Genomic DNA, 184,506 nt, shown 5'->3' on the forward strand with positions numbered 1-184,506 from the left:
TCGAGCGGGCGATGATAGGCGTCGGTCCCTATGCGGAGCAGCATAAAGAGGCCTTGCGTCGCTTTCCCGACCGCTTCTTTGCCTGTTACGAAGCGAACCCCAATAACGGTATGGATGAAGTGCGTACCATTGTCGCATTGAAGGAAGAGTTTGATATCAAGGCGGTGACCGCATCGCCGGCGATGATCTGCCCGCCCGTGCCGGTGAATGACAAAAAGTGGTACCCCATTTATGCCAAGCTTGTGGAACTGGATATCCCGTTCTGTCCCTGCATGGGTATTCCCGGGCCGCGGTTACCCTTCGGGCCGCAGAAAGTCGAGTTGCTGGATGAAGTGCTGTGGTTCTTCCCCGAATTGAATGTGGTAACCCGGCACGGCTGTGAGCCCTGGACCGATGTAGCCTGGAAGATGATGCTCAAGTATCCGAACCTGCACTATATGACCAGCGCCTTCGCGCCCAAGCACTACCCGAAGGATATCGTGCATTTTGCCAACACCCGCGGTGCGGATCAGGTCATGTATGCTGGCTACTTCCCCATGGGGTTGTCGCTGGACCGGATCTTCCGGGAGATGCCGGACGTACCGTTCCGGGATGAGGTGTGGCCCAAGTTTTTGCGCGAGAATGCGCTGCGTGTTTTCAAACTCGATCAATAGCAGGAGTCGTCTATGGACTACGCAGATATCGAACAGGCGGTTCAGGCACCGGGCCTGCGCCTGGTGCTTACCGCCGGTGTGCCGGGCCCGTGGGGTGAGGCTGCGAAATCGCTGTTTGACTACAAGGGGCTGAAATACCTGCCTGTGCGTCAGGAGGCTGGAGGTGAAAACGCTGCCCTGGTGGCCTGGACCGGACAGAGTTCAGCGCCGGTTGCGGTGTATGACGATCTGCCGCCGGTCTGTCACTGGCTGGACCTCTTGCACCTGGCGGAGCGCCTCGCGCCGGCGCCGGCACTGCTCCCTGATGACCCGGCGCAGCGCGCTGAGGTACTCGGACTGTCCGCCCTGATCGCGGGTGTGGACGGCTTTGGCTGGCAGCGCCGCTTGCAGCTGTTTGTGCCCGGTATGTCCATGGACGAGCCACCCGAGCCGATCCAGCGTATGGCGTCCAAGTATGGCTGGAGTCAGGAGGCCGCCGCGCAGGCCGGTCAGCGCATGGCGGGTATTGCCGGCCTGCTGGACCAGCGTCTGGCGGCACAGGAAGCCGCGGGCAAGAACTGGCTGGTTGGCGACGCGGTGACAGCGGCAGATTTTTACTGGGCCAATTTTCTCGGCATGGTGCATCCGCTGCCGGCGGAGGTGAATCCGATGCCGGATTATCTGCGCGACATGTACGCATCGGGTGCGGAAGACACTGCGCGCTGGCTGACCCCACGCCTGCTGGCGCATCGCGAGCGCATGTACCAGGAATATATACGTCTGCCGCTGGACTTCTAGTCAGCAGCGGCAGGGCGGCGCTCCGTGGCGCATCAAAAACCGATAATAAACAAGGAGAAATGCCATGCTTTCACAACAGGAACTGTCAGACCGACTGGAACTGCAGGATCTTGTCTTCCATTATTCGCACCTGATCGACAGCAAGGCGTTTGATGAGTTGCGCAATGTGTTCACCGAGGACGCACACGTGGATTACTCCGCCTTCGGCGGGTCCGTCGGCAACCTGGAGGAGACCATCGCCTACCTGAAGGAAGCCGTTTCCGATGGTGTATTCCCCAACAGCCAGCACCTGAATGCCAACCTGCAGTTTGTCGTCGATGGTGACACGGCGACAGGGCGTGTGATGTGCTTCAACCCGATGGAAATGGCGCTGCCGGAGGGTGGTCGTCACGTGTTCCTCCTGGGTCTCTGGTACGTCGACGAATATGTGCGCACCGCACAGGGCTGGCGTATTCGTCGACGCGCCGAGGAAAAGAGCTGGGTGTTCAACGCACCTGACTTCATGCAGCTGTAAGGCGGCACACATGATTGATCTGTACACCGCGCCGACACCGAATGGCTACAAGGTGTCGATTGCGCTGGAAGAGATGCAGTTGCCGTACACTGTGCACACGGTCGACCTGCGCGCGGGCGAGCAAAAAAAACCTGCGTTTCTGCGCATCAGCCCCAACGGCCGTATTCCGGCGATTGTGGATCGTGATGAAGGCGATTTCGCTGTGTTCGAGTCCGGCGCGATTCTGCTCTACCTGGCAGAGAAGTGCGGCAGGTTTCTGCCCGCAGACCGCAGGGGTCGTTCGCTGGTCATTCAGTGGCTGATGTTCCAGATGGGGGGTGTTGGGCCCATGATGGGCCAGGCCAATGTGTTCTACCGCTATTTCCCGGAGAAGATACAGCCCGCCATCGATCGCTACCAGGCTGAGGGTCGGCGTCTGTTCGAAGTCATGGATGCGCGCCTGTCAGACCATGAGTTTCTCGCCGGTGACTACAGTATTGCCGACATGGCCAACTGGGCCTGGGTGCGTACCCATCGCTGGTCGGGCATCTCCATTGAAGGGCTGGACAACCTGTCACGGTGGTTGGGAGTGATTGGCGAGCGCCCCCTGGCGCGAGCCGGCACCAAGGTGCCGATTGATATCGCGGAACTCATGGACGCGAAAAAAACCGAGGAAGCCGAAGCGTTTTCACGCAATGCACGCGCCATGGTTACCGGGGCGGGCGACGCAAACACCTGACGTGCCTGCGCCGCTGCCGCCGCGCGTGGCAGGTGCACGCGGGCGGGTGCGGGTTGCGGCGGCGCTAGCGGTGCGGCCACTGCGCCAGATGTGCGGCACGGATATCGGGCTTCAACAGTTTCCCTGTGGCATTGCGCACCAGCGGTTGCCGGGTCAGTTGCCACTGAGTGGGTATCTTGTAGCCCGCCATGTGCTCTCGCAGGTAGCTCACCAGGTCCTCGATCTGCAGGTCGGGTGCGCCGCTCACCGTGGCGGCGAGTTCCTCACCGAGGTCGGGGTGAGGTAGCCCGTAAACAGAGGCTTCAATGACCTGGGGGTGGGCCGTCAGTACGCCCTCAACCTCAACCGGGTAGATGTTCTCGCCGTTGCGGATCACCATATCCTTGATTCTGTCGACTACGTGCACGAAGCCATATTCATCCACATAACCGATGTCGCCAGTACGCACCCAGCCATCGACAAACGTGTCCGCGGTCGCTTGCGGAAGATTCCAGTATTCCCGCGCATTGGTGGGGCTGCGCACCATCAGCTCGCCGCGCTCGCCCGCCGGAAGCACCTTGCCCTGCGCATCCACGCTCTGGATGTCCACGATAGGTGAGATGGTGCCCGCCGCTGTGGGTTGCAGGCGGTAGGCCTCGCCGGTACAGCTGCTGCCGGTGGCATTGGTTTCCGTCATGCCGTAACCGGTGCCCGGATAGGCATCGGGTACTTTCCGGTAGATCAGGTCTTTCAGGTGCGGCGGGCAAGCGGCTCCACCCGCGCCCAGGGAGAACAGGCTGCGCGTGTCTGTACGCTCGAAAGCGGGTGATTCGAGCATCGCAATGGTCATCGCGGGTACGCCGGTAAATACGGTGATGCGCTCGCGTTCGATGACCTTCAGGGCCTCTTCCGGGTCCCATTTGTAGAGGATGCTGGTCTTGCGCCCACCGCGCAGGTTGAGCAGGAAGATCGCATAGCAGCCGGACACGTGGAACAGTGGCACCGCCAGCAGCGTGCAGGGCTCGAAGCCCGAGTTCATCATCTTGCCGATAACCTCGGGGTTGGTCATGGCAGATACGTAGGACATCAATTCGAAATTCATCAGTGCCTGACAGATAGCGGCGTGGGTCGAGGCCGCACCTTTCGGTTTACCGGTCGTACCTGAGGTATACATGATCATCGCCAGGTCCTCGCCGTCCAGTGCGACGTCTGGCCGTTGGGCGCTCCCGGATTGTGTGGCCTCCCAGGGCGTTGCCGGCGCGATGTCGGCACCGCTGCTGCGCACGACGACCGCTCGACAATCCAGGGCCTGGAGCTGGTCTTGCACCAGCGCATAGCGCTCCATGTCACACACCACGAGACACGCCCCGGCATCCTTCAGCGCGTAGCCCAGCTCTTCTGCGCGCCCCCAGCTGTTCAGGGGGACCACGATGGCTCCCGTGGCGAGGATGCCGACGAACGCGAACATCCACTCCGGGTAGTTGCGCATCGCAATGGCGACCCGGTCACCCTTGCGAATGCCCGCCTCGTGCACGAGGTAGTGGGAAAAGCGATCCGCAGCCGAGAAGAAATCCGAGAACGTGTAGCGCTCGTCTTCGTAGGTAACCGCAGTTTTTTCGCCATGTGCGCGGCCGGCGTCCAGCGCGTCGCGCAGATTGGCCGGCGCATTCATGTAGCAGCGCAGCATGACGCCATTCACGTCCCTTTCGGACATTTCGAACGGCGCTCCAGGGGCGGTGAGTTGCTCGGTGGCGGCACGCAGATTGGCGCTCAGGGCGGCGACTTCATTCATGGCGGTCGATATTCTCCGGTCGTCGTCTGTTCGGAATCAGGGTTGGACGCCTCGCATCATACACAAGGGTCGTGTGCAGGGGCAGTCTCGGTGCTAACCCCGTCGCGAATTGAACGGCGACAGTCCATTCCGTTACACTGGCGCGCTTTGCCCCGGGGCGAGCGGCGTTGATCATCGCTGGCGGGGCTTATCAGGGGGCGGGCAGTGGCGACGATTATCACCTGCAACACCAACGGCATTCGCGCGGCCGCGCGCAAGGGTTTTTTTGACTGGCTGGCGCAGCAGGACGCGGACGTGGTGTGTATTCAGGAAACCAAGGCCCAGGAAGAACAGTTGCAGGACCCGGTGTTCAGCCCGCCCGGCTATCACTGTTTTTACAACGACGCGCAGCGCAAGGGCTACAGCGGCACGGCGCTGTATACGCGGGTCAAGCCCCGCGCCGTGGTGACGCAACTCGGCTGGTCCTCTGCAGATACGGAGGGCCGTTACCTGCAGGCAGACTTCGACGCTGTGAGTGTGATTTCGCTGTACATGCCCTCAGGATCCAGCAGCGAGGCGGCTCTGGCGAAAAAACTGGATTTCATGGAGCGGTTCTATGAACACCTGCGCGCACTGCGGCGCATGCGCCGTGAGTTTATTATCTGTGCCGACTGGAATATCTGTCATCAACCCATCGACCTGAAGAACTGGAAGGCGAACCAGAAAAACTCGGGCTTTCTGCCCGAGGAGCGAGCCTGGCTGGACCGCGTGTATAACGAGCTGGGGTATTGTGATGCCTTCCGTCTGGTAAATCAGGAGCCTGAACAATACACCTGGTGGTCCAACCGTGGGCAGGCCTGGGCGAACAACGTAGGGTGGCGACTGGATTACCATGTCATCACGCCGGGTTTACAGCCGCAGGTGCGCGCAGCAGAAATTTATACGGCCCAGCGATTCTCTGACCATGCGCCGCAGACGATGGTCTACGATCTCGAGTTGCACACCTGAGGAGCATCCTGCTCCCCAGTGGGTGTGGCCCGATCTGCGCGGCGCGACCTACGCGCCCCGTCCAGATTGCAGGGCCGGTGCTTTCGCTGTACATTTGCGCCTGTTCTTTCCCACCTGTTATCGCTCGCGCCGGCTGGCGCAGGCTGCAAGGAGTTGTCATGAGTTTGTTCATTGCCAGTGCTCACGCCCAGGCCCAGGGTGGCGCCCAGGGTGGCGGCGAGATTTTCCAGATCGTGTTTCTGGTGGGTCTTTTCGCACTGTTCTATTTCATCGCCATCCGCCCGCAGCGCAAGCGCCAGAAAGAGCATGCGCAGATGGTGGCGGCGCTGGGCAAGGGCGACGAAGTGGTTACCAGTTCCGGCATCCTCGGCCGGATAACCGGCCTGGACGATAACTACGTGGTGCTGAACGTGGCCAACAATGTGGACATGAAGTTTCAGCGCATACACGTCCACGCGGTGTTGCCCAAGGGAACACTCAAGTCCATCGGCTGATGAGCCGGCTGGCGCTGCCACAGCGGGTCGCGCTGGCCCAGCGCCCCACGCCCCTGCAGTATCTGCCCCGTGCCAGTGAGCGCTGGGGTTGCGGGCACAGGCTGTGGGTGAAACGCGACGACCTGACGGGTTGCCTGCTCAGCGGCAACAAGGTCCGCAAACTGGAATTCATTGTCGCCCATGCGCTCGCGGAGGGCTACGATACGCTTATCACCTGCGGCGGCCTGCAGAGCAATCACTGCCGGGCAACCGCATTCGCCGCAGCACAGGCCGGTCTGGGTGCACACCTGGTATTGCGTGGCGACACCCCCACGGCACCCCAGGGGAATTATCTGCTGGGTCAGCTGGCCGGTGCGGCCATCAGCTGCTATCCCAAGAGCCGCTACGTGGCCGAGTTGCCAGGCCTGCTGGATGGCTGGCGCGCGCACTATGCGCAGCAAGGCAGGAAGGCGCTGGTGATTCCCACCGGGGGCAGCGACGGGCTCGGTATCTGGGGCTACGTCGCGGCCTGCGAAGAACTGCACGATGACCTGCGCAGCGCCGGCATTGAGGCGGCACATCTGCTTACGGCAACCGGATCCGGGGGTACCCAGGCGGGTCTCACACTGGGAGCCGCGTTGTACGGTGTGCCCCTCACAGTATGGGGCGTCAATGTCTGCGATGATGAGGCCTACTTTCTCGACAAGGTTGCCGCGGATGTGGCGGACTGGCGCAGCCGCTTCCCCGGGCAGCCCGAGGTCGCCGTGACGGCGCGCGTGATCGATGGCTATGTCGGCGACGGTTACGGCGTGGCGAGCAGCGCCGTGTTGCAGCTCATCGCCGAGCTGGCCGCACTGGAGGGCCTGCTGCTGGACCCGGTATATACCGGCAAGGCCTTTCACGGCCTGGTGCAGGAGTTGCAGGCGGGGCGTTTTGAGGGTACGCGCGACGTGGTGTTCCTGCACACCGGGGGCGTGTTCGGCGTGTTCCCGCAGGCGGATCAATTCAGATTTTTACACGCCGCGCCCGGCGGTTGACCCAGGACCACACTCATCATGCAGGCATTCAGCGATTTTGTTACCACGATCAACGGCTGGGCATGGGGTCCGGTCATGCTGGTGCTCCTGCTGGGGACCGGGCTGTACCTCAGCATTGGTTTGCGTTTTCTCACGCTACGCAATATCCCGCGTGCCTTTCGCCTCTTGTTCGGTGGCCGTGAGGGGCAGGGGCAGGGGGATATCTCTCCGTTCAGTGCCCTCATGACGTCGCTGTCGGCAACCATTGGCACCGGGAATATCGCCGGGGTGGCCACGGCACTTGCGCTGGGCGGTCCCGGCGCCCTGTTCTGGATGTGGATCACCGCGCTGGTGGGTATGGCCACCAAATACGCCGAGGCGGTCTGTGCCGTGCGCTTTCGGGAGCAGGATGCCGCAGGGAATTACAGTGGTGGCCCCATGTACTACATCCGCAACGGGCTGCACAAACGCTGGCACTGGCTGGCCTGGGCCTTTGCCATTTTCGGCACGCTGGCTGGCTTTGGCATCGCCAACACAGTGCAGTCCAACTCGGTCGCCCAGGTGCTCGAGGATTTCATGGCCGTACCGCCGCTGGCAACCGGGCTGGTGCTGATGGGGCTGGTGGCGGCCGTCATTCTCGGGGGTGTCAAGCGCATCGCGCGGGTGGCGAGCTGGCTGGTGCCGATGATGGCGCTGGGCTATGTGATCATGGGCGCCCTGGTGCTGGTTACCCACATCACCGCGATTCCGGCGGCGCTACTGACCATCGTTGATGCGGCGTTCAGCGGCGCTGCGGCTGCCGGTGGTTTTGCCGGCGCAACGGTGTGGGCGGCGATCCGTTTTGGCGTGGCGCGGGGCATTTTTTCCAACGAGGCAGGCTTGGGCAGTGCGCCTATCGCCCACGCCGCCGCGCAAACCAGCCAGCCGGTACAGCAGGGCATGATCGCCATGCTGGGAACGTTCATCGATACCCTGATCGTCTGCACCATGACGGGACTGGTCATCGTGATTATGGATGTGCTGCCCACCGGGGTGAGCGGTGCCAGCCTGACGTCCATGGCCTTCGCGCAGGGTATGCCGGGTGGACAATACGTGGTCACAGTAGGGCTGTGCCTGTTTGCGTTCACGACGATGATCGGCTGGTCGTTCTACGGCGAGCGTTGCGCCGTGTTCCTGTTTGGCATTCGAGCGAGTCTGCCGTTCCGACTGCTCTGGGTGCTCGCTATCCCGGTGGGCACCCTCATTGACCTGGAACTGGTCTGGCTGATTGCCGATACCCTCAATGCCTTCATGGCCATTCCGAACCTGATCGCGCTGCTACTGCTGGCACCGCTGGTGTTCCGCATCAGCCGGGCCTATTTCGATGGCCAGCCCGCTCCCGAGGCCTGATGATGACCCCGACACTGTGGCGGCGGGCGCGCGCTGGTCGCCCTGCAGGCTTGGGAGTACACTCCGTGTATGGCTGAAGACACGTCCAACAAGCTGGTTATTGCGATTTCCTCACGGGCATTGTTCGATCTCGGTGCCAGTCACCAGGTGTTCGAACAGGAGGGTCTTAAGGCCTATTCGGAATACCAGATTGCCCATGAAGAGGAGCCCCTGGAGCCAGGTGAGGCGTTCCCGTTGGTGCAGAAGATGCTGCGTCTGAACTCCCTGCTGGGTGACAGCGCCGGTGTCGAGGTGGTTCTGCTCTCGCGCAACAGCGCCGATACCGGCCTGCGCGTGTTCAACTCGATCCAGCACTACGAACTGCCGATCACCCGGGCCGCATTCTGTGGTGGCGAAAGCCCCTGGCGCTACATCAACGCCTTCGGTTGCCAGCTGTTTCTCTCCAATGAGGCGGAGGATGTCCGCTACGCACTGGCCTGCGGCGTCGCAGCGGCCACGTTGGTCTCGAACAAGAGCGGCAACTCCGGTTCCGACCAGTTGCGCTTCGCCTTCGACGGCGATGCGGTGGTGTTCTCCGATGAAGCGGAGCAGGTGTATAAGTCACAGGGTCTGGAGGCTTTTACGGCCAGCGAGCGGGCGGCCGCACGTACGCCGCTGAGTGGCGGGCCCTTCCAGCCCTTCCTCGCGGCCCTGCACAGGCTGCAGCAGGCGTTTCCCGCCAGCGAGGCACCCATACGCACGGCACTGGTGACCGCCCGTTCGGCCCCCGCACACGAACGCGTGATTCGTACCCTGCGCGCCTGGAATATCCGCATTGATGAGTCGATTTTCCTGGGCGGCTTGAATAAAACCGAATTTCTGCGGGCCTACCAGGCGGATGTGTTCTTTGATGACCAGGAGACACACTGCCAGCTGGCCAGCCCGCATATCGCCACCGGACACGTGCCCCACGGGGTTGCAAACCGCTAGCCGACGGCGTTTTCTTATTCCATTGATCTTGGCAACAGCCGGCTTTAACTACTATTCTGTATAAGCCTCCGGTAACCGCTGCCCTGCGGTGTATGGGCGAGGCGAGGGATTCGGGAATGAAACTGCAGCAACTGCGCTACATCTGGGAAGTCGCACATCACGACCTGAATGTGTCGGCGACTGCCCAGAGCCTGTACACGTCACAACCCGGTATCAGCAAGCAGATTCGCCTGCTGGAAGACGAACTGGGCGTCGAGATTTTTGCCCGTAGCGGCAAGCACCTCACCCACGTCACCCCTGCCGGGGAGGCCATCCTGCAGACGGCGGGCGAAGTGTTGCGCAAGGTGGAGAGCATCAAGCAGGTTGCACAGGAGTATTCCAACGAGCGCAAGGGCAGCCTCTCCATCGCAACCACCCACACTCAGGCACGCTATGCGCTGCCCGCAACCATCCGCTCGTTCATCGAGCGTTACCCTGATGTATCGCTGCATATGCACCAGGGCACGCCCATGCAGATCTCCGAAATGGCGGCAGATGGCACGGTGGATTTTGCCATTGCCACGGAGGCGCTGGAGCTGTTCAGCGACCTCATCATGCTGCCCTGTTACCGCTGGAACCGCTGCGTGCTGGTGCCACGTGATCACCCCCTGACGCAGCTGTCCGAATTGACGCTGGAAGACGTGGCTGCACACCCCATCGTGACCTACGTTTTTGGGTTTACCGGTCGGTCCAAGCTGGATGAAGCCTTCATGGCCCGTGGCCTGGTGCCAAAGGTCGTGTTTACGGCGGCGGATGCCGATGTCATCAAGACCTATGTACGTCTTGGTCTGGGGATTGGCATCGTGGCCGCCATGGCCTACGACGAGCGCGCGGACGCCGACCTCGTTGCCCTGGACGCCACCCGGCTGTTTGCCAGCAGTGTGACCCGCATCGGCTGTCGGCGCGGTACATTCCTGCGTGGCTACATGTACGACTTCATCGAAGACTTCGCCCCGCACCTGACGCGGGATATCGTCAAGGAAGCGTTTACCCACCACAGCAAGACGGAGCTGGAAGCGCTGTTTGCCGACATAGAATTGCCTGTGTACTGACTTTTTGTGCCCGCTGCGCTTGTGGCCGGTGCGGCGCTTGGGTAGATTGGGCGGCTTTCTCGAAGCCTCTCGGAGTGTGTGACGTGGAACTGGCCTGCCTTGACCTTGAGGGGGTGCTCATCCCCGAAATCTGGATCGCGTTTGCCGAAAAAACCGGCATTGAGGCGTTGCGCGCCACGACTCGGGATATTCCCGACTATGATGTGCTGATGAAGCAGCGCCTGCGCCTGCTCGACGAACACGGGCTGAAGATTGACGACATCCAGGCTGTTATAGCCACGCTGGAGCCGCTCCCCGGCGCCGCCGAGTTCCTCAACTGGCTGCGCGAGCGGTTTCAGGTGATCATCCTGTCGGATACCTTCTACGAGTTCTCCGCGCCGCTGATGCGCCAGCTGGGCTGGCCAACCTTGCTCTGCCACCGTCTGCAGGTCGACGACACGGGCCGGGTAGTGGACTACAAGCTGCGCCAGAAGGATCCGAAGCGTGCCTCGGTGCAGGCCTTGCACAGTCTGCATTACCGGATCATTGCCGCCGGTGATTCCTACAACGACACATCAATGCTCGCCGAGGCCGACGTGGGGCTCCTGTTCCACGCACCGCAGAACGTCATCGATGAGTTTCCGCAGTTCAGAGCGCTGCACGATTTCCCGTCTTTGAAGCAGGCCTTTGTCGAGGCCAGTGATCGCCCCCTGACCGTGTAGGGTGCCCGTCGACCGCTAGCGGAAGCGTTGCTCCAGCGCACTGAGAAAGCGTCCGACCTTGTCGTAGGTCTCCTGGTACTCCTGCTCGGCCTCCGAGTCAGCTACGATCCCGCCGCCACCCCAGCAGCGCAGACTGCCGTGATTGGCAACCAGGCTGCGAATGGCGATATTGCTGTCCATGTGGCGGTCAGCGCTGATGTACAGCAGTGAGCCGCAGTAGGCTTCGCGGCTGCAGGGCTCCAGCTCGGCGATGATCTGCATGGCGCGTCGCTTTGGCGCACCGGTGATGGAGCCACCGGGGAAACTGTCGCGCAGCAGGTCCAGGGGGCCGCGCCCGGGCGCGAGTTCGCCGCGAATGGTACTGACCAGGTGGTGTACGGTCGGGTAGCTTTCCAGCCCGAACAATTGCTCCACATGAATGCTGCCCGGCACGCAGCTGCGCCCCAGGTCATTGCGCAGCAAATCGACGATCATCAGGTTTTCGGCGCGGTCTTTCGGGCTCTCACGCAGCGCGGTCGCGCTTTGCAGGTCCCGGGCCGGGTCGGCGAAACGCGGCCGGGTACCCTTGATTGGCCGTGTCTCAACCTGCTGTCCCTGCAACGAAATGAACCTTTCCGGTGACAGGCACAGCAGTGCCTGCCCCGCCTCGGGCTGTAGATAGCCTGAAAAGGGCGCCGCGGCCACCTCGCGCAATGCGCGATAGGCGGTAAAGGGATCACCGTCGTACGCGGCATCGAAGCGCTGTGCAAGATTGACCTGGTAGCAGTCGCCTGCCTGGATATAGGCCTGGATGCGCGCAAAGGCGCTGTAGTAGGCCTCGCGCGTCATGGCGGGCTGGAAGCTGCCGTGCAGCTGAAAGGGACGCAGCGTGCCATGGGCGGACGTGAGGCGGGCAAGCAGGTCCTTGCGTACACGGGCGCTGACCCAGGGCATCGCCACCAGCGCGCTGCGTTGCAGCAGGTGATCCTGCACCACGCACCAGTCATAGCAGCCGATGGCGGCGGCCGGGGAGGTGGGGTTTGTCGCGTCGCGGTGCGCTACGCCATGCAGCGCATTGCCGGGTTGATAGCCCAGGTAGCCCAGCAGTCCGCCGCAAAAAGGCAGGCGTTGGCTCGCGGGTGCGATGCCGGCGTAGCGTTCCTGGTGGAGGTCGGCAAGCGCCAGAAGGTAGGTGTTCCAGGCGGTGCCGGGAGCGCTGGTCGAGGGCGCCGCGGGCGTTTCGGCAATGGGATCTGCAGCGAGGACGTCGTAGCGTCCGCCGTTGGCCCAGGGTTGCGCACTGTCCAGCCAGGCAGGGCAGGGCAGCTCGCGCAGGGCCGTAAAATAGTCGGCACTGTCCTGCTGCCAGGGGAGCTCATCAATATGCAGGTTCACGGTGAGCTTGGGTACCTGTCAGTATCGGGTGCCCGATGTTGACACCTCATATTTTCGTAGCAGAAAGGCGCAGAAATTACGCAATCCGCTGTATATGGCCGGGAACAGCAGGGTAATTGCGAGGACTTGGCCAGTCGCGTTTGCCTGTCGTTAAATTGACATTCACGGGGCATGGAATTAATGTGGTGCGCCGAATTCGGGCGGGATGTCATCGTAAGCCCGGCCGCCGTCGCATGTAAACCCGGGAACCTAGACAGAAGGTAGAAGCTGTTGCCGGCTTCCACGAAGCGGTAACGCACCAGTATGGGAAAACGCATGAAGAAAAACACTGAGTCAGAATTGATCGCGACGCTGCAAAATCCTTTTGCCAGCGTCGCTGAACGCGAGTTTGGTGTGCCGGGCCAGGTCGCCTCGCAGCCCGGCCTGTACGAGAAGGCGTTAAAAGCAGGCTGGAAGTTGCAGCAGCGGCCGCTGCGTGCCGCGGGAGTCCGCAATACCCAGCGCCAGCACCAGAAGAACCGCATGACCATCTGGGAGCGCATCGAGTGTCTGGCCGATGAGGCGCCAACGGTGCTCTACCAGAACTGGGGCCCCAACCTGGACGGTGCGTCTCTGGTCACCGCGCTGATCAAGGTGAACGGTCGCGATGTCGCGATCTATGGCCACGATTTCACGGTCCGCGCTGGCTCCATGGATGCGACCAACGGCAAGAAACTGGCGCGCCTGTTCGAATTGGCCGCCAAGCGCAAAATTCCCCTGGTCGGCCTGAATGATTCTGCCGGTGCCTATATCCCTGCCGGTGTCGGCGGGCTCGATGGCTATGCCGACGCGTTTACCGCCCTGCGCAAGATTTCCGGCGTTGTACCCAGCATCATGTGCATGTTTGGCTTCAACGCGGGCGGCGGTTCCTACCTGCCGCGGCAGGGAAGCTTCCTGATCCAGCCCAATGACACGTTCTTCGGCCTCACCGGCCCCGGCGTGGTGAAATCGGTGCTCGGTGAGGACGTTACGCCGGACGAGTTGGGCGGTCCGGGTGTGCACAGCCAGAGTGGCGTTACGGACTTCGTGGTGCCCGACGAGGTGGCTGCCCTGCGCAAGGTGCGGGAACTGCTCAAGTACCTGCCAGACAACAACAGCGCGCTGGCGCCGTACCAGGCGTCCTCCGACCCGGTAACGCGCAAAACCTGGGATATCGATATCCTGCTCAAGAAAGCGTTCAACTCGCCCACCGGGTACAACACGCCGGTGGACATCAGCATACTGATCCAGCAGCTCTGCGATCACGGTGATTTCCTGGAAATCCAGGCCGAGCGAGCGCGCAATACCATCACGGCGTTGGGTCGCATGGGTGGCAACGTGGTGGGTTTTGTGGCGAACAATTCGGCCGTGGCGTCCGGACAGATCGATATCGCCGCTGCCTACAAGAACGCCCGCTTTATCCGTTTCTGCAACCTCTACAACATACCGATTATCTTCCTGGAGGACACCACGGGCTTCCTGCCGGGGCGCGAACAGGAGGCCGGCGGTATCGTGCAGGCCGGGCGCGCCATGCTCGACGCGATCGTCGACCTGCGCACTCCGCGCTTCCTGGTGCTGGTGCGCAACGCCTTTGGGGGTGCCTATGCCTCGTACAACAACTACCCGACCGGCGCGGATTTTGTGGTTGCCCTGCCCACGACGCGTGTTGCAGTGATGGGGCCGGCGGGCGTCGAGTATGTTTACAAGGATGAATTGCGGCGTATCCGCGGCAGTGTGGCAGGGAAGATAGCCGCCGAGACCGAAGCGCAGAAAGCGGCTGGCCTGTCGGAGGACGAGGCTCGCGCCACCGCCGAGCAACTGGTCCAGGGCTGGGTCAAATCGGAAGAGCAGGCGCTCGCCCAGCGCTATGAACAGGAGTTGATGAACCCCAATGAGGCGCTGAGCCTGGGGTCCATCTCGCAGATCGTGATGCCGTCAGACCTGCGTACAGTGCTGGCTGAACACATGGATTTCTGTCTGCGTCACTACACGCCTGAACCGCTTGCCTCTGTGCAGCGCGAGTTCCACTGACCACGGCCAAGGCCATCGCCTGATTGAGGAAATACCGCGTGTCCAACGAATACTATTTGCGTAACCCCCTGATTCACCGCGACCGCCGGCTGGCGGAGCATCCTTCGGCCTGGGTGCGTCGCTTCGACTGCTCCGGGTTGCGGCCGCTGATCATCTGCCGCGGCCCCATCCGCAAAGAGGCCATGGACGTGTTCTCCGAGATGGGCATCGAGCATTTCGGCATCCTGCTGTCGGAAAAGGATTCCATCGTCTACCGCAATGCCCAGGCTCCCGAGTTGCGCTCACTGACCGACCCGGATCGTGTACACCGGGTGCCCGATTACACCGGTTCCAATAAAGAAGAGCGCGATCAGCGTATTGCGCAGATGATCAGCATTGCCCACGACAATGGCTACAACGCGATTTTTGCCGGCTACGGGTTCATGGCAGAAGACCAGACCATGGTAGCGGCGATGGAGCAGGCCGGTCTGAATTTTATTGGCCCCTGCTCACGCACCGTGCACGATGCCGGCCTCAAGGATGAAGCCAAGCGCACCGCCCTGAAAGCTGGCGTTTCGGTGACGCCCGGCATCGACAACGGCACCGCACTGACGCTGCTCAAGAAGTATCCGGACGTCGCCGCGCTGAAGGCGCTCTGTGCTGCCAATGATCTGCCGGCGGATCTGGATAAGCTGGATGACCCGGAGATCACCCTGGAAGACAAGGCCGACCTCGTGCTGGCGGCTTCCTATACCAAAGGGGTCGACCTCTACACAGTGGACGAACTGTGTGAAACCCTCACCGAGGCGGTGAAGAAGATGGCCGAGGATTACCCGAAAAACCGGGTACGCCTGAAGGCGATCAGCGGCGGCGGCGGCAAGGGCCAGCGTATCCTCGGCATTGGCGAGGCCGAGCGGACACCGGAGCTGGTGCGCGAAATCCTCAACGAAGTAAAAACCACCGGCGTGGGCGACAACAAGAACGTTCTGGTCGAGCTGAACATTGAAACAACCCGCCATCAGGAAATTCAGGTTATCGGCAACGGCGACTGGTGTATCACGCTGGGCGGCCGGGACTGTTCCCTGCAGATGCACGAACAGAAACTGCTCGAGGTGTCGGTGACGATCGAGTCGCTGCAGGCAGCGCTGGCCCAGGCCGAGGCGGCAGGTCGCAGCACCGAGGCTGCCGTGCTGCGTCAGGACCTCATTACGCTGGAGGAGATGGAGGACGAAGCCGCACGGTTTGGTGAGGCCGTGGGTCTGGATTCCGTTTCCACCTTTGAGTGTATTGTCGACCGCGACAAACACTTTTTCATGGAGATGAACACCCGCATTCAGGTGGAGCATCGGGTTACCGAACTCTGCTATTCCCTGAAATTCACCAACCCGGACGATGAGCGTGACTTCTTTGTGGTGCAGTCGCTGGTAGAGGCGATGGTGTTGCTGGCTGCGCACGGCAGTGCACTGCCACGCCCTGAGCGTATTCTGCGCCACAACGATTCGGTCGAGGCGCGCCTGAATGCCACCAACCAGGCGCTGCAGCCCTCAGCAGGCGGCGTCATAGAGGGCTGGAGCGATGCCCTCGAGGGTGAAATCCGCGACGATCAGGGCATCAGCCTGCACAACCCGGACACTGACGTGTTCATGAAGTACACGCTCGCCGGCGCTTACGATTCCAACATCGCCCTGCTACTGACAGTGGGCGATACACGCCTTGAAACCTACGAGCGCATGGCCGAGGTCATTCGTCGCACCCGCATGCGCGGCAAGGACCTGGCGACCAACCTGGAGTTTCATTACGGGCTGGTTAACTGGTTCATCGGACAGAACATCAACGCACGGCCGACCACGCGCTTTATCGTTCCGTATCTCACGGCAGTGGGCGAATTGAAAGCACAGGCCAACAAGCTGGACATAGACTTCGCCTGGCAGCAGATCAGCCGCGCAGCGCTGAAAGGGTTGACTGACGAGGCGGCCAAAGCACTCAGGAGCTGCCTTGAGTTGAAGTCCACGCTGCTGCTGAGACCGCTGGAGCGCCTGCTGGCAGAACCCCACATTCTCGCTGGCTGGCTCAGCGTCAACCGCGACTGTTACACCCTGATAGACGGCAAGGTGAGCTGGAACGAAAACCCGATTGAAATGCTCGCAGACACCTATCATTTCCTCAACATGGACTACAGCGCTGACGCACCGGCCGCGACCGTGATCTGGGATCATGACCACGCGCTCCTGCAGGAGGCGCTGGACTTCTACATGGAGCTGTCGCAGCGTCTCGATGCTGGCGATTGGGTGCAGCTGGAGAGCGTGCTGGCAAGCACAGAAGTCCCCGGGGGATTCACCGCAGACAGCTGGAGTGCGGTGCGAGCAGCCCACGCCGGCTTCCAGTCTGGTGTGGAAATCCTCGCTGTGCTGCCCAGCATTGCTGAAGCGACAGGCTTCTTCGATCTCGCGGTCAATGAAGACCTTACGATCCACATTCCCGAGCGACTGCTCGATGCGGACCTGCAGCACGCTATGGCCAAGGTGCTGGTGCCGCCACCGGTGGCCAAGTCGGACGAAATCCTCGCCGAAAGTGGCGGCATGTTCTACGGCAGGGAGTCACCACAACACGCCTTGTATGTGCAGGAAGGCGACCACTTCGAAGCAGGTGACCCGCTGTATATCATCGAGGTGATGAAAATGTTCAACAAGGTGTATGCGCCCTTTGCCGGCACCGTAGACAAAGTACTGATCGATACCGACGGGGTGATCATCCACAAGGGTCAGCCCCTGTTCAAGGTGACGCCGGACGAGAAGATTGAAGTGGCTTCCCCCGAGGTGATTGCGGAGCAACGCCGGGATTCCACAGCCCGTTTCCTGCAGCAAGTGATTTGAGGTGCCCTGAATGATTACCGCGCTGGACCATATCGCCATTGCCGTGCCTGACTTTGAAAAGGCCATCAAGCGTTTCATGGAAGACTTCGGACTGCCCTTTGAAGGCACTGAGGACGTTGTGCCGGCGAAGACCTCGACGGCTTTTTTCCCGCTGCCGCCGACCAATATCGAGTTGGTACATCCGCTGAACGGCGAGGGCCCGATTGCGGGCTATCTGGAGAAGCGTGGTGGTGGGCTGCATCACCTGTGCTTTCGCTCTGACAATATCGAGGAAGACGTCGCGCGGCTGAAGTCCAAGGGATACCAGTTCCTGTCGGATGCCCCGACTCCCGGTGCCCACAACTCACGCGTGATCTTCATTCATCCCAAAAGCTGTGATGGCGTACTCATTGAAATCAACCAGCCCGGCGACGCGCACTGATCGAGACAGCGGAGACAACACCTATGAGCGACAAGATCTATAACCGGGAAGCGGCGACGCCGGACGCCTGGCGCACCGAGGCAGAGAAAAGTCTGCGGGGCAAGGGGCTGGACTCACTGACCTGGCATACGCCGGAAGATATCGCGGTGAAGCCACTGTATACCGCCGAGGATATCGAGGCCCTCGAATACACCAACACCATGCCGGGCCTCTCACCCTATATTCGCGGCCCCCAGGCGACGATGTATGCAGGTCGGCCCTGGACCATTCGCCAGTACGCGGGCTTCTCCACCGCTGAGGCTTCCAACGCGTTCTACCGCAAGGCGCTGGCAGCGGGCGGGCAGGGTATCTCCGTGGCCTTCGACCTTGCGACACACCGCGGTTATGACTCGGATCACCCACGGGTGACGGGGGATGTCGGCAAGGCGGGTGTGGCCATCGATTCTGTGGAAGACATGAAGATCCTGTTCGATGGCATTCCACTCGACAAGGTCTCGGTGTCCATGACCATGAATGGCGCCGTACTGCCCATTCTTGCGGGCTACATCGTCGCAGCGGAGGAGCAGGGCGTAGGTCAGGAACAGTTGGCAGGCACCATCCAGAACGACATCCTGAAAGAGTTCATGGTGCGCAACACCTATATCTATCCACCTGCGCCGAGCATGAAGATCATTGGCGATATCATCGCCCACTGTTCGCGGAACATGCCACGTTTCAACACGATCTCCATTTCCGGCTATCACATCCAGGAGGCGGGGGCCAACGCCGCGCTGGAGCTGGCCTACACACTGGCCGACGGCAAGGAGTACATTCGTACAGCTCTTGCGGCGGGCCTCAGCATTGATGAGTTTGCGCCGCGGCTGTCCTTCTTCTGGGGCATCGGCATGAACTTCTACATGGAGATCGCCAAGCTGCGTGCAGCGCGACTGCTGTGGGCGCGAATTGTGGCAGAGTTCAACCCGCAGAACCCCAAGAGCTCCATGCTGCGCACACACAGCCAGACCTCCGGGTGGTCGCTGACGGAACAGGATCCCTACAATAACGTGGTGCGCACGACCATCGAGGCCATGGCCGCCGTGTTTGGTGGCACCCAGTCACTGCATACCAACGCCCTCGATGAGGCCATTGCGCTGCCGACCGAATTCTCGGCACGCATCGCGCGCAACACTCAGTTGATCATCCAGGAGGAAACCGGCATCACCAACGTGGTGGACCCCTGGGGCGGTTCCTACATGATGGAGAGCCTGACCCAGTCCATTGCAGACAAGGCCTGGGAACTGATTGAGGAAGTCGAAGCAGCCGGTGGCATGGCCAAGGCCATCGAAACCGGTATGCCCAAGCTGCGTATCGAAGAGGCCGCGGCGCGCAAGCAGGCGCGTATTGACCGCGGCGAGGATGTCATTGTCGGTGTCAACAAATACCGTACGGACGATGCCAGTGAGGTCGAGGTTCTGCAGATCGACAACGATGCGGTGCGCACCTCGCAGCTCGCCAGGCTTGATAACGTGCGCGCCAATCGCGACGAGGCGGCGGTCGAGGCGATCCTTGAGCAGTTGTACCAGGCTGCGGTCAGCGGCGAAGGCAATCTGTTGGAACTCTCGATCGAGGCGACGCGTCGGCGCGCCACAGTGGGTGAAATCTCCTTCGCCCTGGAGCGCGAGTACGGCCGTTTCAATGCCCAGGCACAAACCGTCTCCGGCGTGTACGGCTCGGCGTTCCAGCAGGATGAAAACTGGCAGGGTATCAGCATGGATATCGATGCGTTTGTCGAAAAGTATGGTCGCCGTCCACGTATGCTGGTGTGCAAGATGGGACAGGACGGCCATGACCGCGGCGCCAAGGTGGTTGCCACCGCTTTCGCCGATGTGGGTTTCGACATCGACCTGTCGCCCATGTTTTCCACGCCGGAAGAAGTGGCCCGGCAGGCCATTGAGAATGATGTCCATGTCGTCGGCGCTTCATCGCTGGCGGCAGGACACAAGACCCTGGTGCCCGCACTGGTCGAAGAACTGCGCAAGCAGGGCGCGGAGGATATCGTGGTGATCGCCGGCGGCGTTATTCCGCGTCAGGACTACGATTTCCTCTACAAGGCGGGCGTGAAGTGCATCTTTGGCCCCGGCACACCGATCCCACAGTGTGCTCGCGAGGTGCTCGACGCAGTCAATGAGGCACAAGGCGCGGCCTGAGGCCATGGCTGCTGTCGATACCGATGCGCTGAGGGCGGGCAATCGCCGAGCGCTGGCCAAGGCCATTACGCTGGTGGAAAGCTCGCTTGCCGGTCACCGCGAGGCTGCCCAGCAGCTGCTCGAAGCACTGCTTCCCTATACAGGTAACAGCATCCGGGTCGGTATCTCCGGTGTGCCGGGTGTGGGCAAGTCGACCTTCATTGAGGCGTTTGGCCTGTACCTGATCAGCCAGGGCAAGCGCGTGGCGGTGCTCGCCGTGGACCCAAGTTCACCGATGACCGGCGGCTCCATCCTTGGCGATAAGACCCGTATGGAAATGCTGTCCAGGCGGGAGGAGGCGTTTATCCGTCCCTCACCAGCGGCGGGGGCACTGGGAGGAGTGGCACAGAAAACCCGCGAAACCATGCTGCTGTGCGAAGCCGCCGGTTACGACGTCATCCTGGTGGAAACAGTCGGTGTCGGCCAGTCCGAATACCAGGTTGCCGGTATGGTCGACTTTTTCATGGTGTTGATGCTGCCCGGTGGCGGCGATGAACTGCAGGGCATCAAGCGCGGCATCATGGAGCTGGCGGACGCACTGGTGATCAACAAGGCTGACGGTGAGAGCGAGCAGCTGGCCAAACAGACGCGACAGCATTACAACGCCGCAATGCACCTGCTGCGTCAGACCACCTTCTGGACGCCCCGGGTGATGACCTGTTCGGCCTTGAAGAATCAAAACATCGATGCGGTGTGGGGCATGCTGGTTGATTACTGGACCGACGCGCGTAAGGCCGACGCTTTCGATGCCAAACGGGCACGCCAGAACCGCGACTGGATGCATTCACTGCTGAACAATCTGCTCCTGCAGCGTTTGCAGCAGAACCCCAGAATACGTGCTTTGCTGCCGGAACTGGAACAGGCGGTCGAGGCAGGTGAAACCACGGCCTATGCCGCGGCGCGGCGCCTGATTGACCTGCTCTGACCTGCGCTGCCAGTATGGCGCAACACCTCTCGCCGAGTGAGCCCGCATGCGTTTCCGTCCGCTGGAAAAACTGATCAATCTGCAAGATGGCTACCGTCGCAGCTTCCGGATAGATGAACTCGCGCTGCTGCTGGTCAAGCAGGACGGTGAGGTGTATCTCTTCGAGGCACGCTGCCCGCACCGCGAACATGCGCTCGATGCAGCCACCATTCGCGACGGCGTGCTGGAGTGCCCGTTGCACCGCTATCGCTTTCGGCTGGCAGACGGCGCTCTGGTGCAGGCCTCCGAAGAGTCGTGTCGAGGTTTGAAAACCTGGCCCCTGATTTACGAGGGCAATGAGGTCGGGTTGCTGTTGCCCGATTGAACGCGGCCGCCGCGTACCACAAGGAACCTGCCATGCTTCTGCTCGTCAACCTGCTGTCATTCGCTGCCCTGTGTTATCTGCTATACCGACTGCGCTGTCGCGGCTGGCCGCTGTCGCGACAGATTCTTGCGGGCCTGGTGGCGGGCGCCGTGTACGGTGTGGGCCTGCAGGTCGCCTGGTCGGGGCGCGCGGATCTGCTCACCGATACTTTGCAGTGGACCGGTATCGTCGCCAGTGGTTATGTGAGTCTCCTGCGCATGATCATCATGCCGCTGGTCCTGGTGATGATGGTCGCCGCCGTGCTGAAAATGCGCGAGGTCGCAGATCTTGGGAAGATCGGCGGCGCCGTGGTGGGATTGCTGATTGCGACGACCATGGTCGCCGCGGTCGTCGGCATTCTGGTGACCAGCGCTTTCGGCCTGACCGCCGACAGCATCACCCAGGGTGCACGCGAGTTGGCCTCTGCAGATCTGCTGGCGCAGCGCTACGAAACCGTTGCCGGCCTGGGTCTGCCCAACATGCTGGTGCGCTTCGTGCCCGCGAACGTGTTTTACGATCTGACCGAGGCGCGTCCCACGTCGATCATCGCGGTTGTACTGTTCGGCATTCTGTTTGGCTTAGCCGCGCTGCAGGTTGCGCGGTCAGAGCCGGCACGGGGTGCGCAGATAGAGGCGTTTGTGGACACAGCACGGCTGGTGGTCCTGCGCCTGGTGCATATCGTGATGGCGCTTACGCCCTACGGCATACTCGCCCTGATCGGGGGGGTGGTGGCGCGTTCGGACGCCGCGGACATTCTCAACCTGCTCGCCTTTGTGGTTGCCTCCTATCTGGCCATCGGCATCATGTTTGCGGTTCATGCGCTGCTGCTGCGCGTGCATGGCATGGGCCTGCGACATTACTTCCGGTCGGTCTGGCCCGTACTGGCTTTTGCCTTCACCTCGCGCAGTTCAGCGGCCAGCATCCCCCTCAATGTTGAAACCCAGATCGACAAACTGCAGGTGGCGACACCGATTGCCAGCCTCTCGGCGACACTGGGTGCCACCATTGGGCAGAACGGCTGCGCGGGCATCTATCCGGCGATGCTGGCAGTGATGATAGCGCCGTCGATGGGCATTGATCCCTTGGCGTGGGATTTCATGGCCGGCCTCGTGGGTATTATCGCCATCAGTTCCTTCGGCGTCGCCGGGGTGGGTGGGGGCGCGACATTCGCCGCGCTGATTGTGTTGCCGGCGATGGGGTTTCCGGTGACGGTAGCCGCCGTACTGATTTCGATCGAGCCGCTCATCGATATGGCCCGTACCGCCCTCAACGTGAACGGCGCCATGACCGCCGGCGTGGTAACGCAGCGTTGGCTGGGCGCGTCTATGGCCCGGGACTGACGCACGCCGCCGGCGTCTGTGCGGTTTGGGCAGATCCCGCGATTGGTATTAATTAAAGCGGGACGCTGCGGAATTCCACGTGCGGACCGCTGTGGCGCCACAGTTCCTCGAATAAATCCCGGTAGCGTTCCGCGCGGGCCCGTGAATCGGGCTCGCAGAACGCTGCCTGGTCGCTCTCTGCGGGTTTGCAGAGTACGCCACTGCGGTCGGTCAGGACCAGGGTTTCCCCTTTCCAGTCCGGGTGTTCGTCCAGCTGCTGCAGAATAACGGAGGAGGGCAGGCGTCGGGCCAGTGCCAACAGGCGGTGGCCGCGCTGGATGATTGGCCGGTAGTCGCTCACCAGAATACGCACTCGGGACTGTGCGGCGCGGCGCGCGAGCGCGCTTAATGCCGCCGCAAGTTCGCTGTTGTCGAACACCCGATGGTCCAGGTCGTGACTCAGGATGCAGATCTCTCGCGATGCGTTTTGGCAAAGGGCTACCGCCCAGCGTGCAAAGGGCTCCGGGTAGGCAATGCCGTTGGCGTAAACTCTGCCCAGGCCGGTGTCACGGCGCATCGCGATGTGCGGAATACCGGCTTCTTCGAAGGGTTCACCCTCCGGGCTGAAGCCCGCACGGGCGTAGAAATCTGCGGCGTGCTGTTGCGCATGCAGGAAGACGCTGTCCAGACCGCGCTCCCTCGCCGCGCCGATCAGCGCATCCAGCACTGCGGCCCCGTGCCCATGACCGCGGTGGTCCGCGAGTACCGCCATGCGCCCGATCTTGCCGTTGGGTAGCAGGCGTCCACAGGCGACGGGCAAGCCGTCGATCGTGCCCAGCACATGCAGCGCATGCTCGTCCTGCCCATCCCATTCAATGTCCCGGGGCACGCCCTGTTCGACAATGAAAACGACTTCCCGCAGTGCGCGTAACGCCTCCCGGTGGGTTTCCCAGTCGACAAGTGCCAACTGCAATGTCTGTGTCGTTTTACTCGACATCCAATACTCCCTGCTGCAGAAGAAACTGTAGCACGGCTGCCGCGCCTTCGCCGCCCGGCGTGCGCACCGGGTTGTCGGCACAGAGCTCACCGAGCCAGGTCGCCATGTGCATCGGTGCAGTGCAGCTCAAACCATTGGCGAAAACGCGCAGTTCAGCACCGGCCATTTGCCAGGCCACGCGGGCGCCCGGCGCCAGTCTGGCGGAGGCCCCGGCGCGCAAATGCGTGAGTAGCTGGCCGACCTCGCGTTCTGGCAGCGGTACCCCATCCGCAGCGGTTATCAGCTCACCAAACCAGCGCTCGTCCGCCCTGTCGATCAGCAGGCGCAACACCTGTTCCCGTGCAGTGTGGATGTCGGCCGGTGAGATCTCCCCGCAGCGGCCTGCCAGGTCGCGGCCGGGGTCTTCCAGGAGTCGGTTGCTGTCGATCGTCTCCAGGCAGGCATCTGTCAGGTGAGAGAGCAGGTCAGCGAGGCGGGGGGCGCGAAAACCGAGGGAAAAACAGGTGGACTCACCGCGGGAAATGCCCCAGTGCGCGACCCCCGGCGGGATGTAAAGCACGTCGCCACAGCGCAGGGTGTATTCGGTGTGGCAGTCGAAGCGTGCCAGGAGTTTCAGGTCCTTGTGCGGCAGCAGGGGTGTGGCGTCATTGCAGCGCTGCCCGATCCGCCAGGTACGTTCACCTTCGCCCTGCAGCAGGAACACGTCATACAGATCGTAGTGAGGGCCGATACCTCCGCCGTCCGTGGCGTAGCTCACCATGACGTCGTCGAAACGCCAGCGGGGGATGAATTCGGCGAGCTGGCGTAGCTGGGCGACGTCGTCCAGCAGCTGATCCACGCGCTGCACCAGCAATGTCCAGGGGTGCGGTCGCTGGAAGTCACCTGCGTCAAAGGGGCCGTGGCTCAGGCGCCAGCTGGTCGCACGGTCGGCGCGACCGCTGCATTCAGCGATTCGAGATTCCACGGCGTCTTCCATCGCCAGGCCGGCAAGTTCATCCGCGCTGACGGGCGGTGTGAAGCCGGGGACGGCAGCGCGCAGCAGGAGTGGTTCACGCTGCCAGTACTTGGCCAGAAATTGCGCCGGGTCCAGCCCCTGCACGTGGCGCTAGTCCTCGCGGATCGCGCGCGCCTGCGCGGCGGCATTGCCGGTATAGCTCGCGGGGGTCAATGCGAGCAGGGCGGCTTTCGCCTCCGGGGGAATGTCCAGCCCTGCGATAAAGGCCTGCAGGGTCTCCCGGGTCATCGCCTGGCCGCGAGTCAGTTCCTTGAGCTTCTCGTAGGGCTTCTCAATACCATAGCGCCGCATGACGGTCTGAATCGGCTCCGCAAGCACTTCCCAGCTCTGCTCCAGATCCTCTGCCAGGCGTGCCTCATTGATTTGCAGCTTGCCGATCCCCTTGAGGCTGGCCTCGTAGGCGATCAGGCTGTAGCCAAAGCCCACGCCCATATTTCGCAGCACGGTTGAGTCGGTCAGATCGCGTTGCCAGCGACTGATGGGCAGTTTGCTGGCCAGATGCTGGAAAACCGCATTGGCGATGCCCAGGTTGCCCTCGGAGTTTTCAAAGTCGATTGGATTGACCTTGTGGGGCATGGTCGAGGAACCGACCTCTCCAGCGACAGTGCGCTGGCGGAAATAGCCCAGGGAGATATAGCCCCAGAGGTCACGGTCGAGGTCGATCAATACCGTATTGAAACGCGCCACGGCGTCGAACAGTTCCGCCATGTAGTCGTGGGGTTCAATCTGGGTCGTGTAGGGGTTCCAGTCCAGACCGAGTCCGACCACGAAGGCTTTTGCATTGGCCTGCCAGTCCACCTCGGGGTAGGCGCTGAGGTGGGCATTGTAGTTGCCGACGGCGCCGTTGATTTTGCCCAGGTACGTTGCGGCCTCCAGCTGTGCCACCTGGCGACGCAGGCGCGCTACGACGTTGGCGATCTCCTTGCCCATGGTGGTGGGGCTCGCGGTCTGTCCGTGGGTGCGCGACAGCATCGGTGCGTCGGCGTGGGCGACCGCCAGCTCCGAGAGTGCGGAGAGCAGGCGCTGCATGGCGGGCAGCAACACGTCGTTCATGCCATCGCGCAGCATCAGGGCATGGGACAGGTTGTTGATGTCCTCCGAGGTGCAGGCGAAATGGACAAACTCGGCGATGGCTTCCAGTTCCGGGTTGCCGGCAAACCGCTCCTTGATGAAATACTCAACGGCCTTGACGTCGTGGTTGGTGGTGGCCTCAATGGCTTTGATGCGCTGCGCATCGGCCTCGCTGAAGTCCTCGGCGATAGCGTCAAGCTGCGCCTTCGCCTGCGGCGAGAGGGCGGGTACCTCGTCTACGCCGGACAGTTGCGCGAGTTGCTGTAGCCAGCGCACCTCGACCAGCACGCGGCGCTTGATCAGGCCGTATTCGCTGAAGACCTCGCGCAGGGGCGCGGTGCGTGCACCGTAGCGTCCGTCGATGGGCGATACGGCGGTGAGGGCGGTCAGTTCCATGGCTTACTCCGGAGAATCTGTCGGATGGTGGGCCACGCCCAACTGGCGTGACAGGTCATAGGCACGGTGCGCGATCGTGCGGCGCTGCAGCAGCAGCTTCCAGCGCCGGCCGCCAAGCTGCCGCCACAGGTGCGTGGAACGGATGCCAGCCAGCAACAGGGCGCGGATAGTGTCTGCGCTCTGACGGTTCTGCAGGTGTTGAGCGTTACCGTTCACTTTGATGCGAAATTTCAGAGTGCTCAGTGTGTCCTGGTAAATACCGGACACGCTGTGGCAGATATCGTTTACGTGACCGGCGAAGTGTTCGGCGCGAAAGCTGGTGTGCTGCAGCCGGGAGTGAACCACCCTCATCATGGCCGGGTCCGCGGCGAATCTGCGCTCCAGGTACAGCAGGTTGAAGACGTAACGCACCATATCGCGCAATTCCTGCGGCTGCTGGTTATTCAGCACCATTGCAAGCGTGTCGAGACCCAGCTTCACACCGCCCAGCCCACCATAAACCGCTTCCACCGAGTCGCTGTCGAACACAAACAGGCTGTTCAGCGAGGCCTGCAGGAATTCTTCCGGACAGCTGCCCGTGCGTGAAATCTGATCGACCAGTCGCGCTGCCTGCGCGACACCCGCCAGGGCGACAGTCTGCTGATCCAGCAGCGGCGGCTGCGCAGCGCGCTCAGTCGGTACGTTCAATGACGCCTCCCCCCAGGCAACGTTCGCCATCGTAGAAGACCACCGACTGTCCCGGGGTGACCGCGCGTTGCGGTTCGTCGAAGTGGACCCGATATGCGCCGTCTTCGGCCGTGACGCTGCAGGCCTGGTCTGCCTGGCGGTAGCGGACCTTGGCAGTGCATCGCAGCGGCAGATCGGGAGTTTCACCACTGATCCAGAAAATGTCGCCGACCTGCAGGCCACTGCTGAACAGGGCGGGGTGGTTATTGCCCTGGGCGACACGCAGCACGTTGTGCTCGAGATCCTTGCCCACGACATACCAGGGTTCGTCCCCGTGGTCGGCGAGGCCGCCAATGCCCAGCCCCTGGCGCTGGCCTATCGTGTGATACATGAGCCCCTGGTGCCGGCCCAGGATCTCGCCGTCGAGACTGTAGATATCGCCCGGCTGTGCAGGCAGGTACTGCTGCAGAAAATCCTTGAAACGGCGTTCACCGATGAAACAGATGCCGGTAGAGTCCTTTTTGTCCGAGGTGACGAGACCGTGACGCGCAGCAATGGCGCGCACCTCCGGCTTCTCGATCTCACCCACCGGGAACAGGGTCTGTGCCAGTTCCCGATGGCCCACAGCGTGCAGAAAATAGCTCTGGTCCTTGTTTGCATCCAGCCCCCGCAGCAGCGCGGCCTTGCCGCTGCTATCGCCGCGACGCGCGTAGTGTCCGGTGGCGATGAAGTCGGCGCCCAGCAGCAAGGCGTAGTCGAGGAAGGCGCGGAATTTGATCTCCCGGTTGCAGAGAATATCCGGGTTGGGTGTGCGCCCCGCCTTGTACTCCGCCAGGAAGTGCTCAAACACGTTGTCCCAGTACTCTGCCGCGAAATTGGCGCCGTGCAGGGGGATGTCGAGGGCGTCGGCAACGGCCTGTGCATCGGCAAAGTCGGCTTTTGCAGTGCAATACTCTGTGCCGTCGTCCTCGTCCCAGTTCTTCATGAACAGGCCTTCCACCCGATAGCCCTGCTCGCGCAGCAGTAGGGCGGCGACGGAGGAGTCCACGCCACCTGACATGCCGACAATGACTTTGGTCGCTGCGTTGAGGCTCATGCTGGTGAAATCAGGTCCAGAGGGTATCGAATGCCGCTGCGGTGCTGTTCAATGGCGGCCAGCACCAGCGGGCTGCGCATTCTAGCAGAAACCGCGAGGATTTCCTCGTAATGCAGCCAGTGCACGGCGAGGATGTCGCTGTCGAGTGCGGCCTCGGGCAGCGCACGGAGTGGACGCGCGCAAAACGTGGTGCGGTAGTAGGTCACCCCATTGCCGGGTGCCACATAGCGTGCAAGCCCCAGTACCCCCTCCAGCAGGACCTCCCAGCCGGTTTCTTCCCGTGTTTCGCGCAGCGCTGCCTCAAGCAGTGTCTCCTGCGCCTCCAGATGGCCTGCGGGCTGGTTGAATACGGGCTTGCCCGTCGTTTTGTCGCGCTCCTCGACAAGCAGGTAGCGCGCCTCGTCAAATACCACCGTAGCCACGGTCACATGGGGCTGCCAATCGCTCATGGTTTCCGTCTCGTCGCCGCGGCTCGCGGGCGTCGCACAGATCCCGGTTTGCGCTGTTGCGGGGCGTGCACGGTGAGCCTGCGATGGGCGCCGGGTGCCAGGCCCTCCAGTGACCAGTCGCCAATCCGCGTGCGGATCAGCCGCAGCGTTGGCAAGCCCACCGCCGCGGTCATGCGGCGCACCTGCCGGTTCCTGCCTTCCCGGATACTGATTTCCAGCCAGCTGTCGCTCACCGTCAGTCGTGAGCGCACCGGGGGCGAGCGTGGCCAGAGCTGCGCCGGTGTGTCAATGGCGCGTATGCGGGCAGGCAGGGTGGGTCCGTCGCGCAGGGTCACGCCTGCCTGCAAGGCAGCGATCTGCGCCGCGTCCGGCGTGCCCTCCACCTGTACCTGATAGGTCTTCCAGAGCTTGTGCCGTGGATGGGTGATCTGCTGCTGCAGAGCGCCGCTGTCGGTGAGCAGCAGCAGGCCCTCTGAGTCGAAATCGAGGCGCCCGGCTACCCGGAAGCCGGGCGCCTGCAGGTAGTCGGCCAGCGTGGCGCGAGCGGGTTGCCGGGCATCGTCGGTGGATGCGGCCGCGCTCGCCGCCGGGTGATCGCTGCGGTCGCTGAATTGGCTCAGTACCTGGAAGGGTTTATTGAACAGAATGACCGTGGCCATCGCGGCTCCGCCGTGGGGAAAAAACTGCTCCCCGGTTCAAGAGAAAGGCCGGGAAACCTGATACACTAAGCGCCGTTTTAACGGGGGCTCCCACAAGGATACCGCACCCCGGGACTCAATGGACCCACAGCGACGGAGAACAATCTATGGGCTACAAGCACATCCAGGTGCCGGCGACCGGCGAAAAGATTACGGTCAACGACGATTTCAGCCTGAACGTCCCCAACCATCCGATCATCCCCTACATCGAGGGTGACGGCATTGGTGTTGATATCAGCCCGGTCATGATCAACGTGGTCGACGCCGCTGTTGAGAAAGCCTACGGTGGCAGCAAGAAGATCTCCTGGATGGAGATCTACACGGGTGAGAAAGCTGCCGAACTGTACGACGGTGACTGGTTTCCCGAGGAAACACTGCAGGCGATCAAGGAATACTCCGTGGGCATCAAGGGTCCCCTGACCACCCCGGTCGGTGGCGGCTTCCGTTCGTTGAACGTCGCGCTGCGCCAGGAGCTCGATCTCTACACCTGTCTGCGCCCGGTACGCTGGTTTGAGGGTGTGCCCTCCCCAGTAAAAGATCCGGGTGCCTGCAACATGGTGATTTTCCGCGAGAACTCCGAGGACATTTACGCTGGTATTGAATACAAGGCCGGTTCGGACGAGGCGAAGAAGGTTGTCGATTTCATCATCAACGAGATGGGCGCCACCAAGATCCGCTTCCCGCAGAATGTCGGCATCGGCATCAAGCCGGTCTCCGAGGAAGGCACCAAGCGCCTCGTGCGCAAGGCCATTCAATACGCAATTGACCAGGATCTGCCCTCCGTGACGCTGGTGCACAAGGGCAACATCATGAAGTTCACCGAAGGCGCCTTCCGCGACTGGGGCTACGAACTTGCCCAGCAGGAGTTTGGCGGTGAATTGCTGGATGGGGGCCCCTGGGTCAGCATCAAGAACCCCAACAATGGCAAGGAAATCGTCATCAAGGACGTGATCGCCGACGCCATGCTGCAGCAGATCCTCACCCGTCCCAAGGACTACAGTGTGGTCGCTACGTTGAACCTGAACGGCGATTACCTGTCAGACGCCCTGGCAGCGCAGGTCGGCGGTATCGGCATTGCGCCCGGTGCGAACCTGTCCGACAACATCGCGCTCTTCGAGGCCACCCATGGCACTGCGCCGAAGTACGCGGGCCAGGACAAGGTGAACCCCGGCTCACTGATCCTGTCGGCAGAAATGATGCTGCGCCACATTGGCTGGAACGAAGCCGCCGACCTGATCATCAAAGGCATGAACGGCGCCATCCAGAAGGGCACGGTCACCTATGACTTTGAACGCCTGATGGAAGGGGCGACGCTGGTCAGCTGCTCTGAATTTGGCCAGAAGTTGATCGAAAACATGTAAACCTGCCCAGCAGGCTTGCGAGGAAGGGCCCGTGGCAGCACGGGCCCTTTTTTTATGGGCGGGGTTTTCGCGTGAAAAACAGGTCGGGGTTGAATTGACTTATAATGGGCCAATATCCACTATCTATGGCAGGGCAGACGTTTGAGAGGAATGGAGTGAACGAGGTAATCCTGGCCGGCAACTGGCGCATGTCCGGCGATGACGGGGAGCGCGATCGCGACGGTGGCCTGGCATTGCAGGACTCGAAACCGGAGCTCAAGAAGCCGCCGCTGTACAAGGTTGTGTTGCTCAATGACGATTACACCCCCATGGAGTTCGTGGTTGAAGTGCTTGAGGTGTTCTTCCGGATGAACCGCGAGCAGGCCACGCACGTCATGTTGACAGTCCATACCAAGGGCAAGGGCGTATGCGGTATATACACCCGGGACATTGCCGAGACAAAGGCAGCCCAGGTCAATCAATACGCGCGAGACAATCAGCACCCGTTGTTGTGCGAAATCGAGGCATCGGAGGGCGAGTAGCCCGGGAGTGGTAGAGTATGCTGAGCAAGGATCTGGAACTGACCCTGAACGAGGCCTTTCGCGAGGCTCGGGGCAAGCGCCATGAGTTCATGACGGTCGAGCACTTGTTGCTGGCCCTCCTGGACAACAATGACGCGATACGCGTACTCAAGGCCTGTGGCGCAGAGATCAACGCCCTGCGCGGCGACCTCATGGAGTTCGTCGATGCCACCACGCCGCTGATTCCCGAGGACAATGACGACCGCGAGACGCAGCCCACGCTGGGCTTTCAGCGTGTGCTGCAGCGTGCGGTGTTCCACGTGCAGTCCTCCGGCCGCAGCGAGGTCACCGGTGCCAATGTGCTGGTGGCGATTTTCAGCGAGCAGGAAAGCCAGGCTGTCTATTTTCTCAAGACGCAGAGCATTGCCAGGCTCGACGTGGTTAACTTCATCACCCACGGGATTTCCCGGGTGTCCGAGGACGGCGAGGGCAGTGCCAGCGGCAACCCGACAGGCGATGCCACCGCCGCGGAGGATGGCGAAGAGAGTCCGCTCGATACTTTTGCAACCAACCTGAACGAGGAGGCCCGCGCCGGGCGCATCGACCCCCTGATAGGTCGCATGCCCGAAGTGGAGCGCGTGGCCCAGATTCTCGCGCGCCGGCGCAAGAACAACCCTCTGCTGGTGGGCGAATCCGGCGTGGGTAAAACGGCCATCGCCGAGGGTCTGGCAAAAATGATCGTCGACGGTGACGTGCCGGATATGTTGAAGGACAGCGTGGTGTACTCCCTGGACCTCGGCGCGCTGCTGGCCGGCACCAAGTACCGTGGTGACTTCGAGAAACGTTTCAAGGGTTTGCTTGCCAACCTCAAGAAACGTGAAGGTGCCATCCTGTTCATTGATGAGATCCACACCATCATCGGTGCCGGGGCAGCCTCTGGCGGCGTCATGGATGCGAGCAATCTGCTCAAACCGCTATTGACCTCGGGCAAGATGCGCTGCATCGGCAGCACTACTTTCCAGGAGTACCGCGGTATCTTCGACAAGGACAAGGCACTGAGCCGGCGCTTCCAGAAGATTGACGTCCTCGAACCCTCACCCGATGACGCCTACCTGATTCTCAAGGGGTTAAAGTCGCGGTTTGAGGAGCATCACGGGCTGCGCTACACGAACAAGGCGCTGCGCGTGGCCACGGACCTGTCGGCCCGCTACATCACGGATCGGTTCCTGCCCGACAAGGCGATCGATGTCATCGACGAAGCGGGTGCCTATCAGCAGCTGCAGCCGCCCTCCAAGCGCAAGAAAGTGATCGGCGTTGCCGACATTGAAGCGGTGGTGGCCAAAATAGCGCGGATTCCGCCAAAGTCGGTCAGCTCCGACGACCGTGAAACGCTGCAGAAACTGGAGCAAAACCTGCAGATGGTGGTATTCGGCCAGACCGCTGCCATCAGCAGCCTGGCCACGTCGATCAAGCTGGCGCGCGCGGGGTTGCGCTCGGGGGATAAGCCGATTGGCTCGTTCCTGCTGGCAGGGCCTACCGGCGTCGGTAAAACCGAGGTGACCAAACAACTGGCACGCCAGCTTGGGCTGGAACTCATCAGGTTTGACATGTCCGAGTATATGGAGCGGCACACCGTGTCGCGCCTGATCGGTGCCCCGCCGGGCTATGTGGGCTTCGACCAGGGCGGCCTGCTGACCGATGCCGTGACCAAACATCCGCACGCGGTGATCCTTCTCGATGAGATTGAAAAGGCCCACCCGGAAGTCTTTAACCTGCTGTTGCAGGTGATGGATCACGGTACGCTGACCGACAATAACGGCCGCAAAGCGGATTTCCGCAACGTGATCCTCGTGATGACCACCAACGCCGGTGCCGAAAGCATCAGTCGGCGTACCATCGGTTTCACGACCCAGGACCACAGCACCGATGCGATGGAGGCGATCAACCGGATGTTCACGCCGGAATTCCGCAACCGCCTCGACAGCATCGTGCAGTTCGAACCGCTGGGTGAAGATGTGATCCTCACGGTCGTCGATAAATTCCTCACCGAACTGCAGGGCCAGCTGGATGAAAAGCGCGTCACGCTGGATGTGGACGAAGATGCGCGGCTGTGGCTGGTGGAAAAAGGCTACGACCGCAACATGGGCGCCCGGCCGATGGCCCGGGTGATTCAGGAGTACATCAAGAAACCACTGGCCGAGCTGGTGCTGTTCGGCTCACTGGCGCAGGGGGGTGGCGTTGCACAGGTACGCCTCAATGAGGCTGGAGACGGCCTGGAGGTGCGGGTAGAGGAAACGGAAGCGGAACCCGCCTGAGGGGCGGCAGCCGCGCAGTGATACCGTGGGGTTGCCGCGGTATCAACGCTCGCGATACGTGATGCGGCCCTTGGTCAGGTCGTAGGGGGTGAGTTCCACGCGAACTTTATCGCCAGTAAGGATGCGAATGTAGTTCTTGCGCATTTTGCCCGAGATGTGGGCAGTCACAACGTGGCCGTTTTCGAGTTTGACACGAAACGTTGTGTTGGGCAGGGTGTCGACGACTTCACCCTCCATCTCGATCTGGTCTTCTTTTGCCATGCGGCGGCAGTCCCTCGTAAAATCAGGGGCGCATTTTGCACTAAAGCCGCCGCGTGTACCAGTTCAATATGCGGCAAAACTGCCGCTCAATTGCCGAACAGTTTGCCGAAGGCCTTGCCGATTTCCTTGGTGGCATTCTCCAGGCTGTCATCTGCGGGCGCGGCCTCGTCGCTGGGTGCCTCTTTCGCACCACCCCCGAATATGCCGGACATAATGCCGCCCATACCGCCTTCCTCGCTGCTGTTACCGCCACCGAAGAGGCCGCCGAGCGCGGAGAGATCGGTGGGTTCTGCCGGTAATACAAAGCGCGCGGGGTCAACGCGTCCGGCACTGATGCTGGCTACGCGCATGTCCTGACCGTAGCGCAGCACACCCAGCTCCTTGTCGTTGAGACGGGTTTGCAGCAGGTTGGCTGCATCCTGCTGGTCGACCATGTCACCGACACGTGACGCCATCCGATGCATGGCGTCACGGAAGCCCACGGCACGGGCATCCGGTGACAGCACCAGTTCTGCCCGCTGCGCCTGACCGTTGTGGTCAACGAAATTCAGGGTATACACCTCTCCCTCAATGCCTGCCACGGTCTCCTTGCGCCCGGTGGCCTCAAGGGTTTCGACACGGACCTCCGCGAGGTCAGGGACCGCTGCCTGTGCCATACCCCCGAACATGGACATGGCCTGTTGCACATCGATGACCATGATCTGGCCGTCGTTGTTGGTAACAACGTACAGGCTCTGTGCGTTGGCCAGCATGTAGCTGCCCTGTTCCTGCGCCATGTTCACCCGCAGGTTATTCCCCTCGTATTCGAAGGTGATGCGGTTGCCCTCGGCATCAACGACCTCGGCGGTATCCGCGCTGCCGGGTGCTGCATACAAACCCAGTGTAAGAAGCAGTGCTGTGTACAGTGGGGAGTGTTTCAGTGCCATGGTGGTGTCGCTCCGTGTGGGAAGAGGGGTTGTGCATCGTCTGCGTTACGGCCGATAGTATTGACGCTCTTTCAGCAGATTTCCAGCGTCACGTGCGTATCCCGCACACGGCGGTGAAGCCTGCCTCACCCCTCGCGTATCTGCTGATAGGCGGCCAGGGCCGCTTCGCGGGCGTCACGGTGGTCCACCACGGGCTCCGGGTAGTTTTTGCCGAGTGTGATGCCTGCCTCTCTCAGCGTGGCCTCAGGGGCTTCCCAGGGCTTGTGCAGGTAGCGGTCCGGCAGATCGGCAAGCTCCGGTACCCAGCGGCGTACATAGCTGCCGCCCGCATCGAATTTCTCACCCTGGGTGACCGGATTGAAGATGCGGAAGTAGGGCGCGGCATCCGCTCCGCTACCGGCGACCCACTGCCAGCTGCAGGCATTGCTGGCCGGATCCGCATCGACCAGGGTGTCCCAGAACCAGCGCTCGCCGGCGCGCCAGTGCGTGAGCAGATGTTTGGTCAGAAAGGACGCCGTGACCATGCGGATGCGGTTGTGCATATAGCCTGTGTGCCAGAGCTCGCGCATACCTGCATCGACTACCGGGTAGCCGGTCTGGCCGCGCTGCCAGGCCTTCAAGAGCGCTTTGTCGCCGAGCCAGGGGAAGTCCTCGAACTGAGCCTTGAACGGTGCCTGCTCAATGTCGGGAAAGTGGAACAGCAGGTGATAGGAGAATTCGCGCCAGCCGAGCTCCGCGAGAAACTTGTTGATCTGCTCCTCCAGTACCGGTTCCTGCTGCAGGCATGCCCGTGCTGCGTGCCACACCTGGCGCGGTGAAATTTCGCCGAAGCGCAGGTGCGGCGACAGCCGCGATGTCGCATTGTCCGCGGGATGATCGCGGCCTTTGGCGTAGCCTGAGACGCGTTCCCGCAGGAAGTGTGCAAGCGTGTTGCGTGCGCCTTCCTCGCCCGGCGTCCACAACTCCGGCCAGTGCGCGGCCCAGTCAGGTTTTGTCGGCAGCAGTGCGAGGTCATCGAGACTGCTGTGTTGTGCCAGGGGATCTGCCCAGGTGGTGCGGGAAGGGAAGGGCACCGGCTGGGACGGCGCCTCTGCGCGGCAGCAATGGCGCCAGAAGGGCGTGAAGACCTTGAAGGGCTTGCCCGACTGGTTGGCGATGTCCTCCGGTTCATGCAATAGCGGGCCTGGATAGCGCTTGAAGGTAACGCCCATGGCCTCGCAGGTGTCGCGCAACTGTGCCTCCAGCACCACTTCCCAGGGACTGTAGGCCCGGCTGCAGTGGACTGCATCGATGTCGACGGTGGACAGCAGGTCCTGCAGACAGGCATTGGTATCCCCCTGCAGCAGGTTCAGGGTGCCTCCGCTAGCGGCGATGGTGTCCGCCAGTGACCGCAGGCTGTGATGCAGCCACCAGCGGCTGGCGGCCCCCAGTGCGCGCTCACCCGCATTGACATCATCAAGAACGTACAGCGGCAGTACATCCCCCGCGCGGCTGGCTGCAGCCAGACCGGGAAGGTCAGTCAGTCGCAGGTCGTTGCGAAACAGATAGAGTGTGGTGGCCATGGTGATCGGTCCAAAGGTTTACTGCGTGTGGCATGCCCGGAATCCGTATGTTCAGGCGCTGATGTTGCCCCTCACCAGGGCATCCAGCAGTGTTTCACAGGGCGTTCTCAACCGTAGTGTAGCGAGTGCATCGGCCCGGGTCTGCCCCGGGTTCACGATCGCCAGCGCCTTGCCCTGAGCGGCGGCCTGGCGGCAGAAGCGGAAGCCGGAGTAGACCTGCAGTGATGAGCCAATGACCAGCAGGGCATCCGCATCCGCCAGCGCCGCTCTGGCCCGAGTGACCCGTTCGGCAGGCACGCTGCCGCCAAAGAACACCACATCGGGCATCAGTATGCCGCCACAGGCTTCGCAGGCAGGGACCTGGGTGCTGGTCGACATCGCATCAGGCAGGGCCATATCGCCATCGGGTCGCTGTCCCCGGGGTATGGAAAGCGCTGCAAGGTGAGGGTTGTCGCGGGCGAGTCGCTGCTGCATCACTTCGCGGTCGGTGAATGCGGCACAACCCAGGCACTGTACCCGGTCCAGCCTGCCATGCAGGTCAATCACCGCGCTGCTGCCCGCGCGCTGGTGCAGGCGATCGACGTTTTGCGTAATCACCAGGCGGATAACTCCCTGCTTTTCGAGTGCGGCAACCGCCCGATGCGCCACATTGCTGCGTGCATCACGCACCGCAGGCCAGCCAAACCAGCTGCGCGTCCAGTAGCGCTGGCGGACGGCGGCCGTCTGCAGAAACTCGCGGTGTTGAATTGGCGTGCTGTAGAGCCAGCGCCCAGCGGCATCGCGGTAGGTGGCAATCCCCGAACCGGCGCTGATACCGGCACCGGTCAATGCGACCACCTTCGGGTAGCGGGTGATGAAGTCCTGCAACTGTTGCAGTTCCTGCTCCGTATTGCTCATCATGGTGTTTGGCCTCCGCTGCTGGCAGCAGGGGAAAGGCTGCTGCCGGAGCGGCGAGCGGCGACAACGGGAGAAGACAGACCATGCATATTCTGATTACAGGCGGCACCGGATTTGTCGGTGAGGCATTGCGCGAGCACTGGCTGGCTGCGGGGCATGAACTCACGATTCTCAGCCGCTCGGCGCACCCGGACACGCGGAACTGCCGTTACGTGCAGACGCTGGAGGCGGTGCCCGCCAGCCCCTCGCCAGAGGCCGTGGTCAACCTTGCGGGCGCCTCTCTCGCGGGTAAACGCTGGACGGCTGCATACAAGAAAACGCTGGTAGATTCGCGTGTCGAGGGCACACGGGCGCTGGTCGCTTGGATGCGCGGCCTTCCAGTGCCTCCGCGGGTGCTGCTCAACGCCTCTGCGATCGGTTTCTACGGCCCCCGTGACAGTGAACCGTTGGGCGAGGATGCGGCTGCGGGCAGCGGGTTTGCCAGTGAACTCTGCCAGGCATGGGAGGCTCAGGCATTGGCGGTCGCAGATATAGGCGTTCGCGTCTGCCTGTTGCGGCTGGGTGTGGTGCTGGATGCCGGCGGCGGCGCCTTTGTGCAGATGGCACAGCCCTTTCGCATGGGGATCGCCAGTTGGCCGGGGGGCGGCGAACAGTATCTGAGCTGGGTGCATCGTGCGGATGCTGTCGCGGCCTTTGACTTTCTGCTGCAGCAGGAAGCGATGTCCGGCCCGGTGAACGTCACCGCGCCAGCGCCCGTGACACAGCGCGACCTCTGTGCCGCCATGCGGGAGCATTTCAGAACGTTGCCCGGCATGCCCGTACCAGGGGCGGTCATGCGCCTGCTGCTCGGTGAAATGGCGGATGAACTGCTCCTTACCGGTCAACGGGTCATGCCCCAACGCCTCCAGGCGTCGGGTTTCCTCTGGCGGCACCCGGATATCCACAGCGCACTCGAGGCCATGCTCGGCGCTCACGCCGGTGACAGGTTGCCGTGATCACTGGCTGCCTTGCGCACCACGCTGTTCCGGCTCAGCTTGTCCAGCGCCGATTTTTCCAGCTGGCGCACCCACTCACGGCTGACGCACAGTTTATCGGCGACCTCCGCCCGGGTCAGCGGCGGGCCCTCGTGCAGACCCCAGCGGGCAATAACCACCTGCTTCTCAGCAGGGTCCAGGTGGTCGATCTCCTGCAACAGGCAACGTTGTAGGGAGGCCGACTCCGCAGGGGCATCAATGTCCTCGAAGGGACCGCCGGGCAGGCTGTCCAGCAGGGACTCTTCATCATCGTCAAAGCGCGGCTGATCCAGCGATATGGCCATGTTACGCAGCTGCCGCAATTCACGTGCCTTGCCGGTATCGATGCCGGCGGCGGAGGCCAGCGCTGCTTCACTGGGCTCCTCACCGCTGCTGCTCCAGAGCGCGTTGCGCTCGCGGTACAGCTTTCCCACCTGCTCACGTACGTGGGTGGGATAGCGGATGAGCGCCGCGGAGTCACTGATGTAGCGCCGCACCGCCTGGGATATCCAGTTGTAGCAGTAGGTGCTGAACCGATACCCCTTGGCCGCCTCGAACTTTTCCGCGGCCCGGATCAGCCCGAGCGTGCCTTCCTGGATCAGGTCGCGGTAGGGTACTCCCTTGCCGCGGGCCTTGCCGGCGATGGAATACACCAGACGTAGATTGTGCAGGGTCAGGGTATCCCGTGCCTGGTTGAAGCGCGAGAGCGAGAGGGCCAGGGCGCTGAGCTGCGCGGGCTCCAACCGGTAGCGCGCGCCAGAGGACTTGCGACCTTCGGCGGTTATCTGCCAGGCGTCCAGTGCATCAGCAACCCGGCATTTGACCGGGCGCTGGTTACAGCGGGCCAGTGCGCCCGCCATACCAACCGCGAGGCTGGCCGGCAGTGCCATCTCCCGGATGGTGTCGCGTGCGGCGGCGAGGTCCCCGGCGGACAGGGCGCTCGCCAGCAGCGTGACTGCGGCGGCCTGCTCGCCTCCGCTGAGATAGCTGACCAGCTCGCGACGCAGCAGGAAGTGGTGGTCACGGTTGGCAAAGCTGGCGACCTCGGGGGGCTCGTGCAGGATGCGGGCCAGCAGATCCTGCAAGTACCGGCGGCCGCCCTCGCTGTCGATGAAAAGCGTGCAGAGATCATCGACAGCACGCCACTTGCTGACATCTATGTCGCGTTCCTGCTCCGCGCTGAGCAGGGGATAGCGGCGGGCCTCTGCAAACAGCCGCTCAAGCTCGCGATCGTCGGTTTCGGTCTTCCAGTTATCCACGTCGTCGCTCCTGTTGGTTTGGCATATATACGCTGCACCGGACCGCTTGGACAAAAATTCCGGACAGTTGTCCAGATAACATGCAGACATAACCTAGACAACTCATCCAGAGTGCCGCCTGGAGCGTACTAACCCCGGACACCAACTGAGGCACGTGATATGAACGCAGCGGTAATGGAACCTCGCCCCCTCTACGGCATTGGTACAGTGGCCAGGCTGACCGGCTTGAAGCCGGACACGCTCCGGGTGTGGGAACGGCGCTATGGGCTGGGCGCGAGCCACAAGACGCCAACCGGTCGCCGGCAGTACACGCAGGCGGATCTGGAGCATTTGCAGCTGGTTGCGGCCCTGGTCAACAGTGGCTCGCGCATCGGCGAAATCGCGTCAAACGAACGCAAGACCCTGGAGATGCTGCTGCGCGGCAGGGGCAAAGGTGGCCGCGGTGCGCTGCCCGCACCCAAGCCGCGGGTGGTGTTCATCGGGAATCCGCTCTGTGAGTGGCTGGACGAACACCAGGGTTGCCTGGCAGGGGTGGATGCGCTGCTGGTCCGCTTGCCCCTGAACCAGATTACGGCGAAAGAGTGTGAGGAGATTGGCCGTGCCGACAGCCTGGTCGTGGAGTGTGCCAACCTCACGGGCGCACAGACGCGCCAACTGGGTGATCTGATTCGCAACCTCCAGGTGGAGAAAGCCCTGGTCACCTACCAGTTTGCCAGCGAGCGCTGGCTGCAGTCGCTGGAGCAGCAGAATATTGCTGCCACCACCTTCCCGCCGGATCCGGCCTACCTGGCCTTTGAGCTGGCGCGCAGCGTCGCCGACAAGACGGCAAGCCTTGGCGATACCAATCTCGGTGAGCTCATGACGGCAAAGCCGCGGCAGTTCACCGATCTGCAGCTGAGTGCGGCACGGCAGTTGAAGAGCACGCTGGATTGCGAGTGTCCGCGCCACATCGCCGACCTCATCCGCTCGCTCGCCTACTTTGAGGAATATTCGTCTAACTGCTCGGTCGACAACTGGAGTGACGCTGCCGTGCACGCCTGTATCTACGCCTACACCTGTCAGGCACGATGGCTTATGGAAAAGGCCCTGCAGGCGGTGCTCGAGGACCGAGGCGAGGAGTACCAGGCACTCATGCGTGAACTGGCCAATGGCCGGGTGGGCGATGCCGCCTAGTGTCGTGAGCTAGCGACTCCGCCCGTCGCACTCGGCGCCCTGACCCAGGAGCAGGGCACGCCAGTGCGGGCTGTCCCGCACCGACCAGGCCCACAGCAACACGGGCGCGACCGTTGGCACAATCAGCGTGCTGAACTGGAACAGCAGCGCGATAGCGTCGGCGGAGGGCAGGGGTGTGGTGGTGGTCTCCCAGAGAAGATCGCCACCCAGCCCCAGCATCAGATTTTTCAGGGTCACCGACACGATGCCGATGAACATCAGTGCCCAGAGCACGAGCAATCCACGTGCAAATCGCTCCAGCGAGCCGACAATGCGGCTCGAGAAGTGGAGCGCTGCGTAGAACGGGATGGAGTAGGAGAGAATACGGGTGTTCAAGGGGAGCGCCAGCTGGTAGTCGGCCTGTTCCAGAGGTACAACGGTTTCCCCCATCTCGCCAAACTGCGTCAGGACCAGCAGCTGATGACCCTCGATCGCCACCGACTGCACCACCTCCGGCAGAGCCCAGGACAGGAGAGCCTCAGCCAGCCACAGGGCGGGCACCGCGGGCAGGGCGCCCAGCGCGTACCAGAGCGCAAAAAAGGGAACCATCAACAACAGCACCAGGCCGATGAACCGGTAGAGCGTCATCCGCTGGCGGCGCCGGGTCGCTGTTCGAGATAGCGCAGGTAGAGGATGAACACCACAAGCACATCCAGCATGATAAAGACGGGCCACAGGTACAGGTGGGTCCAGTTGAATATCTGCAGATTCCACTGGCCCAGGTAAAACAGGCTGATGATACGTGCAATGTTCAGAGTCTGGATGGTCAGGAATCCGGCGAGGATCGCCACCACCCGGTAGCGCCAGGGTGCGGGGTAGGCGAGGACTCCGGCCACCAGCACGATGGCTGCCTCGACACCGTTGCAGCCGGACTCAATGGAGACCGCAAAGCCGTTAACGCTGTGGGCAATGACCCGTCCGTAGGCGATGACGTCACTGTCAAAGGGTGTGATCAGGGCGGCGCTCAGTGTCGCCAGGGAGGCCGTGAAGGGTTGCACCACAGCCGCCTGCACGGGAGCGAGCATCTCCGCAGTAAACAGCGCAACCAGCACGGCGAGGAATATCAGGATAAATTTTACCATGCGGGTGCTATCATCAGCCTTGAACGCTGCGCTTCGGCGCAGGATAGCATAGAGGAGATTTTTGTGTCGCCGACCGCTCGCAATACGGGGATTGTCGTCACGCTGGGCATGCTGGTGTTCAGCAGCTGGATGTACCTGCAAACCGGTGACTGGGTGGCTATGGTCTTTGCCGTGTTCAGCCTCGGTTATGGCGTGTTCTTCTTCTCAGTCACACCTCGGGATCGCGACTCGTGATGAACCGCGTAATGAAGCCGCGGTGGCGAGTTCTCTGTGCGTTGTTGTTGGCGTCTTTCCTGGCTGGCTGCGCCGGGTTGGGGCCCTCGATCGACCCACCCATCATCAGTGTCGACAGTGTGAAAAGCCTGCCGATGGTCGATTCCGGCCCGCGCTTTCGCATCGTGTTGCGCATTGCGAATCCCAACGCGCAGGCTCTGGATATCGCGGGCATCAGCTACGGAATCGCGCTGCTCGATCGCGAGTTGCTCAGCGGGGTGACCAATCAGGTGCCAACCATAGAAGGTTATACCGAAGAACAGGTGACGATTGATGCCGGCGTCAACCTGTTGGAGGCGTTGAAGCTGTTGGGCAGCCTCGGTCGAACCCGGGGCGATGCGCTGGCCTACAGGTTTACGGCAAAAATTGATTTTCGCGGTCTGATTCCTACCCAGTACGTTGAGGACAGTGGTGAATTGCGTCTGGACTGATAGACGGGCCGCTCACTCCAGCAGGGACTGGGCAAAGATCAGCAATATGATCAGCGGGCAGAACACACGCACATAGCCCGGCCACAGCTTCCAGAACAGGCTGTGTTCGACACCGGCGTTGCCCTTGCGCAACTCCTGCAGCAGCGTGTCGCGGTGCCATACCCAGCCCGCATACAGGCAGAACATGAAGCCGAGTAGCGGCTGGCTGTAGCGCGTCGTGACGGCGATGACCAGCCCGAACAGTGCCTCGAAATTCAGCAGAATAACTGTGCTGACCAGCGCAATCGTCGCACCGATCACCAGTACAGCGGGTTTGCGGGCCACGCCGTGCTCCTCGATGGTGTAGGCAACCGGTACCTCCAGCATGGAGATCGAGGAGGTCAGTGCGGCGATGGTCATCAGGAAAAAGAACACCAGGCTCACACCAATACCCGCCAGGCCCATGCTGTCGAACAGCTTGGGCAGTACCGTGAAGATCAGCGTGTCTTCCGAAATCAGCGCACCGCCCGCGGTAAAAATTTCCACGCCGCTGTTCAGGGCCACGTACATGGCAGGCAGCACCAGGAAACCGGCCAGTACGGCGATACAGATGTCGACCAGCGTAACCAGGCCCCCCACAACGGGCAGGTTTTCCCGATCGCTGATATAGGAGCCGTATATCAGCATGGTACCTACGCCCAGGGAGAGCGAGAAAAAAGCAGCCCCCAGTGCTTTGACAATCAACCCCGGTGCCAGCGCACGCTCAAAATCCGGCAGCAGGTAGACACGCAGGCCCTCCATTGCCCCGTCCAGGGTCAGTACATAAATGACCAGCAACACTAGCGACAATAACAAGAGTGGCATCAGGCGACTGGACCAGCGTTCAATGCCCTGCTGTACACCCTCGGAGATGATGCCGACGGTCAGCGCCATGAAGATCAGCATGAAGACCAGATTTCGCGAGAAACTGAAGTCCGTAAGCCAGTCGCTGGCGGCGCCCATTCCGGCGAGATCGGTGAGCGCGGCCAGGCAGTGAGCCAGCATCCAGCCGGCGACAATCGCATAAAAGCTGAGGATAAAGCTGGCGACAACTAAACCGATGACGCCCGTGCCGCCGCCAATGCTGCGCAGCACACGGTTCGGAGAGATCTGGCGCAGGGCACTGACGGCATTGGCATGCGCATGGCGGCCGATAATCAGCTCCGCCATCAGCGCCGGGTAGGCCAGGGTAAAGGCGAGAAACAGATAGACCAGAAGGAAAGCGGCGCCGCCGTTGCTCGCGGCCTGCGTCGGGAACCCCCAGATATTGCCAAGCCCTACGGCGCTGCCCGCGGCAGCCATGATGAAGCCAAAGCGCGAGCTGAACTCGCCGCGGGGAGATGCCATAAAAATGTCCGTAAGTGCCTGCCGGGTAGTGGCGCAAAGTGTAGCACGGTGATGTGGTGCGGGCTTATTGCGCGAGCATGACTTCACAGGGCCGCGTCGTGTCAGACTGCGACCGACTGCCGCCGAAGATTTTCACCAGCAAACGCGGGACGAAGAGCATGGCTTCGGCGGAAATGTCCAGGGTGGCAGCGATGGGGGACACGCTGGTGCGTGGGCTCGCCATGTCCCCGCGCAGGCTGATGCTGGAGGGGAACTGGATGCTGCGCGACTTGGACCGCGGCGTCAGTGTCAGGGCGAGGGTGCGCTTGGGCAGGTTGAAGCTGCCTACGCCAGTGGCGATCATGTTGGGTGATTCGACGAACAGGCTGTCGGTGCGCGCAATCCCGTCCTCCAGGGTGAACTGCGCCATGGTGCAGTCCAGAAACGTGGATTTTTCCAGTGCAGCACCCGAAAACAGCCAGGTCAGGATGCCGGTCGCGAGGACATCGTAGGCAGCGCCCTCCACGGTCGCATTCTCCAGCGCAAAGGCCATGCTGCCGTCCAGCTGCTGCAGCAGCTCCGCCCCCGTGGCGCCCTGGGCGCTCACTCCGCCACGCAGGTTCAGTGAGCCGCTGATATCCGTCTCGATACCCAGGTCGCGGCTCAGTGTATTGAGGGGAATCGACTGTGCCTGCCCCGCAATACTCACTCCCGGTGGGTCCAGACTGATATCGACGATGCCACGAATAGCGGCCGGCGCCGTATCGTAGTTGAAGTCGAACTGGTCGAGCAGATAGGTGGTGCCACTGCCGCTGATGTGGACATTGATATCGTCAAAGCGCGTAATCTCCCCCCGCAGACTGCCCACCTGCAGCGCTAAATCCACCGGGTAGCGTGGCAGCTTCGCGAGCAGCTGTTGTACCGAGGTGGCCTGCGCGTCGGCATCCACTTCCGTAACCTGTTGAGCGTCCGGAGTGCCCGCATCCTTGCTCGCCGCTTGCAGGCCGAGATCCTCCAGTCGCACCATCGCGGAAGACAGCGCTGCTCGCAGGCTGTCCAGGCTGCCGTTGCTGTGTGTCACCTCGACAGACAGTGCGAGATCGGTCTCATCCAGACGCGTGTCCGCCTGCAGCCGCGCCGAGCGCGTATCTGCGGTCATTTGGATTTCGCCGACCACAGGCTTCAATGGCAATCCGGTGAGCGTTGCGAGCCAATCCCGGTCCTCACTCGCGTAGCGTATGCTCGCCGCTGTGCGCCAGTCTGCTTCCCGATACTGCGCTTCGCCACTGATTTTCAGGTCCAGCGCCGCATCCTCCGAGCTGCTCAGTTCCAGTTTGTCCAGGCTGTAGGCCGATTGTGCTCCCCGCAGCGCAAAGCTGCCCTGCAGGCTGCCGAGTGCTGTCGGTGGCTGCAGGTCGGGTGCGAAACCTGCGAGCAGGGCATCGAGGTTGAGTGTCCGAACCTCCGTGTTGAGGGCGAGTTCCCGGTCGCCGGCTACATCGTTAAGGGTACCCGTGATCAGCACATCGCCGGGTGCGCCACGGAGCGCAGCGCGAATGTCGGTCAGGGACACTCGGGCGGCAGCGTAGGTAACGTCGGCATCGACGCTCAGCACCCCGAGTGAGGGCAGTTCCAATGCCACAAAGCTACCCAGCGCAGAGGCCTCAGGCGCGAGCGCCTGTAGCGTCGCGCGCACGGTGGCGGGCGTATAGGCAGCGTCACGGGACAAGCGCGTATTCAGCTTGCTGATGTCGATGGTGAGATGCTCATGGGAGAGCTGTGCGCTGCCGTCTGCCAGTATCAGCTTGGCGTCGGTGCCACTGATCCGCGCCTTTGACTCGAGTGCGAACCCGGGTGGCAGGTCAGCGCCGAACCAGCGTCCGGGTTCCTGCAGGTCGGTGCTGGTTGCGCTGACGGCAAGCTCGATGCCGGAAGCCCGTTCGCCGCCGGCGGCCGTATCGATGGCGACCCGGGCGACCTCGCCTGCGACCTGCAGGCGTGTGCCGTCTGCGCGGCCGACTTGACCCCTGATGTTGTCTACACGCAGCGCTCCGTCATTTTCGCGCAGTTCGGCTGCCAGTTGCCAGGGACCGGGATCGACTGAAGGTGCCTGCCCCAGCCAGGGACTGAGAACAGCCAGTGCGGGAGCAAAGGCGTGGAGGGTGAAGGCGGTGTCAGGCGGCAGATCTGTACTGCCCAGCGAGCCAGGCCCCGAAGACCCGTTCAGGGCGATCCACAATCCCTCGCTGCTGGTGGTCACAACGGTCAGCTGCTCAATGGCGGGGTTGGCCAGGGTGCCTGAAAGGGCGATGCTGGCCCGGATCCCGCCCAGCGGCGAGAGGTCGAGGTCCAGCCAGCGCAGGAAGTATTTTGCGGAATCCAGTTCACCTGACGCGATCAGCGAGAGTCTGGGGTCGGGATTTCCCTGGCTTGCCATCGAACCGCTGGCCTCAAAATAATAGGCTGGACGGTTGTCGAGCTCGAACCTGGCGTCGGACAGGGAAAAACTGCCGAGGTCACCCTCCAGCTTGCCCTGCAGCGCCAGCGCCCCAGCCAGCGGGGGTGCCTTTGGAAAAGCGCTCATGAAGGTCTCGACCTGCGCAAATGCGGCGTCCACCGTGACATCAAACTGCAGCGATTCGCCGGAGGCGGTCAGCTGCCCCGAGAGTGAGCCCTGCGTACCGGCCTCCGGTGCAGACAGCTGTGCCCTGAACTGGACGCTCCCGCTGTCGCTGAAGATTTCCTGTGCGGTGAGGTCCAGGTTGACGTCCAGCGGTGCGCCGTCGAGGTCCGCCAGAAGGCTCGCGCGAAAGGCGTTCCGGCCCACGCGACCGCCCCGAATATCTCGCAGGGGGAAGATGGAGACATCACCGTCCTGATTCACCACATGCACGGTGTCCACTTCCAGGTTCTCGGGCAGGAAACGCAGGTACTGCAGCCACTGTGCCGGTGTGGGGTCCTCGCTGGCGTCGTCTGCGGAAACATAGATCACGATGCTGCTGCTCTTCAGTGAAGTGGCTTCGAGATTGGTATGCCAGAGGTCAGCAAACCGGGAGCGCCCCTCGAATGCGAGTACAGTGATCAGCGCCGGTCCATCAGAGCCTTGCGGATACAGGCTCAGTGTGTCAAAGCGCACACTCATCCCGGCGGGCGAGACCTGCAGGCCGTGCACCTCCAGGCGGTAGTCAGTGAGGGCGGTCGTGCCCCAATGTAGCGTTTTTACCAGAACCGCAGGAAACGAGAGCAGGGAGAACACGGCAATGGGGACCAACAGCAGCAGGGCTAGCGGTATGATCCAGATCTTGCGCATACGATGTCCCGACGCATCCATCGAAGAGGTCAGTGTAGCACGGCCGCCATCCCGATTTTTTGCCACCACACAGCGCTGTGCTATGATGCGCGCCGCGCGGGTCCCGCGTCATTGCCCAGGGCCCGGGTGGTGAAATTGGTAGACACAGGAGACTTAAAATCTCCCGATCATTGCGATCGTACCGGTTCGATTCCGGTCCCGGGCACCACCAAATCGTAGGCAATAAAAAGCCCACCGAAGTGGGCTGGATATCCAGGGTTCTGCTTACGCTTTCTTGCGGCGTGACCATCCAAGTGCGGCAAGTCCAAGGCCAAACAGAGCGAGGGTTGCGGGTGCCGGCACGGGCTCAACCGCCGCAGCAGTCTCAAAGCGGAAGTCTTCCAAATGAACGATGCGACCATTGCTGGCGGTGTCGTTGATGCGGACCCGAGTGATGCCGGCAGCGTCCTCCCACCCAGCGAAAACCAACCCGTCATTGTTCCCATAGTTGATTGTCCCGAGTAACACATCCCCTACGCCAAAGAAGTCGACGAACCCTGCATAGGTAGTGGTCCCGCCTCCGATGCGTCCACCGACTCGCTGGAAAAAGCCGCCAAGCACGACATCGATCCATCCCGTGTCGGAGCTATTTCCTATGCATTCAAGATCACAGTCGGCCTCAAAGTTGTCCGTGTACCGAATGTCGCCAGAGTCAGTGGTATACGTATTCCCATCAATGACCAATGGGCCTGGATTGCTAAAGGGAAGGCCAAGTCCATTGAACGTCGTGACAGTTTCAGACCCGCTGAAATCACCAAGGGCGATTGGGCCGGCGCCGACGTTGGCTGAGGCGATGAGGGTTAATGCGAAAGTGGTCAACAGGCTTTTCAAGTTAAGTGGCATCATAGTCCTTTCCCCAATTACATTTTGTCGTGGTCGTTTTCGTAAGGGTGGTCCAGCAAGAATCAGGCCCGAAACCCCAACTTATTGAAATAACTTGGAATAAGTGTGCCTTTGCGTACATTTCAGCTCACAGAGGTAGACTGACTGTAAAATTTGCTGACACGGTGAAAACGTCTGCTTTGCCTCCAGAGCGGTCAACAAGGCGCCCGTGAGCAACTCAGCAACACACCGACTTTAACAACGCCAGTGGGTCGGCCCCGAACAGGCTGGGGTGTGCGAACAGAAGTACCATCCACAATACACAACCCAGAATGGTTCCCAGCAGCGCATTGCGATCCAGGTGTCCGGCGGCGAGGCCGGATACCAGCCCGGCGTGTGCCGGTGTCGCGTCGCGGTTTGCGCGTCGCTCCAGGAATCCAATCCCCACGATGCCAAACAGAGCCGAGCCACCGAATAGCAGTAGCGCGGGCCACTCACCATTGGCCGGGATGTGTGCTACGCCCCACAGGGTCAGCCCCCAGACGAGGGGGTGCCTGGTCCAGCCGATAATCCCGGGCCGTTGCGGGTCGAAGCCGTCGCTGCGGAAGGATACGGAGTAGGGGTTGGGCGACAACGCGGCCACGGTGATCAGCACCACGGCGAGCATTGAACAGGCCGCGGCGAAGGGGTAGGCCCAGACGGGGGTTGCCCAGAGTGCCGTGCGTTCGGCCGCCAGCAGGGCCAGAATCACCCAGCCAAGCAACACGACAGACAGCAGGGAATAGGCGCCCAGATAAACGCGTCGGCCAAGGCGCGCGACGAGCCAGGGACGCAGTGCCGTGCGCGATATCAGCACATGGCTCAGAACAAAGGCGCTCATGGCGAGAATTACCTGCATACTTGGATGCGCTCCGGTGTCGATGTCTGGTGCATTGTCAGCCCTTCGGGTTGATGTTCAGGTGGCTGCAGGCCCCCGCAATTCCACGCCCTGCCGCATCAAACTAGCGCACTCGATCGTCGAAGGCGAGTCAGCGCTCCGGTACACAGGGGGCACAACGGGTATCTGCTGCGCACGCAGCGTGGTGCCATATCCTCGGCGCTGCTATCCTAGCGGCTGATTCCCAGGGCGAGGCAACACAGTTGAAACAGGCATTGGCAACCATGCTGACGATGCAGGACCGGATGAACACGCGGATTCATCCGCAGTGGATTGAGCAGAAGTTTGCGTGGTATCGCGCGCTCTGGATCGAATGCGGTGAGCTTATCGAGCACTATGGCTATAAGTGGTGGAAGAAGCAGACACCCGATATGGAACAGGTGCGCCTGGAAGTGATTGATATCTGGCACTTTGGCCTTTCGGCACTGTTTGATGGAAAACAGGGTGTCGCGGCCATCGCGGAGCAGATTGCCATGGCGGTGGAGGATTTTACCCCCGCGGGGCTCGACGTGCGCGAAGCCACCGAGGCGCTGGCCCTGCATGCCCTGCAGACACACGGGTTCTGCCCGCAGCGTTTCTGGGAGCTGATGCATGCCGCTGACATGGATTTCAACGATCTGTACAGCGCCTATGTAGGCAAGAATGTACTGAATTTCTTTCGCCAGGATCACGGCTACCAGTCGGGCAGTTACCAGAAGCTCTGGCAGGGCCGGGAAGATAATGAGCACCTGGTGGAAATCCTGGCCGCACTGGACAGCGCCGCACAGGATTACGCCGACCAGGTGTACCAGTGCCTGCAGGCGCGGTATCCGGGTCCGCGGGCAGACGGCAGCCAATGAGCCAGGAAGAGGAGCGTCTCTCCACCAGTGCCCTGGCGCGGGCGCTGGAGATTCCAGTGCAGCAACTGTTCGTGACGCTGAAGGACTACGGCTGGATTCGCCGCCACGCCGACAACTGGCTGCTGACCCAGAAAGGAGAGTATGAAGGCGGCACCTACCGTGACAGCAAGCGCTTTGGTCGCTATATCGTCTGGCCCGCTGCGCTCGTCCAGCACCCGCTGCTCAGTGCGATCGAATCCAACCAGCGCATTACCGCCAGTCAGATGCGTCGCTACTATCCACGGCTGCAGCCCCGCCAGTTAAACCGTGCGCTGGCAGAACTGGGTTTGCAGCAGCACAGCATTCTGGGCTGGGAGCTGACCGATTTCGGGCGCCATCTCGGCGGCCAGCAGGTCGAGAGCGACAGCACCGGCGCGTTCTATGTCAGTTGGCCACATGAGATTGTTGACCACCCGGTCATCCACCGTGAGCTGGAGCGTTTGTCCGGGCAGCCAGACTGTGGCAGCGAGCCGCAGACGGTGTCGGACGATACCGAGCCGGACCTGTTTGCAGCGGCAGATTCTGCGCTTCCGGGGTGGCCCGCCGAGGGCGCCTGCAGTGGCATTGACGGACACGCCACGGGGAGTCCGCTGCAGGCCCTGGTCTGCAACTGGTTGTATCTGGCGCAGCTGGCGCACGCCACGCGCCGTGCGCTGCCCGTTGAGGAAGCGCTGTGGGCTGACTTCTACCTCCCTGCGGGCAGTGTGTACATCGATTGCTGGGATGAGAAGGCCGCACCGCCACAGCTGGCGGCCCGGCTGCGCAATAAGGAAGTCTGCAAGGCCGAGGGATTGCGCTACCTTGAGGTCAAGGCCGCCGATGTTGAACGTCTTGATGAGGTGCTGGGCCGCGGCCTGCTGGCGTTTGGGATTCGCTGCTAGCGCGCCGCTCGTTGGCGCAAGACGACACCGCACTCCATATGGTCGGTGTAGGGGAACTGGTCGAACAGGGCGAAGCGACTCACATCGTGAGTCTCATTGAGCTGCACGAGGTTGTCTGCCAGCGTCACCGGGTTGCAGGACACATAGATGATCGTTGGAAAAGCTTGCACCATGGCGACGGTCGCGGGGTCCAGTCCTGCTCTGGGCGGATCTACAAACACCGTGTTGAGGCAGTAGTCCTCAAGGGGCTGCGGGAGCTGCGCGAGGCGCCTGAACTGGCGCTCGCCATTCATCGCCTGGGTCACTTCCTCTGCTGCAAGACGGATCATGGCCACGTTGTCGATGTGGTTGGCGGCGATGGCCCATTGCGCCGCACGAATCGAGGTCTTTGCCAGCTCAGTTGCCAGTACCTGATTGAAGTGGCGTGAAAGTGGCAGGGTGAAGTTGCCGTTACCGCAATACAGTTCCAGCAGGTCGCCGCGGGCGGATGCGGCGTTGGCGCAGGCCCATTCGATCATGTGCCGGTTAACCCCTGCGTTTGGCTGGGTAAAGGCCTGCTCGTACTGTCGGTAGAGGTAATCCCGGCCCGCCACCTGCAGTTGCTCGGTGACATAGTCCCGCCCGATCACGACTTTCTGCTTGCGGCTGCGGCCGACCAGCGCCACGTTGAATTCCTCTGCCAACAGCTGGGCTGCTGTCTCCCAGTCTGTGTCCAGACGGCGGTGGTAGGCCAGGGTGATGAGGGTCTCTCCGTGCGTGGTGCTGAGGAACTCGATCTGGAACAGCTTGCGCCTGAGTACCGTGTGCCGGCGCAGGTAGTCGCGCAGCGCCGGCATCAGCGCCTGAATGGCGTCGCAGGCGATCGGAAATTGCGTGATGGGAATGGGCGAGTTCGGATCGCCGGGCGGGAACATCACATAGTCCAGCGCGTCCCCGTCGTGCCATATGCGGAACTCCGCGCGCATGCGAAAGGCCTCCGGAGCGGAAGGAAAAATCTCCGGCGCGGGCACCGCGAAGGGGGCCAGGCGCTGGCAGGTCTGCGCAACCTTGGTTGCCAGCAGCGCATCATAGTTCGCCGGATCAAAGTGACCGAGGGGCATAACCGGGGTCTCGTCTGGGGTGCCTACAGGCAATTGTCGGGTTTGGGCAGCCCGGCAATCTTGCTCGCCAGCTTTGCCGGTGATCCGGGAAACAGCGACAGCAGGTACATGCTGCGGCCGTAGTCCTCGCCGAGGTGTATGCGCACCCACTTGACCAAGGGGCGCATTGCCGGTGAGCTGTCGAATTGTCGGTAGTACTGCCGCAGCAGGGTGATGACTTCCCAGTGCGCCGGGGTCAGCGTCAGACCTTCCGCTGCGGCCACCTGTTCGGCGACGGCGGGTGTCCAGGCCTGCATATCCCGGAGGAAGCCTTCGCCATCAAACGCGCTGCCGGGTAGCATGTGCGGGCCTAGTACCAGGCCATCTGTTGGGCGTGCTGTTCGGTGAGGCTGACAAAACCGTCGTCGTCAACCACCGTGAAACAGGCAGCGAGACGCTGCTGCACGCCGGCGGCTCTGGCATCTGCGTCCAGCACATGCAGGCTGGCTCCGCTTTGCTCCAGCGCCAGCCAGTCCTCGCTGTGCTGCAGCGCGATATACACACCGTCGCCGAGTAGCAGCAGGGCGTCATTCGCGCGCAGCAGGGCGATACATTCTTTCACTGCGGGGTGGCCGGGGGCGCAACTGAGGGTATGCAGCATGGCTAGAAACCCAGAATGTGCTGGTGGCTGTCAAACAGTGATCGCTGCGCGTCGCGATCCACAAGCGTTGCCCCACTGGGCAGGTCTTCTGCCGTCAGCCCGAAGTGTTCCGCCGCCTCGGCATCCACATAGCAACGTTCGAGGTCGTACAGTGGCATCGAGTCGATAACCTTGCGCAGGTTGCGTACGCCCACGCTGGCGCTGTCCTGCTGGGGTAGCAATTGCAGCACACCGGCACCCAGGAACAGCAGGGTAACCGGTTGATCAAAGGCGGCAGTCGCGAGTGCGGTGTCCAGCGCCGCCCGCGCCAGACTGCGCCCGGGTTGCGGGTGACGGGTCACAACGAGCACACCGCTTTCGGCTGTTGCGCTCATCCCGCTGCTCCAAAGGTGATGACCCTGTCAGCCGACTGCATGGCCTCTACCAATAGGCCCAGTCCCCCCAGGGTGAAGCCCGGATACACCGTGGCGGAGGGAAAGCCGTGGCGCTGTGCTTCTGCAGCGTCCAGCAAGCCGCGCTTGACGGCCGAACTGACGCAGAGCACCAGTTCGGTGCCGTGTGTGTTGGCGAGTTCCGACCATGCCTGTTGCGGGCTGCGCTCATCCTGCGGCGTCACTGCACTGGCAAGCCCGTTGCTGGCACCGTTGTCGAGGAAGAAGACACGCTCCAGGGTGTGCCCGCGCGCCAGCAGGGCGGCGCCGAACCGGGCGGCGGTCAGGCTGGTGTGGCCGGAGACCGGTGCTGCCAGCACCAGCAGGCAGTAGTTCAGTGGCATGCGCTATGCCCAACAAAAAACCCCGGCGTGGGCCGGGGTTGGGTGCCTGCGCTGCGCTGGCCTTCAGTCATCGCCGCCGAACGCGGTGAGCAGTGACAGCATGTGCACGAACAGGTTGTAGATGTTCAGGTACAGGCCTACGGTCGCGCGGATGTAGTTGGTTTCACCGCCATGGATGATGCGGCTGGTGTCAAACAGGATCAGCCCGGACATGATCATCACCACGGCGGCCGAAATGGTCAGCGACAGCGCCGGGATGGCGAGGAAGATGTTGGCAATCATGGCGACCACCGCCACGATGAGGCCAACCATCAGGAAGCCGCCCATGAAGGAGAAGTCCTTGCGCGTTGTCAGCGCGTAGGCAGACAAACCGAAGAAAACGATTGCTGTGCCGGCCAGGGCCTGCATGACCAGCGCGGGACCGCCCGGCATCGACAGGTAGTGGTTCAGCATGGGGCCGATAGACGCTCCCATAACACCGGTAAAGGCGAAGATAGCCAGCAAACCCTTGCTGGTGTCAGCCATCTTGTTCACCACAAACAGCAGGCCGAAGCCTACCAGCATCAGGATTAATGCGGCGCCCTGGGGCAACCCGATGGCCATTGATATGCCCGCTGTCACAGCACTGAACAGCAGGGTCATCCCCAGCAGCATGTAAGTGTTTTTTAACACCTTGTTGGTACTGACCAACGAATCCACGGCCGCTGTATTCACGTTGTACATGCTCTTCTGTTGCATCGTCTTACCGCTCCATCACTGTGCACCGAAGGTGCGAACACTACTTTGACACATCATAGTGGCGAAGTTCCCGGATTCCAAGGAATTCCGCCCCCGGTCGCTTCGATTATAGCCATAGAAATCAAGCGGTTATTACTACGCAGGGCAACGTGTCGTGGATCTGTCGGGCTGCGCTGGCGAGCGTCGACGAGCACCGGGACGCGCCTGCCGCACTCGCGGCGGGTGACGGAGGCCGGTTGTTCAACATGGCAGCCTCGTGCCTGCTTTTTGCGCCATGGCCGTGCCTTATCTGCCCCCGGGGCTTAACCGCTGGCGCGGGCACCCGGTACACTCATCGTTCTTTTGCCGGCGACCTGTGCGCGCCGGCGATGATTCCTGACAGGCGAGGAGACGGATATGCGAGTACTGGTGGTCGGTGGAACCGGGTTGATTGGCGGTCATGCTGCGCTGCATCTGGCACAGGCGGGGCATGAGGTGACCATCATGGCGCGCTCCCCCTCAAAGGTGCCTGCACTCGCGCAGCTGCCCTTTGTTGCCACACACTACGTCGACGATGACGTTGCGGACGGCCGCCTTGCGGGCTACGACTGGCTGGTGTTTGCCGCCGGAGTGGACATCCGGCAGCTGCCGCAGGATGGCTCGGTAACGGAGGAGGCGTTCTACACCCGGTATAACAGCGAAGGCATTCCGCGATTCTTCGCGGCCGCGAAGGCGGCCGGCATCAAGCGAGCCGCCTATATCGGCACTTTCTATCCCCAGGTCGCGCCGGAAAAGATCGAAACCAGCGCCTACGTGCGTTCGCGCAAGCTGGCGGATGATGCCATCCGCGCCATGAGCGATGACAGCTTCGCGGTGTGCAGCCTGAATGCACCGTTTGTCCTCGGCCATCTGCCGGGCCTGGAAATACCGCATCTCTATTACAACTACCTCTACGCCAAGGGGCTGATGGAAGGCGCGCCTCTGTTTGCGCCCGAAGGTGGCACCAACCACATCACCTCCGCCTCGCTGGCCGAGGCGGTACAGGGTGCACTGGAGAAAGGTGAGCCGGGCCGCGCGTACCTGGTGGGCGATGAAAACCTCTCGTGGAAAGCCTACTTCGAGATGTGGTGTGAAGAGACGGGCAATCCGCAAACGCTGGAAGTGCGCAGCGACGAGCACCCGCTGTTGCCGGACATCATCATGTTTGCGGGCCGCGGCGCCACGGTCAGTTATACCCCCGAGGGTGTCAGGGAACTGGGCTACGGGACGGGTCGGGTGCGCGATGAGGTCGCCGCCATCGTGGCCAGTTTCGAGGCAGCGCAATGAATCCGGAGACGATCCCGGCGTTGTTGGCGGCGAGTTACGCCACGACGGTGGATGACCGTAATTTCGCGGCGATGGAGTCGCTGATGTGGCCGGAGTTCACCCAGCAGGGTCCGGGCTTTGCCGCGGACTCGCGCGCGGTGTTTATCGGCAATCTGGAGTTTCTGCGCCAGTTCGACAGCACCTTTCACCTGGTCGGGCAGGTTGCGGGGCGCTGGCAGGGCGACCAGTACCGCGGCGAAACCTACTGTGTGGCGTCGCACTTCTATCAGCGCGATGGACGCTCCCTCTGTCTGGACATGGGGATACGCTACCAGGACGTGATTGAGATGCGTGCCGGCGAGGCGCGTTACCTGTCGCGGGATCTGAAGGTAGTCTGGCAGGATGAGCGCGAGATCACGCCGCCGACCTTCGGCTGAGGGAGATCGCCGAACAGTGAAGCGGCAAGTCGCTGGTGCATCACGCCAGCACTTCCAGCCCGCGCTCAATGCACCACATGGCGGAGAGCCCCCCGAGCAGGTAAACCGGCACCGGTTCCAGATGGCTCCGCCAGGGTGCAATGGCCCGGTGTAGCAGCCACCAGAGCAGCAGCACCACCAGGATAAACGCAATCTGTCCCGCCTCGATGCCGAGGTTGAAAAACAGCAGTGCCAGCGGCAGATTGCCCTCGGGCAGGCCGGTCGCGGCCAGCGCGCCGGCAAAGCCCATGCCGTGCAACAGGCCGAACCCTCCCGCCAGCCACCAGGGATGTCGCCGAGACAGGCTCTGCTGATTGTGCGATGTCAGGGCCAGTGCCAGCCAGAAAATGCTCAGGGCGATGGTGAATTCAACCAGCGCCACGGGATAATTGAAGAAACCCAGCGTCACCAGCGACAGCGTGATGCTGTGTCCCACCGTGAATGCCGTGATGGTCCAGAGCAGGCGTTTGCCACCGCCCACCAGCAGCAGCAGGCCAAAGACGAACAACAGGTGATCGATGCCCCGCCAGATATGGTCCATGCCCAGCAGGCTGTACTCGCCCATCACGCGCGCTGCGCTCGGCGCTTCCGGCACGATAAAGGACGGCTGTTCCGCGGTCAGCACCTGCTGGTACTGACGGCCGTCCTGCAGGTTGAGCATGAGCATCACGGACGCCTGATTGGCGGCGAGACCGTCGACGGCTAGGCGCTGTCCGACGAGCCGCGCGCGCTCATCACCGCCGCAGGCGAGTTGCAGTGTGGTCACCAGCCCGGTGCCTTCTGGCTGGGTCGGGCTTGTTGAGCGCACGCGGCAGTCCAGGGGCCAGACGGGCGCCAGCGGCACGGGGCTGCTGCTTTGCGCGGGTGTTTTCCACACCACATTGTAGTCACCCGATTCCAGCTCGGTCAGCTGCAGCAGGGTAGGCGCGAAGCGGTGTGCCTGGGCTGCAGCCGGTATCAAGGTCAGCAGGAGTGCGGCGCACAGCGTGAACAATGGGTAACGGATGATCATCACAGACGGAACTCGTACTGGGTCGCAAGCCGCTCGACTCCGGCTCGGAGTGCCTGGGTGCGTGCCTGCTGAGCCAGGTCACGAGCGAGTTGTTCGCGCACTTCCTCAAGGCGTGCCGGTCGCGCCGGGGTAACGTCATCGAGCCAGACCAGATGCAAGCCATACGCCGACCTGAGCGGGCCGATCCACACGCCCGTGGCGGTTGATTCGCCCATGAGCCTGTCGACGAAGACGGCGCCGAAGGTGCGCGCCAGCTGTTCGGGCGTCTGGTGGCGGAACGCATGACCGTGGAGGAACGGCGAGCTCAGCGGCAGCGCCTGCTGCGGGGTCATGGCGCTGTCGCGGATGCGCAAGGCAATGTCGGGCACATCGGGCTCGCGTTCCCGGTTGAAATAGACATGCTGCAGCGAGTAGCGGGGTGGGCGCTCCAGTTCGGCGCTGCGCGCTTCGAAGGCGGCCTCGATTTCGGCGTCGGTCGGTGCGGCCGGCGGATTGCTGGCGACGATCAGCTGCTCCATGACCTGGATCATGCGGCGGCGCACGACTTCGTCGCCCAGGTGCAGGCGCATGTCCAGTGCCTGCTGAAACAGGTCAGCGTCAGAGCTGTCGGCATCTGCCAGGCCGAGGAAGCGCAGGTTCAGCAGCAGCCGCTGTTGTACCACGGGGTCGTGGCGGTGCAGGTCCAGGGTCAGTGCGCGCTGAAACAGCATGTCCTGCTCCAGCTCGGTGCGCTTCAGGCCCGCGAGCTCCTCCGTGCTGGGGGTGCGCCCTGTCAACGCCACCCACTGGCCGGTGAGGGCTTCGATGCGCGACTGTGGCAGTGGCCCGACTACAGGGGCGGGAGGCGGGAACAGCCGTGCCTGAAGCAGGTACAGCAGCACGCCAAGCAGAAGAAAGTGAAGCCAGGGTGCGCGCAGGAATGCGGGGCGTAGTACCATCCAGCCGGAACATGTCATGTTATTCGGGGCCGCAATGGTCGCATCCCCGGAACCGAAAGGGTAGTGCCATCATGGTTTTTTCGCTGTGAATCACCTGGCGCATGCGCGGCTGTCGAGCGCCGATCCGCTGCACCGTGTGGGGAATGTCACCGGGGACTTTATCAAGGGTCCGCTGGCGCCGCAGGGTCTGTCAACGAAGCTTCGCGAGGGAGTGCAGCACCATCGGCTGATCGACCGGTATACCGACGATCATGCGGTCACGCGGGAGTTGCGGGAGCTGTTTGCGCCACCGTTCAGGCGCTACGCCAACATTTTGCTGGATGTCGCCTTTGACTATTTCCTTATCCAGCACTGGCAACGGTTTGCCGCCTTACCGCGCGCCGCCTTTGTAGCCAGCGTCTACGACCTGCTTATCGCGCATCGGCATGAGCTGCCAGCGCCCCTCGCCGAGGTGACCCCGCGCCTCGTGGCTCACGACTGGCTCAGCCGCTGCGATTCCCTGAAGGGTGTCGAGAGCACGCTGCGCGGCCTGTCCAGGAGATTGCAGCGCAGCAATCCGCTCGCAGATGGCGCAACGGAGATCGATCGCCATGCGGCGCAGATTGAGGCGGGTTTTCTCGCCTTCTTTCCAGAGGCCCTTGCGTTTTCTGACGCATTGGCGGTCCCGCCGCAGGATTAGGCGGATTCGGGCTGGTTTTTTCCACTCAGCCCCCTATGATTAAGCGAAACACAACAGGGAGAGCAGCACGTGGGCGCACACATTATGGTGAAAGACGGGGGTGGCATCGGTGCTTTTCTGGGGCGGTTTCCCTGGGTGCTGCTGGTGGTGGCCTATCCGGCGGTGCTTTACCAGTTTGAAGTTGACATGGCGTCGCAGCTGCATTTTGGGTTCGTGTACATCGGCTTGGGTGTCTTCGTCCTGTTCGTCGAGTTCTTCAAGTCGGGTGACATCAACACGGCATCGTTCTTTTTCGACCTGCTCTGGTCAATCACGGCGGTGATGCTGGGTACAGCACTGCTTACCTGGTTCCTGATCGAGGGCAACAGCAGCAATGGGCCGGGCTGGCAACAGGTGAACTATTTCCACTGGTTCGGCTGTGCCATTGTGCTGGGAGACGCGATTATCAGCCCGTTCAATGCATTCCGCACGGCGCTGCGTAATCTCGGGCTGGGTGCCTGAGATGGCCCATGGGTAGGAGCGGGGAGTACCGGCGGGGCGGAGCCAGAGCAGAGCGCCTCTAAAAGTTCTTTATAAAAGAACGTTAATAAATAAATATTCTATTTTACTTGCCTTCATCGCGAGAGCAACATGCCTGTCCAACGCAACTGTTGGAAAGGCCCTATGGAACTCATACTCGATTTTCTGTCCCGTTTCCTGGTTCAGTTCCAGTCGCCCGCACTGGCGTTTCTGGTTGGCGGCATGCTGCTGGCTGCATTTCGCAGCAAGCTGGAAATACCGGATGCCATTTACCAGTTCTGCGTGTTCATGCTGTTGATGCGCATTGGCCTGGAGGGTGGCCTGGAAATTCGCGATGCCGAACTCGCAGACATGTTGTTACCGGCGATCATTGCGGTCGTTGTGGGGTGTGCCATTGTACTGGTGGGCAGTCTGGTGTTGTCTCGACTGCCCGGCGTGAAGACCGATGATGCAATTGCCACCTCCGGGCTGTTCGGTGCGGTGAGCGCCTCCACATTGGCTGCCGCCATGGTGATGCTGGAGGAGCAGGCGGTGACCTTTGAGGCCTGGGTGCCTGCGCTGTATCCATTTATGGACATACCGGCGCTGATTGTCGCGATCGTATTGGCCAACCTGTACCTGGCGCGCAAGAAAGAGGGCGCGAAAGCCAAAACACGAATCTGGCCCATCATCACGAGCAGCCTGCGCGGTTCCGCACTCAGCGCGCTGCTTCTGGGCCTGGCGCTGGGCTTGTTCACGCGGCCGGAGATTGTCTACGAAGGTTTCTACGATCCACTGTTTCGCGGTCTGCTGTCGGTGCTGATGCTGACCATGGGTATGGAGGCGTACACGCGCCTGAACGAGCTGCGCAAGGTGGCGCACTGGTATGCGGTGTATGCGACCTTCGCGCCGCTGGTGCACGGCTTGATTGCCTTCGGCCTTGGCTATGTGGCGCATGTCCTCACCGGTTTCAGCCCGGGCGGGGTGATTCTGCTTGCCGTGATGGCGGGGTCCAGCTCCGATATTTCCGGTCCGCCGACGTTGCGCGCCGCAATCCCCTCGGCCAATCCCTCGGCGTACATTGGGTCTTCGACGAGTGTCGGTACGCCTGTCGCCATCGCCGTGGGTATCCCGCTGTATGTGGCGCTGGCCCAGGCAGTATTTGGCCTGTAGCAGCGGTGCTATGCTGTAAACCGAAGACGTCCCGGGAGCGGTTGAAACCGCGTTCGAGGACCCACACAAGAGGATGCGACGCATGACATTCAAGGCAGCGAAAGTGGTGATCATCACCGAGAAAGTGATCCTGGAGCAGGTGGCGCAGATCATCGAGGCCATGGGCGCAACCGGATATACGGTGTTTGCTGCAGGCGGCAAGGGTAGCCGCGGGGTGCGTGCTGCAGGACGCGCCGCTGTGGTTGACGGCTTCAGTAATGTGCAGATCGAGGTGATCACCGCCACCCATGACACCGCGGAGAAAATAGCCGTGGAGGTGGCGGATCGGTTCTTCCAGAATTATTCGGGTATAACCTACCTGGAGGATGTGGAAATCCTGCGTTCGCACAAGTTCTAAAGGCCGGCGGCGCCCGGTACGAAGCCAAAAAAAACCCCGGGCAACAGACTCGCCCGGGGTTCTAGTGTGGCGGTGGGCCAGGGATTCGAACCCCGGGAGGGGATAAACCCTCAACGGTTTTCAAGACCGCCGCTTTCGACCACTCAGCCAGCCCACCGTGTTTGTTTTCCCGCCTTCAGCGAGAGAGCGGGATTATACAGTCCCTGCCAATGCGCACAAGCCCTGACGGGCCGGTGCGCATCATTTTGCAGTGCGTCTAGCCCTCGGATACACCGCTTGCGGCAGCGCCAGGGCGCGGCCCCCGTGGGTCATTGCTGGCGCGCGGTGCTACCTGGCCGCTGGCAGCCACAGGTGGGAACTGCTCTTCGCGGAACAGCGTCAGGTGCGCGGTGGTAATCGCCACCTCTTGCACCTGTCGCGGTGCCACGCGAGGGTCGTTGGCAGCGCGTCCGTCTGCGGTGAGACCAGCCGGCCTCGCCACAGGGGCCTCCGACGCAGCGGCTTCGGGAGCCGGTGCAACGGGGGCCGGTGCAGGTTCCGCCGCCGGTGCCTCTGCAAGCTCAGGCGCTTTTGCCGCTACATCCGGCTCCGCAGCCGTGGGCACTGCCGTATCGGGTTGCGCTTCGACTGTCATCGCGGCGCTGTCCTCGCCATCTATGCTGCTGGCAGCGTCGGTTTTGGTGCTGCTCTCCAGCGCCGCCAATGGCGTGCTGTCGAGCACTTCAGCGGCACCGACCGGCTTGCTGGCCGGCGCGTCTGCGGGTGCCTCGCTGGTGTCCACAGCTGTCTGTGCAGTGTCGGCCTGTGCGGTGACACCGGTGTCATCGGTGTCGGCATCCGTCTGCGGGCGGCTGCGGCGGCGACGGCGAGGTTCGCTGCGCTTCATGTCCGAGGGACGCTTGCGTGGCTTGCTGCCTTCTTCACTGGAGTCGTCCTGCCGGGCTTCCTGCTGGCGTCTGGCATAGGCTTCCAGGCTATCGTCATCAGAAGCATCTGCATCGACATCCGACTGATCTTCTACCGGCTCCACGGTGCGCTCGGCATCGGGGCGACGACGCCCCTTGCCACCGCGTCTCCGCGAACGCGAGTTGCCGCTGGATTGACGCTCTTCTGACGAGTCGTCCTGCGACCGGTTGCGTGAGTCTGGCTTCTCGCCCCTGGTGGGCTGTGCGGATGCATCAGTCACCTCGTCGCGATCGTTGCGGGTCTGGTCAGCGCTGCGTGCATTGTTGCCATTGCGGCGGCGGCCACCGCGGCTGCGTTTGCGGCCAGTGCGCTCTCCACTTTTTTCGCCGTTCTCGCTGTCTGGCTCGGCTGCGACGGCTTTGCGGGCCTTCGGCTTGGGCGCCGGCTCTTCTGCCTTGGCGGGCTCGCCGAACAGCATGCCCATCAGTCGCGTCACAAGGCCCGGCTTCACAGCGGGCGCGGCGGGTTCGGCAGCTTTGGCGGCAGTGCTCTTGCCGCCGCGCTTACGCTTCGGCGCAGGCACTTCGGCGGTGGTTTCCTCCCGCTCGGGCGCCGGTTGCGGCGCAGGCATCTGCGGTGCAACGCGTTGCACGGCGGCCTCCTGCTGCGGAATGTTGGCGGAGTGCGAATCGCTGATAAGGTCAGTATCCGGTACCGCGATATCGATGGAGTAACTGACGGTGCGGTCTTCGCTGACTTCGTCGTCGCGCAGGCGCTGCACTTCAAAGTGCGGTGTTTCAAGATTCGGATTGGGAATCACCAGCAGTCGTGTGCGGCTGACAATTTCGATATCGGAAAGGGCCGAGCGTTTCTCGTTGAGCAGGTACGCCGCCACATCCACCGGTACAATGGCGCGCACCTCGGCACTGCGATCCTTGATGGCTTCTTCTTCCATCAGGCGCAGGATGGATAGCGCGAGAGACTTGGTGTCGCGGATAGTGCCCTGACCGGTGCAACGCGGGCAGACAATGGCGCTGGTTTCCCCAAGAGACGGGCGCAGCCGCTGGCGCGACATCTCCAGCAGGCCAAACCGCGAGATGCGGCCCACCTGGACGCGTGCGCGGTCCAGTTCCAGCGCATCGCGCATGCGGTTTTCGACAGCGCGCTGGTTGCGTGCGGCCAGCATGTCGATGAAGTCAATGACCACCAGGCCGCCCATGTCCCGCAGCCGCAGCTGGCGCGCGATTTCATCGGCCGCCTCAAGGTTGGTCTGCAGGGCGGTGTCTTCAATGTCGGTGCCCTTGGTGGCGCGGGCGGAGTTGATGTCGATGGAAACCAGTGCTTCCGTGGGGTCAATGACAATGGAACCACCGGAGGGCAGGCGGACCTCGCGCTGGAAAGCCGTTTCGATCTGGCTTTCAATCTGGAAACGGTTGAAGAGGGGGATGGTGTCCTCGTAGCGACGAATACGGTTCTTGTATTTCGGCATGACCATGCTGACGAATTCATAGGCCTCGGCATAGGCATCGTCTGAGTCGATCAACACCTGGTCGATGTCGTCGCGCAGGTAGTCGCGCACAGCGCGGATGATTACGTTGCTCTCCTGGAACAGCAGCGCGGGGGCCTTCACTTCCTTGTTGGCGACGGTGATGGATTCCCACAGCTGCAACAGATAGTTCAGGTCCCATTGCAGCTCTTCGGTGGTGCGTCCCACACCGGCCGTGCGGATGATAACCCCCATACCGTTGGGGATTTCCAGCCCACTCAGGGCTTCGCGCAGTTCGCTGCGGTCGTCCCCTTCAATGCGGCGCGAGATACCGCCCGCCTTGGGGTTGTTGGGCATCAGCACCATGTAGCGACCGGCCAGGCTGATAAAGGTGGTGAGGGCCGCGCCCTTGTTACCGCGCTCCTCTTTGTCCACCTGGACAATGATTTCCGTGCCTTCTTTTACGACCTCTTTGATCTTCAGGCGGCCCTCGCTGTTGCCGGGATCCTTGTAAAAGTACTCACGGGCGATTTCCTTGAGGGGCAGAAAGCCATGACGCTCCGCGCCGAATTCAACGAAAGCGGCCTCAAGGCTGGGTTCAACCCGGGTAATCTTGCCCTTGTAGATATTTGATTTCTTTTGCAGACGGGTGCGGTTTTCAATATCCAGATCGTACAGTCGCTGTCCGTCAACGAGCGCAACGCGCAGCTCTTCGGGCTGTGTTGCATTGATAAGCATTTTTTTCATGATGTGCCATTCTACCTGGTGCGCGCAGGTCTGGCGGGGCGGGAATCAGCCATACAGCCGGCCATGAGGCCGGACATAGCCGAGTAACGGTCCTGACACTGACGTGGCGGCTGGGCCGGTCACGCAGTGGTGAGGTACTACTCAGTACGCTCAGGTGAACTGTACAGGGCGAGAGGCCGTTGTCTGCCTGTCGCCGGGTAGTACTGCCGGTTAGAGCCTGCGCGTGCAGGTCGTTACCCGGTCGGGGCCGCATCACCTGACGAATACGGCCGTACTGCCCAAAGCTTTCACTGATTCGGAGTCCCGGCAGTCTCACTGCGCGGTTCATACTGTATCGGCGCGGCTCAGCCTCAGTCCCGGGCTATGCCCTGTGGGTGGCGGGCGCGTCGACATCCGTTGTGTGCCTGCACACGCAAGTGCGGGTATGATGTCTCCTGTGGGGCGCTGCGGTTACGTCGGCAGACCCTGCTGTCACCGGAGTGGTTGCGTTGTGCGTCGGGGGTAAGACCCCTCGAGCCTGGCTACACGGCCCGGAGTATACCTGCATTTGCTAAGTGCTTCAATTATTTGGTGATTTCCCGAACCCATGGTCAAAACACAAGCCACCCCTGTACCCAATGCAGTCCGTTTCGTCGAAATTGATGCGGACAGCGCAGGGCAGCGACTCGATAATTACCTGCTGCGCGAGCTGAAAGGGGTGCCGAAAACACGCATTTATCGGGGCCTGCGCAAAGGCGAGTTCCGCATCAACAAAGGGCGTGTGAAAGCCGAATACCGCCTGGTGGCGGGTGATGTGCTGAGGGTGCCTCCGCTGCACCAGCCCGAGCCCGGTGCTCCGGTGGTGGTGCCGGGTTACTGGGCGGCTGAAATCCAGTCGCGCATCGTCTTCGAGGGCGCGGGACTGCTGGTGATCAATAAACCCTCGGGGCTCGCCGTGCACGGCGGCAGTGGCCTGAACTTCGGTTTGATCGAGTGCCTGCGGCAGCTGCGGCCCCAGGATCGCTATCTGGAACTGGTGCATCGGCTGGATCGGGATACCTCGGGCCTCATCCTGGTGGCGCGCAAGCCTGCGGTATTGCGGGAGTTGCACCGGCAGCTGCGAGGCGACGGGGTAGACAAGCGCTATGTTGCGCTGGTGGCGGGACGTTGGCCACGTGAGCGGCGCATGGTGGAAGCCCCCCTGCAGAAAAATGTCGTGCAATCGGGTGAGCGTATGGTTCGGGTCGCGAAGGAGGGCAAGGCATCGGTGACCGGTTTTCAGGTGCTGGAGCAGTTTTCCCGGGCCACGTTGGTGGAGGCCCGGCCCTACACCGGCCGTACTCACCAGATTCGCGTGCATGCGCGCTTCGCCGGCCATCCGATTCTCGGCGATGACAAGTATATGGACGATGCCTGCGCCGAGCTGGCGCGCTCGCTGGGGGTGGGTCGCTTGTTCCTGCACGCTCGCTCACTGACCTTTACCTTGCCGGGCGCGGGGCAATTACGTCTTGAGGCGCCGCTCGACAAAGATCTAGAGGCTATATTAGAAAATGCGCGTATCTAATTGAATATGATAGTTATATTTGACTGGGATGGGACGCTTTGCGACTCCGTGGAGCAGATTGTGCAGGCCATGCAGGCGGCAGCGGAGGACTGCGACCTGCCGGTGCCGGAGGCCGATGCCGTCAGGCACATCATCGGCCTCAGTCTGGTGACCGCGATGCCCCTGCTGTTCCCGGGCAGTTCGGCAGCACAGCAGGAGGCCATGCAGGCCGCCTATGCCCGCTGTTACCGTGCGCTGGACCCCGGGCCGGCGACCCTGCACGAGGGCGCCCTGGAGACACTGGACTGGCTGCGCGCATCCGGGTTTGAAGTGGCCGTTGCGACGGGCAAGAGTCGACGGGGGCTGGATCGTGTCCTGCAGGGTCTGGGCCTGGAGGGCTACTTCCATAGCACACGCTGTGCCGATGAGACACGCTCCAAGCCGCATCCGTTGATGTTGGAAGAAATCCTGCTGGAGCGCGGCAAAGCGGCGCACTCCGCCCTGATGGTGGGCGACTCAGAATACGATCTGGAGATGGCGCGGCGCCTCGGCATGCCCTCGGTGGGCGTGACCTTCGGCGTGCACTCGCGCGAACAGCTTCTGCGCCACCGCCCGCTGGCCCTGATTGACCGGCTGGCTGCGTTAAAGGAACTGCCCCATGTGCTGTCTCAGGCCAGTATCGGGTAGCCCGCCTCGCCGAGCAGGCGGGTCAGGGCGATCAGCGGCAGGCCTTCAAGGCTGCTGGGGTCGTCGCCTTCCATACGCTCGAACAGGGCGATGCCCAGGCCCTCACATTTGAAGCTGCCGGCGCAGTCCAGCGCCGGCTCCCGCTCGAGGTAGGCAGTGATCGCCGCCTGGGACAGGGGGCGAAAATGCACGTTGAAAGGTTCCACATGGGTTAGCTCCAGGTCGTCGGCAATCCGGCAGACCGCCAGTCCGGTAAGGAAGCGCACGGTGCGCCCGGAGCTTGACGTCAGCTGCAGCCTGGCGTTTTCCACGCTGCCGGGTTTACCGATCAGCCGGCCATCCAGCTCCGCCACCTGGTCGCTACCGATTACCAGGGCGCCGGGGTGAGCCTGGGCGACTGAACGTGCCTTGGCCAGTGCCAGACGCAGGGCCAGCTGTGCACCGGTCTCGCCAGCCAGGGGCGTCTCATCGGTGTCGGGTGGCAGGCAGCGGAAGGGGTGCTGCAGGCGCGCCAGCAAGGCTTTGCGGTAGGGTGAGGTCGAGGCAAGTATCAGGTCCATGATCAGGTTTTCCGCAAGCGGCAGTGAAGGCTGTGAACTGGTTGTATTCTAAAGATATTTTTTGACAAAGGGGTAAACCGCCCCTATGATGCGCGCCTATGTTGACCGACCCCCTTCCCGCGTCGCTGGACGTCCGCAAGGCTGCCACGCGTGGCGCGACCATCAGGGGCACGCTCAAACCGCTGGAATTGCCCCGTTTTCGGGATCTGCTGGCCGCAGACGAGGGTGTTGTTGAAGCGGAGTTGGCGCTGTCCAGGGATGAGGAGGGCAGGTACGTTGTGCGGGTGGTGACTGACAGTGCGGTCACGGTTACCTGCCAGCGGTGCCTGCGGCCCATGTCGGCTGCGCTACATTCGGAGAGCACCCTCGCGGTGGTCTGGACGGATGAGCAGGCCCGTCATTTGCCGGCGAGTCTCGATCCACTGATAGCCGGTGAGGACGAGGTTTCGCTGCGGGAACTGGTCGAGGATGAGCTGATTCTGGCAATGCCGCCGTTCAGCTATCACGAGCAGGCGGAATGCAACACAGTTTTGGCGGACCTCGCCGCGGAGCGCGTAGCAGACGAGCCCGTCGACAGGCCCAACCCGTTTGACGTGCTGGCGCAGTTAAAGCCCGGCGATACCCATCAGGAGTAAGACATGGCTGTTCAACAGGACAAGAAATCACGTTCACGCCGCGGCATGCGTCGTTCACACGACTCACTTTCCGGCCCGACGCTGAGCGTCGACCAGACCTCCGGTGAAACCCACCGTCGTCACCATGTGACGGCAGATGGCTTCTACCGCGGCAAGAAAGTGGTCAACACCGGCAACGACGAGTAAGTCCGTTCCGGCTGGCACTGCAGGCTGTTCACAGTCTACGTGTCGGTAATGGTAGCGAAATCAAAACGGGAGCCCAGGCTCCCGTTTTGCATTTTCAGGCTGGCGCGCGCTGGCTGTTCTACACTCGCGGTAACCGGCGCGACCGTCGCCGGTACCGTGTAAACGTTAGAGGGTGCTATTGATATGACGTTGAGTCACTGTGCATTTGTGTTTCCCGGCCAGGGGTCACAGAAAGTCGGCATGCTTGCCGGTGCTCACGCTGCCTTCCCGGCGGTGCGCGAGACCTTTGATGAAGCCTCCGCGGCGCTCGGTATGGACGTGTGGAGTCTGGTGCAGGAGGGGCCGCAGGAGGCACTGAATCTCACAGCCACCACCCAGCCCATCCTGCTGACCGCCAGTGTCGCCCTGTGGCGCGCCTGGCGCGCGGCGGGCGGCGCGGAACCCGCCTTGCTCGCCGGGCACAGCCTCGGCGAATTTTCTGCACTGGTCTGCGCCGGTTCGCTCGCTTTTGACGATGCCGTGCGCCTGGTACGCCAGCGCGGTGAGTTCATGCAGACAGCGGTCCCGTTAGGCGAGGGCGGCATGGCGGCGATCATCGGTCTGGACGATGAGAGTATCGACCGTATTTGTGGCGAGGTGAGCGCCGCGGGCGACGGCGAGGTGGCTGCGGTCAATTTCAACTCGCCTGGTCAAGTGGTGATTGCCGGCCACGCCGCGGCGGTCGAGCAGGCGTCCGCGGCGCTGAAAGCCGCGGGGGCAAAGCGCGCGATGCCGCTGCCGGTCTCCGCACCTTTCCATACGTCGCTGATGCGTCCGGCCGGCGAGCGACTCGCCGAGGTGTTGGCCTCTATTGCAATTCAGGCGCCCGCCATACCCGTCGTGCACAATGTTCATGCACGACCCGAATCCGACCCCGAGCGCATTCGCAGCCTGTTGGTAGAGCAGATCTACAGTCCCGTCCAGTGGACGGCATGCGTTGCCTACATGGCGGCGCAGGGCGTCACGCAGGTGGTGGAGTGTGGCCCGGGCAAGGTGCTGAGCGGACTCAACAAGCGCATCGACGGTGCGTTGCAGAGTCACTCACTGGAAGAGCCCACAGGGCTTGCCGATACGCTTGCGGCCCTGGCCTGAGCAGATCTGGAACAGCAATAAGGAAGGGGAGCAGGGATGAGTGAGGAAAAGAAAGTTGCGCTGGTGACGGGTGCCAGCCGTGGCATTGGCCGTGCTATCGCGGAACAGCTTGCAGCCGATGGGTATGTCGTCGTGGGCACCGCGACCACTGAAGCGGGAGCCGCTGCCATCGGTGAGTATCTTCGGGACGGCGGTTTCGAGGGCTGTGGCATGACGCTGGATGTGGCTGACCAGGCTGCCGTCGAGGATGTGGTCAAGGGTATCAGCGCGCAATTCGGCGCGCCGCTGGTACTGGTCAACAATGCGGGTATCACGCGCGACAATATTCTGATGCGCATGAAGGCAGAGGAATGGCAGGCCGTCATCGACACCAACCTGAGCGCGGTCTACCGGGTCAGCAAGGCCTGCCTGCGTGGCATGACCAAGGCCCGCTGGGGTCGAATCGTGAATATCACGTCGGTAGTGGGCGCAATGGGTAATGCCGGGCAGAGCAACTACGCGGCGAGCAAGGCGGGTGTGGAGGGTTTTTCGCGGGCGCTGGCGCGTGAACTGGGCTCCCGCGCCGTGACGGTCAACTGTGTCGCTCCGGGCTTTATTGATACCGATATGACGCGTGCACTGAGTGACGAACAGCGTGAGGCGATGCTCGGCCAGATTCCCCTCGCACGTCTCGGCGAGGCACGGGAAATCGGTGCCCTGGTGGCTTTTCTGTGCGGGGAGCACGCGGGTTATATCACCGGCGAGACTATCCATATCAACGGTGGCATGAACATGGCGTAACGGATGCGGCGCCGCGTTGCCGCATGCTGGCGGTCGGCGCCCAAAAAAAATTTATTACTCCGGCGCAAAACAGAGTAAAATGCGCTCTTGGGCCGGGTGACCAGGTTTCATTCAGACTTTTTTGTCAGGAGTTATACATAAAATGAGCAGCATTGAAGAACGCGTAAAAAAGATCGTCGCAGAGCAGCTTGGCGTCAAGGAAGAAGAAGTTCAGACGGAAGCGTCTTTTGTCGAAGACCTGGGCGCGGATTCACTGGACACGGTGGAACTGGTGATGGCTCTGGAAGAAGAGTTTGAAACCGAGATTCCCGATGAAGAAGCCGAGAAGATCACTACGGTGAAGTTGGCTATCGACTACATCAAGGAAAATCTCGCCTGAGATTGTCCCCGCAGTAACCGGAAGAGCCGTTTCTATGTTTTGATAGAGCGGCTTTTCTTATTTATGCTTCCAGCACCTGATTCAACCGGGGAGTGCGTTCGGTGATTGGCAGACGCGTTGTTGTCACAGGTCTTGGCATGGTGAGCCCACTGGGGCTCGATGTGCAGGAAACCTGGAAAAATATCATTGCCGGCAAAAGCGGTGTCGCACCGATTGTCGCGTTTGATGTCGAGGCCTACAGCACGCGGTTCAGTGCCAGTGTCAGAGGCTTCGACAGCACGCCGTATTTCAGCGACAAAGACGCCCGTAAAATGGACATCTTTGTGCAGTTCGGGATGGCCGCCGGGATACAGGCAATGCTGGATTCCGGGCTCGAGGTGACGGACGCCAACGCCCACCGCATTGGCTGTGCCATAGGGTCCGGCATCGGCGGCATTGGCCAGATCGAGAAAAATACGGAGATCGTGGCGCGCTCCGGGCCACGCAAGATTTCACCCTTCTTTGTGCCCGGTTCCATTATCAACATGATCTCGGGCAATCTCTCTGTCCGTTACAATCTTCAGGGTCCGAATCTCGCTGTGGTCACGGCCTGTACCTCGGGCACGCACAACATCGGCCTCGGTGCCCGCCTGATTGCCCTCGGCGATGCCGATGCCATGTTGGTGGGCGGTGCCGAGATGGCCACGACACCTGTCGGCCTCGGGGGTTTTGCCGCCGCCCGGGCGCTGTCAACGCGCAATGACGATCCGGCAGCGGCTTCGCGTCCCTGGGATCGCGATCGCGACGGCTTTGTGCTGGGTGACGGCGCAGGGGTGTTGATGATCGAAGAGTATGAGTCGGCGAAAGCGCGGGGTGCCAATATCTACGCGGAAATCACCGGCTTTGGCATGAGCGGCGACGCGTATCACATGACGCTGCCGCCGGAGGATGGTCGCGGCGCGGCTGCTGCAATGCGCAATGCCATCTCCGATGCCGCGGTATCCGTCGACCAGATTGACTACATCAACGCACACGGCACATCGACCAGTGCCGGTGATCTTGCTGAAAGTCGCGCGATCCAGACAGTGCTGGGGGCCGCGTCAGAAGCGGTCGCGGTCAGTTCCACGAAGTCCATGATCGGTCACCTGCTGGGTGCTGCGGGGGCCGTGGAGGCCATTTTTTCCATATTGGCCCTGCGCGATCAGGTAGCCCCTCCGACCATCAACCTCGACAATCCGGACGAGGGTTGCGTTCTCAATTACGTGCCGCATACCGCACAGGAGCGCCGTATCCGGCACGCGCTCTCCAACTCCTTCGGCTTCGGCGGCACCAACGGGTCCCTGCTGTTCAGTCAGCTCGGCTGATGCCGGCCGGGTGGTAGTTGCGGCCCAGACATGGATTGACGGCACACCCGGCGACGCACTGCAGTTGCCGGATCGGGCGTTCGCCTACGGCGATGGGGTCTTTGAAACCATGCTCCTGCGGGACGGTCAACCGGTGTTGGCCAGCCTCCACTTTGATCGACTGGCTATCGGCTTGGCGTGTTTGCGTATGCCGGAGGCACTGCCGCTTGCCCGGCAGCACCTCGATACCGTTCTGGATTCCCTGCGCGCAGTGAAAGGCTACGCAGCGCTGCGCCTGACAGTGTCGCGAGGCACGGGGCCGCGGGGCTATGCGCCGCCGCAGGTGGCCACACCGCGGGTTGTCATCAGCGTGTCAGAGATGGCGTACGACCCGTCAGTGTTCCCGGAACCCGCCACGCTCGGGGAGACACAGGTCCGGTGGGGCAAGCAGCCGCAGTTGGCGGGCGTGAAACACCTGAACCGACTGGAACAGGTGCTGGCCGCTGCCGACGCGATGGAGGCTGGGGTGGACGAGGTGCTGATGCTGGATCAGTCTGGTGCACCGCTGTCGGTGTCCTCGGGCAATCTGTTTCTGGTGGCGGGCAAGCGGCTCCTCACACCCATCTTGCTTGATGCGGGGATCGCCGGTACCCGCCGTCGCCTGCTGCTGGATCACCTTGCGTCAGCCTGCGGTCTGCAGGCGGCGGAATCCCGGCTACAGCTGCACCAGCTGCTGGCGGCCAATGAAGTGTTCTATTGCAACGCCCTCACCGGTCTGCGGCCGGTAGGCGGGTTTCGCGATCGCAACTGGGGTCTGCACCCTGTCACCCGGCGCTTGCATGCCGCTTATGGCGAGTGGCTGCAGCGGTGACGCGCTGGCGCCGTCCGTTGCTACTGGCGCTGGTTCTGGCGGTCCTCTTTGCCCTGCTCGTGGCACGTGAGGCCTGGCAGAGGTGGCAGGCCCCCCTGCGCCTGCCGGAGTCGGGGCTGCTGCTCACGGTACACCCGGGAGACAGCTTGCGCTCGGTAGCCGAGCGTCTGCAGGCGGAGGGCGTATTGCCGCACCCGGAGCTGTTGCTGCTCTGGGCGCGCTACCACCGGCTCGATGCCCGGATTCGGCGGGGGGAGTACGCGCTGGAGCCCGGGCTCACGGCTGAAAGCCTGTTGGCGCTGCTGGTCAGTGGGCGCGTAGTGCAGTACCAGGTGACGCTTCCCGAGGGCATCGTAGTGGCACAGGCGCTTGCCATTCTGCAGCGCGAGAGTGCGCTGGAGAGCGTCCTGTCAGGGCCGGATGATGCCAGGTTGTTGCAGCTCGTCGCACCGTACGAGGCGGTCGAGGGTCTGTTTCTGCCGGAAACCTACCGCTACGAGCGCGGCGACAGCGATCTCGATATCCTGCGTCGTGCACACCGCGCCCTGTTGGAAGCGCTGGAACAGGAGTGGGCAATACGCGACGCGGATCTGCCCTATGACTCCCCCTACGAAGCCCTGATCATGGCCTCCATTATAGAGCGTGAAACCGGTGTACCCGAAGAGCGGGGAGAAATTGCGGGGGTGTTTGTGCGTCGCTTGCAGCGTGGTATGCGGCTGCAAACCGACCCGACCATCATTTACGGGTTGGGTGATGCCTTCGATGGCAATCTGCGCCGCAGCCACCTGCTGGACGCGGACAATCTCTTCAATACCTACCGGCACGCTGGGCTGCCACCGACACCGATCGCCTTGCCCGGGCGTGCGGCACTGCAGGCCGCTCTGCAGCCCGCGGCGGGTGAAACCCTGTTTTTCGTCGCGCGTGGTGATGGCAGCCACGAGTTCAATACCACGCTTGAAGGGCATGAGCGTGCCGTGCGTAAATACCAGCTGCAACGGCGCGAAGATTACCGTTCATCTCCGGAGAGTCCCTGACCATGGTCACAGCACGCGGTCTGTTTATCACCGTCGAAGGCGGTGAAGGTGCAGGAAAATCCACCAATATTGCCTGTATTCAGGCCTATTTAGAGGCTCGTGGCGTGGACCTCGTGGTGACACGCGAGCCCGGTGGCACCCGTCTGGGTGAAGATATCCGCGCAGTGCTGCTGCGCCCGAGAGAGGAGCCCGTGGTGCCGATGGCCGAGTTGCTGCTGCTGTTTGCGGCGCGCGCCCAGCACCTGCAGGATGTCATACAGCCCGCGCTGCACGCCGGCAAGTGGGTGATCTGCGATCGCTTCACCGATGCCAGCTACGCTTACCAGTGTGGCGGTCGCGGGTTGCCGGCCGCAACCGTGCGCGCGCTGGAAACGCTGGTGCAGGGGGAGTTGCGGCCTGACTACACGCTCCTGCTCGATGCGCCCGTAGCCACGGGGCTTGAGCGTGTCAGGGGCCGCGGTGAGCTGGACCGCTTCGAGCGCGAGGAACTGGCCTTTTTTGAGCGTGTACGCGATACCTATCTGCAACTCGCCCGGGAGAGCAGCGGTCGCTATCACGTTGTCGATGCCAGTCAGCCGCTGGCCGCGGTGCAGACGCGCATTGAGGAGATATGCGCGGAGCTGTTCGCCTGCTGGGCACCGCGACACCCGGTGGCAAAATGAACCTGCAGGACCTGCCTGAAGTCAGCGTACCTTTGCCATGGCAGGCTGAGGCCTGGGCGCGGCTGCAGGAGCAGGTCAGTCGCCAACAGCTCCCACACGCGCTGCTTCTTGCTGGCCCGGCGGGCGTCGGCAAACAGCGGCTGGCGTTGGCACTGGCGCGCTATCTGCTATGCCACCAACCCGTCGCCGGCCACAACTGTGGCGCGTGCAGGGCCTGCCGTTTCAGTCAGTCGGGCAGTCACGGTGACTTTCGCTGGCTGCAACCGGAAGGCTCCAGCAAGGTGATACGCATTGAGCAGGTGAGAGAGGCGGTTGCCTTTGTCTACCGCACGGCGGGGTTCGGCGCACGCAAGGTTGTGGTCCTCAGCCCGGCCGAGCGCCTGTCGCACGGCGCTGCCAACGCACTCCTGAAAGGACTGGAGGAGCCTTCTGCAGACACTCACCTGATCCTGATCGCGGAGCGTTTGCAGGGCATGCCAGCAACAGTGCGTTCCCGCTGCCAGTTGCTAAAACTGCCCCTCCCGGGCCCTGATCAGTGCCTGCCGTGGCTGCAGCGCGTCACTGGTGACGAGGCGGGTGCGGCTGACCTGCTCGCACTCGCCGGCGGCGTGCCGCTGCTCGCAGAGCAGTTGTTTACCGAAGGCGGCGCCGGACCCCTGCGGGAGCGCCGCACCGCGTTGGGCGACCTGGCCCGGGGCAGGGCAACGGTACCGGTTGTGGCGGCGCGCTTCGCCCAGCTGGAGCTCACCCAGGCGCTGCGCGACATCGCCCTGTTTCTACAGTTGTACTTGTGCCGGCAGGATCAGGCTGCGCTGCGCAGGGCGCAGCCGCTGTTTCACCTGCTTGACCGCCTGCAAGCGCTGCAGGCGGCTATCGCCGCCGGCTCCAACCCGAATCCACAGTTGGCGCTGGAAAGTGTGCTGATCAGTCTGGCGGATGGCTTTGGTGTGATGCGCAGCGGTGCTACCATGCGTCCGTCTTCAGAGGAGATCGCACCATGAGTGATTCTGCAGCGGGTAGCCGCAACGGGATTCTGTCGCTCACCATCAAGGACAAAGCCGTGCTGTATTCGGCGTATATGCCCTTTCTGCATAACGGCGGACTGTTCGTGCCCACCAACAAAACCTACAAGGTGGGGGACGAGGTCTTCATGTTGCTGACCCTGATGGACGAGCCGGAGAAAATACCGATCTCCGGCAAGGTCGTGTGGGTCACGCCCCGGGGCGCGCAGGGTAACCGCACAGCAGGTATCGGCGTGCAGTTCAGTGAACAGGATGCCGCCGCCAACAGCAAGATCGAGAACCATCTCGCGGGGTCGCTGGGATCGGATCGTCCGACCCATACCATGTAGCCTTGCACGCGGCGTTCAGGTAAAAAAAATGGGTCCCGCCAGGGACCCAAGAAGACCATTAGGAGTGAAACACAAAAGGAATTACTTCCCTTTCAGAGCGTTGGGTACGCTCCAAGTGGCTGCTCGCTCGAGTCAGGGGAAAAGCAGCCACATATTTAGTATCGCCTATCAGTGGTAATTTTCCACAGTCTCGAGGCCGAATCATTAGGCTGATTTACGATAAAAACCTTGATACATATTTTAATTTAGAATAAGCGAGCGCTAAACCATGTTGCGTCACCGGCTCATCGGCGTTGTGGAGGGGTTCTACGGACGCCCTTGGCAGCACGAACTGAGGCTGTCCTATGCCGGGTTCCTGCAGGCACTTGGCCTCAACACCTACCTGTACGCGCCCAAGGGTGACCCCTGGCTGCGCAAGCGCTGGCAGGAAGACTGGCCGGCTGAGGAGTGGCATGCCCTGGCGCAACTCGCCGCACACTACCAGCAGCGGGGCTTGTTCTTCGGCGTTGGTCTGTCACCGTTCGAACTGTATGGACGTTACGGGCAGGGGCAGCGGCGCCAGTTGCGTGACAAAATCCGGCGCTTGAATGAGCTTCCGGCCTCCCTGTTGGCGATTCTCTTCGATGACATGCCGGGCGAGCAGGCCGACCTCGCCGAGCGTCAGGCGGAGATCGTCGCTGACGTCCTCGACTGGAGTGATGCAGGCCGCCTGCTTGTCTGTCCCACCTACTACTCTTTTGATCCGGTGCTGGAGCGTCATTTTGGCCGGATGCCAGCGGACTACTGGCCCGACCTGGGGCGCCTGCTGGACCCCGGGGTTGATATATTCTGGACCGGTAACCGCGTCTGCGCCGAGGCCATCACGCGGGACGACCTGCAGCGGGCCGCGGGCGCGCTCGGACGCCCCGTGATGCTCTGGGATAACTATCCCGTCAACGACGGCGCTCTGCGCAGCGACCATCTGTATCTCGCACCGCTCAGCCAGCGCGCCGGCGTTCTGGATCCCTCGGTTGTCACCGGTCACCTGTGCAATCCCATGCTGCAGGGGCGCTGCTCCCTGCCAGCACTCCTGGGGCTGGCCGGTCTCTATGCAGAGGGGGCCGGCCCGCACCCCGATCTCCCTGAGCAACTGCTGGGCGCGTCGCTGTGGCGCTGCCTGCAGCGCGATGCGGAGGAATTTCGCGTGGCCGGGCTTTCCGGGATGTCAGCACAGCGCCGGTTGGCGCTGGCCGGGGAATACGCGGGCCTCCCCGGCCCGGCTGCCGGCGAGGTGGTGGGCTGGCTGCGTGGGGATTATGCCTTCGACCCGGCCTGTCTCACGGATTAGCCTCTGGGTCAGCATCGGTCGCGGTTGTGCCGCATTCCGGTTTGTGGCAGAATCCGCAGCCTTGCGAGAACTCAAAATTGCGTTTTTTTAGGCCATCAAGGCCAGAAAAATCAACAGGTTACGTCGTATTTGCAGGGTTATTTCAGCACTGCGTCGTAACGCAATAGCGGTTTCCCGACACGCGGAAGTGGCGAAATTGGTATACGCGCTGGATTTAGGTTCCAGTGCCGCAAGGCGTGAGAGTTCGAGTCTCTCCTTCCGCACCAACTGACAGCGACCCTGGCCCCGGGGCAGGGTCGTTCTGATGACGGGGCGCACCGGCGCCCACTACCGACTGGATTGTGAGGAATAACCATGCAGGTGTCCATTGAAACGACTTCGGGCCTGGAGCGCCGCTTGACCGTCGGCGTGCCCGCCGCTCAGGTCGACAGTGAGGTCGATTCGCGGTTGCAAAAGGCCGCTCAGAACGTGCGCTTGCCCGGCTTTCGCCCCGGCAAGGTGCCAATGAAAGTCATGCGTCAGCGCTACGGTGCGGGCGTGCGTCAGGAAGTGCTGGGTGAGGTTATGAGTCGCTCGTTCCAGCAGGCAGTGGTGCAGGAAAAGCTGCGTCCAGCGGGCCAGCCCAGCATTGAACCGCGCAGCCTGGAAGCGGGCCGGGACATTGAGTACGTCGCCACCTTTGAGGTCTTTCCGGAAGTGGAGGTCGTTTCCATGTCCGGTTTTGCCGTCACCCGGCCGGTTGCCGAGGTCACAGACGCGGATGTGGACAACATTATCGATGTGTTCCGCAAACAGCAGGGCACGCGTGAAACGGTTGAGCGCGCCGCGGCAATGGGCGACATCGTCAACCTGGACTACGTGGGTACCCGCGACGGCGAGGCCTTCGACGGCGGCAGCGCCGAGGGAACCGATCTGGAGCTTGGCTCCGGACGGATGATCTCGGGTTTTGAGGACGGGATTGTCGGGCTGGCTGCCGGCGACGAAAAAACCCTCGAGCTCACCTTCCCCGAGGACTATCACAACGAAGATCTGCGCGGTGCAGCGGTGCAGTTTGCGGTCAAGGTTAACGAGGTGAAGGAGCTGGTGCTGGCGCCCCTCAACGAGGACCTGTTCAAGCTCTACGGCGTTGAGGAGGGCGGTGAGCAACAATTCCGCAAGGAAGTTGCAGAAAATATGACCCGGGAGCTGAAAAATGCCGTAACTAGTCGGGTCAAGCAGCAGGTGATGGACGCGGTGGTCGAGGCGCACAAGGCGCTGGAAGTGCCCAAGGCGCTGGTCAAGCAGGAAATCCAGGCCCTGCGCAAGCAGATGTTCCAGCAGTTTGGTGGAGCGGCGCCCGAGGGACTGGATCTGGACTCCCTGCTGCCGGATGACATGTTCCGTGACAACGCCGAGCGCCGGGTCAAACTGGGGCTGGTGTTGTCCGAGATGATCGGCAAGTTCGAGCTCAAGGCCGACCCCGCCAAAGTGCGGGAAACCATTGAGGAACTCGCCGCAACGTATCAGGACGCGGAAGAGGTCATCAACTGGTATTATGGCAACCCGGAGCAGCTGTCATCCGTCGAGTCCAAGGTCCTTGAGGACAGCGTGGTCGACAAGCTGCTGGAGTCAGCTGAGGTGACCGACGAGCCCTGCAGCTACCAGGAGGCGATTGCGCAGGCCCAGAGCCAGCGCTGAGTGCACACCCGGGCGCCGTCACTGGCGGCGCCCCCATACATAACCAAGGAAACGATTGCATGGCGAACTTGCCGGACGGCCGTAACACAATGAATGTCAACAATCTGGGCCTTATCCCGATGGTCGTGGAGCAGACTGCACGCGGCGAGCGTTCCTACGACATTTATTCGCGCCTCCTCAAAGAGCGCGTGGTGTTCGTGGTGGGCCCGGTAGAGGACCACATGGCAAATCTTATTGTCGCCCAATTGTTGTTCCTCGAGTCGGAAAACCCCGACAAGGACATTCACCTGTACATCAACTCGCCGGGGGGTTCAGTGACCGCCGGGCTGTCCATTTACGATACGATGCAGTTCATCAAGCCCGATGTCAGCACCATGTGTATTGGCCAGGCGGCCTCAATGGGTGCGTTCCTGCTCTCCGGTGGTGCTGCAGGCAAGCGCTTCATCCTGCCGAACGCACGCACCATGATTCACCAGCCCAGCGGCGGCGCACAGGGGCAGGCCTCAGATATCGACATCCAGGCGCGCGAAATCCTCATCATTCGTCGGCGTCTGAACGAGCTCATGGCCGAGCATACCGGCCAGAGTCTTGAGACCATCGAGCGCGACACCGAGCGCGATCGCTTCATGAACGCCGAGCAAAGCAAGGAATACGGCCTGGTGGATGAAGTGATCAACCGTCGGGCCCCGTCGGCACAATAGGCGTCGCGAGTTGGCGGCGTGTCCGCGGGCTTGCAAATGGCGGCAAAAAACATCATCTTTAAAACCGATGAGACTCCAGAATTCATAGGCCACAGGGCGCAGCATGACTAAAGACACCACAAAATCAGGCGACGACGGCGGCAAGCTGCTGTACTGCTCATTTTGCGGCAAGAGCCAGCACGAAGTGCGTAAACTGATCGCTGGTCCCTCGGTGTTCATTTGCGACGAATGCGTGGATCTGTGTAACGACATCATCCGCGAAGAGGTGCAGGAAGGTAACAGCGAGGCAAAACGCGACAGCCTGCCAACGCCTCACGAAATCAAGACGATTCTCGATGAGTACGTGATCGGCCAGCAGCGGGCCAAGAAAGTGCTCTCGGTGGCGGTGTACAACCACTACAAGCGCTTGCGCCACAGCCAGGCCACCGGTCGCGGCGAGGACGTGGAACTGGGCAAGAGCAATATCCTGCTTGTCGGCCCTACCGGCAGCGGTAAAACCCTGTTGGCAGAAACCCTTGCCCGGTTGCTGGATGTCCCCTTTACCATTGCTGATGCCACGACGCTGACTGAGGCGGGTTATGTGGGTGAGGACGTCGAAAACATCATCCAGAAGCTGTTGCAGAAGTGCGATTACGATGTGGAGAAAGCGCAGGTCGGTATCGTGTATATCGATGAGATCGACAAGATTTCGCGCAAGTCCGACAACCCCTCCATCACCCGTGATGTCTCCGGAGAGGGGGTGCAGCAGGCGCTGCTGAAACTGATCGAAGGCACCGTAGCCTCTGTGCCACCGCAGGGTGGCCGCAAGCATCCCCAGCAGGAATTCCTGCAGGTCGACACGTCCAACATCCTGTTCATCTGCGGTGGAGCCTTTGCCGGTCTGGACAAGGTGATTCGTAATCGCTCCGAGAAAGGCGGCATTGGGTTCAATGCCGAGGTGAAAAGCAAGGACGAACGCCGCAATGTCGGCGAGTTGCTGTTCGACCTCGAGCCCGAGGATCTGGTGCAGTACGGCCTGATTCCGGAGTTCGTGGGGCGCCTGCCGGTGATTGCTACGCTGGAAGAGCTCGACGTGCCGGCGCTGGTACAAATCCTTACGGAGCCTCGCAATTCGCTCACCAAACAGTACAGCAAGCTGTTTGAGATGGAAGGTGTTGAGGTGGATTTCCGCGAGGATGGTTTGCGCGCCGTGGCGGAGCGGGCGATGGAGCGCAAGACGGGCGCGCGCGGCCTGCGCTCCATTCTTGAAGGCGTCCTGCTTGACTCCATGTACAACATTCCGTCACGGAACGATGTCAGCAAGGTGGTGATCGACGAATCGGTGATTCGCGGTGACTCCGAGCCGCTGCTGGTGTACCAGAATCACGAGCCTGCAGCGCGGGCGGCGTCCAAGGACGAATAGCGCCGGGGCCGCAAGGCCCCGTTTCGGCCAGGCTCCGGTCCGGCCCAGGCGCTGTGCGGTGGGGGCTTGTGTTCCTGTCATGTCGCCCCCATCTACTGGTCATCTGTGACCTTTCACAACCCGGAGATTTTTATGGGTTCCTCATCGGTAATTGATCTTCCCCTGCTGCCCCTGCGCGATGTTGTGGTCTATCCGCACATGGTGCTGCCGCTGTTTGTCGGCCGGGAAAAGTCGGTCGAAGCGCTTGAGGATGCCATGGCCGGCAGCAAGCAGGTGCTGCTGGTGGCTCAGCGCAACGCGGCGGATGACAACCCGGGCGTGGATGACATTTACCAGGTGGGCACTGTGTCCAACATCCTGCAGCTGCTGAAACTGCCAGATGGCACCATCAAGGTGCTGGTAGAGGGCAGCTATCGAGCGGCCATCGATAACGTGGATGATGAAGGGCGCTTCACTGTAGCCGGCGTGCGCGAAATCGAAAGTGATGACGTGCCGGATGATGAGGCCGAGGGCCTCTTGCGCTCCACCGTCACGCAGTTTGAAAAGTACGTGAATCTCAGCAAGAAGGTGCCGGCGGAGGTTCTCACGTCGCTCTCTGGCATTGATGAGCCCGGGCGTCTGGCGGACACCATAGCGGCCCACATGAGCGTGGATCTGCAGGAAAAGCAGGCGATCCTTGAAATCGCAGACATCCGGGCCCGGCTCGAGCACCTGATGGGCTTGATGGAGGCGGAGATCGACCTGTTCCAGGTGGAGAAACGCATACGTGGTCGCGTCAAGAAGCAGATGGAAAAGAGCCAGCGCGAGTACTATCTCAACGAGCAGATGAAGGCGATCCAGAAGGAACTGGGCGATCTCGACGAGGCGCCCAGTGAGCTGGATGACTTGCAGGCGCGCATTGACGACGCGCGCATGCCCGATGAAGCGCGGACCAAGGCTCTCGCCGAACTGAACAAGCTCAAGATGATGTCGCCCATGTCTGCCGAGGCCTCAGTGGTGCGCAGCTACATCGACTGGATGGTGAGTGTGCCCTGGTCGCGCCGCAGCAAGGTAAAGCATGACCTCAAGCGCGCCTCGACGATCCTCAACGAGGATCACTTTGGCCTGGAAGAGGTGAAGGAGCGTATTCTCGAATACCTCGCGGTGCAAAAGCGTGTGCGCAAGGTCAAGGGCCCGGTGCTGTGCCTGGTGGGTCCGCCCGGCGTGGGCAAGACCTCTCTTGGGGAGTCGCTGGCCCGTGCCACCAACCGCAAATTCGTGCGCATGGCGCTGGGCGGCGTGCGCGATGAGGCGGAGATTCGCGGACACCGCAGGACCTACATCGGCTCAATGCCGGGCAAGCTGCTGCAGAAAATGGCCAAGGCGGGCGTGCGCAACCCGTTGTTCCTGCTCGACGAAATCGACAAGATGGGCATGGACCACCGCGGTGATCCTGCTTCCGCGATGCTGGAAGTGCTGGACCCCGAGCAGAACCACGCCTTCAATGACCATTACCTGGAAGTCGATTACGACCTTTCGGACGTGATGTTCGTGTGTACCTCCAATACCATGAATATTCCCGGGCCGCTGCTCGATCGCATGGAGGTCATCCGCATCCCTGGTTACACCGAGGATGAGAAAGTCAGCATTGCCGCCAAATACCTTATCCCCAAGCAGATTCGGCAGAATGGCCTGGGCAAAGACGAGATCTCGATCGCGGAAGGTACGGTGATAGACATTATCCGCTACTACACCCGCGAAGCCGGTGTTCGGGCGCTGGAGCGCGAAGTAGCGAAGATCTGCCGCAAGATGGTCAAGCGGATCGCGCTGGAAGAAGACACGGTGGCAGCTGAGGTCACTCCAGATATGCTCCCGGACCTGCTGGGCGTGCGCAAGTTCAACTTCGGTATTGCGGAAGAGCAGAACAAGGTGGGGCAGGTGACCGGCCTGGCCTGGACCTCGGTCGGTGGCGAACTGCTGACGATTGAGGCGGCATCGGTTGCCGGCAAGGGACGCTATGTGAAAACAGGCTCGTTGGGCGACGTGATGCAGGAGTCCATTCAGGCCGCAACGACCGTTGTGCGCAGCCGTTCGCAGCTGCTGGGGATTCCCGCGTCCTGGCACGACAAGCACGATGTGCATATCCATGTGCCGGAGGGCGCGACGCCGAAGGATGGCCCCAGTGCCGGGGTGGCGATGTGTACCGCCCTGGTGTCCATTAGCACCGGTATTGCGGTGCGCGCCGATGTGGCCATGACCGGCGAGATCACCCTGCGTGGTGAGGTGCTGCCCATTGGGGGCCTCAAGGAAAAGCTGCTGGCAGCCCGCCGCGGTGGTATCAAGACGGTGGTGATCCCGAAAGAGAACGAGCGCGATCTCAAGGAGGTGCCGGAGAACATTAAGCAGGACCTGCAGATCCGTCCGGTGAAGTGGATCGATGAGGTGTTGGCGATTGCGTTGGAGAGAGTACCGGAGCCACTCACCGACGAGGAGTACCTCGCCCCTGCACCCGGGACCGGGCAGGACGATGAGCAGGCGGGTAAAAACCGGATAAATACGCATTGAAAGCCGGGTGCCGGTTGACCGCCAACTCGGCTCTGGTATACAGTCAGCACCCTGAATTCAGTGCGCTTCTCTTCGCTTTTGGCATCGGGGGAGCCCGCAGTAGCAGCCGTCATCACGTACCGTTGCTCGCCTGCCGCACCATGAATCGCCCGCTCTGTATTGCGGCCAGAACACCACACTTACAGCCAGATAACATTCCAAGGGGATACCTGTGAACAAGACTGAACTCATTGACGCCATTGCTGCCGCTGCTGATCTGCCCAAGGCTTCCGCCGGACGCGCGCTCGACGCTGTTGTAGACAGCATTACGCAAGCCCTGAAAAAAGGCGACCAGGTAACCCTGGTGGGCTTCGGCACGTTTGCTGTGAAAGCGCGCGCAGCTCGTGAAGGTCGCAATCCGCAAACCGGCCAGACCATTCAGATCAAAGCGTCCAACGTGCCCGGCTTCAAACCCGGCAAGGCACTCAAGGATGCCGTCAACGGCTGAGTTGCAGTAACTGGCGGGTTCGGCGTTCGCTCACGACGCGCCTGACCTGCCTGTGCACCGGTAGCGGTTCAGGGAAAGGCGCACTCACGAGTGCGCTTTTTTGTTGCTAAGGAACGGAAAACACCATGCTTCAGGATATCCGCAAGACTACCCAGGGAACTGCCGCCAAGGTCGTTGTCGGGTTGATCGTTATCTCCTTTGCGCTGTTTGGCATTGAGTCCATTCTCTTGGGCGGTGGCGGTAGTACCGTTGCCGAGGTAAACGGTGAGGCTGTGAGCCCTGTCGAATTGCAGCAGGCTGTGGACACACAGCGGCGCCAGTTGATTGCCATGATGGGTGAGAATCTCGACCCGGCAATGCTGGATGAGCAGCGGCTCAGCGCCCAGGCGCTGGAGGGCATTGTGTCACGCAAACTGCTCATGCAATCAGCGCGCGAAATGGGCCTGACGGTCTCCGAGGCTGAGCTGGGTGCGGTGATTGCCGGTATGGAACAGTTCCAACTGGATGGTGAATTCTCTCCCGAAATGTACAAGAGCCTGCTGGCGTCTGCCGGATTCACACCAGCATCGTTCAAGAGTGCGCTTAGGGATGACCTGATTCTCGGGCAGGTGCGTGCCGGACTGGCAGGTAGCGATTTTGCGACTCCCGCCGAACTCGCCCTTGCCGCGAAGGTGCTTGCAGAGCAGAGGGACATCCGCTATCTGACCCTGCCGCTGGCGCCGTATCTTGAAGCGGTGGAGGTCAGCGAGGCGGACCTCGAGGCGTTCTATCGCGACAACGAGTCGCGTTTCATGACACCGGAGTCCGTGGTGCTCGATTATGTCGAGTTGACTCTGGACGATTTTCGCCAACCGGTTGATGACGCGGCACTCCAGGAGGAGTATCGCATTCGCCTCGACAGCTACCAGTACCAGACGGAGAATCGTGTTTCGCACATCCTCCTGCAGCGCGGGGGCGGCGAGTCCGATGCTGATTTCGCTGCGCGCATCGAGGTGGTTCGGGGTGAGCTCGCCGCGGGCAAGGCGTTTGCCGAGGTCGCGGCGGAACGCTCAGACGATGTGGGCTCCGCGGGTAATGGCGGGGACCTCGGGTTCTCGGCGGGTGATGCCTTCCCCCCTGAGATGGAAGAAGCGGTCGCAGCGCTGGAGGTGAATGCGATCTCGGATCCAGTAGAGACGGATGCCGGCACGCATATTCTGATGGTCACTGAACGTCGGGATTCCGATCCGCCGAGCTTTGAAGAGCTGCGCGCGGAGCTTGAGGCGAGCCTTCAGGAGCGCGAAGCGCGTGTGGCACTGCTGCTGGCGGTCGAGGAACTGCGCGATATCGCCTTCACGGCTGACAGCCTGCGGGCACCGGCGCAGGAGCTGGGGCTGCAAGTGCAGCGCTCGGAGCCTGTCACGCGTGAGCAGCGCGATGGCCCGCTGGCCGACCCTGCGGTGCTGCGGGCGGCGTTCTCTGAAGACGTGCTGGAATTGGGCCACAACAGTGAGGTGCTGGAACTGGGTGGCGACCGGTTCGTTGCCGTGCATGTACAGGAACACAACAAGCCCGCCTTGCAGCCACTGGACGATGTGCGGGATGAGATCGTGCGCAGTCTCACGCGCGAGCGTGCGCGTGCAGCACTGGAGAGTGCCGCGGCTCAGGCTGTTGCGCAGCTGCAGTCCGGGGAACAGAGCATAGAAGCGCTTGCGACCCGTGAGAATGTGGAATGGCAGGTGGAGCTCGGTGCCCTGCGAGACAGCCGCGCCGTGCCCCCTGCGGTGTTGCAGCGTGCGTTCAGTTTGCCCGCCCCCACGGCTGATGATAGCCCCATAGCCGACTATGTGATTGATGCCTCGGGCGATGCGCGTGTGCTGCAGCTTGTCCGTGTGCAGGCGGGCTCCCTGGCCAGTCTGGCGCCCGAGCAGGAAAGCGGCTTGCGGCAGCGCATTGGCAGTGAATTCGGTGCACTGTTGCAGGTCGAGCACGAGCAGGGCTTGCGCGCAGACGCCGACATCACCGTGCTCTAAAGCACTTTGACCCACTGACAAGGACACCCGCTGGATCATGGCCCGACGTATTCTTACCCTTAACCAGATCTCCCTGAAGGGCCTTGAGCGCCTGCCTAGAGACGCCTACGAGATTGCCAGTGAGTTTGCGCACCCGGATGCCATTCTCCTGCGCAGCCACAGGTTACAAGCGGCCGATATTGCCGATAGCGTGTTGGCGATTGCCCGGGCCGGGGCGGGGGTGAACAACATCCCCGTTGCGGACTGTACCCAGCGGGGCATCCCCGTGTTCAACTCTCCAGGCGCCAACGCCAATGCGGTCAAGGAGTTGGTGGCCGCGGGGCTGTTGCTGGGGTCCCGCGGGGTGGTGGAAGGGCTGGAATACGTCTCAGGGCTTGCCGACATCACGGACGCGGCAGAGCTCAACAAGACGCTTGAAGCCAACAAGAAACACTTCAAGGGCAACGAACTGCGCGGAAAAACGCTGGGCGTCGTTGGTCTGGGCGCGATAGGTTCACTGGTTGCCGATATGGCCCTGACCCTTGGCATGGACGTCATCGGTTACGATCCGGCGCTGTCGGTGGAGGCGGCCTGGCGTTTGTCCAGCCAGGTGCGCAAGGCAGACTCGCTGACGGCGCTGTTCTCCCGCAGCGACTACGTGACCCTGCACCTTCCTGCACTGGAGTCTACCCGCGGACTGGTGAACGCCGAACTGTTCGCCGCTATGCCCGCGCATGCCTGCCTGCTCAATTTTGCCCGGCAGGAGATCGTTGATGAGAGCGCGCTGCTGGCTGCACTTGATCAGGGGCGTCTGCGCAAATACATCGCAGACTTCCCCAGCCCCGCACTGATCGGCCGCAAGAATGCGGTGCTGATGCCGCACATCGGTGCCAGCACGGATGAAGCAGAGGACAACTGCGCGATCATGGCCGCCGACCAATTGCGTGATTTTCTCGAGAACGGCAACATTCGCAACGCGGTCAACTTTCCCACGCTGCAGTTGGAGCGGGCAGGGGGTTGCCGTCTGGCCGTAACCAACACCAACGTGCCCAAGATTCTTGGCAGCGTGTTGTCGATTCTGGCGGAGCTGAATATCAACGTTGTCGATATGCTCAATAAAAGTCGCGACAACATCGCCTACAACCTTATCGACATGGATATCTGTCCGGCTGAGTCCAGCCTGGCCTCGATGCGTGCTCTGGAGGGCGTGATCAATGTCAGGGTGATTCCGCCCTGCCACGGTGTGCAGTCATGACGGACAGGCTTGAGGCACTGGTGGGTAGTGTGCCCGCCATTGCACCGAAATCACCCCCGCCACTGGAGCGCTGGCATCCGCCGTTGTCGGGTGATATCGACATTCGCATTGCTGCAGATGGTAGCTGGTATCACGAGGGCGGTCGCATCCGGCGTGAGCCACTGGTCGCGCTGTTTGCCAGTATTTTGCGGCGCGAGGATGACGGCGACTACTACCTCGTGACGCCCGTTGAAAAGTGGCGCATCCAGGTTGAGTTGCATCCCCTGGTGGTGACGGAGATCAACCGTCGCGACGACACCTTGTACGCCCGGTTGAACACGGGCACTGAAGTGGCCATAAACGCTGACCACGCCCTGTTTCTGGAACCTGCTCTTGGCGATGTTGCCGCCATTCATCTGCCGCACGGTCTGAGTGCGGTGCTGACACGTGCGGCCTGGTACCGTCTGGTGGAGAGTGGCGAAGAACGGGACGGGCGGCTGCAGGTTCACAGCGCCGGGGTCTGGTTCCCGCTACAGTAGCCGCGAGCTACCGTAGCGGGGGCGTTGACTGCGGGGTTACATGTTGGGGTAGGTGGGGCCCCCGAACCCTTCCGGCGTGACCCAGACAATGTTCTGTGAAGGGTCTTTGATGTCACAGGTTTTACAGTGCACGCAGTTCTGTGCATTGATCTGGAAACGCTGTCCCTGCGCATCCTCCACCACCTCGTACACACCTGCCGGGCAATAGCGCTGTGCCGGTTCATCGTACAGGGGCAGGTTTTTCGCCAGGGGTATGCTGGGGTCAATCAGGGTGAGGTGACAGGGCTGGTCCTCTTCGTGGTTTGTATTCGACAGGAACACGGAGGTCAGTCGGTCAAAGGTAATCTTGTTGTCCGGTTTGGGGTAGTTGGGCTTTTTACACGCATTCGCCGGTTTCAGGGTGGCGTAATCGGGCACGGAGTCGTTCAGCGTGAAAGGCAGCTTGCCGCCAAACAGGGTCTGATCAACCCACACCATGGCCGACCCCAGCATGAATCCGAACTTGTGCATAAAGCCGCTGAAGTTCCGCGTTGTGTAGAGTTCTTCGTGCAGCCAGGAGTTGCGTACGCGCTCGGCATAACCCTCCAGGTCGGCGGGCGCAGACTCGCCCTGGAGCAGTGCTTCGACCACGGCCTCAGCAGCGAGCAGGCCGCTCTTCATGGCGGTGTGGTTGCCTTTGATTTTGACGGCATTCAGTGTGCCTGCGTCACAGCCAATCAGCAGACCACCCGGGAAGTGCATTTTGGGCAGCGAGTTGTAGCCGCCCTTGGCGATCGCGCGGGCGCCGTAGCTGATCCGTGTGCCCCCCTGAATGTACTTCAGGGTTTCCGGGTGCTGCTTCCAGCGCTGGAATTCCTCGAACGGGCTCAGGTGCGGGTTGCTGTAGTTCAGGTCAGTGATCAGGCCCAGATAGACCTGGTTGTTTTCTGCGTGGTACAGGAACGCGCCACCGCTGGCGCCGCTTTCCTTCAGGGGCCAGCCCAGACCGTGCACGACCAGTCCCTCTTCGTGCTGCTCGGCCGGAATTTCCCAGATTTCCTTGATCCCGATGCCGTAGTGCTGGGGATCCTTGCCGTCATCCAGCCCGAAACGGCTGATGAGTTGCTTGCCAAGGTGGCCGCGGCAGCCTTCCGCAAACAGGGTGTAGCGTGCGTGCAGTTCCATGCCCGGGGTGTAGCTGTCTTTCTTCTCGCCATCGGCGCCAATACCCATGTCGCCGGTCGCGATGCCTTTGACCCGGCCATCCTCGTGGTAGAGTACCTCGGCGGCGGCGAACCCGGGGTAGACTTCGACACCCAGGTTTTCGGCCTGCTCGGCCAGCCAGCGGCACACGTTACCCATGGAGACAATGAAGTTCCCCTCGTTGTGCGTGGGCTTCGGGATCAGGAAGTTGGGCAGCTTGATGGCCTTTTTCTCACTGGTATAGAAAAAGAAGTTGTCGTGGGTGACGGCGGTATTCAGTGGCGCACCCATGTTGGCCCAGTCAGGGAACAGTTCTGCGAGCGCGCGCGGCTCAAGCACGGCGCCAGACAGTGTGTGCGCGCCGACCTCGGAACCCTTTTCGACAACACACACGGTGACTTCCCGTTCCTGTGCCTGTGCGAGTTGCATGATGCGACAGGCGGCGGACAGACCCGCAGGCCCCGCGCCAACAATCACTACATCGAATTCCATTGATTCACGTTCCACGGTAGGCTCCTCTAGTTCGCGCGGGGGGTCCGAATGGCTGGGTGCGCCCAGTCGCTTGAATCGAAGGGCAGCCAAAAAAGCCGCGCAAGTATATAATTTTTAAAGGTTAAAAACCAGAACAGTGGTGGCCTGCGATGCTCTGCTTCTGTCCAGCACCGTACGCTATGCTGCACTGAAACGCTCTTGACCTCTACTGCCTTTGGCGGCAACATAGCGGCCCGAGTACAGGCCGGTGCCCCGCGTGGCGCGCGCCAGCCCATGCAAACCCACCCGAAACTAGCATTGGAAATCCTATGAAGGTTCTTGTTGCCGTTAAGCGCGTCGTTGACTACAACGTCAAAGTCCGTGCGAAGGGCGATGGCAGTGACGTTGACCTGAACAACGTCAAAATGGCTATCAACCCGTTCTGTGAAATCGCCGTTGAAGAAGCGGTGAGACTGAAAGAAGCCGGAGTCGCGACCGAGGTGATCGCTGTTTCTGTGGGTGAAAAGCCCTGCCAGGAGCAGATTCGCACCGCGCTCGCTCTGGGCGCCGACCGTGGCATTCACGTGGAAACCGAAGGGCGGATTGAGCCGCTGGTGATCGCCAAGCTGCTCAAGGGCGTGGTAGAGAAAGAGCAGCCGCAACTGGTCATTCTGGGCAAGCAGTCCATCGACGGTGACAACAACCAGACAGGGCAGATGCTGGGGGCGTTAACCAATATGCCTCAGGGCACTTTTGCCTCAGAAATCAAGGTTGAAGGCGATAAACTTAATGTAGTGCGTGAGGTTGATGGCGGCCTGCAGACCATCAGCCTGACCCTGCCGGCGATCGTCACCACGGACCTGCGCCTGAACGAGCCGCGCTATGCGTCGCTGCCCAATATCATGAAGGCGAAGAAGAAGCAGCTGGACGTGTTCAGCCCGGCGGATCTCGGGGTCGAAATCACCCACCATATCACCCAGCTGCGGGTAGAGCCGCCGGCGGAGCGTCAGGCGGGTATCAAGGTTGAGGACGTTGCCCAGCTGGTCGACAAATTGAAGAACGAGGCGAAGGTGATCTCATGAGTACACTCGTTATTGCAGAGCACGACAACAGCGGCCTGAAGCCGGCCACCCTGAATGCGGTGACAGCGGCGCAGGCATTGGGTGCCGACATCGATATTCTCGTGGCCGGTGCCGGCTGCGCAGCGGTGGGCGAAGAAGCCGCAAAAATCGCCGGAATCGGCAAGGTGCTGGTAGCTGACAACGCCGTTTATGAGCACCAGCTGGCCGAAAACGTCAGCCTGTTGATCGCTGAGGTCGCTGCCGGCTATGACAACGTCGTCGCCCCGGCGACCACGAATGGCAAGAATATCATGCCCCGCGTAGCCGCGCTGCTGGACGTTGCGCAGGTGTCCGATGTGATCGCGGTGGAGTCCGCCGACACCTTCAAACGCCCGATTTATGCGGGTAACGTGATTGCCACTGTGCAAAGCAGCGACGCGCGCAAGGTGATCACCGTGCGTACCACTGCCTTTGACGCGGCAGCGGCGGAAGGGGGCTCGGCGTCTGTCGAGGCCGTGTCAGCCGTGCACGATGCTGGCCTGTCCAGTTTCGTGGGCGAAGAAGTCGCGGTGTCCGACCGCCCTGAGCTGACCGCCGCTCCGGTTGTCATTTCGGGTGGCCGAGGCATGCAGAACGGCGACAACTTCAAATTGCTGGAAGGCATTGCAGACAAGCTGGGCGCTGCCATTGGTGCCTCACGTGCCGCCGTGGACGCGGGCTTTGTGCCCAACGATATGCAAGTCGGCCAGACCGGCAAGATTGTCGCGCCGGACCTGTACATCGCTGTCGGGATCTCGGGGGCGATTCAGCACCTCGCGGGCATGAAGGACTCCAAAGTGATTGTTGCGATCAACAAGGACGAAGATGCACCGATCTTCCAGGTTGCAGATTATGGGCTGGTTGCGGACCTGTTCGACGCACTGCCCCAGCTGGAGTCGGCACTCTGAGCTGAGTGCAATCCTCGCGGAGGGTTTTCCGCCAATAAAAAAGCCGGCGTAACTGCCGGCTTTTTTGTGTCCCGGTGTGCGGCCCACTACAGCGGGCCCCGCACCGATTGACGAGGCTCAGGCCGAGACGGTATCGATCTGTACCGCTGAGATGCGCTTGCCTTCTTCGGCGCTCTTCTGGAACTCGACGATCTGGTCGAAGTTCATGTAGCGGTAGATCTCCGATGACATCGCGTCCAGACGGCTGGCGTACTCCAGATACTCCTCTGGGGTCGGCAGTTTGCCCAGGATGGCACCGACGGCGGCCAGCTCGGCGGAGGTCAGGTACACGTTGGCACCGTCACCGAGGCGGTTGGGGAAGTTGCGCGTCGACGTCGAGAGCACTGTACTGTTGGGTGCGACACGTGCCTGGTTGCCCATGCACAGTGAACAACCCGGCATCTCGGTGCGGGCACCCGCGCGGCCGAAGATGTTGTAGTAGCCTTCCTCCATCAGCAGATGCTCGTCCATGCGGGTCGGTGGTGATATCCACATGCGCGTGGAGATACCGCCCTTGTGCTGATCGAGCAGTTTACCGGCCGCGCGGAAGTGGCCGATGTTGGTCATGCAGCTGCCAATGAAGACCTCGTCGACCTTGTCGCCGGCTACGTCGGACAGCAAGCGGGCATCGTCCGGGTCGTTGGGCGCGCACACGATCGGCTCCCGCAGCTGGGCCAGATCGATCTCGATCACGGCAGCATACTCGGCGTCCGCATCGGCCGTCATCAGGCTCGGGTTCGCCAGCCACTCTTCCATCTTCGCGGCGCGACGCTCCAGGGTGCGGCTGTCGCCGTAACCTTCCGCAATCATCGAGCGCAGCAGCACCACATTGGAGCGCAGGTACTCGGCAATCGTGTCCTCGTCGAGGGCAATGGTGCAACCCGCAGCTGAGCGCTCAGCAGAGGCATCAGAAAGCTCGAAAGCCTGCTCAACAGTCAGGCCCTTGAGGCCTTCGATTTCGAGAATACGCCCGGAGAAGATGTTCTTCTTGCCTTTCTTCTCGACGGTCAGCAAGCCTTCCTGGATGGCATAGTAGGGGATTGCGTGTACCAGGTCGCGCAGGGTGATTCCCGGTTGCATGTCACCCTTGAAGCGCACCAGAACGGATTCCGGCATGTCCAGCGGCATGACGCCGGTTGCCGCTGCAAACGCCACGAGGCCTGAGCCGGCCGGGAACGAAATCCCCATAGGGAAACGTGTGTGGCTGTCGCCGCCGGTGCCCACAGTGTCAGGCAGCAGCATGCGGTTCAGCCAGCTGTGGATGATGCCGTCACCCGGGCGCAGGGAAACACCGCCGCGGGTCATGATGAAATCCGGCAGGGTGTGCTGCGTGTCGATGTCCACAGGCTTCGGATACGCTGCTGTGTGGCAGAACGACTGCATGACCAGGTCGGCGGAGAAGCCGAGGCAGGCAAGGTCCTTCAGCTCATCGCGGGTCATGGGTCCCGTGGTGTCCTGGGAGCCGACGGTCGTCATGCGGGGCTCGCAGTACGTGCCGGGGCGGATGCCCTGCATACCACAGGCCTTGCCGACCATTTTCTGCGCCAGGGTGAAGCCCTTATCGCTGTCTGCAGGCTGCTCGGGGCGGCGGAACAGATCTGTGGGCGGCAGACCCAGTGACTCCCGGGCCCGCGCGGTGAGGCCCCGACCAATGATCAGGTTGATCCGGCCGCCGGCGCGTACTTCGTCCAGCAATACGTCGGACTTGAGGCTGAATTCGGACAGTACTGCGCCGGTTTCAGAGAGGATCTTGCCCTCGTAGGGGCGTACCTCGATCACGTCGCCCATGTGCAGGTCGTCCACCGGAGCTTCAAAAACCAGGGCGCCAGCGTCTTCCATTGTGTTGTAGAAAATGGGGGCAACCTTGCCACCGATGCAGATACCGCCGCCGCGCTTGTTGGGCACACCCGGCATGTCCTCGCCGAAGAACCAGAGTACCGAGTTCGTTGCGGACTTGCGCGAGGAGCCGGTGCCGACAACGTCGCCCACGAAGGCAACCGGCAAACCCTTGTCCTGCAGGGCCGCGATCTGCTTCATCGGGCCGGTGACACCGTGTTCTTCGGGGGTGAGCCCGTCGCGGGTCATTTTGTACATGGCCAGCGCGTGCAGGGGGATGTCTGGACGTGACCAGGCATCAGGGGCAGGGGAGAGGTCATCCGTGTTGGTTTCGCCGGTGACTTTGAACACCGATACCTTGATGGACTCAGGCACTGCCGGACGATTGGTGAACCACTCGCCCTCGGCCCAGGCTGCCATCACTGCTTTGGCGTTTGCGTTCCCGCCTTTCGCCAATTCCTCGACATCGTGGAACGCGTCAAACACCAGCAGCGTGTGCTTGAGCTCTTTCGCCGCCAATGCGCCCAGATTCTCGTCGGTCAGCAGGCCCACCAGAGCCTCGATATTGTAACCACCGTGCATGTTGCCCAGCAGGGCAACCGCGGTTTGAGGGTCGATCAGCGGGCTGCTGGCCTGGCCCCGCACAATGGCGGAGAGAAACCCGGCCTTGACGTAGGCCGCTTCGTCCACGCCCGGTGGAACACGGTTGGTGATCAGGTCGAGAAGAAAGGCCTCTTCGCCAGCGGGCGGGTTCTTCAGGAGCTCAACCAGTGCGGCGACCTGCTCGGCACTCAGGGGCTTGGGCGGAATGTTGAGGGCGGCCCGTTCGGCCACGTGTTCGCGGTAGGCGTCTAGCACGGTAAAACTCCTTGTTACGGTGGCGGGGAGGCACAGCAGGGGGCTTTGCGGCCGCCGTGACTGCGCGCTGATGTGCCGCGGGAGTATATCCCAGGGGCAGTTTAAGATAAATAAATCAAACGCTTATACCGTGCATTCAGCAGGCTGATGGCGTACACTTTTCGCCTGTTGTCAGTCCCTCTGTTTTTTCCTGATTATGCGCAAACCAGCGGTCAAGACACCCTGCATCGGCGTCTGCTCGACGGGCATTGGTGATGCCGTTTGTCGGGGTTGCAAGCGTTTCAGTCATGAAGTCATTCACTGGAACAGCTACACCGACGAGCAGAAACGGGCCATTGACGGGCGTCTATCCGGCTTTCTCTCGCAGTGTGTGCGCAATGCCTTGATGGTGATCGACAAGCCACTGCTCGCCTGGCAACTGCAGGTGCAGCAACTGCGCTACAACCCCGAACATGACGAGTATTGCTGGGTGTTCAGCCTGCTGAAGGCGGGGGCGGGCCAGATTGATCGGCCGGCGGACTTCGGTTTCGAGGTGCATGCCAGCCACGCCCGTCTGGGGCTGCCGCAATTGCGCGACCTCATCGATCGGGAATTCTATATTCTTTCGGAAGCACATTATGAGCGTTATATGCGAACCCCTGACCTGTTCGGCGGCGTAACGTCATGACAGAGGCGCTGTTGGGCCCGGTGCGTGCATTTCTGCCCTGTGCGACGCCAGACGCCTGGGTGGGGTGGGCACTGGAGCATCCGCACACCTTGCTGGTTGATCATGCCAATTGCGAGAAGAAGGCGGCATCTACCGCGCTCAATTTGATGTATCGCTATGTGGAGCACCCGCGCCTGCTGCAAAAATTGTCACGTCTGGCACGGGAGGAACTGCGTCACTTCGAGCAGGTGTTTGCCATTATGCAGCGGCGCAAGGTGGCGTACCCGCAGCTTTCGGCCTCGCGCTACGCCGCGGGTCTGCGGGCGGAGGTGCGTGGCAATGAGCCCGGCCGGCTGGTGGATACGCTGCTGGTCGGTGCGCTGATTGAAGCCCGCTCCTGTGAACGATTCGCGGCCTTGATTCCGCACCTGGATGCCGAGCTGGCGCAGTTTTACGATTCTCTATTGAAATCAGAGGCACGCCATTTCCAGGATTATCTCGCGCTGGCGGGTGACCTGGCATCCGCAGCAGAAATCACCGCGCGCCTTGAGCAGCTGAAGGCGGTAGAGGCTGCCCTCATTACCGGTTGTGATGCGGAGTTCCGCTTCCACAGCGGTGTACCCGCCGGGGAGTAGCTAGGATCAGGGTTAAGTAATTATATTAACCTATTGTTTTATATCGAAACTATGCAGGCTCAACCCGTCAGGTGAGGCCTCCAGGTACCAGCCGGACTGGTCCCAGTCTCCCAATACCCAGCGCACCCCCGCCGCATGTTCGTGGCGTGCCGGACGGTGGGTGTGGCCGTGCACCATGCACTGCACTTCGTGGTCGAGCAGGGCGCGTTCAACCTCGCTTGGTGTGACATCCATGATGTCCTCTGCCTTGTTGCTGTTGGCTTCGCGGCTGCGACTGCGCAGTTCCCGAGCGAGCGCCCGGCGCTCCTCCAGACTGCGTGCCAGCAGCTCGGTCTGCCAGGCCGCTGAACGTGTTGTCTTGCGGAAGGCCTGGTATTCGGTGTCCCGGGTGCACAGGCTGTCGCCGTGCATAAGCAGTGTGGGGGTGCCGTAGAGGTTCACCACACGGGGGTCGCGCAGCAATTTACCGCCAACGGCGCTGCAGAAGTCACGGCCGAGCAGAAAATCCCGGTTGCCGGGCAGCAGGTAGAGCCTGGGTCCGGCAGCGGAGAAGCGGCGCAGCATTTCCGTGACCTCTGCGGCGAGCGGTGCGTCGTCGTCATCGCCTATCCACACCTCGAACAGGTCGCCGAGGATGTACAGTGCGTCGCAGTCCTGATGATCCAGCAGAAAGCGCCGCAGTGCCCGCACCGTTGCCGGGCGGGTAGACTCAAGGTGCAAGTCCGAGATCAGGTAGGTCGCGCTCACTGCTGCATGCCTGCGAGTCAGTCTTCAACGATTTCGATCGTTTCGATGATCACGGGGTCAACGGGTACGTCCTGGTGTCCGCTGCGGCTGGTGGTGGGCAGAACACGAATCTTGTGCAGTACCTCTTCACCGTCGGTGACCTTGCCAAACACCGCATAGCCCCAGCCCTGCATATTCTTGCCGCTGTGGTTGAGGAAGTCGTTGTCCTTGACGTTAATAAAGAACTGCGTGGTGGCCGAGTGCGGGTCCATGGTGCGGGCCATGGCAATGGTGCCGAAGTCGTTTTTGAGGCCATTGTCAGCTTCGTTCTGAATCGGTTCACCCGCCGGCTTCTGGCGCATCTCTGTGTCAAAACCGCCGCCCTGGATCATGAAGTTGTCGATAACACGGTGAAAAATCGTGCCGTCATAAGACCCTTCACGCGCGTGTTTGAGAAAATTGGCCACGGTGACGGGGGCCTTGTCTGCGTCGAGAGTGAGAGTGATATCGCCAAAGGTCGTTTTAATGATAACCATTGCAGGTACGCCGCCTTGTTAGGGAGTGGAAAACTCGATTGAAAAAAGAGAGCGCAATGATACGGACTTTTCCCTGCCTGTAAAACACACGGCGTGCGTTTGGCATTAGCACACACTTTGCGCCCGTATCCTGACCGCGCCGGCGCGGGCTGCCACAGGTGGCTGCGAATACCCGCCCCGGCCACCAGAGTATAGCTGCACGCCCCGGGCCTCTGGGGCTATAATGCGCGGCTTTTGGGAAGTAAAAGGCTGCATGGATACCAAACCTGGCAATAATTTCCTTCATACGGTCATCGCGGACGACCTCGCGGCTGGCCGTGTGCAGACCGTGGTCACCCGTTTCCCGCCTGAGCCCAACGGCTATCTGCATGTCGGCCACGCGAAATCGATCTGCCTGAATTTCGGCCTGGCGGAGCGTTTCGGCGGGCACTGCCATCTCCGGTTCGATGACACCAACCCGGAAAAGGAGAGCCAGGAGTTCATCGACGCCATCCAGGAAGACGTGCGCTGGCTGGGCTATCAGTGGGCGGGTGATGTGCGCTTTGCCTCCGCGTATTTCGAGCAGTTTTTCGATTGGGCCCTGCACCTGGTGCGTAATGGTGACGCCTACGTGTGTGACCTGAATGCGGAGCAGGCTCGTGAGTATCGCGGAACCCTGACCGAGCCCGGCCGGAACAGTCCGTTCCGCAGTCGCTCAGTGGAAGAAAATCTCGACCTGCTGCAGCGCATGCGTGCGGGTGAATTCGAGGAGGGCAGCCGGGTGCTGCGCGCCCGCATTGATATGGCTTCGCCCAATATGAACATGCGCGACCCGATTCTCTATCGCATTCGCAAGGTGCCCCATCACCAGACCGGTGACGCCTGGGTGATCTATCCAACCTATGACTTCGCCCACGGGCAGGAAGACGCCATCGAGGGCGTCACCCACTCGATCTGCACCCTCGAGTTCGAAGATCATCGCCCCCTGTACGACTGGTTGATCGAACACCTGCCGGTGCCGACGCGGCCGCGTCAATATGAATTCGGACGCCTCAACCTGAATTACACGGTCACCAGCAAGCGCAAACTGAAGGCGCTGGTGGACGAGGGGATTGTCAGCGGCTGGGATGATCCGCGTATGCCAACGATTGCAGGGATGCGCCGGCGCGGCTTCACCCCGGCCTCTATCCGCACGTTTTGCGACATGATCGGCGTGACCCGCAGTGACGGCGTGGTTGATGTCGCGATGCTGGAGCACGCGATTCGCGATGACCTGAACACCAACGCGCCGCGCGGTATGTGCGTGCTGAACCCGCTCAAGGTGATTCTCACCGATCTTCCGGAGACGCATCGCGAGGTCCTCACTGCGGCTTTGCACCCCAGCCGTGAAGATCTGGGTAGCCGCGAGGTGCCCTTTACCCGGGAGCTGTATATCGACGCGGATGATTTCCGGGAAGAAGCCAACAAGAAATACAAGCGGCTTGTGCTGGGCAAGCGCGTTCGCCTGCGCAATGCTTATGTCATCGAAGCGACAGAGGTGGTCAGGGATGAGGCGGGAGAGATCATCGCCGTACATGCGCGGACCATTCCGGGAACGCTCGGTAACGATCCGGCCGATGGCGTCAAACCCAAGGGCGTGATCCAGTGGGTGTCTGCCAGCGAGGGGCGTCGAGCCACGGTGCGCCTTTACGACCGCCTGTTCACCCATGAGGCACCGGATCGTGGCGATAACGCCTATCTGGAGTGGCTGAATCCCGCGTCACTGCGGGTTGTCGAGGGTGCCTGGATTGAACCGGCACTCGCCGCCGCGAGGCCCGAGCAGGGCTTTCAGTTTGAGCGGGAGGGTTACTTCGTTGCTGACCGCTACGACCACACTGCGGAAAATCCGGTGTTCAACCGCACGATAGGGCTGAGGGACACCTGGGCTGCGGCAGGGGAGGATGCATGAGCATTGTGCTGTACAACACCCTGAGTGCGCGCAAGGAGGTATTTGAGCCACTGCAGCCCGACCGTGTCACCATGTACGTGTGTGGCCCTACGGTCTACAACCTGGCGCACATCGGTAACGCGCGCCCGGTGGTGGTGTTCGATGTTCTGTTCCGGCTGCTGCAGACCCAGTACCGCGAGGTGATCTACGCACGCAACATCACCGATGTCGATGACAAAATCATCGCCGCCGCGCGGGACAGCGGGCGCAGCATCGAGGACGTCACCGCGGAGTTTACCAACAAGTATCGCGAGGATATGGCGGCATTGAACGCCTTGCCGCCGACGCTCGAGCCACATGCCACCCACCACATCGACGGCATGATTGCGCTCACCGAAACCCTGCTGGCCAAGGGGCATGCCTATGTCAGCGAGGGTCATGTGCTGTTTGCCGTGGAATCCATGCCGGACTACGGCCGCCTTTCCGGGCGGTCACTGGACGATATGCTGGCAGGAGCGCGTGTGGAGGTCGCCGATTACAAGCGCCATCCGGGTGACTTCGTGCTCTGGAAACCGGCAGCTGCGGAGGATCCCGGCTGGGACAGCCCCTGGGGGCGCGGCCGGCCAGGGTGGCACCTCGAGTGTTCTGCCATGATACGCGCACACCTTGGCGAGACCATTGATATTCACGGCGGCGGCCGTGACCTGATTTTTCCGCACCACGAAAACGAGATCGCGCAAAGCCGCTGCGCTCACGGTGGTGATTATGTGCGCTACTGGATGCATAACGCGTATCTGGATATCGACGGTGAAAAGATGTCCAAGTCGCTGGGCAATTTCCGCACGGTGCGCGAACTGCTGGCTCATTATCGCGGGGAGGTGCTGCGTTTCGCGCTGCTCTCGGCACACTACCGCTCACCGCTGAACTTCTCCACCGATCTTCTGGCGCAGGCGGAGGCCAACCTGGGCGGTTTTTACACCGCTTTGCGTGGAGTGCAGGACGTGCCAGAGAGCGATGATATAGATCTCTCGGCCGAGGGGTTCTATTGCGCCCTGGAAGATGACCTGAACACGCCACTGGCGATTGCTGAACTGCACGCCCTGGCCAAGCAGTTGCACAAGGCCGCCGAGGCCGACAAGCCCCGTTTGAAGGCGCGCCTGCTGGCGGCCGGAAAATTGCTGGGCATACTGCAGCAGGAACCAGAGGCGTGGCTGCAGGGCGGCGCAGCGGCCGATGACATTGCGCCGGAGGCGATTGAAGCGCTTATCGCCGAGCGCCAGGCAGCGAAACAGGACAGGGACTTTGCACGCGCCGATGCGATTCGTCAGCAGCTGCTGGACGCGGGCGTTGAACTGGAGGATGGCCGCGAGGGGACCCTCTGGCGCAGGGCCTGAGGGTCCGCAAGGATTCAGCCCAGTGACTTCTCGCCGGATTCAACGGTCTGCATGATCAGTGTGTTGATGGTCATCGGCCCGACACCGCCGGGAACCGGCGTATAGGCACTGGCGGTCTCCAGCAGGGGCGCCAGTTCGATGTCGCCGACGCCACCCGGGTGATAGCCCGCATCTACCACTACCGCGCCGGGCTTGACCCAGGCCGCCTTGATGAACTCGGGTTTGCCCACCGCACCCACCAGAATGTCTGCCTGGGCGACCAACGCCGGCAAGCCCTGTGTTCGGGAGTGGCAAATGGTCACGGTCGCGTTTTTCTGTAACAGCATCATCGCCATAGGTTTGCCCAGAATAGGGCTGCGCCCCACCACCACGGCGTGTTTGCCTTCGATCTCAACGCCGTAGCTCTCCAGCATCCTCATGATGCCCTGGGGCGTGGCACAGCCGTACGCCTCCTCGCCCATCGCCATGCGGCCAAAACCCAGGCAGGTGACACCGTCGACGTCTTTTTCCAGCGCGATGGCGTCGAAACAGGCGCGTTCGTCGATCTGGGCGGGCACCGGGTGCTGCAACAGGATGCCGTGCACATCGGGGTTGGCATTCAGCCGGGCAATCTCCTCCAGCAGTTCATCCGTGCTGGTGGTTGAGGGAAGTTCAACCGCCAGGGATTCCATGCCTACGCGACGGCAGGCGTTCCCCTTCATTTTCACGTAAGTCGCTGAGGCCGGGTCGTCACCGACCAGTATGGTGGCGAGAATCGGCGTTTTGCCGCCTGAGCGGGCTTTGAGTTGCTCGACGCGCGCGAGCAGTTCGGCTTCGGTTTTGGCCGCGAGAGCCTTGCCGTCCAGAACCAGTGCTGACATGGGTCTGTATCCTGTGTTTGAGGTTGGGAGCGGGCGGCTATTGTCCCATGCGCACGCGCTGAATGGGAGAGCAGTGCGGGGCGAAAGAGATATATTATGACCAAACTGACATTGACGCCCTGCCGGGGGCTGAGTATCATTCGCCCCCTGAAAACGGACCGCAGTTTGGTCCAGGCAGAATATCGGGGTATAGCGCAGTCTGGTAGCGCGCCTGCTTTGGGAGCAGGATGTCGGGAGTTCGAATCTCTCTACCCCGACCAACTATTGGCCACGGTTGTCGAGTTGGTTGTATTGTTTTCAGCCCTTTTGCAGTGGTGGCCGTAGCTCACCTGGTAGAGCACCGGATTGTGACTCCGGAGGTAGCGGGTTCAAGACCCGTCGGCCACCCCACTCCCTCCCTGTCTACGGTGTTGCCCACACTCCTGTCTCGGGCCTGCGTGAGCTGGCAACTTGTCGACTGGGTGCTATACTCGCGCCCGTGAAATGCGGGGCGTTGTCATCCGGTAGGTCTCCGATTGTCGGGATCCGCGCGCAGACCAAACGCCGATGCACTACACCATCAGCCATTTGTGGGGGTATAGCTCAGCTGGATAGAGCAACGGCCTTCTAAGCCGTAGGTCGAGGGTTCGAGTCCTTCTGCCCCTGCCACCAACCCCGGGTGCATTCCGGTCACATAGGTAACAGTTTATTCCGGGAACCGGCAGGTTTCCAACGGCCCCGGAAGACAGCCTTCTCCCGATTCCCCTGAACAAACTGGCCACTAAAACCTCGATTGTGTACCCTGTGGTTTTGTTCGGCGATTGGTGTCCCCGCGCTGTCCTTCCGACACCTATTGTGCAACGGAGCCTCCATCATGCGTTCTTCATCACGCCCCCGTGTTCTGGTTACCGGTGGAGCAGGTTTTCTGGGCAGTCATCTGTGTGAGCGACTTCTCGCGGATGGTCACGATGTTCTTTGTGTAGATAATTTCTTCACCGGCAGCCGCGACAACGTCCTGCACCTGCTGGGAAATCCCCGTTTTGAATTGCTGCGTCACGACGTGACATTTCCACTCTACGTCGAAGTAGACCAGATCTACAATCTGGCCTGTCCGGCGTCTCCCATTCACTATCAACTGGATCCTGTACAGACCACCAAAACCAGTGTGCATGGCGCGATCAACATGCTGGGACTGGCGAAGCGAGTGAACGCAAGTATCCTGCAGGCATCGACCAGTGAAGTGTATGGAGATCCGGAGGTGCATCCGCAGCAGGAGGATTACTGGGGCAGGGTAAACCCCGTGGGACCACGCGCCTGCTATGACGAAGGCAAGCGTTGTGCGGAGACACTGTTCTTCGATTATTTCCGTCAGCACGGGCTGCGTATCAAGGTGGCGCGCATTTTCAATACCTACGGACCGCGAATGCACCCCAATGATGGCCGTGTGGTTTCCAATTTTATTGTGCAGGCTTTGCGCGGAGCGCCGATCACGTTGTATGGGGATGGCCAGCAGACGCGATCTTTCTGCTACGTGGACGACCTCATAGAGGGACTGATCAGGCTCATGAATACACCTGATGAGGTCACCGGACCGGTAAACCTCGGTAACCCTGTGGAGTTTACGATTCGGGAGCTGGCGGAACAGGTGCTCGCGCAGACGCGCTCGCAGTCGCCCTTGTTGCAGGAACCGCTGCCCCAGGACGACCCTCGCCAGCGCCAGCCTGACATTGATCTGGCGAGACAATTGCTTGGCTGGGAGCCTGCAGTACCCCTTGCTGATGGGCTCGAGCGCACGATCGACTACTTCAGGCATCATGGCGATCTCGCATGAATCCAGCTCAGGAACGCGCGCACGCTGAGGCGTCTTCGGGTTTGAGCGTTTCTGTCGTCGTAAACAACTATAATTACGCGCAGTACTTGCCACAGGCACTCGACTCGGTACTTGCCCAACTCGCTCCGCAGGACGAACTGATAGTCGTCGATGATGGCTCCGGGGATGGGTCGGCGGAGATACTCGCCAGCTATGCGGCGCAACAGCACGTACGTGTTCTCCGGCAGGCCAACCGGGGGCAGTTGAGCGCCGTGCTGGAAGGGCTCTCCATGGCGCACGGCGACCTGTGCGCCTTGCTGGACAGCGATGACTATTTCCTTCCCGGCTATCTGGCGAGACTTCGGCGACATGCCGAGCAGAATCCCGACGCCGACTTTTTCTTTTGTGCAGCATCCCCCGGCGGTGAAGCGGAGGAGGCCGTGCGGGCAACGAAAGCGATGCTTGCACGTATCGAAGTTCCCCCGGGGTTGACCGGGTCAAGTCGCTGGAGTACCTGGGCGGGTGGTGAGTTCCTGGGTTCACCGACCTCTGGCCTCGCCTTGCGTCGTGCGCTGCGGGATACCTTGCTGGAGCACCGGGAGCGCCTCTCGGACCGGGTGGTTATTCCGCGATGGGCTGTCCGCTTTTTTGCGATCAGCACAACCAGCCATGCGGCTACCCGTAACTCCGCAGATGGTATTATCGTGCGTCTGTGCTCATTGCTCGGTGCGCAAAAGCACTATTGCGCCACGCCGGGCTTCTATTATCGGATTCACGGTGCCAATGCCTATGCCTGCCTGAGCGCAGGTGCTCGCAGGTATCTTCAGGTTGCCCGCATACGCCAGTTCCTGAGAATGTCCCAGGCTGCGATGCGCGTAGAGTTGCGCCCGCGGGTCGAGGACGTGCTCAGAGAAGCGGCCGGGCGAAGCAGGCCGCTGTGCGGCAGGCGTAGACGTCGCCTGGCAGTGAATTACGCCCTGGCTTTGCTGCGTTGTGATGACGTCCTCCTAACCCGGTTTCGTGGTCTCTCGGGTTTGTCGTCTGCGCTCTTCAGACAAGCCTCGGCGAAGCCTCCAAACCGCGGGTAGCAACCTCCAGGGAGTGAGCAGGTAGCGCTTCCAGAGTCGCCGTGGATCGTGCAACAGGCGATAAAGCCAGCCGAAACCTCGCTGTGACCAGGAAGCGGGCGGTTGCGCCTGTTCACCGCTGTAGTAATCCAGCGTGCCACCCGCCTGCAGAATGATCCCGGCTTTAAGCTGTGTGCGGTGTTGCAGTATCCAGGATTCCTGTTTGGGCATTCCCAGGCCAACGAACAACAGGTCGGGTGCGAAGGCATTGATCTCTGCCAAGACCTCAGCGCTGTCGGCAATGTAGCCATTGAGCAATTGGATGTGAAGCTCTGGCCACTGGCCCTTAATCCACTTGCGCGCGCGCTCGACACTGGTTGCGGACCCGCCGAAATAGAACAGTCGCAGTGACGCGCGTTCGGCCAGCGTCAATAGCTCGGGTAGGCAATCCATCAGGGAGAAGCGCTGAGCCTTGCGCTCCCGGACTCCCGCCAGATGAAAAAGCCACAACACGCCCACGCCGTCAATGTAGCAGTCGCGGCATTGCTCGTAGAACGTACGCACAACGGGGTCAGTGTTCGCCAGATACAGACTGTGCAGATTGTGGTGCCCGATGATTTCCCCGGTGGTACCACTCCCCAACATGGCTTGCATGTGCTCAAACAGCTTTGGAAGGCTGCAGGGCCGTACTGCGCAACCTGCGAAGGCCTGCATCTCCCTGCCTGCCAGTTCACCGGTTTCGGTCTTAGTGTTGTGCGTCATGACGGGTTCGCAACAGGTGGCTACAGAGGCGGGCAATCGTAAGGCAGTGGTGACGCGCGATACGTCTAGCTTCAGTAGGCATTATGCCCGGTCCAGCCCATGAGAGCGGTTTTGGCCAGGATTTTTATGTCCAGCCAAAGCGACCAGTTCTCGATGTAGTAGATGTCGTATTCCAGCCTGCTTTGCATTTTCTCCAGCGTGTCTGTTTCTCCACGAAATCCGTTGATCTGCGCCCAGCCGGTGATGCCGGGTTTAACCCGGTGGCGCTGCATGTAGGTGTCGAGCTGTTGCCCAAACTGTTCGTTCAGCGCCAGGGGATGTGGCCTCGGACCGACCAGGGACATGTCGCCTCGCAGCACATTGAAGAGCTGCGGCAACTCATCCAGGCTGCTGCGTCGAAGAAAAGCACCGAGACGTGTAATGCGGGGATCATCTCGCCTCGCCTGCCGTTCAGGGCACGCCCCCTCACGCATTGTGCGGAACTTGAATACCTGAATAATGCGCCCACCACCCCCATGGCGGGCCTGAACAAAGAGGGCGGGGCCGGGAGATTCAAGCCGGATGAGGATCGCGAGCAACACTAGCAGCGGAGACAGAATGAGCAGGGCCATTGCCGCCAGGGTGTAGTCCATTATGCGCTTCAGTATGGCCTCGGGACCGTCCAGTGCCGTTGCGTTGAGTTCAATGAGTGTCACACCGTCGATGTCGTTGACCCGATGTCGCAAGATCCGCAGTAAGGTCAGATCCGGCACGTAATGCACCGGCAGGCTAATTTGCTGAATTCGCGTGAGCAACGCGGCATCGTCGATGGCATGCGTCGCATCCGGGGCCAGCCATATTTCATCAATGCCATGGTTGCCACTTATCAGCATCGGATCCAGATCATCCAGTTCACCAAGCAGCGCTGCTGGCAGGCTGTCTGCGGGCGCGGGGTTTTCTCCGGGAAGCCTGAACATGCCCGTCACGCAATTGTGTTTACTGTTCGCCTGCAGGTGGCGAACTGTGGAGCAGGCCAGGTGACCTGTGCCCAGCATGGCTATCTTTCGTGCACCCTGCCGGAGGACGGGATCCAGGAGCAGGCGCCAGCAGGCCATGGCCACAATGCTTAACAGGCCCCACCCGACCATCCAGATGCGGGAGAAGTCGGCGGTCGTTTTGGTCAGTGAGGCAACGAGGAGTAATCCGCTGTACAACAGCAGGATGCCTGGCGCGGCGGCAAGCAGTCCGGAGACCGGGTGCGACCAGCGCGGTCTCCGGTAGGCGCCCGCCAAAGGCAGCAAAACCAGGGCCATGAGAAAGCCGAGAAGCAGGGCAACCGGGTAGTGGTCCTCCACCGGCGCGGACCCGAAGCGTAAATACCAGCTGAGAGCGCCCGCAGAGGTCAGGGCAATGGCATCCAGCAGTGGGGCAAAACGCGCAAGGCGTATGTCGTTCGTTGGGGTCATTCCCGGTGCCCGGCGTGTTGCTGAACACCCCACAGGTCCGCCAACAGGGCAAACGCCACGTAGGTGCCGAGTGGCACCACATAGAGCATTGAGCGATCAAACGTCACACCATTCGCGACCTGGTTGAAGTAGTGGGTCAGACCGAAAACGGCCAGCAAGAGCCCCAGGCCACCCACAAACATCAGACAGGCAATGTTGCGCAGTGCGTCGGCATGGCGGGTGAAAATAGTCGCGGCAAAACTCCCGGCCAACAGCAGCCAGAAAAGGTGCCAGTTGCCGTACAGGAACATATTGTCCCAGAGCAAAGGCAGTAGAGGAGCCGGCGCGATGCGCAGCGTCGGCAGTGGCTCAGGGAGGGGTATTGCCAGGTTTTCCGCGAGGAACTGCGCCGAAACGGGGTGTAGGCCCATAAGAAGACCGATCATCAGTAGCGCCAGCGCAGCGAGGACCGCGCGGGCAATCCAGCGCACGGGCGGCCGCCAGGCCAGAACACCCACTCCGACCATAATCAGTCCAGCGAAGCCCAGGCCAGGCACCTTGAACACTGCACAGCAGAGGGCCAGTGCCGCGGCGAGGAGCCCCCAGCACCAATGGTTGCTCCTGTGCCATTCCGCCAACGCCATCGCACCGAGCGCAAACGCCACACCGAGCCAGAGATCGGCATAGCCGGGGAGGGCGACGTGTGTATTGGCGAGGGGCTGGCTCAGCAACGCAAACACGGCCAGGGCGCAGAGTGGCCTCGGTACACGGTGCTGGCGCAAATGCCCCCACAGCGCAAGGGCCAGCGCGGCAGGCAGTAGCAGCCAGGGCAGGTAGAGCAGGGTGCTGTCGTGCGTGCCCGCCGCAAGCATCTGCCAGAGAACCAGGAGTGGAATGCCTGGCGGATACAGGTTCGCCCGCGGGTTGCCGAGGGTGTAGGGCGTCGTATCCGAGCTCGCGGCGAGCCAGGCCTCGGGCAATACAAAGGGTGTCATTGCGCCGTGATGAAACCAGACTACGGCCCGCGGCACCCAGTTCATCCAGGCATCCCAGGCGAAGAGGGGCCGCAGCAGGACTTCCTGTGTCAGCGTGACGCCACGCTCCGCAAGGAACAGAGCGAGCGGGACCAGCCATAGAGCGTCTCGCCAGCCGAGGGCGAGACCACGCCTGCGAGAAACGCTTTTCCAGCCCTGGTTCAGCGCAAGTAACGCGCTGAAGCCTGCCAGTGTGAGCGCCATCGGCGTGAACGCAAATGTCAATCCGGCACGGTTCCACGCCAGTGCGAGCAGGATAACCAGCAGTTGCCCGAGCATGAAGCCGTGCCCCAGAAGCAGCGTGGCCGGGGCAGGCCCGACAATCCTGCGGACGGTAACAGCGCCGGCGAGCCAGGGAAGCAGCAGGGCAATGGCCAGCGATGGTAGATGGACTTCAGCAGTCATGGTGTTGAGGCGGTCCCCGCATACCCGGAGATGAGATAGAGGTTGCCCAGTGGATGTGCATCGATGCGTCTTGCCCGGTAGACATGACGACCGTCGCTCAGCAGCTGCTCGCGCGGTGAGTACTGGAAGCCCGGCAGGGCACCCAGCGTCAGTACGTAGTCACCTCTGCGCATCTCTCCCGGCGCGAGCAGCCTGGATCCGTAGTTGTACACGTTGGCGGGGAGCAGGTGGAACTGCAGGCGCAGGCGATCGTGATTGTGTCCCTCCGAGGCATGCAGCAGGACCACGCGGGCATCCGGGGTCGCCAGCATCCCGCGGATGCGCGTCGCATAGTCCTGCAGGTCAGCGTCCGCTTCTGCGGCGTGTTTTTCGGCCTGCGTTCTGTCGCCGAACGCGGCGTCCGTCAACGTCACCTGACGCTGCAGCTGTGCCTGCCACAGCCGGTCGAGAAGCAGCCACGGCAGGAATATCGTCAGCAGCGCCGCGGTGATTGCGGTGCGTCTGCCGACGCGGCGCCACAATACCCAGAGCACAGCCATGCTTGTCCCAAGGAAAGCCCACAGCCCAATCCACGCGACGGGGAAAACAGCTCCGGCCTGCAGGGGTGTCCCCATGTAGCGATTGATGCCGGATGCCGGCCAGCTACCGCCCGCATGCCAGAGCGTCCACGCGGAGGCGAACCGGGCCCGTCGGGAATCGCCATGGAAACCGAGGCTGCGCAATGTGATGGGTGCACCTGCAGGATTGCCAAACGCACCAATCGCCACCGTGGTTGCCGTGCCATTCCAGAGTGCGGGGTCGGGGAAGGCGTGCCAGGATACGCCACGCCCGGCACCCGCCAGCGGTGCAAAAAACTGTTGCTCTGGTTGTTCCGCAGTTCGCCAGAACAGGAAGTACCGCAGGGAGGCACCGCCGGTCAGGTCCAAACGGATGAACGGGTATTGTTGCAGTGGCACGCGCGTTGTGATGCTGAAGACGGCTTCATTGCCCAGCATGGTGCGAATGACCTGCGCAGTGCCCTCAATCTGTGAGGACTCGGCGCGTGTGGGGCTGAACGCGCGCCCATTGAAGGCCTCGACCGGTGGTGTGTCGTTGGCCCGCGGTGCTGGCGGGGATCCCCAGTACGGCAGGAGTAGCCCTATCAGTACCGCGGCCAGTGTCAGTGCACCGAGACCAATGAGAAGCCCGGCGCCCACAGCCTGGTCAGTGGGCGCGCCATGGGCTGTTCCCGACGAACCTGTATTCTCCGCGATGCCTGACTGGGCGGGCTGCTGTCTGCTCATTGCGCTCCTGCTGCGATGGCTGGCTTCGCCAGTATACTGGTCGGGGACACTGAGGCAAATTCTCGCCCGGACTGTTTGCCACGCCAATTCCGCTGCCGCCTCGCGTTGTGCAGCCTACCGGCCTTCTGGTTTAATGCAGCCCTCACAGCCCCGGGGAACTCGCATGGTCTGGTTTGTTGTTGTCGTTCTGGCACTCGTTATATTCAGCCTGCTTTACCTGCGCGGAGCGGACCTCTCCCGCTTTGACGGTACGCAGCTGCCGCCACCGACGATACCACCCAGCGCGGGGCACGCGGAGGTATTGCAGCGGTTGCGCGAGATGTTGCCGACAGGGCAGTCGATGCGTGGGCGCGATCGTCTGTTGCACATGCGTCGCATTATGGATGGGCTCAGCGAGGGCAGGCAGTTTGCGTCCCGTTTTGTGCCCGTTGACGAGCCGGGTGTTAAAGGCGAGTGGGTCCTGGCGCCGGGTTTCGATGCCAGGCGTCGCTTTTTGTACATTCATGGCGGTGCCTGGATTGCTGGCAGTCCCCTGAGTCACCGCGCAATCACCGATCGGCTGGCGCGGCTGACCGGGGCAGCGGTGTTCTCCCTGGACTATCGATTGCTCCCTGAGCACAGGCGCATCGACGGTATCAACGATTGCCGCAATGCCTGGCGCTGGCTGGTGGACAATGGCCCCGACGGTCCCGCGCCGCTGGATTACGCGATGGTGGGTGGTGATTCCGCCGGTGGCAGCCTCACCCTGGGTCTGATTGCGTGGATTCGCGACGAGGGCCTGCGTCAGGCTGATGCCGCGATTGGCTTCTCGCCCTCCACGGACGTGACGATGAGCAGCGGCAGTTTACGCAGCAATCTCGCCACCGATCCCATGCTCGGCCCCATGTTCAGTTGGATGGCGAAAGTCCCGGCTCTGCTGTTGCTATGGGGCACCTGGTTTACCAATCGCCTGCCGCCCTCACACCCGGACGTGTCTCCGCTGCGCGGAAATCTGGCCGGACTGCCGCCGACCCTGCTACAGGTCAGCGAACAGGAAATGCTGCTGGATGACTCCCGTCGCTATGCGGCGCGCGCCGAAGAAGCCGGTTCGCTGGTCGTGCTGCAAACCTGGCCGCATATGGTCCACGTGTGGCAGATGTTTACCCCCGAACTGGAAGAGGCCGAGGAGGCCTTCGCCAATGTTGCGGAATTTCTGGCCAGCGCGGGCGTACCTGTTGCGGAGGGCGGCGAGCTGTGAACGCACTGCGCTCCCTGCTGGTATTCCTGTGGATGGTGGTCACGGTGATCCCCTGCGGATTGGCGCTGGTGGTCATGTCAGTGTTTGTGAATGACACCCGGCTCTGGTGGTGGTTCGCCGTGCCCTGGCTGCGCGGCGTGATCGAGGTGGCACGAATTGTTGCCGGTGTGCAGTACCGCATCCATGGCATCGAAAACCTGCCTGCAGCAGATGACATGCGTCGGATCGTGCTCTGCCCCAAGCACCAGTCGACCTGGGAAACCTTCTTTTTTCCCAGCATGACGCCGCACCCGCTGGCTTACGTGTTCAAAAAGGAGCTGCTTTACATCCCCGTTTTTGGCTGGTGCCTCGCCCGTTTGAAGATGGTGCATATTGATCGCAGCAAGCGGTCCGAAGCCTGGGGTAAGGTGGCAGCGCAGGGCAGGGAGCTGATGGACCGGGGCAAGTGGGTCATCATGTTTCCGGAAGGCACCCGCACGGCCCGTGGCAGCAAGGGGCAATACAAGAGTGGCGCTACGCGCCTTGCGGTGGCCACCGGTGCGAGCGTCATCCCCATTGCGGTGACCTCCGGGCGCTGCTGGCCGCGGCGCACTTTTTCGTTTATACCGGGTGTGATTGACGTGTCGATTGGCACTCCCGTCTCAGCGTTGGACCGTGACCCAGGCGAGCTGATGGATGAGGTAGAGCGCTGGATTGAAGCTGAGATGCGCAGGCTCGATCCCGCGGCCTACCAGAAGGCTCCGGGCTGAACACTCACTACAGGTAGGGCGTCATGCGAGAACCCCAGGTTCACGTTGCCATTGTCAGCGGTGATGACGCGTTTGCGGCCCGCTGGGTAGCCCAATTGACCGCATGCGCTGCCCTCGAGCGGCGTCCCCCGCGCTGTGATTTCCAGTTTCTTGCCGTGGCGTCCGGCGCGGATGCCCTGCGACTTGCGCAGGACGACGGGCTGCTGCAGACCCTGGTGGTGGATGCGACGACGCTGCCCGATAGCGCGACTGTCTTGCCGGCACTTGCCGCGCGGCGTCCCGAAGTGGATATTTTCCTGATGCCCGCGGGCGACGCACACCCTGAAACGCTTGCTGTGGAACTGCTGCACCGTGAGGACACCAAACCGGCGCATCTGTTTCGGCAGGTCGTGTCTGCGCTGCAGCGCCGTGCACGTACGCCCTTCGCCGACACCCTGCGTGACTACGTGTACAGCGCCAAGGATGCCTGGCATACGCCTGGTCATTCCGGGGGTGACAGCCTGCGAGACAGCCCCTGGGTGGCTGATTTTTATGAACTGATGGGTGAGCACATCTTCAACACCGACCTGTCGGTATCGGTGCAGACGCTGGACTCCCTGCTGGAGCCGCACAGCGTAATACAGGAAGCACAGGCGCTGGCGGCCGAGGCCTTCGGCGCCCGGCACACCTTTTTCGTGACCAACGGCACCTCCACGGCGAACAAGGTGATTTTGCAGCAGCTTGTCGGCGCCGGCGGGAAGGTCATTCTGGATCAGGCCTGTCATAAATCGGTGCACCACGCCGTGGTGCTGTTCGGTGTTGAACCGGTGTATCTCGCAGCCTCCATGAATACCCGCTTCGGATTCTACGGGCCGGTACCACAGGAGGTGGTGTTAGGGGCGATTGACGCGCACCCGGATGCGCGCCTTCTAGTGCTGACCAGCTGTACCTATGACGGGTTTCGCTACAATCTTGCGCCGCTGATTCGACATGCGCACGCAGCGGGAATGAGGGTGTTGGTCGATGAAGCCTGGTACGCGCACGGTCGCTTTCACCCTGAACTGCATCCCTGTGCACTCGACTGTGCAGCTGACTACGTCACGCAAAGCACGCACAAGATGCTCTCTGCGTTCTCCCAGGCGAGCATGATTCATGTCGCAGATCCGGACTTCGACCTGTATCGCTTCCGTGAAAATCTCAATATGCACACATCCACCAGTCCGCAATACGCCATGATCGCCAGCCTTGACGTAGCCCGTAAACAGATGAGCCTTGAGGGCTTCGCCCGTTTGCAGGGCTGCTTGCGGATTGCCGGTCAACTGCGTGAGGGTATTGACCGCACGGGCGTATTCAGGGTCCTGACGCTTGAAGACATGTTGCCGCAGAGCCTGCGGGACGATGGCATCCGTCTGGACCCCCTGAAACTCAGCGTGGATGTGTCGGCCTCCGGATATTCGGCGCGCCAGTTACAGCTGGCCCTGTTTGAGGATTACGGCATCCAGGTCGAGAAAGTGACCCACAACACCCTGAGTATCCTGGTTACCCTCGGCTCTACAGAGAGCAAGGTGTTGCGGTTGCTGAACGCCCTGCAGGCGCTGGCGCGCAAAGCGCCCGGTGCGCGCGCTGACGGCGTGACGCGTCGGGGGGCCGCCGGGTTGCCGTCGCTGACTGACTTCGCCTGTCTGCCCCGCGAAGCCTACTTCGCGCCTGCGGACAGGCTCCCGCTGCAGGGCGCTGGGCAGGGCCCTAATGCGGCGCTGGTGGGGGCCGTCAGCGCCGACCAGGTGGTGCCCTATCCTCCGGGCATCCCCGTCCTGGTACCGGGCCAGCGTATTTCCCGGGGCATCGCCGTTTTCCTCTGCGATCTGTATAACGCCCAGTCGGGTATCGAGATCCATGGCCTGGTGGAACACGACGGTCAGCCCTGCCTGCGGGTTGTGCAGGGACTGGCCTGAGTCGGCGGCATCGTCTAGGCTAGGACTTTTCTGTGAAGGAGCAAGCATGTCCATACAAACGCGTTTGATTGAGTACGCCCACGCAGGGGTGACCTATGAAGGCTTTTTTGCCTGGGATGACGCCGCCACCCAGCCGCGACCAGGTGTGGCAGTGGCGCATACCTGGGCCGGACGCAGTGAGTTTGAGCAGGGTAAGGCCGTGGCGCTGGCAGAAGCCGGTTATGTCGGCTTCGCCCTGGATATGTTCGGCAAGGGGGTGCGCGGGGAGGGTGCAGAGCAATGTCAGGCGCTCATCGCGCCGCTGTTGGGCGATCGGGCCCTGTTGCAGGCTCTGGTGAACAAAGCAGTCTCCGTGATGAGTGAGCAGGCCGAAGTGGATTCCAGCCGACTCGCAGCGATGGGCTACTGCTTCGGTGGGCTCACCGTGCTGGACCTCGCCCGCAGCGGTGCTGATGTCCGGGGCGTGGTCAGTTTCCACGGCCTGTTCAATGCACCGGAGACAGGGTCGGCGCCTGCAATCCGTGCCAAGGTACTCTGCCTGCATGGCTATGATGACCCCATGGTGCCGCCGGAGAGTGTGCTGGCGCTCGCGGCGGAGCTGACTGCGGGCGGTGCCGACTGGCAGATTCATGCCTACGGCAACACCCTGCATGCCTTTACCAATCCGGCGGCTAATGACCCGGGTTTCGGGGCGGTCTACAGTCCAGATGCAGATCGTCGCTCCGCGCAGGCATTGCGGGACTTCCTTGCCGAGGTTCTGGCCTGACCGGGCCAGATCACGCGTGACAGACCTGCAGCTCTATGACTACTGGCGCTCCTCGGCCGCGTTTCGCATCCGCATTGGCCTGAATCTGAAAGGCCTTGAGTACACCTCACTGCCCATCGACCTCATGCGCGACGTGCAGTCCGCGGCCGATTACCTGCAGCGTAATCCCCAGGGTCTCGTGCCCGCGCTGATCACAGGCGAGGGACAGCTGCTAACCCAGTCCATTGCGATACTGGAGTGGCTGGAAGAGACGGTTCCGGAGCCGCCCCTGCTGCCAGCAGGGGCGCTTGAGCGTGCTCGTGTGAGGTCCATGGTGCAGGCCATTGCCTGCGACATTCACCCGCTGAATAACCTGCGTGTGCAGCGCTACCTGGTCGATTCAGTGGGCCTCAACGAGGAGGCCAAGCTCGCCTGGTATCAGCATTGGATCGCGCTCGGTTTCACAGCCCTGGAGCAACAGGTCACGGGGGAGCACTACTGTTTCGGTAGCCGGCCTACACTGGCGGATATCTGCCTGGTGCCCCAGATGTACAATGCGCGGCGTTTCCAGCAGGATCTGGCGCCGTATCCACGGCTGGTCGCCATCACTGAACATCTGGCGCAGTTACCGGCTTTTGCCGCGGCTGCGCCCGAGGCTGTGGTGGCGGCCTGAGCACCTTTCACGAGAATAAACGATGATGAGAGCCCATGACTGACGACCAACCCATATTTGTTGCCCAGGCGCAGCACACCTGGCGGGACCGGGACCCTGCACGCAGCCTGATTGATGCCCTTGAAAGCATATCCCGTGCGGCGCTCGACGATGCGCACTGTCCGGCATTGCGCGACGCCATCGATACGGTGGCCACGGTGCCGTTCCTGGCGGCACAGGTGCCGGATCTGGCGAAAATTCTGCCCCCGCACGCCAGTGATGCCCTCTGTCAGCGCCTGGGCATCAAGGCGAAGACCTTTGAGGCGGATGTGGGCGGCAATACGCCGCAATTGCTGGTGAATTACTTCGCTGACCGTCTGGCAGCCGGTGAATCAAAAGCAGTCCTGATCAGCGGTGCAGAGTTGATGTACACACTGTTTGGTGCGCTGTCATCCGGGGCTGACATCAGCCACTGGCAGCAGGGTGGTCGCCATACGGCGGTGCAGCTGGGCGACAACCGGATCGCCTGCACGGACAGTGAATGGGCCCACGGACTGGTTGAGCCTATTCGCATCTACCCGATGTTCGAGAGTGCGCTGCGTCATGCAGCTGGCTGGGATCATGCGACACATATGCAGCGACTCGGTGGCCTGGTGAGTCGCATGAGCAAAGTGGCTGCGGCGAACCCACTGGCCTGGCGTCGCACCGAACTGACGGCGGAAGAGGCGGTAGACACAGGCAACGGCAACCGCATGATCACCTGGCCCTACACCAAATGCATGAATGCCATATTGGCCGTGGATATGGCGGCCTCGGTCATCATGACAACGGTTGGCGAGGCCCGTCGCCTGGGGCTTGATCCGGCGCGCTGGATTTTTCTGCGCGGTGGTGCGGCAGCCTGCGACATCTGGAACGTCAGTGAGCGTCCGGTGCTGCATGAGTCTCCTGCGCTTGCGGCCTGTGCCCAAAGTGCCCTGCAGCAGGCCGGATTGCCGCTTTCCGCGATTGACCTGTTCGATCTCTACAGCTGTTTCCCGTCCGCCGTGCAGGTGGCATGCAATGCCCTCGGCCTCGACTTGGAGGACCCACGCGGCGTGACGGTAACCGGTGGGCTTACCCTGTTTGGCGGCCCCGGGAATAACTATTCGCTGCACGCCATTGCGGAAGTCGTGTCGCGGCTGCAGGCGCGGCAGGGCGATCACGCCGTGGTGACGGCCAACGGCAATTACCTGACCAAGCACGCGGTGGGGGTCTATTCGCGCGAGGCGGGCACTCAGCCCTGGGCGCTTGCACGCCCAGATCTGCAAGCGGCAATAGACGCGTCTCCGCGGTTGCAGGTAAATGATCGACCGAGCGGGCGGGGCACCATCGAAGCCTGCGCGGTGGGTTTTGACAAAGAGGGGCCCAGTCGCGGCATGCTGATTGGCCGCATGGAGGATGGCCGGCGCTTCCTTGCCAATACACCGCGAGGTGATATGGCCGCGCTGCAGACGCTGATGGACTGCGACCCGGTGGGTATGCAGGGACAGGTGACACCCGGTGAAAAGGTGAACCGCTTTGAGTTCTGAGCAGGCATCAGGTGGCGATGTGGTCACCCCACTTGCACTGGCGGACGTACTCGCATCTCATGGTGCCGACGGCGAGAATAGCATCCAGGGCCTGCGCCGGCTTTCCGGCGGTGCCAACATGGAAACCTGGGCGTTTGATCTGGTTCAGGAAAGCGTTGCACGGCCGCTGATTCTGCGTCGCTCGCCTCTGCGACCGGGGGAATCCGCAGCTGCCGTATCGGAGCTGCCGCTCAGTGCGGAGGCGGCGCTGCTGCCACTGGTGGCAGAGCAGGGCGTTCCGGTGCCAACGGTACTGTGCGCGCTGTCCGAGAGCGACATCCTGGGTCCCGGCTACATCATGAGCCGCGAGCGGGGAGAGGCGCTTCCCGGGCGTATTCTGGCAGACGACCGCTACGCCGCTGCCCGCCGTCATCTGGCCTGGCAGTGCGGCGAGACGCTGGCCCGTTTGCACCGCGTGAACCCGGAGCAAATCCCCCGGGAAGTGCCAAACCAGACGCTGTCTGAACGTCTCGATGGTCACCAGGGTTTACTGGATCGCTTCGGTAACGCGTCGCCCGTGCACCAGTTGGCGCTTAACTGGCTGCGCCAACATGCGCCGCCCCAGCGGCGTCACTGCCTGCTACACGGCGATTTTCGCAACGGCAATCTGCTGGTGGACGAGCAGGGGCTGGTGGCTGTACTTGACTGGGAGCTGGCGCATTGCGGTGACCCGGCTGAGGACCTGGGATACCTGTGCGGCAATGTGTGGCGCTTCGGCTATTCGGACAAACCGGTAGGCGGCTTTGGCGATTATGACGAATTGCTGGCGGGTTACCGTGAGGTGGCAGGCTGGGCCCCGGACATGGACACCATCCACTACTGGGAGGTGTTCTGCGCACTGGGTTGGGGTCTGGTGTGCCTGACCATGGTAGACCTGTACCGCAGCGGAGCAGACCCGACGCTGGAGCGCGCCGCGGTTGGCCGACGGGTTTCAGAGTCCGAAATGGATTTGCTGCTGTTGCTGGAAGATCGGCTGTAGCAAGGCTGCATCGACATCCAGACGACCAAAGGAGAGAAAATGAGCCATACCGATGCCACGGAGCTGCTGGCTGCAGTGCAGGGTTTTCTGCGTCAGTCCGTACTGCCCCAGCTGGAGGGGTTCGACGCCTACACAACGCGCGTCGCCGCCAATAGCCTGGCTATTGTCAGTCGCGAAATTACAGCGCGGGGGGAAATCCTGGAGCTCGATCGCGAGGCGCAGTCGCGCTGGCTGGCCCCCGCTGCGGCGGGGTCATCGCAGGCCGGGGGTGATCATTCAGCCGCCCGGGCGCTCAGCCTGGCGTTGCGCGATGGCCGACTGCAGGCGAGAGACGAGTTTATCGACTACCTGCGTCAGCGCACCCTGCGCCAGATGGCGATCGACAACCCACGCTACTCCGGATTCAAACAGGCCCGACAGCGCTGGCCTGAGCTCGCGGCTGCCGCCGGTGTGGCAGAACCGGGTGCGGTCGGGTGAATGTCCTCATCTCCGATACCCTCTGTGAACTCCTGCAGCGCCTGGATGCCTTCATTGAGGAGCAACTGAAGCCGCTGGAAGCGCAGGGCGACAACAAGCGCTTCTTCGACCATCGCCGGGAATTCGCCCGCACCGACTGGGAGAGAGACGGGCTTCCCAGCCGCGAGTGGGAGGCACTGCTGGCCGAGGCGCGCCGTCTGGCGCGCGATGCGGGCTTCCTCGCTTACGCGCTGCCGGGCGAGTACGGCGGCGGGGATGCCAGTAACCTGGACATGGCCGTGGTGCGCGAGCACCTGGCGGCGAAAGGCATCGGTTTGCACTGCGATCTGCAGAACGAGCACAGTATCGTGGGCAATTTCCCTACTACCCTCGCGTTTCGTGACTTTGGCAGCGAGGCCCAGAAGGCGGCTTTCATACCCGGTAGTATCGCCGGCACAGTAGGGGTGGCTTTCGGGCTGACCGAACCCGAGCATGGTTCCGATGCCACCTGGCTGGAAACCACCGCGGTGGCAGAGCAACGTGACGGTGTGGCGGGATGGTGTCTCAATGGCAGCAAGATGTGGACAACGGGTATGCACGTGGCCACGCATGTACTGTTGTTTGCGCGTACCGCGGGAGAGCAGGGCAGTGCCCGCGGTATCACCTGTTTTGTGGTGCCCAACCCCAGTCCGGGGCTGCGCGTAGAGGAATGGCTGTGGACCTTCAATATGCCCACCGATCACCCACGCGTGTCAGTTAACAACGTATGGGTCCCTGAGTCTGCGGTTCTGGGTGAATTGGGGCTGGGGCTCGCGGTGGCACAGCACTTTGTACACGAAAACCGGATTCGCCAGGCCGCTTCCAGCCTCGGCACGGCGCGGTACTGTATCCGGGAGTCGGTCGCCTACGCCCGCGAGCGTCACACCTTCGGCAGGCCTCTGGCCAGCAATCAGGGCATACAGTTCCGTCTTGCGGAACTGCATGCGGATTATGAACTGGTCAAGGCCCTGACCTTCCAGGTCGCAGCCGAAATGGACCAGATGAGTAAGCCCGACGTGGCGGAGCGCCTGTCGGACAAGGTGGCTATCTGTAATTACCGGGCCAACCGTCTGGCATGCGAGGCGGCAGATGCCGCGATCCAGGTGCACGGTGCCATGGGCTATTCGCGATACAAGCAGTTTGAACATCACTATCGGCACCACCGGCGCTATCGCATCACGGAAGGTTCTGACGAGATCCAGCTGCGCAAGATTGCCGGCCACATGTTCGGGTTTATCGGCAGCCGCGAGTAAGCGGCGGACATCCCGCGGCCGGCGGCGCGTGTCACCTGAAGTCAATTTTTTTAGTAGCTGACGTCATTGCCAGTCTCCGGGCCAACTTTCACTATGTGCGGTGATTCGCGTGCACAACCCAGTAATGAGGAGTCTCATGACACACACGGCGTATATTTACGATGCGTTGCGCACCCCGCGCAGCAAGGGCAAAGCAGGCGGCAGCCTGAATGAAGTCAAACCCGTAGACCTGGGTGCAGGCCTGCTCCGCGAGCTCCAGTCGCGCCACGACCTGGATACGGCGTATGTCGATGATGTCGTCATGGGCTGCGTCACCCCGGTCGGCGAGCAAGGTTCGGATATCGCCAAAATGATTGTCCAGAACGCCGACTGGGACGAGTCGGTGGCGGGTGTCCAGCTGGATCGATTCTGCGCATCCGGTCTGGAGGCCGTCAATATCGCGGCGCAGAAGGTCGCTTCCGGTTGGGAGGACCTGGTGGTGGCGGGGGGCATCGAGTGCATGTCCCGCGTGCCGATGGGCAGCAATGGTGGCCCCATGGGCGGCGATCCGGCGTTTAGCCTGAAGACCGGATTCGTGCCCCAGGGCATTGGTGCGGACACCATTGCCACCCTCGAGGGCTGGAGTCGCGAGGACGTCGACGCCTTCGCGCTGGAATCCCAGCGTCGCGCCACCCATGCGCGGGATAGTGGCTACTTTGATCGTTCCGTGGTTCCGGTGCGCGACCGCAATGGCCTGACGATTCTGGAGCGGGATGATTTCATCAAACCCAACACGACCCTGGAAGGTCTTGCTGCGCTCAAGGCGTCCTTTGTGATGCCTGGACAGATGGGCTTTGACGATGTGATTCTGGCCAAGTACACCACCCTGGACCGGGTTAACCATGTGCACACGCCAGGCAATTCCTCGGGCATCGTCGATGGCAGCAGCGCCGTACTGATCGGCAGTGAGCGTGCGGGCAAGGATCTCGGGCTGACGCCCCGTGGTCGGATCGTGGCGACAGCCGTGCTGTCCACCGACCCTATCATCATGCTCACCGGGCCCGGGCCAGCAGCGGAGAAGTGTTTGCGCAAGGCGGGCCTGAAGAAGTCCGATATCGATCTCTGGGAAATCAACGAAGCCTTCGCATCTGTGGCTCTGCGTTATATGAAGGATCTTGGCATTGATCACAGTGTGACCAACGTCAACGGAGGCGCGATCGCCATGGGGCACCCGCTCGGTGCGACGGGTGGCATGCTGGTCAGTATCGTGCTCGACGAACTTGAACGGCGCGGACTGAAACGCGGCATGCTATCGCTCTGTGTGGGCGGTGGCATGGGCATCTCCACTATCATTGAACGTGTATAAGCCGGCTGCGAACAGGAAAAGGATCGATAGACAATGAGTGTATTCAAGTACGAGAAAGACGCTGACGGCATCGTTACAGTCACCATGGACATGACCGGTCCGGTCAATGCCATGAACGAGGAATACCGCACGGCGATGGATGAAACGCTGCAAAGGCTGGAAGCGGAGAGTGACCTCACCGGCGTGGTCATTGCGTCGGCGAAGAAGGTGTTTTTTGCCGGCGGTGACCTGAACGACCTCCTGGCGGCCAAGCCCGGTGATGAGGCAGCCTTCATGGCCGAAGGCGAGCGTGTGAAATCGGGGCTGCGACGGCTGGAACATTTGCCGGTGCCTGTGGTGGCGGCTATCAACGGCGCAGCCCTGGGTGGCGGTTTTGAGCTGGCGCTGGCCTGCAATCACCGTATCGCGCTAAACGATCGCAGCGTGCAACTGGGCTTGCCCGAGGTCAGTCTGGGTCTGCTTCCCGGCGGCGGCGGCGTGGTGCGCATGGTGAATCTCCTGGGTCTGGAGAAGGCTTTGCCCTATCTGCTTGAGGGTACGCGTATAGACCCCGCTACGGCGCTGGAGGCCGGCCTGGTGCAGGAACTGGTGGAGAGCCGTGATGCGCTCGAGCCCGCAGCAAAGGCGTGGATCAGGGCCCAGCAGGGCAATCCGGATGCGGCCCTGCAACCCTGGGACCGCAAGGGGTTCCGTATACCGGGGGGCAATGCCGCCAGCCCGCATCTGGCCCAGCTGATTACCGTGGCGCCCGCCATGCTGCGGAAGAAGACTCGTGGTCTGCTCCCGGCGCCGGAAGTCATCCTGGATTGTGCCGTAGAGGCGCTGCGGCTGGACTTCGATACTGCCCAGCGGGTGGAATCCCGCGGCCTCACCTATCTCGCCATGACCCCTGTTGCCAAGAACATGATTTCCACCTTCTTTTTTGCCATGAACCGGGTCAACCGCGGTGGTAGCCGGCCGGAGGGTGTGCCGCCACAGCAGGTGAAGAAGCTCGGGGTGCTGGGTGCCGGAATGATGGGGCAGGGCATCTCCTATGTTGCCGCCATGGCTGGCATGCAGGTGGTCCTGAAGGATATCTCCGAGGACGCTGCCAACCGCGGGAAAGCCTACAGCGAGCGCCTGTTGGAAAAGCGTGTGCAGCGCGGCAAGCTCACCGAAGACAAAAAAGAGGCCATCCTCGACCTGATCTTGCCCACTGCGAAGAATGACGATCTGGCAGGCTGCGACCTGATCGTGGAAGCCGTGTTCGAGAATATGGGTCTCAAGCACCAGATGACCCGTGAACTTGAAGGGCAGCTGGCGCCTGGGGGCGTTTGGGGGTCCAATACCTCGACCCTGCCCATCACACAGCTCGCCGAGGCGAGCGCCAACCCCGCCAATTTTATCGGCATCCACTTCTTCTCGCCTGTCGACAAAATGCCCTTGGTGGAGATTATCTGCGGTGCCGAAACCAGCGATGAGACGCTGGCCAAAGCCTACGACTTCGCCAAGCAGATCAGGAAAACCCCGATTGTCGTCAACGATTCACTGGGCTTTTTCACCTCGCGAACCTTCGGTACCTACCTCGATGAGGGGGTGCGCATGGTCAGCGAAGGCCTGCATCCCGTACAGATAGAGAACATGGGCAAGGCCATAGGCATGCCGGTCGGGCCGCTCGCCGTCTATGATGAAGTCAGCCTGGAACTGACCCGCAAGGCGCAGGAAACCTGGGCGGAGATGGGGGTTCTTGACAAGTTCAGCGACGGTACCGTGACGCGTGCCGTGATCAACACCATGGTCGGTGAACACGGCCGCGGTGGTCGTCACCATGGCGGTGGTTTCTATAACTACGCCGAGGACGGCAGCAAGACCATCTGGCCAGGTCTGTACGAACTGTATTACCAGTCGGGAGTCGCAGTGCCGGAGGCGGATATGCGCGATCGCCTGCTGTTCCGCCAGGTCATTGAAGCGCTGCGCTGCCTGGAGACCGGCGTGCTGCGCACCGTGGACGACGGCAATATCGGCTCGATTATGGGTATTGGCGCGCCGCCGTGGACCGGGGGGCTTATCCAGTTCGTCAACACCTACGGTCTGGAACGGTTTGCCGCGCGCTGTGCTGAGCTGGCAGAGCGCTATGGCGAGCGCTTTGCCGCGCCAGCGATCGTGCAGCAGAAACTCAGCGCGGGTGAGCTGTTCGAATAGGTCTGCGCAGTACGCTGGCTATTTTCAGCGAGCAGGGCAGCGCGTATGATGCTGCCCTGTTTCGCTGTATGGTCGGATGCTCCATGAAGTGGTTTTCAGTTTCTTCGCGTGCCGTGTTCGCGGCCTGCGTTCTCGCCCTGCTTGCCGAGGGCAGCCTCGCTGTGTCCGAGGGTGCGGCGAGCGGTTTTTATCCGCTCCCGGCGCCAGACGATCATCTCGTCGGTGGCCTGGGGACGACGACGGCGAGCGAAGAGGATACCCTCGTGCTGATCGGTCGGCGTCATCGTACCGGTTACGGCGCTATCCGCGCTGCCAATCCCGGCGTTGATGCCTGGCTGCCCGGAGAAGGGACGCAGGTGTTGCTGCCGACCTGGCATATCCTGCCGGAAGCGCCGCGCAAAGGGATTGTCATCAACACAGCGGAAATGCGCCTGTATCACTACGAGGGTGCCAGCGCGGATCGTCCCGCGCGCGTGGGCGTCTACGCGATCAGCATTGGCCGCAGCGGGCGTGAAACGCCGCTGGCGACTGCCCGGGTGACGCGCAAGGCTGAGAATCCCACCTGGTACCCCACGGAATCGATTCGCAAGGACCGAGCAGCGCGGGGCACGCCGGTGCCTGCCGTGGTGCCGCCGGGGCCGAATAATCCGCTGGGTACGCGGGCCCTCTACCTGAACCTGCCTGCCTATCTCATTCACGGTACCAACCGCGAACTGGGCATCGGCATGCCGGTTACTGCGGGCTGTGTTCGCATGTACCCCGAGGATGTCGAATACCTTTACGAGCAGGTGCCTGTGGGCAGTCAGGTGGAAATTGTCTATCAGCCGGTGAAGGCTGGCTGGATGGGCGACACACTGTATGTAGAGTCCCACAACCCGCTGGGTGATCTGGAGATTACGGTGGACGAGCGCGTACAGCAATTGCGGGCCGCAATCGCGCGGACGCTGGGTGAGCGCAGGGATTTTACGGTTGACTGGAGCAAGGTGCGCAGCGCTGCTGAAGCGTCTACGGGTTTGCCGGTGCCGGTGGGTCCAATCTGGCTGGAGCATCACAGGCCGGGGCAGGATGACAGCGGCGCTGTCGGGGAATAGATCGGTAGCTGGAATAAAACGGCGGGGCCGAAGCCCCGCCGGGTTTTACAAAACCGCTTACTTCTGCATTGAGGTTTTGAACGCGCGGTCGATTTTGCTGTTGGCTTCGTCGGCGCTGCGCTTGGCTTCTTCAGCGATGCGCTTGGCGTCAGAGGCAGTGCGCTCTGCACCGGCAGCAGATTGCTTGGCTTCGTCAGCTGAGCGCTGAGCGGCTTCCGCGATGCTGCGAACTTCGTCCAGTTGTGAAGTGCTGGCGCAGCCAGTGGCCAGTGCCGCGAAGGCGGCGATTGAAACAGCCTTGATAAGCGTAGATTTCATGATAAAACTCCTTGAGCAGGGTTGGCCTGTCAGATCTAGGAAGCCACAAAGTGGCGAAACGTGCAAACTTCGAACTCCCGTCTGGGGCCCTTGGTTCGAACGCGCGTAAAATATCACTCTAGGAGCATGGTAAACCAGTGAGCATAAGAGCGTTATTGGCGTTTTGTGCATTTTTCCTGAATTTTTTGTTGCCTTCACCCGTTTTGGCCTTCAATCCGCCGGTCGACGAGGTGGTTGTGGTCAAATCGGAGCGTACGTTATATCTCAAGTCGAGCGGGGTGGTGGTGCGCCATTACCCGGTCGCGCTGGGTCCGGTGCCCTGGGGGCACAAGGAGCGCGAAGGGGATGAGCGCACCCCGGAAGGGCGCTACATCCTCGATTACAAAAATGCGGAGAGCCGCTTCTACAAATCGATTCGGGTGTCTTATCCGAATCGGCGCGACAGGCAGCGGGCCCAGGCCATGGGGGTGGATCCCGGCGGCAATATCATGATTCATGGCCAACCTGAAACGCCGCAGCCGGGCGCGGAGCTGTTTAACTGGACCGACGGCTGTATCGCGGTCAGTAATGAGCACATGGATGAAATCTGGCAGCTGGTGACGGTCGGGACGCCTATCGAAATCCGGCCCTGACCACCCGAGATAGCGGTAGGCAGCGCGGCGTCGCGACCCATCGGCCCTGACTGGCAGGCTAGGCAGTGGTGAAGCAATGAGGTAAGCTGGCATCTCGTTTCCCTGAGATCACAACATGTCCGGTCGTGCCAGCATTTTTTTCGTTATTCTGGCGGCTTGGTGTCTGGGTATCTCATTGCCGGCTGCGGCTGGCGGTGGCACAGACCTGGTTCGCGCATTGACCGCGGCGGCACCGAACCTCGACCGCACGGTACTGCGACGGGCGGTGTCGGCAATGAATTGCGCCCTGGACCGGGGTTTGGAGCGCGCCGAGCGGCTCGCCATTATCGATTTCTCTCTCCCGTCCAGCGAACAGCGGTTGTGGATTTTTGATCTTTCCCGACGCGAATTGCTGCTCAATGAACTGGTCGCCCACGGGCAGGGTTCCGGCCAGAACCTGGCCTCACAGTTCTCCAATGTATCGGGCAGCCATCAGTCGAGTATCGGCCTGTTTCGCACCAGCGAGAGCTACCGTGGCCGCCACGGTTACTCACTGCGGATGGATGGTCTGGAGGCCGGCATCAACGATCTCGCCCGGGAGCGGGCCATCGTGATCCACGGTGCCGATTATGTTGATCCACAGTGGATAGATCGCCAGGGACGCATCGGGCGCAGCCAGGGGTGCCCGGCCGTGCGCCCGGAAGTGGCCAGCACGGTCGTCGATACCCTGAAAGACGGACAATTCCTGTTCTCCTGGTATCCGGATCCGGACTGGCTGGCCAACTCGGATTTTCTCAATTGCCAGGCGGGCACGCTGGCCCGACTGGACTAGCGCCCTCCACGCGCCTTGCGTACTAGCTGGCCATGGTCATCAAGGACGCATTGCCGCCTGCGGCTGTAGTATCGATGCTCACCGACTTCTCCCACAGGGTCTGCCTGAGCAGCGTTTCCGGTGCCACACAGCTGATCAGTGCCATTATCGGGCCCTCCCGCGCTGCGATGGCCCGCGCCGCTGCGCGCAGGTAGCGACTGCGCGCATGTACCATCGCGCCCTGCAAGGCCGCTTCGTGCAATAGTGCCGCAGCGCGGTCGAGTGACTGCATCTGGAACAGGGAGGAGGGCAGGCCAGCGGCGATCAGGCTGGTCGCCAGTACTTGCCATTTCTCCAATAGCGCCGGCTCGGCGACCCCGATCACACTGTTGCCCGAGGCCAGGGCTGATACGGTGGCCATCAGGTACTCGCCCTGATGTTCTGCGTTGTCCAGCAATAGCAGTAGCGGCCCGCGCGGCTCGTGCAGCAGCTGATTGGATTCTCCTGTGGGCCCGGGTAGCTGCGTGGGTGAGGCAAGCAGCTGGCTCGCAGCGCGCAGTTGGTCCCGAGCGGCGCCCAGTGTTTCTTCGAGAATAGCCGGGTTGTCCTCTGTGCCGCTGGCATAGGAAGCCAGGAAGCGGCGCAGTACTGACACCCGCTCACTGACGCTACAGCGCGCCCACAGAATGCCCGCATCCTGTGCAGCGCGCAGTACCGCTGCCGTTGCCACGCAGTCGCCGTCTGTATCTGGAAGTGGCTTCTGGCCCGCGGCGTTTTCGGCTTCTTCACCAGTGGTAACCAGGCGCGACAGGTACTCCGGTCCTCCGGCTTTTGGCCCGGTGCCTGACAGGCCTCGACCGCCGAAGGGTTGCACCCCGACGATGGCACCGATCATGTTGCGGTTGACGTAGATATTGCCCGCCTGCACGCGATCCGCCGCACGCTGACAGGCTTCCTCGATGCGGCTGTGAATGCCAAACGTCAGACCGAATCCGGTTGCATTGATTTGCGCCAGCACGTCGTCGAATGCTTCTGCGCGGTAGCGAATCACGTGCACGATGGGGCCGAAGACCTCACGTTCGAGCAGCGACAAATTGCTGATCTCATACAGATGGGGCGCGAAAAACGTGCCTGGCATCTCCGTTGGCAACTCGCATGAGTAAAGCAGCCGCCCGGTCGCCTCGAGATAGCGTACGTGATCCATCAACGACTGCCGCGCACGTTTGTCGATGACCGGCCCGATATCCGTCGACAACGCGGATGGATCGCCAATGCGCAGCTCGCGCATTGCGCCGATAATCATCTCAATAACCTTGTCTGCGATATCTTCCTGCAGGAACAGCACCCGCAGGGCAGAGCAGCGCTGCCCTGCACTCTGGAAGCCCGATGTCACTACGTCGCGGACGACCTGCTCGGGCAGTGCTGTGGAATCGACAATCATGCAGTTCTGGCCGCCGGTTTCCGCGATCAGCGGCACCGGTGCATCCTCTCGTTGCGCCAACGTGCGCGAAAGCCAGCTACCCGTTGCCGTGGAGCCGGTGAACATTACGGCTTTCACACGCGGGTCGGGCACCAGTTGCTCGCCCACGCTGCGACCTTCCGCGATCAGCAGCGCCACCGCACCCGGTGGAAAACCGCAGTCAACCATCAATTCAACGGTACGCAGGGCGATCAGGCTGGTTTGTTCTGCCGGTTTGGCGACCACGGTGTTACCTGCCACCAGCGCGGCGCTGACCTGGCCGAGAAAAATGGCCAGCGGGAAGTTCCATGGACTGATACACAGCACAACGCCGCGGGCCCGCAGGCCGCGTTCCGCAAAGTCCGCCTGAGTAGCGCCTGTGGCGTAGTAACGCAGGAAATCCACCGCCTCCCGAACTTCCGCCACGCCATCGCGCAACGTCTTGCCGGCCTCTTTGCAGCACAGTGCAATGAGCTCGTCACGGTGTGTTTCCAGCGCATCCGCCAGACGCAGCAGGCAGTCTGCCCGTTGCTCAACCGGCTGTGCAGACCAGTGCGCGAAAGCGCCGTCAGCGCGCGCCAGCGCCGCCTCTATGCCGTCACTATCCGCCAGCCTGATATGCCCGACGATTTCTTCATGCCGCGCGGGATTGCGCACCTCGCAAAGGCCAGCAGCTCCCTCGCCCATCGGCAGTGAAGCCTCCCAGCTGCGCATGGCCCGGCGCATCGCCTCCAGGGTTGGACGGTGCTGCAGATCCACGCCCTGTGCGTTGCGTCGCTCTTGCCCATACAGTGCAGGTGGTAACGGAATCAACGGGTTGCGTTTTTCAGCCCAGCTCTGGGCCGCCTCGACCGGGTCCTCAAGCAGGCTTTCGACCGGAATGGCTTCATCCACAATGTTGTTCACGAAGGAGCTGTTGGCGCCGTTTTCCAGCAGCCGTCGCACCAGGTAGGCGAGCAGATCGGCGTGCACCCCAACCGGCGCGTAAACCCGGCAGGGAACGTGCTCAGTGCTCACGATCTGGTCGTACAGCGTTTCTCCCATGCCGTGCAGACGCTGGAATTCGTAGCCGCTGCGATCCTTGTCCATCTCAAGAATCGTTGCCGTGGTGTAGGCGTTGTGCGTGGCGAACTGGGGGTAAAGGCTGTCGCGGTAGGCGAGCAGGCGAGCCGCGCAGGCCTGATACGACACATCGGTAGCCGCCTTGCGGGTGAACACCGGGTAGTCATCCAGTCCTTCCACCTGTGCCAGCTTGATTTCGGTATCCCAGTAGGCACCCTTGACCAGTCGTACCATAAGGCGCCGTTTGCAGCGCAGAGAGAGCTCTCGCAGCCACTCGATCACCAGCAGGCTGCGCTTCTGGTACGCCTGCACAGCCACGCCAAAGCCCTGCCAGTCACCCAGGTCCGGGTCGCTGGCAACGGCCTCGATGACGTCCAGCGACAGCATCAGTCGGTCGGCCTCTTCGGCATCCACGGTAAAACCGATATCAAATGCCTTTGCCGCCAGCGCCAGAGATTTCAGGCGTGGTACCAGTTCGTCCATGACCCGTTGGCGTTGTGCGAACTCATACCGCGGATGAATCGCGGAGAGTTTGACCGAGATGCCGGGGCCGGATTCGGGACCACGTGCGTGTGCGGCCCGGCCAATCGCCTCGATTGCGTTGTAGTAGCTGTCGAAATAGCGCTGCGCGTCCGCGGCTGTGCGAGCGGCCTCTCCGAGCATATCGTAGGAATAGCGGTATCCTTTGCTTTCAGCGTCTTTGGCCCGGTGCAGTGCTTTCTCAATGGTCGTTCCCATCACGAACTGGGTGCCCATGATCTGCATCGCATAGCGCACGGAGGCGCGGATCACCGGTTCGCCCAGGCGTCCCATGGTTTTCTTGAGCAGGCCGAACTGGCGTGGGTTGTCCTCGTCGTTGTAATTGACCACCTTGCCGGTGAGCAGAAGGCCCCAGGCCGAGGCGTTGACGAACAGTGATTCGCTGTTGCCGAGGTGAGAACTCCAGTCTCCATCGGCCAGTTTGTCGCGTATCAGTCGATCCATGGTCAACTGGTCCGGCACGCGCAGCAGTGCTTCGGCGAGGCACATGAGCACCACGCCTTCTTCTGTGGACAGTGCAAATTCCTGTAGCAGGGCGTCAACACCGCCTTTGCCATGCTGTGCCTTGCGTATGTTCAGCACCAGCACCCTGGCTCGCTCCCAGGCACGGCTTCGGGCAGCCTGACTCAGGGTAGCAGCGGGCAGTAGCTGCGCCAACACGCTCGCCTCACTGTCGCGGTAGCTTTTCTCCATGGCCATGCGCAGTGGATCGGTCGGGTCAAGGTGGCAGTCGTGCAGCATGGCGTGAGGCTCCGGATAGCGTTCAGAGCGTAAATTGTAGTCATCGGGATGCAGAATGAGCTGTTTATTTTGGCTTGGCCCTTGAATAATATTCTGTAACGGAATCTATTCTCAGTAGATTATTCTGCATTGTCAGGAAGCTGGAGTCGTAGCGCTATGGGACTTACCCTGGATAAGACTGATCTGCTCATTCTCTCCCTGCTACAGGGCGAGGGCCGCATGTCGAATGTGGATCTGGCGCGCCGCGTCAATCTGAGCGCCAGCCCTTGTCTGGAGCGGGTGCGCCGGCTTGAGGCGACAGGGCTGATTGAGGGCTACAGCGCGCGCCTGAACGCGCCCGCGCTGGGTTACGGCACCAGTGCGTTTATTCAGGTGACCCTGGATCGCACCACGGCGGAGGTGTTCGACCGTTTCCGGGATGCGGTCATCACCATTCCGGAAGTCGCCGAGTGTCATATGGTGGCTGGCGGATTCGATTATCTGCTCAAACTGAGGCTCACCGGTATGGATGCGTACCGCGCCGTACTGACCCGCATCGTCGACCTGCCCGGCGTAGCGCAGACACACACCTATGTCGTTATCGAGGCCATAAAGCAGGACACCGGGCTGCCGCTGTCACGCTGAATCAAGTGCCTCAAAGCGATTGGCTGCGGTATTCTTGACTACCTTGTCCGCATCAAACACCTCGCCATTCATGGCGATGTAGACGCCCGGCGGTTTGCTCTGCAGGGCGCCGATCGCACAGCCAATATTGAAAATGGCATCGGACTGGGCGAAGGCGGCCGGCTGCAGGGCGCCGGTCAGCACGATGCATTTGCCCGGTATATCCTGCAGGGCCCGCGCCGTGGCGACCATGCCATCGGTGCCGTGGGTGATGAGGACCCAGCGCTCCTCACACTGCATCGCTGCGCGTCGGATCAGCGCCCGGTCCGCGTCGGTCATATCGAGGCTGTCCTTGCGCATGGCCGATTCCACACTGTAGGCAAACTGCACACCCATGCGTTGCAGCAACTCCCCAATGACCGGTGCTCCGACCTGGTAGTCGCTCTTGGCATCGAAATAGATTTTATCGATGGTGCCGCCGGTGGTAATGATATGCAGTTTCATGAGCCTGGGCCCCGTTGGCTGTGCGCGGGCGGGCAGTATAGCGCCGGCGTGGGTTACTGGGTACCGAGCGCGGTCTCCAGAGCGTCACAGAGAGTCTGCAGAATGTGGACCCGGGCGTAGCGCTTATCGTTGGCTGCCACCACTGTCCAGGGCGCCGTTGCGGTGGAGGTCAACCTCAGCATTTCCAGAACGGCGTGTTCATAGTCGCTCCAGCGTCCGCGGTTGCGCCAGTCATCCGCCGTAATCTTGTGCTGCTTGTGCGGTGTGTGTTCACGCTCCCGGAACCGTTTCAGTTGTTCTTCCGGCGAAATATGCAACCAGAATTTCACAATAATTCCGCCGTGCTCTTCCAGTTGCGATTCGAAGTCATTGATTTCGGCGTAGGCCCGCTGCCAGGCGTGCACGGGGGCGAAGCCTTCCACGCGTTCAACCAGTACCCGCCCATACCAGGAGCGATCAAAGAGCATGATGCGCCCGCGCCGCTCCAGATTGCGCCAGTAGCGCCAGAGGTAATGGTGTGCGCGCTCCTCATCCGAGGGCGCACTGCTCTGTATAACGCGATACAGACGGGGGTCCACAGGCGCCGTGACGCGACGTATGGCCGAGCCCTTGCCAGCGGCGTCCCAGCCCTCAAAAACGGCGATCAGCGAGCGTCCGGCATCATGCGCCGTCCACGCGAGGTTTTGCAGCCGCTGCTGCTGTCCTTGCAGCAAGGCGCGGTATTCCCGCTTGCCCAGTTGCGGGTTCAGAGGCAGCGCCGCCAGCGCCTGTGATGGCGCTGGGTGTCCGACACCCGTGCTGCGCTCCGGGCCGGTCTCGTGAATGGCGGGGGCGCCTGTCGCAACGTGTGCGTTCATCATCTGCAGCAGAATTTCTCCGGCAATCAGCTTGCGTTCACGCGGGTCATCTGAATCCACTTTTCGCCAGCCCGCCTCGACCGTGTCGCTACCCCGCAGCACAACCGTTGCCGCCCGCTGCGCCGCGGCGTAATCCTCCCCCCAGGCCCTGGCGGACGCGGGCAGGTGACGCAGGCGCCTCCCATCGACAGTGAGGCGCCGCTCCTGCGCGGCGCGATCGACGTGCAGCCACAACTTCACCAGGAGTACGCCATCGTCACGCAGCATGTGCTCGAACTGCCGGATCTGTGCCAGCCGTCGTTGGTGTTGCTGTGACTCCAGCGTGCCCGCCGCGCCGTCGTAGAGAAGCTGGGTGTACCATGAGCCAAGAAATATCGTAATGCGCCCCCGGGGTGGCATGTGACGCCAGAAGCGCCAGAAATAGGGGCGATCCTCTTCCTCATCCGAGTGCTTCCACTGGGCGCTGGTGGTGACGAATCGAGGGTCCAGCCATTCGTTCAGCTGATGTACCAGCTCGCTTTTGCCGGCACCGGGCAGGCCGCCCAGCACGATAATGACAGGGTAGTCGCGCTTCGCGAGGTCGCGCTGTGCCTGCAACAACGCGTGTTTGAGTGCTTTTTCGCGCGCCTTCACTTCGGCGTGCGCTGCACTGGTCTGTGTTTCCTGTTGCCCACGGGGTCTCCTGCCTGTCAACGGGATTCTTTCACGTGCAATAGGCTACCGCCCCTTGCGCCGGTATAATCATACGCAATTCAGGGAGAGTAACAGCATGGGTTTTTACGAACGGAGGATTTTGCCTCACGTGATCAACTGCGCGTGCGGTAGCAAGCCGATCATGCGCCAGCGCGAAAAGGTTGTGCCGCTGGCGCGGGGGGAGGTGTTGGAAATTGGTATTGGCACCGGGCTTAACCTGCCGTTGTACGACCCGGCGAAAGTGACCCGGCTGATTGGCCTCGATCCGTCGGAAAAATCCTGGGAGCTCGCGGGCAAGCGGGCCCAGGCGCTGTCGTTCCCCGTCGAGTTCGTGGGTTTGCCGGGTGAGGCTATCCCGCTGGCGGATGACAGTGTCGATACGGTGGTGGTGACCTTTGCCCTGTGTACTATTCCCGACCCCATTGCGGCGCTCCGCGGCATGGCCCGGGTGCTGAAGCCGGGTGGCGAGTTGCTGTTCTGCGAGCACGGTCTTGCACCGGACGGCGGGGTGCAGCGCTGGCAGCATCGAATCAACGGTGTCTGGGCGTCTGTTTGTGGCGGCTGCAACCTTAATCGTGATATCCCCGAGCTGCTTGCCTCGGGTGGTTTTCACGTCGATGAATTGCAGACGATGTATCTGCCGAATACACCGCGTATTGCCGGCTATAATTACTGGGGTCGTGCCCAACGCATCGACCGGGCCTGATCGGGTAAACCGTCGCCGTGTTGCGGGTTTTTCGCCACTGCTTTTTTGTCTGCTGTCTGTTGCCGGGTCCTGTGCTCGCCGCCGACGCGCTGCTGGAGTACCGTCTCGAGGGACTGGACAAAGCGCAGCGTACCAATGTCGAGGCTTGGCTGGGCCCGGCACCAGAGAGCGAGGCCGCGCGCAGCAATTTCCTGTCGTCCGCGCGGGAGCGGGTCGCTGATAGCCTGAAGGCGCTGGGTTACTACCGCGCCGACATCGACCTGTCTGTAGACAGGACCCGTAGTCCCTGGCAGCTGCTGATTTCAGTTACTCCTGGTCTGCCAGTCACGGTCGCTGAGCTGGATATACGGGTCACCGGTGCCGCCCAGAGCGATCCCGCTTTTCAGCGCCTGTTGACCACACCCGGTATTGCGCTCGGGGATATTCTGCACCACGGCCAGTATGAGTCCCTGCGCAATGCCCTGCTGCAGCTGGGACAACGCCGGGGCTACTTCGATGCCCGCCTGTTGCAGCGTTCTGTGGAAGTGGAGCCCGCTGCGAACACTGCGCGCGTGCACCTGCACTACGCCAGCGGCGATCGTTATCTGGTGGGTGAGTTGCGCTATGCAGAGGACATCGTCTCGCCCACCCTGCTCAAATCCCTGAGAAGCTTCAGCTCGGGTGAGCCCTACGATGTGGCCAGGCTGCAGACCCTGCAGGCGGAGTTGCAACGCACAGGCTATTTTTCCGGCGTTACCCTGCGGCCGCTGCTCGAGGAGCGGGAAGCGGGGCGAGTGCCCGTGCGGCTGGAACTGTTTCCCGCCAGGCGCCACACTATCGAACTCGGTATCGGTTTCAGTACCGACACCGAGGAGCGCGTCTCCGCGACCTGGACTACGCCGCGTGTGAATCGCTTCGGGCACAGCCAGGAAACCCGCTTCGAGTACTCCCGCATCAACCCCAGCGGGCAGTTTATCTACAACATTCCGCTGACCCACCCGCTGGATGACGTCCTGCAACTTGCGCTGCGGGTAGAGCAGAACGAGTACGGTGATCTCGACAGTAACCAGAATGAGGCGCAGGTGCGGCGCGAGCGGCGCTATGGCAACTGGGTGCTGAGTTATCACCTGCGTCTGCTGAATGAACGCTGGGATGCTGCCACGGTTACGGGTGACGAAGACTACGTCTTGCCCGGTTTCACTGTGTCCCACAAGACCCGACAAGGGTCACCCGTAAACCCGGACCGCGGGTTCAGCCAGTTCTACGAAGTCGAGGCAACCTCGAGCCAGCTCGGTTCGACTATCGACATGACCCGCCTCTATGCCAACTGGGTCTATGTGATGCCGTTGGGCGAGCGCGGCCGGGTTGTCAGTCGCGCTGAGGCCGGTGCGGCCTTGATCGGTGAGGGCCAGCGCGATGACCTGGCACCGTCACTGAGCTTTTTTGCCGGTGGATCGCAGAGCCTGCGTGGGTACGGTTACCAGTCCATAGGCAACACGGTTCCGGTGAAGCTGCGCGATGGTGAGGCTGTGGATTATGTGCTGGGTGCGGACCGGCTGGCGCTCGCCAGTATCGAGTACCAGTACAGGTTTCTACCTGACTGGCGTGCGGCCGTGTTTGTCGACGGTGGTGACGCCTTTGATGAGGGCGAGTTTGACGCCGTCGTGGGTGCCGGGTTCGGCCTGCACTACCTGACGCCTGTCGGTGCTGTGAAGCTGGAGATCGCCAACAGCGTGAGTGAGGATAATCCCGATTGGCGCATACACATCAACATTGGGACCGAGTTTTGAGCAGGCTGGCGGGCGTTCTGAGCGCGGCTGTGCTGGTCGCTGCCATCGGGCTTGTGCTGCTGCCTTTCAGTGCTGCTGGCACGCGGCTGCTGCTCAGTCTGCTACCATCCGCAGCGCCCGTGCAGGTTAGCTACGCCGGGGGCAGCCTCGGCGGGGAGTTGCAGCTGGAGATGTTGCGGGTGTCGCTGGATGGCCTCGAGGTGGAACTCTCCGGCGTGCGCAGTCGACTGCGCCCGGCCTGCCTGTGGCAGAGCCTGGTTTGCTTCGCGGCGCTGGAGATTGAGCAGCTCGAGGTCAGGGTGCTGCCCGGCGAATCCGCAGCGGATGACACCGAGGCGCAGACGGCAGAGGCGGGGTCCATCGAAATGCTTGCGTTGCCGCTTCGGCTGCGCGCACCCGGCGTGCGTATAGGGCGAGCGGAGGTCCGCTGGCCCGGGGGCATGTGGCGACAGGGCGCCAGTGAACTGGATATCGAGCTCAAGCCGGAGGGCGTCTTTCTTGGCAACGTCGTCCTGCGCGACGCGCAGCTTGCCCTGGAGGCGGCGGAGTCGTCAGCACCGTCGCCCCTTGTTTTGCCCTCGCTGGCACTGCCACTGACACTGGCAATCGATGACTTCCTGCTGCAGCGCCCAAGCGTGCGTCAGGGTGAGCGGCTCGAAGCACTTGACGCCATCCGCGGTGCACTGCGCTGGCGTGGGGAGCGTCTTGAGATTGCGTCGCTGCAGGTGTCGCAGCAGAGCCGGGGCCGGTTGCAAGCGAGCGGGCAGGTCGCCATGTCGGGGGACTGGCCGTTGCAGCTGGGTATTCGGGCCGACCTCGACATGCCATCTCTGCCGATGGCGCTGGGTGCGCGCAGGGTGGAGCTTGCCCTGTCGGGATCGACGCGCGCGCTGCAGCTGGAACTGCTCTCGCCGGGGGAGCCACAGGTACAGCTGACAGGTGACGTCGACCTGTTTGCACCCGCGCTGCCCTTCAATGCCTCGTTACGGCTCAATGGGGATCAGCCGTTGCCGCTGGCAGGTTTGCCTGGCCTGACCGGCCTGCCGCCTGGGCTGGTGGATGCGGCCATCCTCTGGCCTCTGCAGGCGACGGCGCAAGGCGATCTCGACGAGCAGGATCTGACGCTCACGGCACGGGTACAGGATCTCGCTTATGCCATGCTGAGTCTGGAGCTTTCTGCGCGCCATGCCCCGGGTCTGGTGCAGGTGCACAGATTCCTGCTTGATGCCGCCGAGGCGGGAAGCCTGTCCGTCGAGGGCCGGCTGAACTACGCGGATACCATCGCCTGGGAGGCCGCGGTGCACAGCGGGGGTCTGCAGATGCCGGAGCTCAGCGAGTACCTGTTCGGGCAGGTGGCGGGCTCATTGACCACGCGCGGCCGCCTTGGAGATGACGACTGGCAGGTGGAGCTGCAGGAGGTTGACCTCGTGGGTGACGTCAACGGTCTGCCGGCGATGATCAAGGGCGGATTGCAGCTTGACTCCAGCGAATTGATCCGCAGCGGTGCCCTGCGCGCACAGGTGAACGGCGCGGAAATTGATGTTTCGGCAGGCGCCTCGGGTGCGGCAGGTGCCCGCGCTGAACTGGGTATCGCAGATCTGGGACGCTGGTCGCGGGGAGCAGGGGGCAGCGTCCTGCTCAACGTCGATTGGGATCGTGCCGACAACCGTCTGGCGCTGCGCGGCAGTGTCGAGGGCATACACTGGAACAGCCTGCGGGCGGACCGCGGTGTGCTGGAGGGCGCGGTAAGCCTCGCCGATGGCCCCCGGGGAGCGGGTCGCCTGCGACTGGATCAACTGGAATTGGCGGGCGTCAATCTCGACGGGCTCAGTCTCACGGTCCAGGCGGACCGTGAAACAGCAACGCTGGAGCTGAGCAGCGAAGGCGAGATTGCGGGAGCGCTGAAGGCGGCGGCAACCGCCAGCGAGCGCGTCTGGGAGGTCGCTTTACAGCGCACGGAGTTTGCGACACCGATAGGACCGCTGACCCTTGCTGCTCCCGTGCAGGCGCGCTTTGCCGGGGACAGCGGTACGCTGGGTGCGCACTGTTGGCAGCTGCCGGAGACTGAGCTGTGTTTTTCCGAATCGCGGTTCGGAGCGACTGGCGCCGTCATAGGCCGGCTGACCGGCGATCTGGCGTTATTCGCCGCGCTGCTGCCACAGCAGCTTGAGGTTCGCGGGCCGCTGAATGCGGACATCGCGCTGTCCTGGGGAGACGATTCGCCCCTGCGCGCGCAGGCGCAACTGTCCAGCCCGGGCGGCTCGGTAACCCAGTTTTATCCGGAAGGGGAGTCGGCCACGTTCACCTGGGACGTCCTGCAGGCGACCCTGCAGCAGGATGACCGTGGTCTCGCCCTGCAGGCGGGATTGTTGCAGGACGACCGTCAGCGGCTGGCACTCACTGTGCAGTTGCCCCCTGACCGTGCAGGGAAGCTGCAGGGTGAGTTGGCTATCGACGCGCTGCAGATGGGCGCCTTGCAGCCATTTCTACCGCAACTGGAGCGCCTCGAAGGGACCTTGAACGGGCAGGTAACCCTCTCCGGCTCTGTGCAGGAACCGCTTGCAGACGGCGTCGTGCGCTGGACCGACGGGGTGGTACGGCTGGAGGTCAATCCCACAGAGCTGGACGCGGTCGATGTGCAGATTGCGCTGCAAGGATCGCGGGCGGCCCTGCGTGGCGTTGCCCTGCTGGGTGGGGGGCAGCTAGAACTGACCGGCGATGCGCAGTTGGGCGAAGAGCCCGCGTTACGCCTCAACATCAAAGGCGGCAACAACCGCCTGCTGTATCCGCCCAGTACGCAGGTGGAGGTGTCGCCCGACCTGGAACTGGCGCTAACTCTCGCAGGGATACAGGCCCGCGGCGAGGTGCTGGTGCACGAGGGACTGTTGGCCTATGAGGAACTACCGCCCGGTAGCGTAACGCTGTCAGACGACGTCATTGAGGTCGATTTCACGGGTGCGCCGCTGGAAGCGCACAACCCGCTGCGGCTGGACGCCGACCTGAGACTGCGCATCAAAGACCGGTTCCGGATACGCGGCAAGGACCTTAACATCACGGTGGGGGGGGATCTCAGTCTGCGCCAGGCGCCTGAAAGGCCGCTGCAGCTGTTTGGTAGCCTGAATATTCTCGGTGGTGAGTTGCGCGCCTATGGCCAGCGATTGCTGGTACGCCAGGGGCGAATCGCCTTCAGCGGGGTGCCGGAAAACCCAGAGCTCAATCTGCGGGCAGAACGTGAAATACCGGCGGAGGATGTACGCGCTGGGGTCACGGTCACCGGCACTTTGGAACAGCCGGAGTTGACGGTGTACGCGGAGCCGACAATGTCGCAGACCGAGGCGCTGTCTTACCTGCTTCGCGGTCGGGGGCTGGATTCAGGCGCGGGCGCGGACGGCACTGCGATGGCGCTGTCGCTGGGTACCAGCCTGATGAATCGCAGTGCCCTGGTGGAAGAGCTGAACAAGGTCCCGGGGTTGCGTAACGTGGAATTTGGCACCGACGGTTCAGAGGACGACACAGCTGCCACGGTGAGTGGCTACATTGGTGAGCGGATCTATCTGTCCTACGGGGTGGGGCTGTATGAGCCCATCAATGTACTCACGGCGCGCCTGTATCTGCAGGCGCGCCTGTGGCTGGAGGTGGTCAGTCGCCTTGAGAGCTCGGTAGACCTGTATTACAGCTTTGATATCAACTGAGCGTCAGACCTTGGGCAGGATGGTGAGTTCCACGCGCCGGTTCTGGCTGCGTCCCTGCTCCGTGGTGTTGTCGGCAACCGGTTGGTCAAAGCCCATACCCTGCACCAGCATGCGCGAGCGGTCGACGGAGCGGGTGACCAGGTAGTCGGCAACGCTGCCGGCACGGCGCTCTGACAGTGTCTGGTTCATTGCGCGGCCGCCGGTGTTGTCAGTGTGGCCGGTGATGCGCAGGGTGGTGTCGGCGTACTTCGAGAGCACTTCACCCACCGAGTTCAGCGTCGGGTAGAAACCTTCACGCAGGTTGTAAGAGCCCGTTTCAAACGTGATGTTGCCAGGCATGATCAGGCGGATGTTGTCCCCTTCCCGTGCAACCTGCACTCCGGTGCCCTGCAACTGCTCGCGTAGCTTGGCTTCCTGCACGTCCATGTAGGCACCGACGCCTGCGCCGACTATGCCGCAACCCAGGGCGGCATTGCGCGCGTGCTTGCCGGAGTCAATGGCGCCCACCAGCGCACAGACCGCCGCGGCGCCGGCCCCGTAGGTGGCCGCCTTGCTGGCCTGTTGTTGACCTGTGTAGGGGTTGGTGGTGCAGGCGCTCAGCAGCAGGCTGGCAGTGATTGCAGTAACAAAGCTCAGGCGCATAGGGTAATCTCCTCGTCCATTTGCGGAAGTGCAGCGTAAACACGCTTGGTCGGACCTGCAAGCTGTGGAAAAGTTGCAGCACCGGGCCGGCAATGATAGAGAGGAACAAGATGGATCCCTTGACCCAGGGCGCACTTGGCGCAGCATTTCCCCAGGCGATGGCGCAGCGGCGGCAGGTTGTCAGCGCCGGCCTGCTGGGTTTCCTGTCCGGCATGGCGCCCGACCTCGACGTACTGATTCGCTCCAGCGAAGATCCTCTGCTGTTTCTCGAGTACCACCGGCAGTTTACCCACTCGCTGTTTTTCGTGCCTGTCGGCGGGCTCATCTGCGCACTGTTGCTGCACGGCCTGATTGGTCGGCGCGGGGGACTCCTGCCCTGGCAAACGTACCTCTTCTGTGTGCTGGGCTATGCGACGCACGGTCTGCTCGATGCCTGTACCACCTACGGCACCCTGTTGTTATGGCCCTTCAGTGACCAGCGTTTTGCCTGGAATACAATCTCCATCATCGATCCGCTGTTCACACTGCCCGTACTGGCGCTGGTCGTCTGGGCGGGCCTGCGTCGCCGGCCTGCGCTGGCGCGCGCGGCGTTGGTCTGGGCGCTTGTATACCAGGGGCTGGGTGTGTGGCAGCGGGAGCAGGCGGAGCTACACGGTTGGGCGCTGGCCCGGGACCGGGGCCATGAGCCCCTGCGACTCGAGGCCAAGCCGAGTTTTGCCAACATACTGGTCTGGAAGATTGTTTACGAAACCGACACGCATTTTCATGTCGATGCAGTGCGTACCTGGCCCTCGGTGGTCGACTATCCTGGCGGCAGCATTCCGCGACTGGATGTCGCTCGCGATTTTCCCTGGTTGCAGGGTGCAAGCCAGCAGCGGCTGGATATCGAGCGCTTTCGCTGGTTCAGCAACGGCTATGTGGCGCTCGATCCAGCCGTGCCGGGGCGGATTATCGACGTGCGCTATTCCATGTTGCCGAACGAGATCAACTCGCTGTGGAGCATCCAGCTGCGTCCGCAGGCCGGCCCCGACGACCACGTGAGCTACGCGATGCATCGTAGCGGTGGTCGCGAGCAGGCCGGTGTGTTGTGGCGCATGCTGCGTGGCGAAAGGGTGCCTGGCAGCACCCCGTCGCGCAGTGCATCAGGCGTTGAGTACGGCGTTGGCGGCGATTAATGCTGCGTCGGTATCCGTGCTCAACCCCTGTTGTTGCAGCGCGGTGGACAGCGCAGTCAGGCAGAGGATCACGTTGCTGCGGTTACACGCCTGTCCCATCAGGCCGATGCGCCAGGTTTTACCAGCGAGTGCGCCGAGGCCTGCGCCGATCTCCAGATTGAAGTCCTGCAGCAGTGTCTGCCGCAGCCGCGCATCGTCGACGCCCTCGGGAATTCGCACAGCGTTCAACTGGGGGAGGCGGAACTCGGCGGCAACCGCCATGTCCAGCCCCAGCGCGTCGAGTCCCGCTACCAGCGCCTGGTGATGCAGGCGATGCCGCGCATGTGCCGCTGCAAGGCCTTCTTCCTTCAACATCAACAGAGACTCATGCAAGGCGTACAGCAGGTTGATGGGCGCGGTGTGGTGGTAGGCGCGCTTGCTGCTGCCTCCCCAGTAGCCCATCACCAGTTGCATGTCGAGAAACCAGCTCTGCACTTTGTGGCTGCGATTCTGGATGCGTTCCACAGCGCGCGGGCTGAAGGTGACGGGGGACAGGCCGGGCACGCAGGACAGGCACTTCTGGGTGCCGGAATATACGGCATCTGCGCCCCAGGCGTCGACTTGCAGCTCAATGCCGCCCAGCCCGGTGACGCTGTCCACGATGCTGAGGGCTCCATGCTCCCGGGCCAGTGCGCAGAGTGCTGCGACGTCGCTGCGGGCGCCCGTAGAGGTTTCGGCGTGCACAAACGCCAGCAGGGAAGCCTCGGGGTGAGCTGCAAACGCCGCGGCGACCTTGTCGGGGCTCACGGGCTGACCCCAGTCGTCCTCCACCATGATCGCTGTTGCGCCACAACGCTCCACATTTTCCTGCATGCGTCCGCCAAAGACACCGTTGCGACACACAATCACGGTGTCGCCCGGTGAGACGAGGTTGACGAAACAGGCCTCCATACCGGCCGAGCCGGGTGCGGAAATGGGCAGGGTCAACGCGTTATTCGTCTCGAAAGCGTATTGCAGGAGACCTTTCACGTCGTCCATCAGGCCGACAAACAAGGGATCCAGGTGACCAATGGTCGGCCGACCGAGGGCGCCAAGTACGCGAGGTGATACGTCGGAGGGGCCGGGGCCCATCAATACGCGGTGTGGAGGGAAAAAACTCTGGTTCATGATCGTGCTGCTCCTGTTCAGCTGCGCCGGCTTTCGGTTTCGCGGCGCACTTTTGCCTGTGCTGCGGCGATGCGCGCCACGGGCACCCGGAACGGGCTGCAGGACACGTAGTCCAACCCGAGGTCGTGGAAGAACTGGATAGAGCGGGGATCGCCGCCATGTTCTCCACAGATGCCGTATTTGATACCCGGTTTGCGCGCCCGGCTCTCCTGCACGGCGATTTCCAGAAGCCTGCCGACTGCGCGCTGGTCAAGCGAGACGAAGGGGTCACTCTCCACCAGCTTTTTCTCCAGATACATGGGCAGGAACTTGCCCACGTCGTCGCGGGAGAAACCGTAGGTCATCTGGGTGAGGTCGTTGGTGCCAAAACTCATGAATTCCACTTCCGGAGCAAGGCGATCGGCACCGAGTGTCGCGCGCGGTGTTTCCATCATGGTGCCGATCTTGTAGGGCACGGAAACGTGCTTTTCCTTCATCACAGCCTGGATGCCGCGATCGATGATTTCACTGATCAGGCGGATTTCCCGCACGTTGACCACCAGTGGAATCATGATCTCCGGCAACGGCTTCAGGCCTTCCTCAATGGCCCGCACAGCCGCGCTGATGATCGCCTTGACCTGCATTTCAGTAATTTCCGGGTAGACGATCGACAGCCGGCAGCCGCGGAATCCCAGCATGGGATTCACTTCCTTCAGACTCTCGGTCATCTCGCGGATCTTCTCCACGGGCTTGCCGATACGGCCGGCCAGCGCGACCATGTCGGCCTCGTCGTGGGGCAGAAACTCGTGTAAGGGCGGGTCCAGCAGGCGCACGGTGACGGGAAGCCCGTCCATGACCCGGAACAGGGCCAGCATGTCCTCTTCCTGGTATTTCAGCAGTTGCTGCAGATAGCGTTGCCGCTCATCCCTGTTTTCGGCGAGGATCATCCCGCGCATCTGGTCAATGCGTTCGGCATCAAAAAACATGTGCTCTGTGCGGCACAGGCCGATGCCTTCGGCCCCGAGTTCCCGGGCCTTGGCGGCATCCTCCGGTGTCTCCGCGTTGGCGCGCACCTTGAGTCGCCGGTGCTGGTCAGCCCAGGAGAGGAGGATCTGGAAGTCTTCGCTGCTGCTCGCTTCGGTTTTGGGTACGTCGCCCAGCATCACCTCGCCGGCGGTACCGTCGAGCGTAATGATGTCGCCGCGCCGCATGACGACACCATCAGCGGTGGTGGCGGTGCCCTCGGCATAGTTGATGCTCAGGCTGCCACAGCCAGTGATCGCGCAGACGCCCATACCCCGGGCGACGACGGCGGCGTGGGAGGTCATGCCGCCGAGTTCGGTCAGTATGCCGGCAGCCACTTTCATGCCGTGAATGTCTTCCGGTGTGGTCTCCCGCCGCACCAGAATGACGCTCGCGCCTGTCGCCGCGACTTCCACCGCCTCTTCGGCAGAGAACACCACGCGACCCGTTGCACCGCCGGGACTTGCAGGCAGGCCGGTAGCGACAATCTCGGTTTTCTGGGTCGGGTCGACCATCGGGTGCAGAAACGATTCGACATGTTCAGGTGACACGCGCATCAGGGCTTCGCTCTCTGAAATCAGCCCCTCGCGCACCATGTCCACGGCAATTTTTACCGAGGCCCGTCCGGTGCGCTTGCCGCTGCGTGTCTGCAGCATGTACAGCTTGCCTTCCTGTACCGTGAATTCGAGATCCTGCATATCACGATAGTGCTTCTCCAGCAGAATCTGCGTCCTGAACAGTTCGTCGTAAACCTCGGGCAACCTGTCTTTCAGTGCGGCCACCGGCAGCGGCGTACGGATGCCGGCGACAACATCCTCACCGGCAGCGTTGAAGAGAAACTCACCGAAGAAATCGTGGTCGCCGTTGGAGGGATTCCGGGTGAAGGCCACGCCGGAGCCGGAGGTGTCACCGAAGTTGCCGAACACCATGGCCTGTACGTTGACCGCCGTCCCCAGCGTTTCGGGAATGTTGTTCATCTCCCGGTAAACGTAGGCGCGCGGCGTATGCCAGGAGAGGAATACGGCTTCCACAGCCAGCTTCAGCTGCACGAAGGGGTCCTCGGGGAACTCCACCAGCGTTTTATAGATACGAATGATTTCCTGCCAGTCCTCCGCAGTCATGTCCACGTCATCACGTTTGCCATGGGCGGCCTTGTATTGTTCTATCTCGTGCTCGAACCGGTCGCCATCGGCTTCCAGGACGACATCCGCGAACATCTGGATAAAGCGTCGGTAGCAATCATAGGCGAAGCGCGGATTGCCGGTCTTTTTTGCCAGACCCTCGGCAATTTCGTCGTTGAGCCCCAGGTTGAGAATGGTGTTCATCATGCCGGGCATAGACACCGGGGCGCCGGAGCGCACCGAGAACAACAGGGGATTTTCAGGGTCCCCAAAGCGCGCTCCCATCTTCTTTTCCACCAGGTCGAGGGCGACGCGGTATTCCTGTTCCAGCAGGGGCGGCAGCTTGTTGCCGGCCTCAAAGAATTCACGGCAGGTTGGCGTGGTGATGATAAAACCATAGGGCACGGGCAGGCCCAGAGAGGTCATTTCGCAGAGGTTGGCACCCTTGCCACCGAGTAAGTCCCGGTCGTCCTTGCTGCCTTCATTGAACAGGTATACGCGCTTGGCCATGGGCCCTCCGGCTGGTTAGTGGAGTTGCTGTCGGAATTCGCGCGCGAGTATAGCGGAAAAGAGAGGGGGCTGCTCCGCAGAGATCAGCCCCGGCGAAGCAGTAAGTCCCCGAGCCTGTCGACCTCGCTGAGATCCGCGGTGGCCGGCACCAGGAACAGTTCCTCACAGCCGGCTGCCTCGGCATTGTCCAGTGCTTCCAGCACGGCATCTTCAGAGCTGCGGTGTACCGACTCTGCCATCATGGTGGCGATTTCCGGCCCGGCGATGGCGAGATACTCGTACACGTAGTCATACAGGCGCTGCGGACCGTTATCCGCGAGGGTGCACCAGAACCCGCCGAGCCGGTAAGGCTTGCTGTCCCGTCCGGCGGCTTGCCAGGCCTCGTCGGCCATGCTGAAGGCATTGGCCAGTTCTGCCTGCTCGCCGTTGCCCGACCAGGCATAGAGTCCGTCCGCCCATTGCGCGCACCGGGCGATGCTTTTGGGGCCCAGCGCACCAGCCAGCAGTTTCGGTCCCCCCGGCTGTGTCGGTGCGGGGCCGATGACGCCCGCGCCCGGGATCACCTCCTGCTGGTTCCAGACCTGGCGGAGTGTTTCGACCTGGGTGTCCATGCGGCCATATCGACCTTTGAAGGGGGCCTCCAGCGCGGCGTAGTCTTTGTCCCTGCCTCCATAGCCCACACAGACGTGCTGTACCCGACCGCCGGAGAGGATATCGAGGCTGGCGACCTCCTTGGCAACCTGTACGGCGCTGTGCATCGGCAGCACGTAGAGGGTCGGCGTGATCATGACCTTGCTGGTGCATGCCGCGGCGGCTGCCAGCAGAACGCGCATATCGAACGTCGGCCCGTGCACGCGCTCGCCGCAGGAGACACTGTGAAAGGGGCCCTCGTCGACCCGCTTGAACCACTGCAGGTAATCGTCGCGCGTGAGACCGGCTTTCATGTAGGGCAGGCAGATTCCAACTTTCATCTTTACAGCGTCCTGGTGAAATAAAGCACGATTATGACCCAGACGGCGGTTCGGGTGCCCGCTGACCTGTACACGTATATAAACCAGAGGGGCCGGCCCTCCGCGGATGAACCCGCTGTACCTGCGGCGGGCGCAATCATCGCGGGCATTTTCTGTGGCACAGGGTATATTCTCTGGCCGGAGTCACTGCGGCACAGGGACAACAGGAGTCGCCGATGGCAATAAAAATTGATGGCCCGCTGTACGCGCGACTGGGGGAGGCCGCCGAGGCGGCGCGACGCCTGGCAGACCTGGGCTACGATGGGGTGTATACGCTGGAGGGGAGCAGTGACCCGTTTCTGCCGCTGCTGCTCGCGGCGGAGCACGCCCCCGGTCTCGACATTGCGACAGGTATCGCGGTTGCCTTTCCACGCAATCCATTGCACCTGGCCTACCAGGCCTGGGACCTGCAGCAGTACAGCCGGGGACATTTTTTGCTCGGTCTCGGCTCGCAGGTCAAGGCGCATATCGAGAAGCGCTTCGGGGTGGACTTCAGCCCACCCGCCGCGCGCATGCGCGATTATATCCTTGCCCTGAAGGCCATTTTTGCCTGCTGGCAGGATGGCGTGCCACTGGCCTATCAGGGCCGGTTCTATCGGCACACCCTGATGACACCCATGTTCAATCCCGGACCCAATCCCTATGGCGTGCCACCTGTATTGCTGGGTGCCCTGGGTCCTCGCATGACGGAGGTCGCCGGCGAAGTGGCCGACGGCTTGATTGTGCATCCCTTCAACAACCTGCGTTTCCTGCATGAGCAGGCCCTGCCAGCGGTACAGCGCGGTTTGGCCAGTGCCGGGCGCCGACGCGAAGCTTTCACCTTGCAGATCAACGCCATCGTCGTCACCGGAGTCACAGACCAGCAGCGAGCCGCTGCGCGCGCCGCCGTGCGGAGTCTGCTCGGCTTCTACGCGTCGACACCCGCCTACCTGCCGCCGATGGCGGCGATGGGGTTCGGGGACTTGCAGCCTGAGCTCAATCGGCTGTCCAAGTCGGGTGACTGGGAGGCACTGGGTGAGCATATTGACGATGACTTTATGGAGGCCTTTGCCGTCACCGCACATCCCGGCGATGTTGCGGCTTCACTGCTCGCGCGCTACGGCGACTGTTCGGACCGGCTCGCAATCTATGCACCCTACGACGCCCCCGATGCGATGTGGCGGGAGATCCTGCAGGACCTGAAGCGCTTGCAGGCGCCGTGCTGACCGCTCGCCATAAACCTTGGCCGCCCGCCGTCCTGACCCGGTGGTCAGGCGGCGCTATCATGAGGGCTCGTTGCCCCGGAGACAGGTATGAAAATCCAGTTTACTGATGCCCAGCTGGCGCTGCGGGACGAGTTGCGCGCCTATTTTCGTGAGCTCATGACGCCGGCGCTGCGCGCCGAGTGTGAACGGGATATGGGCGAGGGGGGCGGGCCGCTGTGGCGCGAGGCCCTGGCGCGCATGGGCCGCGATGGCTGGATCGGTCTGGGCTGGCCTGAGGAGTACGGCGGTCGCAATCTCTCACCGATGGAGCAGTTCATTTTTGTGGAGGAGGTGATGCGGGCCGGTTACCCGTTTCCCTTTTTGACCACCGAGTCCGTTGGTCCCACACTTGCGGAACACGGCAACGCCTGGATACGGGAGGATATCGTACCGAAGATTTTGCGCGGTGAGCTGCTGGTCTCCATCGGTTATTCCGAGCCGGACGCGGGTACCGACCTCGCCGCATTGCGTACTACCGCGGTCCGTGACGGTGATGACTGGATAATCAACGGGCAGAAGATGTGGACGTCACTGGCGCATTTCTGCGACTACACCTGGCTCGCTGCACGCACCGACCCCGACGTATCCCGGAAGCACAAGGGTATCTCCATGTTTCTGGTGCCGAACAGTGACCCGGGTTGGAGCTGTACGCCGGTGCACACCCTGGGCGGTGTGCGCACCAATGCAACCTTCTACGACAACATCCGGGTAAGCGATGATCACCGTGTCGGCGAACTGCATGGAGGTTGGAAGCTGATCACCAGCCAGTTGAACCGAGAACGCCTTAGCCTGATCAATTTCGGCCCGATTTCGGAGCTGTTCAATCAGGTTGTGCAGTGGGCCAGGGCAGCACCCTGTGCTGAGGGTGGGTTCATCGCTGACCAGTCCTGGGTGCAGGCCAATCTCGCTCGCAGTCGGGCGCTGATCGAATGCATGAAGCTCATTGTGTACAAGCAGTCCTGGGCAATGACGGCGGGTACGCTGGGCATGGCCGATGCATCTGCCGCCAAGGTGTTCGGTTCCGAAGGGTTTATCGAAGTGTATCGACTGCTGGGTGAGATTGTCGCGGAGGGCGGCCTGTTGCGCAGCCACTCCCCGGGGGCTCTCGAGCAGGCAGGGCGTATCGAGCGTCTGTATCGGACAGCGTCGATCATCACGTTTGGTGGCGGTGCCAACGAAATACAGCGCGACATCATATCGGCGGCGGGCTTGTGGATGCCCCGCGCAAGCCGCTGACAGGAGACAGCCATGGACTTCGGATTCTCAGACATTCAGGGCGAACTGCGCGCGTTGGCGCGCAAGATTCTTGACGATTCAGTGTCGGCCGGCACGCTCGCGGCCTATGACGAGTTTGCCGCCCCGCGCTTTGACCGCGGGCTCTGGCAGACGCTGTTGGATAGCGGTCTGCCGGGTATCGCGGTCGCGGAGGAGTACGGCGGCATGGGGCTGGGCTTCATGGAGCTGGGCCTGTTCATTGAGGAACTGGGACGCAGCATCGCCCCGGTTCCCGTGCTCGCCCATTGCGTGTCGGGCCTGCTACCCCTGCAGCGCTACGCTGGCAGTGCACTGCAGGCGCGCCTGTTGCCGCCTGCCGCGCGCGGTGAGCTGCTGCTGACAGGAGACTTCTGGTCAGGCTCCGGCGTGCCCACCGTACAGGCTGAAGCCACGGCGGATGGCCTGCGGCTGGCAGGGCGCTGCCCTGCGGTGCCCTTCGCGCGGCAGGCGGACTGGCTGCTGTTGCCCGTGGGGCTCGCTGACGATATCGCGGTGGTGCTGGTGCCTGCCGACGCTGCGGGTCTGCGTCTGACCGATCTGCAGATGACGCACTTCGAACCCCACGCTGCGGTGGAACTGGATGCAGTGAGCGTCCCCGCCGCTGATATTCTCGTGGCGTCCGGTGGTGAGTCGCTGGTGACATGGACGCGGGAGCGCTGCACCGCGGCATTGTGCGCGCAACAGCTCGGGTCGGCAGATCATGCAATGCACCTGGCCGCCGGGTATACCAGTGAACGCAAACAGTTCGGTGTGCCGATCGCGACCTTCCAGGCCGTGGGGCACCGCATGGCTGACTGCTACATCGATATTGAATGTTTGCGCCTGTGCACCTGGCAGGCGCTGTCGCTGCTGGGCGAAGAGCAGGTCGCTACTACCGAGGTACAGATCGCCAAGATATGGGCGGGCGATGTCGGCCACCGGGTCAGCTACGCCTGCCAGCATGTGCACGGCGGCACCGGTATCGACCGCGACTATCCTCTCTGGCGCTATTGTCTCTGGCTGCGTTTCAACGAGATGGCGCTGGGCTCCAGTGCGTCACAGGCCGCTGCGCTGGGACGGCGTCTGGCACGCGGTGAGGGTCTGTTCAGCTAGCCTGCTGGTGCGCGCTGGGCCCGCAGATTTCGCTCTGGTTGTGGGCGTCTCTGAGGTACACTGGAGGCCATGGTGCTGCGCTTGTCATCGGTTCTGCTTCTGCTGTCGCTGGTTGCTTGCGGCAGTGCGCCGCCGCGCGAGGCGACAGCCAGTCGCGTAGGCGTCGATTTCGGCGGGCAGTGGTCGCTGGACTACGGTATGAGCGACAACCTGCAGGCCAGCCTCAACGTACTCGTGCGCGAGCTGCAGCGGCAGGCAGAGCGCAGGGCGCAGGCGGCCGGTGCTGACCCGCGCATCCCCAGTGCCAGCCTTCTGGTGGGCGGTACGGGCAGCGACAGCGGTTCGGCTATTATCGGTTTGGCGCAGATGGCGGACCTGGTCAGTCGAAGTCCGCTGTTGGACATCACGCAGGATCAGCAGGGCATCAGGGTGCGGCGTGAGGATGACTTCTCCCTCGACTGCGATTTTCACGAAGGCCGACCACAGGCCGTGGAAACGCCCCTGGGCCGTGAGCTCTGCGCCTGGGACGGGCATCAGCTGGTCTTTGTGCTCTCGCTGCCGGATGGACTGGGAATCCGCCACAGGCTGACGCTCGGCCCTGACGGGCAGCTGCTCAATATTGCCAGCACGGTCAGTTCTGACCGCGTATCCCAGCCGTTTACGCTGAACCGCGTCTACCGCCGTATTGAGCCGGGCGCGCAAGGTTTCTCCTGCCAGCAGACCCTGACCCGAGGCACTGTGTGTACCACCGAAGCCGACTGAACCGGTTCTCCCCGCTGTTGTGCCTTGCCCTGTGTCTTGTGGCCTGTGCAGCGCCCACCCCTGCACCGACCCCGGCCACAGGCGCTGCCGAGTCTCTGCTGGCCGGTGATGCCACGCCGGCGGTCGGCGGCGTCACGCTGCGTACCCTGCAGGCTCCGCTGACGCCGGCGCTGTCTCTGGTGGTCGCGAGTTTTGATCCCGGCTTGCCTGAATCCACGGCGGGGCTCAGCCGTCTCGGTATCTTTCCCGAGATACGCAAGGCCGAGGCCCGTTTCATGCCGGTGCTGTTGCGGCAGGTGCTGCAGGAAAGCAACGCCTGGGGACCGGTGCGCGTACTGCCAGAGCCGCAGGCCACCGCTGAGCTGCAGGTCGACGGAAGGATACTGCATTCTGATGGGCGCGTGCTCCTGCTGCAGGTGCGCGCCGTCGATGCGATGGGGCAGGTATGGCTCGATCGACGCTACCGGGATGAATCGCATGCCGGCGATTTTGTGGCCGGCAGCGCCAGTGATCCCTTTATCGACCTGTACCGGCAGGTAGCCAACGATCTGCTGGCTGCTTATGAACGGCAGCAGAGCGCCGCGCTCTCCCAGTTGCCAACCATTGCCCTGCTGCGGCAGGCCAGGACATTGGCGCCTGCAGCATTCGATGGGTATCTGGTTGAGGAGGGCGCGGTGGTGACCTTGCGCAGGGCACCCGCGGAAGGGGATCCGATGATGGCGCGTGTACAGCGTATTCGGGACCAGGAATACCGCTTCATTGACGCAGTCGACCAGCAGTACGTCGACCTCTTTGAAACCATGCAGCCGACGTACAACCTCTGGCGCCAGTTTGGGCGCGAGCAGGCTGAATACCGCGAGGACTACGCACAGCGCCTCGCCCAGCGAGACCGCGCAGGCCCACGTGGCACGTTCGCAGCAATGGAGCAGACCTACAATGCGTTCAAGTGGAGCAAAATCCAGCAGCAGGATCTGGAAGACCTGGCGCGTGGCTTCAATAACGAGGTTCAGCCGACGGTCCTGGAAGCGAGTGGCAGTGTATACCGGTTGAGCGGCAGCCTGGAAAACCAGTATGCGGAGTGGCGTGAAATTCTTGAGCAGATTTTCCGCATTGAGTCCGGTCTGCCCTGAGCGGGCTGCACCGGCAAAAACCGGAGGGTTGCGCTAAGCTTGTCCCATGAGTGATAGAAAATCGACAGAAGATACAGACAGCCTGTTGGCCGGCCTGATGCGTTTTACGGGGCAGGTAGCGGGCGGCACGCTGGAGATTGCACGACACACGGCGACTATGACCGCCATGTTTGGCGAGGGCTGGGTGCGCCAGATGGTGCTGCAGAGCATGGAGCCCGAGCGCCTTGAGGCCATGGCCGATGCGGGACACTTCCTGCGCGACGCGCGGGAAACCGCGGGATTGTCGCTGAAGGAACTCGCCGACAGCCTGGGTCTCTCCGACAAGTCAGTGTTGGAAGAGGTGGAGCGCGGCGACAAGATCATGCCCCTGGAGCTGGTGCTGCGCAGTGCCAGCCTGCTTGCCCGGCACGATCCCGTGCCCTTTTTGATCAAGTTCCTGCGCACCTACAATCCACAGTTGGAGCAGGTGCTCGAACAGTGGGGTGTGATGGCGCTGCCGCGGCAGTATGAGCGGGAACGGCGGTTCGTGAATCTGTACCGACAACACGACGCTTTGCGCAGCCTGAGCGATGCGGAGCACGATCGCTTCATTCAATACATTGATGGTGCTGCGCGACTGGTGCTCGATGTCATGGAGAAGGAAAAGGCCGCGAACAAGCCCGCCGCCTCCGCCCAGAAACGCCCCGCGGCCGCGCGCAAGCGGGCACCTCGCAAGCGCAGTTAGCTGCGCTTTCCGGTACACTGTGCGGCCCGCTGACATCCGGACTATTGCATGCCAAGGCCCGCGCCAACATCACCTGCCTCCTCACCACAGCCAGCCACTGCCAACCGGCAGTGGTTCGCCACCTGTCCCAAGGGCATGGAAGGGCTGCTGCGCGACGAGATGCTAGCGCTCGGTGCCGACAGCGCGCGGGAAACCGTCGCTGGCGTGTACTTCGATGGCCCCCTTGCCATGGGCTATCGGGCCTGCCTCTGGTCTCGGCTGGCCAACCGGGTGCTGTTGCCGCTGGGCAAGTTCGAGGCCGGTGATGCCGACGCGCTGTACCGCGGGGTTCATGCGCTGAGCTGGCGCGACATCTTCTCCCCTGAGCAGACATTCAGCATCGACTTTACCGGTGAAAACGCACAGATCCGTAACACTCAGTTTGGCGCCCAGCGCTGTAAAGATGCCATTGTTGACTGGTTTACGGAGCAGGGCCTCGAACGCCCCTCGGTAGATCGGCGCAATCCGGATCTGCGCTTCAATGTGCGGCTGTCACGGCATGGCGCGTTGCTGGCGCTGGACATGTCGGGAGGTAGCTTGCACCGGCGCAACTACCGCCTGCAGGCCGGGGCAGCGCCCCTCAAGGAGAACCTTGCCGCGGCGATTCTGCTGCGTGCGGACTGGCCGGGGATGGCAGCGCGTGGGGGCGCCCTGATTGACCCCATGTGCGGGTCCGGGACCCTGCTGCTGGAAGCGGCCATGATGGCGGCGGATATTGCCCCCGGGCTCGGCCGCGAGCGCTTCGGGTTCGAGCGCTGGCACGGTCACAATGCGGCCCAGTGGCAGGCCTTGCTGGCAGACGCGCAAGGCCGGGCGCAGCGCGGCAGGCAGGCGCAGCTACCGGAGATGCGTGGCTATGATGCCGACGCCGCGGTGGTGCGGCGTGCGCAGGAGAACATCGCGCGCGCCGGCTTGCAGGACGCGGTGCGGGTCAGCTGCCGGCCGCTGGCAGAATTGAGCAAACCCACGCATCGGCCGCTGCCCCAGGGCCTCATCGTCTGCAACCCACCCTATGGCGAGCGCCTGGGCGATCGCGATAGCCTGCCTTATCTGTATCGAGAGCTTGGCGAAACACTGGCGCGCGAGTTCAAGGGCTGGCAGGCCGCGATTTTTACCGGCGACAAGGCGCTGGGACGCGCCACCGGGCTGCGCAGTCACAAGCAATACACGCTCTGGAACGGCGCCCTGGAGGCCAGCCTGTTGCTGTTCGATCTCACCGATAACCGGGTCAGCGACCGGCCCCCGGTGGCGCCGGGCGGTGCGGGTGTCGTCTCCCGCGCCGGCGAACAGGGTGGTGAACTGTCACCCGGTGCGGCGATGTTTGCCAACCGCCTGCGCAAGAATCGTCGCCGCCTCGCCGCCTGGGTGAAGCGGGAGGGTATCGAATGCTACCGGCTGTACGACGCAGATATGCCGGAGTACGCCGTGGCGGTCGACCTCTACGGCACACGAGTGCACGTCGCTGAGTATCAGGCCCCGGCTGGTGTAGACCCGCAGGCAGCCGCCACCCGCCTTGACGAGATCAGGGCGGCATTGCCGCCGGCATTGGGCGTTGCAGCCGCTGACATCGCCTACAAAGTTCGCCAGCGGCAGCGCGGGGATGAGCAGTATCGAAAGCAGGGCACCGAAGGAGAGCTACTGACGGTGCGCGAGGGGGGCGCGAGGCTGCTCGTCAACCTGCACGACTACCTGGACACAGGCCTGTTTCTGGATCATCGACCCCTGCGGTTGCGGTTGGGCAAGGAGGCAGCGGGTCGTGACTTCCTCAATCTCTTCTGTTACACCGGCACGGCCACCGTACATGCGGCCCTGGGGGGCGCCCGCAGTACCACCAGTGTCGACCTGTCAAATACCTACCTGGGCTGGTTGCGCAAGAACCTTGCGCAGAATGGGCTGGACGAGAGCCGCAATCACATCGTGCGTGCCGATTGCCTGTCCTGGTTGCAGGAAAGCACACAGCGGTATGACCTGATTCTGCTGGACCCGCCGTCTTTTTCCAATTCACGGAAAGTGGAGAGAAGTTTTGATGTACAGCGGGACCACGGTGATTTGGTCAGGGCGGCGCTCGCCCGCTTGCGCTCCGGGGGCGTGCTGTATTTCTCCAACAACCGCCGGGGCTTTCGCCTGGATCCGGAACTGGTCAGCAGTTACCACTGTGAAGATATCAGCCGGGCGACACTGGACCCCGATTTTCAGCGCAACCCTAAAATCCACCGATGCTGGCGGATCACGCAGCCGAGCTCCGAGAAGCCAGCGAGCCCGTGGGTCCGCCGGTAAGTGTCTGCAAACACGGCAGATTTTTTTGTCCACACTTATTGACACCGACCAAACCGTTTGGTACTGGAGGTTTCATTAATAGAATGTGCTTTATATATATAAAATAACTACATGAAAAATATGAAAAAAATCTATATCCAAGCGGGCGGCGAGGTGCTGCGACGGAAAAGAGTAGGCTGGTGCCGAAACGGAATGTCCCCAGACTTATCCACAGGCCGTTCTGTGGATAAGCTGTGTTTGGTGCCGGCAGGCGGGCGCTTCCGCATGTGCGGTAGCCGCACAGGTCCGGCACCTGGAGGCTGCCTGTGCCGCGCATGCTGATCGTCTACCACAGCCAGAGCGGCGCCAGTGCGCTGCTTGCAGCGGCCGCGCGGGAGGGTGCGGAAGCCACGGGCGGGGTCAAGGTGACCCTGCGCAGGGTCTGGGATGCCGGTGCGCAGGATATTGTGGCTGCGGATGGTCTGCTGCTGGTCGCGGCGGAGAATTCAGGTGGCCTGAGCGGAGGCATGAAAGACTTCCTGGATCGTACCTTTTACCCTGTGGGTGAGCGCGGCTGTGTGTTGCCCTGTGCTCTGCTCGTCAGCGCGGGCAATGATGGACGTGGCGCCGTCCGGCAGGCTCAGCGTATCCTTTCTGGCTTTCCCATGCGCGAGGCAGTCGAACCTGTGATCTGTCGCGGACCGGTCACCCCCGACCTCGAAGCACGGGCGAGCGAGCTGGGCGCGGGGTTCGCTGCGGGCCTTGAGATGGGCATATTCTGATCGTGTCAACGGGTGAAGGAGCAGGGTAGATGTCTGATGCCGCCAGCCAGGCAGCGGTGCCGGAGGGTTTTGAGCGCCTGCCCAGCGGGCTGGGCTACACCGATACACTACAGCCGTGCTACCGGCGTATCGACGCATCCGGGGTGAGTTTCGGCCTTAGGGTGGAAGCGCAGCACTGTAACGTGATGGGCATTTGTCACGGCGGGGTGCTGTCAACGTTAGCGGATATCGCCGCGGCGAGCGGCGTCAACCAGGCGGCCGGGCGCGATGCGGGCAGTCCCACCATCAATCTCGCCCTGGATTTTATCAGCGCAGGAAAGCGTGGCCAGTGGCTGCAGGCAGATGTACTGCAGGTAAGCGTCAAGCGTCGGTTCGGGTTTGCTAACGGACTGATCAGTGGCCCTGACGGGGTGATCGTACGCTTCAATGGCACCTTCTACCTGCCTGACCATGAGGGCATATGGAAACGCCCACCGCCGGCGGTCAGTCTGTTGTCCGGGGATTAGCGCTGGGCTGTACCGCGGAGTCGCCGGCGCAGGATTCCAGTACCGCGATAAACGCCCGCGCCGCACGGGAGAGGCTGCGGCCGCGGTGATACACCAGCCCCAGGGTACGCTGTAAGGTGATGCCGCGGACCGGCAGGGCACGCAACTCGTCATTGAGCATGGTGGCGGGCAGCACCGTCCATCCCAGGCCCACGGCCGCCATCATGCGGATGGTTTCCAGGTAGTTGGTCGCCATGGAGACCTTGAGTTCCAGCCGGTGTTCGGCAAACAGTCGCTTGATGATCTGTCCGGTATAGGTGTTCAGCCCGGGCAGGATCGCAGGGTGTGAGGCCAGATCCGCAAGCCTGCGGTCTCGACCCTGAACGGCAAGCGGATGATCGATGGCGACCATGAACACCAGCGGGTCGCGCCAGATCGGGCGCGTTATCACGCTGTCATCGTCTTCCGGGGCCAGGGTGACCACCGCGAGTTCCGAGCGCCCCTGCATAATCAGGTCGTAGGCCTGTTCGGAATCGGTGAACTCGATATCAATGTGGGCAGCGGGGTGAGCCTTGCTGAATGCGCTGAGCACCGGCGGCAGCCGGTGCAAGCCGATATGGTGGCTGGTGGCGAGCCGTAATTCGCCGGCCACGTCGCCAGACAGGTCGCGCACCGCCCGTTCCGCGCTGAACAGTTGCTGGGTAATGGTGCGCGCATGCGGCAGCAGGGCCTGGCCTGCCTCGGTCAGTGTTGTGTGCCGGCCTATGCGGTCAAACAGCGCGCTACCCAGGCTCTGCTCAAGTAACGCAATGCGCTTGCTCACTGCCGGTTGGGTCAGGTGCAGGCGCTCTGCCGCAAGGGAAAACGACCCTTCTTCCGCAACCAGAAGGAAGGCCTGCAGGTTCTGGATCTCCAAAATAGATTCCTGTTAGGAATGGCATAGATAAAAATAATAAATTTGAGTAATCATCAGGTCAAGCTTATCATCTGGGGCTGGACAAACCCTAGTGTGGGAGCGAAACATGGCCGGGCTGACACTGTACGACAAACTCTGGCGCAATCATCTGGTGGAGCAGCGTGAGGACGGTTCCGCGCTCATCTACATTGATCGGCATCTGATTCATGAAGTGACGTCTCCGCAGGCATTCGAGGGGTTGCGCCTCGCCGGGCGCAAGCCCTGGCGGCTGGACGCGAATCTCGCGGTGCCGGACCACAACGTGCCGACCTCGCGAGACGAGCGGGCGGGTGGTGTTGCCGGCATCCGCGACCAGGTGTCGCGGTTACAGGTGCAGACGCTGGATGACAACTGTCGGGATTTCGAGATCGAAGAAATACCCATCAACGACGTGCGCCAGGGAATCGTGCACGTGGTCGGGCCGGAGCAGGGCGCCACGCTGCCGGGTATGACCGTTGTTTGCGGCGATTCCCATACCTCCACCCACGGTGCACTCGGTGCGCTCGCGCATGGTATCGGTACTTCAGAAGTGGAACACGTGCTGGCGACGCAATGCCTGATCCAGCAGAAAATGAAGAACATGCTGGTTCGGGTTGACGGTTGCTTGCAGCCAGGCGTGACCGCCAAGGATGTTGCGCTGGCCGTCATTGGCCACATTGGCACGGCGGGGGGTACGGGCTACGCGATAGAGTTTGCCGGCGAGGTGGTGCGCAGCCTGACTATGGAAGGCAGGATGACACTGTGCAATATGTCGATCGAAGCGGGTGCCCGCATGGGCATGATCGCCGTCGACCAGACGACGCTCGACTACGTCAAGGGTCGGACCTACGCGCCTTCCGGTGCCCTGTGGGACGCGGCGCAAGCAGCGTGGGCCGACTTGCACAGTGACGCGGATGCCGTGTTTGACAAAGTCGTGACCCTGCGCGGGGAGGACATCCTGCCGCAGGTCACCTGGGGTAACTCTCCAGAGATGGTGCTCCCCGTCAATGGCTATGTCCCGGATCCGCAGGCTATGGAAAATGCGACGCAGCGCAGCGCGGCACAGCGCGCCATCGAGTATATGGGCCTTACCCCGGGTATGGCGATCACGGATATACGTCTCGACCGCGTGTTCATCGGCTCCTGCACCAATTCGCGCATCGAGGACCTGCGCGCCGCTGCGGCCGTGGTGCGTGGCCGACACGTTGCACCGACGCTGAAGCAGGCACTGGTGGTGCCCGGCTCCGGCCAGGTCAAGGCGCAGGCCGAGGCGGAGGGCCTGCATGAGATTTTCCTTGCCGCGGGCATGGAGTGGCGCGAGCCGGGGTGTTCCATGTGTCTCGCCATGAATGCCGACAAGCTGGGTGCCGGAGAACACTGTGCGTCCACCTCCAACCGCAATTTCGAGGGACGCCAGGGTATCGGCGGGCGCACTCACCTGGTGAGCCCGGCTATGGCTGCGGCTGCGGCAATTGCTGGCCACTTCGTCGATATTCGCAACCTGCAGGAGCCCACACAATGAAGAGCTTCACCGTGCTGGAGGGGCTGGTCGCGCCCATGGATCGCGCCAATGTCGATACCGACATGATTATCCCCAAGCAGTTTCTGAAGTCGATCAAGCGCAGCGGTTTTGGCCCCAACCTGTTCGACGAAATGCGCTATCTCGATGAGGGGCAGCCTGGGCAGGACTGCAGTGGGCGGCCGCTGAATCCCGAGTTTCCGCTCAACCAGTCGCGCTATCGCGGCGCCACGGTGCTGCTCGCGCGGGAAAACTTTGGCTGCGGGTCAAGTCGGGAGCATGCGCCGTGGGCACTCGAGGACTACGGCTTTCGCTGCATCATCGCCCCCAGCTTCGCTGATATTTTCTACAACAATTGCTTCAAGAACGGGATCCTGCCCGTGGTATTGCCGGCGACAACCGTAGACAAGCTGTTCACTGCGCTCTACGCAGAGGAGGGCTACCGGCTGGCAATCGATCTGGAGGCGCAGGAGGTGCGCACGCCAGACGGGGAGGTGCTCTGCTTCGAGGTTGATGTGGCGCGCAAACACTGTCTTTTGAAAGGCCTTGATGATATCGGGGTCACGCTGGAAAGTGCGGCCGCGATCAGGCAGTTCGAAGACCGGTGGCGGGAACAATCCCCCTGGTTGTTCAACATGATTGGCAGGGGGCAGGTTTAACATGGGACGACGGATTCTGGTCTTACCGGGGGACTACATCGGTCCCGAAATCATGGCAGAGGCAGTGCGTGTCCTGGAGACGGTGAACGAGCGCTTCACGCTTGGCCTGTCTCTGGAACACGGTTTGCTGGGTGGCGCCGCTATTGATGAACACGGGGTGCCGCTGCCCGATGCCACGCTGCAAGCGGCGCGGGATGCGGATGCGATCCTGTTGGGCGCCGTGGGCGGCCCGAAGTGGGACAACGTGGAACGGCATTTGCGGCCAGAACGGGGGTTGCTGGGTCTGCGCTCGCAACTGGAGCTGTTCGGCAACCTGCGTCCTGCGATTCTGTATCCGCAGCTGGCAGACGCCTCCAGCCTGAAGCCAGAGGTGGTAGCCGGGCTGGATATTCTCATTGTGCGTGAACTGACGGGCGGTATTTACTTTGGCGAGCCCCGCGGTATCCGTACGCTGGAGAATGGCGAGCGGCAAGGGTTTAACACATATGTGTATTCGGAGTCAGAAATCCGGCGTATCGGGCACCTGGCATTCGGCCTTGCGCGGCAGCGTGATCGCCGCGTGTGCTCAGTCGACAAGAGCAACGTATTGGAAGTCACCGTGCTCTGGCGGGAGGTCATGGAGGAGGTGGCGCGGGACTATCCTGACGTGGCACTCAGCCACATGTACGTCGACAATGCCGCCATGCAGCTGGTGCGGGCGCCGAAGCAGTTTGACGTCATGGTGACGGGCAATATGTTCGGCGACATTCTGTCAGATGCCGCTGCCATGCTGACGGGCTCCATCGGCATGCTGCCGTCTGCCTCTCTGGACAAGAACGGCCGCGGCATGTACGAACCCTGCCATGGCTCGGCGCCGGATATCGCGGGGCAGGGCAAAGCCAATCCGCTGGCAACCATCCTCTCGGTGGCAATGATGTTACGCTACACCCTTGACGAGGCGGACGCCGCCGCCGCCATCGAACAAGCCGTGAGCGACGTGCTCGACCAGGGGTTGCGCACGCCCGATATCGCCGCCGCCGGCCAGCGCGCGGTGTCAACCAGCGACATGGGTGCTGCCGTTGTGGCGGCGCTGCGCGGTTGAACCTTCACACAGTAATGCGAGGTTTTTTATGAGCAAGCAGTATGACGTTGCCGTCGTCGGCGCTACCGGCGCGGTCGGCGAGACCATGATGTCGATACTTGAAGAGCGTGATTTTCCGGTACGTACGCTTTATCCGCTCGCCAGCGCGCGCTCGGCGGGCAAAACCGTGACGTTTCGCGGTAAATCGCTGCGCGTGACGGATCTTGCCGAATTTGACTTCAGCCAGGTGCAGATCGGCCTGTTCTCCGCCGGCGGCAGCATTTCGGAAGAGTTCGCGCCGAAAGCCGCTGCAGCGGGCTGCATTGTCATCGACAATACGTCCCATTTTCGACGCGATGCGGATATTCCGCTGGTGGTGCCTGAGGTGAATCTGCCGGCACTCGCGGGATACACCCAACGCAATATCATCGCCAACCCCAACTGCTCCACGATCCAGATGCTGGTTGCCCTGAAGCCCATTTACGACGCCGTCGGTATCGAACGCATCAATGTCTGTACCTATCAGGCGGTGTCTGGCACCGGCAAGGAGGCCATTGAGGAGCTCGCAGGGCAGACCGCGCGCCTGCTGAACGGGCAGTCTATTGAGTGCGAGGTGTACCCCAAGCAGATAGCGTTCAATGTGCTGCCGCACATCGACACATTCCAGGACAATGGCTACACCCGGGAGGAGATGAAAATGGTCTGGGAGACGCAGAAAATCCTCGGTGACGACAGTATTCAGGTCAACCCCACCTGTGTGCGCGTGCCTGTTTTCTTCGGCCATTCTGAAGCGGTGCACATCGAGACGCGTGAAAAGATCTCTGCCGTGGCTGCGCGCAAGCTGCTGGAGGATTTTCCGGGGATCACGGTGCTTGATGAGCGCGCCGATGGGGGTTACCCCACTGCGGTCACCGAGTCCGCCGGCAAGGATGCGGTGTTTGTCGGCCGGATTCGGGAGGATATTTCGCACCCCCGCGGGCTGGACCTGTGGGTCGTATCAGACAATGTGCGCAAGGGCGCCGCGCTGAACAGCATCCAGATTGCCGAGGCACTTATCCGGGGTTATATTGATTAAACCTTTGCGTTACAACATACTTGCGGTATCTTCGGAGTCGTCATAAAGGGGCTCGAGCTGCGTAAAAGTCGGCTCAGGGGATGGCAGGGGAGCATAACAAGGCGTGTTTATGGCTCGAAAGAAGCGGTTGGCAGTAGCACTGGCAGCCTTGGGGTGCCTGCAAGCAGGTTCTGTTTGGGCATTGGGGCTTGGCGAACTTTCGCTGAATTCGTTTCTGAACGAACCGTTGCGGGCGGAAGTCGGTCTGCTGGATGTTGGCAGCCTCGATCAGGATCAGATTCGCGTCAGGCTCGCGACGGCAGATGACTTCGACCGGCTAGGCATCGACCGTGCCTATTTCCTGACGGGCATCAGCTTTGAAGTCCAGGTGGATAAAAACGGTCGCGGCAAGATCATCCTCACCTCGGAAGACCCGGTGCTCGAACCCTACCTCGACTTTATCGTCGAGGCGCGCTGGCCCTCTGGCCGTTTATTGCGCAATTACACGGTGCTCGTTGATCCACCTGCTTTTGAATCTCAGGGCACGACGGTGTCGGCCACGCGTCGCGTGGCTGAAGTCGAGGGTGCGCCAGAACCGGCCACCACTGAGGTCGAAGTGGTGCCGGAGGGCACGCGCGTGGGCATGCGCGAATCCAGCCTCGCGCCGGGGGCGATGCCCGAACGAAATTTTAGTGCAGGCACCGCTGCCGAGCCGGCGCCAGGTGCCCGCTACATGATTCGCCGCGACGAGACGCTGTGGACCATTGCCCAGCGTGCCCGCCCGGAGGGTATTTCGGTGCAGCAGGCCATGCTGGAGATACAGCGTCTGAATCCGGATGCCTTTATCGACGGCAACATCAATCGCATCAAGGCGGGATACATTATCTACCTGCCGGATAGCAGCGATGTCAATGCCAGTGAGACCGACGTCGCGGCTGTGCTCGCAGAAGTGCGTCAGCAAAATGAAGACTGGCGCGCCGGCAGGGCTTCCACACCCTCGTCTGCCGGACCGGCGCTGCGGATTTCCGCAGGCGCGGCGAATGACGATGCCACCCCGGGCAGTACTGGTGATGAAGGGGCCGCCACCGACAGCGATCCAGCAAGCAATGCCGCCAGTGCCGCAACCGAGAGTGCGCCCGTTTCAACGGCAGACGCTGAGGCCATACAGGGTGAGCGTGATGCGTTTGCGGAACAGTTGACTCGCCTCACCGAACGTCTGGACGCGCTGGAGCGTATGGTTGAGGTGAAAGACGCTGAAATTGCCTCTCTGCAGCAGGCGCTCGCTGCGGCGGAGGCATCCTCGTCCAGCGCAGCGGCGGCTGAGCCCGCGGCGGTTACACCGGTGCCGTCCGTTGCGGAGGTAAAGCCACAGCCACAACCCGTAGCGCCAGAGGCATCAGGGGGCATGGGCGTCTGGCCCTATGTCGCGGGTGGCGGGCTGTTGGCGCTGCTGCTCGGCGGCCTGCTGTGGCGGCGTCGGCAGAATGGCACAAGCGAGGAACCTGCCGCTCTGGTGCCCGTCGCTCGCCCGCGGCAGAAAGAGGCCGATGCCTTTGACGACATCCAACTGCAGGACCACGCGGTTGAGTTCGATGACGAGAGCAGCGATGCCGAACCGGCCGCAATGCCGGCTGCGTCCGGAGACGATACAACCCTGCAGCGCGGCGGACAGCGCGGCTACGGTGAGCGCAAGCACGATGAATACGCCTCCGACGTTGATGCCGGAGATGCTCTCGCCGAGGCAGATATCTACATTGCCTACGGGCGCTACAGTCAGGCGATGGAATTGCTCCGCAAGGCGACCAGAACCGACCCGGACAACGCTTCGTACCACCTGAAACTGCTCGGTCTTGCGGCGGAAATGGGCGACCGCGATGAAGCTGACCAGCAGATGATGGAGCTGCAGCGCATCGGTGATGCAGACAGTATTGCCCGGGCGGAGCAGCTGTTGGCTGATGCCAGATTGTCAGGCGCAGGCGAGCGTGCCGGGGAGCCCGCGGATTTCTCGTCCGCCAGCGATCTCAGTGGGGATCTTGACGACAGCGGTTTCCTGTCTGATTTCAGTGATAAGCCCGCGTCCAAGCCTGCGGCGAAGCAGGCCGAAGACCTCTCGGCCGAGCTGCCCGAGCTTGATGAGTTGGGCAGCCTCGACGCGCGCGATGCACTGGTACCTTCCGTTGACGAAGAACCTGAATTCCTCGACCTTGAAATCGAGGAGGGCAGTGTAGAAGACGACCTGGACCTCTCCGCCGACTTCGAGAAGGCGCGCAGTGGTGGCGACAGCAGTGAGGACGACTTCGTGTTCGCCGATGACGGCGACCCGATGTCGACCAAGCTGGACCTGGCGCGGGCTTACATCGACATGGGCGATGACGAAGGTGCGCGGCAGATCCTCGACGAGGTGATATCGGGCGGAAGCGCTGACCAGCAGCAGGAAGCACGGGAGTTGCTCGAGAGGCTTGGCTGATTCAGGCGCAGATCGGGTATTCGCCAGTACATCGCTTCCTTCCGGGGCCCGCATTGCCTGTCGTATAGAGTACGACGGTAGTGCTTACCACGGCTGGCAGGCGCAGCTGAAATCCCCTTCACCCACCGTGCAGGGCGCCCTTGAGCATGCGCTCGAGCGCGTTGCTGCGCAGCCTGTCAGAGTCCACTGTGCGGGTCGCACAGACACGGGTGTTCACGGCCACGCCCAGATTATTCATTTCGACGCCCCCTGTGCCCGCAGCGCGAAAGCCTGGGTGCTGGGTGGCAACAGCCACCTGCCGCCGGACATTCGCATACACTGGGCGCAGCCAGTGGCGGAGACCTTTCATGCCCGTTTTTCCGCGCTGGCCCGACGTTACCGCTACATCATTGCCAATGGCACCGTGCGTCCGGCCCTGTGCCACCGGCAGCTGACCTGGCAGAGAAAGCCGCTGCAGGCGGAGCGCATGCACACCGCAGCGCAGGCATTACTTGGTGAGCAGGATTTCAGTGCCTTTCGCGCCGCCGCCTGCCAGTCCAGGACACCGTTTCGCCACGTCAATCACTGCACCGTCCGGCGTTACGGCGAGCTTCTGGTCATTGATATCGAAGCCAATGCCTTTCTCCACCACATGGTGCGCAATATCGCAGGCAGTCTGATGGCGGTGGGCAGTGGCGAGCAGCCGCTCGACTGGATTGCGGCGCTGCTGCAGGGGAAGGATCGAACGCGCGCAGCCGAAACGGCGCCCGCAGAGGGCCTTTACCTGGTGGATGTCAGCTACCCATCACAGTTTGGCCTGCCTGCCACACCTCCCGGGCCGCTTGTTTTACCGGGTTAAAGACACTGCGCACCCGGGTCTGCTATCATCCGCCGCCTTCGTCAGGCAATCACCGATCGATACTGTGGCCAGAACCCTTGTCAAGATATGTGGTATTACCCGTGTCACGGATGCCATCGCGGCCAGTGCAGCCGGGGCTGATGCCATTGGCCTGGTGTTTTACGCGCCAAGCAAACGCTGTGTTGATGTTTCCCTGGCTGCGGAGATTGTCGCGGCGTTGCCGCCCTTTGTCTCGGTTGTGGCCTTGTTCGTTGATGCCACTGCAGATGAAATCCATGGCACTCTGCAGCGCGTACCCGTAGATTGCATACAGTTTCATGGCGATGAATCGGCGGCTTTCTGTGCCCAGTTCGACCGGCCTTACCTGAAAGCCTTGCGGATGCGGCCGGGGATGGACGTTACGGCTGTCGCGGCAGGCTATCCGGGTGCCAGAGGGTTGTTGCTGGATAGCTGGCAACCGGGTGTCCCCGGCGGCACCGGGCAGACCTTCGACTGGTCGACGATACCTGAGCGGCTGCCACGCCCCCTGGTGCTGGCAGGTGGCCTTGACGAACGCAATGTCGCCGCCGCAATCGCCGCCGTGAGACCCGCCGCCGTAGACGTAAGCGGTGGTGTGGAAAACGCGCCGGGTATCAAGGATGCGGCTAAAATGCAGCGTTTCATCGCTGCCGTGCACAGCTGACTTTTGCAGGGGAAGACCTCATGACGACGGATATCAACACGAAACTCTTTGCCTCGGTTCCCGATGCTGATGGGCGCTTCGGTGTCTACGGTGGCAAATTTGTCGCTGAGACGCTCATGTCGGCGCTCTCTGAACTCGAAATCCTGTACCGCAGGCTCGCTGACGACCCGGAATTCCAGCGCGAGTTGGACGAAGACCTCGCGCACTATGTCGGGCGGCCGTCGCCACTTTACGAGGCGCGCCGCTGGTCCGATCGGGTCGGCGGCGCTCGTATCCTGCTGAAGCGCGAGGACCTGAACCACACGGGCGCACACAAGGTCAACAATACGGTAGGGCAGGCGCTGCTGGCCAAACATATGGGTAAGCGGCGCGTGATTGCCGAGACAGGTGCGGGTCAGCATGGTGTAGCCACGGCGACGATCGCCGCCCGCCTGGGTCTCGAGTGCCACGTCTTCATGGGTGAAGAGGATGTGCGGCGGCAGGCGCTTAATGTGTACCGCATGAAATTGCTCGGCGCTACTGTCGTACCGGTCACGTCGGGCTCCCGTACCCTCAAGGACGCCATGAACGAAGCCATGCGTGACTGGGTGACCAACGTCGATGACACCTTCTACATTATCGGCACCGTAGCGGGCCCACACCCTTATCCCATGCTGGTTCGCGATTTCCAGTGTGTGATCGGTCGGGAGGCGCGCGCCCAGTCCTTGGCGCAAACCGGGCGCCTGCCCGACGCACTGGTCGCCTGTGTGGGCGGTGGCTCCAATGCCATCGGCCTGTTTCATCCCTTCCTTGAGGATGAGTCGGTCGCCATGTACGGTGTGGAAGCCGGCGGCCACGGCGTTGCCACTGGAGAGCACGCCGCACCGCTCACAGCGGGCACGCCCGGTGTTCTGCATGGCAACCGCACCTACCTGATGCAGGACGAGGATGGCCAGATCATGCACACACACTCGGTGTCTGCCGGTCTTGACTACCCTGGTGTGGGACCCGAGCACTCCTGGCTCAAGGATGTTGGTCGGGTAAATTACGTCACGGCAGACGATGCCGAAGCACTGGCAGCGTTTCACGACCTGACGCGCACCGAAGGGATCATGCCGGCCCTGGAGAGCGCCCATGCCCTGGCCTATGCGGGCCGGCTGGCCGCCACCATGACGCCGGAGCAGACGATTATCGTCAACCTGTCTGGCCGCGGCGACAAGGACATACATACGGTAGCCGATATCGACGGTATCGACTTCTGAACAGGAATCACGAGGAGAACATGCAGTGAGCAAGATAGCCGGGCGCTTCCAGCAGCTCGCCGCCCAGGGCCGGAAGGCGCTGGTGCCCTATATCGTGGCGGGAGACCCCGACCTGGCGAGCACGGTACCGCTGATGCACGCCCTCGTGGCCGCCGGTGCAGACATTATCGAGCTGGGTGTGCCGTTCTCGGACCCCATGTCGGAGGGTCCGGTTATCCAGAAGGCCCATGAGCGCGCGCTTGCCAGTGGTGCCCGCCTGCGCGATGCGCTTGCCATGGTCGCAACGTTCCGCGAGCGAGATCCGGAAACGCCGGTGTTGCTCATGGGATATGCCAACCCGGTTGAGCACATGGGCTATGCCCGCTTTGCTGACGAGGCGGCGGCGGTCGGTCTGGACGGACTGTTGACGGTCGACATACCCCCGGAGGAGGTCGCCGGTGTCAACGCCGAGCTGCATCGCGTGGGTCTGGACAATATTTTCCTGGTTGCACCCACCACCCCCAGGGCGCGCATACAGTCGATCGTGGATCAGGCCAGTGGCTTCATTTACTACGTGGCCCTGAAAGGCGTCACCGGTGCGGGGCACCTGGATGCCGAAGATGTGGCGCAGCACCTCGCGCACATTCGTGAGGCCACCACGCTGCCACTTGCTGTGGGCTTCGGGATCAAGGATGCCGATTCGGCGCGCCGCGTGGGCGCAGCCGCAGACGGTGTGGTGGTCGGCAGCGCATTGGTGGATACCATCGCCCGGGCGGCCGCGCAGGGCGCGAGCCAGGAGGAACTGTTAAAAGCGGCAACGGAACTGGTTGCGAGTATCCGCGTGGGATTGGACAGCATCGCTTCCTAGAAGGCGCCGGCGGCGTCTATAATGGTGCCACCAAACGGGGGATGCCATGAGCTGGATTGACAAGATACTGCCTTCTGGAGTGCGCAAAGAAGAGGGCGCCCGCCGCTCCAGCGTGCCCGAGGGACTGTGGAAGAAGTGCGTCAAATGTGATGCAGTGTTGTATCGGCCTGACGTCGAGCGCAACGACGACGTCTGTCCGAAATGTGATCACCATATGCGCATTGGTGCCCGGCGCCGTCTGGACATCTTCCTTGATCGGGAGGGACGGCAGGAGATCCTTGCGGATATCGAGCCTGTTGATCGACTGAAATTTCGCGATAAAAAGCGCTATCGCGACCGCCTTTCTGCGGCGCAGAAGGCCACCGGCGAGAAAGACGCGCTGGTCGCCATGCGCGGTACCCTGCAGGGAATGCCGCTGGTCACTGTCGCGTTCGAGTTTGCTTTCCACGGGGGCTCAATGGGCTACGCGGTTGGCGAAAAGTTCACCCGCGCCGCGCAACTGGCACTCAAGGAGCGGATTCCACTGGTGTGCTTTTCGGCCTCCGGTGGAGCACGCATGCAGGAAGCGCTGATCTCCCTGATGCAAATGGCCAAGACCAGTGCGGTCATCGAGCGCATGAAAGTCGCCGGTGTTCCCTACGTCTCGGTGATGACCGACCCTATCTACGGCGGTGTGTCCGCCTCACTGGCGCTGCTCGGCGATGTGAATATTGCCGAGCCGGACGCGCGGGCGGGTTTTGCGGGCCCGAATATCATCGAACAAACCATTCGCCAGAAGCTGCCCAAAGGCTTCCAGCGCAGCGAGTTCCTGCTCGAGCACGGTGCGATAGACATGATTGTGCATCGCAACGATATGCGCGACACGCTGGCCAGGCTGTTGGGCAAGTTTACCGGCCAGGTCCCTCTATCGCCTGAGGACGCCGAGGATGATGCCAGCAGTGCAGACGCCACCGGGTCAGCCGAGAGTATCGACCACACGGATGACTGAGCAATCGCTGGCCGAATGGCTGGCGCGGCTTGAAGCGCTGCACCCGCGGGAAATCGACCTGGGCCTGGAGCGTGTTGCGGCTGTGGCTCGCCGTCTGCAGGTGCTGCCGGTGGCTGTGCCTGTGGTTACCGTCGCGGGGACCAATGGCAAGGGGTCTGTGGTAGGTGCACTCGAGGCGCTGCTGACGCACAAGGGCCTCCGCACCGGCGTGTATACCTCGCCGCATCTTTTGCGCTTCAATGAGCGCATTCGCATTGGCGGTTGCGAAGCGGGTGACGCCCAGATTGTCTCTGCGCTGCAGACCATTGAGGCCGCGAGGGGGGACATCTCGCTCACGTACTTTGAGTTTGCAACCCTGGCTGGCCTGCTTCTGTTCCAGCGCGAGGTGGTGGACATTGTGGTGCTTGAGGTCGGCCTCGGTGGTCGCCTCGATGCGGTAAACATCGTCGACCCCAGTGTCGCTGTGATAACCAGCATCGCGCTGGATCATCAGGATTGGCTGGGGGACAGCCTGGACGCAATTGCGCGCGAGAAGGCGGGAATCCTCCGGCCGGATATCCCCGCTGTGATGGCCTGCAGCGAGGTGCCTGCGGGGCTGGTCGAGGCCGTTGCGGCCAGTGGCGCGAGAGCCTATTGGTTCGGTGAGGCGTTTGGCGTCGAGCCCGCGGCGCAGCGTTGGGACGGCTGGGTGAGTGGCACAGCCGGAGCACGACGCCTTTTGCCGGTGTCACCTAACCCGGGGTTGCTGGCGCAAAACCTCTACGCTGCACTGCAGGCGCTGGAATGTCTCGGCCACCCGGTGTCCGAAGGGGAGGCGAGGGCGGTACTGCCGGCGCTGCAGCTGCCGGGGCGGCGGCAGGCCATGACCGTGGGCGGCATCGAGGTCGTTCTGGATGTGGCACACAATCCGGCAGCTGTGGCCAGGCTTGTTGAGTTTCTGCAGCACAGGCCCTGTGAGCAGAAAACCATCGCGGTTTTTTCCGCGATGGCGGACAAGGATATTCCCAGCATGCTGGACTTGATGTGCGGTGAGGTAGACGGCTGGTTTCTGGCAGACCAGCCGGGTAATGTCCGCGCCGCGACCGCCGCTGCGATTGCGGCCCATCTGCGCGCCGCGGGCGAAGGCATGATCAGTGTCAGTCGGAACCTGCGTCAAGCCCTCGCGCGGGCGCGCAGTGTCACAGCGGCAGGTGATCGGCTGCTGGTATTCGGCTCCTTCCACACAGTTGCGGCGGCCATGTCCTGGCTGGCGCGAGAACGGGAAAAGGCGTAGTCCGTGAATGATATCCTCAAGCAACGCCTCGTCGGAGCGCTGATACTGGTCGCGCTCGGGGTGATTTTCTGGCCTATTATCTTTGTCGACCCCCAATCCGATGGCAGCATCGAGGACCTGCGCATTCCGCCACGCCCGCAGGTAGATACCACACCCATTGCCGCGCCGGATCCCGCTGGCTTACGGGCTTCACCCAGTCTCGAGGGGGCGCTGGCTGAAGAGGAAGAGGCTGCCGAAGTTGGGGACGTTATGCCCTGGACAGAATCCACGGCCGATGCAGCCGCAGGTGTCGAGCTGGCAGATGCTGGCGGTCCTGGACCCGAGACGGAAGAGACCGAGCCAGCAGCGCCCCCGGGACCCGGTGAAACACGCGATGAGGCGCCGGAGCAGCCACAACTTGATGGCCAGGGTGTGCCTATTGCGTGGATGCTGCAGGTGGCCAGCGTCAGCAGCCAGGACAAGGCCGAGGCGCTGCGGCAGCGGCTTGAGGCCATGGGTGAAAAGGCCTGGGTGGACCCGGTAAACGTCGGTGGCCGGACCATGTACCGGGTCAACGTTGGCCCCAAGTTTGAACGCGCCCGTCTCGATACCCTGCGCCCGCAGGTCGATGCCGAATTCGGCGTCAAGTCCTTAGTGCGGCGGTATTTACCCTGATGACGCGGCGCATTGACTTTGGTGTGGTGAATCAAGCTGATAGACTGCCGCCCCCGCAGGTCAGGCGATGGCGGGAGGTACAGTGCTGAACATTGATGCGCTCACCTGGGTGGACTGGGCGATTGTGGCGATCGTGGGCCTCTCGACGCTGCTTAGTCTGCTGCGGGGGTTTACCCGCGAGGCGCTCTCCCTTGCTGGCTGGATTGCCGCGTTTGTACTGGCCTATGTGTTCGCCGGCGAGTTGGCGTCGCGGCTGACGGGGCTGATCAGCAACCTGACGGCTCGTTACATTGCCGCGTGGCTGTTGATTCTGGTCGGGGTTTTACTGTGTACCGGCCTGGTCAGTCTGCTACTGGCGCAGCTGGTCAAGGCGACCGGCCTCGGAACGCTCGACCGCCTGCTGGGGACCATTTTCGGCTTTGCGCGCGGTGTCATTATTGTGTTGGTGCTGGTCTTCCTGGTCAGGGAGTTGTTACCGCCGCGCGACCAGGTCTGGCTGCATCAGGCCTATCTGATGCCTCAGGTTGACGCGCTGCTCGAATGGGCCATGCAGCGTCTGGGCGATTTCAATGCCGGTCGGCTGCCGGCGATGAGTCTCTGACAACGAGGAATATGCGGAATGTGTGGGCTGGTAGGACTGGTTGGCAAGGGCACGGTAGGCCCTGATATCTACGACGCACTGACGGTGCTGCAACACCGGGGCCAGGATGCTGCCGGGATAATGACCTGTCACGGTGGACGCTTTACACAGCGCAAGAGCGAGGGGCTGGTGCGTGACGTCTTCCGCCAGGACCACATGCAGCGCCTCAAAGGGCCCATGGGGATCGGTCATGTGCGTTACCCGACAGCGGGCAGCTCCGGCACAGCGCTGGCCCAGCCCTTCTATGTCAACTCGCCCTATGGCATAGCGCTCGCTCACAATGGCAACCTGACCAATTCAGAACAGCTCACCCGTGAGCTGTTCCAGGACGACCTTCGGCACCTGAATACCGACTCGGACTCGGAGGTGTTGCTGAACGTTTTTGCCCATGAACTGCAGACTCTGGGCAAGCTCAGCCCGACAGCGGAGGATGTCTTTCAGGCGGTGACCGCAGTGCACCGACGCTGCCGCGGTGGCTATGCCGCTGTCGCTCTCATCGTCGACTATGGTGTGGTGGGATTCCGTGACCCGCTCGGTATCCGTCCACTGGTCGTCGGCGTGCGCAAGACCGACGCCGGCGACGAGTACATGCTGGCGTCGGAGAGCGTGGCGCTGGATGTGCTGGGATTTCGCATGCTGGGCGATGTCGCGCCTGGAGAGGCCGTGTTCATTGATAGCCGCGGTGCAATGCATCGTCGCCAGTGTGCGGAAAACCCGCAGCTCCGCCCCTGCATCTTTGAGCACGTGTATTTTGCGCGGCCCGATTCACTGATGGATGGCATCTCGGTCTACAAGACGCGCATGCGTCAGGGAGAGGCACTGGCGCGCAAGGTGCTGCGCGAACGGCCCGACCACGATATCGATGTCGTGATACCGATTCCCGATACCAGCCGTATCGCCGGGCAGGCTCTGGCTTCGGAACTGGGAATCAAGTTTCGCGAAGGTTTCATGAAAAACCGTTACATTGGGCGAACCTTCATCATGCCTGGCCAAAGCCAGCGCAAGAAGTCGGTGCGGCAGAAGCTCAATCCGGTGCCCCTCGAGTTTGAAGGCAAGAATGTGATGCTGGTGGACGATTCTATCGTCCGCGGGACCACCTGCCGACAGATCATCCAGATGGCCCGTGATGCCGGCGCCAACAAGGTGTATTTCGCCTCCGCAGCACCCCCTGTACGCTACCCGAACGTATACGGCATCGACATGCCGTCCGCGTCGGAGCTGATCGCACACGGGCGCACCGTCGAAGAAGTCTGTGATGCCATCGGAGCAGACTGGCTGGTCTATCAGGATCTCGACGATCTGATCAACTGCTCCCGAGAAGGCAACAAGAGCACGATGGGCTTTGACTGCTCTGTGTTCAACGGTGAATACCCGACCGGGGATGTCGATCAGGCATACCTTGAGCGCATCGAAGCGCTGCGCAATGACGATGCGCAAAGCCGCAGCCGGGCGCGGGTGCTTGCCGAAGGCACCGTGGTGGGGATTCACAATGACGTCAGCTGAGGCACTATGAACGATCACGACGACCCCCTGGCAGGTGCAGGGCTGGATACGCTCGCCATTCGCGCCGGTATCCACCGCACAGCCGAGGGTGAACACTCCGAGCCGATTTTTGCTACCTCCAGCTATGTATTCGGCTCTGCGGCAGAAGCCGCGGCCCGGTTTTCCGGTGAGTCCCCCGGCAATGTCTATTCCCGCTACACCAACCCGACGGTGCGTGGCTTTGAGGAACGTCTCGCAGCACTGGAAGGGGGAGAAGCCGCGGTGGCAACGGCGTCCGGCATGGCCGCCATACTCAGTACCTGCATGGCACTGCTGAAAGCCGGCGATCATGTGATCTGCTCGCGTGATGTGTTCGGGACGACAACCAACCTGTTTGCACGCTACATGACACGCTTTGGCGTGAGTGTAGATTTTGTGCCGCTGCTCGCAACTGATCAGTGGCGCGCGGCCCTGCGTCCAGAGACGCGCCTTCTGTACCTGGAAACACCGTCTAATCCGCTGTGTGAAGTCGCCGACATCCGCGCACTGGCGGAAATTGCCCACGCGCACAATGCATTGCTGGTGGTCGACAACTGTTTCTGCACGCCAGCTTTGCAACGGCCGCTCGCACTGGGCGCGGATATCGTCATACATTCGGCCACCAAATACCTCGACGGCCAGGGGCGCTGTGTGGGTGGCGCAGTCGTTGGCGCACGGGCCTTGATGGATGAGGTCGTGGTTTTTTTGCGCACCTGTGGCCCCACCATGAGCCCGTTCAACGCCTGGGTGTTCCTCAAGGGGCTGGAAACATTGCGCTTGCGTATGGAGGCGCACTCGCGGGCGGCACTGGAGCTCGCCCTATGGCTGGAGCAGCAGCCGCAGGTGCAGCGTGTGTATTACGCCGGACTGCCCGGGCACCCGGGGCATGCGTTGGCCGCCAGCCAGCAGAGCGCCTTCGGCGGTGTGTTGTCGTTCGAGGTACGCGGTGGACAGTCCGCCGCCTGGCGCTGTATCGATGCAACACAGATACTCTCGCTGACGGCCAATCTTGGGGATGCGAAAACGACCATTGTGCATCCCGCGACCACTACCCACGGACGCCTCAGTGCCGAGCAGCGGGCCGCCGCGGGTATCAGCGATGGCCTGATCCGGGTCGCGGTGGGGCTCGAGGATGTGGCCGATCTGCGCAGGGATCTGCAGCGCGGTCTCGACGCGGCGGGCTGAAAACGCATTTCCCGCGTACTACCTTGCTAATGCAGCATGAAGGGGCAGGAGCAACAGTATGGATACAGTAGGCGCCATTGACGACGCGGTGGCCGAGGTTGGCAAGGCGTTGCTGGGCAAGGAGGCGCAAATCAGGTTGGCCCTGTGTTGTCTCCTGGCGCGCGGGCATCTGCTGATAGAGGACCTGCCCGGCATGGGCAAAACCACACTGTCGCATGCCCTGGCCGCCGTGCTGGGCCTCGCATACCGACGGGTCCAGTTCACCAGCGACCTACTTCCCGCAGATATCCTGGGTGTTTCGGTGTATGACCGCAACGACGCGAGCTTTACCTTCCATCCCGGCCCCATATTCACGCAGGTGCTGTTGGCGGATGAGATCAATCGCACGACGCCGCGAACCCAGAGTGCGCTTCTGGAGGCAATGGCAGAGGGACAGGTCACCGTGGAAGGCGAAACACGGCGCCTGCCACAACCGTTTTTCGTGATTGCCACACAGAACCCGATCCATCAGTCGGGCACGTACCCGCTGCCGGAAAGTCAGCTTGATCGGTTCCTCATGCGCCTGCAACTGGGTTATCCGGATGCCCAGGCTGAACGGCAGATGTTGCTCAGTAGTGGTACTCAGCAGGCGCCGGAGGCCGTGCTGCGCCGCTGCCTGTCGCCCGAGGAACTGGAGTCCTGCCGCGCAGCGGCCGCCGAGGTGCATGTGGCTGACAGTCTGCTGGACTACCTGCAGCGCCTGGTGGGTTTCAGCCGCGAGCGCCCCGAGTTCGCGGTGGGGCTGTCACCGCGCGGGGCGCTCGCGTTGCTGAACTGCGCGCGAACCTGGGCGTTCATGAACCGCAGACAGCATGTGGTGCCGGAAGACCTGCAGGCCGTGCTGCCGGCGGTGGCGGCGCATCGCCTGGTGCCCAGCGGCGATTACGCCGGCGATGGTCACGCGCTGGTTGATCTCCTGCAGCGCAGCGTGGATGTGATCCGGCCCTGATGCCGGTGAATGCTGCCGAAATAACACGGACAGGCGCGACAAGCGGGCGATTCAGCCGGCGGTTTTCGCGCTGGCTCGTCCGGCGTATCCCCCCAGCGAGGTCAATTACCCTGGACCAGCGCAGAATCTTCATTTTCCCCTCGCTGCCCGGATTTTTCTTCTTCGTATTGCTGCTGTTGATTCTGCTCACGGCGATCAACTACCAGAACAATATGGCCTACGCCGTGGCGTTTCTGCTGGCCACCTTGTTTGTGGTGTCCATCCTGCATACCTACGCCAACCTTGCGGGGCTGACCCTGCACGCGCTGTCGGCGACACCGGCGTTCCCGGGGCAACGCAGTGAATTCAGGTTGCGTCTGCAGCGCTCAGGCAAGGCCCCGCACTATGCATTGAGGCTCAGTTGGCCGCAGGGCAGCGACAGCCTGGTCAGCCTGGCCGACCGTGACAGCTGCGAGGTGTCGCTGTATGTCCCTGTGGGCAACCGGGGTTGGCACAATCCCGGACGTCTGCTGCTGGAAAGCCGCTACCCACTCGGTTTGCTGCGCTGCTGGACATGGCTGGATCTGGATCTGCAGGCGCTGGTGTATCCCAGGCCCCTCGCCACCGCGGCCCCACCGGGCGGCGATGGCGGGCGCCCGGAGGGCAATGCGGTAGAGATCGCAGGCAGCGATGACTTTCACGGCTTTCGCAGCTACCGCCCGGGTGATTCGCTGCGACAGGTGCACTGGAAAGCGGTGGCCAGGGGGCACTCGCTGCAGTCCAAGGTCTACGCTGCCTATGCCAGTCGTACAGCCTGGCTGGACTGGGATGCTTTTCCCGGTATTGCCACCGAGCAGCGTCTGTCCTACCTCTGTTACTGGGCGCTGACTCTGGAAAGACGCGGGGAAGACTACGGTCTTTCCCTGCCGGGTGTCGATATCGCCCCGGCATCTGGCGAGGCTCACCAGGGCCGGATACTTGCGGCGCTGGCCCTCTATCAGCATGGTGCAGCTGCCCCATGAAACGCGATCCTGCCGCCGGTACCCTCATACCCCGCAACGCGCTGGTGTGGATCATCTTCAGCCAGTTTGCCCTGCTGGCACCCCACCTCCTGCGGCTGCCACTCTGGCTGGTGCTGGTGTACCTCGGGACAGCTGTATGGCGTCTGCTGGTGTTTCAGGGGCGAGCCTCCTTTCCCGGCCGTCTGGTACGGGCCTCGCTCGCGCTGGGGGGCTGTGGCGCTGTTTTCCTGAGCTACGGCAACCTGCTGGGGCTCGAGCCGACTGTGGCGTTGCTGCTCATAGCCTTCGCCTTCAAACTGCTGGAACTGGTGAAACCCAAGGACGCCTACGTGCTGCTGTTCCTTGGCTATTTTATCTGCGTGATCGGCTTCCTGTTCAGCCAGGATATCCTGTTCGTCCTGTATTCCCTGTTCACCCTGGTCCTGGTAACCACCGGTCTGGTGGCGCTGCATCGTCCCCGTGAGGACCGCTTCCGGCTGGGCAGCCTGCGTTTACCTGCGCTGATGCTGGCGCAGGCGTTTCCGCTGATGCTGGTACTGTTCTTCGTGTTTCCCCGCATTGGGCCACTGTGGACGGTGCCGGTGAAGAGTCACGCCGCGAAGACGGGGGTCAGCGACTTTATGCGCCCCGGGGATATCTCCGAACTCAGTCAGTCCGATGACGTGGCTTTCCGCGTGCAGTTCGAGGGCGACATTCCCCCGAAGTCCGAGCTTTACTGGCGGGGGCTCGTATTCAGTGTGTTGGAGGAGGGTGCCTGGCGGAGCCTGCGCTACAACGAATTGCCGGGGCTTGAATTGCGCCCGCCGGCGGTCGAGCCCGAGGGCGAGCCGCTGGAGTATACCGTTCTCATGCTGCCCACCCAGCAGAACTGGCTGTACAGCCTGCGTTATGCGCAGCCGGCGCAGCGAGGCATCCTGAGTACCGCCGATTACCGCCTCTATTCCCCCGTGGAGATCGAAGAGCAATTGCAGTACCGGGTGCGCAGCTGGCCTGTCACTGCACTGGACCCTGAACTGTCGGACTGGCGACGCGAGACCGAGTTGACGCTTCCGGAACAGGACAACCCGGCGACTCGCGAGCTGGCGCAGCGCCTCCGCGATGGGGCGGCTGACAGCGCTGCCTTTGTCGATGCAGTACTGCAGTATTTCCGCGATGAGCCCTTTGTTTACACGCTGCAGCCACCTCTGCTCACTGCAGAGAACAGTATGGATCAGTTCCTCCTGCAGGCCCGGCGCGGATTCTGCGAGCACTATGCGTACGCCTTTGTGGTCATGATGCGCGCGGCGGGTGTCCCGGCGCGTGTTGTCGCCGGCTACCAGGGGGGTGAGATCAACCCTGTGAATCGTACGGTCATCGTTCACCAGTTCGATGCGCATGCCTGGGCAGAGGTCTGGCTGGAAGGGCGGGGTTGGGTGCGTATCGACCCCACGGCGGCGGTGTCGCCCGACCGAATTGAACTGGGGCTTGAAGAAGCGGTAGCGGCGGAGGGCAGCTTTCTGGCCAACTCACCGCTGTCCCCCCTGCGGTACCGGGGTGTCAACTGGGTCAACATGCTGCGTCTGCGCTACGACGCGCTGACCTACCGATGGCAGAGCTGGGTCACCGGCTTCGACGGCGAGGAGCAGTACCGCCTGCTGCAGGATCTGTTCGGAAGCATACGCGCTCCGGTGTTTGCCGGGGCGATTCTTCTCAGTGGTGTGGTCGTGTTAATACCGGTCGGCTGGTTGCTGCTGCGGCATCGTCGGCCTCGGCCCCTGCCACCAGAGCAGCGGCTGTTTCTGGAGTTCTGCGAGCAGATGCGTCGCCAGGGTATCACGCGCGCAACGGGTGAAGCGCCGGGCAGCTTCGGGCGGCGCGTAGCGCGGGAAGCCCCACAGCTGGCAGGCTGGGCCATGCAGTTTATCGACGCCTTCGAACAACTCGAGTACGGGGGTGCCCCCCGCGACGCCGCTGCCTATCGCCAGCACCTTGCCGGGCTTCGGCAGCGACTGCGGCGCGTTCCTCAGTCGGAAAGCGAGCGCTGACGGCTCTTGCCGTAGGGACCGCGTACACTCCTGAAGCGACGTAGCACTTCGGGGGTGGCGCAGCGGGGCTGTGCACTTTCCCGCGAGTAGAGCACCCAGTTCTGGCGGTGGGCATAGCCGACTGCCTGCGCCAGTGCAGGATCGAAGCACTCTATCTCGCCACGTTCCGGTGCCATGACGTACCGGCCCTCGCGCTCATTTATCCACTGCCAGGCGTTGCGATACTGCGTTGCGTCACTGCTGAAATAACCGAAATGCACGAGTGGTATCGGCGAAAACAGCAGATAGTGCTCCTTGGAGTCGATGATGGCGAGTTCTCCTCCGTTGACCCTGGCAACCGCCGATTGCATGAGGGACGCCGGAGTGCGCAGTGGCTCCAGCAGCGGATTGACCGCCAGCGACTGCACGAGGACCAGTATGGTCACTGTGGCCCCGTAGGCAATCCAGGGCGAAACCCGGCGCGTGAACCACTGGCAGCCCACCAGGACGGCACAGGTGCTCGCCGCGATCACCGCTACCCACGTGGCAGTCTGCTCTGGTTGCGCCAGTACCTGCAGTTGACGCATCAGGACAGGGTGATACGTGAGCGCCAGTGTCGCCGCGATGCCCGCAAGAACCGTCACGCCCCCGACCAGCAGTCGCAGTGCAGTCCTCCCCGCGAGAGAGGGTGGATGCACACGCCAGACAGCGCTCAAGGCCAGGCAGAAGATGGGCAGAGCCGGCAGCACGTAAACGCCACGTTTCCCGGGGCTAAAGCTGAAAAAAGTCACTACCGCAATCACCCAGATGAACAGTACCAGTATGCGTCTGTCCAGCATGCTGCGCTGTATGACGGTTCGAAATCCTGTCAGCAACAGCAGCGAGCCAGGCGCCCAGAGCGCGGGAATCACGTTCAACCAGAGATAATACCAGGGCTTGATATGGCCCCAGGGGTTTGTGTAGCGCTCCCCGGTTTGCCTGAACAGGATATTGTCGCGGTAGGCAATGAGTTCAGGGGCTGGGTGTCGAGCCACCTGCCACAGCATCGGTCCCAGCCACAGCGCAACGGCGGCCAGGAGCACGAGTGGCCCGAGCCAGGTGCGGCGTGTCCATGTGTTTTTCCCGTGGCTGGTGGCGTAGTGGCAGGCGCCCAGTAAGGGCAACAGGAATATCGGCAGGAAGCCAACGCCTTTGGTAATGATACCCAGCCCCATGAAAAACCACGCGGCAAAGTACCAGCGCCAGGCAGGCCCACACAGGAAATGACGCAGCAGCCCGTAGCAGGCGAGTGTCGTCCAGCAGGTCAGCAGGGCATCGATCTGCGCAAACTTTGCCTGAATGAGAAACTGCGGCGTAAACAACAACAGCAGTGCAGCATTGCGGCCCACCGCGCCGTCCCAGAGCCGACGCCCGATATCAAATACGGCTGCCAGTGTGATCAGGCTGGCAATCGCGCTGGGGAGCAGCATGGCGATATTGAGGTTGCCGGTCACTTTGAGGCCGGTGGCGATCGCCCACATGAACAGGGGCGGTTTGTCCGGGTAGAGCTCACCGCCACGTGCCGGAAACAGCCATTGTCCCGTGCTCAGCATTTCATGCGCGAGGTAGGCAAAGCGGGGTTCATCGGGTGGCCAGGGGCTGCGCAGTCCCATCCCTGCAAACAGCAGAACGGCCGCCAGAGCCAGTACGGCAACCAGCGTAAGCGTCTCCGAGGATACGCTCGCGGTGCGCCGGCGCAGCGTCACGGATCTCACGGAGTGGCTTCACCCGTCGCCGGGAGTTCAGGATGGGTCTTGAGCAAATAAGCGCCGAGAGCTGACGCGAGTGCCAGCAACAGACCGCCGAGGACAAGCTGCTGCCACTGTGCCAGCGCTATCCCGCTGCCTACAAGAGCGAATATCACCGTCTGTGGCAGGTACCCCAAAAGGCTGCCGGTGAGGAACTTTCCGTAGTGGATGCCCATGGCCCCGGCGAGGAGGTTGGTGAGGAAATTATTGCCTACCGGCGCGAGCCTGACGACAAGGGTCTTGCGGAATGTGGCAATCGACAACCAACGTGAGAGACGCTTGCCGCGAACACCGAGACGGCGTTGCAGTGCGGGCTGAAACAGGAACAGGGCCGCACCGTAGGTAAGGGACAGCGCCGTGACGCTGCACAGCAGGGCGAATAGCGTTCCCGGCACCACGCCCAGTGCATAGCCGGCAATGGCAGCAATCATCTGTCGTGGTGCTCCCAGAGCCATCAGCAGGGACGACGCCGCACATGCGAGCGCATAGCCCGCTATGCCTCCCTCCTGCAGCGTCGCTTGCAGGCTGTTACCTGAGCCCAGCACAGGAAACCCCGTGTGGCTGCCGGCTACGGCCAGGGCGAGCAGCAGTGCTGCGAAGAGCGCAATGCGGATCGCAGTGCTCATGAGCTACGGGGTGTTTCGGTCCAGGCGACCATGGGCTGTCGCGTCCGGCGGTTGAGCCAGAACACCCCGAGTGTATCAATCACCCCCACCCACGCCCGGTTCCAGGCGGTGTACTTGGATGTGCCGCCAAGGCGTGGCCGGTGGTTGACGGGGATGTTTACAATTACGCCACCCAGACGCTTTACGAGCGCCGGCATAAACCGGTGCATGTGATCAAAATACGGCAGTTCCAGCCAGGTCTCGCGAGGCAGCATCTTCAGCCCGCAGCCCGTATCAGCACACTCGTCCCGAAGGACTCTCTGCCTGAAGCCGTTGGCCAGACGCGACTGGAATCGTCGCCAAAGCGTGTCCTGACGCTGCTGTCGGGCCCCGACGATAATCCAGTGGATGCCCTGCTGTGCCTGTGCTGCCGCCAGTAGCCGTGAAATATCTGCGGGATCGTTCTGGCCGTCGGCGTCCAGCGTGACGAGGATATCACCGCTGGCATAGCGGGCTGCGGTATGCAGCGCTGTGCTCTGGCCGCAGCCCGACCTGTGCCGCACGACCGTGAGCCGGCCCGTCATGCAGGGGCCGGCGGCAAGTGCGGCATCGGCTGTACCATCGCCGCTGCCGTCGTCGACCAGAATGACTTCGTAGTTCTGTGTTGCCAGCGCGGCGTCGATTTCCCGCAGCAGGCGGGCGATGTTGTCCGCTTCATCCCTGGCAGGCAGAAGCACTGAAAGGGCAGTCATGTTCGTTGTCCCAGTGGCCTAGACTGGCGTCATTAAATCAGGACTAGATTAAGGCACCATTAAGCGCCGGGCGACGCTCTGGCGGGGCGTTCGCCCGCGGGCGTTCCGGGGTGGGGTGGCTCTACAGCAGGGCGCCGTAATCCGCCTGCAACTGGTCAAAGTTGAGCGAGGCGATAAAGCGGGAAAAGCTCATCCAGGTGGCGAGCCCGGTCAGGTCCGCGAAATGCGGAGGGAGAAAGCGCGGCCCGGCGACGACGCCCTCATCAATCAGCAGGCGCCAGTCCTTGATGTCTTCCAGCAGGATTTTGCCGCAAAACAGCACCGGGAGGGTATCCAGCTTCCCGGTGCTCATGGCCAGGCGCAGGAAGTTGTAGGTCTGCACAAAGCCGCGCATGTAGGCGAGGTCTTTGGTGTAGGGCCGACCCTCCGGCGTGCTGCCACGGAATACGCGCACCGCGATACTGTAACTGTCGTCGGCACTCATGTTGTGGTCCTGCAGGTAGTTAAAGACCTCGAGAAAATTTGCGCCGTTCTCTGCCAGTGTCACGGCCCGGACCCGGTTGATCAGCCGGTAGAGTCGCGATGGGCTGGAGCGCAGGGTGAGTATCTCGGTCAACACCGCCAGCCCTTCCTGGGTTGTGGTGGCGGAGGGTGTGCCCTTGCTGAGGAACGTACAGGCAGGCTGTGCCGTGCCGTTCAGGGTTGTGCCGAGGTGTACCCACCCTTCGTGAACTTCCAGTACATCGATATCCAGTGCATTGAACATCGCGTCGCTGCGGATCTTGAGATAGTCAGAGCCCGCGGCGGCATCGGCGGTCATCTGGTCGTTGAGCAGCACACGGATGCCCGCGTCCGGGAATGCCTGCAGCAGGCGTTCGTTGAGCATCGCCACCGCGTCCGCAGCGGGTATGGTTTTCGGGGCCTCCTGCATGGACGCATTTTGCAGCAGGTTGATGAGGGTTGCCTCCATCGCGGTGCCGAGGTCCGCCAGCGTGGGGTCACCGGCGTGAAAAACATCCGAGGAGGAGCCGTAAAGATCCTCGGATATCTGGCCAAATTCAGGCTGTCCACGAACTTCCAACAGCTGTACAACGCTGCGGTACTCCCGGCACATACGGCGCATGATCTGCGCCAGGGGATTGAGTTGCCCGAGCTTGCGCGCGATATCGCGTTCGATCTCCTGAAACTCTGCGCGTTTGGCGCCCGGTTCAAAATCCAGCGGATTGTGCTGTTGATAGAATGCCGCATCGATTCGCGGCAACTCACGGCAGCCGCTGGCGAAGAACTCACGGCGCACCGCCGCGTTCCACTTGATGGCGTCCAGAATGCGGATGGGGCGCTGTGCCTCGACAATACGGTCTGAGAGTGTTCTGACCAGCGCCAGATACTGGGGATCAGCGCTCATTGCTGCCGTTCCCGACGGGTCCGATTGCCACCACCGCCCGCAGCCGATTACCGCCAAAGCGGCTCATGGCGGCGAACTCTTCGCGCGCTATGGGCAGGTACTGGCAGTCCAGTGGCGCCTTGTTGTCGTCCCGGCTTGCCCGCGGTGTTCCAAGGTCGTCCAGCTCCGGGTCATGGACGTAGAAGCAGGCTTCATCGTACCCCGACAGCACCACCCAGTGCGGCGCCTTCTTGCTGTCAAGGCGGTACGTGGAGATCAGAATCAGGATATTGATACCGGCGTTGAACATGTCCAGCAGGCGCTCCTGCTCGAGGTCCTGATAATGCACGGTAATGTCATGTGTCGCGCACTGGCTGACGAAACTGTCGTGCACGAGGCTCATCACCCGCTTTTTGTTGTCGTCGCGCACACCTTCGATGAACAGGGGTCCGGGGGTGTTGACCCAGACCTCGCTGTGGAACCCTCGCGCATGGGCGGCCAGCGCGAGGCCCAGCGGGTGGCAGCCACCGTGACCGGAGGTCATGAAGATGGTAGTGGCCTCGCGCCAGATTTCTATTTCTTCCAGGGGCGAAGGCTGGTAGGTCCGATCCAGCCCCGCCATGGCCATCATCAGCGCAGCGGGCCCGCAGGTGAAGGGCGTTGTCTGTGCAATCCAGGGCAGCGTGCGGGGCGCATTCTCGGGCTGATAGGCGCGTACGCATTTTTCCATGCGCAGGGCATCGCTGTGATCTTCATAGTAATCGTCGTAGCGCCCGAACTGGGTGTAACCGAGCTGTTCATACAAACGTATGGCGGCTGTATTGCTGGCAGCGACCTCAAGCCTCAGGTAGAGGGCACCGGTGCTGCGCACATCAACTTCTGCCTGCTGCAGCAGCTGACGCGCCACCCCGCGGCCCTGGCGGTCCGGAGCGACCGCGAGCGAGTACAGTCGAGCAAGCCGGGTGCCCTGGCGCAGTATGACCAGGCAATACCCGCCCAGGCCAGCAGAATCCCTGGCCACGAGAAATACGCAGTCCGAGCGTCGCAGCCAGCGCTTGAAACTGCGCCGCGACAGACGGTCGGTACGGAAGCAGTCGTGCTCAATCTGCAGCAGCGCGTCGAGATCGTCCGGGCGTGCCGTTTCAATCTGCAGTGGGGTCTCGCTTCTGGCAGTGAATTGGAGAGGTGAGGACATGTTGGCTGATTTCCACAATTGGGCCCAATATAGTGCGTCTCGCGGTCAACTGTCACGTCGCCTGGTCAGCAGGTTGAAAACTACCAAAACCCCGCTCCGTCCTGTTAGGCTGTCCTTCGTGGATCCGGCGGCAAATTCCCCTTGCGTTTGCTTCGCAGCGCCTTAGAATCGGCGCCGTTTTCACTACCCTTGTACTGTATGCTTTTTTTGCGCAATCGTTGCACCTGAGGAGCCCACGCCTCCGAGTGCACCCCGGCAGGAGCCCAGGAGGACCATGACCGATTCAGCACAGCCCGAGCAGGACTGGAGTGCCGCCGATAGCGCGGAGCTCTACGGCATCAACGCCTGGGGAGCCGGCTACTACAGTATTTCTGACAGTGGTGAAGCGCAGGTCACGGTCACTACCGGTGACGCAGACACCACCGTTTCACTGATGGATATCGTTGCCGGCATGCGCGCGCGCAATCTGGAAATGCCGGCGGTGCTGCGCATCAGAAACGTGCTGGATCACCGTATCAAGGTGCTTAACGAGGCGTTTGCCGATGCCATTGCCAGCGGTGGCTACAACAACGTCTACCGCGGTGTATTCCCGATCAAGGTCAATCAGCAGTGTCATGTCATTGAAGAAATTGCCAACTACGGCAGCCGCTACCACCACGGCTTTGAGGCCGGCAGCAAGGCGGAGCTGACGATCGCCCTGAGCCAGCTGCGCGATACCGAAAGCCTGGTGGTGTGCAACGGCTACAAGGACTCCGAGTTTATCGATCTCGGCCTGTATGCACGCCGCATGGGCTATCCCTGCTTTTTTGTCCTCGAGTCCCTGAGTGAGCTGCGCATGATCATTCAGCGCAGCCGCGCACTCGGCGTTGAGCCACTGATCGGCGTGCGCATGAAGAGTTCCGTCAAGGTCGATGGACACTGGAGCCAGGATAGCGGCGACCGCTCCATTTTCGGCCTGTCGACGGCTGCGCTGATCGCGGTCGTCGATGAGCTTCGAGCTGCCGGTATGTTGCACTGCCTGCAGATGCTGCACTGCCACCTCGGATCCCAGGTGCCGAACATCCGCAATGTCCGTAACGGCGTCCTGGAGGCCTGTCGATACTACGCCGGGCTGGTGGAGGAGGGTGCAGCCATGGGCTACCTCGACCTGGGCGGCGGTCTCGCCGTGGACTACGAGGGCGCGCGCACCAACAGTACGCACAGCATGAACTACCAGCTGGAAGAATACTGTGTGAATATTGTCGAGAGTATCCGCGAGACCTTCGACCCACTGGAAATTCCCCACCCGGTGATCATTTCCGAGTCGGGGCGCGCCACGGTCGCCTACTCGTCGCTGTTGCTGTTCAATGTGCTGGATGTGCGCAGTTGCGAGCCCATGGATCTGCCTGCAACTATCGGCGATGACTGCGTCGAGCCGCTCAAACACATTCAGGAAGTGTTACGGGTGGTGAGTGATGCAAATTTCCAGGAGTGCTACAACGACGCCTTGTTCTACCGTGACGAGGTGCGCGACATGTTCAATCATGGTCAGGCCAGCCTGCGTGAGCGTGCTATGGCGGAGGATATCTGTCTGGCCGTATTGCAGCGCATCGCCCAGATTCTGCCAGGCGTGGCCCGTGTGCCACCCGAGCTGGAAAACCTGAGTGAAGTCCTGTCAGACATCTACTACGGCAACTTCAGCCTGTTTCAATCCCTGCCAGACATATGGGCTATCGACCAGCTGTTCCCGATCATGCCACTGCATCGTCTGCAGGAGTCGCCCAGCCGTGAAGCGATGCTCGCTGACCTGACCTGTGATTGCGACGGCAAGATCGATAACTTCTCGTTGCCCGCAGGCACCTCCAAAACCCTGCCGCTGCACCCCCTGCGCGAGGACGAGGATTACATTCTGGGCGTATTTCTGGTGGGCGCCTATCAGGAGACCCTTGGCGATCTGCACAATCTGTTTGGCGATACCAACGTGGTGAATGTCACCATCAACCCGGATGGCAGTTTTGACTTTGCCCGAGAGTTCCACGGCGACAGTATTTCCGACGTGCTGAGCTATGTAGAGTACGAGCCCAAGCACATGCAGGAACAGTTCCGCCAGGTCGCGGAAAGCGCGGTGCGCAGCGGACGCATCTCGGTGGCGGAGCGGCAGGAAATTCTCCGTGCGTTCCGGGAAAGCCTGCAGGGCTATACGTATTTCGAGCATCACTGAACCCGTCATTCATACAGGAGCACGGTTATGTCCAGAGTCATTATCATCGGTGCAGGGGGCGTTGGCGCGGTTGTTGCCCACAAATGTGCCCAGCTGCCCACCGTCTTCACTGATATTCTGCTTGCCAGCCGCACGGAAGCGAAGTGCAAGGCGATTGCAGCCCAGATCGAGCGCCCGATTCGCACTGCTCAGGTGGATGCCGACAACGTGGCCGAACTGACTGCACTCTTGCAGCGCGAGCAACCTGAGTTGGTGATCAACGTTGCGTTGCCCTATCAGGATCTGAGCATCATGGATGCCTGCCTCGCCGCAGGTGTTCACTACCTCGACACCGCCAATTACGAGCCACCTGATACGGCAAAGTTCGAGTATCACTGGCAGTGGGCCTACCAGGACCGGTTTCGCAATGCGGGCCTGACCGCCATTCTGGGCAGCGGTTTTGATCCGGGTGCAACCAATATCTTTACGGCCTACCTGGCGAAGCATTACTTCGATGAGATCCACGAACTGGACATTATCGATGTCAACGGGGGTGATCACGGCTATCCATTTGCCACCAACTTCAACCCGGAAATCAATATCCGTGAAGTGAGTGCAGCGTGTCGTCACTGGGAAAACGGCGCGTTTGTCACCACGCCACCGATGTCCAAGCAGGCCCGCTTCGAGTGCCCGGAGGGCGTTGGCAGCTTCAATATCTACCGTATGTACCATGAAGAACTGGAGTCCCTGAGCAAGCACTTTCCCGGCCTGAAGCGCGCACAGTTCTGGATGAGTTTCTCGGAGAACTATCTGAAACATCTGGAAGTCCTGGAAAATGTCGGGATGACGGGTATACAGCCTGTCGAGTTCCAGGGGCAGCAGATTGTCCCGATCCAGTTTCTGGCGTCGCTGTTGCCCGACCCGTCGACCCTTGGGCCGCGTACCAAGGGCAAGACCTGTATCGGCTGCATCGTGCGTGGCACGAAGGATGGCAAGGAGCGCGTCATGTACCTGTACAACATCTGCGACCACGAAGCCTGCTACCGTGAGGTCCAGTCCCAGGCCATTTCCTACACGACAGGTGTGCCTGCGGTTATCGGTGCAAAGATGATTCTCGAGGGCCACTGGCGTGAACCTGGCGTCTGGAATGTCGAACAGCGCGACCCGGACCCGTTCATGTCGGACATGAACCTCTACGGCCTGCCGTGGCAAGTGGTGGAGCTGGATCCTGGATTCCGGCTGGATGTGGTGACGGGTCGGGACCTGTAACGTGCAGATACTGCAATTCACCGACTTCAGCAAACTGAACCTGGCACGGCTCCCGTCCCCCTGCTACGTGATTGATGAGGTGGCCATTGAACGCAATCTCGCTATCCTCAAGCATGTGGCTGATGCCAGTGGCGCCAAGGTGCTGGCAGCGCTGAAGGCCTTTTCCTGCTGGCGACTGGGGGAGCTCACGGCCCGCTATCTCAGCGGCAGCTGCGCCAGCGGCCTGCACGAGGCGCGCCTGGGTCATGAACACTACGGCGGTGAAGTCCATGTGTTTGGCGCGGGCTACCACGAAGCGGATCTGCGGCAGATCCTGGATATCGCCCACCACGTGGTGTTCAACAGCTGCGCGCAATGGCTGCGCTTCAGGCCCCTGTGCCTTGAGGCGCAGCGGCGTCGGCCTACGCTGCGCTTCGGGCTGCGCATCAACCCGGAGCATTCCGAGGGCGACGTGCCGATTTACGACCCCTGCGCACCGGGTTCGCGCCTGGGTATTCTGCGCTCGCAGCTGGATGTCGACAGCCTGGAAGGCATCAGCGGCCTGCATTTTCACACCCTGTGCGAACACGACTTCCCGCCGCTGGCGCGTACCCTGGAGGCTGTTGAGACGCGGTTCGGCGATTTGCTGCCGCGCATGGAGTGGGTCAACTTCGGTGGTGGCCACCACATCACGCGGCCCGACTATCAGGTCGATGATCTCATTCGCTGTATTCGCGACTTCGCGGCGCGGCATCAGGTGCAGGTGTATCTTGAGCCCGGTGAGGCTGTCGCCATCGGCAGCGGCGTGCTGGTGAGTGAAGTGCTGGATCTGACCTGGAACGCCCTGGATCAGGCGATTCTGGACTGCTCGGCGACCTGTCATATGCCGGATACGCTGGAGATGCCGTATCGGGCAGAGGTCATGGGTGCGGATGCACCGGGCGTTCTGCCCCACACCTACCGTCTGGGCGGGCTGACCTGCCTCGCCGGGGATGTGATCGGCGACTACAGCTTCCCGACACCTCTGCAGGTAGGGCAGCGCGTGGTGTTCAAGGATATGGCCCACTACACGATGGTCAAGACCTCAACCTTCAATGGCACCCGCTTGCCTGCGATTGCCCTGTGGAACTCGTCAACGGATGCGCTGGAGATCGTGCGCCAGTTTGACTACGAGGATTTCCGTCAACGACTCTCCTGAGTAGCTGCACGCGGTCTTGTGCCTCTGGCCTGCGGTCATTGCACACGCCGGCCAGGGCGTTAGAATCCAGGGTGAGTCGATCGCCTCCGGAGCGTGATTGCATGCAACGCCGAAAACCGAGTTCTTGTAGTACCAGCGGCCACCGACTGTACTGGCCGCGTCTGGCCCTGTGCACCGTACTGTTGTCGCTGGCCGGCTGTGCGAGCCTGCCGGCGCCGGATAGCTACGCCAAGCCAGTGAGCCACACGATTAGGGGTCCTAGGGATTTTGCCTCCAAATATTGCAAAAACCGCCGGAGGCCCCGCCATCCGTGGTCTGCAGGGGGCTATTAGTTTCTAATGCGCTGAGAAATTCGGTATCTTCTTCGACCTTTAGGTCAAAGAATGAGCAGAAACAAGCGGCTATCAATCCTCACTGCTGCCGAGGTCGAGGATCTATATGGCGTCCCATCCTTCAATGAGTCATACCAGCGATTCTACTTTATGCTGAATGACAAAGAACTAGCGGAGATATCGAGAATAAGGC

At 62.0% G+C, this 184,506-nt stretch carries 165 protein-coding genes and 6 tRNA genes (1 of these 171 running past the window's edge); 117 read left to right on the forward strand and 54 right to left on the reverse strand.

Annotated features, from left to right (window positions below):
- The 4 genes from R3E49_RS09365 to R3E49_RS09380 form a co-directional block, all read left to right on the forward strand.
- Positions 1–653, forward strand: the 3' portion of a protein-coding gene (locus R3E49_RS09365; protein WP_290746833.1) for an amidohydrolase family protein. The gene continues 220 nt to the left of window position 1, outside the view; the window shows 653 of its 873 coding nt (coding positions 221–873); its start codon lies beyond the left edge, outside the window; it ends in the stop codon at positions 651–653.
- A gap of 12 nt (positions 654–665) precedes the next feature.
- Entirely contained in the window at positions 666–1,430 is a 765-nt protein-coding gene (locus tag R3E49_RS09370; RefSeq protein ID WP_371294800.1) for a glutathione S-transferase family protein, read from the forward strand.
- A gap of 64 nt (positions 1,431–1,494) precedes the next feature.
- Complete coding sequence (locus tag R3E49_RS09375) at positions 1,495–1,944, forward strand: nuclear transport factor 2 family protein (protein WP_371294801.1); 450 nt, start codon at positions 1,495–1,497, stop codon at positions 1,942–1,944.
- 10 nt (positions 1,945–1,954) lie between these two features.
- Positions 1,955–2,662 carry a glutathione S-transferase family protein gene (locus tag R3E49_RS09380; RefSeq protein ID WP_371294802.1) on the forward strand — a complete coding sequence of 236 codons (708 nt, stop codon included), beginning with the start codon at positions 1,955–1,957 and terminating at the stop codon, positions 2,660–2,662.
- A gap of 64 nt (positions 2,663–2,726) precedes the next feature.
- Here the strand turns inward: R3E49_RS09380 and R3E49_RS09385 are convergent, their stop codons facing one another.
- Positions 2,727–4,433, reverse strand: a complete 1,707-nt coding sequence (locus tag R3E49_RS09385) for a class I adenylate-forming enzyme family protein (protein ID WP_371294803.1) — start codon at positions 4,431–4,433, stop codon at positions 2,727–2,729.
- Positions 4,434–4,637: 204 nt separating this feature from the next.
- On the opposite strand from R3E49_RS09385, the gene R3E49_RS09390 reads away from it, so the two are divergent.
- The 7 genes from R3E49_RS09390 (at position 4,638) to thrH (ending at position 11,059) form a co-directional block, all read left to right on the forward strand.
- Positions 4,638–5,420 (forward strand): exodeoxyribonuclease III, encoded by a 783-nt coding sequence (locus tag R3E49_RS09390; protein ID WP_371294804.1) that lies wholly within the window; start codon positions 4,638–4,640, stop codon positions 5,418–5,420.
- A 158-nt stretch (positions 5,421–5,578) separates the two neighbouring features.
- A complete protein-coding gene (gene yajC, locus R3E49_RS09395) occupies positions 5,579–5,914 on the forward strand; it encodes a preprotein translocase subunit YajC (protein ID WP_290746850.1) in 336 nt (111 codons plus the stop codon).
- Positions 5,914–6,930, forward strand: a complete 1,017-nt coding sequence (locus tag R3E49_RS09400) for a 1-aminocyclopropane-1-carboxylate deaminase/D-cysteine desulfhydrase (RefSeq protein WP_371294805.1) — start codon at positions 5,914–5,916, stop codon at positions 6,928–6,930. Before yajC ends, R3E49_RS09400 begins: the two co-directional genes overlap by 1 nt.
- An 18-nt stretch (positions 6,931–6,948) precedes the next feature.
- Positions 6,949–8,298 (forward strand): alanine/glycine:cation symporter family protein, encoded by a 1,350-nt coding sequence (locus R3E49_RS09405; protein WP_371294806.1) that lies wholly within the window; start codon positions 6,949–6,951, stop codon positions 8,296–8,298.
- A 69-nt stretch (positions 8,299–8,367) separates the two neighbouring features.
- Entirely contained in the window at positions 8,368–9,267 is a 900-nt protein-coding gene (locus tag R3E49_RS09410) for a 5'-nucleotidase (protein WP_290746857.1), read from the forward strand.
- 116 nt (positions 9,268–9,383) lie between these two features.
- Entirely contained in the window at positions 9,384–10,358 is a 975-nt protein-coding gene (gene cysB, locus R3E49_RS09415) for an HTH-type transcriptional regulator CysB (protein ID WP_371294807.1), read from the forward strand.
- A gap of 83 nt (positions 10,359–10,441) precedes the next feature.
- Complete coding sequence (gene thrH / locus R3E49_RS09420; protein ID WP_371294808.1) at positions 10,442–11,059, forward strand: bifunctional phosphoserine phosphatase/homoserine phosphotransferase ThrH; 618 nt, start codon at positions 10,442–10,444, stop codon at positions 11,057–11,059.
- Positions 11,060–11,074: 15 nt separating this feature from the next.
- Here the strand turns inward: thrH and pabB are convergent, their stop codons facing one another.
- A complete protein-coding gene (gene pabB / locus R3E49_RS09425) occupies positions 11,075–12,433 on the reverse strand; it encodes an aminodeoxychorismate synthase component I (protein WP_371294809.1) in 1,359 nt (452 codons plus the stop codon).
- Between the two features lie 315 nt (positions 12,434–12,748).
- On the opposite strand from pabB, the gene R3E49_RS09430 reads away from it, so the two are divergent.
- The 7 genes from R3E49_RS09430 to R3E49_RS09460 are packed head-to-tail and all read left to right on the forward strand — an operon-like array spanning position 12,749 to position 22,648.
- Positions 12,749–14,482, forward strand: a complete 1,734-nt coding sequence (locus R3E49_RS09430; protein ID WP_371294810.1) for an acyl-CoA carboxylase subunit beta — start codon at positions 12,749–12,751, stop codon at positions 14,480–14,482.
- Positions 14,483–14,520: 38 nt separating this feature from the next.
- Positions 14,521–17,334 carry a biotin/lipoyl-containing protein gene (locus tag R3E49_RS09435; protein ID WP_371294811.1) on the forward strand — a complete coding sequence of 938 codons (2,814 nt, stop codon included), beginning with the start codon at positions 14,521–14,523 and terminating at the stop codon, positions 17,332–17,334.
- 10 nt (positions 17,335–17,344) lie between these two features.
- Complete coding sequence (gene mce / locus R3E49_RS09440; RefSeq protein ID WP_371294812.1) at positions 17,345–17,755, forward strand: methylmalonyl-CoA epimerase; 411 nt, start codon at positions 17,345–17,347, stop codon at positions 17,753–17,755.
- Between the two features lie 23 nt (positions 17,756–17,778).
- Positions 17,779–19,941, forward strand: a complete 2,163-nt coding sequence (gene scpA / locus R3E49_RS09445; protein ID WP_371294813.1) for a methylmalonyl-CoA mutase — start codon at positions 17,779–17,781, stop codon at positions 19,939–19,941.
- A gap of 4 nt (positions 19,942–19,945) precedes the next feature.
- On the forward strand, positions 19,946–20,905 hold the full coding sequence (meaB, locus tag R3E49_RS09450; RefSeq protein WP_371294814.1) for a methylmalonyl Co-A mutase-associated GTPase MeaB: 960 nt from the start codon (positions 19,946–19,948) through the stop codon (positions 20,903–20,905).
- A 46-nt stretch (positions 20,906–20,951) separates the two neighbouring features.
- Complete coding sequence (locus R3E49_RS09455) at positions 20,952–21,269, forward strand: Rieske (2Fe-2S) protein (RefSeq protein ID WP_371294815.1); 318 nt, start codon at positions 20,952–20,954, stop codon at positions 21,267–21,269.
- 32 nt (positions 21,270–21,301) lie between these two features.
- Positions 21,302–22,648, forward strand: a complete 1,347-nt coding sequence (locus tag R3E49_RS09460) for a cation:dicarboxylate symporter family transporter (protein ID WP_371294816.1) — start codon at positions 21,302–21,304, stop codon at positions 22,646–22,648.
- Positions 22,649–22,700: 52 nt separating this feature from the next.
- On the opposite strand, the gene R3E49_RS09465 is transcribed toward R3E49_RS09460, so the two are convergent.
- The 7 genes from R3E49_RS09465 to R3E49_RS09495 are packed head-to-tail and all read right to left on the reverse strand — an operon-like array spanning position 22,701 to position 28,976.
- A complete protein-coding gene (locus R3E49_RS09465; protein WP_371294817.1) occupies positions 22,701–23,624 on the reverse strand; it encodes a GNAT family N-acetyltransferase in 924 nt (307 codons plus the stop codon).
- The gene (locus R3E49_RS09470) at positions 23,614–24,723 is read right to left on the reverse strand and encodes a cupin domain-containing protein (RefSeq protein WP_371294818.1); all 1,110 of its coding nucleotides are present in this window, start codon (positions 24,721–24,723) and stop codon (positions 23,614–23,616) included. The genes R3E49_RS09465 and R3E49_RS09470 overlap by 11 nt, the downstream gene beginning before the upstream one ends.
- A 6-nt stretch (positions 24,724–24,729) precedes the next feature.
- Positions 24,730–26,106, reverse strand: a complete 1,377-nt coding sequence (gene purB, locus R3E49_RS09475; protein WP_371294819.1) for an adenylosuccinate lyase — start codon at positions 26,104–26,106, stop codon at positions 24,730–24,732.
- Between the two features lie 3 nt (positions 26,107–26,109).
- Complete coding sequence (gene hflD, locus R3E49_RS09480) at positions 26,110–26,793, reverse strand: high frequency lysogenization protein HflD (protein WP_371294820.1); 684 nt, start codon at positions 26,791–26,793, stop codon at positions 26,110–26,112.
- Entirely contained in the window at positions 26,777–27,868 is a 1,092-nt protein-coding gene (gene mnmA / locus R3E49_RS09485; protein WP_371294821.1) for a tRNA 2-thiouridine(34) synthase MnmA, read from the reverse strand. Before mnmA ends, hflD begins: the two co-directional genes overlap by 17 nt.
- The gene (locus R3E49_RS09490; RefSeq protein ID WP_371294822.1) at positions 27,865–28,317 is read right to left on the reverse strand and encodes an NUDIX hydrolase; all 453 of its coding nucleotides are present in this window, start codon (positions 28,315–28,317) and stop codon (positions 27,865–27,867) included. The genes mnmA and R3E49_RS09490 overlap by 4 nt, the downstream gene beginning before the upstream one ends.
- Entirely contained in the window at positions 28,314–28,976 is a 663-nt protein-coding gene (locus R3E49_RS09495) for a pseudouridine synthase (protein ID WP_371294823.1), read from the reverse strand. Before R3E49_RS09495 ends, R3E49_RS09490 begins: the two co-directional genes overlap by 4 nt.
- A gap of 146 nt (positions 28,977–29,122) precedes the next feature.
- Here R3E49_RS09495 and icd point away from each other — a divergent pair, with 146 nt between their 5' ends.
- The 3 genes from icd to clpA all read left to right on the forward strand — a co-directional run bounded on the left by icd (position 29,123) and on the right by clpA (position 33,191).
- On the forward strand, positions 29,123–30,376 hold the full coding sequence (icd, locus tag R3E49_RS09500; RefSeq protein WP_371294824.1) for an NADP-dependent isocitrate dehydrogenase: 1,254 nt from the start codon (positions 29,123–29,125) through the stop codon (positions 30,374–30,376).
- 188 nt (positions 30,377–30,564) lie between these two features.
- Positions 30,565–30,897: an ATP-dependent Clp protease adapter ClpS gene (gene clpS / locus R3E49_RS09505; RefSeq protein WP_371294955.1), complete on the forward strand. Its 333-nt coding sequence runs from the start codon at positions 30,565–30,567 to the stop codon at positions 30,895–30,897.
- A 17-nt stretch (positions 30,898–30,914) separates the two neighbouring features.
- A complete protein-coding gene (clpA, locus tag R3E49_RS09510) occupies positions 30,915–33,191 on the forward strand; it encodes an ATP-dependent Clp protease ATP-binding subunit ClpA (protein WP_371294825.1) in 2,277 nt (758 codons plus the stop codon).
- Positions 33,192–33,233: 42 nt separating this feature from the next.
- On the opposite strand, the gene infA is transcribed toward clpA, so the two are convergent.
- The 4 genes from infA to R3E49_RS09530 all read right to left on the reverse strand — a co-directional run bounded on the left by infA (position 33,234) and on the right by R3E49_RS09530 (position 36,840).
- A complete protein-coding gene (infA, locus tag R3E49_RS09515; protein WP_290746913.1) occupies positions 33,234–33,452 on the reverse strand; it encodes a translation initiation factor IF-1 in 219 nt (72 codons plus the stop codon).
- Between the two features lie 86 nt (positions 33,453–33,538).
- Positions 33,539–34,378, reverse strand: coding sequence for a hypothetical protein (locus R3E49_RS09520; protein WP_371294826.1), 840 nt, complete (start codon positions 34,376–34,378; stop codon positions 33,539–33,541).
- 125 nt (positions 34,379–34,503) lie between these two features.
- Complete coding sequence (locus tag R3E49_RS09525; protein WP_371294827.1) at positions 34,504–35,940, reverse strand: deoxyribodipyrimidine photo-lyase; 1,437 nt, start codon at positions 35,938–35,940, stop codon at positions 34,504–34,506.
- 51 nt (positions 35,941–35,991) lie between these two features.
- Complete coding sequence (locus tag R3E49_RS09530; RefSeq protein ID WP_371294828.1) at positions 35,992–36,840, reverse strand: NAD-dependent protein deacetylase; 849 nt, start codon at positions 36,838–36,840, stop codon at positions 35,992–35,994.
- Positions 36,841–36,920: 80 nt separating this feature from the next.
- Here R3E49_RS09530 and R3E49_RS09535 point away from each other — a divergent pair, with 80 nt between their 5' ends.
- Positions 36,921–37,832, forward strand: a complete 912-nt coding sequence (locus R3E49_RS09535) for a TIGR01777 family oxidoreductase (RefSeq protein ID WP_371294829.1) — start codon at positions 36,921–36,923, stop codon at positions 37,830–37,832.
- Here the strand turns inward: R3E49_RS09535 and R3E49_RS09540 are convergent.
- Complete coding sequence (locus R3E49_RS09540; RefSeq protein WP_371294830.1) at positions 37,808–39,109, reverse strand: RNA polymerase sigma factor RpoD/SigA; 1,302 nt, start codon at positions 39,107–39,109, stop codon at positions 37,808–37,810. The two genes, R3E49_RS09535 and R3E49_RS09540, sit on opposite strands and share 25 nt — an antisense overlap.
- A gap of 159 nt (positions 39,110–39,268) precedes the next feature.
- On the opposite strand from R3E49_RS09540, the gene R3E49_RS09545 reads away from it, so the two are divergent.
- Positions 39,269–40,282 (forward strand): MerR family transcriptional regulator, encoded by a 1,014-nt coding sequence (locus R3E49_RS09545; protein WP_371294831.1) that lies wholly within the window; start codon positions 39,269–39,271, stop codon positions 40,280–40,282.
- Positions 40,283–40,291: 9 nt separating this feature from the next.
- Here R3E49_RS09545 and R3E49_RS09550 read toward each other — a convergent pair whose 3' ends face one another.
- Positions 40,292–40,909 (reverse strand): exosortase H-associated membrane protein, encoded by a 618-nt coding sequence (locus tag R3E49_RS09550; RefSeq protein WP_371294832.1) that lies wholly within the window; start codon positions 40,907–40,909, stop codon positions 40,292–40,294.
- A complete protein-coding gene (gene xrtH, locus R3E49_RS09555; protein ID WP_371294833.1) occupies positions 40,906–41,403 on the reverse strand; it encodes an exosortase H in 498 nt (165 codons plus the stop codon). Before xrtH ends, R3E49_RS09550 begins: the two co-directional genes overlap by 4 nt.
- Positions 41,404–41,466: 63 nt before the next feature.
- Here xrtH and R3E49_RS09560 point away from each other — a divergent pair, with 63 nt between their 5' ends.
- The gene (locus tag R3E49_RS09560) at positions 41,467–41,637 is read left to right on the forward strand and encodes a hypothetical protein (protein WP_371294834.1); all 171 of its coding nucleotides are present in this window, start codon (positions 41,467–41,469) and stop codon (positions 41,635–41,637) included.
- Positions 41,637–42,107 (forward strand): LEA type 2 family protein, encoded by a 471-nt coding sequence (locus R3E49_RS09565; RefSeq protein ID WP_371294956.1) that lies wholly within the window; start codon positions 41,637–41,639, stop codon positions 42,105–42,107. Before R3E49_RS09560 ends, R3E49_RS09565 begins: the two co-directional genes overlap by 1 nt.
- A gap of 12 nt (positions 42,108–42,119) precedes the next feature.
- Here the strand turns inward: R3E49_RS09565 and R3E49_RS09570 are convergent, their stop codons facing one another.
- Both R3E49_RS09570 and R3E49_RS09575 read right to left on the reverse strand, forming a co-directional pair.
- Positions 42,120–43,472: a sodium-dependent transporter gene (locus tag R3E49_RS09570; RefSeq protein ID WP_371294835.1), complete on the reverse strand. Its 1,353-nt coding sequence runs from the start codon at positions 43,470–43,472 to the stop codon at positions 42,120–42,122.
- Positions 43,473–43,536: 64 nt separating this feature from the next.
- A complete protein-coding gene (locus R3E49_RS09575) occupies positions 43,537–46,761 on the reverse strand; it encodes an AsmA-like C-terminal region-containing protein (protein ID WP_371294836.1) in 3,225 nt (1,074 codons plus the stop codon).
- 120 nt (positions 46,762–46,881) lie between these two features.
- Here R3E49_RS09575 and R3E49_RS09580 point away from each other — a divergent pair.
- Positions 46,882–46,969: transfer RNA gene (locus R3E49_RS09580), tRNA-Leu, on the forward strand.
- A 56-nt stretch (positions 46,970–47,025) separates the two neighbouring features.
- On the opposite strand, the gene R3E49_RS09585 is transcribed toward R3E49_RS09580, so the two are convergent.
- Positions 47,026–47,646, reverse strand: a complete 621-nt coding sequence (locus tag R3E49_RS09585; protein ID WP_371294837.1) for a PEP-CTERM sorting domain-containing protein — start codon at positions 47,644–47,646, stop codon at positions 47,026–47,028.
- Positions 47,647–47,860: 214 nt separating this feature from the next.
- Entirely contained in the window at positions 47,861–48,502 is a 642-nt protein-coding gene (locus tag R3E49_RS09590) for an NnrU family protein (RefSeq protein ID WP_371294838.1), read from the reverse strand.
- 281 nt (positions 48,503–48,783) lie between these two features.
- Here R3E49_RS09590 and R3E49_RS09595 point away from each other — a divergent pair, with 281 nt between their 5' ends.
- Positions 48,784–49,398 (forward strand): dUTP diphosphatase, encoded by a 615-nt coding sequence (locus R3E49_RS09595; protein ID WP_371294839.1) that lies wholly within the window; start codon positions 48,784–48,786, stop codon positions 49,396–49,398.
- Positions 49,395–50,318: a hypothetical protein gene (locus R3E49_RS09600; RefSeq protein WP_371294840.1), complete on the forward strand. Its 924-nt coding sequence runs from the start codon at positions 49,395–49,397 to the stop codon at positions 50,316–50,318. The genes R3E49_RS09595 and R3E49_RS09600 overlap by 4 nt, the downstream gene beginning before the upstream one ends.
- On the opposite strand, the gene trmA is transcribed toward R3E49_RS09600, so the two are convergent.
- The 6 genes from trmA to R3E49_RS09630 form a co-directional block, all read right to left on the reverse strand.
- Entirely contained in the window at positions 50,315–51,418 is a 1,104-nt protein-coding gene (gene trmA, locus R3E49_RS09605; RefSeq protein WP_371294841.1) for a tRNA (uridine(54)-C5)-methyltransferase TrmA, read from the reverse strand. The genes R3E49_RS09600 and trmA overlap by 4 nt on opposite strands.
- 23 nt (positions 51,419–51,441) lie before the next feature.
- Positions 51,442–51,759 (reverse strand): TusE/DsrC/DsvC family sulfur relay protein, encoded by a 318-nt coding sequence (locus tag R3E49_RS09610; RefSeq protein ID WP_371294842.1) that lies wholly within the window; start codon positions 51,757–51,759, stop codon positions 51,442–51,444.
- 8 nt (positions 51,760–51,767) lie between these two features.
- A complete protein-coding gene (tusB, locus tag R3E49_RS09615; protein WP_371294843.1) occupies positions 51,768–52,058 on the reverse strand; it encodes a sulfurtransferase complex subunit TusB in 291 nt (96 codons plus the stop codon).
- Positions 52,059–52,060: 2 nt separating this feature from the next.
- On the reverse strand, positions 52,061–52,432 hold the full coding sequence (gene tusC, locus R3E49_RS09620) for a sulfurtransferase complex subunit TusC (protein WP_371294844.1): 372 nt from the start codon (positions 52,430–52,432) through the stop codon (positions 52,061–52,063).
- Complete coding sequence (gene tusD, locus R3E49_RS09625) at positions 52,429–52,833, reverse strand: sulfurtransferase complex subunit TusD (RefSeq protein ID WP_371294845.1); 405 nt, start codon at positions 52,831–52,833, stop codon at positions 52,429–52,431. Before tusD ends, tusC begins: the two co-directional genes overlap by 4 nt.
- Positions 52,834–52,896: 63 nt before the next feature.
- Complete coding sequence (locus R3E49_RS09630; RefSeq protein WP_371294846.1) at positions 52,897–53,571, reverse strand: Bax inhibitor-1/YccA family protein; 675 nt, start codon at positions 53,569–53,571, stop codon at positions 52,897–52,899.
- Positions 53,572–53,967: 396 nt separating this feature from the next.
- On the opposite strand from R3E49_RS09630, the gene R3E49_RS09635 reads away from it, so the two are divergent.
- Entirely contained in the window at positions 53,968–54,876 is a 909-nt protein-coding gene (locus R3E49_RS09635) for an NAD-dependent epimerase/dehydratase family protein (RefSeq protein WP_371294847.1), read from the forward strand.
- The gene (locus R3E49_RS09640; RefSeq protein WP_371294848.1) at positions 54,873–55,292 is read left to right on the forward strand and encodes a nuclear transport factor 2 family protein; all 420 of its coding nucleotides are present in this window, start codon (positions 54,873–54,875) and stop codon (positions 55,290–55,292) included. The genes R3E49_RS09635 and R3E49_RS09640 overlap by 4 nt, the downstream gene beginning before the upstream one ends.
- 40 nt (positions 55,293–55,332) lie before the next feature.
- On the opposite strand, the gene R3E49_RS09645 is transcribed toward R3E49_RS09640, so the two are convergent.
- Positions 55,333–56,343 carry a HupE/UreJ family protein gene (locus R3E49_RS09645; RefSeq protein WP_371294957.1) on the reverse strand — a complete coding sequence of 337 codons (1,011 nt, stop codon included), beginning with the start codon at positions 56,341–56,343 and terminating at the stop codon, positions 55,333–55,335.
- Positions 56,343–57,281, reverse strand: a complete 939-nt coding sequence (locus tag R3E49_RS09650) for a peptidyl-prolyl cis-trans isomerase (protein WP_371294849.1) — start codon at positions 57,279–57,281, stop codon at positions 56,343–56,345. Before R3E49_RS09650 ends, R3E49_RS09645 begins: the two co-directional genes overlap by 1 nt.
- 85 nt (positions 57,282–57,366) lie before the next feature.
- Between R3E49_RS09650 and R3E49_RS09655 the strand changes: the two genes are divergently transcribed.
- The 4 genes from R3E49_RS09655 (at position 57,367) to R3E49_RS09670 (ending at position 60,028) form a co-directional block, all read left to right on the forward strand.
- On the forward strand, positions 57,367–57,960 hold the full coding sequence (locus R3E49_RS09655; protein WP_371294850.1) for an ACP phosphodiesterase: 594 nt from the start codon (positions 57,367–57,369) through the stop codon (positions 57,958–57,960).
- Positions 57,961–58,029: 69 nt separating this feature from the next.
- Positions 58,030–58,461, forward strand: a complete 432-nt coding sequence (locus R3E49_RS09660; protein WP_371294851.1) for a hypothetical protein — start codon at positions 58,030–58,032, stop codon at positions 58,459–58,461.
- A 162-nt stretch (positions 58,462–58,623) separates the two neighbouring features.
- On the forward strand, positions 58,624–59,631 hold the full coding sequence (locus tag R3E49_RS09665) for a sodium-dependent bicarbonate transport family permease (RefSeq protein ID WP_371294852.1): 1,008 nt from the start codon (positions 58,624–58,626) through the stop codon (positions 59,629–59,631).
- 82 nt (positions 59,632–59,713) lie between these two features.
- Positions 59,714–60,028: a P-II family nitrogen regulator gene (locus R3E49_RS09670; RefSeq protein ID WP_371294853.1), complete on the forward strand. Its 315-nt coding sequence runs from the start codon at positions 59,714–59,716 to the stop codon at positions 60,026–60,028.
- A gap of 67 nt (positions 60,029–60,095) precedes the next feature.
- Here R3E49_RS09670 and R3E49_RS09675 read toward each other — a convergent pair.
- Both R3E49_RS09675 and rne read right to left on the reverse strand, forming a co-directional pair.
- Positions 60,096–60,185: transfer RNA gene (locus tag R3E49_RS09675), tRNA-Ser, on the reverse strand.
- Between the two features lie 99 nt (positions 60,186–60,284).
- Positions 60,285–63,167 carry a ribonuclease E gene (rne, locus tag R3E49_RS09680; RefSeq protein WP_371294854.1) on the reverse strand — a complete coding sequence of 961 codons (2,883 nt, stop codon included), beginning with the start codon at positions 63,165–63,167 and terminating at the stop codon, positions 60,285–60,287.
- A 586-nt stretch (positions 63,168–63,753) separates the two neighbouring features.
- Here rne and rluC point away from each other — a divergent pair.
- Both rluC and R3E49_RS09690 read left to right on the forward strand, forming a co-directional pair.
- On the forward strand, positions 63,754–64,710 hold the full coding sequence (rluC, locus tag R3E49_RS09685) for a 23S rRNA pseudouridine(955/2504/2580) synthase RluC (RefSeq protein ID WP_371294855.1): 957 nt from the start codon (positions 63,754–63,756) through the stop codon (positions 64,708–64,710).
- A 6-nt stretch (positions 64,711–64,716) separates the two neighbouring features.
- Positions 64,717–65,376, forward strand: coding sequence for an HAD-IA family hydrolase (locus R3E49_RS09690; RefSeq protein WP_371294856.1), 660 nt, complete (start codon positions 64,717–64,719; stop codon positions 65,374–65,376).
- Here the strand turns inward: R3E49_RS09690 and R3E49_RS09695 are convergent.
- A complete protein-coding gene (locus R3E49_RS09695) occupies positions 65,358–65,936 on the reverse strand; it encodes a nucleoside triphosphate pyrophosphatase (protein WP_371294857.1) in 579 nt (192 codons plus the stop codon). The genes R3E49_RS09690 and R3E49_RS09695 overlap by 19 nt on opposite strands.
- A 98-nt stretch (positions 65,937–66,034) precedes the next feature.
- Between R3E49_RS09695 and R3E49_RS09700 the strand changes: the two genes are divergently transcribed.
- The 21 genes from R3E49_RS09700 to R3E49_RS09800 all read left to right on the forward strand — a co-directional run bounded on the left by R3E49_RS09700 (position 66,035) and on the right by R3E49_RS09800 (position 86,189).
- Positions 66,035–66,571, forward strand: coding sequence for a YceD family protein (locus R3E49_RS09700; protein WP_371294858.1), 537 nt, complete (start codon positions 66,035–66,037; stop codon positions 66,569–66,571).
- A gap of 3 nt (positions 66,572–66,574) precedes the next feature.
- On the forward strand, positions 66,575–66,757 hold the full coding sequence (gene rpmF / locus R3E49_RS09705; RefSeq protein ID WP_290746645.1) for a 50S ribosomal protein L32: 183 nt from the start codon (positions 66,575–66,577) through the stop codon (positions 66,755–66,757).
- A gap of 183 nt (positions 66,758–66,940) precedes the next feature.
- Positions 66,941–67,888: an ACP S-malonyltransferase gene (gene fabD / locus R3E49_RS09710; protein WP_371294859.1), complete on the forward strand. Its 948-nt coding sequence runs from the start codon at positions 66,941–66,943 to the stop codon at positions 67,886–67,888.
- Between the two features lie 36 nt (positions 67,889–67,924).
- Complete coding sequence (gene fabG / locus R3E49_RS09715) at positions 67,925–68,668, forward strand: 3-oxoacyl-ACP reductase FabG (RefSeq protein WP_371294860.1); 744 nt, start codon at positions 67,925–67,927, stop codon at positions 68,666–68,668.
- Positions 68,669–68,810: 142 nt separating this feature from the next.
- On the forward strand, positions 68,811–69,047 hold the full coding sequence (gene acpP / locus R3E49_RS09720; protein ID WP_027951009.1) for an acyl carrier protein: 237 nt from the start codon (positions 68,811–68,813) through the stop codon (positions 69,045–69,047).
- 101 nt (positions 69,048–69,148) lie between these two features.
- Complete coding sequence (fabF, locus tag R3E49_RS09725) at positions 69,149–70,390, forward strand: beta-ketoacyl-ACP synthase II (RefSeq protein WP_371294861.1); 1,242 nt, start codon at positions 69,149–69,151, stop codon at positions 70,388–70,390.
- A gap of 10 nt (positions 70,391–70,400) precedes the next feature.
- Positions 70,401–71,240 (forward strand): aminodeoxychorismate lyase, encoded by an 840-nt coding sequence (gene pabC / locus R3E49_RS09730; RefSeq protein WP_371294862.1) that lies wholly within the window; start codon positions 70,401–70,403, stop codon positions 71,238–71,240.
- A complete protein-coding gene (gene mltG / locus R3E49_RS09735) occupies positions 71,237–72,274 on the forward strand; it encodes an endolytic transglycosylase MltG (RefSeq protein WP_371294863.1) in 1,038 nt (345 codons plus the stop codon). Before pabC ends, mltG begins: the two co-directional genes overlap by 4 nt.
- A 2-nt stretch (positions 72,275–72,276) precedes the next feature.
- Positions 72,277–72,936 carry a dTMP kinase gene (gene tmk, locus R3E49_RS09740; RefSeq protein ID WP_371294864.1) on the forward strand — a complete coding sequence of 220 codons (660 nt, stop codon included), beginning with the start codon at positions 72,277–72,279 and terminating at the stop codon, positions 72,934–72,936.
- The gene (gene holB / locus R3E49_RS09745) at positions 72,885–73,937 is read left to right on the forward strand and encodes a DNA polymerase III subunit delta' (RefSeq protein WP_371294865.1); all 1,053 of its coding nucleotides are present in this window, start codon (positions 72,885–72,887) and stop codon (positions 73,935–73,937) included. The genes tmk and holB overlap by 52 nt, the downstream gene beginning before the upstream one ends.
- A complete protein-coding gene (locus tag R3E49_RS09750) occupies positions 73,934–74,287 on the forward strand; it encodes a PilZ domain-containing protein (RefSeq protein ID WP_027951014.1) in 354 nt (117 codons plus the stop codon). Before holB ends, R3E49_RS09750 begins: the two co-directional genes overlap by 4 nt.
- 268 nt (positions 74,288–74,555) lie before the next feature.
- Positions 74,556–75,614 (forward strand): beta-N-acetylglucosaminidase domain-containing protein, encoded by a 1,059-nt coding sequence (locus R3E49_RS09755; protein ID WP_371294866.1) that lies wholly within the window; start codon positions 74,556–74,558, stop codon positions 75,612–75,614.
- A 181-nt stretch (positions 75,615–75,795) separates the two neighbouring features.
- Positions 75,796–75,880, forward strand: a tRNA-Leu gene (locus R3E49_RS09760).
- Between the two features lie 88 nt (positions 75,881–75,968).
- Positions 75,969–77,291, forward strand: coding sequence for a trigger factor (gene tig, locus R3E49_RS09765; RefSeq protein ID WP_371294867.1), 1,323 nt, complete (start codon positions 75,969–75,971; stop codon positions 77,289–77,291).
- Between the two features lie 59 nt (positions 77,292–77,350).
- On the forward strand, positions 77,351–77,992 hold the full coding sequence (gene clpP / locus R3E49_RS09770) for an ATP-dependent Clp endopeptidase proteolytic subunit ClpP (RefSeq protein ID WP_371294868.1): 642 nt from the start codon (positions 77,351–77,353) through the stop codon (positions 77,990–77,992).
- 103 nt (positions 77,993–78,095) lie between these two features.
- A complete protein-coding gene (gene clpX, locus R3E49_RS09775) occupies positions 78,096–79,394 on the forward strand; it encodes an ATP-dependent Clp protease ATP-binding subunit ClpX (RefSeq protein WP_371294869.1) in 1,299 nt (432 codons plus the stop codon).
- A 132-nt stretch (positions 79,395–79,526) separates the two neighbouring features.
- Positions 79,527–81,938, forward strand: a complete 2,412-nt coding sequence (gene lon, locus R3E49_RS09780) for an endopeptidase La (RefSeq protein ID WP_371294870.1) — start codon at positions 79,527–79,529, stop codon at positions 81,936–81,938.
- A 211-nt stretch (positions 81,939–82,149) separates the two neighbouring features.
- Entirely contained in the window at positions 82,150–82,425 is a 276-nt protein-coding gene (locus tag R3E49_RS09785; RefSeq protein WP_027951020.1) for an HU family DNA-binding protein, read from the forward strand.
- A 125-nt stretch (positions 82,426–82,550) separates the two neighbouring features.
- Complete coding sequence (locus R3E49_RS09790; protein ID WP_371294871.1) at positions 82,551–84,437, forward strand: SurA N-terminal domain-containing protein; 1,887 nt, start codon at positions 82,551–82,553, stop codon at positions 84,435–84,437.
- 37 nt (positions 84,438–84,474) lie between these two features.
- On the forward strand, positions 84,475–85,671 hold the full coding sequence (locus R3E49_RS09795; protein WP_371294872.1) for a phosphoglycerate dehydrogenase: 1,197 nt from the start codon (positions 84,475–84,477) through the stop codon (positions 85,669–85,671).
- Positions 85,668–86,189, forward strand: a complete 522-nt coding sequence (locus R3E49_RS09800; protein WP_371294873.1) for a DUF1285 domain-containing protein — start codon at positions 85,668–85,670, stop codon at positions 86,187–86,189. Before R3E49_RS09795 ends, R3E49_RS09800 begins: the two co-directional genes overlap by 4 nt.
- Before the next feature lie 36 nt (positions 86,190–86,225).
- Here the strand turns inward: R3E49_RS09800 and R3E49_RS09805 are convergent, their stop codons facing one another.
- The gene (locus tag R3E49_RS09805; RefSeq protein WP_371294874.1) at positions 86,226–87,878 is read right to left on the reverse strand and encodes an electron transfer flavoprotein-ubiquinone oxidoreductase; all 1,653 of its coding nucleotides are present in this window, start codon (positions 87,876–87,878) and stop codon (positions 86,226–86,228) included.
- Between the two features lie 293 nt (positions 87,879–88,171).
- Here R3E49_RS09805 and R3E49_RS09810 point away from each other — a divergent pair, with 293 nt between their 5' ends.
- Both R3E49_RS09810 and R3E49_RS09815 read left to right on the forward strand, forming a co-directional pair.
- Complete coding sequence (locus tag R3E49_RS09810) at positions 88,172–88,924, forward strand: electron transfer flavoprotein subunit beta/FixA family protein (RefSeq protein WP_371294875.1); 753 nt, start codon at positions 88,172–88,174, stop codon at positions 88,922–88,924.
- Positions 88,921–89,850 (forward strand): electron transfer flavoprotein subunit alpha/FixB family protein, encoded by a 930-nt coding sequence (locus tag R3E49_RS09815; RefSeq protein ID WP_290746704.1) that lies wholly within the window; start codon positions 88,921–88,923, stop codon positions 89,848–89,850. The genes R3E49_RS09810 and R3E49_RS09815 overlap by 4 nt, the downstream gene beginning before the upstream one ends.
- A 117-nt stretch (positions 89,851–89,967) precedes the next feature.
- Here the strand turns inward: R3E49_RS09815 and acnB are convergent, their stop codons facing one another.
- Entirely contained in the window at positions 89,968–92,583 is a 2,616-nt protein-coding gene (acnB, locus tag R3E49_RS09820) for a bifunctional aconitate hydratase 2/2-methylisocitrate dehydratase (RefSeq protein ID WP_371294876.1), read from the reverse strand.
- A gap of 196 nt (positions 92,584–92,779) precedes the next feature.
- Here acnB and R3E49_RS09825 point away from each other — a divergent pair, with 196 nt between their 5' ends.
- The gene (locus R3E49_RS09825) at positions 92,780–93,250 is read left to right on the forward strand and encodes a DUF1289 domain-containing protein (RefSeq protein ID WP_371294877.1); all 471 of its coding nucleotides are present in this window, start codon (positions 92,780–92,782) and stop codon (positions 93,248–93,250) included.
- Positions 93,247–93,864, forward strand: a complete 618-nt coding sequence (locus R3E49_RS09830) for a tRNA-(ms[2]io[6]A)-hydroxylase (RefSeq protein ID WP_371294878.1) — start codon at positions 93,247–93,249, stop codon at positions 93,862–93,864. The genes R3E49_RS09825 and R3E49_RS09830 overlap by 4 nt, the downstream gene beginning before the upstream one ends.
- A gap of 30 nt (positions 93,865–93,894) precedes the next feature.
- On the opposite strand, the gene R3E49_RS09835 is transcribed toward R3E49_RS09830, so the two are convergent.
- Both R3E49_RS09835 and R3E49_RS09840 read right to left on the reverse strand, forming a co-directional pair.
- Positions 93,895–94,611 carry a UDP-2,3-diacylglucosamine diphosphatase gene (locus R3E49_RS09835; RefSeq protein WP_371294879.1) on the reverse strand — a complete coding sequence of 239 codons (717 nt, stop codon included), beginning with the start codon at positions 94,609–94,611 and terminating at the stop codon, positions 93,895–93,897.
- A gap of 17 nt (positions 94,612–94,628) precedes the next feature.
- Positions 94,629–95,126, reverse strand: coding sequence for a peptidylprolyl isomerase (locus R3E49_RS09840; protein WP_371294880.1), 498 nt, complete (start codon positions 95,124–95,126; stop codon positions 94,629–94,631).
- Between the two features lie 253 nt (positions 95,127–95,379).
- On the opposite strand from R3E49_RS09840, the gene R3E49_RS09845 reads away from it, so the two are divergent.
- Complete coding sequence (locus R3E49_RS09845; protein WP_371294881.1) at positions 95,380–97,053, forward strand: glutamine--tRNA ligase/YqeY domain fusion protein; 1,674 nt, start codon at positions 95,380–95,382, stop codon at positions 97,051–97,053.
- Complete coding sequence (gene cysS, locus R3E49_RS09850) at positions 97,050–98,426, forward strand: cysteine--tRNA ligase (RefSeq protein WP_371294882.1); 1,377 nt, start codon at positions 97,050–97,052, stop codon at positions 98,424–98,426. The genes R3E49_RS09845 and cysS overlap by 4 nt, the downstream gene beginning before the upstream one ends.
- A 14-nt stretch (positions 98,427–98,440) precedes the next feature.
- Here the strand turns inward: cysS and folD are convergent, their stop codons facing one another.
- Positions 98,441–99,286, reverse strand: coding sequence for a bifunctional methylenetetrahydrofolate dehydrogenase/methenyltetrahydrofolate cyclohydrolase FolD (gene folD / locus R3E49_RS09855; protein WP_371294883.1), 846 nt, complete (start codon positions 99,284–99,286; stop codon positions 98,441–98,443).
- A gap of 183 nt (positions 99,287–99,469) precedes the next feature.
- Between folD and R3E49_RS09860 the strand changes: the two genes are divergently transcribed.
- From R3E49_RS09860 to R3E49_RS09880, 5 genes are all read left to right on the forward strand, one after another.
- Positions 99,470–99,546 (forward strand) — tRNA-Pro (locus R3E49_RS09860).
- Between the two features lie 54 nt (positions 99,547–99,600).
- Positions 99,601–99,676: transfer RNA gene (locus R3E49_RS09865), tRNA-His, on the forward strand.
- Between the two features lie 181 nt (positions 99,677–99,857).
- Positions 99,858–99,934, forward strand: a tRNA-Arg gene (locus R3E49_RS09870).
- 205 nt (positions 99,935–100,139) lie between these two features.
- Positions 100,140–101,096 (forward strand): UDP-glucuronic acid decarboxylase family protein, encoded by a 957-nt coding sequence (locus R3E49_RS09875; RefSeq protein ID WP_371294884.1) that lies wholly within the window; start codon positions 100,140–100,142, stop codon positions 101,094–101,096.
- Positions 101,093–102,163, forward strand: a complete 1,071-nt coding sequence (locus tag R3E49_RS09880) for a glycosyltransferase family 2 protein (protein WP_371294885.1) — start codon at positions 101,093–101,095, stop codon at positions 102,161–102,163. Before R3E49_RS09875 ends, R3E49_RS09880 begins: the two co-directional genes overlap by 4 nt.
- Here R3E49_RS09880 and R3E49_RS09885 read toward each other — a convergent pair.
- The 4 genes from R3E49_RS09885 to R3E49_RS09900 all read right to left on the reverse strand — a co-directional run bounded on the left by R3E49_RS09885 (position 102,083) and on the right by R3E49_RS09900 (position 107,050).
- Positions 102,083–102,904 (reverse strand): WecB/TagA/CpsF family glycosyltransferase, encoded by an 822-nt coding sequence (locus R3E49_RS09885; protein ID WP_371294886.1) that lies wholly within the window; start codon positions 102,902–102,904, stop codon positions 102,083–102,085. The two genes, R3E49_RS09880 and R3E49_RS09885, sit on opposite strands and share 81 nt — an antisense overlap.
- 71 nt (positions 102,905–102,975) lie before the next feature.
- Positions 102,976–104,349 carry an undecaprenyl-phosphate glucose phosphotransferase gene (locus tag R3E49_RS09890; RefSeq protein ID WP_371294887.1) on the reverse strand — a complete coding sequence of 458 codons (1,374 nt, stop codon included), beginning with the start codon at positions 104,347–104,349 and terminating at the stop codon, positions 102,976–102,978.
- On the reverse strand, positions 104,346–105,767 hold the full coding sequence (locus tag R3E49_RS09895; RefSeq protein WP_371294888.1) for a hypothetical protein: 1,422 nt from the start codon (positions 105,765–105,767) through the stop codon (positions 104,346–104,348). Before R3E49_RS09895 ends, R3E49_RS09890 begins: the two co-directional genes overlap by 4 nt.
- On the reverse strand, positions 105,764–107,050 hold the full coding sequence (locus tag R3E49_RS09900) for a hypothetical protein (RefSeq protein ID WP_371294889.1): 1,287 nt from the start codon (positions 107,048–107,050) through the stop codon (positions 105,764–105,766). Before R3E49_RS09900 ends, R3E49_RS09895 begins: the two co-directional genes overlap by 4 nt.
- A gap of 163 nt (positions 107,051–107,213) precedes the next feature.
- Between R3E49_RS09900 and R3E49_RS09905 the strand changes: the two genes are divergently transcribed.
- The 12 genes from R3E49_RS09905 to R3E49_RS09960 all read left to right on the forward strand — a co-directional run bounded on the left by R3E49_RS09905 (position 107,214) and on the right by R3E49_RS09960 (position 121,318).
- Positions 107,214–108,287: an alpha/beta hydrolase gene (locus R3E49_RS09905; protein ID WP_371294890.1), complete on the forward strand. Its 1,074-nt coding sequence runs from the start codon at positions 107,214–107,216 to the stop codon at positions 108,285–108,287.
- Positions 108,284–109,036 (forward strand): lysophospholipid acyltransferase family protein, encoded by a 753-nt coding sequence (locus R3E49_RS09910; protein WP_371294891.1) that lies wholly within the window; start codon positions 108,284–108,286, stop codon positions 109,034–109,036. The genes R3E49_RS09905 and R3E49_RS09910 overlap by 4 nt, the downstream gene beginning before the upstream one ends.
- A gap of 23 nt (positions 109,037–109,059) precedes the next feature.
- On the forward strand, positions 109,060–110,970 hold the full coding sequence (locus R3E49_RS09915) for an aminotransferase class I/II-fold pyridoxal phosphate-dependent enzyme (protein ID WP_371294892.1): 1,911 nt from the start codon (positions 109,060–109,062) through the stop codon (positions 110,968–110,970).
- 46 nt (positions 110,971–111,016) lie between these two features.
- Complete coding sequence (locus tag R3E49_RS09920) at positions 111,017–111,736, forward strand: dienelactone hydrolase family protein (protein WP_371294893.1); 720 nt, start codon at positions 111,017–111,019, stop codon at positions 111,734–111,736.
- 16 nt (positions 111,737–111,752) lie between these two features.
- On the forward strand, positions 111,753–112,388 hold the full coding sequence (maiA, locus tag R3E49_RS09925) for a maleylacetoacetate isomerase (protein ID WP_371294894.1): 636 nt from the start codon (positions 111,753–111,755) through the stop codon (positions 112,386–112,388).
- A 35-nt stretch (positions 112,389–112,423) separates the two neighbouring features.
- Entirely contained in the window at positions 112,424–113,935 is a 1,512-nt protein-coding gene (locus tag R3E49_RS09930) for an acetyl-CoA acetyltransferase (RefSeq protein ID WP_371294895.1), read from the forward strand.
- On the forward strand, positions 113,925–114,953 hold the full coding sequence (locus tag R3E49_RS09935; RefSeq protein ID WP_371294896.1) for a phosphotransferase family protein: 1,029 nt from the start codon (positions 113,925–113,927) through the stop codon (positions 114,951–114,953). The genes R3E49_RS09930 and R3E49_RS09935 overlap by 11 nt, the downstream gene beginning before the upstream one ends.
- Before the next feature lie 39 nt (positions 114,954–114,992).
- The gene (locus tag R3E49_RS09940; RefSeq protein WP_371294897.1) at positions 114,993–115,430 is read left to right on the forward strand and encodes a DUF6285 domain-containing protein; all 438 of its coding nucleotides are present in this window, start codon (positions 114,993–114,995) and stop codon (positions 115,428–115,430) included.
- On the forward strand, positions 115,427–116,701 hold the full coding sequence (locus tag R3E49_RS09945) for an acyl-CoA dehydrogenase family protein (protein ID WP_371294898.1): 1,275 nt from the start codon (positions 115,427–115,429) through the stop codon (positions 116,699–116,701). The genes R3E49_RS09940 and R3E49_RS09945 overlap by 4 nt, the downstream gene beginning before the upstream one ends.
- A 136-nt stretch (positions 116,702–116,837) precedes the next feature.
- Positions 116,838–118,046 (forward strand): acetyl-CoA C-acetyltransferase, encoded by a 1,209-nt coding sequence (locus tag R3E49_RS09950; protein ID WP_371294899.1) that lies wholly within the window; start codon positions 116,838–116,840, stop codon positions 118,044–118,046.
- 33 nt (positions 118,047–118,079) lie between these two features.
- Positions 118,080–120,227, forward strand: coding sequence for a 3-hydroxyacyl-CoA dehydrogenase NAD-binding domain-containing protein (locus R3E49_RS09955; RefSeq protein ID WP_371294900.1), 2,148 nt, complete (start codon positions 118,080–118,082; stop codon positions 120,225–120,227).
- An 83-nt stretch (positions 120,228–120,310) separates the two neighbouring features.
- Positions 120,311–121,318 carry a L,D-transpeptidase family protein gene (locus tag R3E49_RS09960; protein ID WP_371294901.1) on the forward strand — a complete coding sequence of 336 codons (1,008 nt, stop codon included), beginning with the start codon at positions 120,311–120,313 and terminating at the stop codon, positions 121,316–121,318.
- Between the two features lie 57 nt (positions 121,319–121,375).
- Here the strand turns inward: R3E49_RS09960 and R3E49_RS09965 are convergent, their stop codons facing one another.
- Complete coding sequence (locus tag R3E49_RS09965) at positions 121,376–121,636, reverse strand: Lpp/OprI family alanine-zipper lipoprotein (protein WP_371294902.1); 261 nt, start codon at positions 121,634–121,636, stop codon at positions 121,376–121,378.
- 137 nt (positions 121,637–121,773) lie between these two features.
- Between R3E49_RS09965 and R3E49_RS09970 the strand changes: the two genes are divergently transcribed.
- Positions 121,774–122,268 (forward strand): murein L,D-transpeptidase family protein, encoded by a 495-nt coding sequence (locus tag R3E49_RS09970; protein WP_371294903.1) that lies wholly within the window; start codon positions 121,774–121,776, stop codon positions 122,266–122,268.
- 115 nt (positions 122,269–122,383) lie between these two features.
- Complete coding sequence (locus R3E49_RS09975; RefSeq protein ID WP_371294904.1) at positions 122,384–123,079, forward strand: murein L,D-transpeptidase catalytic domain family protein; 696 nt, start codon at positions 122,384–122,386, stop codon at positions 123,077–123,079.
- A gap of 22 nt (positions 123,080–123,101) precedes the next feature.
- Here R3E49_RS09975 and putA read toward each other — a convergent pair whose 3' ends face one another.
- Positions 123,102–126,860, reverse strand: a complete 3,759-nt coding sequence (putA, locus tag R3E49_RS09980) for a bifunctional proline dehydrogenase/L-glutamate gamma-semialdehyde dehydrogenase PutA (RefSeq protein WP_371294905.1) — start codon at positions 126,858–126,860, stop codon at positions 123,102–123,104.
- 156 nt (positions 126,861–127,016) lie between these two features.
- Here putA and R3E49_RS09985 point away from each other — a divergent pair, with 156 nt between their 5' ends.
- Positions 127,017–127,484, forward strand: coding sequence for an Lrp/AsnC ligand binding domain-containing protein (locus R3E49_RS09985; RefSeq protein ID WP_371294906.1), 468 nt, complete (start codon positions 127,017–127,019; stop codon positions 127,482–127,484).
- On the opposite strand, the gene R3E49_RS09990 is transcribed toward R3E49_RS09985, so the two are convergent.
- Together R3E49_RS09990 and pap are read right to left on the reverse strand one after the other, a co-directional pair.
- Complete coding sequence (locus R3E49_RS09990) at positions 127,476–127,967, reverse strand: asparaginase domain-containing protein (RefSeq protein WP_371294907.1); 492 nt, start codon at positions 127,965–127,967, stop codon at positions 127,476–127,478. The genes R3E49_RS09985 and R3E49_RS09990 overlap by 9 nt on opposite strands.
- 53 nt (positions 127,968–128,020) lie before the next feature.
- Positions 128,021–129,517 carry a polyphosphate:AMP phosphotransferase gene (gene pap, locus R3E49_RS09995; protein ID WP_371294908.1) on the reverse strand — a complete coding sequence of 499 codons (1,497 nt, stop codon included), beginning with the start codon at positions 129,515–129,517 and terminating at the stop codon, positions 128,021–128,023.
- Positions 129,518–129,626: 109 nt separating this feature from the next.
- On the opposite strand from pap, the gene R3E49_RS10000 reads away from it, so the two are divergent.
- From R3E49_RS10000 to R3E49_RS10010, 3 genes are read left to right on the forward strand one after another with little or no spacing between them, the layout of a single operon-like run.
- Positions 129,627–130,223, forward strand: a complete 597-nt coding sequence (locus R3E49_RS10000) for a class I SAM-dependent methyltransferase (protein WP_371294909.1) — start codon at positions 129,627–129,629, stop codon at positions 130,221–130,223.
- 17 nt (positions 130,224–130,240) lie between these two features.
- On the forward strand, positions 130,241–131,992 hold the full coding sequence (locus R3E49_RS10005) for an autotransporter assembly complex family protein (protein ID WP_371294910.1): 1,752 nt from the start codon (positions 130,241–130,243) through the stop codon (positions 131,990–131,992).
- Positions 131,989–135,684: a translocation/assembly module TamB domain-containing protein gene (locus R3E49_RS10010; protein WP_371294911.1), complete on the forward strand. Its 3,696-nt coding sequence runs from the start codon at positions 131,989–131,991 to the stop codon at positions 135,682–135,684. Before R3E49_RS10005 ends, R3E49_RS10010 begins: the two co-directional genes overlap by 4 nt.
- A gap of 3 nt (positions 135,685–135,687) precedes the next feature.
- On the opposite strand, the gene R3E49_RS10015 is transcribed toward R3E49_RS10010, so the two are convergent.
- Positions 135,688–136,326 (reverse strand): OmpA family protein, encoded by a 639-nt coding sequence (locus tag R3E49_RS10015; RefSeq protein ID WP_371294912.1) that lies wholly within the window; start codon positions 136,324–136,326, stop codon positions 135,688–135,690.
- Positions 136,327–136,436: 110 nt separating this feature from the next.
- Here R3E49_RS10015 and R3E49_RS10020 point away from each other — a divergent pair, with 110 nt between their 5' ends.
- Positions 136,437–137,501, forward strand: a complete 1,065-nt coding sequence (locus tag R3E49_RS10020) for a metal-dependent hydrolase (protein WP_371294913.1) — start codon at positions 136,437–136,439, stop codon at positions 137,499–137,501.
- Here the strand turns inward: R3E49_RS10020 and R3E49_RS10025 are convergent.
- The 3 genes from R3E49_RS10025 to R3E49_RS10035 form a co-directional block, all read right to left on the reverse strand.
- Positions 137,469–138,647 carry an alanine--glyoxylate aminotransferase family protein gene (locus tag R3E49_RS10025; protein WP_371294914.1) on the reverse strand — a complete coding sequence of 393 codons (1,179 nt, stop codon included), beginning with the start codon at positions 138,645–138,647 and terminating at the stop codon, positions 137,469–137,471. The genes R3E49_RS10020 and R3E49_RS10025 overlap by 33 nt on opposite strands.
- Positions 138,648–138,664: 17 nt before the next feature.
- The gene (gene ppdK / locus R3E49_RS10030; RefSeq protein ID WP_371294915.1) at positions 138,665–141,280 is read right to left on the reverse strand and encodes a pyruvate, phosphate dikinase; all 2,616 of its coding nucleotides are present in this window, start codon (positions 141,278–141,280) and stop codon (positions 138,665–138,667) included.
- A gap of 83 nt (positions 141,281–141,363) precedes the next feature.
- A complete protein-coding gene (locus R3E49_RS10035) occupies positions 141,364–142,251 on the reverse strand; it encodes an LLM class flavin-dependent oxidoreductase (RefSeq protein ID WP_371294916.1) in 888 nt (295 codons plus the stop codon).
- 215 nt (positions 142,252–142,466) lie between these two features.
- Between R3E49_RS10035 and R3E49_RS10040 the strand changes: the two genes are divergently transcribed.
- The 9 genes from R3E49_RS10040 (at position 142,467) to R3E49_RS10080 (ending at position 152,100) form a co-directional block, all read left to right on the forward strand.
- A complete protein-coding gene (locus tag R3E49_RS10040) occupies positions 142,467–143,495 on the forward strand; it encodes a TIGR03617 family F420-dependent LLM class oxidoreductase (protein WP_371294917.1) in 1,029 nt (342 codons plus the stop codon).
- Positions 143,496–143,582: 87 nt separating this feature from the next.
- Complete coding sequence (locus R3E49_RS10045; RefSeq protein ID WP_371294918.1) at positions 143,583–144,770, forward strand: acyl-CoA dehydrogenase family protein; 1,188 nt, start codon at positions 143,583–143,585, stop codon at positions 144,768–144,770.
- Between the two features lie 12 nt (positions 144,771–144,782).
- Positions 144,783–145,901: an acyl-CoA dehydrogenase family protein gene (locus tag R3E49_RS10050; RefSeq protein WP_371294919.1), complete on the forward strand. Its 1,119-nt coding sequence runs from the start codon at positions 144,783–144,785 to the stop codon at positions 145,899–145,901.
- Positions 145,902–145,970: 69 nt separating this feature from the next.
- Positions 145,971–146,663 (forward strand): hypothetical protein, encoded by a 693-nt coding sequence (locus R3E49_RS10055; protein WP_371294920.1) that lies wholly within the window; start codon positions 145,971–145,973, stop codon positions 146,661–146,663.
- On the forward strand, positions 146,642–147,793 hold the full coding sequence (locus R3E49_RS10060; protein ID WP_371294921.1) for a hypothetical protein: 1,152 nt from the start codon (positions 146,642–146,644) through the stop codon (positions 147,791–147,793). The genes R3E49_RS10055 and R3E49_RS10060 overlap by 22 nt, the downstream gene beginning before the upstream one ends.
- A gap of 46 nt (positions 147,794–147,839) precedes the next feature.
- Positions 147,840–148,517 (forward strand): helix-turn-helix domain-containing protein, encoded by a 678-nt coding sequence (locus R3E49_RS10065; protein ID WP_371294922.1) that lies wholly within the window; start codon positions 147,840–147,842, stop codon positions 148,515–148,517.
- 48 nt (positions 148,518–148,565) lie between these two features.
- The gene (gene rlmKL, locus R3E49_RS10070) at positions 148,566–150,833 is read left to right on the forward strand and encodes a bifunctional 23S rRNA (guanine(2069)-N(7))-methyltransferase RlmK/23S rRNA (guanine(2445)-N(2))-methyltransferase RlmL (RefSeq protein WP_371294923.1); all 2,268 of its coding nucleotides are present in this window, start codon (positions 148,566–148,568) and stop codon (positions 150,831–150,833) included.
- Between the two features lie 314 nt (positions 150,834–151,147).
- Entirely contained in the window at positions 151,148–151,594 is a 447-nt protein-coding gene (locus R3E49_RS10075; RefSeq protein WP_371294958.1) for an NAD(P)H-dependent oxidoreductase, read from the forward strand.
- Positions 151,595–151,623: 29 nt separating this feature from the next.
- On the forward strand, positions 151,624–152,100 hold the full coding sequence (locus R3E49_RS10080; protein ID WP_371294924.1) for a PaaI family thioesterase: 477 nt from the start codon (positions 151,624–151,626) through the stop codon (positions 152,098–152,100).
- Here R3E49_RS10080 and R3E49_RS10085 read toward each other — a convergent pair.
- Positions 152,078–152,995: a LysR family transcriptional regulator gene (locus tag R3E49_RS10085; RefSeq protein WP_371294925.1), complete on the reverse strand. Its 918-nt coding sequence runs from the start codon at positions 152,993–152,995 to the stop codon at positions 152,078–152,080. The two genes, R3E49_RS10080 and R3E49_RS10085, sit on opposite strands and share 23 nt — an antisense overlap.
- Positions 152,996–153,101: 106 nt before the next feature.
- Here R3E49_RS10085 and leuC point away from each other — a divergent pair, with 106 nt between their 5' ends.
- The 18 genes from leuC (at position 153,102) to R3E49_RS10175 (ending at position 173,654) form a co-directional block, all read left to right on the forward strand.
- Positions 153,102–154,535 carry a 3-isopropylmalate dehydratase large subunit gene (gene leuC / locus R3E49_RS10090; protein ID WP_371294926.1) on the forward strand — a complete coding sequence of 478 codons (1,434 nt, stop codon included), beginning with the start codon at positions 153,102–153,104 and terminating at the stop codon, positions 154,533–154,535.
- Positions 154,532–155,191 (forward strand): 3-isopropylmalate dehydratase small subunit, encoded by a 660-nt coding sequence (gene leuD, locus R3E49_RS10095; protein ID WP_371294927.1) that lies wholly within the window; start codon positions 154,532–154,534, stop codon positions 155,189–155,191. The genes leuC and leuD overlap by 4 nt, the downstream gene beginning before the upstream one ends.
- 1 nt (position 155,192) lies before the next feature.
- Positions 155,193–156,272, forward strand: a complete 1,080-nt coding sequence (gene leuB / locus R3E49_RS10100) for a 3-isopropylmalate dehydrogenase (protein ID WP_371294928.1) — start codon at positions 155,193–155,195, stop codon at positions 156,270–156,272.
- A gap of 28 nt (positions 156,273–156,300) precedes the next feature.
- Positions 156,301–157,326, forward strand: a complete 1,026-nt coding sequence (locus R3E49_RS10105) for an aspartate-semialdehyde dehydrogenase (RefSeq protein WP_371294929.1) — start codon at positions 156,301–156,303, stop codon at positions 157,324–157,326.
- 109 nt (positions 157,327–157,435) lie between these two features.
- Positions 157,436–159,772, forward strand: coding sequence for a FimV/HubP family polar landmark protein (locus tag R3E49_RS10110; RefSeq protein WP_371294930.1), 2,337 nt, complete (start codon positions 157,436–157,438; stop codon positions 159,770–159,772).
- Positions 159,765–160,610, forward strand: a complete 846-nt coding sequence (truA, locus tag R3E49_RS10115; protein ID WP_371294931.1) for a tRNA pseudouridine(38-40) synthase TruA — start codon at positions 159,765–159,767, stop codon at positions 160,608–160,610. Before R3E49_RS10110 ends, truA begins: the two co-directional genes overlap by 8 nt.
- A gap of 64 nt (positions 160,611–160,674) precedes the next feature.
- A complete protein-coding gene (locus R3E49_RS10120) occupies positions 160,675–161,292 on the forward strand; it encodes a phosphoribosylanthranilate isomerase (RefSeq protein ID WP_371294932.1) in 618 nt (205 codons plus the stop codon).
- Positions 161,293–161,312: 20 nt separating this feature from the next.
- Entirely contained in the window at positions 161,313–162,533 is a 1,221-nt protein-coding gene (gene trpB, locus R3E49_RS10125; protein WP_371294933.1) for a tryptophan synthase subunit beta, read from the forward strand.
- A 25-nt stretch (positions 162,534–162,558) separates the two neighbouring features.
- Complete coding sequence (gene trpA, locus R3E49_RS10130) at positions 162,559–163,380, forward strand: tryptophan synthase subunit alpha (protein ID WP_371294934.1); 822 nt, start codon at positions 162,559–162,561, stop codon at positions 163,378–163,380.
- Between the two features lie 46 nt (positions 163,381–163,426).
- Complete coding sequence (gene accD, locus R3E49_RS10135; RefSeq protein WP_371294935.1) at positions 163,427–164,368, forward strand: acetyl-CoA carboxylase, carboxyltransferase subunit beta; 942 nt, start codon at positions 163,427–163,429, stop codon at positions 164,366–164,368.
- Positions 164,361–165,641, forward strand: coding sequence for a bifunctional tetrahydrofolate synthase/dihydrofolate synthase (gene folC / locus R3E49_RS10140; protein ID WP_371294936.1), 1,281 nt, complete (start codon positions 164,361–164,363; stop codon positions 165,639–165,641). Before accD ends, folC begins: the two co-directional genes overlap by 8 nt.
- Before the next feature lie 3 nt (positions 165,642–165,644).
- Complete coding sequence (locus tag R3E49_RS10145; protein WP_371294937.1) at positions 165,645–166,295, forward strand: SPOR domain-containing protein; 651 nt, start codon at positions 165,645–165,647, stop codon at positions 166,293–166,295.
- A gap of 82 nt (positions 166,296–166,377) precedes the next feature.
- A complete protein-coding gene (locus tag R3E49_RS10150) occupies positions 166,378–166,896 on the forward strand; it encodes a CvpA family protein (protein WP_371294938.1) in 519 nt (172 codons plus the stop codon).
- An 18-nt stretch (positions 166,897–166,914) separates the two neighbouring features.
- Positions 166,915–168,438, forward strand: a complete 1,524-nt coding sequence (gene purF / locus R3E49_RS10155) for an amidophosphoribosyltransferase (protein WP_371294939.1) — start codon at positions 166,915–166,917, stop codon at positions 168,436–168,438.
- 6 nt (positions 168,439–168,444) lie between these two features.
- A complete protein-coding gene (locus R3E49_RS10160; protein ID WP_371294940.1) occupies positions 168,445–169,641 on the forward strand; it encodes an O-succinylhomoserine sulfhydrylase in 1,197 nt (398 codons plus the stop codon).
- 58 nt (positions 169,642–169,699) lie between these two features.
- Positions 169,700–170,629: an AAA family ATPase gene (locus tag R3E49_RS10165; protein ID WP_371294941.1), complete on the forward strand. Its 930-nt coding sequence runs from the start codon at positions 169,700–169,702 to the stop codon at positions 170,627–170,629.
- Positions 170,630–170,796: 167 nt separating this feature from the next.
- A complete protein-coding gene (locus tag R3E49_RS10170) occupies positions 170,797–171,630 on the forward strand; it encodes a DUF58 domain-containing protein (RefSeq protein WP_371294942.1) in 834 nt (277 codons plus the stop codon).
- Positions 171,627–173,654: a DUF3488 and DUF4129 domain-containing transglutaminase family protein gene (locus R3E49_RS10175; RefSeq protein WP_371294943.1), complete on the forward strand. Its 2,028-nt coding sequence runs from the start codon at positions 171,627–171,629 to the stop codon at positions 173,652–173,654. The genes R3E49_RS10170 and R3E49_RS10175 overlap by 4 nt, the downstream gene beginning before the upstream one ends.
- Here R3E49_RS10175 and R3E49_RS10180 read toward each other — a convergent pair.
- From R3E49_RS10180 to R3E49_RS10200, 5 genes are all read right to left on the reverse strand, one after another.
- Positions 173,633–175,387, reverse strand: coding sequence for an ArnT family glycosyltransferase (locus R3E49_RS10180; protein WP_371294944.1), 1,755 nt, complete (start codon positions 175,385–175,387; stop codon positions 173,633–173,635). The genes R3E49_RS10175 and R3E49_RS10180 overlap by 22 nt on opposite strands.
- Positions 175,384–176,046 (reverse strand): TVP38/TMEM64 family protein, encoded by a 663-nt coding sequence (locus tag R3E49_RS10185; RefSeq protein WP_371294945.1) that lies wholly within the window; start codon positions 176,044–176,046, stop codon positions 175,384–175,386. The genes R3E49_RS10180 and R3E49_RS10185 overlap by 4 nt, the downstream gene beginning before the upstream one ends.
- Complete coding sequence (locus R3E49_RS10190) at positions 176,043–176,777, reverse strand: glycosyltransferase family 2 protein (protein ID WP_371294946.1); 735 nt, start codon at positions 176,775–176,777, stop codon at positions 176,043–176,045. Before R3E49_RS10190 ends, R3E49_RS10185 begins: the two co-directional genes overlap by 4 nt.
- Before the next feature lie 121 nt (positions 176,778–176,898).
- Positions 176,899–178,182 (reverse strand): flavohemoglobin expression-modulating QEGLA motif protein, encoded by a 1,284-nt coding sequence (locus R3E49_RS10195; RefSeq protein ID WP_371294947.1) that lies wholly within the window; start codon positions 178,180–178,182, stop codon positions 176,899–176,901.
- Positions 178,172–179,356 carry a GNAT family N-acetyltransferase/peptidase C39 family protein gene (locus tag R3E49_RS10200; protein WP_371294948.1) on the reverse strand — a complete coding sequence of 395 codons (1,185 nt, stop codon included), beginning with the start codon at positions 179,354–179,356 and terminating at the stop codon, positions 178,172–178,174. Before R3E49_RS10200 ends, R3E49_RS10195 begins: the two co-directional genes overlap by 11 nt.
- A 274-nt stretch (positions 179,357–179,630) precedes the next feature.
- On the opposite strand from R3E49_RS10200, the gene speA reads away from it, so the two are divergent.
- The 3 genes from speA to nspC are packed head-to-tail and all read left to right on the forward strand — an operon-like array spanning position 179,631 to position 183,981.
- Positions 179,631–181,556: a biosynthetic arginine decarboxylase gene (gene speA / locus R3E49_RS10205; protein ID WP_371294949.1), complete on the forward strand. Its 1,926-nt coding sequence runs from the start codon at positions 179,631–179,633 to the stop codon at positions 181,554–181,556.
- Between the two features lie 27 nt (positions 181,557–181,583).
- Positions 181,584–182,804: a saccharopine dehydrogenase family protein gene (locus tag R3E49_RS10210; RefSeq protein WP_371294950.1), complete on the forward strand. Its 1,221-nt coding sequence runs from the start codon at positions 181,584–181,586 to the stop codon at positions 182,802–182,804.
- Position 182,805: 1 nt separating this feature from the next.
- Positions 182,806–183,981 (forward strand): carboxynorspermidine decarboxylase, encoded by a 1,176-nt coding sequence (nspC, locus tag R3E49_RS10215; RefSeq protein WP_371294951.1) that lies wholly within the window; start codon positions 182,806–182,808, stop codon positions 183,979–183,981.
- Positions 183,982–184,506 lie beyond the last annotated feature (525 nt).

The sequence above is a fragment of the Haliea sp. genome, assembly GCF_041395985.1.
Lineage (GTDB): Bacteria > Pseudomonadota > Gammaproteobacteria > Pseudomonadales > Halieaceae > Haliea.

Bases quoted from the DNA above. Each gene is read 5' to 3' on its own strand.
- R3E49_RS10110 (WP_371294930.1), top strand. From the start codon at position 157,436: ATGGCTCGAAAGAAGCGGTTGGCAGTAGCACTGGCAGCCTTGGGGTGC.
- R3E49_RS09575 (WP_371294836.1), bottom strand. From the start codon at position 46,761: ATGCGCAAGATCTGGATCATACCGCTAGCCCTGCTGCTGTTGGTCCCC.
- folC (WP_371294936.1), top strand. From the start codon at position 164,361: ATGACTGAGCAATCGCTGGCCGAATGGCTGGCGCGGCTTGAAGCGCTG.
- R3E49_RS09400 (WP_371294805.1), top strand. From the start codon at position 5,914: ATGAGCCGGCTGGCGCTGCCACAGCGGGTCGCGCTGGCCCAGCGCCCC.
- rne (WP_371294854.1), bottom strand. From the start codon at position 63,167: ATGAAAAAAATGCTTATCAATGCAACACAGCCCGAAGAGCTGCGCGTT.
- leuD (WP_371294927.1), top strand. From the start codon at position 154,532: ATGAAGAGCTTCACCGTGCTGGAGGGGCTGGTCGCGCCCATGGATCGC.
- tusD (WP_371294845.1), bottom strand. From the start codon at position 52,833: ATGCCACTGAACTACTGCCTGCTGGTGCTGGCAGCACCGGTCTCCGGC.
- rpmF (WP_290746645.1), top strand. From the start codon at position 66,575: ATGGCTGTTCAACAGGACAAGAAATCACGTTCACGCCGCGGCATGCGT.
- fabD (WP_371294859.1), top strand. From the start codon at position 66,941: ATGACGTTGAGTCACTGTGCATTTGTGTTTCCCGGCCAGGGGTCACAG.
- R3E49_RS09900 (WP_371294889.1), bottom strand. From the start codon at position 107,050: ATGAGCAGACAGCAGCCCGCCCAGTCAGGCATCGCGGAGAATACAGGT.
- R3E49_RS09840 (WP_371294880.1), bottom strand. From the start codon at position 95,126: ATGGTTATCATTAAAACGACCTTTGGCGATATCACTCTCACTCTCGAC.
- R3E49_RS09410 (WP_290746857.1), top strand. From the start codon at position 8,368: ATGGCTGAAGACACGTCCAACAAGCTGGTTATTGCGATTTCCTCACGG.
- R3E49_RS09985 (WP_371294906.1), top strand. From the start codon at position 127,017: ATGGGACTTACCCTGGATAAGACTGATCTGCTCATTCTCTCCCTGCTA.
- R3E49_RS09955 (WP_371294900.1), top strand. From the start codon at position 118,080: ATGAGTGTATTCAAGTACGAGAAAGACGCTGACGGCATCGTTACAGTC.
- R3E49_RS10020 (WP_371294913.1), top strand. From the start codon at position 136,437: ATGGATCCCTTGACCCAGGGCGCACTTGGCGCAGCATTTCCCCAGGCG.
- R3E49_RS10055 (WP_371294920.1), top strand. From the start codon at position 145,971: ATGGTGCTGCGCTTGTCATCGGTTCTGCTTCTGCTGTCGCTGGTTGCT.
- R3E49_RS09550 (WP_371294832.1), bottom strand. From the start codon at position 40,909: ATGACGCTCTACCGGTTCATCGGCCTGGTGCTGTTGTTGATGGTTCCC.
- tig (WP_371294867.1), top strand. From the start codon at position 75,969: ATGCAGGTGTCCATTGAAACGACTTCGGGCCTGGAGCGCCGCTTGACC.
- R3E49_RS09895 (WP_371294888.1), bottom strand. From the start codon at position 105,767: ATGACTGCTGAAGTCCATCTACCATCGCTGGCCATTGCCCTGCTGCTT.
- purB (WP_371294819.1), bottom strand. From the start codon at position 26,106: ATGGAACTGACCGCCCTCACCGCCGTATCGCCCATCGACGGACGCTAC.
- R3E49_RS09650 (WP_371294849.1), bottom strand. From the start codon at position 57,281: ATGGTACTACGCCCCGCATTCCTGCGCGCACCCTGGCTTCACTTTCTT.
- meaB (WP_371294814.1), top strand. From the start codon at position 19,946: ATGGCTGCTGTCGATACCGATGCGCTGAGGGCGGGCAATCGCCGAGCG.
- R3E49_RS09940 (WP_371294897.1), top strand. From the start codon at position 114,993: ATGAGCCATACCGATGCCACGGAGCTGCTGGCTGCAGTGCAGGGTTTT.
- R3E49_RS09600 (WP_371294840.1), top strand. From the start codon at position 49,395: ATGAGCCAGGAAGAGGAGCGTCTCTCCACCAGTGCCCTGGCGCGGGCG.
- R3E49_RS09380 (WP_371294802.1), top strand. From the start codon at position 1,955: ATGATTGATCTGTACACCGCGCCGACACCGAATGGCTACAAGGTGTCG.
- R3E49_RS09880 (WP_371294885.1), top strand. From the start codon at position 101,093: ATGAATCCAGCTCAGGAACGCGCGCACGCTGAGGCGTCTTCGGGTTTG.
- trpB (WP_371294933.1), top strand. From the start codon at position 161,313: ATGACGACGGATATCAACACGAAACTCTTTGCCTCGGTTCCCGATGCT.
- R3E49_RS09530 (WP_371294828.1), bottom strand. From the start codon at position 36,840: ATGATGAGCAATACGGAGCAGGAACTGCAACAGTTGCAGGACTTCATC.
- infA (WP_290746913.1), bottom strand. From the start codon at position 33,452: ATGGCAAAAGAAGACCAGATCGAGATGGAGGGTGAAGTCGTCGACACC.
- scpA (WP_371294813.1), top strand. From the start codon at position 17,779: ATGAGCGACAAGATCTATAACCGGGAAGCGGCGACGCCGGACGCCTGG.
- R3E49_RS09795 (WP_371294872.1), top strand. From the start codon at position 84,475: ATGGCCCGACGTATTCTTACCCTTAACCAGATCTCCCTGAAGGGCCTT.
- leuB (WP_371294928.1), top strand. From the start codon at position 155,193: ATGGGACGACGGATTCTGGTCTTACCGGGGGACTACATCGGTCCCGAA.
- R3E49_RS09830 (WP_371294878.1), top strand. From the start codon at position 93,247: ATGACAGAGGCGCTGTTGGGCCCGGTGCGTGCATTTCTGCCCTGTGCG.
- cysB (WP_371294807.1), top strand. From the start codon at position 9,384: ATGAAACTGCAGCAACTGCGCTACATCTGGGAAGTCGCACATCACGAC.
- R3E49_RS10025 (WP_371294914.1), bottom strand. From the start codon at position 138,647: ATGAACCAGAGTTTTTTCCCTCCACACCGCGTATTGATGGGCCCCGGC.
- mce (WP_371294812.1), top strand. From the start codon at position 17,345: ATGATTACCGCGCTGGACCATATCGCCATTGCCGTGCCTGACTTTGAA.
- R3E49_RS09965 (WP_371294902.1), bottom strand. From the start codon at position 121,636: ATGAAATCTACGCTTATCAAGGCTGTTTCAATCGCCGCCTTCGCGGCA.
- R3E49_RS10045 (WP_371294918.1), top strand. From the start codon at position 143,583: ATGAAAATCCAGTTTACTGATGCCCAGCTGGCGCTGCGGGACGAGTTG.
- R3E49_RS10035 (WP_371294916.1), bottom strand. From the start codon at position 142,251: ATGAAAGTTGGAATCTGCCTGCCCTACATGAAAGCCGGTCTCACGCGC.
- R3E49_RS09670 (WP_371294853.1), top strand. From the start codon at position 59,714: ATGACATTCAAGGCAGCGAAAGTGGTGATCATCACCGAGAAAGTGATC.
- R3E49_RS09520 (WP_371294826.1), bottom strand. From the start codon at position 34,378: ATGGCACTGAAACACTCCCCACTGTACACAGCACTGCTTCTTACACTG.
- speA (WP_371294949.1), top strand. From the start codon at position 179,631: ATGACCGATTCAGCACAGCCCGAGCAGGACTGGAGTGCCGCCGATAGC.
- R3E49_RS09695 (WP_371294857.1), bottom strand. From the start codon at position 65,936: ATGGACCTGATACTTGCCTCGACCTCACCCTACCGCAAAGCCTTGCTG.
- R3E49_RS09845 (WP_371294881.1), top strand. From the start codon at position 95,380: ATGGATACCAAACCTGGCAATAATTTCCTTCATACGGTCATCGCGGAC.
- R3E49_RS09875 (WP_371294884.1), top strand. From the start codon at position 100,140: ATGCGTTCTTCATCACGCCCCCGTGTTCTGGTTACCGGTGGAGCAGGT.
- purF (WP_371294939.1), top strand. From the start codon at position 166,915: ATGTGTGGGCTGGTAGGACTGGTTGGCAAGGGCACGGTAGGCCCTGAT.
- R3E49_RS10175 (WP_371294943.1), top strand. From the start codon at position 171,627: ATGAAACGCGATCCTGCCGCCGGTACCCTCATACCCCGCAACGCGCTG.
- R3E49_RS09990 (WP_371294907.1), bottom strand. From the start codon at position 127,967: ATGAAACTGCATATCATTACCACCGGCGGCACCATCGATAAAATCTAT.
- R3E49_RS09635 (WP_371294847.1), top strand. From the start codon at position 53,968: ATGCGAGTACTGGTGGTCGGTGGAACCGGGTTGATTGGCGGTCATGCT.
- R3E49_RS09525 (WP_371294827.1), bottom strand. From the start codon at position 35,940: ATGGCCACCACACTCTATCTGTTTCGCAACGACCTGCGACTGACTGAC.
- putA (WP_371294905.1), bottom strand. From the start codon at position 126,860: ATGCTGCACGACTGCCACCTTGACCCGACCGATCCACTGCGCATGGCC.
- R3E49_RS10195 (WP_371294947.1), bottom strand. From the start codon at position 178,182: ATGAGCGCTGATCCCCAGTATCTGGCGCTGGTCAGAACACTCTCAGAC.
- R3E49_RS10210 (WP_371294950.1), top strand. From the start codon at position 181,584: ATGTCCAGAGTCATTATCATCGGTGCAGGGGGCGTTGGCGCGGTTGTT.
- R3E49_RS09915 (WP_371294892.1), top strand. From the start codon at position 109,060: ATGCGAGAACCCCAGGTTCACGTTGCCATTGTCAGCGGTGATGACGCG.
- acpP (WP_027951009.1), top strand. From the start codon at position 68,811: ATGAGCAGCATTGAAGAACGCGTAAAAAAGATCGTCGCAGAGCAGCTT.
- R3E49_RS09930 (WP_371294895.1), top strand. From the start codon at position 112,424: ATGACTGACGACCAACCCATATTTGTTGCCCAGGCGCAGCACACCTGG.
- clpX (WP_371294869.1), top strand. From the start codon at position 78,096: ATGACTAAAGACACCACAAAATCAGGCGACGACGGCGGCAAGCTGCTG.
- ppdK (WP_371294915.1), bottom strand. From the start codon at position 141,280: ATGGCCAAGCGCGTATACCTGTTCAATGAAGGCAGCAAGGACGACCGG.
- R3E49_RS10015 (WP_371294912.1), bottom strand. From the start codon at position 136,326: ATGCGCCTGAGCTTTGTTACTGCAATCACTGCCAGCCTGCTGCTGAGC.
- clpP (WP_371294868.1), top strand. From the start codon at position 77,351: ATGGCGAACTTGCCGGACGGCCGTAACACAATGAATGTCAACAATCTG.
- R3E49_RS09665 (WP_371294852.1), top strand. From the start codon at position 58,624: ATGGAACTCATACTCGATTTTCTGTCCCGTTTCCTGGTTCAGTTCCAG.
- R3E49_RS09755 (WP_371294866.1), top strand. From the start codon at position 74,556: ATGTTGCGTCACCGGCTCATCGGCGTTGTGGAGGGGTTCTACGGACGC.
- R3E49_RS10200 (WP_371294948.1), bottom strand. From the start codon at position 179,356: ATGTCCTCACCTCTCCAATTCACTGCCAGAAGCGAGACCCCACTGCAG.
- R3E49_RS09810 (WP_371294875.1), top strand. From the start codon at position 88,172: ATGAAGGTTCTTGTTGCCGTTAAGCGCGTCGTTGACTACAACGTCAAA.
- R3E49_RS09630 (WP_371294846.1), bottom strand. From the start codon at position 53,571: ATGCAACAGAAGAGCATGTACAACGTGAATACAGCGGCCGTGGATTCG.
- tusC (WP_371294844.1), bottom strand. From the start codon at position 52,432: ATGAGCGCAACAGCCGAAAGCGGTGTGCTCGTTGTGACCCGTCACCCG.
- R3E49_RS09570 (WP_371294835.1), bottom strand. From the start codon at position 43,472: ATGGCATCTCCCCGCGGCGAGTTCAGCTCGCGCTTTGGCTTCATCATG.
- R3E49_RS09790 (WP_371294871.1), top strand. From the start codon at position 82,551: ATGCTTCAGGATATCCGCAAGACTACCCAGGGAACTGCCGCCAAGGTC.
- R3E49_RS09800 (WP_371294873.1), top strand. From the start codon at position 85,668: ATGACGGACAGGCTTGAGGCACTGGTGGGTAGTGTGCCCGCCATTGCA.
- R3E49_RS09495 (WP_371294823.1), bottom strand. From the start codon at position 28,976: ATGGCCACGGTCATTCTGTTCAATAAACCCTTCCAGGTACTGAGCCAA.
- R3E49_RS10080 (WP_371294924.1), top strand. From the start codon at position 151,624: ATGTCTGATGCCGCCAGCCAGGCAGCGGTGCCGGAGGGTTTTGAGCGC.
- R3E49_RS09885 (WP_371294886.1), bottom strand. From the start codon at position 102,904: ATGACGCACAACACTAAGACCGAAACCGGTGAACTGGCAGGCAGGGAG.
- R3E49_RS09535 (WP_371294829.1), top strand. From the start codon at position 36,921: ATGCATATTCTGATTACAGGCGGCACCGGATTTGTCGGTGAGGCATTG.
- R3E49_RS09890 (WP_371294887.1), bottom strand. From the start codon at position 104,349: ATGACCCCAACGAACGACATACGCCTTGCGCGTTTTGCCCCACTGCTG.
- R3E49_RS09565 (WP_371294956.1), top strand. From the start codon at position 41,637: ATGAACCGCGTAATGAAGCCGCGGTGGCGAGTTCTCTGTGCGTTGTTG.
- R3E49_RS09920 (WP_371294893.1), top strand. From the start codon at position 111,017: ATGTCCATACAAACGCGTTTGATTGAGTACGCCCACGCAGGGGTGACC.
- tmk (WP_371294864.1), top strand. From the start codon at position 72,277: ATGGTCACAGCACGCGGTCTGTTTATCACCGTCGAAGGCGGTGAAGGT.
- R3E49_RS09545 (WP_371294831.1), top strand. From the start codon at position 39,269: ATGAACGCAGCGGTAATGGAACCTCGCCCCCTCTACGGCATTGGTACA.
- mnmA (WP_371294821.1), bottom strand. From the start codon at position 27,868: ATGAGCCTCAACGCAGCGACCAAAGTCATTGTCGGCATGTCAGGTGGC.
- cysS (WP_371294882.1), top strand. From the start codon at position 97,050: ATGAGCATTGTGCTGTACAACACCCTGAGTGCGCGCAAGGAGGTATTT.
- R3E49_RS09610 (WP_371294842.1), bottom strand. From the start codon at position 51,759: ATGCTACCCGGCAGCGCGTTTGATGGCGAAGGCTTCCTCCGGGATATG.
- folD (WP_371294883.1), bottom strand. From the start codon at position 99,286: ATGTCAGCACTGGTTCTGGACGGCAAGGCTCTCGCGGCCAAAACCGAA.
- leuC (WP_371294926.1), top strand. From the start codon at position 153,102: ATGGCCGGGCTGACACTGTACGACAAACTCTGGCGCAATCATCTGGTG.
- clpA (WP_371294825.1), top strand. From the start codon at position 30,915: ATGCTGAGCAAGGATCTGGAACTGACCCTGAACGAGGCCTTTCGCGAG.
- accD (WP_371294935.1), top strand. From the start codon at position 163,427: ATGAGCTGGATTGACAAGATACTGCCTTCTGGAGTGCGCAAAGAAGAG.
- R3E49_RS09405 (WP_371294806.1), top strand. From the start codon at position 6,949: ATGCAGGCATTCAGCGATTTTGTTACCACGATCAACGGCTGGGCATGG.
- R3E49_RS09375 (WP_371294801.1), top strand. From the start codon at position 1,495: ATGCTTTCACAACAGGAACTGTCAGACCGACTGGAACTGCAGGATCTT.
- R3E49_RS09750 (WP_027951014.1), top strand. From the start codon at position 73,934: ATGAGTGATTCTGCAGCGGGTAGCCGCAACGGGATTCTGTCGCTCACC.
- R3E49_RS10190 (WP_371294946.1), bottom strand. From the start codon at position 176,777: ATGACTGCCCTTTCAGTGCTTCTGCCTGCCAGGGATGAAGCGGACAAC.
- R3E49_RS09700 (WP_371294858.1), top strand. From the start codon at position 66,035: ATGTTGACCGACCCCCTTCCCGCGTCGCTGGACGTCCGCAAGGCTGCC.
- R3E49_RS10065 (WP_371294922.1), top strand. From the start codon at position 147,840: ATGAGTGATAGAAAATCGACAGAAGATACAGACAGCCTGTTGGCCGGC.
- R3E49_RS10075 (WP_371294958.1), top strand. From the start codon at position 151,148: ATGCTGATCGTCTACCACAGCCAGAGCGGCGCCAGTGCGCTGCTTGCA.
- R3E49_RS10160 (WP_371294940.1), top strand. From the start codon at position 168,445: ATGAACGATCACGACGACCCCCTGGCAGGTGCAGGGCTGGATACGCTC.
- R3E49_RS10040 (WP_371294917.1), top strand. From the start codon at position 142,467: ATGGCAATAAAAATTGATGGCCCGCTGTACGCGCGACTGGGGGAGGCC.
- R3E49_RS09585 (WP_371294837.1), bottom strand. From the start codon at position 47,646: ATGATGCCACTTAACTTGAAAAGCCTGTTGACCACTTTCGCATTAACC.
- R3E49_RS09590 (WP_371294838.1), bottom strand. From the start codon at position 48,502: ATGAGCGCCTTTGTTCTGAGCCATGTGCTGATATCGCGCACGGCACTG.
- R3E49_RS09690 (WP_371294856.1), top strand. From the start codon at position 64,717: ATGATAGTTATATTTGACTGGGATGGGACGCTTTGCGACTCCGTGGAG.
- R3E49_RS10165 (WP_371294941.1), top strand. From the start codon at position 169,700: ATGGATACAGTAGGCGCCATTGACGACGCGGTGGCCGAGGTTGGCAAG.
- R3E49_RS09490 (WP_371294822.1), bottom strand. From the start codon at position 28,317: ATGAGCGATTGGCAGCCCCATGTGACCGTGGCTACGGTGGTATTTGAC.
- R3E49_RS09430 (WP_371294810.1), top strand. From the start codon at position 12,749: ATGAAGAAAAACACTGAGTCAGAATTGATCGCGACGCTGCAAAATCCT.
- xrtH (WP_371294833.1), bottom strand. From the start codon at position 41,403: ATGGTAAAATTTATCCTGATATTCCTCGCCGTGCTGGTTGCGCTGTTT.
- tusB (WP_371294843.1), bottom strand. From the start codon at position 52,058: ATGCTGCATACCCTCAGTTGCGCCCCCGGCCACCCCGCAGTGAAAGAA.
- R3E49_RS09370 (WP_371294800.1), top strand. From the start codon at position 666: ATGGACTACGCAGATATCGAACAGGCGGTTCAGGCACCGGGCCTGCGC.
- trmA (WP_371294841.1), bottom strand. From the start codon at position 51,418: ATGCCCCTCGGTCACTTTGATCCGGCGAACTATGATGCGCTGCTGGCA.
- R3E49_RS10050 (WP_371294919.1), top strand. From the start codon at position 144,783: ATGGACTTCGGATTCTCAGACATTCAGGGCGAACTGCGCGCGTTGGCG.
- lon (WP_371294870.1), top strand. From the start codon at position 79,527: ATGGGTTCCTCATCGGTAATTGATCTTCCCCTGCTGCCCCTGCGCGAT.
- icd (WP_371294824.1), top strand. From the start codon at position 29,123: ATGGGCTACAAGCACATCCAGGTGCCGGCGACCGGCGAAAAGATTACG.
- R3E49_RS09905 (WP_371294890.1), top strand. From the start codon at position 107,214: ATGGTCTGGTTTGTTGTTGTCGTTCTGGCACTCGTTATATTCAGCCTG.
- R3E49_RS09455 (WP_371294815.1), top strand. From the start codon at position 20,952: ATGCGTTTCCGTCCGCTGGAAAAACTGATCAATCTGCAAGATGGCTAC.
- fabG (WP_371294860.1), top strand. From the start codon at position 67,925: ATGAGTGAGGAAAAGAAAGTTGCGCTGGTGACGGGTGCCAGCCGTGGC.
- R3E49_RS09975 (WP_371294904.1), top strand. From the start codon at position 122,384: ATGTCCGGTCGTGCCAGCATTTTTTTCGTTATTCTGGCGGCTTGGTGT.
- R3E49_RS09460 (WP_371294816.1), top strand. From the start codon at position 21,302: ATGCTTCTGCTCGTCAACCTGCTGTCATTCGCTGCCCTGTGTTATCTG.
- R3E49_RS09950 (WP_371294899.1), top strand. From the start codon at position 116,838: ATGACACACACGGCGTATATTTACGATGCGTTGCGCACCCCGCGCAGC.
- R3E49_RS09595 (WP_371294839.1), top strand. From the start codon at position 48,784: ATGCTGACGATGCAGGACCGGATGAACACGCGGATTCATCCGCAGTGG.
- R3E49_RS09960 (WP_371294901.1), top strand. From the start codon at position 120,311: ATGAAGTGGTTTTCAGTTTCTTCGCGTGCCGTGTTCGCGGCCTGCGTT.
- R3E49_RS09815 (WP_290746704.1), top strand. From the start codon at position 88,921: ATGAGTACACTCGTTATTGCAGAGCACGACAACAGCGGCCTGAAGCCG.
- R3E49_RS10185 (WP_371294945.1), bottom strand. From the start codon at position 176,046: ATGAGCACTGCGATCCGCATTGCGCTCTTCGCAGCACTGCTGCTCGCC.
- rluC (WP_371294855.1), top strand. From the start codon at position 63,754: ATGGTCAAAACACAAGCCACCCCTGTACCCAATGCAGTCCGTTTCGTC.
- clpS (WP_371294955.1), top strand. From the start codon at position 30,565: ATGTCCGGCGATGACGGGGAGCGCGATCGCGACGGTGGCCTGGCATTG.
- R3E49_RS10105 (WP_371294929.1), top strand. From the start codon at position 156,301: ATGAGCAAGCAGTATGACGTTGCCGTCGTCGGCGCTACCGGCGCGGTC.
- R3E49_RS09465 (WP_371294817.1), bottom strand. From the start codon at position 23,624: ATGTCGAGTAAAACGACACAGACATTGCAGTTGGCACTTGTCGACTGG.
- R3E49_RS09385 (WP_371294803.1), bottom strand. From the start codon at position 4,433: ATGAATGAAGTCGCCGCCCTGAGCGCCAATCTGCGTGCCGCCACCGAG.
- holB (WP_371294865.1), top strand. From the start codon at position 72,885: ATGCGCGGAGCTGTTCGCCTGCTGGGCACCGCGACACCCGGTGGCAAA.
- R3E49_RS09825 (WP_371294877.1), top strand. From the start codon at position 92,780: ATGCGCAAACCAGCGGTCAAGACACCCTGCATCGGCGTCTGCTCGACG.
- R3E49_RS09640 (WP_371294848.1), top strand. From the start codon at position 54,873: ATGAATCCGGAGACGATCCCGGCGTTGTTGGCGGCGAGTTACGCCACG.
- rlmKL (WP_371294923.1), top strand. From the start codon at position 148,566: ATGCCAAGGCCCGCGCCAACATCACCTGCCTCCTCACCACAGCCAGCC.
- yajC (WP_290746850.1), top strand. From the start codon at position 5,579: ATGAGTTTGTTCATTGCCAGTGCTCACGCCCAGGCCCAGGGTGGCGCC.
- R3E49_RS09645 (WP_371294957.1), bottom strand. From the start codon at position 56,343: ATGATCATCCGTTACCCATTGTTCACGCTGTGCGCCGCACTCCTGCTG.